The following is a 230,686-nucleotide window of genomic DNA, read 5'->3' as shown; positions in this document are numbered from 1 at the left end:
CGAAACGAACTTGCCGATGGTCGACGGCTGGTTGGTGCCGTGAATACGGTACACGGTCGAGCCGAGATGCATCGCGCGGGCGCCGAGCGGGTTGCCGGGTCCGCCGGCCATGAAGCGCGGCAGATAGGGCTGACGCTCGATCATCTCGGTCGGCGGATGCCAATCCGGCCACTCGGCCTTGCGCGTGATCTTCTGCACGCCGGTCCAGGTGAAGCCGTCGCGGCCGACACGGACGCCGTAACGAACCGCCCGGCCGTTGCCCAGGATGTAATAGAGGTAGGTGTTCGACGTATCGACGACGATCGTACCTGCCGGCTCCTTGGTCGCGAACGACACTTCCTGGCGGCGCAGATTCGGCGGCAGTTGCGCCGGGGCGTCTTCGGGCTGCTCGTCCGGCGGCAGCGCCGCGATCTGCACCGGCTTGCCGTTGGCATCGACCGGCGCCTGCTGCTGCGGCACGGCTCCGGTAACGCCCTCGGGCGGACGCATGCCGCCGCGGTCGTCGCCGTAGGAAACACCGGCGGCCGGAACGCCATTGTCGCGATTGGCTTGTTGCGTACCCGGACGATCGCCATAGATCACCGGCGGCGGCCCCATCGGACGGCCGTAGCGGGGATCATCGGGCGACATCACCGGCCCAGTCGGCGCGCCACGGTCGGAATAGACCGGAGGAGCATTCATCGGGCGGCCATAGCGCGGATCGTCCGGCGACATCACCGGACCAGTCGGCGCGCCACGATCGGAATAGGTGGGCGCATTCGCCGGACGGCCATAGCGCGGGTCGTTCGGCGACAGCACCGGACCGGACGGCGGCAGTGCAGCCGAATCCTGTCCGTCATCGTCATTGAGAGCGTCGAAATCCGGCATGCTGCCCTGAGGGTAGGGCTGAGGTGCCGTCGAATAGGCGGTGCCCTGGGACGCCGGATAACCCTGCTGCGCATGCGCAAGCGAGGTTCCTGCCACGCCGAGAGCCGCGGCAGCGCAAATCGTCAGAATGCGGTTGATCATCATTGCTCTGTTATAGTCCCCAAGCCACACCGGACTGTTAACGGCCCAATGCAGGAAGATAGCGGCGCATTCAAGACAAATCCGCGAAACCCGGGCTATTCCGGGCCTTTTGTGATTTCGCGTCAACGCTGCGGCAAAGATGTCTCACGGGTCGGGAATGTTTGTCCACGTGGCCAAAGTCATCAATCACCCGCATTTTGTAACAAACAGTCCCGGGACGTTGCGATATCTTCGAATCGGCCTGATTCGCGCTCGCGACGCCGGCTTTCTTGTGTGGTCACCGCGTTCCCTCGACATCGAAGACCCTCCCGCAGAAGGGGGAACCCGCGCCCATGCTCCCCGGCCTTCGTTTTCTGTTCGCCGCGATCGTGCTGGCGACCTCGCTTCTGGTGTTCGGGTTAGGGGCAGCCGCGCTGTTTCGCGCGGCACATGAAGAGTTCGCCAGCATTCCGGCCCGCCGGGCGCCGCCGCCCGAGCCGCAATTCGCGCAGCAGCCCGAGACCCCGCCCGTGCTTGCCATGGTGCGGGTCGATCCGCCCGCCGCCGACAAGGTGACGACCGATACGCCGGCAGCCCCGTCCGAGCCGGCCGCGTCCGAACAACCGGCCGCTCCCGCTGAGATCGCCGCCCCTGCAGCCGAGCCGGAGAAGGTCACCGCCGTGACGGCGGATGATCGGGTCCCACCCGCTCCGCCGAAGCCGGAGGCTCAAGCCACGGAGACCCCCGCGCCACCAGCTCAGCCCGCCGACGGCGCGGCGCAGATTCCGACCGCAGATCCTTCGCCGGCATCGGAGCTAACGCCCGCTGCCGCCGAAGCCGCACCGGCGGCCACCGAGGCCAAGGTCGCCGCCGTCGCTGATCCGCCCGCCACAACCAGCGAGCCCGCGCCTGCTGCACCGGCACCAGCAATGGTTGCGCCGGAGCCCGCCCCGCCGCCATCACCCGAGGCGATCGCGGCCGCGACCAAGATCGCAACGCTGGGTGGGCCCGAAGTTGTTGTCGAAGTGCCGGTAGCGCCGAAGGCCGCTGAGGCGAAGAAGCCGGAGCGCAGCGCGGTCAGCAAGCCGGCACATCGCAAGGAGCGGCGGCGGATTGTCCGCGCGCCGCCGGTTCGGCAAATCGTTCAGCAGCAGCAGCTCGATCCGTTCGGCCAGCCGACCCTGGTGCCGCTCACCCGGCGCTAGCAAGCAGGAATGACCTGTCAGGCCGGCCCCGTTGCGATCGGCGGGCCGCTCGCCTGCCCCATTCCGACCAAGAGCCGTCATAGAGCGCGCTCTCGGTGACGCCGAGCCGGTAGAGCGCAAGCGTCAGCACGCCGGCCGAGACGCCGGACCCGCAGCTCGTGACGATGGGCGCATCGAGCTTCACGCCGGCGCCCGCGAACGACTTGCGCAGGTCATCGAGCGGCTTCATCTCGCCGGTCGCGGCATCGAACAGCTGGTTGTAGGGCACGTTGCGGGCGCCTGGGATGTGGCCGGCGCGGATGCCCGGCCGTGGCTCCGGCGCGCGGCCCTCGAAGCGGTCGGCGGCGCGCGCATCGATCACCTGCTCGGCACGGCTTTCGACATTGGCGATCATCTGCTCGATGCTGCGCACGCGCTTCGGATCGTAGCTCGCCTTGAAGGTCGCAGGCTTCGGCTTCACCTCGCCGCTCTCGACCGCCCTGCCCTCGGCGCGCCACTTCTTCAGGCCGCCGTTGAGAATGCGCACGTTGCGATGGCCATAGGACAGGAACATCCACCAGGCGCGCGGCGCCGCAACCCAGCCGCCGGCATCATAGATCACCACAGTGTCGGCGTTGCCGATGCCGAGCGCACCGATGTCGCGGCCGAACTGCTCGGCGCTCGGAAACATGTGCGGCAGCGGATTGGCATGGTCGGACACCGCGTCGACATCGAAGAACACAGCACCCGGCAGATGCGCGGCGAGATAATCGTCCTTCGGCAATGGCAGCACGCCGGGCAGCTTGAAGGTCGCGTCGAGCACCTTGACGTTGGCATCGCCGAGATGCGCAGCCAGCCATTCGGTCGAAACGAGCGGATCGTCGGTGGCGGTCATGATCATTCCTTCTTGTCATTCCCCAGTGCGCAATTGCGCACCTGAGGGCACGCGAAGCGTGAACCCGGAATCCAGAGGTTGTCGCGCGAGATTCCGGGTCGCGCTACGCGCCCCGGAATGACGGAGAACCTTCAGCCCTTCTTCTTCGGCTCCCACGCCTCGATCGGCCCGCCGGCCTCGCGCCAGGCGGCAAAGCCGCCGCCCATATGCGCGACGGGCTTCAGGCCCATGTCCTTCGCGGTCTTGGCGGCGAGTGCCGAGCGCAGGCCGCCGGCGCAGTGGAAGATGAACTTCTTGTCTTCCTGGAAGATCGGCTTGGCATAGGGGCTGTTCGGATCGATCCAGAACTCCAGCATGCCGCGGGTGCAGGAGAACGCGCCCGGGATCCTGCCGTCGCGCTCGATCTCGCGGGGATCGCGGATGTCGACGATGACGACGTCGTTCTTGCCGATCAGCGTGATCGCATCGGCCGCGCTGATGGTCTCGATCTCGGCATTGGCCTCGTCGATCATCACCTTGATGCCGCGGTGGATATTCTGGGGCATGGGGCTCTCCCTGGCTTTTCTTGATCGTCATTCCGGGGCGATGCGGCAGCATCGAAGCCGGAACCTCGATCGAATTTCGTCAGCTCGAGATTCCGGATCGGTCCTGCGGACCGTCCGGAATGACGGGATTGGTTACCGCACCAGCTCCCGCATCGCGTTCTCCAGACCTTCGATCGTGATCGGATACATGCGCTCGGAGAACAGGCGGCGGATGATGGTGGTCGATTCCGAATAGTCCCAGTGCTTCTGCGCCACCGGATTGAGCCACACCGCGTGCGGATAGGTGCGGATGATGCGATCGAGCCAAACCGAGCCGGCCTCTTCATTGACATGCTCGACCGAGCCGCCGGGAACCATGATCTCGTAAGGCGACATCGAGGCGTCGCCCACGAACACCACCTTGTAGTCGTGCGGGTACTTGTGCAGCACGTCCCAGGTCGGCGTGCGATCGGTGAAGCGCCGCTTGTTCTGCTTCCACACGCCCTCATAGAGGCAGTTGTGGAAGTAGAAGTATTCCATGTGCTTGAATTCGCTCTTGGCGGCCGAGAACAGTTCCTCGACCTGCTCGATATGCGAATCCATCGAGCCGCCGATATCGAAGAACACCAGCACCTTGACCGCGTTGCGCCGCTCGGGGCGCATGTGCACGTCGAGATAGCCGTGGTTGGCGGTCTCCTTGATCGTGGTGTCGAGGTCGAGCTCGTCTGGCGCGCCGGTGCGCGCGAACTTGCGCAGCCGCCGCAGCGCGACCTTGATGTTGCGGATGCCGAGCTCGACATTGCCGTCGAGATCCTTGAACTCGCGCTTGTCCCACACCTTCACGGCGCGGTTGTTGCGGTTCTTCTCCTGCCCGATCCGCACGCCCTCGGGATTATAGCCATGGGCGCCGAACGGCGAGGTGCCGGCGGTGCCGATCCACTTGCTGCCGCCCTGGTGGCGGCCCTTCTGTTCCTCGAGCCGCTTCTTCAGGGTCTCCATGAGCTTGTCCCAGCCCATGGCCTCGATCTGCTTCTTCTCTTCCTCGGTGAGATATTTCTCCGCGAGCTTCTTCAGCCACTCCTCGGGGATCTCCGCCTTGCCCATAGCGTCGAGCAGGCTCTCGAACCCCTTGAACACGGTGCCGAACACGCGGTCGAACTTGTCGAGATTGCGCTCGTCCTTCACCAACGCGGCGCGCGACAAATCGTAGAAGTTCTGAACCGTCTGCTCGGCGAGATCGGCGTCAAGCGCTTCCATCAAGGTCAGATATTCCCGTAGCGTCACGGGGACCTGGGCGTCGCGCAGCGATGTGAAAAACTGCAGGAACATACCCACCTAGATCGCCCGCTGGGCCGGTGGCGTCAAGGGCCCCCGGCAGTGCTTCATCCCGAGATCAGCCATCCACTTTCACCGGGTTACCTCCGCCGCCGTCGGTCCGTGGCGGCGCCCGCGCCATCGCGGCAAGGTCGCGCCACGCCGGCGATCATTCCGCAGAGCGGAAAGATGATGCATGACATTCCATGCGGAAGCCCACATCGGTACCGCTGCGCTGCGGAATCCGCGCTGAGCCGCCCGGCTTTTTCAATTAGAATTGTACCGGACAAGATATCGGAGAGGACATGCGACCGCTGCGAGAGCGGTCGTTTCGTGTGGGGGCCCGGGCCGCCGACGAACGAAGCAAGGCAAACAGATAGATGAAATTCACGGGTACCAAGGACTACGTCGCCACCGATGACCTCAAGGTCGCCGTCAATGCCGCCATCGTGCTCGAGCGCCCGCTGCTGGTGAAGGGCGAGCCCGGCACCGGCAAGACCGTACTGGCCGAGGAAGTCGCCAAGGCGATCGACGCGCCGCTTTTGACCTGGCACATCAAGTCGACCACCAAGGCGCAGCAGGGCCTCTACGAATACGATGCCGTCTCGCGACTGCGCGACAGCCAGCTCGGCGACGCCCGCGTGTCCGACATCAAGAACTACATCAAGCGCGGCAAGCTGTGGGAGGCCTTCACCAACGAGAAGCGCCCGGTGCTGCTGATCGACGAGATCGACAAGGCCGACATCGAATTCCCAAACGATCTGCTGCTCGAACTCGACCGCATGGAATTCCACGTCTACGAGACCGGCGAGACCATCAAGGCGAAGCTGCGCCCGATCGTGATGATCACGTCGAACAACGAGAAGGAACTGCCGGACGCCTTCCTGCGCCGCTGCTTCTTCCACTACATCAAGTTCCCCGACAACGAGACGATGGGCAAGATCGTCGACGTGCATTTCCCCGGTATCAAGAAGCGCCTGGTGGAAGAGGCGCTGCGGATCTTCTTCGAAGTCCGCGAGGTGCCGGGCCTGAAGAAGAAGCCCTCGACCTCGGAACTGCTCGACTGGCTCAAGCTGCTGTTGAACGAGGACATCACCCCCGAGATGCTGCGCGAGCGCGATCCGCGCAAGCTGATCCCGCCGCTGCATGGCGCGCTGCTCAAGAACGAGCAGGATGTGCATCTGTTCGAGCGGCTGGCTTTCCTCAGCCGCCGCGAAGTCTAGTTCCGATATCGGCAAACGCCGGGGCGATGGCTCCGGCGTTTTGCTTCTGCAGCTCAACAAACAAGCCAACAAGCAACAAGACCAGGGAAGATGAACGTCCAAACCCAGATCCGGGCCGCCGAGCCCGTCACGACAGAGCACTTCGACGTCCTGATCGCAGGCGCCGGCATCTCCGGCGTCGGCGCCGCCCACCACCTCACCACGCAATGCCCCGGCACCAGCTTCGTGGTGCTGGAGACGCAGAAGACTTTTGGCGGTACCTGGTCCACCCACCGCTATCCCGGCATCCGCTCCGACAGCGACCTGCACACCTTCGGCTATCGCTTCAAGCCGTGGACCAGCGCGCCGATCGCGACCGCGGCCGAGATCCTGAAGTACATGGGCGAGGTGATCGAGGAGAACGACATCGCCCGTCACATCCGCTATCGCCACACCATCACCGCGGCGAAGTGGTCGAACGAAACGAATCTCTGGACCATCGATGCGACGCGCATCGACACCGGCGAGCGGCTGCGCTTCACCACCAACTTCTTCTGGATGTGCCAGGGCTATTATCGCCACGACGCGGGCTATACGCCCGAATGGACCGACATGGCGAAGTTCAAGGGCACCGTCGTGCATCCGCAGACCTGGCCCGACGACCTCGACTACAAGGGCAAGCGCGTGGTCGTGATCGGCTCCGGCGCCACCGCCGCGACCCTGATCCCGGCGATGGCCAAGGACGCCGGCCATGTCACCATGCTGCAGCGTTCGCCGACCTATTTCCGCACCGGCCGCAACGCCATCGAGATCGCCGAGGAGCTGCGCAGGCTGCAGGTCGACGAGCACTGGATCCACGAGATCACCCGCCGCAAGATACTGTTCGAGCAGGACGCCTTCACCAGGCGGACCTTCGCCGAGCCCGAGGGCGCCAAGAAGGACCTGCTGGCGGCGGTCGAAGCCGTCCTCGGCAAGGACTACGACATTGCCACCCACTTCACGCCGAGCTACCGGCCGTGGCGGCAGCGCATCGCCTTCGTGCCGGATGCCGACCTGTTCCACGCCATCAAGGGCGGCAAGGCGTCGGTCGTCACCGACGAGATCGACCGCTTCACCGAGACGGGCATCCTGCTCAAGTCCGGCAAGCAGCTCGAGGCCGACATCATCATCACCGCGACCGGCTTCCACCTCTCCGCCAACGGCGGCATCGACTTCGAGATCGACGGCAAGCCGCTCGACTTCGCCGATACCGTGACCTATCGCGGCATGATGTTCACCGGCGTGCCGAACCTCGTCTGGGTGTTCGGCTATTTCCGCGCCAGCTGGACCTTGCGTGTCGATCTGGTCGGCGACTTCGTCTGCCGCCTGCTGCAGCACATGAAGGCGACCGGCGCGAACAAGGTGACGCCGGAGCTGCGCCCCGAGGACCACAACATGCCGCTGCTGCCGTGGATCGATCCGGAGAACTTCAACCCCGGCTACATGATGCGCGGTATGCACCTCTTGCCGAAGCGCGGCGACAAGCCGGAGTGGCAGCACAACCAGGATTACTGGGCCGAGAAGGACGAATTCCCGGCGATCGACCTCAAGGACAAGGCGTTCGTCTACGGCTGAGCTCCTGATATTAGTCCCGTCATCCTGAGGAGCGCGTAGCGCGTCTGAAGGATGCACGGCCCCACTCGGGCCGTCGTGCTTCGAGACGGCCGCTTCGCGGCCTCCTCAGCATGACGGTGTTAGACACAGCGCGCTGATCAAGAAGCAACATCGCGTACGCCTCTATTCCGTCACGCATACTCCGGCAGCTTCGCAGCCGCCTCGGGTGCCTTGCCGCGGATCATGTCGGAGGCCTTGTCGGCGATCATCAAGGTCGAGGCGTTGAGATTGGCTGAGATCATCCGCGGCATGATCGAGGCGTCGATCACGCGCAGGCCCTCCATGCCATGGACCCGAAGCTGGTCGTCGACCACCGCCCACGGCGCGTCCGCCGGTCCCATCCGGCAGGTGCAGCCGGGATGGAAGGTGGTGGTGCCGCGCTCGGTCGCGGCCGCGAGCAGTTCGTCGTCGCTCGTGACCTTCGGGCCCGGAAAGTCCTCATAGGCGTAATACGGACTGAGCGGCTCGGAGGCGAGCAGCCGGCGCGCCAGCTTCATGCCGGCGACGACGACGCGGCGGTCGATCTCCTCGGCGAGGTAGTTGGTCTGGATGATCGGCGGCGCGAACGGATCGGCGGAGCGGATCCGGACATAGCCGCGGCTCTCCGGCCGCTGCTGCCATGACGCCACCGTCATGCCGGGCTCGTCCTCGAGCTGGCCCTGCACGCCTTCCTTGTAGCTCGCCGGCGTGAAGGTGAGCTGCAGATCGGAGCTCTCGGTGGTCTCGCCGGAATGCCAGAAGCAGTAGACCATGGTAGGCGACAGCGACAGCAGGCCGCGCCGCGTCGTCGCCCATTTGATCGCCTCGCCCCACAGGCTGAAGCCGCGGCGAAGCTCGTTGATGGTCCTGATGTTCTTGACCCGCGCCACCGAGCGCGGCGCGTAATGATCCTGCAAACCTTCGCCGACGCCCGGCAGCGCGTGGCGCACCTCGATGCCGTGCGCCTGCAACAGCTCGGGCGCGCCGACCCCGGAGAGCTGCAACAGCTGCGGCGAGTTGTAGGCGCCGCCGGAGAGGATGACCTCCTTGGTGGCGCGGATCTCCAGGGGATCGCCGTGCTTGCCGCCGCGGTTGTAGCGCACGCCGACCGCGCGCTTGCCCTCGAAGATGATGCCGGTGACATGCGCATGCGTGCGCACATCGACATTGGGCCGCCGCCGCGCCGGATGCAGGAACGCGGTCGCGGCGCTGACCCGGCGGCCGTTTAGGATGGTGCGCTGGCAGTACGACACGCCTTCCTGTATCTGGCCGTTGTAATCAGGATTGCGCGGAATGCCGAGGCTGACCGCGCCTGCCATGAAGGCCTCGCAGAGTGGATCCTGCCAGTCCATGGTGGTGACGGTGAGGTTGCCGTCGCGGCCGCGATAGGTGTCGTCGCCCTCGCCGATCCGCCTCTCCATGCGCCGGAAATAGGGCAGCACGTCAGGATAGCCCCAGCCGCGATTGCCGAGCTGCGCCCAGGTGTCGAAATCCTGGCGCTGGCCGCGATTATAAATGTGGCCGTTGATCGAGGACGAGCCGCCGAGCGTCTTGCCGCGCGGCGCATAGATGCTGCGCCCGCCGGTGTAGGGACCCACCTCCTGCTGATAGGCCCAGTTCACGCTCTTCATATGGAAGGTCTTGATGAAGCCGGCCGGCAGATGGATGTAAGGATGCCAGTCGCTCGGCCCCGCCTCGAGCACGCACACCTTGGTGCCTGCGTCTTCACTCAAGCGGTTGGTCAGCACGCTCCCGGCGGAGCCTGCGCCGATGATCACATAATCGAACGTTTCCATCGTCTCGTTTCTGGCGCCGACTATCGTGTCAGCGCGGCTTTTCGTTGAGTTGATAGGTCAGATGCGCCTTCACCGTCGGCCATTCGCTGGCGATGATGCTGTAAACCACGGTGTCGCGCAACGTGCCGTTGGGCGCGATCTGATGGCTGCGCAGAATGCCGTCCTGCTTCGCACCCAGACGCTCGATGCCACGCCGGCTCTGGTGATTGAAGAAATGCGTGCGGAACTCGACCGCGATGCAATCAAGCTTCTCGAAGGCATGGGTCAGTAGTAGCAGTTTGCACTGCGTATTGACCGCGCTGCGCTGCACACGCTTGGCGTACCAGGTCGAGCCGATCTCAACGCGACGGTTCGACGTGTCGACGTTCATGTAGGTCGTCATGCCGGAAATCTTGCCGTCGGCGTCGAACACCGTGAACGGCAGCATCGATCCGGCCTTTTGCAGGCCGAGCCGGCGGTCGATCTCCTTGGCCATGTTCTCCGGCTGCGGGATCGCGGTGTACCAGAGCTTTGACAGCTCGCCGTCCTTCACCGCCTCGACCAGCCCGTCGCGATGATCGTGGGACAACGGCTCCAGCCGCGCATGCGCGCCGCGAAGGGTGACCGGTTCAAGCCAGGGCATTCGAGATCTCTCCATCTTTGTCATTCCGGGGCGATGCGCAGCATCGAACCTCAGATGCGCAATTGCGCATCGGGGAATCTCGAGATTCCGGGTCTGGCGCTTCGAACCATCCCGGAATGACGATTGCGCTTCGCGAACCGCAATCGTCATCTATTCAGAAAATTCAGCGGCAATCCCGGCCGCGGCCAGTCCATCGCGATCAGCTCGCCCTTGCCCGACAGCGTGATGTAGGCGGTCTTCAGCTCGGGGCCGCCGAAGGCGATGTTGGTGGTGACGCGGTCGCCGGTCGGCACCTGCTCGACCACGGTGCCGTCGGGCGCGATCACCGAGATGCAGCCCGACACCAGCGTCGCGACGCAGACATTGCCAGATGCCTCGACCGCGAGCGAGTTCGAACATCTGGTAGCCGCCGAGGCCGGCGATCGGCTTGCCGCGCTCGCCGCGATAGATCACGTCGCGCGGCTTGACGGTGCCGGGCTCGGAAACTTCATACGCCCACAGCCGCGCGGTCGGCGTCTCCGCGATGTAGACGGTCTTCTCGTCCGGCGACAGGCCGATGCCGTTGGCTGGCAGGATGCCGTGCACGGCCTCGACGATCTCGTTCATGCCGGGCTTCAGATAATAGAACGCGCCGACATCCATGTCGCGGGCGCGGCGCTTGCCGAGGTCGGAGAACCACAGGCCACCCTGCCTGTCGAACACCAGGTCATTCGGCCCGCGCAGCGCGTGCTCGCCGCATTTAGTCACCACGGTCTCGACCTTGCCGGATTGCAGATCGACGCGCTGGATCGAGCCGCCGAGATAATCCTCCGGCTGCGGCCCCGGCATGATCATGTTGCGGGTCGGAATCCAGGAGAAGCCACCATTGTTGCAGATGTACATCTTGCCGTCCGGGCCGAGCGCCGCGCCGTTCGGGCCGCCCGGCACCTTGGCGACGATCTCCTTGCGCCCGTCGGGATAGACCCGCGTCAGCCGCTGGCCGCGGATTTCGACCAGCACGACCGAACCGTCGGGCATGACGACCGGACCTTCGGGAAACTCCAGATCGGTGGCGAGAACTCGGATATTGGCCATGGCATCCTCCCGGCTCTTTGGCTGCAGGCGGATTCCGAACGGCCCCGCACGCGCAACGTTGTTGTTTCATCCTGTTATGGCAAACGGGGTTTGGCTTGCCAAGCAATGGCCCCGCAAGGCTGCCCGGCGTTGGGGTGGGATGGGCGCGCCGCGAATGCCCCTGTCGTCCCTGCCTAGTGCGCAATTGCGCACTAGGCAGGGACGACACCGAGTAGGTGGCACGGTCAGTGAGTCAAACTTCCGCGTTCTCGCTACACTGTCCGAGCTTCGCGCTTCGGATAAAGCGAATTATTTCGCGCACGAGGATTGACAGGTTTTGCTGAGTTGCCCGTCGGGTTGTTTTGTCGCACCCCTCTCCGTCGTCATTCCCCGGTGCGCAATTGCGCACCTGAGGGCGCGCCTCTCGGCGCGAGCCTCGGAATCACGGAGAATGGGCGCGCGCTAGCTCAGCGTGCCCGCATGCACCCACCAGCCGGGATGCCTGGCGCGGAGCCGTTCGCCGGCGGCATCGGCATCGGCGTCGGTTCCGAACACGGCAAAGCAGGTCGCGCCCGAGCCCGACATGCGCACCAGACGAACGTCCCGGGTCTCACGCAGCGCGGACAGCACGTCGCTGATGACGGGCTCAATACGCGCCGCGGGGGCTTCGAGATCGTTGGTGCCGCGCTCCAGCGCCGCGATCCAATCGTCGATCGCGCGGCCGGCTTCCGGCCATGACGGCGCCTGCATCACGACGTCGGTGGCGCCGATCAGGAGCTCGCCGTTGCGCAGACCGAGCGCATTGAAGACGTCCCTGGTCGCAACCGGCACGCGCGGATTGACCAGCACGCACGGTATTTTCGGCAGGTCGAGCGGCAGCAGGCCTTCGCCGACGCCGGTCATGTCGCAGGCGCGCGAGGCGACGCACACCGGCACGTCGGCACCGGTCTGCAGCGCGACCTCCATGATCCTGCTATCGTCGAGCGAGAGCTCGTTGAGCCGCGCCAACAGCCGCAGCGCCGCCGCGGCATCCGCCGAGCCGCCGCCGATGCCGGCCGCAACGGGCAGCACCTTCTCCAGCGTGAAGTGGCCGACCTCGAGGTCCGCGACGCGCTCGCCGAGCAGCCGCGCGGCCTTCAGCACCAGATTGTCAGAGGTGTCGCCGCAGGCATCGGCCAGCGGCCCTGCCATCGAAAGCGACAGCCCCGGTCCCGGCTCGAGCGTGAGGCGATCGGCACAATCGGCAAACGCGACGACGCTCTCCAAGTCGTGAAACCCGTCGACGCGCCGCCCGACAACCTTCAGCGTCAGGTTGACCTTGGCACGCCCTTCTTCAATCAGCGCCGGCACGGCGATAAACCCCTAAAAAACACACATCGTGATGCGATTAGCGTAAATCGCCGCACGATCCTATCTCTTTGTTTGGATGGAAATTCCGCCATAACTCGTCATGCCCGGGCATAGCCGTCTGAAGGACGGCGTCGCTTCCGCTCGCCTATGACCCGGGCATCTATCAACCAAGAACGAATTTCTCGAAGGGATGGATGGCCGGGTCAAGCCCGGCCATGACGGGCAAACGTCAATGCCCGGGGACATCTTGCGCGAAGACGCGCTTCGCGCTTTTGCCCGGGCATCACGGTATTTTATGAAGATGCAGCGCGACGACCGCCGCTCAGCCGCCCTTGCCGTCGTCGTCCTTCTTCTTCTCGGCGGCGGCGGCGTTGGAGGTGTCGTCCGGCAGGCCGTTGTCGATCTTGGCCTGGATCTTCGGCAGCTCTTCCGGCTCGGGCTTGAGGTCGCGGGCGTGCGCCCACTGGAACTTGGCTTCCAGGGTGCGGCCGACGCGCCAGTAGGCGTCGCCGAGATGGTCGTTGATGGTCGGATCTTCCGGCTTCAGATCGATCGCGCGCTCGAGGTTCTTGACCGCCTCCTCGTAGTTGCCGATCCGGTAATAGGCCCAGCCGAGCGAATCCACGATGTAGCCGTCGTCGGGGCGCTGATCGACGGCACGCTTGATCATCTTCATGCCTTCGTCGAGGTTGATGCCCTGGTCGATCCAGGAATAACCGAGATAGTTCAGCACATGCGGCTGCTCGGGCTGCAGCTCGAGCGCCTTGCGCATGTCGGCCTCGGCCTTGTTCCACTGCTTGGAGCGCTCCTCGCAGATGCCGCGATAGTAATAGGTGACCCAGGCGTTCTTGTCGCCGCCGGCCGGCAGTGCGTCGATCGCCTGCGAATAGGTGGTGGCGCAGTCGGCGAACTTCTTGCGGCCGCGCTCGATATTGCCGAGCGCCAGGATCGCCTCGATGTCCTTCGGCTGATCCGATGTGACTTCCTTGAGGATCTTGATCGCCTCGTCGCTGCGGTCGGCGGCGTCGAGATTGGTCGCGAGCTGGATCTGCGCGTTGCGCTTCAGCGGCGAGGACGCCGGCATCCGCTCATAGACCTTGATCGCCATCTGCGGCTTCTTCACCAATTCATAGAGATCGGCGAGCGACAGCAGCGCCAGCGGATGGTTGGGCTGCAGATAGAGCGCGAGTTGCAGATAGACCAGCGCGAGGTCCTCGCCGCCGCGGCGGGTCAGCGTCGCGCCGATGCCGTACAGCGCCTCGGCCGCGCCGGCCTGCGGTGACTCGACCAGCGGCGGCAGCTTCTTGCCGGCCTTGGTCTCCTTGATGCCTTCCAGCACCAGCGGGTGACGCGGCAGCTTCTTGTCGAAGGCTTCGTACATCGCGGTCGCGGCGGCCGCGTCCTTGTTGCGCGAGGTCCAGCGCGCATATTCGTCGACCGTGCGCAGCATCGAATCGTCGAGCTTGTAGACGCGCTCGAAGCGGGCGCCGGCATCCTTCTCCTTGCCGGACAGCTCGTAGATCATGCCGGCATGGAGGTCCTTGAAGATCGGGTACCACTCAGGGCCGGTCAGCTTGTCGATCGAGGCGACCGCGGCCTTGCTGTCGCCGGCGCCATAGGCGGCCCAGGCCGACAGCAGCGTCGCGACGAGATCGGTGATCGGGCCGCGCACCGACTGGTTGATGTTGGACTGCGCGGCGGCATATTTCTTCAGCTTGAGATCGCGCACGCCGACGACGAGGCGCGCGACGCGGTTGGCCTTGTCCTGGGTCAGGATGCGGTCGGCAAGCTTGACCGCCTCCTCGATGTCGCCGTCGGCGAGCGAGGAGATGAAGGCGCGGTCGAGCAGCTCGGAATTCTTCGGGTCGGTGCGCAGCGCCGAGCGGTAGAACGTCGCGGCCGAGGTCGCATCGCGCTCGACGCTGGCGTGGCGGGCGGCGAGATAGCTGCCGGCGGTGGTCAGCGACTTCAGGTCGTTCTTGGACGGGAATTGCGCGGTATTGTCGGTCGGATGGTCCGGCGTTTGCGCTGCAAGCTGCGCAGGCACGGCAAGCGCCGCGGCAGCGAGAACGGCAATGGTCAGGCGGTGGAATCGGGTGGACAGCATCACGGTCGCCTTGCTCCAGGGATTTACGCCAAGATGGATTTTATGGCCAAGATCTTGCGATCAGTCTCAAAATGCGAACCCAAGCGGCGGCATCACGGCGGGGGACAATGCCGCTTTTGGCGCTTATCCGCAAGGATCGCCCAAAGGCAACCCATGACGAATCAATTGGCAGATTAGGCCTTTAGGCCCGCCGATCCAGCCAGCCTCCGCAAGACGCTTCCACTATGGCGGTATCGTGACCGGGCCGGGCATATTCGCGCGCGGACGCAAAAAGGCGCGAGATAAGGTGCCACGGCACCCCTTTTCGCGTCTTCCGTTGTAACCTGAAGTGCAATCCGGCCGCTCCACGCGCGGAGAGGCCAAGCGGAGGTTGCGGCAACTCGCGCGGCCGCCTCACGCAAATGTGGTCGGCCGCCTCGAGCTCACCCTGGCCTCACATTGCCTCGTAGTTCGGACCGCCGCCGCCTTCCGGCGGAACCCAGGTGATGTTGCCGTTGGGGTCCTTCACGTCGCAGGTTTTGCAATGGACGCAGTTCTGGGCGTTGATCTGGAAGCGCGGACCCGTCGATTCCTCGACCCATTCATAAACGCCGGCCGGGCAATAGCGGTTGGAAGGACCGGCGAACACGTCGTGTTCCGAGGTCTTCTGCAGATTGAGATCGGCGACCTTGAGATGGACCGGCTGGTCCTCCTCATGGTTGGTGTTGGACAGGAACACCGACGACAGCTTGTCGAACGAGATCTTGCCGTCCGGCTTCGGATAGGCGATCGGCTGGTGCTGCTTGGAGGGATCGAGCGTCTTGCGGTCCGGCTTGGCGTGCGACTGGGTGCCGAACAGCGAGAAGCCGAGCGTGTTGCACCACATGTCGAAGCCGGAGAGCGCCGTTCCGAGCAGGTTGCCGAACTTCGACAGCAACGGCTTGGCATTGCGGACCTTGAACAGGTCCTTGCCGATCGCCGACGAGCGCCAGGCGTTCTCGTACTCGACGAGCTCGTCATTGGCGCGGCCGGCGCCGAGCGCGGCCGCGACATGCTCGGCGGCGAGCATGCCGGAGCCCATCGCGTTGTGGACGCCCTTGATGCGCGGCACGTTGACGAAGCCCGCCGCGCAGCCGATCAGCGCGCCGCCCGGGAACGAGAGCCGCGGCACCGACTGGTAGCCGCCCTCGGTGATGGCGCGCGCGCCATAGGCGAGCCGCTTGCCGCCCTCGAACAGCTCGCGGACATCGGGATGGGTCTTGAAGCGCTGGAATTCGTCGAACGGCGACAAATACGGATCGTTGTAGTTCAGATGCACCACGAAGCCGACCGCGACGCGGTTGTCGTCGTAGTGATAGAGGAACGAGCCGCCGCCGGTCCTGTCGTTCAGCGGCCATCCCAGCGTATGCTGCACCCGACCCTTCTTGTGCTTCGCCGGGTCGATCTGCCAGACCTCCTTGAGGCCGATGCCGAACTTCGGCGGCTCGGAGTTGGCATCGAGATTGAACTTCGCGATCAGCTGCTTGGACAGCGAGCCGCGTGCGCCTTCGGCGAACAGCGTGTATTTGCCGAGCAGCTCCATGCCCCGGGTGTAGGAATCCTTGTGGCTGCCGTCCCTGGCGATGCCCATGTCGCCGGTGGCGATGCCGCGCACCGCGCCGTTGTCGTCATAAAGCACTTCGGCCGCGGCAAAGCCCGGATAGATCTCGACGCCGAGCGCTTCCGCCTTCGGCGCCAGCCAGCGGCAGACATTGCCGAGCGAGCCGATGTAGCAGTGATGGTTGTACATCAGCGGCGGCATGATGAAGTTCGGCAGGCGGAACCAGCCTTGCGACGTCGTCCAGTAGAAGCGGTCGTCCTTGACCTGCGTCTTCAGCGGACAATCGGCGTCGTCGCGCCAGTCGGGCACGAGCTTGTCGAGCCCGGCCGGATCGATCACCGCACCCGAGAGGATGTGCGCGCCGACCTCGGAGCCCTTCTCCACCACGACGATCGAGAGCTCCGGATTGAGCTGCTTCAGCCGGATCGCGGCCGACAGGCCCGACGGGCCGGCGCCGACGATGACGACGTCGAATTCCATAGACTCGCGCGGAGGAAGGTCTTCAGCACTCATGATCTTTGATCTCAGCCCATTGAGAACGCTTCTAAGCTTTTCAGGGGTCGTTGTTTCCGATTTTTGGCGGAAGGACAACCATGGAATTGCGCTTCCATGGGTTTGCACGGCCCGGGTACCGCAAGAGAATAATCTTTTCCGAAAACCGCCCTCCACTTTTCTGGTCGATGCTCTAGATTGCGCCCATGATGGCCCTGCCGCCCGAGCCCACCCCTACACTGCAGCAATTGCTGGCCTTTTACCTCGAGGCCGGGGTCGATTGCGCGCTCGGCGATGCGCCGATCAACCGGCTCGAGGAGCCGGAGCCAGTTCCCGCCCCAGCCGCACCGCGCCAATCAGTTGCACTCAATCCGCTGCGTCCGCCGCCGATGCCGTCAGTTCCGCGCAGCGAAATCACCGTGGCGCCGGATGCCGCGATCGCTTCCGCGCGCGAGGCTGCGCGGACTGCGCCGACGCTTGAAGCCCTGCGCACGCTGATGGAGAATTTCGACGGCTGCGCGCTCAAGCACACCGCAACCAGGCTGGTGTTCGCCGACGGCAACCCGCAGGCGCGCGTGATGTTCGTCGGCGAGGCACCGGGCCGCGACGAGGACATCGAGGGCCTGCCGTTCGTCGGCCGCTCCGGCAAGCTGCTCGACCGCATGATCGCGGCGATCGGGCTCGACCGCAGCAAAGCGTATATCGCCAACGTGATCCCGTGGCGGCCGCCCGGCAACCGCACACCGACGCCGCAGGAGACGCAGGTATGCCTGCCCTTCATCCAGCGCCATATCGAACTCGTGAATCCCGACGTGCTGGTGACGCTCGGCAATCCCTCGACGCAGGCGCTGCTCGGCACGCGCGAGGGCATCATGCGCACGCGCGGCAAATGGATCGACTACGACACCGGCACCCGCACGATCCGCGCCGTCGCTACCTTCCATCCGGCCTATCTGCTGCGCTCGCCGTCGTACAAGCGGCTGTCGTGGCAGGATCTGCGCGCGATCGCGAAGGTGCTGCAGGTGGCGAGCGCGTAGCTTCGTAGCCCGGATGGAGCGAAGCGCAATCCGGGTGGATCAAGTCGAGTGAAAGAGCGGCCCCGGATTTCGCTCCGCTCCATCCGGGCTACGGCTCCACGTCAAATCACGTCCCCTTCGGCCGTACGATCGCCCAGCCGATCCGCAGCACCGGCTGCCGTCCGTTGACCAGCCGGTCGAACGAACGCGGCACTTCCGGCACGAGGCCGGGGAAGCGCTGCGCGATGTCGGGCGGCGGCGTGCCGGCGGTGTCCTGTGCGCGCCACACCACGACGCCGCCGGTTTCGTTGAATTTTGCGACCGACAGCCACGGCGTCCGCTGCGGCGTGGCGTCGAGCAAAAGATGCGGGCGGCGGCGGTTCATCGCGATCAGGCTGGCAAGTTCGGGATCGCCGGCCACCGCGCGCAGGCGCTGGTTGGTGCGGCGCTCATAGCTGTCATCGAAGAAGCGGCCCATCGCGGCTGCCGGCAGCGAGGTGGACGCCTCCGTGGTGCTGGTCCAGGGCAGGAACAGCGCCGCCGCCAGCGCGAGCGCTGCAGGCGCCGCGACCGCCACGGCCCAGACCGAACGCAGCAGCCGCTGCCGCCTGAGCGGGATCAGTTCGCCGGTCGCGACCACAACGGCAAGCCCGGACATCAGCAGCGCCACGCCAGCGCCGCCGAAGGCGCGATCGAGATTGAACAGCGCGGAGACGAAGCTGCTCGCGATCGCCGGCGCGAACGCGAAGAAATACACGAATTGCCGCGCCAGCGGACTGACCGGCGGGCGGTTGATGATCGGGGCATCCTCGGTCTTGCCGGCGAACCAGCGCGAATTGAGGATCGCCAGCAGCGCGATCGCGGCGGTCGCCACGATCAGCCCGCCGAGCACCACGCCCCAGCGCAGCGCGCGCGCCTTGAGATCGGCGAGTGCCGGCAAGGCCGGCAGCGCCAGGACGTCGGCGCGGAGCATCCAGATCAGGTAGGGCAGCGCCAGCACGATGATGACGAGCAGCGCGTAGATCGGATCGACCGATTTGAGCATGCGCCGCCCGCGCTCGGTTGCGAGCGCAAAGCCGGTCACGAGCAGGATCATGCCGATCGCCGCCGGCGTCGTCAGCAGCAGGAGGCCGCAATCGATCGACCAGGCGAACCAGGCGCTGCGCCGGTTCTGCCCGATCAGTTGCCAGGAATGCAGCAACAGCAGCGCCCAGAGCGGGCGCGCCAGGATCAGCGGACCGAACTCGACGCTTGGCGAGGAGAACACCACGACCGTCATCGACAGCAGCACTGCCAGCACGCCCTGCGGGCCGCCGACGATGGAGCGCGCCAAGGCGTAGAAGGCGATGAAGGTGACGATCTCGCAGACCTGCGCCAGGAGATAGACGCCCAACACGTGATTCCCGACGGCGCGGAAGGCGATGTCGGCGAGCCAGAACGCGAGCGGCGGCCCCATGTCGGTGCCGACCTGATATTCGCGGCCGAAGGCGAGGATGGTGGCGAGGTTGCCGGGCGGACTGCCGTAGAAGATGGCCGGCAGGAACAGCCAGATCGCGGCCTGCGCCAGCACCACGATCCAGACCACGAGGCGCGGCCGGGCGCGGATCAGTTCGACAACCAGGGAGGTAAACCGCATGAAACGCCTGAAATGCCCCAGCCACCCGTATCAAGCGGCGCCATCTGATCCCGAGGTTTTTTGATAAACGGCGGCGGCGATGGAGGCAACCGGGCTGGATGTGTCCACGGTGCAAAGTCAAACATCGCTGTCATGCCCCGCGAAGGCGGGCATCCAGTACGCCGCGGCGGCCAGGCTTGAGCACAACGGTCTCTGGAATACGGGATCGCCCGGTCCCGTCTTCGCCAAGGCTTCGACGAGGCCAGGGCCCCTGGCGCGCCGAAGCTTTAGCGGAGGCGGCGAGCCGGGCGATGACACCGAGAGTGCGGCGCCGCCGCGCTTTACGCCGCTTCGGATGCCGCGGCTTCGCTTTCGGCGTCCACCGTGAACAGGTCGGGCTCCGCCGGGACCGGGAAATGCTTCAGCCGCGCCGCGACGACGGGAGCGAAGAAGCTACGGTGATGGCTGCTGGGGCCGAGCCGGTCGAGCGCCTCGAGGTGCTCGGGGACGGCATAGCCCTTGTGCTGCTCGAAGCCGTAGCCGGGGCAATCCAGCGCCAGCGCGCACATCAGGCGGTCGCGCGTCACCTTGGCGATGATCGAGGCCGCCGCGATCGAAGCCACGATGCCGTCGCCGCCGATCACGGCGTCGCAGTCGCAGGGCGTGGCGAGCTTGTCGCGGCCGTCGACGAAGACATGCTTCGGCATTTCCGGCAGCGCATGCACCGCGCGCGCCAGCGCCCACAGCGAGGCGCGCAGGATGTTGTCGCGGTCGATCCGCGACCGTGACGCCACCGCGACCGAGAACGCTGCTGTCGCGCAGATTTCCTCGAACAGTTCCTCGCGGCGCTCGACGGTCAGCCGCTTCGAATCATCGAGGCCCTTGGGTATCCGATTTGGGTCCAGCACCACGGCGGCGGCGACCACCGGACCCGCCAGCGGCCCGCGCCCGGCCTCGTCGCAGCCGGCGACCGGCCAGACGCCTCGCTTGATCAGCGCGCGCTCGCGCCGAAAGCTCGGCCGCGTCACCACGATGACGCGCTTGTCCGGCTTGGCCGGCTCGGCCGGCTTCTTCTTCGACGCGGTCTTTGACGTGCGATTGGACTTGTCCCGAATCATGCGGGGATCGTGATCAAGCCCGGCCCGCGGCGCAACCGGGAACCTGGCGCCCTTCCCCGTTATTCAATCCGCCACCCTAATCGGGATCGGCGCTCTAATCGGGGATTGACACCCGGCGGTCGTCGCGAACCTCAAAGCCCGGCGCGCGCACCACTTCCCAGGCGTGGCCGTCGGGATCGCCGAAATAACCGCAATAGCCGCCATAGCTGGTCGGCTGCGCGGGTTTCAGCAGCCTGGCGCCTTTCGACAGCGCGAACGCCATCACACGATCGACCTCGGCGTCGTCGTTGCAGTTCCAAGCGATCGCGACGCCGCGGAACGCTGAAGGCCGTGGCTGATCCGGCAGCCCGGCATCGGCAGCGAGCAGATGCCACGGGAACAGGCCGAGCACGGTGCCGCCGGTCTCGAAGAAGGCGACCTCCTCGCCGGTCGCGCGCATCTTCCTGGAGAAGCCGAGCGATTCATAAAAGCCGATGCTGGCGCGCATGTCGCTGACGCCCAGCGTGAGGACGGTGAAGCGTGCGGTCGGGGTGTTACTCATGTTTGCACTCACTGTTTGACGTCTTCGTAGCTCGGATGGAGCGAAGCGCAATCCGGGAAAGCTTCAGCCACTAACACGGGACCCCGGATTTCGCTGCGCTCCATCCGGGCTACGCCCTCGCCTAGAATAGACTGAGTTGCTGCCCGTTACGCTTCGGCTTGGCGAAGTGATCGGTGGTCAGCTTGGCGCGCCGCTTGTTGAGGCCGAGTTTCTCGCACGCGATCTCGAAGCGGCGGCCGATCATCCAGGCCATCGGGCCGGTGCCCTTCATCCTGGTGCCCCATTGCGAGTCGTAGTCGCGGCCGCCGCGCATGTCGCGGATCAGCGTGAAGACGTGACGGTAGCGGTCGGGATAGTTCGCCATCAACCATTCGCGGAACAGATCGCGCACTTCGAGCGGCAGCCGCAGCAGCACGTAGCTCGCCTCCCTGGCGCCGGCATGCGCGGCGGCGTCGAGGATGCGCTCGATCTCGGAGTCGTTCAGCGCCGGGATCACGGGTGCGACCATCACCGTGGTCGGGATGCCGGCATCCGTGAGCCGCTTGATCGCCTCGAGCCGCTTCGGCGGGGTCGAGGCGCGCGGCTCCATGGTGCGGGCGAGTTTCGGGTCGAGCGTCGTCACCGAGAGCGCGACCTTGGCGAGATTGCGCTTGGCCATACGTGCCAGGATGTCGATGTCGCGGGTGACCAGCGCCGACTTGGTGACGATGCCGACCGGATGGCCGCCGCGCTCCAGCACCTCGAGGATGCCGCGCATGATCTTCCGGTCGCGCTCGATCGGCTGATAGGGATCGGTGTTGGTGCCGATCGCGATCATCCGCGCCTCGTAGTCCGGTGCCGCCAGCTCCTTCTCGAGCAGCGCGGGTGCGTCCGGCTTGGCGAACAGCTTCGATTCGAAGTCCAGCCCCGGCGACAGGCCGAGATAGGCGTGGGTCGGCCGCGCGAAGCAATAGACGCAGCCATGCTCACAGCCACGATAGGGATTGATCGAACGGTCGAAGCCGATGTCGGGCGAGTCGTTGCGGGTGATCACCTTGCGCGAGGTGTCGAGCGCCACGCTGGTCGCAAATGGCGGCAGGTCCTCGAGGCTCTGCCAGCCGTCGTCGAAGGCAACGCGCGCCTCTGCCTCGTAGCGGCCGCTGGCGTTGGACTGCGCGCCGCGGCCGCGCCGCCGCTCGCGCTCGATCGCGACCGCAAGCTCGGGAAAGGGGAAGGTGCACCCGCCGGGTTATCGGAGGGCGCCGTTACCGGCGGGTGCTTGAGGGCATGAGAGGATGCTCGGCTCATGCTTTGAAGCTAACACAGCACGAGAACAAATCAAGAACATGAACGGAGAAATTCCACAGAACCTTGCTACAAAATTCTGCAGGCGAACAGGCTGCTTTGAATATGACAAGGTGATAACACGGCCGGAGTTTCTCCACCGTTTGAGCCATCGAAGCCTCAAAATCATGCTGAGCGTGATCATTCCAACCGACGGCGTCGAGCGCACCGCGGTCGCAACCTTGGCGGCGCTGGTGCCGGGCGCGGCCGCGGGCGTCATCCGCGAAGTGCTGCTGGTCGACCGCAGCCACAGCGATGTGATGGAGCGCGTCGCCGACGTCGCCGGCTGCCGCTTCCTGCGCTTCGAGGGCACGCGCGCCGCCGCGCTTGCGGCAGGCGCGCGGCAGGCGCGGTCGCCCTGGCTGATGTTCCTGCATCCGGGCGCCGTGCTCGATGCCGGCTGGATCGAGGAAACCACCCAGTTCATCCAGATGGTGGCGGCCAGCGGCAAGGACCGCGCCGGCATCTTCCGCTACGCCCGCGCGCCCTACACCGATCCCGGCCTGCGCGACGGCCTCAAATTCGTCGCCCGGATGATCACCGGGCCCTCGGCTGAACAAGGGCTCCTGATCGCCCGCGAGCATTACGAGCGGATCGGCGGCTATCGCCCCGACGCCCGACGCTCCGAGGCGCGCCTGCTGCGCCGGCTCGGCCGCTCCTCCCGCACCATGCTGCGCAGCCGGATCATGGTGGCTTGAACTAACTTGCGGATTATTTGATTCCGTCAAATAATATGTTTGATGAAATCAATCTCCCATGACACCGCCCTCGAGAGCCAGGTCGCCGCGGTCCGCGGCTTCAGCCGGTTCTATACCCGCAAGCTCGGCATCATCGAGCCGAAGCTGTTGCACTCGACATTCACGCTGCAGGAAGCGCGGATCATCTACGAGCTCGCGCACCGCGAAAATTGCACCGCAACCGATCTGGTGCGCGATCTCGACCTCGATGCCGGCTTCGTCAGCCGCACGCTGGGGGCGCTGCAAAGGCGCCAGATCGTGACGCGGAAGCCATCGAAGGCCGACAAACGCGTCAACGAGGTCGCCCTCACCGCCAAGGGCCGTACCGCAGCCGCCGATCTCGACCGCCGCTCGCGCAGCGAGGTCGGGGCGCTATTGAAGCAGATGGACGGCGACCGTCGCGCCGCGGTGGTGCACGCCATGAGCACGATCGAGCAATCGCTGGAGCCGCCGGCCGAGAAGCCGGTCGGCTTCCTGCTGCGCAGCCATCGCGTCGGCGACATGGGCTGGGTCGTCTCGCGGCAGGGACAAGCCTACGCGGAGGAGTATGGCTGGGACATCAGCTACGAGGCGTTGGTGGCCGAGATCTGCGCGCAGTTTCTGCGATCGTTCGATCCGGCCCGCGAGCATTGCTGGATCGCGGAGGTCGACGGCGAGCCGGTCGGCTCGGTCTTCCTGGTCGACGGCGGCGACGGGCTCGCCAAGCTGCGCCTGCTGCTGGTGGAGGAGAAGGCGCGCGGGCTCGGCGTCGGCCGCGCACTGGTGGAGCAATGCATCCGCGCCGCGCGCGAGAAGGGCTACAAGAAGATGACGCTGTGGACCCAGAGCATCCTGGTCGCCGCGCGCGGCATCTACGCCCGCGCCGGCTTCCAGCGGGTCAAGGAAGAAAAGCACCACAGCTTCGGCGTCGATCTGGTTGGCGAGACCTGGGAGCTGGAGTTGTAGGGCTCTTTACCACCGGCGTCATTCTGGGGCGATGCGCAGCATCGAACCCGGAATCTCGCGCCACAACCTCTGGATTCCGGGTTCGTGCTTCGCACGCCCGGAATGACGGAGGAGGCTACGCACTCGCGCCTTTCGCCTTCGGGCGGCGCAGATGTTCATCCAGCCGCGGCGTGATCTCGACGAAATTGCAGGGGCGCGTGCGGTAGTCGAGCTGCGCGGCCAAAATGCCGTCCCAGCCGTCGCGGCAGGCGCCGGGCGAGCCGGGCAGGCAGAAAATGAAGGTCGCGCCCGCAACGCCGGCGGTGGCGCGGCTCTGGATCGTCGACGCCCCGATCTTGGCGTGGCTCAGCATGTGGAAGGCGATCGAAAAGCCGTCCATCCGCTTCTCGAACAGCGGCTCGACCGCCTCCGGCGTCACGTCGCGACCGGTAAAGCCGGTGCCGCCGGTTGTGATGACGGCATCGACGGCAGGATCGGCGATCCAGCGCCGGATCACGGCTCTGATCGCCTCGACATCGTCGGTGACGATCTCGCGCGCCGCAAGCTTGTGGCCGGCCGCGGTGAGACGATCGGCTAGCGTGGTGCCCGACTTGTCATCCGCCAGCGAGCGGGTGTCGGAAATCGTCAGCACCGCGATGTTGAGCGGGATGAATGATTTGGATTCGTCGAGTGAGGACATTTACACCTCTTTCCCATCCCGCTGACGTCATCCTGAGGTGCTCGCCTTGCGGTGCACTCGCACCGCTGGGCGAGCCTCGAAGGATGGGCCACGGGCGCTTCATCCTTCGAGGCTCGCCGAAGAGGCGAGCACCTCCCGAGTGAGCGCGAATGCGCTCATCCGGGGATGACGCTACCGGCACACGGCTACAAGCTACCGCCGAACGTGTTGCAGGCCTGCACGGTGCCCTGCTGGTAGCCCCTCATGAACCACTCCTTGCGCTGCGCCGCGGAGCCGTGCGTGAAGGAATCAGGCACTACCCTGCCCGTCGCCTGCCGCTGCAGCGTGTCGTCGCCGATCGCGTTCGCCGTGGTCAGCGCGGCGTCGATGTCGCCGGCCTCGAGGAAGCCCGGCCGCTTCTTCTCCTCGCGGTTGACCCAGACGCCGGAAAGGCAATCGGCCTGCAACTCGACCTTGACCTGCAGCGCGTTGGCCTCGGCCTTGCTGCCGGCCTGCTGCTGCAGCCGGTTCACGCGCGGAATGATGCCGAGCAGGTTCTGGATGTGATGGCCGGCCTCATGCGCGATGATATAGGCCGCGGTGAACTTGCATGCGTTGCCCGAGCAGCCGCGGAAGCGCGTCTCGACCTCGCGGAAGAAGCCGGTGTCGAGGAAGATGGTCTTGTCCGGCGGGCAGTAGAACGGTCCCATCGCCGACTGCGCCATGCCGCAGCGGCCGCCATTGGTGGCATTGCGGAACAGCACGATCTTCGGACCGGTGTAGGTCTGCCCGCTGGCCTTGAAGATATCGCTCCAGCGATCGTCGATCTCGCCGAGGATGCCGGCGATCATGCTGCCCATCTCGTCGGTCGGCGCGCCGCGCTTGGCCTGCCCGCCCGACGACTGCCGGTCGGTCTGGTAGGTCGGCGCCTGGCCGCCGCCGGTGAGAATCTCGGCGCCGCCGATCAGGATGCGCGGGTCGATGCCGAAGGCGTAGCCGAGCAGGCCGAGGACGATGATGGTGCCGATGCCGAGGCCGCCACCACCCATCGGAATGCCGAAGCCGCCACCCCCCCCTCCGCCCATCCCGCCTTCATCGCGACGGTCTTCGATGTCGTCGCTGCGGCGGAAATCATCATAGCGCATGGTGGTTTCCCTTCATTCCAGTCGGCGACCCAACGCGGGACACTCCAACTTAAAATTTCCATTCTGTTAATCAATATCCTGCCCGGCAATAATTGCCTAGTCCGGAAGAGGCGCATCCCTTGCGGTGCAAACGGCTGCGAATGAGGGCGAATTTACCGCGCGAATCGTGCCGGTTTGATGATCCGCAAATTTTTTCGCCGAACGCGCTGATGTTGCAGCACAACGCCGACGGCACTGCGCCATGCCGCGCAAAAGATGCTGCAATCTTTCGCATGAAGATTTCCAATTAAGTCGATTTTTACTTTGCCGGGTCAATGTGACGCCAGTCGGTTGTTTAGTCCCGCGTCGCCGACAGCGTCGCCTGAGTCAGAGTTCTTGAGTCATGGTAGTGTCGCGTCGCGGGGCGTCTGCAAGGGCGCCCCGCACTAAATTTGAGAGTGCCCCATCGAGCCACATCGTCATTGGCGATTGCGTGGCCGAATTGTCGAAGCTTCAGGCCGGCTCGGTCGACCTGGTCTTCGCGGATCCTCCCTACAATCTGCAGCTCAAGGGCGACCTCAAGCGCCCCGATGAGTCGCATGTCGATGCCGTCAACGACGACTGGGACAAGTTCTCGTCGTTCGCTGCCTATGACGATTTCACCCGCGCCTGGCTGCTGGCCTGCCGCCGCGTGATGAAGCCGTCGGCAACGCTGTGGGTGATCGGCTCCTATCACAACATCTTCCGCGTCGGCGCGATCATGCAGGACCTCGGCTTCTGGCTCCTGAACGACATCGTGTGGCGCAAGTCCAATCCGATGCCGAACTTCCGCGGCCGTCGCTTCACCAATGCGCACGAGACCATGATCTGGGCCGCGCGCGACGAGAAGGCCAAGGGCTACACCTTCAATTACGAAGCGCTGAAGGCGTCCAATGAGGACGTGCAGGCACGCTCCGACTGGCTGATCCCGCTGTGCACCGGCGAAGAGCGCCTCAAGGACGGCGACGGCAAGAAGGTGCATCCGACGCAGAAGCCCGAGCAGCTGCTCGCCCGCGTGTTGCTGTCGTCCTCGAAGCCCGGCGATCTCGTGATCGATCCGTTCAACGGCACCGGCACCACCGGCGCCGTCGCCAAGCGCCTCGGCCGCAGCTATATCGGCTTCGAGCGCGACAAGGCCTATGCCGCCGCCGCCGAGGCGCGCATCGCCGCGATCGAGCCGCTGCCAGAAGCAACGCTGGCGCCGTTCATGACCGCGCGCGAGGCGCCGCGGGTGGCGTTCTCCGAATTGATCGAGCGCGGCATGATCGTGCCGGGCGCCAGGCTGGTCGACGCCAAGAAGCGCCACGGCGCCCTGGTGCGCGCCGACGGCGCCATCATGCTCGGCGACAAGGTCGGCTCGATCCACCGCATCGGCGCGGTCGCGCAGGGCTCCGGCGCCTGCAACGGCTGGACCTTCTGGCACGTCGAGACCAAGAGCGGCCTGCGGCTGATCGACGAACTGCGCGCCGAGATCCGCTCCGAGATGGCGGCGGGCTGAGGCAAGCCGACTAATCTTCCTCGTCATTCCGGGCTCGCCGCTTCGCGGCGCCCTCAGATGCGCAATTGCGCAGCGGGGAATGCCACGTTGGGAAAGATGACGCCGTCTTGAACGCGGGCCGCCTTGTTGCGCCGCGACGGCGGGACTAGATTCGGCCTCATCACTTGCCCGTTTCGATTGGTCGCCGATGCGCAGACAATCCGAGACATTGCTGCTGGTGCCGCTGCTGCCGGTCTTCCTGCTCGGCATGTTTCCGATGCTGCTGATCGGCCTCCTGGAATTCTTCGGCCTGATCATCTTCGGCATCCTGCTCGTCTGCGTCGGGCTGACGCTCGCCCTCGAGGCGCATGGCGAGTTCAATGAAGAGATCATCGTCCACGGCTACGCGCGGGAATCAGAACGCGCGGCGCAGGTCTCCCATTTGCGTGCTGCGACCCGCTCCGCCGCCGTGCTGAACGTCGCGGGCATCGCGCTGGTCGTCGCGGGTATCCTGGGCTTCTTCTGGGCCGGCTGACCAGCGCGCCACGCGACCCTGATTCACAAACTCGTCGCTTGCGCAGCGCAGCGAAATTTGCGCATGAGGGATCGTCTGCGGCCTTCCCCGCCGCGTCGCGATCTCGCCAGCTACAAGAACCAAGGGAGTCCCTTCATGATCAAATTCTATTTCAATGGTGCGCCGAACCCGAACAAGGTCGCGCTGTTCCTGGAAGAGTCCGGCCTGCCGTTCGAGGCGATCCCGGTCGACACCCGCAAGGGCGAGCAGTTCGCGCCGGAATTCCTCAAGGTCAACCCGAACGGCAAGGTGCCGGCGATCGAGGATGACGGCGTGCTGGTGTTCGAACTCGAACGCGATCCTGCTCTACCTCGCCGAGGAGCACGGCAAGTTCCTGCCCGCCAATACGCCGGCCAACCGCGCCGCGACGCTGTCCTGGCTGATGTTCATCGCGACCGGCCTCGGCCCCTATTCCGGCCAGGCCGTGCACTTCAAGCACTTCGCGCCGAAGGATCTCGACTACGCCAACAACCGCTACCAGTACGAGGCGCACCGCCATTACAACATCCTCGACGATCACCTGGCGAAACAGCGCTACATGGTCGGCGACAGCTACACGATCGTCGACATGGCGTTCTGGGGCTGGGCGCGGATGGCGGCGTTCATCCTCGGCGAGGAAGGCTACGCCAAATATCCGAACGTCAAGCGGCTGGTCGACGAGATCTCGGCGCGGCCGGCCGCGGCGCGCGCGATCGCGCTGAAGGACAAGCACACCTTCAAGGCCGAGATGGACGACGCGGCGTGCGACATCATGTTCGGCCACCTCAAGTCCAAGGTGGCGTAAGCCAATCCACAAAACGGCAAGACGACGGCGCCCGGATGGGCGCCGTCTTCGTTTGTGCCGCCCGTTAGCGGCGCGCCGCTACGCCGGAAACGCGCCGAGCGCCTTCTCGGTCAGGACCGAGTTCGCAATATTCCCGCACCTCCTTGATCCGACCGCCGTCGAAGCGGAACACCAGGCAGTAGTCGTTGTCATAGCGCTGACCTTGCTTGGTGAGGTTGTCGCCCTTGGCCTCGATCACGACGATGTCGCCGTCGGCGATGATGCGATGGGCGACGGTGCGGCCGCGCTCGGCCAGCTTCGAGCGGACATGGCCGTGCAGATCGTTGATGATCGATTGCTTGCCGGTGAAGGTACGCGACCAGGAATATTGCCCGGTCACGGTCCAGATCGCGTCGTCGGCAAGCGTTGCCATGAACAGCGAGTTCTCGCGCACCGCGGGATCCGGACTGCCTGCGATCGCGAACATCTCCTGCACCAGTTTCTTGTTGGCTGCGCTCATGGCGCGTCTCCTTGCGATTGATAGACCCTGATTTCAGGCGTTTCCTCACGCGATGCGGCCTTCGGCTCGCGTGAAAACGCCTTGCCCGCAATCCTGCGGCGCTTGCGCGCATTCTTCCAATCGATAGGTAGTATGATATATATTCACCCGATGAATTTGAATTCGCTTGACCTCAATCTGCTGGTCGCGCTCAACGCCCTGCTGCGCGAAGCCAATGTCAGCCGCGCCGCGATGCGGCTCAATCTGTCGCAGCCGGCGACCAGCCACGCGCTGCAGCGGCTGCGCGACCTGATCGGCGATCCGCTTTTGGTGCGCAACGGCGCGCGGATGGAGCTGACGCCGCGGGCGCAGGCGCTGCGCTCGCCGCTGGCCCATGCGCTCGACCAGGTGCGTGCGCTGTTCGTCTCCGACGATTTCGACGCCGCCCGCAGCGACCGGCACTTTCGCCTGATGATGCCCGACCTCGCGGTCGAGCTCCTGATGCCGCTGCTGATGGAGAAGGTGACGCCGATCGCGCCGAACGTCACCATCGACGTGGTGCCGTGGCGGGGACCTGCGATCTTCACGCCCGAATTTGCCCGCACCATCGATCTCGTGATCTCGATCGGCGACTCCTTCAAGGGCTTTCACCGCCAGCGGCTCTACACCGACAGCGATGCACTCGCGGTGCGGCGCGGCCACGGCGTCGGCACGAAGCTGAAGAAGCGCGAGGCGTTCCTCGCAGCGCGCCATGTCGCCGTGGTCATCCGCGGCCAGAACGAGGACCTGATCGACAGCTGGCTGCGCGCCAAGGGCATCGAGCGGCGGATCGCGCTGGTGGTGCCGGGTTATATCGAGGCGCTGCACGTCACCGCGCGCACCGACCTCGTCGCCGTTGTGCCGCGCCGGCTGATCTCGGCGCTGTCGAAGCAATTGTCGCTGATGACGGTGACGCCGCCGCTCGATCCAGGGATCGACGAGCAGCACATGTTCTATCCGACACGGGCGCAGATGGACCCTGGCTCGCTCTGGCTGCGCAAGCTGATGCTGGAGACCGGACGCGAGCTGGAGACGGGGAAGGTGTAGCCCAGCTCTCTCCACACGTCGTCCCGGCGAAGGCCGGGACCCATAACCACAGGGTTGCGTTGTGAGAGTGAGCTGCGGCCCCGGCGTCGCGTAACAACGATCGTTGGTGGTTATGGGTCCCGGGTCGCGCTGCGCTTGCCCGGGACGACACCGAATTTTTGGGCCTTACGCCCTCTGCTCCGCCAGCACCTTCTGCACCGCCGGGCGGCTCTCCATCGCCGCGCGATGCGCCTTCACCTTGGGCAGCGTTGCGATGTCGACGCCGTCGCCGTCGAGCCAGAGGGTCAGCGTGTACAGATAGGCGTCGCCGACGGTGTAATTCTCGCCCATCACCCACGGGCCCTTCAGCATGTCGCGCTCGATCAGGTTGAAGCAGGCGCCCATGGTCTTCGGCACCATCGCCTTCATGTCGGCGAACGAAGTCTCCTGTGTCGCCCAGCGCGGACCGCGCATCTTGTGGGCGTGGCAGATATGGACCGTCGAGCACAGATAGGAGTTGAAGGCCTGCAGCCTGGCGAATTCGAAGGCGTCGTCGGGCGCGAGCTTCGCCTGCGGAAAGCTCTGCGCGATGTAGGCCAGCATCGCCGGCGTTTCGGTCAGCACGCCGCGATCGGTCACCAAAGTGGGCACGCGGCCCTTCGGATTGATCTTCAGGTATTCGGGGCTGTTCTGCTGGTTGGTCTTGAAGTCGATCTTCTCGGTCGTGTAGGGCGCGCCGGCCTCGGCCAGCGCGATGTGGGACGCGAGCGCGCAGGTGCCGGGGCAAAATAGAGCTTGAGCATGTCGTTGTCCTCTCCGGGCCTTGTCGGCTCGCTCTGAACCCGGCCCTGGCTTTTTATGGGATGCGACAAAGGTTAGCGGCAGCCACCTTTGCCGTCCACCCCGCGCACTGCGGCAGAGCTTGCCCGCGGCGGTGCCGTCGTGCGATGACCATGGCCAATCGAGGGGATTTTTCATGACTGTGCTCATTGCAGGTGGCGGAATTGGCGGGCTGACGCTGGCGCTCAGCCTGCACCAGATCGGCGTGCCGGCCCGCGTCTTCGAGAGCGTGCCCGAGCTGCGGCCGCTCGGCGTCGGCATCAACGTGCTGCCGCATGCGGTGCGCGAACTGATCGAGCTCGGCCTGCACGATGTGCTCGACGCTTCTGCGGTGCGCACCCGCGAGCTCGCCTATTTCTCAAAGCACGGCAAGCCGATCTGGAGCGAGCCGCGCGGGCTCGAGGCCGGCTACAAATGGCCGCAATTCTCGATCCATCGCGGCCGGCTGCAACAGCTGCTGCTCGATGCCGCGACCGAACGGCTGGGAGCTGCGAACATCCTCACCAGCCATCACCTCACCGGCTGGACCGAGACCGCCGACGGCGTCCACGCCGATTTCATCGACCGCGCGACCGGCAAGCCCGCCGGCAGCTATGACGGCGCGGTGCTGATCGCCGCCGACGGCATCCATTCGGCGGTGCGCGAGAAGCTCTATCCGCAGGAGGGGCCGCCAATCTGGAACGGCCGCATCCTGTGGCGCGGCATCACCCGCGGCGATGCCTTCCTGACCGGCCGCACCATGATCATGGCCGGCCACGAGATCCTGAAATTCGTCTGCTACCCGATCTCGAAGGAGGCCGGCCCCGACGGCAAGTTCGACATCAACTGGGTCGCCGAGCGACACATGCCGCCGACCTATCAATGGCGCCGCGAGGACTACAACCGGACCGCCAAGCTCGACGAGTTCCTGCCTTGGTTCGAGAGCTGGAATTTCGACTGGCTCGATGTCCCCGGCCTGATCCGGAACTGCCCGCATGCCTACGAATATCCACTGGTCGATCGCGATCCGATCCCGCAATGGACCTTCGGCCGCGTCACGCTGATGGGCGACGCCGCGCATCCGATGTATCCGATCGGCTCCAACGGCGCCTCGCAGGCGATCCTGGATGCGCGCGTGCTGACGCGCGAGATTTTGGCGCATGGCCCGACGCAGGCGGCACTCGCGGCCTATGAGGCCGAGCGGCGGCCTGCGACCACGGACCTCGTGATGCTGAATCGCCGCAACGGCCCGGAGCAGGTGATGCAGCTGGTCGAGGAGCGCGCGCCTGACGGCTTCAAGGTCGTCACCGACGTGCTGTCGCAGCAGGAGCTGGAAGACATCGCCGCCAACTACAAGCGCGTCGCCGGTTTCCAGGTCGAGGGACTGAACGCCAAGCCGCCGATCGTGCAGCGGGCAGGCTGAGTTGTAGCGCGGCGCACTATGTATCACCGTCACCCTGAGGAGCCGCGAAGCGGCGTCTCGAAGGGTGCACGGCCCGGCCGGTGGCCGTGCATGCTTCGAGGCTCGCTCCGCTCGCACCTCAGCATGACGGACTTACCAATGCAGGCGCGGCTTCATCGCAGCGCGCGCGCCGCCTCCACCAGGCGGATGCTGCTGCTCGCGGTCGCGAGCAGTGTGCCGTCGGCGGCGCTCAGCTTTCCCTCGACGAAGGCGATGGTCTTACCGAGTTGCGTCACCGTCGCCTCGCCGGTGATCGGTCCGGGCTTTGCCGGCGCGAGGAAATTCACGGTCATCGTGATGGTCGTGGTGAAGAGCCGGCCCTCGGTCATCACGAACACCGCCGGCCCCATCGTGTCGTCGAGCATCGCCGAGAGCATGCCGCCCTGGATGAAGCCGGCCGGATTGCAAAAATCCTGCCTGCCGTCGAACATGATCCTGATCCAGCCCTCCTGCGGACGCGCGTCAGCCACGCGCCACCCCAGTAGCTTTGCGACGGGCGGCATCGGAATGCGGTCGAGTGCGGTTACGATCATGGCGGCCTCCGGTTTCCGGAGGTGATAGCGAAGCCCTGCTGCCAGCATGGTGTCAGCAGGTCAGAGCATGATCCGGAAAAGTGGGAACCGGTTTTCCGAAAAAATCATGCTCAAAAAAATGAGCCGATGATGTGATTCATCGCATCGTCAGAGATCGAGCCCATGCGCGATGACCTTGCGCATCACGTTCGGAAACGCCTCGCCGTCCAGCGTCGCCACCGGCACCCAGCGCATGCCATCCGGCGCCCGGCTCCGCGACGGAACGCTGGCGGTGTAAACGACGAGCTCAAGCGGGAAGTGCGTGAACACGTGGCTGACGACGCCCGCCTTGCGGTGCCAGCGCGTGACGCCCTTCAGGTCCGGCGCCTGCGCCAGTGCCGCCGCGTCCTCCTGCCCGGCCAGCCATTGCGACCCCGGCACCTCGGTCATGCCGCCGAGCAGGCCTTTTTCCGGGCGCGAGCGCACCAGAAGCTCGCCGCCCCGCGTCACCACGAAGGCCGCGCCGCGGCGCAAGTTGCCGCTCTTCTTCGGTGCCTTGCGCGGGAAGCTTTCCTGATCGCCGCGCGTGCGCGCCGCGCAGTCGTCATTCAGCGGACACAATGCGCAGGCCGGCTTCTTCGGCGTGCAGATCGTCGCGCCCAAATCCATCAGCGCCTGAGCACTGTCGCCGGCGCGGGACGGGCCGAGCAATGTCGCCGCCATCTCCTTGATCAGCGGCTTGGCCTGCGGCAGCGCCTCCTCGATGGCGTAGAGCCGACTGACCACGCGCTCGATGTTGCCGTCCACCGGCATGGTGCGGCGGTCGAAGGCGATGGCGGCGATCGCGGCCGCGGTGTACGGCCCGATGCCGGGCAGCGCGCGCAGGCCCTCCTCGGTGTCCGGAAACACCCCGCCGTGGTCGCCCATCACCGCGACCGCGCAGGCGTGCAAATTGCGCGCCCGCGAATAATAGCCGAGCCCGGCCCACATCCTCAGGACGTCGTCGAGCGAGGCACGCCCTAGCGCGGTCACGTCGGGCCAGCGCGACACGAATTTCTCGAAATAGGGCCCGACGGCCCGTACCGTGGTCTGCTGCAGCATGATCTCCGACAGCCAGACGCGATACGGATCGGCCCGCTCCCCCGCCACCGCGCGCCACGGCAGCGTCCGGCGATGCCGGTCATACCAGGCGAGCAGACGCGCCGGGCGGTCGGCCTGCTGATCGGTCGATTTGATTTTGGCGGCAGCGCGAGAACTCATGAACGCATCTTAAGCCACATCTCGCCATGTCATCCCGGGCTTGACCCGGGCATCCACGTCTTTCTTCGCCCGACACGGAAAACGCCGCCACAATGATGAACACGATTTCAGCCACATCACCACCACTGCTATAACCCTCCCATGTCCAGACCCGGCCCGATCAGCGCCAAGCCCCTGTCGATCCTGCTCAGCGACGTCTTCACCGACGCCTATGCCAAGCAGGGCTTTGCCGCGCGCGAATTGGTGACGCGCTGGACCGAGATCGCGGGCGAGCGAATTGCCGCCTATTGCGAGCCGCTGAAGATGCAGTGGCCGCGGCCGGTGGAGGGACAGCCGCAGGAGCCGGCGACGCTGGTGCTGCGGGTCGAAGGGCCGATGGCGCTGGAGATCCAGCACTCCTCCGACGTCATCCTGGAACGGGTGAACCGCTTCTTCGGCTGGCATGCGGTCGGCCGCCTGACCATCCGACAGGCGCCGCTCTCGCGCCGCAGCCGCCCGGTACGGCCGCGCCCGCCGGACGCCAAAACCGTGGCCCGGGAGGCGGCCAACCTTGCGGCCGTCGAGGACGACGATCTGCGCGCGGCGCTGGCCCGTTTGGGTGCCTCGATCAAGCGAAATTGACGCTTTTCGGCAGGCCCGCCGCAAGACCGCGGCATTGCCACAATGGCCGTTTCAAGCTAGCGAAGGCTTCTTTTTCGGGACCCCTTCATTGTGGCGTGAATGCGCCAATCCGGGAGCTGACCTTGATCATCACGCGCCGCGCCTTCACCACCGCTCTCTCGCTGACCGGGCTTGCCGCCCTCGCCGGCCTGTCGCCGCTGCGCCTGATCACCGACGCGTTCGCGCAGACCGCCGCCGAGGTCGCCAAGCCACAGTCGTTGCCGGACATGGGGCTCGGCCCGCAGGACGCCAAGGTGACGATCGTCGAATACGCCTCGATGACCTGCCCGCACTGCGCCAATTTCAACGAGACCGTGTTCCCGAAGATCAAGTCGACCTACATCGACCCCGGCAAGGTCCGCTACGTGTTCCGCGAATTCCCGCTCGACATCAAGGCCGCCGCCGGCTCGATGCTGGCGCGCTGTATCGCCAAGGACGACGCGCCGAAGTATTTTGCCGTGATCGACCTGTTGTTCCGCCAGCAGAACGACTGGGTGGTGAAGAACACCACCGAGACACTGACCCGGATCGGCAAGCAGGCCGGCCTCACCCAGCAGCAGGTCGAGGACTGCCTGAAGGATCAGAAGCTGCTCGACAAGATCGCGGCCGACCAGAAATACGCCAACGAGGTGCTGAAGGTGAACTCGACGCCGACCTTCTTCGTCAACGGCGAGATGCTGAAGGGCGAGACCTCGTTCGAGGAATTCAGCAAGCACATCGATCCGCTGCTGAAGAGCTGATCGGGAGCCCGCGAACCTGATGCCTTTGTGCCTCGCTTTCGAGTTGAGGCACGATAATTGTGGATTATTTGCGATCACGGCACGCGGCCGTCGCATCATTTGGTTGTTGAAAACTTGATTCGCGTGATGCGAATCGTCGAGGACATGCAGACGCCTTAAAACCCTGCAAATCCCTTGGGAAAAGCTAGGTCAAGCGGTTGCTCCGACGCGCGGGCATCGCCATTGTCGCCGCTCATGAGAGCTGCACGCAGCTATTCACCCCAGACACCGACATTGCCATCCATGGTATTGTCACGGCAGGGAGATTCGCGCCCGGCCAAACGAGATTTGTGTACATGAAGCTCACGCGCCTCCGCCTGCACGGTTTCAAGTCGTTCGTTGAACCCACCGATTTCATGATCGAGCCGGGCCTGACCGGCGTCGTCGGACCGAACGGCTGCGGCAAATCCAATCTCGTCGAAGCGCTGCGCTGGGCGATGGGCGAGACCTCGCACAAGTCGCTGCGCGCCGCCGACATGGACGCGGTGATCTTCGCCGGTTCCGGCAACCGTCCGGCGCGCAACCACGCCGAAGTCGTGATGACGATCGACAATTCCGATCGCTCGGCGCCGGCCGCGGTGAACGACAGCCAGCTCCTGGAAATCTCCCGCCGCATCGAGCGCGAGGCCGGCTCGGTCTACCGCATCAACGGCCGCGATGTCCGTGCAAGAGATGTGCAGATCCTGTTCGCCGACGCCGCCACCGGCGCGCGGTCGCCGGCGCTGGTCCACCAGGGCAAGATCGGCGAGATCATCCAGGCCAAGCCCGAGCAGCGCCGCCGCGTGCTGGAAGACGCCGCCGGCGTGGCCGGCCTGCATGCCCGCCGTCACGAGGCGGAACTGCGGCTGAAGGCGGCCGAGACCAACCTCACCCGCGTCGAGGACGTGATCGGCCAGCTCACCGGCCAGATGGAAGGCCTGAAGAAGCAGGCGCGCCAGGCGATCCGCTACCGTGAGGTCGCGGCCAAGGTGCGCAAGTCCGAGGCGATGCTGTTCCATCTGCGCTGGATCGAGGCCAATGCCGACGTCAACGACGCTGCGCAGACCCATGATATCTCCGTGCGCGAGATGGCCGAGCGCACCCGCGAGCAGGCCGAATCCGCCCGCATCCAGGCGATCCGCGCCGCCGAATTGCCGGCGCTGCGCGATGCCGAGGCGCGCGCCGCCGCCGGCTTGCAGCGCCTGACCAACGCGCGCGAGATGCTCGACCGCGAGGAGCAGCGCGCCAAGGAGCGCGTCGGCGAGCTCGATCGCCGTCTCACCCAGTTCGCCCAGGACATCGCGCGCGAACAGCAGCAGACCTCGGATGCCGACATCGCGCTGCAGCGGCTCGACACGGAAGACGCCGAGCTGAAGGAAGAGATCAAGTCGCGCGTCGAGAAGCGCTCCGGCGTCGACGAGCGCGTCGCTGAGGCCGAGGAGATCCTGGCCGCGACCGAGCGTCAGTTCTCCGAGTTGACCACGCAGCTCGCCGATCTCACCGCCAAGCGCAACCAGCTCGAAGCCGGCGTGCGCACGCATCGCGATCGCCTCGCGCGGCTCGATCAGGAGATCGCCAGCGTCCAGGCCGAGGAATCCAGGCTCGCGCAGGAGACCGGCAATCTCGGCGACATCGACGCGCTGGCCGCCGCCATGGAGATGGCGCAGCAGACCCTTGCCGAGTCCGAGGCCGCCGTGCAGACCAGCGAGGCGCATCACGCCGCCGCGCGGCAGACGCTGGAAGCCTCGCGCAACCCGCTCACCGAAGCGGAGAAGCGCGTGCAGCGGCTCGAGACCGAAGCCCGCACCATCTCCAAGCTCGTCACCAGCGAGACCAAGAATCTGTGGCCGCCGATCATCGACGGCATCACCGTCGCCAAGGGCTATGAGAAGGCGATCGGTGCCGTGCTCGGCGACGACCTCGATGCGCCGGTGGATTCCTCGGCGCCGATGCGCTGGACCAATATCGGCGTGGCCGGTGAAGATCCGGCGCTGCCTGATGACGTCGAGCGGCTGGCCGACCATGTCCAGGCGCCGCCGGAACTGGCGCGCCGCCTGGCCCAGATCGGCGTCGTCGCCAAGGAACGCGGCGCGGCGCTGGTGTCGCAGCTGAAGACCGGCCAGCGGCTGGTGTCGCTCGAAGGCGACGTCTGGCGCTGGGACGGCTTCGTCGCCGACGCGCATGCCCCGACCGGCGCCGCCCGCCGTCTTGCCGAGCGCGCCCGTCTTGTCGACATCGAGCACGAGCTGGAACAGGCCCGCATCGATGCCGCCACCAAGCGCCAGGCGCTGGAGACGGCTGAAGAGGAACTGCGCTCGGCGTCCGCCGCCGAGGGTGCCTCGCGCGAAGCCGTCCGCGCCGCCCGCCGCGAGGCCGACACCGCGCGCGAACGTCATGCCGCCACCGAGCGCGAGATCAACCGCCACGCCGCGCGCAAATCGGCGCTGACCGAGGCGCACAGCCGCGTCGCCGCCGACCGCGCCGAGGCCGAAGCCGCGCATGAGAGCGCGGCTGCCGCGCTCGCCGAACTGCCGCCGGGTGTCGAGACCGAGGCCCAGCTCGCCGCGGTTCGCGCCGAGATCGACAACCAGCGCCGGGCCGCGGCGCAAGTCCGCGCCGAGGCGCAGGCGCTAGCCCGCGAGGCCGAGCTCGCCGACCGCCGCGTGCAGGCGATCGTTGCCGAGCGCAATGAGTGGCAGAACCGCAAGACCAGCGCCGCCTCGCAGGTCGAGACCGTCGAGGCGCGCATCGCCGAGGTGTCGGCCGAGCGCGAGGAACTCGCCAATGCGCCCGAAGTTTTCGCCGAGAAGCGCAGCGCGCTGATCACGGAGATCGAGCACGCCGAAGGCGATCGCCGCATCGCCGCCGACGCGCTGGCGACCGCGGAAGCCGCGATGGCGGAAACCGATCGCCTCGCCAAGGCCTCGCTCGAAGCGCTGTCCTCATCCCGCGAAGCTACCGCGCGCGCCGAGGAGCGTATGGAAGGCACCCGCCGCCGCCTCGCCGACATCGAGCGCGAGATCCACGACATGCTCGAGGTCGAGCCCAGCGCGGTCGTCGGCATGGCCGAGATCGAACCCGGCCAGGAGCTGCCGCCGGTCACGCAGGTCGAGGAAGAGCTCGAAAAGCTGCGCCGCGACCGCGAGCGGCTCGGCGCCGTCAATTTGCGTGCCGAGGAAGAGCTCAAGGAAGTCGAGACCCAGCACACCGCGCTGACCACCGAACGCGACGATCTGGTCGAAGCGATCAAGCGGCTGCGCCAGGGCATCCAGAGCCTCAACCGCGAGGCGCGCGAGCGCCTGCTGACCTCGTTCGAGACCGTTAACAACCACTTCAAGCGGCTGTTCACCGAGCTGTTCGGCGGCGGCGAAGCCGCGCTGCATCTGATCGAGAGCGACGATCCGCTCGAGGCCGGCCTCGAGATCATCGCCAAGCCGCCCGGCAAGAAGCCGCAGACGCTCTCGCTGCTCTCGGGCGGTGAGCAGGCGCTGACGGCGCTCGCGCTGATCTTCGCGGTGTTTCTGACCAACCCGTCGCCGATCTGCGTGCTGGACGAGGTCGACGCGCCGCTCGACGACCACAACGTCGAACGGTTCTGCACCCTGCTGAACGAGATGACCGGCTCGACCGAGACACGCTTCATCATCATCACGCACAATCCGATCACGATGGCGCGGATGAACCGGCTGTTCGGTGTCACCATGGCCGAGCGCGGCGTGTCGCAGCTGGTGTCGGTCGACCTGCAGGGCGCGGTGGACATCCTCGACCAGAACGTGGCTTAGGCGTAGCACCTACGCGTCGACGTCATTTTCTGGATACCCGCGCCTCCGCATCGTCATTGCGAGGAGCGATAGCGACGAAGCAATCCATGCCTCAGCACGCGGCGCTATGGATTGCTTCGCTCCGCTCGCAACGACGTGGGATAGTCCGTCACATGACCTCACCCGATCTCCCCGCCGAGCTGCGCGCAGCCCTCAACGCCAGGCTCGAAGGCCTGTCGCGCAGCGACGCCGCCGGCCGCGCGGCGGTGATCTCGCAGACCTATCGCGAGGGCGGCGGCTCCTCGACGATCAGGACCGAGACCGATGCGCTGGCCTATGCGCTGGCGCGGATGCCGGCGACCTATGCCGCCGTCGCAGCGAGCCTCAACGCCCTGACGGAGATCAGGCCGGACTTCGCGCCGGCGCGCCTGCTCGATGTCGGTGCCGGTCCGGGACCGCGACCTGGGCCGCCGCGGAAGCGTTCACGTCGCTGCGGGACTTCACCCTACTTGATGCCAACGGCGCGTTGCGGACGCTCGCCGAGGAGCTGTTTCACGGCAGCATTCGCCTGCACGACGCCAGCTATCAACTCGGCGAGGCGCGCGCCCTGCTCGACAAGGCCGAGCCCGCCGACCTCGTCGTCGCCAGCTACATGATCGGCGAACTCGGCGATGCCGAGCGCGGGGCGCTGGCCGATGCGCTGTGGTCGAAGACCAGCGATACGCTACTGGTCGTCGAGCCCGGTACGCCCGCCGGCTACGCGCGGATCATCGCACTCCGCGCGCGATTGATCGCTGCCGGCGCGCATGTCGTGGCCCCCTGCCCGCATGACGGCGGCTGTCCGCTGGTCGCGCCCGATTGGTGCCACTTCTCGCAGCGCCTGCAGCGCTCCCGCGCGCACAAGCAGCTCAAGGGCGCCGACGTCCCGTTCGAGGACGAGCGCTTCGCCTATGTCGCGCTGAGCCGCGCGCGCGTTGAGAACAGGCCATCGCGCGTGCTGGCGCAGCCGGACGTCGGCAAGGTCGAGATCGCGGCGAAACTGTGCACGCCCGAGGGCGTATCGGTTGCGCGGATCCCGCGCCGCGCCAGAGCCGAATACGCAAGCGCCCGGCGCTGGCGCTGGGGCGATGCGGTATCTCGTCGTCCCGGCGAAAGCCCATAGGCGCTAAGATAGTTTGATCATAGTCTGATAGTGGCGCTTATGTCTGGGTGGCTCGCGTAGATGTCGCCGGAGAGCGTGACTGGCTCTGCTGAGTAGAGCGATTGCGGGCTGTGGAATGATCGCTTGCCGTAGCGAAGCGACGAGCTGGCGCAGCAGACGCCACGTCACTGGGTGGGTCAGGCGGCGTCGGCCAAGCGGGGAGAGTCTTCGAGTTCGTCGACGAGCGGCTCGAGCAATAGAATGATCAGCAGATGAGCGAGGATATGGGGTCTGGCGGACCGCTCGTCGGTTCCGGGAGGTCCCTTCAGGCCAATCAGGCTTTTCAGCCGCTTGAAGCCGAGCTCAATGCGCCATCGCAGCCGATAGAGGGCGAGGATATCTGCAGTCGTGAAGTCCTCTGGCCTGAGTGAGGTCACCAGGATCACCCAATCTGCGGCGTCAAGTGTTTGCCTGGAGAGCTGATGACCTCCCTTTTGTGCGGTCCGGCGCGCCTTGCGTCGCGCAGCCGCAGCAGCTTGCACCGGCTTCTTCGCGGCAACCAGACGCACTGCGAGCGGCGGCGCACCTGACTTGCGCTTTATCCAAATCGGCCGATCGATCAGGCCACGCGCCGAGGCGTTGCGCAGTTCGGCAGTGAGGTCAACAAGATTACCTTCGGCATCGAGCCAGCGCGCGCTCTTCCAGCCGGCCCGGATCACGAAGTCCGCATCGGCATCGACGAGATGCGCCATGCGCTCCGGTTGCAGATAGGCGCGATCGGCAAGACGGATCTCACCGGCAACCGCCGGTATCCGATCCAGCGTCTCGCCCGCTCGCTGATCGGTCAGTTCGAAGTGACCAAAGCGCTCCTGCGGAAGATCGAACGCGCTATGGATACGCCACACTGCGTTCTTGTTCCTGCCGCTCGTCCCAGCCTTGGGGACCGTCGTGGCGTCAACAATACGGATCAGACGACCGCAGCTCGCCTTCGGCGCCGCGGCGGCAAGCGCCTGCTCGACCAAGATTGCCAGCCAATCTCCGCACTGACGTAAGCGATACAACAGAGCCACGTTGGAGATATCGACAAGCCCAACCGACGTGGCCCATGCCGCCGTCAACCGCAGCCCTTTCTCACCAAGGCAATAAGCCAAGATCAGGCGCAGCAAGTCGACCGCATTGCTGATCTCCCGCGGACGGACAAACGCCTTCGTCTTGCGCGCGCTAATGTTCAGAGCATCGGCTCCGCCAAGTTGGGCGACAACGCGCGCCCAATCTTTGTTCACAAGCGATTCGTGTGCCATTCCATCTTGGAATCACAAGCGAATCCAAGGCGCAAATCCTATTTTAGCGCCTATGGGCGAAAGCCGGGACCCATAACCACCGAAGTTTGTTGTGAGTGAAGCCGTCGCCGCTTGTGCCCCTTCCGCGGGCCGCGGCGCATGGGTCCCGGCCTTCGCCGGGACGACGGAATATGTTGAACCGATGTCGGCCAACCTTCGACTAACGCTTGCCCACCTTTCCGCGGCGGGCTGCCCTGCGCCCCGATCTTGGGCTACGGTGCCGCCGTCTCGTCCATCAGGAGCTGCCCCGTCATGTCGACCAGTTGGATCGTTATCGGCGTCATCGTGCTTCTCGTGCTGTTTGCATTCGGCGCCTACAACCGCCTCGTGGCGCTCAGCCAGCGGGTCGGACAGGCCTTTGCCGACATCGACGTGCAGCTCAAGCAGCGTCACGACCTGATCCCGAACCTAGTCGAGACGGTGAAGGGTTATGCCGCACATGAGCGCGGCACGCTCGACGACGTCATCAAGGCGCGCAATTCGGCGATGTCGGCGCAGGGCCCGGCCCAGGTCTCGGCGGCGGAAAACCAGCTCTCCGGCGCGCTCGGCCGGCTGATCGCGCTGTCGGAGGCCTATCCGGACCTCAAGGCCAACGCCAATTTCCAGCAGCTCGCCTCCGAGCTCTCCGATCTCGAGAACAAGATCGCCGCCAGCCGCCGCTTCTTCAACAACGCGGTCCAGGAATACAACACCGGCATCCAGCAGATGCCGGCCGCGCTGTTCGCCGGCATGTTCGGCTTCACCCGCAAGGATTTCTTCGACCTCGGCGCCAGCCGCACGGAGGTCGAGGCGGCGCCGAGCGTGAAGTTCTGACTACTTCCTTCGAGATGACGCCCCTTCGGTCATTCCGGGGCGATGCAACGCATCGAACCCGGAATCTCATCTCGCTCACTAATCTCGAGATTCCACAAAGCGCAATTGCGCATTGGGGTTCGCGCGTGCCGCGCGCCCCGGAATGACGGTGAGAGCGGACGCGCACCATGGCCGCCTATGGTCTCTACACGCATATCGCATCGAACAAGTTTCGTTCGATGCTGCTGCTTGCCGGCCTGTTCCTGCTGATCTACGTGCTGGTCTATGCCGGCGCGCTGGTCGCGGAGGTGATGATCGATAGCGGCCGCACCGTCGACTATTACCTGACGCGGGCCTCGCGCGACCTGATCTCGGCCTTCCCGTGGGCGACGATCGCGGCAGCGGCCTGGATCGTGATCGCCTATTTCTTCCACCAGAAGATGATCGACGCCGTCACCGGCGGCGAGAGCGTGACGCGGCAGCAAGAGCCGCGGCTCTACAATCTCCTGGAAAATCTCTGCATCTCGCGCGGCATCCCGATGCCGAAGCTGAAGGTGATGGACAGCCCGGCGCTGAATGCCTTCGCGACCGGACTGAACCGGAGCCAATACGCCATCACCGTCACCACCGGCCTGTTGAAGGCGCTGAACGATAAGGAGATCGAGGCCGTGCTCGGCCACGAGCTCACCCATATCAAGAACGGCGACGTGCAGCTGATGGTGATCGCGGTGATCATCGCCGGCGTGGTCGGCTTCTTCGGCGAGCTGTTCTTCCGCCTGTTCACGAACCTGTCGTGGAACTCGAGCGGCGGCGGTGGCGGCTGGTCGTCATCCTCACGATCGTCGTCATCCTCCTCGGACCGCGACAGCAAGGGCTCCGGTGGCGGCGCGATCATCGTGATCATCATCGCGGTCGCGCTGATCGTGCTGGCCTGGCTGCTGTCGCAAGTGGTCAAGCTCGCGCTGTCGCGCTCGCGCGAATTCCTCGCCGATGCCGGATCGGTGGAGCTGACCAAGAACCCCGACGCGATGATCTCTGCACTGCGCAAGATCGAGAACCGCGGCGAGCTGCCGGACGCCACCTCGGCGGTGATGGAACTCTGCGTCGACAATCCGCGCGAGGGGTTTGCCGACCTGTTTGCCACTCATCCCTCGGTCAAGTCCCGGGTCGACGCCCTGGTGAAATACGCCGGTGGCCACGATCCCGGACCGCTGGCGCTGCCGGACGAGACGAAGCCGCAGGATGAGCCGTCCGCAGCGGGCGACCAGCCCCCGCCGGCGACCCACGGCCCATGGGGCGATGTGCCGCCGACACAGAAGAGCAATCCGCCGGCGCTGCCGGGCAACAACCCCACGCAGGGACCATTGGGTCCTCTCCAGGGCCCTTGGGGACGACACCGCTAATCGCGCCCTAGCCTACTCAGTCCATTAAGGAAATTCCCACCAAACCCATCGTGGCCGCCTTAAGGAATTGAATTCTCCCTCGTTTCTGCCATGTTCGCGCCCAAAGCAGTGTGGGGACTTGCCGATCGCCATCGCGATCGGGAGCGCGCTTTAAGGGACTTCCATGGCAAAGCCGGTTGTGATCGTGGTGGGCGCCGACAAGGGCGGGGTCGGCAAGACCACCGTCTCGCGGACGCTCCTGGACTATTTCAGTGCCAATAACGTGCAGACCCGGGCGTTCGACACCGAATCGCCGCGCGGCACGCTGAAGCGCTTCCATCCTGACATCACCGAGATCGTCGACATGACGACGACCGCGGACCAGATGAAGATCTTCGACACGCTGAACTCGGGGCCCTCGGTTACCGTGATCGACGTCCGCGCCGGCCTGTTGTCGCCCGCGCTGGCCTCGCTGCGCGATATCGGCTTCCTCGACGCGGCGCGTTCCGGCCAGATCACCTTCGCCGTGTTCCATATCCTCGGCCCGTCGATCGCTTCGCTGGACGAGATCGCCGAAACCGCCAACTTCATGACCGGCGCGAAATATTTCCTGGTGAAGAACTTCATCAACGACACCCAGTTCTTCCAGTGGGACCAAGCGACCTACAATTCCTACTTCCACCGCATCAAGGATGCCGTGGACCTGACCATCCCGAAGCTCAACGAAATGGCCTATGAGCAGGTCGAGGTCTCCTCGGTTCCGTTCCTGAAATTCGTCGCCAACAAGGGCATCAACGACGACGCCGCGAACTACTCCTTCGTGCTGCGCGGCTATGTCCGGCATTGGCTCGCCAATGTCTGGAGCGAGTTCGACCGGATCAAGCTGACCGACCTGGTCGGCGCCAAGTCGGCCAAAGGCGAAAAATAGTCGGACCTTCGACCTTGATGGGGCTGGATTAGGCGAAAATTTGGCCTGATATAGCGGGCGATGTCATCCACGCCCGTTTACATCATCTGCTCGCCCCGCCCGCAGGTCGGCAAGACGCTGATCGCGCGGCTGCTCGGCGAATTCCTGCTGCTCAAGAACGGCGACGTGGTCTGCTACGACATCAATCTGAAGGAGCCGTCGCTGCTCGACTACCTGCCGCGGATCACCGAAACGGCAGATGTCATCGACACCTACGGCAAGATGCAGCTGATGGATCGCGTCATCGTCAATGACGGCATCGGCAAGGTGATCGACCTCGGCTACCACGCCTTCGACGAATTCTTCAAAATGTGCGACGAGATCGGGCTGATGAAGGAGGCGCTGCGCCGCCGCGTCTCACCCGTGATCCTGTACGTCGCCGATACCGACCGCGCCTCGGTGCGCGGCTACCAGACGCTGCTCGGCACGATCCCGCCGAATGCGCTGATCGTCATCGACAACGAGTTCGTGGTGCGCGGCGAGTTGCCGCCGGTCATGACCGCCAGCCGGGTGCTGCGCTTCCGCGCGCTGCCGGTGTTCCTGAAGACCTATATCGACCGGCTGAACTTCTCCTTCACCGGCTATCTGCGCCAGGAAAGGGATTCATCGACCGAGCTGCATCAATGGATCCGGCGGAATTACACGACGTTCCGCGATCTCGAATTGAGCATGCTGCTGCAGCGGGGATGACTTCTGCTCCCTCGCCCCGCTCTTGCGGGAGAGGGTCGGGATGAGGGGCTGGTTCCGCAAATTCGACCGAGATTGGAGTGCGCGGAGAGTCCCCTCACCCGGATCGCATCTTCGATGCGATCCGGCCTCTCCCGCAAGCGGGGCGAGGCTAAGAGATCAATGCCCCTCGAACGCCATCAGCGTGCGCACCGGAACGTCCATCGCGCGCAGCTTGGCCGCGCCGCCGAGGTCAGGCAGGTCGACGATGAAGCAGGCGGCGACCACATTGGCGCCGATCTGGCGCAGCAGCTTCACCGCGCCCTCCGCGGTGCCGCCGGTCGCGATCAGATCGTCGACCAGGATCACGCGCTCGCCCGGCTGCACGGCGTCGGCATGCATCTCCATCTCGTCGATGCCGTATTCAAGCGAGTAGGCAATCCGCACCGTGGTGTGCGGCAGCTTGCCCTTCTTGCGGATCGGCACGAAGCCGGCGGAGAGCTGATGCGCCACCGCGCCGCCGAGGATGAAGCCGCGGGCCTCGATGCCGGCGACCTTGTCGACCTTCGCCCCGCCCAGGGATGCACCAGCTCATCGACGGCCCGGCGGAAGGCGCGGGCATCCGCCAGCAGCGTCGTGATGTCGCGAAACAGGATGCCCTTCTTCGGGTAGTCCGGGATGGTGCGAACGGTCGCCTTGATGTCGTGGTCGAAGGTCATTGGTCTCGCTCTGAGGGTCATTCCGGGGCGATGCGAAGCATCGAACCTGGAATCTCGTCATTCCGGGTCTGGTGCTAACGCACCATCCCGGAATGACGATGGTTAAACTTAGCCTTCACTTGCTACTCACATTAAGCCGGAATGCATTCTCGACAATGCGCAGGCCGACCTCGTTGCCGAGCGACATCAGCGATTCCGGGTGGAATTGCACGCCGCCGACCGGCAGGGTCTTGTGCTCGATCACCATCGCGACGCCGTCTTCGGTGGTCGCGGTCACCGCCAGCACCTCGGGCACGCTGTCGCGCTCGACATAGAGCGAGTGGTAGCGGCCGATCACGATCTCATTGGGCAGGTTCTGCATCAGCCGGCCACCACGCACCTGGACGCGCGAGGGACGGCCATGCGCGGGCTGGCCGAGCTGGCCAAGCTGGCCGCCGAAATACTCGCCGATCGCCTGCACGCCGAGGCAGACGCCGAAGATCGGCAGCTGCTTCTCCAGCGCGGTGTCGATGGTCTTCGCGATGCCGAAATCCTCCGGGCGCCCCGGCCCGGGCGACAGCACCAGGAGGTCCCAGCCCTTCTTCTTGAGCATGTCCTGGGCATGGATATGCCTGACCACGGTGACGTTGGCACCGACCTGGCGGAAGTAATCGGCCAGCATGTGCACGAAGCTGTCGTCGTGATCGATCAGGAGCACGTTCTTGCCGGAGCCGGTGGCGTCGGGCGCGAAATCCGACAGCGGCTTCGGCGGATCGCCGCGCAGCGCCTGGAACAGCGCCGCCGCCTTGACCTGGCACTCGCGATCCTCGGCGGCCGGATCGGAGTCGAACAGGCAGGTTGCGCCGACGCGCACCTCGGCGAGGCCATCCTTCATCCGGATGGTCCGGATGGTGAGCCCGGTATTGATGCTGCCGTCGAAATTGACGCAGCCGATCGCGCCGGCATACCAGCGCCGCGGCGACCGCTCGTGGTCCTCGACGAACTGCATCGCCCACAGTTTCGGCGCGCCGGTCACCGTCACGGCCCAGGCATGGGTCAGGAAGGCGTCGAGCGAATCGAAGCCCGGCCGCAGCATGCCCTCGACGTGATCGACGGTGTGGAACAGCTTTGAGTAGGTCTCGATCTGACGCCGCGCCAGCACCTTGATGGTGCCGGGCACGCAGACGCGCGCCTTGTCGTTGCGATCGACGTCGGTGCACATGTTGAGCTCGAACTCGTCCTTCTCCGAGTTCAGGAGCTTGCGGATCTGCTCGGCATCGCCGATCGAGTCCGAACCGCGCGCGATGGTGCCCGAGATCGGGCAGGTCTCGACCCGGCGGCCGTCGGAGCGCACGAACATCTCCGGCGACGCGGAGACCAGAAATTCGCCGTCGCCGAGATTCATCAGCGCGCCATAGGGCGACGGATTGATGCGGCAGAGCCGCTGGAACACTTCCGCCGGCGAGCGCTCGCAGGGCTCGGCGAACAGCTGCCCGGGCACCGCCTCGAACAGGTCGCCGCGGGCAAACGCTGCGCGCGCGACCTCGACAGTCGCCTGATATTCGCCGGGCGCGTGATCGGCAAAGCCTTGCCGGCCGTTCCTGGCGTAGAGGCTCGGCGCGGTCTCCTGCGGCAGGCCGGCGGTGGATTTGCCCTTCCACGCGAACTCGTAAGTGAGCGCCACGCCGCGGCCGGTGGCGCGGTCATAGGCCAGCAGCCGGTCCGGCACGTAGAGCACGATGTCGCGCTGGTCGGCCTCGCGGGCGCGCTTCTGCACCAGGTCCTCGATCTGGAACACGAGGTCGTAGGCGAAGGCGCCGAACAGGCCGAGCAGCGGATCGGCATTGGAGGTGAACGCCGCCACCATGTCGCGCACCAGCGACATCACGCTGGCGCGGCGGGTGCGCTGGTCTTCCTCGACCGGCGCGGCGCCGCGGATGATGTGGCCGGCGAGCCGCGTTGCGCTCCGCTCTGAGATCACGACGCAGGGCTCGCGCAGCACGTCGCCGAGGAAGGCGATCAGGACCTCGCCGCGCGGGTTCAGCGCCTGCAACGAGAAGTTCGTACCTGACGTCTCCAGCACCAGCGGCGGATCGGCAAAGCCGAGGTCAAAGCTCTCGTAGCGGCCCGGTACCGTCGTGCCCGAGGACAGCACCACGCCGCGGCGGCGGTCCAGTAGCGCGATCAAATCGTCGAGGCGGTTGGCGCCGCCGGTGAACTGCTCGATCACGCGCGCGACCGCAAGGCCGCCATTGGTCAGATATTCGCTCTTGGCCGGCAGGGAGAAGACTGTCCTGTTCATGTGATCCTCTTACGAGACTTGCCGAGAGAGCGCCACACAGGACAAACGAAGGGCAAATAAACTAACCATCGGTCGCACTGCGATGGCGACCTTCGACGTTTGTGAAAAAAGAAAACGCACCGGCCACCTAAGAGAAGGTGGGCCACCAACGACGGGATGGGCTGGCAACGGTGCTCATGCCCGTTACTCACCACCCGGCGCGGGCCGTGTCAAGGGATGGCCCGGCAGCCCTACCCCAAGGCGGGACGCCCCCTGGACGGCATTTTCGGGGTTTGAAGGGGCAAGAAACCGCGTAGCATTTGCCGAAATGGCGGCCGGCCGGCCGCCCAAAAAACAGACAGATAGCGGAGGCGCAGATGGCGATTTTGGGTCTCGGATATGCCGGCTTCGGCTCCGACGCGCTCGACGACTGGCGGCGGTTCGGCACTGGCCTCGTCGGGCTGCAGGCGGTCGAACGCGGCAATTCGCTGCTCGCGCTCCGGATGGACGACCGCAAGCAACGCATCGTGATCGACCGCGCTCAGGGCGAAGGCACCCGGTTCTTCGGCTGGGAGGTGGCTGACAGTGCGGCCCTCGATGCGCTGGCGGCACGGCTGGAGCGCGCCGGCGTCGCGGTGACATCAGAGCCGCTGGCGCTCGCAGATAGCAGGCGGGTGCGCGGCCTGATCTCGTTTCGCGATCCCGCCGGCAACCGCCTCGAGGCGTTTCATGGCGCCGAGATCGACGACACGCCGTTCAGGCCGGGGCGCTCGATCTCCGGCTTCCGCACCGGGCCGCTCGGCCTCGGCCACGCGGTGCTGACCGTCGAGCACATCGCCCCGGTGATCAGCTTCTATGTCGACGTGCTCGGTTTCGGCTTAAGCGACTACATCGAAAAACCGTTCCGCGCCTATTTCTTCCACGTCAATGCCCGCCATCACTCGCTGGCGCTGATCGAGACCGGCACGAACGGCATGCATCATCTGATGGTCGAGTTGTTCTCGCTCGACGATGTCGGCCAAGCCTACGACGTCGCCCAGCAGGAAGATCGCGTCAACGTCACGCTCGGCCGTCACACCAACGACCTGATGACGTCGTTCTACGCGAGGTCGCCGTCCGCCTTCATGGTCGAGTGCGGCTGGGGCGGCCGCGAGATCGATCCGGCGAACTGGACACCGTTCGAGATGCATGACGGCCCAAGCCTGTGGGGCCACGAGCGGGTCTGGCTGTCGCCGGAGGACCGCGCTGTCGCGCGCGAGATGCGGATGCGCGCCGCCGCCGAGGGCAAGCGCGCACCGGTGCAGGTGATGGAAGGCAATTTCAGGCTGATGTCGGGGACCTGCCCGTGGTGGGACGGGGTGAAGGCGGAGAGTTAGATCTCGCCGTCGTCCCTGCCTAGTGCGCAATTGCGCACGGGAGCAGGGACCCATAACCACAGGGCCTAGTTATTTGGCGAGATGACTGCCAGCGTGCCCATGCAAAAGCCACGGCGTATGGGTCCCGGCCTTCGCCGGGACAACGCCGGTGGTTTTGGCAATCGCCTTACCCCAGGTGCTTCTTGAAGAAGTCCGTGGCGCGGCCCCAGGCGAGTTCGGCGGCCTCGCGGTCGTGCACCGACTGGCGCTGCTCGTTGACGAAGGCGTGCTCGGCGTCATAGCGGAACAGCTCGAGCGATTTGCCGGCGGCCTTCATCGCCTTCTCGAAATTGCTGACGAGCTCCGGCGTGCACCAATCGTCCTTGTTGGCGAAATGCGCCTGCAGCGGAATCCTGACATCGGCGGGCTTGGCGGCCTGCTCCGGCGGGATGCCGTAGAACACGACGCCCGCGGTCAATTCCGGCACGTGCACCGAGCCGATGATGGTCACCGCGCCGCCAAGGCAGAAGCCGGTCAGGCCGACCTTGGCGCCGTTCTTGGCGAGATACTGCGCAGCACCACGCACCGTCTGCGTGGTGGCGTCCATGAAGTCGAGCGAATTCATCTCTTTGCCGGCGGCGTCGGTGTCGTGATACGGCACCACCTTACCCTTGTAGAGATCGGGCGCCAGCGCATCGAAGCCGGCCACCGCGAAGCGGTCGCACAGGCCCCTGATCTGGTCCGACAGGCCCCACCATTCCTGGATCACGACGACACCGGGCGCGTTGCCGCGCGCTGCATTGGCGAGATAGCCCGACGCATCCTTGCCGTCCGGACGCTTGAAGCTGATGCTGGTACCCATGAGTTCCTCCGCAATGTTTGCCGGCTGATTGGCCGGCATCTTGTCCGCACTCGGCGGCCGACGCAATTGACGACACTGTCATTCCGGGTTCGATGCTACCGCATCGCCCGAATGACGGAGAGATTGCAAACAAAAAAGCCCCCGAAGGGGCTTTTTCAAACTCGCTATACCTTACCCGAGATCAGTGGGCGTTGGCCCAGACCTTGCGCTTGGTGAAGTACATCAGGAAGGCGAAGACGACCAGGAAGAAGAACACCTGCATGCCGATCCGCTTGCGCTCCTCCATGTGCGGCTCGGCCGCCCACATCAGGAACGTGGTGACGTCATGCGCGTACTGCTTGACCGTCGCCGGCGAACCGTCGTCGAAGGTCACCTGACCATCGGACAGCGGCTTCGGCATCTTGATGGCGTGGCCGGGGAAGTACTTGTTGTAGTACGAGCCCTCCGGGATCGTGACGCCCGCCGGAGCCTTGTCCTCGAAGCCCTGCAGGATGGCGTCGACGTAGTCGGGTCCCTGCTCCTGGTACTGGGTGAAGAAGTCGATCGCGAACTGCGGGAAGCCGCGCTTGTAGGACCGCGCCTTGGTGATCAGCGAGAGGTCGGGCGGCGCCGCGCCGCCATTGGCCGCGCGCGCGGCCTGCTCGTTCGGGAACGGCGACGGGAAATAATCCGCCGGGCGGCCCGGACGCTCGAACATCTCGCCCTGGTCGTTCGGACCGTCCTTGATCTTGTACTCGGACGCGAAGGCCGCCGCCTGCGCCGGCGAATAGCCGGGACCGCCGGGATCGGCGAGGTTGCGGAACGCGACATAGGACAGGCCGTGACAGGCGGCACAGACTTCCTTGTAGACCTTCAAGCCGCGCTGCAGCGAGCCACGGTCATAGGTGCCGAAAGGACCGGAGAACGACCACTTCTGGGCCGGCGGCGCGTTGCCACCCTCCTCGGCCTTGGCGTTCTGGGTGCCGCCGACGAGCAGGCTGCCGGCCACGACCATCGCGAGCATCACAGAGGCCGCGGTCGGCGGCCCTGCCCTTGCTCTTCGCCAGCACGTCGTCGGCGATCGAGTTCGGCACCGGACGCGGCGTCTCGATGCGGGCGAGCAGCGGCAGCACAATCAGGAAGTAGGCGAAGTAGCAGACCGTCAGGATGCGGCCGGCGATCACATAGATGCCTTCCGGCGGCTGCGAGCCGAGGTAACCGAGCAGGATGCAGACCACCACGAAGATCCAGAAGAACTGCTTGGCCAGCGGGCGATACTTCGACGAACGGGTCCGTGCGCTGTCGAGCCAGGGCAGGAAGCACAGGATGATGATCGCCGAGAACATCGCCACGACGCCGGCGAGCTTGTTTCGGGATCGAACGCAGGATCGCGTAGAATGGCAGGTAGTACCATTCAGGCACGATGTGCGCCGGCGTCACGCCCGGGTTCGCCGGGATGTAGTTGTCGGCGTCGCCGAGATAGTTCGGCATGTAGAAGATGAACCAGGCGAAGAAGATCAGGAAGCAGGACACGCCGAACATGTCCTTGATCGTCGCATACGGCGTGAACGCAACGGTGTCCTTCTCGGTCTTGGCCTCGACGCCGGCCGGGTTGTTCTGACCCGCGACGTGCAGCGCCCAGACGTGCAGCACGACCACGCCGGCGATCACGAACGGGAGCAGATAGTGCAGCGAGAAGAAGCGGTTCAGCGTCGGGTTGCCGACCGAATAGCCGCCCCACAGCAGGGTCACGATGCTCTCGCCGAAATAGGGCACGGCCGAGAACAGATTGGTGATGACGGTGGCGCCCCAGAAGCTCATCTGGCCCCACGGCAGCACGTAGCCCATGAAGCCCGTCGCCATCATCAGGAGATAGATGATGACGCCGAGAATCCACAGCACCTCACGCGGCTCCTTGTACGACCCGTAATAGAGGCCGCGGAACATATGGATGTAGACGGCGAAGAAGAACATCGACGCGCCGCACGCATGCATGTTGCGCAGCAGCCAGCCGTAATTGACGTCGCGGACGATCAGCTCGACCGACTTGAAGGCGAGGTCGGCGTGCGGCGTGTAGTGCATCGCCAGGATCACGCCGGTCAGGATCTGCAGCGCCAGCATCATCGAAAGGATGGCGCCGAAGGTCCACCAGTAGTTCAGGTTGCGCGGCGTCGGATAGGCCACGAACGAGGAGTGGATCAGGCCGAAGATCGGAAGGCGCCGTTCGATCCACTTCAAGGCGGGGTTGCTCGGTTGGAAATCAGATGGTCCGCTCATTGATGCGATCCTGAAGAAGAAAAACGACGCGATGGGTCCAAGTGGAAGCTGAAATCCCGGAGGGGCCGGGACTTAGCCGATCTGGATTTTGGTGTCGGAAAGGAAGGCGTAAGGCGGCACCGCCAGGTTGGCGGGCGCCGGCCCCTGGCGGATACGACCGGAGGAGTCGTACTGCGAGCCGTGGCAGGGGCAGAAGAAGCCGTCGTAATTGCCTTCATGGGCGATCGGGATGCAGCCGAGATGGGTGCAGATGCCGATCACAACCAGCCACTGGTCGTGGCCGGCCTTGACGCGGGCCGAGTCGGGCTGCGGATCGGGCAGGCTCGAGAGCGCCACGCTCTGGGCCTCCTGGATCTGCTTCTTGGTGCGATGGCTGATGTAGATCGGCTTGCCGCGCCAGAAGACCTTGATGTCCTGGCCCTCGGCGATCGGCGTCAGATCGACCTCGATCGGCGCGCCGGCCGCGATCGTCGCGGCATCCGGGTTCATCTGCGCAACCAGCGGCCAGACGGTGGCGGCTGCGCCGACCGCGGCGGCTGCTCCGGTTGCAACAAAGAGAAAATCACGGCGTGTCGGATGGTCCGCCGAAGACGCTGTCGTCACGATTCCTAGCCCTTTCTTTTCTGCAGCCGGTGGAACCGCCCTGGAGACGCAGGACGCGCCCCAAGAAAGGCTGCCGGCGCCCGCGGCCCCCGCGGCGGCAGAAAACCGCTATTCCCCACCCCAAATGGCGGAACAGCAGTCCAGAATCGTTCTATTGGCACCCTTGCCGGACGAGCGCAAGCCCGCTATCGGCTCGCACACGTGCAATGCACGAAATCCGCGCCGAGCGATGTTTTATTGAGACAATTTCATCCGGATTTCACAGGCCGCCCGCACCATGCAGATCGCGCTGTTCCAGCCCGACATCCCCCAGAATACAGGGACGATTCTGCGCCTCTGCGCTTGCCTGGACGTGGCAGCCCATATCATCGAACCGGCGGGATTCGACACCTCGGACCGGAATTTCCGCCGGGCGGGTATGGACTATCTCGACCATGTGCGGTTGAAGCGTCACGACTCATGGTCGAAATTCGAGGAATGGCGGGCCGAGACCGGATGCCGGCTGGTGCTGTTCACGACCAAGGCGGCGAAATCCTATCTTGATTTCGCGTATACGGCCTCCGATGTCCTGCTGTTCGGGCGCGAGACGGCAGGGGTGACCGACGCGGTGGTGGCCGCTGCGGATGCGCGGCTGGTGATTCCGATCCGGCCGACCATGCGTTCGCTCAATGTGGCCGTCACAGCGGCCATGGCCGTCGGCGAGGCGCTGCGGCAAACCGGTACAGGAATTGCCGGTTCGGCAACTTAAGGGATTTTTGGTGAGCTACGCGGTCAAGGAGATCTTTCTCACCCTGCAGGGCGAAGGCGCCCATGCGGGCCGGGCCTCCGTGTTCTGCCGCTTCGCCGGCTGCAACCTCTGGAGCGGCCGCGAGCAGGACCGCGCCGGCGCGGTCTGCAAGTTCTGCGACACCGATTTCGTCGGCACCGACGGCACGCTGGGCGGCCGCTATGTGACCGCAGAAGAGCTTGCCGGCACCATTGCCGCGCAATGGACAGGAGGCGAGGCCGACCGCTACGTCGTCCTGACCGGGGGCGAACCGCTGCTGCAGGTCGACGCGGCCTTGATCGATGCCCTGCACGGCCACGGCTTTGCGATCGCGATCGAGACCAACGGCACCATCGTCCCGCCCGACGGGCTCGACTGGATCTGCGTCAGTCCCAAGGCCGCGGCCGAGCTCGTGATCCGCAAGGGGCACGAGCTCAAACTGGTCTATCCGCAAATGGAGAACGCACCGGAGGATTTCGCCGGCCTCGCCTTCGAGCGCTTCTCGCTGCAGCCGATGGACGGCCCCGACGTGATCGAGAATACCGAGCGGGCGATCGCCTATTGCCTGAAGCACCCGCAATGGCGCCTTAGCGTGCAGACGCACAAGTCGCTCGGCATTAGATGAACTAACAGAATCGGATTGTTGAACGAGATGTGGGAATTGACGAAAGCGTTTCGGTTCGAGGCTGCGCATGCGCTGTCCGGAACGACCTTTGGCGCCGCCAGCGAGGAGATTCACGGCCACTCCTTTCGAGCCGAAGTTACCGTCCGCGGCACGCCCGACCCCGCGACCGGTATGGTGGTCGATCTCGGCCTCCTCGAACGCGCCATGGCCGAGGTGCAGAAGACGCTCGACCATAAGTTCCTGAACAAGATCGAGGCGATCGGCGTGCCGACGCTGGAGAATTTGTCGCGCTTCATCTGGGAGCGCTTGCAACACGCAGGCAAGCTGACCCGCGTCAGCGTCCATCGCGACAGCTGCAACGAAAGCTGCACCTATTTTGGCCCGCAAGGTTAGTCATGCTGCCAACAGATCCCGCCATCATCGAGGACCGCAAGGCGCGTGCGCGCGGCTGGTTCGAGGCGCTACGCAACGACATCTGCGCCGCCTTCGAGAAGCTCGAGGACGACGCCCCGTCCACGCTTTATCCCGGCGCCGCCGGCCGGTTCGCGCGGACCCCCTGGGACCGCACCGACCACACCGGCAAGCCGGGCGGCGGCGGCGTGATGTCGATCATGAAGGGCCGGCTGTTCGAAAAGGTCGGCGTGCACTGCTCGACCGTGCACGGCGAATTCGCCCCCGAATTCCGCGCGCAAATTCCAGGTGCCGCCGACGATCCGCGATTTTGGGCATCGGGCATTTCACTGATCGCGCATCTGCGCAATCCGAATGTACCCGCCGTGCACATGAACACCCGCTTCGTCGTCACCACCAAGGCGTGGTTCGGCGGCGGCGCCGACCTGACGCCGGTGCTGAACCGGCGACGCACTCAGGAGGACCCCGATACGGTCGCCTTCCATGCCGCGATGAAGGAAGCGTGCAGCGGGCCGAACGGCGCTGCCGACTACGACAAGTACAAGAAATGGTGCGACGAGTATTTCTATCTGCCACACCGCAAGGAAGCCCGCGGCATCGGCGGCATCTTCTATGACTGGCACGACAGCGGCGACTGGGAGGCAGATCTCGCCTTCACCCAGGACGTCGGGCGCAGCTTCCTGAAGATCTATCCCGACCTGGTGCGGCGCAATTTCGCGGCCGCCTGGAGCGCGGAGGATCGCGACGAGCAGCTGGTCCGCCGCGGACGCTATGTCGAGTTCAACCTGCTCTATGATCGCGGCACGATCTTCGGCCTGAAGACCGGCGGCAATGTGGATTCGATCCTGTCGTCGCTGCCGCCGGAGGTGAAATGGCCGTGATGAACCTGCCGCGCGCGATGCTGATCGACATGGATGACACCATCCTGTCGGCCTATGGACGCCCCGAGATCGCCTGGAACACGATCACCACGGAGTTCGCCGCGGAGCTGGCGCCCCTGCCCCCGGATCAGGTCGCGACGGCGCTGTTGGCCTACGCGCGGCAATTCTGGTCGACCGCCGAGCCGATCTGGCGGATCAAGCTCGGCGAGGCGCGGCGGCTCACCGTGAAGGGCGGCTTCGCGGCGCTTGCGGCGGCCGGTCACCGCGCGCTGCCCGACGATCTCGCCGACCGCATCGCCGATCGCTTCACCGCCTACCGCGAGGAGGAGATGTTCGTCTTCCCCGGCGCGCATGAAGCGATCGATGCGTTGAAGGCGCTTGGCATCAAGCTCGCGCTGGTCACCAACGGCGCCGCCGACATGCAGCGCGCCAAGGTCGAGCGCTTCGCGCTCGGCCATCGTTTCGATCACATCCAGATCGAGGGAGAGCACGGCTTCGGCAAGCCGGAGGAGCGCGCCTACCTGCACGCGATGGAAGCGCTCGGCGTCACCGCACCGGACACCTGGATGATCGGCGACAATCTCGAGTGGGAAGTCGTGGCGCCACAGCGGCTTGGCATCTACGCGATCTGGATGGACGTGCACGGTGTCGGGCTGCCGCCGGGATCGACGGTGAAGCCGGACCGCATCATCCGCTCGCTGGGCGAACTGGTTCCGGCCGCGCGGAAATAACGCAGCGGCTGATTTCACAGCAAATCCACTGCGCCAGGCGCCGGCCGTGATTTGACTGTCATCACCAGTCGCTAGCCTGCCGCCCGCGTCATCCAGCGCGGAGGGAAAATCATGGAACTGAAACCAGGCGATGTTGTCATGCTGAAGTCCGGCGGCCATCCGATCACGGTCGTCGAAATCGACGATGACAAGGTCGAGTGCCTGTGGATGGGTACGGACGGCGATCTGTTTCGCGAAACCTTGCCGCTCGTCGCGCTCGAATCGACCGAGCTCGATCCGGAGGACGATGAAGAGGAAGACGACGAAGACGAGCACGACGCGGAAGAAGAGGACGACGAGGACGAAGACGACGACGGCGACCGCAAGAAGAAGCGCAAGGCGGCGTGAGATCAGTTGGCGCGATGCTGACTGGCAGATGCCGGCAGCATCGCCTCCATGCGACGTTCGACCGATCGTCGTTCAGCCAATCGTCACCGTGCCGCCGCTGACCACGGCGGCATCGAGACGTCGGCAAGAAAACTCAGAGAAAACTCAGAGGAAATTCAAAGCCGATGGTCGCGGGTGAAACGGGCCGCGGTCTGGTCGGCGATATCAGACAGTATCTTCGGCTCCAGCGGAAAGTCCGCGGCCAACCAGGCATCCTCCGCCAGGGTCAGGACATGTCCGAGTGCCGGTCCCTCGGCAATGCCGCGCGCGATGAAATCCGACGCCCGCAACGGAAAGTGCGGCGCGCGCCAGCGCTCCGGCAGCGTGGCGAGCGCGCGCCATTGATCGACATCCTGGCCCGCGCCGGTGCGCGCCCAGGCCAATAGCACCCGGTCGCGATACGGCTCCTCGTCGAGCCGGTACAGCCTGCGCTTGGCATGCGCCTCGTCCATGCCGGGCAAGCGCCACCAGCGATGGCCCATCGAATCGAGCGCCTTGGCCTCGGCGTTGGAGAGCCGCAGCCGGCTGGCGATACGCCGCGCGTCCTCGGTCACGGCGACCGTCAGCGCGGCGAGCCTTCGCATCGCGCTCGGCGCGAGCTTCATCAGCCGCTCGATCTCGATCATCGCCGCGAACGGTCCAGTATAGGCGATGCCGCCGAACAGCGGCTGCAGCAAACCACCGTCACCCATCGCGACCATTGCACTTGCGGCGCCGTTCGCGACCACGAGCTTGAGCATCTCCATGCGGATCCGCTCGGCCGACAGGCCGCTCAAACCGGCGCGCCCGCCGATGCAGGCGAGATAGCCGGCGCGATCGACCTCGCCCGCGCCGTAGGCGGCGTGGAAACGGAAGAAGCGCAGGATGCGCAGATAGTCCTCGGCAATCCGCTGCGCGGGATCGCCGATGAAGCGCACGCGCCTCGCCTCGATGTCGGCGAGGCCGCCGACGTGATCGTGCACGACGCCCGAAGCGTCGACCGACAGGCCGTTGATGGTGAAGTCGCGCCGCTCGGCGTCACGCACCCAGTCGCGACCGAACGCCACCCTGGCCTTGCGGCCATAGGTCTCGGTATCCTCGCGCAGCGTCGTCACCTCGAAGGGCTGGCTGTCGACGACCAAGGTCACCGTGCCGTGCTCGATGCCGGTCGGCACGCTCTTGATGCCCGCCCGCTTGGCGCGGCGGATTACCTCCTCCGGTAGCGCCGTGGTGGCGATGTCGATGTCGGCGAGCGGAATCTGCATCAAGGCGTTGCGCACGGCCCCGCCGATCACCCGCGCTTCCTCGCCGTCGGCATTGAGCAGGTCGAGCACGCGCGCCGCGGGCCCGGAAGCGAGCCATGGCGCGTCGGACAACAGGCGCACCTCGCTCATTTCTCAACTCCCGGCACCAGCTTGCCGTTCTCGATATGGGCTGGAACGTAGGTCGAATTCGGCGGCGCGCCAGTCAATTCGGCCAGCAGCACGAAGCTCACGATGACCATCACCAGCGCCACCAGCGTCAGCTTTGCGATCATGTCGAGCGGCCATGACGCCGGCAGCGTCACGCCGGACCGCGTCGCGATGAGGAAGATGGCATAGACCGCGAAGGGGACCAGAAAGATTCCGATCTCGGTCAATACCGTGCGGATCATGACAGATAGATCCGCTCATACAGCACGCGCAGGATGCCCGCGGTCGCGCCCCAGATGTAGCGCTCGGCGAACGGCATCGCGTAATAGGACCGGTCCATGCCGCGGAATTCCTTGGTGTGGATCTGATGATTCTCGGGATTCATCAGGAAGGCGAGCGGCACCTCGAACGCATCGACCACCTCCGCCTCGTTGATCGCAAGCGTGAAGCCCGGCTTCACCTTGGCGACCGTCGGCAGGATGCGGAAGCCGAACGCGGTGCCATAAAGGTCGAGATAGCCGACCGGGTCGATGAATTCCCGCTTCAGTCCGACTTCCTCGCAGGCCTCGCGCAGCGCGGCATCGAGCGGCGAGGCGTCGGTGGCGTCGATCTTGCCGCCGGGAAACGAGATCTGGCCGGCATGGCTCGACAGATTGGGTGAGCGCTGCGTCAACAGCACGGTCGGCTCGGGGTGATCGACCACCGGGATCAGCACCGCGGCCGGCCGCACCGGCTGCTCCTGCGCCACGATCTCGAGCATGCGGTCGTTGCCGGAATCTCCGGTGCGCGGAATGATATGCGGATCGACCAGGCCCGGCGGCACATCGAAAGTGAGCCGCGTGCGGGCCCGCGCGAAGAATTCCGTCGAGCTGATCGTCGCCGGCTCCACCTTCAGCAACGGCTCGTTCAAAGTGCGTCCCTCACCTGACTGGCATCGGCCATCGCGAAGAATTCGCCGCCGGACTCGATGCCGAACATCTCCTGACCATCGACCATCCGCTGCTCGCCCATGTCAACCAGATCGTAGTAGAGCGCACGGGTGACCTTGGCCCACAAATCGGCGCGGACGTGCAGATAGGGCGTCAATCCGCCGTCCTCGGCCGCCTCGAATCTGAGGCCGTGGCCTTTTTCGCAATCGACCCAATCGTCGACATTGGTGCGGAACCTGAGCAGGCGGCCGCGCGCGTCTTCCCCGGTCTGCATTTCCACCGCAAGGAACGGCGCGTCATCGACACGGATGCCGACCTTCTCCACCGGTGTCACGAGAAAGTGCTTGCCGTCCTCGCGCTTCAGAATCGTGGAGAACAGCCGCACCAGCGCGGGGCGGCCGATCGGCGTTCCCATGTAGAACCAGGTGCCGTCAGGCGCGATTCGCATGTCGAGATCGCCGCAGAATGGCGGATTCCACAGGTGAACCGGCGGCAGGCCCTTGCGTCCGGCCGGACCCGATGTCGCAGCTTGATTGGCGGCCGTGGTGAGCCCTTCGAGACCCTTGCTCCCGAGGCCCGTAGTTTCCCTGCCGGAATCGCTCTGCCCTTGCTTCGCCATTGTTTGCCTTAAGGTTTCCTACCTTCAATCTGGCACGTTTGGTGCACATATCCTGAGATGTGGTCGGGATGTCATTCTCGCCACATCGTGATGCCGTTCATACCCTGAAACACCGATAAGGTGGGGATAGTTTAATTCAACGAATACATGGCCTTCGCTCAGGTTTAGCATCAGGGCCGAGATGACGACAGATGATGACGTCGCGCCGATGTGCGCGCATCGTTAAAAAGGAGCGGATCGAATGGCTGGTGCAGACAGCGTCGAGAAACTGGAGGATGTGATCGTCCGTTCGGCCGAGCAGGTCGCGGGCCAGATCAAGGCCGCCAAGGAAGCGGTCTCCACCGTCATCTTCGGCCAGGAGCAGGTGATCGAAAACACCCTGGTGACGATTCTGTCGGGCGGCCACGCGCTGTTGATCGGCGTGCCCGGCCTCGCCAAGACAAAGCTGGTCGAGACCCTCGGCGTCACGCTCGGCCTCGATGCCAAGCGCATTCAGTTCACCCCCGACCTGATGCCGTCGGACATTCTCGGCGCCGAAGTGCTCGACGAGAGCTCGGCGGGCAAGCGTTCGTTCCGCTTCATCGCAGGTCCCGTGTTCGCGCAGCTGCTGATGGCCGACGAGATCAACCGCGCCAGCCCGCGCACCCAGTCGGCGTTGCTGCAAGCCATGCAGGAGCAGCACATCACCATTGCCGGCGCGCGGCATGATTTGCCAAAGCCGTTCCACGTGCTCGCGACACAGAACCCGCTGGAGCAGGAAGGCACCTATCCGCTGCCCGAGGCGCAGCTCGACCGCTTCCTGATGGAAATCGACGTCGACTATCCCGATCGCGACGCCGAGCGGCGCATCCTGTTCGAAACCACCGGCGCCGAAGAGGCCGCGGCCAAGCCGTCGATGGACGCCGAGACGTTGCTCACCGCGCAACGCCTGGTGCGGCGCCTGCCGGTCGGTGATTCCGTGGTCGAGGCGATCCTGACGCTGGTCCGCGCCGCGCGTCCCGGCACCGAGGGCGGCGAGGCCGGCAAGCTGATCGCATGGGGCCCGGGTCCGCGCGCCAGCCAGGCCTTGATGCTCGCGGTGCGCGCCCGTGCATTGCTCGACGGGAGACTCGCGCCGTCGATCGACGACGTGCTCGATCTCGCCGAGCCCGTGCTCAAGCACCGCATGGCGCTGACCTTCTCGGCGCGCGCCGAGGGTCGCACCATTCCCGACGTGATCAAGCAACTGAAGACCCGGATCGGTTGATGGCCGCAGACAACAGGCACCAGAACGAGGAGATCCTTGCGGTTCGACGTGCCGATGGCGAAAGCCGAACGCTCGCCGCATCGCTGCCGCGTCTGGTGCTTGAGGCCCGCCGTGTCGCTGCCAACGTCATCCATGGCCTGCACGGCCGCCGCCGCGCCGGCTCGGGCGAGAATTTCTGGCAGTACCGCCGCTTCGTCTCCGGCGAGCCGTCGCAGCGCGTCGACTGGCGCCGCTCGGCACGCGACGACCATCTCTATGTCCGCGAGCAGGAGTGGGAAGCCGCGCACACGGTGTGGATCTGGCCCGACCGCTCGCCGTCGATGGCCTTTGCCTCGCGCGAGGCGCGCGACAGCAAGCTGGAGCGCGGACTGATCGTAGCCTTCGCGCTCGCAGAGTTGCTCGTTGCGGGCGGAGAACGCGTCGGCATTCCCGGCCTGCTGAATCCGACGGCAAGCCTCAACGTGATCGACAAGATGGCGGAAGCGATGTTGCACGACGAGAAGACGCGCGCGAGCCTGCCGCCGTCCTTCGTGCCGTCGTCGCTGGCCGAAGTCGTCGTGTTGTCGGATTTCTGGTCGCCAATCACGGAGATCACGACGATGCTGGCCGGGCTTTCCTCCTCCGGCGCGCACGGCACCATGATCCAGGTCGTCGATCCCGCCGAAGAGACCTTCCCCTATTCCGGGCGCGTCGAATTCGTCGAACCGGAGATCGGCAGCGTCATCACCGCGGGCCGCGCCGAGAGCTGGGCGAGCGATTATGTCGCCCGGGTCGCGCTCCATCGCGACCAGATCCGCGGCGAGACCAATCGGCTCGACTGGCTGTTCTCGACCCATACCACCAGCCGCTCCGCTGCCGAGCTGCTGTTGTTCCTGCATGCCGGCATGATGGTGAGCAAGGGCGGCGGCCGCTCAATAGTCAAGGCGGGACGCAGCGCATGATCGCAGGCCTCCCCCTCTCCTTTGCCGAACCGCTGCTGCTGCTGGGGCTGGTCAGCCTGCCGGTGCTGTGGTGGCTGTTGCGCGTGATGCCGCCGCGGCCGCGCCGGATCGAGTTCCCGCCGACGCGGCTGTTGTTCGACATCGCGCCCAAGGAGGAGACACCGTCGCGCACCCCGTGGTGGCTGACGCTGCTGCGGCTCGCCGCCGCCGCGCTCGTCATCTTCGCGGCTGCCGGCCCGATCTGGAATCCGCAGACTGGCGTTGCCGCCGGTAAATTGCCGCTGGTGATCCTGCTCGACGACGGCTGGAGCGCGGCCTCGAGCTGGGACGCGCGGATCAGGGCCGCCGACGAACTGATCGCCAACGCCGACAGCGACCGCCGTGGCGTCGCGCTGGTGCCGCTGTCCGAGCCCGCGCGCGACATCACGCTGATGCCGGCCGGCGCCGCGCGCGTCGCGCTGCGCCAGCTCGCGCCAAAGCCCTACTCGGTCGATCGGGTTGAAACCCTCGGCGCGCTTGGACGTTTCCTCAAGTCGACCGGCGACTGCGACATCGCCTGGCTGTCCGACGGCGTCGACACCGGACGCGGCAGCGAATTCACCGAGGGGCTCGGCAAGGTGATCGAGAGCCGCAATCTGACGATCTACGCGGGCGGAGCGCAGTCGGCGCAGGCGCTGGTCGCGGCCGAGAACGCCGCCGCCAAGATGACGGTGAAGGTGCTGCGCACCGAGAGCGGCATCGCGGCGGGAACGGTGCGCGCGGTCGACGCCAAGGGCTCGCCGATCGGCGAGGCGCGCTACACATTCGGACCGCAGGATCGCGAGACCGAAGCCGCCTTCGATCTTCCGGTCGAGTTGCGCAACGACATCGCACGGCTCGAAATCTCCGGCGAGCATTCGGCCGGCGCCGTGCAGCTGCTCGACCGGCGCTGGCGCCGCCGCGCCATCGGCGTGGTCTCGGGTGCGAGTAACGACACCGCGCAGCCACTGTTGGCGTCGACCTTCTATCTCTCGCGCGCGCTATCGCCATTCGCCGATGTCAGGCTCGGCGATCGCGGCGCGCCACAGCAGGTGATCGGGCAATTCCTCGACCAGCGGCTGCCGATGATCGTGATGGCCGACGTCGGCACGCTGTCGCCGGAGATCCGCGACCGGCTGAATGCCTGGATCGAGCAAGGCGGCGTGCTGGTGCGCTTCGCAGGTCCGCGCCTCGCCCAGGCCGATGACGACCTCGTTCCCGTCAAGCTCCGCCGCGGCGGACGCACGCTCGGCGGCAGCCTGACCTGGGAGAAGCCGCAGCACATGGCCTCGTTCGCCGCCGATGGCCCGTTCTCGGGCCTCACCGTGCCGAAGGACATCACCGTCAACCGCCAGGTGCTGGCCGAGCCCGACGCCGTGCTCTCGACCAAGAGCTGGGCCTCGCTGGAGGACGGCACGCCGCTGGTCACCGGCGAGCGTCGCGGCAAGGGCGTGGTCAGCCTGTTCCATGTCGGCGCCGACATGCGCTGGTCGGATCTGCCGATGTCCGGCACCTTCGTCGAGATGCTGCGCCGGCTGATCGACATGTCCGGCTATACCTCGAAGCCCGGCCCCGGCGTCGCCAGCGATCCCAATGCCGAGACGGTTGCGCCGCTGCGCACGCTCGACGGCTTCGGCGTCTTCGGCCCGCCGCCCTCGAGCGCCAAGCCGATGTCGGCGGACTATCGCGATCGCGGCACGGCCGACCATCCGCCCGGCTTCTACGGCACTGCCGAGAGCCCGATCGCGGTCAACACGCTCGCCTCCGCCGATCGCATCGCGCCGCTCGACACCTCGGCCCTGCGCGCGACGCGTGCGAGCTACACCAACGCCGAGCCGCGCGATTTGCGCGGCATCATGCTGTCGACGGCGCTGGCGCTGTTCCTGCTCGATGCGATCGTGGTGGCCATGCTCGGCGGCGGCCTTGCCGCGCTGATCCGGCGGCGCGCGGCACCGGCCGTGCTCGCGTTGGCCTTCATCCTTGCGACCACGATGGTGCCCTCGCCGAGCCGCGCGCAGAACGCCAGCAGCGACGACTTCGCCATCAAGGCGGTGTCGCAGACGCGGCTGGCCTACGTCGTGACCGGCAATGCCGACGTCGATTCCATCGTCAAGGCGGGGATGTCCGGACTGACGCTGTTCCTCGGACAGCGCACCGCGCTGGAAGCCGGCGATCCCGTCGGCATCGATCCCGCGCGCGACGAGCTGGCGTTCTTCCCCTGATCTACTGGCCGATCGTGCCGGGCGCGCCCAAGCCGCCGCAGGACGCCATCAACAAGATCGACGCCTACATGAAGCAGGGCGGCACGGTCATCTTCGATACCCGTGACGCCGTCGAAGCGCCGCCGGGGACAGCGGCTCATCGCAAACGCCCGGCATGCAGACGCTGCGCGAATTGCTGTCGACCCTCGACGTGCCCGAGCTCGAGCCGGTGCCGCGCGAGCACGTGCTGACCAAGACGTTCTATCTGCTGCGCGACTTCCCCGGCCGCTTCAACTCCGGTCAGACCTGGGTCGAGGCGCTGCCGCGCGAGGACGACGACGAGGCTGCGCAGCGCCCGGCGCGCGGCGGCGACGGCGTCTCGCCGATCATCATCACGTCGAACGACCTCGCCGGCGCCTGGGCGATCCGCCCCGACGGCCAGCCGATGCTGCCGCTGACGCCGGGCGAGCCGCGCCAGCGCGAATTTGCCTTCCGCGCCGGCGTCAACATCGTGATGTACACGCTGACCGGCAACTACAAGGCCGACCAGGTGCACGCGCCTGCCTTGATCGAGCGGCTGGGACAATAGAGATGCAAATGCTTCAGCTGCCAACACCGTCATTCCGGGATGGTCCGAAGGACCAGACCCGGAATCTCGAGATTCCGGGTTCGATGCTTTCGCATCGCCCCGGAATGACGGAGTGACGTCATGAACTACGGCATCGCGTTCACACCGCTGGTTCCTTCGCTCGTGCTGTGGCTCGCGCTCGGCGCGATCGTCGTCATTGCCGTACTGCTGCTTGTGTCGCGCGCGCGGGGCGCCGCGGTGCGGGTCGCGGCGCTGGCGCTGATCCTGCTGGCACTGGCCAATCCCTCCTTCACCCGCGAGGACCGCGAGCCGCTGTCCTCGGTCGCTGCCGTCGTGGTCGACAAGAGCCCGAGCCAGAATTTCGGCACGCGCAACCAGGAGACCGACAAGGCGCGGCAGGCGCTGGTCGACAGCCTGAAGCAGATTAAGGGCCTCGAGGTCCGCGTCGTCGAGGCCGGTCAGGCCGATGGCGAGACCGACGGAACGAAGCTGTTCGGCGCGCTGACGTCGGCGCTGTCGGACGTTCCGGTCGAGCGCGTCGCCGGCGCCTTCATGATCACCGATGGCCGCGTGCACGACATTCCCGCCAACGCCCAGGCGCTCGGCTTCCAGGCGCCGGTCCACGCGCTGATCACCGGCCGCAAGGACGAGCGCGACCGTCGCATCGCGATCACCGCCGCGCCGCGCTTCGGCATCGTCGGCCAGACCCAGACCATCACCTTCCGGCTCGACGACCAGGGCGTCACCGGCGAGCGCGCCAAGGTCACGATCCGCCGCGACGGCGAAGTGATCAACGAGCGCACGCTGACCAGCGGCCAGACCTCGAGCGTCGACATCGACATCAAGCACGCCGGGCCCAACATCGTCGAGATCGAGGCCTCGCCGCTCGAGAACGAGCTGACGCCGGTCAACAACCGCGCCGTGGTCGCGATCGACGGCGTGCGCGACAAGCTGCGCGTGCTGCTGGTGTCCGGCGAGCCGCATTCCGGCGAACGCACCTGGCGCAACCTCCTGAAGTCCGACCCCAGCGTCGATCTCGTGCACTTCACCATTCTGCGTCCGCCGGAGAAGCAGGACGGCACGCCGATCAACGAGCTGTCGCTGATCGCATTTCCGACCCGCGAGCTGTTCCAGCAGAAGATCAACGAATTCCAGCTGATCATCTTCGACCGCTACGCCCGCCAGGGCGTGCTGCCGATCGCCTATTTCGACAACATCGCGCGCTATGTCCGCGCCGGCGGCGCGGTGCTGGTGTCCGCCGGCCCCGACTACGCCTCGACCACCAGCATCTGGCGCACGCCGCTGGACTCGGTGCTGCCGGCTGAACCGGTCGGCGTGACCGAGAAGCCGTTCTACGCGCACTTAAGCGATGCCGGTAAACGTCATCCGGTGACGCGCGGGCTGGAAGGCTCGAATGCCGAGCCGCCGCATTGGAGCCGGTTCTTCCGCACCGTCGACACCCGCAACGCGATCAATCCGCCGGTCATGACCGGCGCCGACGGCAAGCCGTTGCTGCTGCTGTCGCGCTTCGGCGAAGGCCGCGTCGCGCTGCTGCTCTCCGACCACATCTGGCTGTGGGCGCGCGGCTACGAGGGCGGCGGCCCGCATCTCGATTTGTTGCGGCGGGTGTCGCACTGGCTGATGAAGCAGCCCGACCTCGACGAAGAGGCGCTGCGCATGCAGGTGCAGGGCAAGGATCTCATGGTGGTGCGCCAGACCATGGCCGACACCGTCTCGCCGGTCACCGTGACGTCGCCGAGCGGCACCACGCGCGAACTGACGCTCACCGCCGGCGATCCCGGCGAGTGGCGCGCGACGCTGCCCGCCAACGAGCTCGGCCTGTGGCAGGCCACCGACGGCACGCTGAAGGCGCTGATCAATGTCGGCCCGACCAACCCGAAGGAATTTTCGGAAGTCACCTCAACCACCGACATGCTGAAACCGCTGGCGCAGGCGACCGGCGGTGACGCCCGGCGCATCGTCGATGGTTCGAGCCTCGACATGCCGCGCGTCGTGCCGGTGCGCTCCTCCTCGATCTTCCGCGGCGACGGCTGGCTCGGCGTCAAGATGCGCGACGCCAGCGTCGTGAAGGGCGTCGGCGTGCTGCCGATGTTCGCCGGACTGGTCGGCCTGCTGCTGTTGCTCGGCGCATTCGCGGCAACATGGCTGCGTGAGGGACGCTGAGCCCGGCCGGGCTCACGTCTGCGTTGCATCAAGCACACACAGGCAACGCATCGACACGGTTTGTCTGAACGCTGGTTGACATCGCGCACGCCATCCGATGTTATAATGTAACATCGGGGCGCTGGGGTGTTGATGCGCTCCCGATTGGGCGGGCGTTATCGGCATGCAGTGGTTCCGGCGACACATCAAGACTGGCTCGCGGCTGGCGCTGTTCGCGCTCGCCGTCCAGTTCATGCTGTCGTTCGGGCATTTCCATCCGATCGCGGCTGCGCAAGCGGCGCCCGCAGTCCAGACCGGGCTGTCGCTGGTCGACCTCGCCTATATCGGGACCTCGGCGACGCCGGACCTCGCGGTCCAGGTGACCGGGACGCCCCAGCCCGCCAATCCCGACAACGACCGGCATCCGGCCGACAATTGCGCGATCTGCGCCGTCATCTCGCTCGCGAGCAGCATGCTGTTCACGGCGCCGCCGGTGCTGTTGCTGCCGGAAGCCATCGAGCTTCTGTTCCGCACCACCAATGCCGAATTCGCCCATCTGAAATCGGCGCCGGCGGCCTTCCACTCCCGCGCACCTCCCCTGTCCTGACATCGACTGATTGCTGCACGCCCTGAGCGGACGGCCGCGTCACATGCGGCCTGCTCCAGCGGGGCAAATCGGGATCGATCCGTCATTTCGACGGGCCCTGGATCGGGACTTGGATCGGGACAATGACACTTCAGAAGAAACGAGCATTCCACATCGGGAGCGCGAGCTGGCTATTGCTGGGCGCAATGAGTAGCGGCGCGCTGGCCCAGGAGACGCCGACGCAACTGCCTGACATCACCGTGACGGCGCCGAGCCCGATCCAGCGGCACCGGACTGCGCCGACGCGCACGCCGACCCGTGTTGCTCGGGCTGCGCCGAGCCGCAGCCGCGAACGCGCCGCCGCGGTACAACCGGCGCCCGCAGCGGCGGCGCCAGCACCGCAGCAGGGCGTGCTGCCCGTCGTCACCGATCAGTTCGCCACCGTCACCGTGATCCCGAACGAGGAACTGCGGCGCTCCGGCGCCGCCACGCTCGGCGATCTGCTGTTCTCGAAGCCCGGCATCACCGGTTCGAGCTTCGCCCCGGCGCATCCAGCCGGCCGATCATCCGCGGCCTCGACGTCAACCGCGTCGGCATTGTCGAGAATGGTCTCGGCGGTGGCGGCGCCTCGGATCTTGGCGAAGATCATTTCGTGCCGATCGATCCGCTCTCGACCAATCAGATCGAGGTGGTGCGCGGCCCGGCCGCGCTGCGTTACGGCTCGACCTCGATCGGCGGCGTAGTGAGCGCCACCAACAACCGCATCCCCGATGCGATGCCGACCTGCACGGCGGCGCCGTTCCAATCCTACGGGCTGCCGGTGAAGGCGCCGCTGGCCGATGCCGGCGGCCCGGGTTGCCTCAATGTCGAGACCCGCACGTCGGTTAGCTCGGTCAATCGCGGCGTCGACGGCGGCATGCTGCTGGACGCCGGCGGCAACAATGTCGCCGTGCATGCCGACGTCTATGGCCGCACCACCAGCGACTACAGCATTCCGAGCTACCCTTATCTGTTCGTCCCGGGCCAGCCGTTTAATGGACGCCAGCCGAACTCCGCGACGCAGTCGGACGGCGCGTCAGTCGGCGCCTCCTATTTCTTCCAGGGCGGCTTTATCGGCGCGGCGATCACCCAGAACGACTCGCTCTACCACATCCCCGGTATCGACGGCGCCGATCACCAGACCCGGATCGACGCGCACCAGACCAAGATCGCGGTCAAGGGCGAGTACCGGCCCGATGCCGCGGCGATCGACGCCGTGCGGTTCTGGGTCGGCGCGACCGACTATCGCCACAACGAGATTGGCCTTGCCGATCCGGCCGATCCATTGAGCGACGGCGTGAGACAGACCTTCACCAGCAAGGAGCAGGAGGCGCGCGTCGAGGTGCAGATGATGCCGTTCAACGCGCGCTTCGCCACCGTGACCACGGCATTCGGCCTGCAGGGTGGGCACCAGGAGCTGACCGCCCCGAGTCCGGACGATCCGACCAGCCCGCTCAACGGATTATGGGACCCCAACAAGAACAACAGGGTCGCCGGTTACGTATTCAACGAGCTGAAGTTCACCGACACCACCAAAGCACAGATTGCCGGGCGGATCGAACACGTCGATCTCTCCGGCACAACGCCGGCTTTCATTCCTCCCGTGTTCGACGTGGCCACCGACCCCGCAAGCATCGGTCCAGCGACACCGCAAAATCCGAGTTTCACACCCAAGAGCGGCAGCATCGGCTTGATCCAGAATCTGCCGTGGGATCTGGTAGCAAGCGCGACCGCCCAATACGTCGAACGCGCGCCGAAACCGGCCGAGCTCTTCTCGCGCGGCCCACACGATGCGACCGGCACGTTCGACATCGGCAATCCCAATCTCGGCATCGAAACCGCAAAATCGATCGAGATCGGATTACGGCGGGCGACCGGACCGCTGCGGTTCGAACTCACCGGCTACTACACCAGGTTCGACGGCTTCATATTCCGCCGGCTGACGGGCAACACGTGTGACGAGAGCGCGTGCCAGCTCGGCCCCGGCCTCGAACTGAACCAGGCGCGCTACGCGCAGCGTGACGCGATCTTCCGCGGCGCCGAATTCCAGAGCCAGTTCGACATCGGCCCGCTCAACGGCGGCATCTGGGGCATCGAGAACCAGTTCGACGTGGTGCGCGCCACCTTCACCGACGGCACCAACGTGCCGCGGATTCCACCGGTGCGGCTTGGCGGCGGCTTCTACTGGCGCGACAGCAACTGGCTGACCCGCATCAATCTGGTGCACGCCTTCGCGCAGAACGACATCGCTGTCATCGGCGAGACCCCGACCGCGGGCTACAATCTCCTCAACGCGGAGATCACCTACAACACCAAGCTGAATTCGTCATGGATCCGCGCGCGCGAGATGACGCTTGGTCTGGTCGGCAACAACCTGCTTAACCAGAACATCCGCAACTCCGTCTCCTATACCAAGGACGAGGTGCTGATGCCGGGCCTCGGCATACGGGCGTTCGCCAACCTGAAGTTCTGAGACGTGCGTATCCCTCTGCCGCCAGCGGCAGAGGGAATTTGCGATCACGTAGCCCGGATGAAGCGCAGCGCGATCCGGGGGGACTGCTCCCGCGGTGAGACTGATCCCGGATTTCGCTTCACTCCATCCGGGCTACGAGCGTCTGTGAAGGGAGCTGCGTAACCTGCTCGGTCTGGACGATCAGTGGCCGACAACGACTTCGCTGATCTGGATCACCGGCTGCTGATCGGTGTAGTTCGGGATGTCGCCCATGATCTCCTGGGCGTGCTTGCCCATGCCGGCCGCGAAAGCCTCAACCGAGTCGCAGAAGATGTGGCACATTCCGACATAGGTTGCAGGTTGCCCGGCGCGCCGCCGGCGAGGCCCTTGTCGACGGTGTAGTATTTGCATGCGTCGCCCAGCCGCGCCTTCACCAGCGGCATGTGCTTGTCGCGATAATAGTCGTGATCAAAGCGTGCGCCTGGATTGTTCGGATACATCACACTGACTTTGATCATGGCGCGCACTCTCCCTGTTGATATGACATGCGCCGGTCTTGTCCCGGCGCTTGCCTCAACTGTGCTTCAGTTTCCGATGGTGCGCAACCGTTCCGGCACCGCTCGCGCGGATGTCAGATCGCCTTGCTCCAGTCCGGCTGGATCGGCCCGGACACGCCCTCGGCCGCGCCGTCGACCAGTTCCATGACAAGCAGGCGACTGTAATCGACCGGGCCGGGCATGGTCATTCGTCCCTTCGGGACCGGCTTGAAGCCGACCCGCGCGTAGTACGGCTCGTCGCCGACGAGCACGATCAGGCGGTGGCCCTTGGCGCGGGCGTCGTTAATCGCACGCTCGAGCAGCGCACGGCCGACGCCGCGGCTGCGGAACGGCGGCTCGACCGTCAACGGCCCAAGCATCAGGGCCGGCGTATCGCCGATCGTGACCGGCAGCTGGCGCACCGAGCCGACCAGCAGCGTGCCGATCCGCGCCGTGAAGGAGACATCGAGCAGATGATCGACATGCTCGCGCAGCCGGTAGGCGCTGAGCACGAAGCGGCCGGGCCCGAAGGTGCGCTCGTGCAGACGCTCGATCGCCTGGGCGTCTTTCGGGGTCTCGGGCAGGATGGTCAGGGACAATTCGGTCATTGTGGGGCGCGGGATAGCATCTGGCGCGGGCGCGGTCCATCACCGCCATGTCGCCGTCGGCGGCTTGCCCTCGAGCACCTCCGCGATCCGCAGCCGCGTGCCCGGGGTGGTCTCGTCGGGCAGATCAGCCGGATCGAAGAAGCCGCAGGCCACGATCTCGCGATTCGGCTCCGGCAGGCGGTCCTGCCGGTAGTTCCTGACGACGTAGACCGCGACATGATCGCGCGGCGAGACGTGGCTGTTGTGGAAGATGCCGTGCAGCACCGGCTCGCCCTTGAGCTCGATCCGCCCCTCCTCCTCCAATTCGCGCCGCAGCGACTCGATAAAACTTTCGCCGACCTCGACCCCGCCGCCGGGCAGATACCAGCCATGGACGTAGCTGTGCTTGACCAGGAACACCCTGTTGTCGGCATCGAGCACGACGGCACGGACCCCGAGCGTCATGCTGCGGACCAGCCGCCAGTAGAAATGAAACACCCATCTGATCTGCGGCTCGTAGCGCTTGCGTAAATCGAGCAGGACCGTCACTGAACCCTCGACATCATGGTGCTTGATCCGTGCTTTGATCCTTGCGCGCCTGCGCAGCTCTTGCCAATACAGGGCAGGACGTTCGGGATAGCACGACATGACCGGCTGCCGGCCACTTTTCGCGGACAATCCGAAGGGAATCGCATGATGGCGGCGTTCCGCCTCGCGCATCTGTCGGACCCGCATCTGCCGCCGCTGCCGGCGGCGCGGCTGCGCGATCTCGCCGGCAAGCGCGCCTTCGGCTATCTGAACTGGACGCGCAACCGTCACAAATATCACCGCCGCGACGTGCTCGACGCGCTGGTGTCGGACATGCAGGCGCAGCAGCCGGACCACATTGCCGTGACCGGCGACCTGGTCAATCTGGCACTGGATGCCGAGTTCAATCCGGCCCGGCAATGGCTGGAGGGGGTAGGTTCGCCTGCCGACGTCACCGTGGTCCCCGGCAACCACGACGCCTATGTGCGCGCGACCCGGCATCGCTTCGTCAGTCACTTCGGCGACGATCTGCGCGGCGACGCCGACGGCGCGGCAACGCATTTTCCGTTCGTGCGCCGCCGCGGGCCGCTGGCGCTGATCGGCGTCTCCTCGGCGGTGCCGACCCCGCCGCTGATGGCGACCGGCTGGCTCGGCCATCCTCAGCTCGATGCGCTCGATGCGATTCTCGCGCAGCTGTCGCGGGAGGACGCCTTCCGCGTCCTCCTGGTGCATCACCCGCTGCACTCCGACGGCCGCGCCAAGCGGCTGACCGATTCGCATCAGCTGCTGGCGCTGCTCAGGCGCCACGGCGTCGAGCTGGTGCTGCATGGCCACGACCACATCCATTCGACGATGTGGTTCGACGGCCCGGAGCGGAAGATCCCGGCGATCGGCGTGCCGTCGGCATCGGCGCTGGCGCGCAAGCACTATCCGGCGGCGGCCTACAATTTGTTCACGATCGAGCGTGACGGCAATGCGTGGCGCTGCGAGCAGACGGTGCGCGGGCTCGGCGATCACGCCGGCATTCGCGAATTGAAGCAAGCACGACTAGCCTAATCGCCGCCCCCGCCGCCACCACACCCGCCGCCGCAGCCGCCTCCGCTGTCGCCGCCGCCGTCGCCGCCATCGCTCCCACCGCTCCCGTCGCTGCCGGCATCGCCGAAGCCGGCTGACGATCCGTCGATCGAGGAGTCCGAGAAATCGCCGCCGCAATAGGGACTGCTGCCACCGATGCCGCTGCGGCGCAGCGCCTCGCAGTCGGTGTGATAGATGAAGCCGTTCGCGATGTTCAGCTTGGCGTCGAGCGCGAACAGCAGCGGCAGCCGGGTCGGCCTGACCGGATCGATGTTCTCGTATTTGCAGCAGTACCACCAGACCCGCCGCAGCCCCTCATTGCTCCTGCGCCGCTCCTTCACCAGGACGACCGCGGGGGTGTGATGCAGGAAGCTGCCGAAGGCGCGGCGGCAGAACGCGTCGTATTCGCGGGTGTAGAGAATGAATTCGTGCCAGAGGTCGTCGGCCGCCTGCGACGGCATCGAGACGTAGCGCTTGCCGCTCATCAGATAGGCGAGGAAGAACTGCCGCAGGCCGCGCGAGACCAGCGCGCTGTCCTTGCGGGTGAAGCCGGGGTGACGCTTCTCGAGCCGCGCCAACAGGCCCGCCGGCCAGTGAAAGGTGCGGATGTATTCGGCGCGCCGCAATGTCTGCCACTTGCCGAACAGCACAGCGCTGCCGACCACCGCGGCCGCCGCCAGGACGCCGAAAAATGCCGAGGCGGGTGTTATGACCACGATGCCCGCCCCTTGAGCGGCTAGAAGTTTTGCAAGCTCGCATACAGCGCGAGACCGAACAGCGCGAGCGCGCCCATGACGAAGCCGAACACGAACATGCCGATCCCGCCGCGGCGCCTCGGCGCCACCGGCACGGGGGGCGGCGCCGGCGGCTCGGCGACCGGAAGCGGCGTTGCCACCATCGCATGCTCGCGCTCGATCAGGCGGCGCGCGACATAATCGGTGACGGCATCGACGATCGCGGCCACGTCATGCGATTCGGCGAGCACGATGCGGCCGAACCTCGTGTCCTGCACGAAGCGGTAGATTCGTTTGTCGCGCCCCATCAGCACATGCGCGACGACGTCGATCCACAGCCGCGGCGTCTCGCCCTGGCTGATGCCGCGGTCGAACAGATCGACCTTGTCCGGCACCTGCGCGAACAGCGGATCGAGCGCATCGTTGAGGATCTCGAGCCGCGCCACCTCGGCGTCGCGCAACTCGACGACGACACCGGTGCGATCGGCCGCCTCGATCCGCGCCCGTCGCAACGCCTCTCGCAGCGTCGGCCGCATCTCGCGCGCCTCGCTGCCGGTGTTCTGCGGATCGGACATGCCTTGCGGTCTCGTGGTGACGGGTTTCCTGCGCATTAACCTATCAGCAACCAAGATGTCCGCAAAGGGCGTTGGTTCCCAAGCACTTAGACCGCCACTTATCCCCAAATCAAAGACCTGACGCTGTCCCAAAAGCGGTCGACCCCACCCGGATGAAACCGGATGGGGCCGCCGTCCTTGGACGTTTTCTTAGCTCTGAAAATTCTGGCGCTCAGGCCGAAACCCGCGACGGCTCCTCGACGATGGAGAAGCGCACGCCGGCCTTGTGGCGACTCTCTTCCGAGACTTCCTTCCAGCACTCTTCGGCTTCCTTGCGGGTCTTGAACGGACCGCGGACCTGGGCCGAGCCTTCGACGAGCTTGTGGAAGTTCATCGACCCGAACTCTCCGCCGATCACCCAGAAATTGCTGCCCTTGCTCATCGTCAGTCTCCTTCAAAAAATCGGGCTGCCTTTGCCCAGCCGCCTGCACCGTGATCTCCGCAATCTGCTCATATCGACATTCTTGACAGAGCATTGCGAATTGCGTGTCAGGAGATAAACGCGAAAACGCGAAGTTCGTACAGATGCCTTGTTTTTTATTGGTGATGTCATGTAACATCTGAACTTGTAATAAATGTCGACTTGTAAATTATGTCACATAATAGGTCAGGAAGCCTGCCATGCCCGCCGGTTTTTCTTCTCCCTCTCCCCGTTCTTACGGGGAGAGGGTTGGGGTGAGGGGCTGTCTCCGCAGCGAGACTCGCGGAGGGTCCCCCTCACCCGGATCGCATCTAGCGATGCGATCCGGCCTCTCCCCGCGCGCGGGGCGAGGCGGTCAGAATTTGCTGCGGCAAGCGAGACCAACCCGTGCCCGGTGAATCCGGAAAGAAGCTGTTCGTCGGTCCGCGCTTCCGGCGGATCCGCCAGCAATTGGGGCTGTCGCAGACCCAGATCGCCGAGGGGCTCGGCATCTCGCCCTCCTACATCAACCTGATCGAGCGCAACCAGCGCCCGGTGACGGCCCAGATCCTGCTGCGGCTGGCCGAGACCTACGATCTCGATTTGCGCGACCTCGCCACCGCCGACGAGGATCGCTTCTTCGCGGAACTCAACGAGATCTTCTCCGATCCCCTGTTCCGCCAGATCGACCTGCCGAAGCAGGAGCTGCGCGACCTCGCCGAGCTCTGCCCCGGCGTAACGCACGCGCTGCAGCGGCTCTACGCCGCCTACACCGAGGCGCGCCGCGGCGAGACTCTGGTGGCGGCGCAGATGGCCGACCGCGAAGGCTCGCAATTCGACGCCAATCCGATCGAGCGGGTGCGCGACCTGATCGAGGCCAACCGCAACTATTTTCCGGAGCTCGAGACCGCCGCGGAGAATTTGCGCGACGAGCTCAACGTGCCGACCGAAGGCCTGTTTACGGCGCTGACCACGCGCCTCCGCGAAAAACATTCGATTCTGACCCGCGTGATGCCGGTCGACGTGATGCGCGAGACGCTGCGCCGTTTCGATCGGCATCGCCGGCAGCTCTTGATCTCCGAACTCGTCGACAGCTCCGGCCGCAGCTTCCAGCTTGCGCTTCAGATCGGCTTTGTCGAGTGCGGCGCCGCGATCGACGCCATCGTCAGCCGCGCCGGCCCGCTCGACGACACCGCGCGCCGGCTCTACCGCATCACGCTCGCCAATTACTTCGCAGCCGCTGCGATGATGCCCTATCAGCCGTTTCATTCCGCAGCCGAAGCCTTGAGCTACGACGTCCACGTGCTGGCGCAGCGCTTTAACGCCGGCTTCGAGCAGGTCTGCCACCGCCTCACCACGCTGCAACGGCCGAACGCGCGCGGCGTGCCGTTCTTCCTGCTCCGCGTCGACAATGCCGGCAACGTGTCGAAGCGGTTTTCCTCGGGCACCTTCCCGTTCTCCAAGTTCGGCGGCACCTGCCCGCTCTGGAACGTGCACTCGACTTTCGACATGCCGGATCGGCTGCTCAGCCAAGTGATCGAATTGCCGGACGGCACGCGCTACTTCTCGATCGCGCAGATGGTGCGCCGGCCGGTGGCGCCCTACCCGCAGCCGCAGCCGCGCTTTGCGATCGGGCTCGGCTGCGAGATCCGTCATGCAGCCAAGCTCGTCTATGCCACCGGCATGGATCTGGAGAAGGTCGAGGGCACCCCGATCGGCGTCAACTGCCGGCTTTGCGAGCGCGAGAATTGCAGCCAGCGCGCCGAGCCGCCGATCACGCGCACCCTGATCCTGGACGAGACCACGCGGCGCGTGTCCTCGTTCGCGTTCTCGAATGCGCGGGAGTTGTGAGCCAAGGATCAATCCACTGATCAATCCACCGCGGCAAAGGCCTTGCACCAGCCGTCCTTGCTGATCGCACCTTCGACCACCTTGCAGCCATCGGGTGCGACGAACAGCGTGCACATCTCCTGCACGAGGCGCTGGTCCGGCGCGGCGCCTGGCCGCCGAAAACGGAGGAGCATTCGACCGAGGACGACTTGCGCTAAAGCATGATCCGGAAAAGTGCGAAGCGGCTTTCCCTCGCGACAACGCGTTTGCGCAAATCACACACCAAACTAAAGCGCGATGACAATTCGACCCAGCGCGTGTACTCGACGCGACTAATCCGTTGACGTCGTGACCTGACCGCAGGTTCACCCAATGAAAACGGCGGGAGGAACTTTCGGTTCCGCTGCAGAGTCATATTTGTGACGCGATGTGGCCTGGACCGCCAAGGGAGAGACCGAGGGAGAGATCATGTCAAAGTCCCGCCTTGGAATGGCTGCGGCCGGCGTTGCAATTGGCGTTCTGGGAGCGCTGCCGAGCGCGGCCGAGGCGGGTTTCCGCCTGCGCGTTGGCGGCCCCGTGAGTGTCGCGCGCTTCGCGATGGCCGGCGTGCTGTCGGTCGCGGGTCTCCGCCACGCACGCATGGCGGCGCGCCACAGCCGCGTCCGCATGGCTGCTCTAAGACCGCAAGATCTTCGCCCCGCCGCCGAGTCGATCGGCCCGAGTGAGCGCGCGCAGCTCACTGCCGTCGCCGCGCTGGCCGGCTGGCAGGGCGGCCGAGCTGCGCAAGGCTGGTGGCAGCACTCCGACGGTTCATACGGCTGGGTCGGTCCGCTCTTCTGGCCGTTTGCCTATAGCGATCTCTATGACTACGCGCTTCTCAATGATGGCAGCGGCTTCTGGGCCTATGGCTACGGCGATCTCTACGCCGCGATCTTCTCGCCTTACGCTGCGAGCGATCTCTCAGCGTTTGCGGCCGAGCGCCCCGCCGGGAGGCGGCATCGCAAAGCGCCCTCGGTGCAGGAATTCTGTAGCGGCGACACCGCCAAGACGACCGGCCTTCCCCTCGAGCGGATCGGCCTGGCGGTCGCGGCGAACGAGGCGCAGCGCGCAGCCTTCGACGAGCTCGCAAGCGCCTGGATTTCCGCCGGCAACACCATCCGCGCTTCCTGTCCAGCACAGACCGCAACCACCGCGCTGGAGCGATTCGCGGCCATGCAGAGCCGCGTCAACGCGATGCTGAGCGCAGTTGCGACCGTTATGCCGCCATTTCAAAAATTCTACGATCTCCTAAGCGATGAACAGAAGGCCCAGCTCAACACGCCCGAACGCGACCGCCGCGCTAACGCTGCGGCCGCGAAGCTGAAGGAGATGCAGGACGCCGCCTGCCAGGCGAGCCGTGAACCGCAAGACGAGCAACAGGCCGAAAAGCAATACCGCCAGCTCGTCGCCCAGCAATGGCCCCTCGACGACATCGTCGCCAGCCTGAAACTGAACGATACGCAACGCGCCGCGCTCGAAGTGGTGCAGGATACCACGATGGGCACCATGGAAGCCTTAAACCCATGCCCGCCAAAGGACGCGCTCACCCCGCCGGCCCGCCTTAAGGCCGCAAAGGCGCGGTTGGAAGCGATGAGAGAGGCGATCATCAGCGTGAACGACGCGGTCGACGATTTCCGTTGGAACCTGAGTGACGAGCAGAAGACGCAGTTCGAGGGGCTCGGTCTGAAGAAGCGGGGGGTGTGATTTTTCCATCCCCAAGCGGCGCTGGTCGGCCAAGGCGATACTTCGCATCCCCTGTCGCATTTGCTAGTCGTCCGCTAAGAAGGGCTGGACATGCGAGCATGCGTTATAGGGGCGGGCTCTAAGTAGTTCGGTCGCGCGACCGGGACGCCGTTCAACAAGAACTTTGAGGCCCGCACGTAGTCAACTGAACTTCTTTGGATGTTGCTTATTGGCCCAAGGCCGACATACGGCGATGTCGGCCTCAACGTCAGCTTCCGAGATCAAAGCGGACGCGAAGAATTCATGAGTACACGCCCTGATCTCATCGCGCCTTAGCGCGCACTGCGCTCGTCTTGCTGAAGCGGAGGCCGAGCGAGGCGGCGGACGTCATGCGACGGCACAACCGGCCGGGGCTGTGGCCGGCATGCACGTAGCAAAGGACATCCGCCTGAGCTAGTGCCCATCCGTTGACGCCCCGGATCAGCGGCGCGCAACGGCCCTCGCCTCCGCGCGGGACGCCAGCAAGCGCCGCCGCGCGAGAGTGACACCGGCCATCAGATCAATCTGCGCCGTTTTGGATCGCTCGGCCTGCTAACCGCCGGGCGGCGTGTAGGCGGCCTTGAGCTTGGTCGCGTGCTGACGCACCACCTTGATCTCGTCCTGGGTAAAGAGCCGGATCAGCCTCACATTCTGCATGGCGCCGGCCGCCACGACCACGCCGCTGACCGCAGGCGCGAAGCTCGGATCCGGCACGTCGAAGATCACCATCACGCCGGGGCCATCGGTCGCCGTGCTGTACATCGAAATCAGTTTCCCGCCGGCGGCCTCAATCAACTTCTTCGCGGCCTCGTATCGATTGGTCGTCGGGTTTTCCATGATGTTGTTCAGGGAACGCGGGGTGTATTCACCAGAGAAGCAGAAATGCATGGCAATCGCTCCGTTTCGTTGGAATGAAAAAAACATTCACCCAGGCGCGCGGCCCGGGCAGAGCATTTCGTACTGAAAAATGAGAAGAAATGGCCTGCCGATGGCCAGTCGCGCTGCCGCTCATTCTCCGGATTTCGGCGCAACCGGTGGCAGCTCGCCGCGCAATCTACATCAGACCCGCGGCAAATAAAATCGCGTTTCTGCTCTGCGACGAAATCTCTCCTTGGTCGATGCGGCACCGAAGGGCAGCGCGCCTGACCCGACCGACGAACGCGATCCATCCGAGCCCGCCGAGTGACGCGTCGGCGCCCGCCAGGCGGTGGCGGGACAACGCCTTGCAAACAAGGGCGATCTGCCTCAGTGTCCGGCGCCCGCTATCAAGAACAAGCGAAAGAAAACTCATGAAGCATCGCGCGCTCGGCCGCTCCGGCCTCACTGTCCCTCCCCTGTGCTTCGGCTGCAATGTATTCGGCTGGACCGTGGACGAGACGTCGTCGTTTCGCCTGCTCGACACCGTGCTCGATCAGGGGCTGACATTCCTGGATACGGCGGATGTCTATTCGCGCTGGGTGCCGGGCCACAGCGGCGGCGAATCCGAGACCATCATCGGCAAATGGATGAAGGCGCGCGGCAACCGCAACCGCGTCATCCTCGCCACCAAGGTCGGCATGGACATGGGCGGCGGCAATGTCGGGCTGAAGCCGGACTACATCGCGCGCGCCGTCGAGGATTCGCTGCGGCGGCTACAGACCGATTTCATCGATCTCTACCAGTCCCACAAGGACGATGAGACGACACCGCAGGAAGAGACGCTCGCGGCCTACGACAAGCTGATCAAGGCCGGCAAGGTCAGGGCCGTCGGCGCCTCGAACTTCTCGGCGGAGCGGCTCCAGAGTGCGCTCGACATTGCCAAGGCGAACGGGTTGCCGCGCTATGAGAGCATGCAGCCCGAATACAGCCTCGCCGAGCGCTCGAGCTACGAAGGCGCGCTGCAACGCGTCTGCGAGGCGAACGACGTCGGCGTGATCACGTTCTTCTCGCTCGCCGCAGGATTTTTGACCGGCAAATATCGCTCGGAGAGCGACTTCGCCAAGAGCCCCCGCGGTGCACGCAGCATTCCAAAATACATGAACCCGCGCGGCATGCGCATCCTGGCCGGTCTTGACGAGGTCGCCGCGGAAACCCGCGCCGAGCCGGCCGCGGTCGCGCTCGCCTGGCTGATGGCAAAACCCTCCGTCACCGCGCCGATTGCCAGCGCCACCAGGCCCGAGCAGGTCGCAACCCTGGTCGCGGCGACCAAACTTGAGCTGAGCAAGGACCAGGTCGAACGGCTGGACGCCGCGAGCGCGTAGCAGCTGCCTTCACTTCACCTCGCCCCGCGTGCGGGGAGAGGTCGGAACGCATCGCTAGATGCGTTCCGGGTGAGGGGGAGCTTCCGCGAATGCAGCTATCGCCGTATTTGCGGAGACAGCCCCTCACCCCAACCCCCTCCCCGTAAGAACGGGGCGAGGGAGCACACCGCCTTCGCGGCTACGGCTTGGTCTTACCCTACCCCCACGGGCCACGCTGGCCGGATCCGCCCCACGGGCTGCGCGGCGGATAGCTTCCACCGGCCGGGCGCGGCGCGGTCTGGGTGCCGAGCTCGGCGGCGAGCTGCTGCAGCGCGGCGATGCGGTTCGCGGTCGAGGGATGGGTCGCGAACAGATTGTCGACGCCGTGGCCCGACAGCGGGTTGATGATGAACATGTGCGCGGTGGCCGGATTGCGCTCGGCCTCCATGTTCGGCACCTGATGCGCGGCGTTCTCGATCTTCGCGAGCGCGGAGGCAAGCCACATCGGCTGGCCGACGATGCGTGCGCCATAATTGTCGGCGGCGTATTCGCGGGTGCGGCTGATCGCCATCTGCACCAGCATGGCGCCGAGCGGCGCCAGGACCATCATCGCGATCGATCCGACGATGCCGGGGCCGTTGTTGTTGCGGTTGCCGCCGAAGAACATGCCGAACTGCGCCAGCATCGAGATCGCGCCGGCGATCGTCGCTGTGATCGTCATGGTCAGCGTGTCGTGATGCTTGATATGCGCAAGCTCATGCGCGATCACGCCGGCGAGCTCCTCGCGGCTGAGCTGCTGCATCAGGCCCGTGGTGACGGCGACCGCCGCGTTCTCCGGATTGCGGCCGGTCGCGAACGCATTGGGCTGCGCTTCGTCCATCAGGAACACACGCGGCATCGGGAGAGCGGCGCGCTGCGCCAGCTCGGCGACGAGATTGTAGAGTTCGGGCGCCGAGCCCGCATCGACCTGATGGGCGCCGTACATCGACAGCACCATGCGATCGGAATTCCAGTAGGTGAACAGATTTGTCGCAGCCGCGACCATCAGCGCGATCACGGCGCCAGTGCCGCCGCCGATCAGATAGCCGACCCCCATGAACAGGGCGGTGAGGCCGGCAAGCAGGAGCGCGGTGCGGAAATAGTTCATCGTTGTTCCCTCACGGCGAGCGGAATGCTGCCACAACTGACGCCGCTGAGGTAGGGATTTTGCCGCTGAAGCCGCAAGGGGAACCAGTGCGTCGCAGCGACGCGGCGCGGGTTAACAATCGGTTATGTGCCGCGGCGATCAGTAGCCCGCATGAGCGAAGCGATATGCGGGTAAGACCGGTCCCGCATGTCGCTTCGCTCATGCGGGCTACGATCTCTCGCTACGCCGCCGGCTCCTGTGCAATCACCGCCCCCTCCTCGCGCAGCGCGACGCGCAACATGCGGGCGAGCTCGGCGCGGCTGTAGGGCTTTGCCAGGAACAGGATGCCCTGCACGAGTTTGCCGTCCTGGTCGATGGCGTCATCGGTATAGCCCGACGTGAAGAGGATGCGCAGGCCCGGGCGGCGCTTCCGCGCCTCGGTGGCGAGGTCGCGCCCGTTCATCGCGCCCGGCATGATGACGTCGGTGAACAACAGATCGATCGGCGCGCCGCTGTCGAGCACGGCAAGGGCTTCGTTCCCATTATTGGCCGACAGCGTGGTGTAGCCGAGGCTCTCGATCTGGGTCAGCACATAGGAGCGCACCAGCCTGTCGTCCTCGACGACGAGCACGATTTCCCGCGCGCCGCGCACGTCCAGCTGCCGCCGCTCGGGCACCGCTGCCGCTGAGACCACCGCCGCGCGCGGCAGATAGAGCATCACCCTGGTGCCGCGACCGACCTCGCTGTCGAGCACGACATGGCCGTTGGATTGCTTGACGAAGCCGTAGACCATGCTGAGGCCGAGCCCGGTGCCCTTGCCGACGTCCTTGGTGGTGAAGAACGGTTCGAACACCTTGGCCAGATCGGCTTCCGCAATGCCCCGGCCATTGTCGGTCAGCGCGATCGCGACATAGTCACCGGCGGCAAGCCCATCATGGCCGCTCACGTCCGATGGCTTGAGCTCGGCGGTGCGGGTCTCGATCATCAGCCGGCCGCCCTTCGGCATCGCGTCGCGCGCGTTGAGCGCAAGGTTGATGATCGCGGTGACGAGCTGGTTGCCATCGACCAGTGCGCGCGGCAGATCGGGTGCGGAGCGAAATCGATGTCGACATGGTCGCCGATGGTCGGCCGCAGCAGCTCGATGGTGTCGACCATCAACGCGTTGACGTCGACGTCGCTCGGCTGCAGCGGCTGCTTGCGCGCGAAGGCGAGCAGATGCCGCGTCAGCGATGCGCCGCGCTCGGCGGCGTCGCGGATCAGCGCGGTGATCTCCGTGAGCTGGCGGTTGTGAGTGACCGCCTCGGCCAGGATGTCGATCGTGCCGGTGATGACGGTGAGGATGTTGTTGAAGTCGTGCGCAATGCCGCCGGTGAGCTGGCCGACCGCTTCCATCTTCTGCGCCTGACGGATCTTGCTCTCATTCGCCTCGGCCTCGCGAAAGCGCTCGAGCAGGAATTCCGAGCGCTGGCGCTGGCGTCCCTCCTCGGCGAGCGCGACATGGGCCTCGCGCAACTGCTCTTCGGTCGGGATCGCGGAATCCGCGGGATCAGCGGCCAGAGCAGCACTGCGGTGAAGATCGAGGCGACAGCGGTCAGCGCCTTGAGCAGGCCCTCGAGACCGTAGATCGGCACCCACAGCGTGTAGATCGAGAACACATGGGTGAGGCCGCAGGCGAGGATGAACGCGGCGAACGGCCACGCCATCCAGCCGAACTGAAAATCGCGCCGCCTGGAGACGAGGATCGCCAGCGCGAACGGGATCGAGAAATACGAAGCGGCAATGATCGCGTCTGAAATCACGTGGAGCCAGATCAGCTCCGGCTCCCACAGCAGGCAGATGCCGTGCGGCGAAAACGTCGACGAATCCAAAAGACGCTCGAGAAAACTCCACATGGGTCCCTCCGGGCGTGATCGATCCGCCGACACCCCTGCCCGCGAATCACCGGCCGATCATAGCGGCGGCGGCTCAACCTACCTCAGCCCAATTGGTCTAAGAGCGGCACCCCCGTTGTTGCCCGGTGTCGCCCTGGTGTATGCAGATTGGACCTCAATTCCCCTTTTTCCAGCCGGTGACATCGATGCCAGCCTCTTCCCTCCGCGCCCCGATCATGATCGCAGCGATCGCGGGGGCGCTGGCGTTCACTACCTTCGCCTCGGCGCAGCAGCCGTTGCCCAGCCCCTTGAATCCCGCGCCGGTCAGGCCGCGTCCTGCCGCCGTCGCCTCGCCGAGGGCTGCGTCCTGCCACAACGGGCAGAACTTCGATCGCTTCCTCGCCGAGCTGAAGCAGAAGGCGGTCGCCGCCGGCGTCTCGCAGCGCACGATCGCGGAGGCCGCGCCCTACCTGATCTACGACCAGGGCATCGTCAACCGCGACCGCGGCCAGCGCGTGTTCGGGCAGATTTTCACCCAGTTCGCCGGCCGCATGGCCGCGAACTATCGCATGCAGCAAGGCCAGCAATACATCCGGACCTATGCCGCCGCGTTCGCGCGCGCCGAAAAGGAATATGGCGTGCCGCCGGCGGTGATCGCCGCGTTCTGGGGACTGGAGAGCGATTTCGGCGTGCAGATGGGCAATTTGCCGACGCTGAAATCGCTGGTGTCGCTGGCCTATGATTGCCGCCGCTCCGAAATGTTCCAGGGCGAGACCATCGCCGCGCTGAAGATCATCGAGCGCGGCGACCTGACACCCGACGAGATGATCGGCTCATGGGCCGGCGAGCTCGGCCAGACGCAATTCTTGCCGACGCATTATTTCAACTACGCGGTCGACTATGACGGCGACGGCCACCGCAATCTCCTGCAGAGCGGCCCCGACGTGATCGGCTCGACCGCGAACTACATCGCCACCGGATTGAAATGGCGGCGCGGCGAGCCGTGGCTGCAGGAGGTGCGCGTGCCGCAGGCGGCGAATTTCGCAAAATTCCCTTGGGACCAGGCCGACCTCACCATCAAGCTGCCGCGATCGAAATGGGTATCGCTTGGCGTCGGCTTGACCGACGGCAAGCCATTGCCGAATGACGAGATGCCGGCCTCGCTCCTGCTGCCGATGGGCCGGATGGGTCCGGCGTTCCTCGCCTATGCGAATTTCGCCGCCTACACCGAGTGGAACAACTCGCTGATCTATTCGACCACCGCCGGCTATCTCGCCGGCCGCATCGCGGGCGCACCGCCGCTGCAGCGGCCGCACGGTCCGGTCGCGCAATTGCCGTTCAATGAGATCAAGGAGCTGCAGGGACTGCTCGCGCGCGCCGGCTACGACGTCGGCAAGATCGACGGCGTGCTCGGACAGGCAAGCCGCAGCGCGGTGAAGGCGATGCAGATGAAATACGGCCTGCCGGCGGATTCCTGGCCGACCGCGGAGCTCCTGGCGCGGATGCGCGGCGGGCCCCGCACCCAGCCGGCCGCCGATGCCGCGGCACCGGGGACGCGGTAGAGCAAACGCCCATTTTCCGTAGCCCGGATACAGCACAGCGAAATCCGGGACAAGCCCCGATGCGCCTCCCCGGATTGCGCTGCGCTCCATCCGGGCTACGCAGACTCTGGCGATCCGTCATCCTGAGGTGCGAGCGGAGCGAGCCTCGAAGGATGAATCGGCCACACTGGGGCCGTGCATCCTTCGAGACGCGCTTCGCGCTCCTCGGGATGACGGGATCAAGAATGCCGCCCGCGGGAAATATTTGACCAACTGTTACAGCCGCCCGCAGTTGTATTCTTCCCCTTGCCGCCCCACTTGCAGCATCGCCGTTCGGTAACAGCCGGATTTCATCAGAACAGGAGCATCACATGTCCTTTCATGACGCCGTCGTCCCCGCCTACCTGCAGATCCTCAACAGCCTCACCGGCGAGCTGACCAAGGCCGAGGCGCATTGCGAGGCCAAGAAGATCGCGCCCGAGGTGCTGCTGGGATCGCGGCTCTATCCCGATATGCTGCCGCTGACCAAGCAGGTGCAGCTGGTCTGCGATCACGCCGCACGGGGCTGCGCGCGGCTGACCCACAGCGAGGTGCCGTCGACGCCCGACACCGAGAAGAGCTTCGGTGAGCTGAAGCAGCGGCTCGCCAAGACGATCGACTATGTGAAGTCGTTCAAGCCGGCGCAGTTCGACGGCGCCGACGCCAGGGACGTCACCTTCCCGATCGGCCCCGATCGCACGATGACCCTGAAGGGTCAGCAATTCCTCAGCGCGTTCTCGTTCCCGAACTTCTATTTCCACGCCGTGACCGCGCACGACATCCTGCGCCACAACGGCGTCGAGATCGGCAAGCGCGATTTCCTCGGCGTCAGCTGACGCGCTTCGGCGATCCATATTCCCCGCGACGGGATTTTCGCTTCACGCCCTCGCCCGTGCTACTGCTCCCTGACAACAACAAGACGTCAGGGAGCACGCCATGTCGACCACAACCCACGCACCGAAAGCCATCGATCCGTCCGCTTCGCTGCATGCCGAAGCGCTTGGACTGGCGAAGAACCACGGCCGCCTCGCCGGGCGGCGCATCATCGTGGTCGGCGCGGGACAGCGCACAACCGTGGATGAAGCGCCGCCGATCGGCAACGGCCGCGCCATGAGCGTGCTGTTCGCGCGCGAGGGCGCGTCGGTCGCCTGCCTCGACGTCAACAAGGACGCGGCCGACGACACCGTCGCGCAGATCACCAAGGAAGGCGGCAAGGCCCTCACCGATGTGGTCGACGTCTCCGATGTCGCGGCGATCGCGCCCGCGGTCGAACGCTGCGCGCAGAAGCTCGGCGGGCTCGACGGGTTGGCGCTCAATGTCGGCATCTCCTCCGGCCTGTCGCTGCCCAAGATGACGGCCGAAGCCTGGGACCGCGACTATGCCGTCAATGTGCGCAGCCACATGCTGTTCGCGCAGAAGGCGCTGGAGGTGATGGCGCCGGGTGGCGCGATCATCCTGATCTCCTCAATGGCGAGCCAGCGCGCCGGCGGCCGCAACCCGGCCTATGAATCCTCCAAGGCGGCGCAGATCGCGCTGGGGCGGGCGATCGCGCGGGCCGGCGAGGACAAGGGCATTCGCTGCAATGTGATCGCGCCCGGCTTCATGGACACGCCGATGGGGCGCGACGCCAGCCGCAGGCGATCGGACCGCGCCGTGACAGTGCCTTTCGGCCGCCAGGGCACCGGCTGGGAGGTCGCCTATACTGCGCTGTTCCTGATTTCGAATAAATCCTCCTACGTCAACGCGCACACCTTGTTCCTCGATGCCGGCCACATGGGCGGAATTGTGCGCGGCTAGTCTGCGGAGCGCGAATGCCTCGGGCATTGCGCTCGTCGCGGCAATGCACAATTGTCCTTCATCAGTCATTCTCTGGAACATTTACATGAGCCAATCGACCAAACTTCTCGAGCCCTACAAGCTCGGCGCGCTGACGCTGCCGAACCGCCTGGTGATGGCGCCACTGACGCGCAACCGCGCGGTGCCGCCCGGCATGGTGCCGAGCCCGCTCGCGGTGGACTATTACGGCCAGCGCGCCTCCGCCGGCCTTCTGATCACCGAGGCGAGCCAGGTCTCGCAGCAGGGCCAGGGCTATCAGGACACGCCCGGCATCTATTCGAAGGAACAGGTCGAGGGCTGGCGCAGGGTCACCGATCGGGTGCATGAGCGCGGTGGCCGCATCTTCATCCAGCTCTGGCATGTCGGCCGCATCTCGCATGTCGCACTGCAGCCGAACGGCGGCGCACCGGTGGCGCCGAGCGCGATCAAAGCCAAGACCAAGACCTTCGTGAACGGCACGTTTGCCGACGTGTCCGAGCCACGCGCGCTCGAATTGTCGGAAATTCCCGGGATCATCGAGGACTTCAAGCGCGGCACGGCGAATGCGCTGGCGGCCGGCTTCGACGGCGTCGAGATCCATGGCGCCAACGGCTATCTGCTCGACCAGTTCGCCCGCGACGGCACCAACAAGCGCACCGACGCTTATGGCGGCGGAATCGAGAACCGCGCCCAGCTGATGCTGGACGTGTCCAAGGCGGTCGCCACCGAGGCCGGTGCCGATCGCACCGGCATCCGGATCTCGCCGGTGACGCCCGCCAACGACATCACCGACTCCAATCCGCAAGCGCTGTTCGACTACATCGTTGACCAGCTCAGTGCGCTGAAGCTGACCTATCTCCACGTCGTCGAGGGCGCAACCGGCGGCCCGCGCGATATCGCGCCGTTCGACTACGCCTCGCTGCGCAAGCGCTTCAAGCAGGCCTATGTCGCCAACAACGGTTACGACTTCGCGCTGGCGGAGAAGGTGCTGGAAGCCGGCGCGGCTGACCTGATCGCGTTCGGCAAGCCGTTCATCTCCAACCCCGACCTGGTCGAGCGGCTCAAGACCGGCGCGCCGCTCAACGAATGGGACAAGGCGACCTTCTACGGCGGCGGCGCCAAGGGCTACACGGATTATCCGACGCTGAAGGCGACCGAGGCGGCGGAGTAGGGAGCGCTCCTCTCTCCACATCGTCATTCCGGGGCGATGCGACGCATCGAACCCGGATTCTCGAGATTCCCCGATGCGCAGTTGCGTACCTGAGGTCTGGTGCTTGCGCACCATCCCGGAATGACCTGCCAATCAGCAAAAAGGCCGGGATCGCTCCCGGCCTTTCGTCGTCTTCGGATGGCGTGGGCTGGTACGCCTTTCCTTGCGCCTTACTTCGCTTCGGCGCGCTTCGGCGGGTTGGCCGGCCACGACTTGATCAGCGTGTCGTAGTCGATCGTCTCGCCCTTCGGCTTCTCGTTCGCGAGCTTGCGCTGCGGAGCGATGGTGCCGTCCTTCTCGGCCTTCTTGTACCAGAACTCGGCGGATTCCTTCTTGTTCAGCTTCGGTCCGCAGGCGCCCTGCACACCGGACTTCTCAAGACGCTCCATCACCGAATCCTGGGCCGCGGCCAGCGCGTCCATCGCCTGCTGCGGCGTCTTGGTACCGGACGACGCATCGCCGATGTTCTGCCACCACAGCTGCGCGAGCTTCGGATAATCGGGCACGTTGTTGCCGGTCGGGGTCCACTGCACGCGCGCGGGCGAGCGGTAGAACTCGATCAGGCCGCCGAGCTTCGGCGCACGCTCGGTGAACGACTTGTCCCAGATATCGGACTCACGGATGAAGGTGAGACCGACATGGCTCTTCTTCAGCGACACCGACTTCGAGATGATGAACTGCAGATAGAGCCACGCTGCCTTGCGGCGATCCGGCGGGGTCGACTTCAGGAGCGTCACGGAGCCGGCGTCCTGATAGCCGAGCTTCATGCCTTCCTTCCAGTAAGCGCCGTGCGGCGACGGAGCCATACGCCACTTCGGCGTACCGTCCGCGTTCATCACGGCGATGCCCGGCTTCACCATGTCGGCGGTGAAGGCGGTGTACCAGAACATCTGCTGGGCGATGTTGCCTTGCGCCGGCACAGGACCTGCTTCCGAGAAGGTCATGCCCTGGGCCTGCGGCGGGGCATACTTCTTCAGCCAGTCGAGATATTTGGTGATCGAGTAGACCGCGGCCGGGCCGTTGGTGTCGCCACCACGCTCGACCGAGGAGCCGACCGGACGGCAGCCTTCCATGCGGATACCCCACTCGTCGACCGGCAGGCCGTTCGGGATACCCTTGTCGCCGTTGCCGGCCATCGACAGCCAGGCGTCGGTGAACCGCCAGCCGAGCGAGGGATCCTTCTTGCCATAGTCCATATGGCCGTAGACCTTGACGCCGTTGATCTCCTTGATGTCGTTGGTGAAGAACTCGGCGATGTCTTCATAGGCCGACCAGTTCACGGGCACGCCGAGCTCGTAGCCATACTTGGCCTTGAACTTGGCCTTGTACTCGGGGTTGGTGAACCAGTCGTAGCGGAACCAGTAGAGGTTCGCGAACTGCTGGTCGGGCAACTGGTAGAGCTTGCCGTCCGGCGCCGTGGTGAACGACTTGCCGATGAAGTCGTCGACGTCGAGCATCGGGTCGGTGACCTCCTTGCCCTCACCCTTCATGTAGTCCGACAGGATGATGGTCTGGCCGTAGCGGAAGTGGGTGCCGATCAGGTCGGAATCGTTGATCCAGCCGTCATAGACGTTCTTGCCCGACTGCATCTGGGTTTGCAGCTTCTCGACGACGTCACCTTCCTGGATGATGTCGTGCTTGAGCTTGATGCCGGTCAGTTCGGAGAACGCCTTGGCCAGCGTCTGCGATTTATATTCGTGCGTCGTGATCGTTTCCGAGACGACGTTGATCTCCATGCCCTTGAAGGGTTCGGCGGCCTTGGCGAACCACTCGAGCTCCTTCTTCTGGTCTTCCTTCGACAGCGTCGAGGGCTGGAATTCCGCGATCCACTTCTGGATCACGGCATCGTCGGCTGCGCGGGCCGGCGTGGCGACCGCGAGCGAAGCCGCGATCAGCGCGGCGGCGCTGGTCATAGTCAAAAGACTATCCTTTGTCGTTCTCAAATGTCGCATTATGATTCCTCCGGTTGCAGCGACAAACAAAACCCCAGGCCCGGGTAGACCCCGGATCTGCTCTTCTTCGCTTTCGTCAGACGGTGCGAAAGATCGCCACGGCTGAAAGAAGCGAAATCAGCGTTGCGAGCCACAGGCTCGAAATTTCCACGCCCTCGCCGATCGGCAGGGTGAGGATCGGATCGGTGCCGACGAGGCCGATCCACACCAGGTGGATCACCGCCGCCAGTACCAGCGAAATGAACAAACGATCGCCGCGCGTGGTCGGGATGCGCAGCACGCCGACCCGCTCGGCCTCGGGATAAACAGCCGCGAGCCAGGTCATCACGCCGAGCGTCGAGGCCAGCAGCACGAAGAAGATCGCGGTCGGCAGCGTCCAGGCCATCCATGCGATGGATTCCATGATCGCCTCCTAGACCCGGCCGAGCGCGAAGCCGCGCGCGATGTAGTTGCGGACGAACCAGATCACCAGCGCGCCCGGAATGATGGTGAGCACGCCGGCGGCGGCGAGCAGGCCCCAGTCCATGCCGGCCGCCGAGACCGTGCGCGTCATGATCGCCGCGATCGGCTTGGCCTGCACCGAGGTCAGCGTGCGCGCCAGCAGCAGCTCGACCCAGGAGAACATGAAGCAGAAGAAGGCGGCGACGCCGATGCCGCTCGCGATCAGCGGCACCAGGATCTTGATGAAGAAGCGCGGGAACGAATAGCCGTCCAGGAAGGCGGTCTCGTCGATCTCGCGCGGCACGCCGGAGACGAAGCCTTCGAGGATCCACACCGCCAGCGGCACGTTGAAGATGCAGTGCGCGAGCGCGACCGCCCACGGCGTGTCGAACAGGCTGATCGCCGAATACAGATTGAAGAACGGCAGCGCGTAGACCGCTGCCGGCGCCATGCGGTTCGACAGCAACCAGAAGAACAGATGCTTGTCGCCGAGGAAACGGTAGCGCGAGAACGCGTAGGCCGCCGGTAACGCCACCGCGATCGAGATGATGGTGTTGAGCACGACGTATTCGAGCGAATTGATGTAACCCGAATACCAGCTCTCGTCGGTGAAGATCCGCTTGTAGTGCTGCAGCGTCGGCGTGTGCGGCCACAGCGTCATCGTCGAGACGATCTCGGCGTTGGTCTTGAAGCTCATGTTGACGAGCCAGTAGATCGGCAACAGCAGGAAGATCAAAAACAGCGCCATGATCAGGCGGCGGCCGGGGATCGAATGCATCACGCCGCTCCTTCCTTGGCCGGACGCTCGGAGCCGGCATTGGTCATCACGGTGTAGAACACCCAGCACACGATCAGGATGATCAGATTGTAGACCAGCGACAGCGCCGCCGCCTTGCCGAGGTCGAACTGGCCGAGCGCGATCTTGACGAGTTCGATCGAGACGAAGGTTGTCGAGTTGCCGGGGCCGCCGCCGGTGACGACGAACGGCTCGGTGTAGATCATGAAACTGTCCATGAAGCGCAGCAGCACCGCGATCAAGAGCACGCGGTTCATCTTCGGCAGCTGGATCGCCTTGAACACCGCCCAGCGCGAGGCACCGTCGATCTGCGCCGCCTGGTAGTAGGCGTCGGGGATCGACTTCAGCCCGGCGTAGCAGAGCAGCGCAACGAGGCTGGTCCAATGCCAGACGTCCATCACGATCACAGTCGCCCAGGCGTCGAGATCGTTGGAGACGTAGTTGTAGTTGAAGCCGAGGTAATTCAGCGTGTAGCCAAGCAGGCCGATGTCCGGCCGGCCAAAGATCTGCCAGATCGTGCCGACCACGTTCCACGGAATCAGAAGCGGCAGTGCGAGGATGACGAGGCAGGCCGCGACGCTCCAGCCCTCGCGCGGCATCGACAGCGCAACGATGATGCCGAGCGGCACCTCGATCGCGAGGATGATCGCCGAGAACAACAGGTTGCGGCCGAGCGAGGCCAGGAAGCGGCCGCCGAGATCGGTCGAGGGATCGAGCAGCTCCTTGAACCAGCCGACGCCGTTCCAGAAGAACTGGTTGTTGCCGAAGGTGTCCTGCATCGAATAGTTCACGACGGTCATCAGCGGCAGCACCGCCGAGAACGCGACCACCAGGAACACCGGCAGCACCAGGAACCAGGCTTTTTGGTTGATCGTCTTGTCCATCAGGCGACCCCTTCCACCAAATGGCTGTCGGCATAGACGTGGACATGCGCGGGATTGAAGATCAGCCCGGCGGTGTTGCCGGAGACCGAGAAGCCCGGCGGCACGCGCGCGGCAAATTTGGTATCGCCGACCCGCACGCGGGCGAACTGGATGCGGCCGAGATCGTCGATCCGCTCGATGGTGGCCGACAGCAGCCCTGACGCCGGCGGCGCGACATCGACGAATTCCGGCCGCACGCCGATCTCGATCTTCTTGCCCGCAGGTAGCGCACCATAGTTTCGATGCAGGCCGATGACATGGCCGTCGACCCGCGCCTCGTGACCACTGACCTCGGCGGGCACGATGTTCATGCCGGGCGAGCCGATGAAGTAGCCGACGAACGTATGCGCCGGCTTGTCGAACAATTCGGCCGGCGTACCGCTCTGCACCACGCGGCCGTCATGCATCACGACGACGGTGTCGGCGAAGGTCAGCGCCTCGGTCTGGTCGTGGGTGACGTAGATCATCGTGAGGTCGAGCTCGCGATGCAGCGCCTTCAGCTTGGAGCGCAGCTGCCACTTCAGCTCGGGATCGATCACCGTTAGCGGTTCGTCGAACAGGACGGCCGCGACGTCGGAGCGCACCAGACCGCGGCCGAGCGAGATCTTCTGCTTGGCGTCGGCGGTGAGCCGTGTCGCCTTGCGTTTGAGATAGGGCGTGAGGTCGAGCAGATCGGCGATCTGCCTGACGCGCGCGTCGACCTCGGCCTTCGCGACGCCGCGATTCTTCAGCGGGAAGGCCAGGTTCTGGCCGACCGTCATGGTGTCGTAGATCACCGGGAACTGGAACACCTGCGCGATGTTGCGCTTCTGCGTCGACAGCGGCGTGATGTCACGGCCGTCGAACAGGATCTTTCCGCGCGACGGCGTCACGATGCCGGAGATCAGGTTGAGCAGCGTGGTCTTGCCGCAGCCGGACGGCCCGAGCAGCGCATAGGCGCCGCCCTGCCGCCAGGTCATTGTGACCGGCTTCAGCGCAAAGGACTCCTGCGGCGCGTCGTTGCCGCCGTAGGAGTGCGCGAGATCGACGAGGTCAATGCGGGCCATGAAGCATCTCCCTCACTTGCCGGTGCCGGCTGACGCGTTTGCAGCACGCGCACTGCGGTGCACCTCGCCCGAAAACGCGGTCGCGGGCGACGCGACGAGGCGGTCGGCCGCGTCGAACACGAAGATGTTGTCGGGATCGAGCGCGGCGTCGAGCACCTGCCCGGGTTCATATTCGTGCACGCCGTGCAGCACCGCGACCCAGTTCGAGCCGTGGACATGGACGTGCACAAAGCTCTCCGACCCGGTGATTTCGGTCACCGTCACCGCGGCGGAAAATTTGTGGCGGCCGGCCGCGACATTTCCGACCTCGAGCTGATGCGCGCGGAAGCCGGTCCGGTAGCGGCCATCGGGCAGATTGGCATAGAGGCCGGCCGCGGGCGCCTGCTCGCCGCCGGCATAGATCACCTGCGCGCCATTCTTCTCGATGCCGATGATGTTGAGCGGCGGATCGGAAAACACCTGGGCGACGCGCAGCGTGTCGGGATGGCGGTAGACCTTCGGCGTCGCGCCGGTTTGCAGCGCCTGGCCTTGCCACATGCACACCGTGTCGCCGCCGAGCAGCAGCGCTTCCGACGGTTCGGTGGTGGCATAGACGAAGATCGCGCCGGAGGCCTCGAAGATGCGCGGCAGCTCGGCGCGCAGCTCCTCGCGCAGCTTGTAGTCGAGATTGGCCAAGGGTTCGTCGAGCAGCACGAGGTCGGCGCCCTTGACCAGCGCCCGCGCGATCGCGGTGCGCTGCTGCTGGCCGCCGGAGAGCTGCAGCGGCGTGCGCTTCAGGAACGGCTCGAGCCGCAACAGGCTGGCCGCTTCCGCCACCCGCCGCTCGATCTCGGCGCGCGGCTTGCCCTGCACGCGCAGCGGCGAGGCGATGTTCTCGTAGACCGTCAGCGAGGGATAGTTGATGAACTGCTGATAGACCATCGCGACCGAACGCTGCCGCACGTCGGCGCCGGTGACGTCCTTGCCGTCGACCAGCACGCGGCCGGTGGTCGGCTTGTCGAGGCCGGCGAGCAGCCGCATGATCGAGGTCTTGCCCGACAGCGTCGGCCCGAGCAGCACGCTGAGCGTGCCACGCTCCAGCGTCAGCGACACGTCGCGGATGGTCGGAATGCCATCCACGGTTCGCGTGACATTCTGCAGTGTGACGCTCATGCCCGTCCTCCCGCTTCGCGGAGGGGACGTTCACCGGACACGCGGTTGGCGAGCATCCACTCGTCGAGCGCGGCGATTTCACCCGCCGTCATCCGCAAGCCCAGCTTGGATCGTCGCCAGACGACATCGTCCGCAGTCCGAGCCCATTCGTTCGCCATCAGGTACCTGACTTCGCTTTCCGTCAAGGTGGCGCCGAAGGAGCGGCCGAGATCGGCCGTCGATGTTGCATTGCCCAAGACTTTGCTGGCGCGCGTGCCATAGGCATGCGCGAGACGATTGGCGTGCGATTGCGCGAGAAACGGATAGGTGCGGATCAATTCGGCGCTCAGCGCCGCGACCGCGGATACATCCATGTCGCCGCCGGGCAGCGGCGCCTTGCCGGTCCAGCCCTCCTGCGCCTTTGTGCCGCGGAGATAAGGCGACAGCCGCTCCAGCGCCTCTTCGGAGAGCCGGCGATAGGTCGTGATCTTGCCGCCATAGATCGACAGTAGCGGCGCACCGCCTGGCGTATCGAGCTCGAACACGTAATCGCGGGTCGCGGCCTTGGCTTCGCTCGCGCCGTCGTCATAGAGCGGACGCACGCCGGAGTAATTCCAGACCACGTCCTCGGGCTTCACCGGCTTGGCGAGATACGCGCTGGCGGACGCGCAGAGGTATTCGATCTCCTCCTGCGTCGCCTTCACCTTGGCCGGATCGCCGTCATAGTCGCGATCGGTGGTACCGATCAGCGAGAAGTCGTTCTGATAGGGAATGACGAAGATGATGCGGCCGTCGGCGTTCTGGAAGATGTAGGCGCGGTCGTGGTCGTAGAGCTTCGGCACCACGATGTGCGAGCCCTGCACCAGGCGCACCTTGGCGCGCGCGTTGACGCCGGCGCCCGAGGCCAGAACCTGTTCGACCCAGGGACCGCCGGCATTGACCAGCACGCGTGACTGGATCGTGTCGCGGACACCCGTGACGCTGTCCTCGACCGTGGCGTGCCAGACGCCGTCGACTTGCCTGATCTCGACCGCGCGGGTGCGGGTGCGGATCTCGGCGCCGCGATCGGCGGCATCGCGCGCGGTCAGCGCAACCAGCCGGGCGTCGTCGACGAAGCAGTCGGAATATTCGAAGCCCTTGGTGTAGCGGCCCGGGATCAGCGGCTTGCCGACCGCGTCGCGCGTCAGATCGACCGAGCGCGTCGCCGGCAGCAAATGCCGGCCGCCGATATGGTCGTAGAGGAAGAGGCCGAGCCGCAGCAGCCAGGCCGGACGCAGGCCGGCATGGTGCGGCAAAACGAAACGTAGCGGCCGAATGATGTGGGGCGCGATCTGCCAGAGGATTTCGCGTTCGATCAGCGCCTCGCGCACCAAACGAAACTCGTAATATTCGAGATAGCGCAGACCGCCATGCACGAGCTTGGTCGACCAGGACGACGTCCCGCTAGCCAAGTCATTCATTTCACAGAGGAAAACAGAGTTACCCCGGCCCGCTGCATCGCGCGCGATGCCGCAGCCATTAACGCCGCCTCCAATGATGGCGAGGTCGTAAATCTGGTCCAAAGAACGCTTCCCCCGGCAACCGCCTTCGCTTTGACGGTTTTACTTTCGGATTGGAGTAAATCACAACCAAAAACGAAAGCAAAGTGAAAATGGGGAACTCGGGTTGCGGATTTTTTGGGCGGGTAATTGCGGCTGGGGGCAGGTTTCGTTCGACGCATCCGGTACTAGACCGCCACCCTGAGGTGCGAGCCTTGCGGCGCAATTGCGCCGCTGGGCAAGCCTCGAAGGGGGCGCGGCCCAAATGTGGCCGTTCACCCTTCGAGACGCGCGCAAGAGCGCGCTCCTCAGGATGACGGGGAAAAAGCTGTGCGAGGATGATGCCTCAGCAGCGAGATCGCAAACTACGCGCTGCGCAGCGTCGCGGGCGCCGCGTCGGCGCCGTTGTCGTCGAGATCGACTTGCGGCTTGTCCATCGCGACGACCACCTCGATACCGCGGCTGTGGCAGATATTGGCGAGGCCCGCAGGGAGCGGCGAATCGGTCACGAAGGTCTGGATCTGGCTCATATGGGCGATCCGCACCGGCGCGCTGCGGCGGAGCTTGGTCGAGTCCGAGACCAGCATCACATTGCGCGCATTGGCGATGATCGCCTGCGCGACTTGCACCTCGCGATAGTCGAAGTCGAGCAGCGCGCCCTCCTCGTCGATCGCGGAGGCGCCGATGATGGCGTAGTCGACCTTGAACTGGCCGATCAGCTGCGTCGCGGTGGAGCCGACCACGGCGCCGTCGGCGCGGCGCACCGTGCCGCCGGCCACCACCACCTCGATGCGCGGATGGCGGTACAGCAGCATCGCGACGTTGAGGTTGTTGGTGATGACCAGCAGATCCTCATGCGAGGTCAGCGCGCTCGCGACCTCTTCCGTGGTGGTGCCGATATTGATGAACAGTGAGCAGCCGTTCGGAATCCGTGCCGCCGCGGCAGCTCCGATCGCCTTCTTCTCCTCGGCGGCGACGAAGCGGCGCGCCTCGTAGGCGAGGTTCTCGACGCCCGAGGCGATGATCGCGCCGCCATGGATGCGCGTCAGAGAGCGCTGGTCGCAGAGATCGTTGAGGTCCTTGCGGATGGTCTGCGCCGACACCTCGAATCGCTTGGCGAGGTCTTCGACCATGACCCGGCCGAACGCGCGCGCGATGTTGAGGATTTCAGTCTGGCGATGGGAGAGTCCGGCCACGGCGGCCCCCTTGAAACGGCGAGTCGCCCATGGTGCGACCGTTCGGCACGGAGGTCAACGTGCAGTGCCGGGTCAGGGAAGGCCTGGGCGAAGGTGGACGCTTCGCCCGGGCCACACGCAATGACGCGAAGGCGCTCTACGAAGCCATCTCCATGGATTGACCGGTGAGCAGCCGGCGCGCCGCGCGCTCGGCCTCGCGCGCATTGCGGAAGATCTGACCTTCAAGGCGGTCGAAAAGGTGCGATGCAGCAAAGAATTGATATCCACGCGTATCGCGCACCACGATACCCGCCGTCTGCGAACTCACTTCGATCACGTAACTGTCGGACATTGTCAGCCTCGGTTTGACTTCGGCCCGACAACGGAGTTGCTGGCTGTTTGTTCCTCGATTATTTGCGCGGCGAAGCGCCGAAAACTCCGGGTTTTTGCAATCAAACCACGCTCCGGACTCAGTTTCGACGCGTTTCCTTTCACACCGAATCAGCGGCACTGGCGCGCGAAAAATGTCAGGTTTCGATCGTCGCGCCGTCGCGCTGAATTGGTTGCGGATGGCCCTGCTCGTCGATCGAGACATAGGTGAAATTGCCGTCGGTCACGAGGATCGACTGCTGCTCGCGGCGGCGCAGCACCCAGGCCTCGAGATGCACCGTGATCGAGGTGCGGCCGATGCGCACCAGATTGGCGTGGACGGAGACGAGATCGCCGACATTGACCGCCTTGCGGAAGTTCATCGCGTCGATCGCGACCGTCACGGTGCGCGACTTCGCCACCTTGGAGGCGAACACGCCGCCACCGAGATCCATCTGGCTGAGCAGCCAGCCGCCGAAGATGTCGCCATTGGCATTGGTGTCGGCCGGCATCGCCAGCGTGCGGATGCAGAGATCGCCTTTCGGCTCGGCGTCGGTGCTGAGCGGCGCGTGAGCATGGGCGTCGGTCACTTGCGAGTTGGTCACTTGCGAATCGCTCACTTGAATGCCTCCCAGCCGGGATCCGGCGCAAATCGTCCGCCGAACTTGCGCATCAAGGCCTGCATGGCCGATACCACATTGTCGACGCCGCGGCTGCGCGCATAGTTGAGCGGCCCGCCGCGGAACGGGGCATAGCCGGTGCCGAAGATCATCGCGCCGTCGACCATATCGGGATTGTCGACGATGCCTTCGCGCAAGGCGGCGACGCAGACATTCGAGATCGGCAGCACCAGGCGGTCGATCATCTCATCGGTGACCCGGGGACCGGTCTCCGGCAGCGGCGCCTTTTCCGCCTTGCCGTCCTTCCAGGTGTAGAAGCCCTTACCGGTCTTGCGGCCGAGCTCGCCTTTGGCGACTTTTTCACGCAACCATGCAGGCGTCGGCGGCAGCGTGTCGCCGAACTTCGAGCGCAGCATGTCGCCGACATCGAGGCAGATATCGAGGCCGACCTGGTCGGCGAGTTCAATCGGCCCCATCGGCATGCCGAACTCGACGGCGGCCGCGTCGATCAGGCGCTGGTCGGTCTTCTCGTCCAGCATCATCATCGCTTCCAGCATGTAGGGCGTCAGCGCGCGGTTGACGAGGAAGCCGGGCGAGCTCCTCACCGGCAGCGGCAGGCGGTCGATGGCGCCGACGAAAGCGAGCGCCTCCTTGAGCATCGCCGCATCGGTGCCGTCATGGCTGACGACCTCGACGAGTTGCAGCCGCGACACCGGATTGAAGAAGTGCAGGCCAAGCAGCCGCTCCGGCCGTGCCAGCGTGGTGCGCAGATCCTGCAGCGGGATGCTCGACGTATTGGTGGCGAGGATCGCGCCGGGCTTCAGCTTCGGCTCGAGGGAGGCATAGACCTTCTGCTTCAGCTCGAGCTTTTCCGGCACCGCCTCGATGATCAGATCGGCATTGCGGACGCCCTCGCCGTCCATGTCGGGAATCAGCCGGTCGAGCGCGTCGCGCTGGTCGATCCGCTTGCGCATGATCTTGCTGAACAACTCTGACGCTCGTTTCATGGCGCCCGCGATCGGCTCGGCTTTCATGTCGGCCAAGGTCACGCGCATGTCCTGGTTGGCGCACCAGGCCGCGATATCGCCGCCCATCGCGCCGGCGCCGATGACCTGGACGTGCACAACCTTGTTGCCGCTGCCGGCGAGCTTCTTCATCTGCTCGCGCAGGAAGAACACGCGGATCAGGTTCTGCGCGGTCGGTGTCACCATCAGATTGGCGAACGAGGCCTTCTCCGCATTCAGCATCGCCGTGCGGTTGCCGGCGTGCCTCTCCCACAGATCGATCAGCGCATAGGGCGCCGGGTAATGCTTGCGTGGTGCCGCCTTCTCGGCCTCGCTGCGCATCCGCGAGGCGAGGAAGCCCCTGACCGGACCAAGATTGAGGATCGAGTTGAGCACGCCGGGCCTGGCGCGCTTCAGCCGGCCGAACACCGCGTCCTTCACCGCGTTGCGGACATGGCGCTCCTGGGTGACGGCGTCGACCAGGCCGAGCGCCTTGGCGCGGCGCGCGTCGATGGTCTTGCCGGTCAGCATCAAGGTCATCGCCTGCATCGGGTTGACCAGCTCGGTGAAGCGCACGGTGCCGCCAAGACCTGGATGCAGGCCGAGCATCACCTCTGGGAAACCGAACCTGGCATCGTCGATCGCGATCCGCATCTGGCAGGCCAGCGCGACCTCGAGGCCGCCGCCGAGGCAGAAGCCGTGGATGACGGCGACCGAGGGCACGCGCAGCGCCTCGAGCCGGTCGATCACCGCATGGGCGCGACCGATCGCGGTCTCGACCGCGCTGGAATCGCTGGCGCCGCGAAACTCATTGACGTCAGCGCCGGCGATGAAGCCGCTTGGCTTGGCCGAGCGCACCACGAGACCCGTCGGCCGCTGGTTCTCCAGCGCCGCGACGATGGCATCGAGCTCCTCGAGTAGATCGGCGGACAGCATGTTGGCGCTGGCGCCGGCGCGGTCGAACAGCAGCCAGGCGATACCGTCGTCATCGCGCGTCAGCTTGAAATTCTTGTAGGGGCTGTCGGCGGCAGGCTTCGGCCCGAGCTCGAGCACGCGATCGGCGAGAAGGTCCATGATCCGTGAATCCATGATCACACCGTCTCTATCAACATCGCGCCGCCCTGCCCGCCACCGATGCATTCGGTGGCGACGCCGCGCCTGGTGCCGAGCCGCTTCATCGCATTGACCAGATGTAGCACGATGCGGTTGCCGCTGGTGCCGACCGGATGGCCGAGGCTGATCGCGCCGCCGTCGACGTTCAACTTCGCGCGGTCGATCTCGCCGGCCGCGCCATCGAGCCCAAGGATCTCGCGGCAGAATTTTTCGTCGTTCCATGCCGCGAGGCAGCCCAGCACCTGGGTGGCGAAGGCCTCGTTCAGCTCCCAGGTCTCGACATCCTGCAAGGTCAGGCTATTGCGCTTGAGCAGCGCGCTCGCCGAGAGCACCGGGCCGAAGCCCATGATCGAGGGATCAAGCGCCGACCATTGGCTGTCGAGGATGACGGCCTTCGGCGTCAGCCCGTGCTTGGCCACCGCCTTCTCCGACGCCAGGATCACCCAGGAGGCGCCGTCGGTGATCTGCGAGGAATTGCCGGCGGTGACCTGGCCCCACGGACGCTCGAACACCGGCTTCAGCTTTGCGAGCGTCTCGGGCGTCGAGTTCGGTCGGACGCCGTCGTCATGGTCGAAGAACTTGCCGTCGCGGGAGAACGCGGTCTCGACCTCGCCCTTGAGAAAGCCCTGCTGCTGCGCGTTGGCCAGCCGCTGATGGCTCTCGGCGGCATACGCATCAGACTGCGCGCGCGTAATGCCGAAGAGATGACCGACCTTCTCGGCGGTCTGCCCCATGTTGAGCTCGGTGATCGGGTCGGTCAGCCCGCGCTCGAGGCCGATGATCGGCTTGAAGTAGCTCGGCTTCACCTTCAGCGCCGCGGCGATCTTGGCACCTAGCCCCTTGGCGCCGGCGAAGCCGGCAAACCAGCGTACGCCGGAATTGGGCCAGACCAGCGGCGCGTGGCTCAAGGCTTCGGCACCGCCGGCGAGGATCAGGTCGGAGATGCCCTCGCGGATGTAGCGATAGCCGGTGTCGATCGACTGCATGCCGGAGCCGCAATTGATCTGCACCGTGAAGGCGACCATCTGCTCGCCCATGCCGAGCCTGAGAGCCGCAACGCGCGCCGGGTTCATCTCGTCGGCGATCACGTTGACGCAGCCGAGGATGACCTGGTCGAAGGCGGTGGGCGCGAAAGGCTGCCGTGCCAGCAGCGGCCGACCGCATTGTACGGCAAGATCGACCGGGGTGAACGGGCCGGGACCGGAGCGCGCCTTCAGGAACGGCGTCCGGCTGCCGTCGACAATAAAGACTGGTCGCGCCATCAGCTCGCCGCCCTCTGCTCACCAAGCTCCTGGAAGAACTGATGCACGTCGGCGGATTTCTTGTAAATCGGGGACAGCGCCTCCGGCGCAAAATCATCGACCTCGATGACTTTGGCGACGGCCTCGTGGGCAGCGGCGAGCTTCCCGCCGTCGGCCTCGGCGATGACGCCCTTCTTGACCGCCTCCCTCCAGTCATGGAGGCAAGCCGCGCGCAACTGCTTGGCGGCGTCCTCGGCCTCGGTGACGAGGCGGAAGGCCTTCTCCAGCCGCGCGATGCCGCCGTCATCCTCGACAAAGGCGAGGTCCGGCGTCAGGCGATCGCGCGCAGCCGACGGCGACAGCACGAGCTGCGCGCATTGCTGCACGACGCGATCGGACGGGCCGGTGACGCGGGCGCCGAACGGCTGGATCAGGAATTTCAGCAGCCACGCCACCGGGCGGTTCGGCAGATTGGCGAAGATTTCCGCAAAGCGGTTCTCGATGGTCTTGAAGCCGGATGCCATGCACCATTCGAGCGCGGGAAGATCCTCCTTCTGCCGGCCCTCGTCCTGCCAGCGCTTGAGCGCGGCGGAGAGCAAATACAGTTCGGACAGGATGTCGCCGAAGCGCGCGGAGAGCATCTCCTTGCGCTTCAGCGCGCCGCCGAGGGTGAGCAACGCCATGTCGGCGCACAGCGCGAATGCCGACGAATAGCGCGACAGCTGGCGATAGAACTCGGTCGCATCGCCGGCATCCGGTGCCGGCGCGAACAAGCCGAAACTCCAGCTGCGGCCCCAGGCGCGGAACATGGTCGCAAAGCTGTGGCCGATATGTTTCCAGAACGCGGTGTCGAACGCGGTCAGGCCCTTGTCGCGGTCGGTCTCGCCGAGCGCGTTCATCTCCTGCAACAGATAGGGATGCGCGCGGATCGCGCCCTGCCCGAACACGATCAGATTACGGGTCAGGATGTTGGCGCCCTCGACCGTGATGCCGACCGGCACCGAGCGGTAGAGCCCGCCGAGATAATTCTGCGGCCCGTCGATCACGGCCTTGCCGCCATGGATGTCCATGGCGTCGTCGATCGCGATCCGCATCCGCTCGGTGGCGTGCAGCTTCATGATCCCGGAGATGACGGCGGGATGATGCCCCTCATTCAGTGCCGCGCAGGTCAGCCGCCGCGCGGCGTCGAGCAGATAGGCCGTGCCGGCAATCCGCGCGAGCGGCTCCTCGATGCCTTCGAATTTCGAGATCGAGATGCCGAACTGCTCGCGGATGCGGGCATAGGCGCCGGTGGTGCGCGCGGCATAGGCAGCGCCGGCGGCCGACAACGACGGCAGCGAGATGCCGCGGCCGGCGGCGAGCGCCGTCATCAGCATCTTCCAGCCCTGACCGAGCCGCTCCTGCCCGCCGATGATGTAGTCGAGCGGGATGAAGACGTCCTTGCCCCAGTTCGGGCCGTTCTGGAACACCTGCATCGCCGGCAGATGGCGGTGGCCGATCGAGACGCCGGGCAGATGCGTCGGGATCAGCGCGACGGTGATGCCGAGCTCCTCCTCGCTGCCGACGAGGTGATCGGGATCATAGGCCTTGAAGGCAAGGCCGAGCAGCGTCGCGACCGGGCCGAGCGTGATGTAGCGCTTGTGCCAGTTGAGCCTCAAGCCGAGCACCTCGCGGCCTTCGAAATTGCCCTTGCAGATGATGCCGGTGTCGATCATCGAGGCGGCGTCCGAGCCGGCCTCCGGGCTGGTCAGGCCGAAGCAGGGAATGTCCTGGCCGGAGGCGAGGCGCGGCAGCCATTTGTCCTGCTGCTCCTTGGTGCCGAAGCGCATCAAGAGTTCACCCGGCCCGAGCGAGTTCGGCACCATCACGGTGACGGCCGCGGTCAGCGAGCGCGACGAGATCTTGCGCACCACTTCGGAATGCGCGTAGGGCGAGAAGCCGAGACCGCCGAATTCCTTCGGGATGATCATGCCGAAGAATTTTTTGGCCTTGATGAAGGCCCAGACCTCGGGCGGCAGATCGCGCCATTCCCAGTTGATCTTCCACTCGTCGAGCATCCTGCAGAGCTCGTCGACCGGACCGTGCAGGAAGGCTTGCTCTTCCTCGGTCAATCTGGCCGGCGCGAACGCCAGCAATTTCGACCAGTCGGGGTTGCCGGTGAATAGATCGGCGTCCCACCAGACGTCGCCGGCTTCCAGCGCCTCGCGCTCGGTGTCCGACATCGTCGGCAGCACGCCGCGCGCCCAGGAGAAGATCGGTTTTGTCATATAGTCGCGGCGGAAGCTCATGGCGGATCCTCATGAAACGGCGGCGCGGATGGGTGATCTTATCGGAAAGTGCCGTTCACCGGTGAACACTTCGCTTCGCAGATAAAGCGAAATTGACGCGGCCCAGGCGCCATTCTGTTAACGGCAGGCCACGCGTTCAGTTCCGAAAGCTGAGCTGCGACAATCAGGTAGCCGGGGATGGCGCAGACGCCATCCCCATGCAGGACGAGCTAGGCGGCCGCTCCCTGGGTTGCGGTATAGACCGCGTAGAGCGACTGGCTTGCGGCCATGAACAGACGGTTGCGCTTGGGACCACCGAAGGTGATGTTGCCGCAGACCTCGGGCAGCCGGATGCGGCCGAGCAGCTTGCCTTCCGGCGACCACACCGTCACGCCGCTGTAACCGACCGCGCGACCGGCATTGCTCGAGCACCAGACATTGCCGTTGACGTCGCAGCGGATGCCGTCCGGTCCGCACTTCACGCCGTCGATCGTGAAATCGCTGAACCGCTTGCCGTTGGAAAGCTTGTTGTCGGCGCCGATATCGAACACGAAAACGTCGCCCTTACCGCCAGGGCCGCTATCGCCCGGTCCCTTGCCGGTCGAGACCACGTAGAGCTTCTTGTAGTCGGGCGAGAAGCAGAGGCCGTTCGGATCCGGCACCTGGTCCTCGCTGACCACGAGATCGACGCGGCCGGACGGGTCGATGCGATAGCAATTGGTCGGCAGTTCGCGCTTGGCCGGCACGAAGCCCGCCGGCTGGCCGATCCGGGGATTGAGCTTGCCGGCCGGATTGCCCGGGCCGCCCGCGGCATCAGGCTCGCCTTCATAGAGCTGGCTGCCATAGGGCGGATCGGTGAACCAGTAGCTGCCGTCGGGATGCGCGACGACGTCGTTCGGCGAGTTCAGCCGCTTGCCTTGATAGGAATCCGCGAGCACGGTCGCGGTGCCGTCATTCTCGTAGCGCGTCACGCGGCGGGTGAGATGTTCGCAGGACAGCTGGCGGCCCTGGAAGTCGAACGAATTGCCGTTCGAGTAGTTCGACGGCGTGCGGAAGACGCTGACATGGCCGTCATCTTCCGACCAGCGCATCTGCCGGTTGTTCGGGATGTCGCTCCACAGCAGATAGCGGCCCTGCGAACTCCAGGCCGGGCCGTCCGCCGACAACAGGCCGGTATAGAGGCGCTTGATCGAGGTGTTGGGCTGGGCAAGGTCGTTGAAGGACGGATCGACCGCGATGATGTCGGGGTCCCAGAAATAGGTGGTCGGCGCACCGCGCGGACTGAAGTCGCGCGGCGGGCTGGTGATCGTCGTCGGCGGCCCGACCGGCGCGGGCGCGTTCTGGGCCAGCGCGCTGCCGATGCCCGCGACGGCGGCGGCGGAAACCGCCAGTCCCTGAACCAGCGTGCGCCGTGAAACATTCGGATCGCGTTGTTCTTCGTTCGGATCGCTCCGCTCGTGGCGTGTCATCGCATCCTCCCACTCTGTTGGCCGGCCGTTGATCCGGCCTGGCGGGTGGAGGTTAGACTGCTCTCGGAGAGGTTGCGAGTGACGGTTTTTCATCCCCGCGCGCGGAAATTTCACATTGTTGTGGTGCGGGCCGTCGTTGCGGAGCGCACGAATCCGCAGCGGAGCAACGTCTCTTACCTCGCCCCGCTTGCGGGGAGAGGTCGAAATTCAAGCGCAGCTTGAATTTCGGGTGAGGGGGTACAGGTCTCACGACCATCATAACTGGTGGAAGCAGCCCCTCACCCTACCCTCTAAGAGCGAGCTTCGCTCGTCTCGACCCCGTGAAGAACGGGGAGAGGGAGGATAGAGCAGCACTCAATCCGGCCGGATCATCTCGAACATGTTTTCCGGCTTGATCTCGAAGTAGTCGCCGCGGCGGCCGGCGCGGACGATCGGGTGCGCGAGACCGGTCTGGTAGACGCCGTCCTTGATGAAGGCCTTGTCGATGTGGACGGCGACGACCTCGCCGAGCGTCAGCCACGCCTCGGCCTTCTTGCCGTCGGCGCCCTGGAGCTGGACGATCTGGCTGACTTTGCATTCGAACGACACCGGGCTTTCGGCGACCCGCGGCACGTTGACGAGCTTGCCGGCGACCTGCGTGAGGCCCGCGAGCCTGAACTCGTCGACATCGCGCGCGACATGCGCCGCGGTCGCGTTCATGTGCCTGGCGAGATCCATCGTCGCCAGATTCCAGACGAACTCGCCGGTGTCCTGGATGTTGGCGACGCTGTCCTTCCAGTTGGTGGAGGAGAAGCCGATGATCGGCGGCACGTAGCAGAAGGCGTTGAAGAAGCTGTAGGGCGCGAGGTTGACGTTGCCGCTTTTGTCGCGCGAGGAGATCCAGCCGATCGGCCGCGGCGCCACGATGGCGTTGAACGGGTCGTGCTTCAGGCCGTGGCCGTTCTTCGGCTCGTAGAAATGCAGGTCTTTGGCGGTCACAGCTGAATCTCTCTCTTTGTCATTCCGGGATGGTCCGAAGGACCAGAACCGGAATCTCGAGATTCCACAATGCGCGATTGCGCATTGGGGTTCGATGCTTACGCATCGCCCCGGAATGAGAAAGGAGTTAACTGACGAAAATGTCAGCCCTGGCGCTCAATTGGCGCGCGCGCGCGGCGACAGGCCGGCGATGACGAAATCGATCATCTGGTCGATGGTCGGGCCCGGCTTGGTGGCGCATTGGGCGATCATCTGCGGGTGGAAGAACCGCATCATCGCGGTGCAGGCGCACAGCGAGGCAACCTCCAGGTCCCTGACCTCGAACTCGCCCGAGGCCGCACCTTGCGCGATCACCTCGCCGATGATGCGGGCGATCAACTCCATATGCGCAACGCAGACCCCCCAGTCCTCCTGCATCGCGATTTCGACCATCTCGTGCAGCTTGGAATTGCCGACATAGCGCTCGGTGTTCATGCGATTGATGGTCGTCATCATCTCACGCAAGCGCGTCGCGGCCGGCCCCTCGGATCGCGCAATGCGCTGTGCCTCGATCTCGACCTCGCCCATCAGGCCGCGCGCCACGCCTTCGTGGATCGACTTCTTCGAATCGAAGAAGCGGTACACGTTGGCGGGGCTCATCCGCAGCTCTTTGGCGATGTCGGCGACCGTCGTCTTCTGATACCCGATCTGCCGGAACAAGCGCTCCGCCACCACGAGAATCCGCTCGCGGGTGTCGGTTTCGCTATGTTCCGAGATCAGTGTCATGTTGGCCTGCTCAATCTTCAATTATTCGGCCGCTTCAGCAAGCGGAAATGCGCGTTGCGCATCGCCGGCATGCTGCGGCGCAGTATCGGTTTGCTCTGAGCCGCTTTCCTCGAGGGTCTTGCGGAACCAGAGGGCGTAAAGGCCCGGCAGATACAGCAAGGTCAGGAAAGTCGCAACAAACAAACCGCCCATGATGGTGATCGCCATCGGGCCCCAGAACGCCGAGCGCGACAGCGGGATCATGGCGAGGATGGCGGCCAGGGCCGTCAGCACCACCGGCCGGGCGCGCCGGACGGTGGCTTCGACGATCGCCTCGCGCCGGGTCAGGCCGGACGCCACGTCGCTCTCGATCTGATCGACCAGAATCACCGCGTTGCGCATGATCATGCCGGCGAGCGCGATCAGGCCGAGCAGCGCCACGAAGCCGAACGGCTGGTTGGCGACGTTCAGCCCCAGCGAGGCGCCGACGATGCCGAGCGGCGCGGTCAGGAACACCAGGAACAAGCGCGAGAAGCTCTGCAGCTGGATCATCAGCAGCGTCAGCATCACCATCACCATCACGGGGAAGAGGATGAAGATCGACGCATTGCCCTTGGCGGATTCCTCGAACGCCCCGCCCGGCTCGATCCGGTAAGCCGGCTCGAGATGGGCCTGGATGTCCTTCAGCTTCGGCGAGATCTGGTTGGTGACGTCGGGCGCCTGCACGCCGTCGACGACGTCGGAGCGCACGGTGATCGCCATGTCGCGGTTGCGCCGCCACAGGATCGGCTCCTCATGCGCATATTCGATCTTGGCAATCTGCTGCAGCGGGACGGCGACGCCGTTGCGCGTGGTGATGGTGAGATCGCCGACGCGGCCGAGATCGAGCCGCTCGGACGGCACCGCGCGGGCGACCACGCCGACCTTCTCGATGCCGTCGCGGATCGTGGTGACCGGCGCGCCCGAGATCAGCATCGCCAGCGCCTGCGAGACGTCCTGCGGGGTCAGGCCGAGCGCACGCGCCCGATCCTGGTCGACGGCGAGCTTCAGGTAGGGCGACTGCTCGTTCCAGTCGAGCTGGACGTCCTTGACGTTCTTGTTCTGGCGCATGACGTCGCGCACCTGGTAGGCGATGTCGCGCACCTTGTTGGCATCGGGGCCGATCACGCGGAACTGGACCGGGAAGCCGACCGGCGGACCGAAATTGAAGCGGTCGACCCGGACCCGTGCCTCGTTCAAAGCGCCGTCGGCGGCGGCCTGCTCGATCTTGGCCTTGACGCGCTCGCGCGCCTCGACGTTCTTGGCGAGGATCACGATCTCGGCAAAGGCCTCGTTCGGCAGCTGCGGGTTGAGGCCGAGCCAGAAGCGCGGCGAGCCCTGGCCGACATAGGCGGTGTAGGTCTGGATATCGTCATCGCCCTTCAGCAGCCCTTCGGCCTGCTTCACCGCCTTCTCGGTGACGTTGAAGGCGGTGCCCTCGGGCAGACGCAGCTGCAGGAACAGCTCGGGCCGCTCCGACAGCGGGAAGAACTGCTGCTGGACGTGGCCGAACGCAACGATGGAGGCAACGAAGACGCCGACGGTCGCCGCCACCACCTTGATGCGGTGATCGACGCACCACTGCACCACGCTGCGCAGGCCGCGATACATCCGCGTCTCGTAGATCGCGTGCGGATCGTGGTTCTGGTGCACCTTGATGTTGGGCAACAGCTTGACGCCGATATAGGGCGTGAAGATCACCGCGACGAACCAGGACGCGACCAGCGAGATCGCCACGATCCAGAAGATGCCGCCGGCATATTCGCCGACCGCCGAATTGGCAAAGCCGATGGGGAGGAAGCCAGCGGCCGTGACCAGCGTCCCCGTGAGCATCGGAAACGCGGTGGATTCCCAGGCAAAGGACGCCGCCTTCATGCGGTCCCAGCCCTGCTCCATCTTCACCACCATCATCTCGACCGCGATAATGGCGTCGTCGACCAGAAGGCCGAGCGCAATGATCAGCGCGCCGAGCGTGATGCGGTGCAGGTCGAGCGACATTGCGTTCATCACGATGAAGACGATGCCGAGCACCAGCGGCACCGACAGCGCGACTACGATGCCGGTGCGCCAGCCGAGCGCGACAAAGGAGACGAACAGCACGATCGCGAGCGCCTCGACGAAGGAGTGCACGAACTCGCCGACGGCGTGCTCGACCACCTTGGGCTGGTCGGCGATCTGCTGGACATCGACGCCTGCGGCACCGCCTTCAGGAACTCGGCGGTCGCCTTCTGGACCTCCTTGCCGAGCTCGAGGATGTTGGCGCCCTTGGCGGTGACGACGCCGATGCCGAGCGCCGGCTTGCCTTCCTGACGCACCACGAAGCTCGGCGGATCGACATAGCCGTGAGAGACGGTCGCGATATCGCCGAGCCGGAACACGCGGCCGTTGCTCTCGACCGGCGTCTCGGCAACCGCCTTGACGCCGTCAAGCGCGCCGGTGACGCGCAGCGGCACGCGCTGCGATGAGCTCTCGACGGTACCGGCCGGGGTGACGTTATTCTGCTTGGCGAGCGAGTTCGAACAGCGCCTGCGGCGTGATGCCGAGCGTCGCCAGCTTGGCATGCGAGAACTCGACGAAGATACGCTCGTCCTGGGTGCCGTAGAGATCGATCTTGGTCACGCCGGGCACCTTCAGCAGGCGCTGGCGAAAACCCTCCGCGACCTTTTTGAGCTGCGCATAATTGGCGCCGTCGCCGGTCATCATATAGAGGATCGAATCGACGTCGGAGAATTCGTCGTTGACGACGGGACCGAGGATGCCGGAGGGCAGCTCGCCCTGCACATCGACCAGCTTCTTGCGCAACAGATAAAAGAGATAGGGCACGTCCTTCGGCGAAGTCGAATCCTTGAAGGAGACCTGCATCGCCGTGAAGCCCGGCTTGGAATAGGTCTGCACCTTGTCGAAGAACGGCAGCTCCTGCAGTTTCTTCTCAATGGGATCGGCGACCTGCATCTGCATTTCCTGCGAGGTCGCGCCCGGCCACATCACCGAGACGTTCACCACCTTGACGGTGAAGAACGGATCCTCGGCGCGGCCGAGCTTCTCGTAGGAGAAGAAGCCCGCGGCGGCGAGGATGATCATCAGGAACAGGACCAGCGTCGGATGGCCGACCGCCCAGGCTGAAAGGTTGAAGCGCTTCATCGAACTCTCCAAGTTCTAGACCAGTCCCAGAACCGTTTCCGCTGCTATGCGAGGGTTAGAACGACAGCGACGACACGACCCGCACCTTCTGGCTCGGATCGAGTTTCTGCACACCGAGGGCGACCACCTTGGCGCCATCGTCGACGCCGCCGGAGATGACGACGTTGTTGCTCTCATAGGCCTTCACCTTGACCGGCTTCAGCGCGATGTCGCCCTTGTCGTCGACGATGTAGAGCGAGGGATCGCCGCCCTGGCTGTACAGCGCCGACAGCGGCAACTTGGCGACGCGCTCGCTCGCCTTGTCGGCCAGCGTCAGCGTCGCGGTCATGCCGAGCGAAACCGCCTCGTCGGCGCCCGGCAGCGAGAATTTTGCGAGATAGGTGCGGGTGGCGGGATCGGCCTGCGGCGCGACCTCGCGCAGCCTGGCGGCATAGCTCTTCTTGGCGTCCGACCACAGCGTCACCGTGGCTACGCCCGACCTGGCACGAGCAAGAAGCGTCTCTGGGATCGCGACGACAGCTTCCTTCTCGCCAAGTCGGGCGACACGGATCGAAGCCTGGCCCGCGGCAACCACCTGGCCGGGCTCGATCATGGTCGCTGTGACGACACCCCGGGTGTCGGCCACCAGCGTTGCATAAGAGAGGGAATTCCTGGTCAGCTCGACCGAACGCTCGGCGCGGTTCAGCCGGGCGCGGGCCTCGTCGCCGGCGGCCTTGGCGGAATTGAGCGCCGCATCGGTGGTCCAGCCCTTGGCCTTCAGATCCTTGGCGCGCTGCTCGGCGGCCGCGGCCTGAGCCAGCACGCCGGTGGCGGCGCGGAATTCAGCCTCCGCCTGCTCGGCCTGCAGCTTCAGGTCGACCTCGTCGAGGGTGGCCAAGGGCTGGTCGACGTCGACTGTCTGTCCGACCTCGACCAGCCGCTTGGCCACCTTGCCGGCAACCCGAAAGCCCATATCGGCTTCGATACGGGGCTTGATGGTGCCGACAAAGCTGCGCTCAGGGGTTTCGGCTTCATAATGGACGGTCGCCACCAAGACGGGGCGCCCCGGATCGGCGTTTTCGGCCGCCTTTTCGTTGCAGCCGGTCAGCGCGAACACCGCGAAAGCCAATGATGCTCCCGTCAAGAGCCTGTAATAGCTCGAGAAAACGGAACGAACGAACATCTGAAATCTCCATCGGGCTGACGACTGATGAAGAGTATCGATTTATCACTGATAAATGTCAATATTCGTCAGTGATAACCAATTCGTGAGCACGGGTCGGAAGCGGCGCGAGAGTTGCGATGTGGAGCTCGGAAAATGCGTCGCTACTTCGCGCCGGCGAACTCGGTTTTGGTCTCGTGGCTGCCGAGGAAAACCAGCAGGCCCGCGGCAAGCGGCAACAGCGACAGCACAAGCAGGCCGGTCGACGTGCTGCCGGTGGCTTCCTTGACCCAGCCGATCAGATAGGGCCCGCCGAAACCGGCGAGGTTGCCGATCGAGTTGATCAGCGCGATCGCGCCGGCCGCGGCAGTGCCGGAGAGCCAGGCGGTCGGCAGCGTCCAGAACACCGCGAACGTGCAGAACACGCCGATCGCGGCGACCGTCAGCACCACCATCGTCATGACCGGATCGGTGATGTAGCTGGAGACGGCGAGCGCCAGCGCGGTCAGCAGCAGTGGCGCGCCGACATGGAACACGCGCTCGCGCGTAGCATCGGAACGGCGCGCCCACAGGATCATCGCGACGGTGCCGAATGCGTACGGAATCGCGGTGACGAAGCCGGTCTGCGCGTTGGTGAGACCGAACGCCTTGACGATCTGCGGCAGCCAGAACTGCATGCCGTAGAGCGAGGCGACGAAACCGAAATAGATCGCGCTGAGCGCCAGCACCTTCGGCGAGGACAGCGCCTCGCCCAGCGTGAAATGCTTCGCCGCCTGCTTGGCCGCGACCTCGGCGTCGAGCTTCGCCTTGAGCCACGCCTTCTGCTCGGCCGAGAGCCAATCGGCCTTCTCCGGCCGGTCGGTCAGATAGAACCAGGTGACGATGCCGAGCAGCACCGAGGGAACGCCCTCGATGACGAACAGCCACTGCCAGCCCTTCAAGCCCATCACGCCGTCGAGGCCGAGCAACAGGCCGGAGATCGGCGCGCCGATCACGGTCGAGATCGGCACCGCGAGCGCGAAGGCGGCGAGGAAGCGCGCACGATACTCGGCTGGGTACCAGTAGGTCAGATAGAGGATGATGCCGGGGAAGAAGCCGGCCTCGGCCACCCCGAGGAGGAAGCGCAGCGCATAGAAGCTGTGCTCGTCATAGACCGCCGCCATCAACGCCGAGAGGATGCCCCAGCTCACCATGATGCGGGCGATCCACTTGCTGGCGCCGAACCGCTCCAGCGCCAGGTTGCTCGGCACCTCGAAGATGAAATAGCCGATGAAGAAGATGCCGGCGCCGAACGAGAACACCACCGGCGAGAATTTCAGCTCGCTGTTCATGGTGAGCGCGGCGAAACCGAGATTGACGCGGTCGAGATAGGAGAAGAAGTAGGCCAGGATCAGGAACGGGATCAGCCGCCAGGAGATCGCGCGGATCGTCGACGTCTCGGTCTCGCTGCGGGCGCCGCGATCGGGCGCGATGGTTGCTGTCTGGCTCATGAGCTTTCCCCGGGTGTTGCTTGCCGTGAGGATTATTGGCTGGCTCCGCTTTGAGCAATGGCAAAAACTCATAGCTCACAGCGCAAACGGAAACCCCTGTGCGTTTTGTCCACGGGGTCATTGCGAGCGAAGCGAAGCAATCCACTTATCCGCTTGTGGCGCGTTGGATTGCTTCGCGGAGCCTGTCATCGGGCGCGCGTTCGCGCGACCCGTTGGCTCGCAATGACGGAGAGCCAGCCCTATTCAGCGAGCTGGAAGCGCTCGAAGCGGTCGAGCTCTTCCTCGATGCGCCGCTTCAGCTCCTTGCGTGCCGCCTGCTTCTTGCCGTTGCCGACCCAGCTCCATTTCTGCATCAGGAGCTTCTTGTTCTGCCGGTCGGTCTTGAGGTCGAGGGCGGCGACGATGTCGTCGCCGACCAGCACCGGCAGCGCGAAATAGCCGAACAGGCGCTTCTCCTTCGGCACATAGGCCTCGAAACGGTGGCCATAGCCGAAGAACAGCTCGGTGCGCTTGCGCTGGATGATCAGCGGATCGAACGGCGAGAGGATGTGAACCAGGGTGGGATCGCCCTCGCCGGTCGCGTCCAGCACCTCGGGCCGCGCCCAATGCTCCTGCTTGCCGGCGCCTTCCAGCCCGACCCGGACCAGCTCCTTGCGGCGCAGGCGCGCCTCGATCAGGCTGCGCACCGCCTTCTTGCTCGGCGCATCGAGATGGCAGATCGAATCCAGGCTGACGATGCCCTGCGAGCGCAGCGCGCGGTCGAGCAGATAGGCGGTCCGGGCCGAGGCCGGGGCCGGCTTCGGCGGCTTGTCCCAGCCGAAGTGCCGGGTCATCAGCTCATAGGTCTTCAGCATGCCGGCGCGCTCGCTGATCGTGACCACGCCGCCATAGAAGGCGAGCTGCAACGCGCGCTTGGAGGGCTTGCGGCTCTGCCAGAGATGCTCCTTCTCGGTCAGCACGTCGTCATCGATGTCGCGGATGGTCAGCGGACCGGCACGGAGCAGCCGCAGCACCTTGCGCGTATCCGCCGGGGTCACCGACGAGAACCATTTGTGGCCCTCGCGCTTGTGCGCCTTCATCGCCGGCAGGAAGATGCCGATGTCCTTGGACGGAATGTAGGACAGCGCGTGCGTCCAGTACTCGAACACGCTCTTGTCACGGCTCTGCGCCTGCTTGAGGTCGGTGCGGCGGTAGTCCGGAATGCGGGTGAACAGGATGTGGTGATGGCAGCGCTCGATCACGTTGATGGTGTCGATCTGCACATAGCCGAGATGATCGACGGCGGCGGCCACCGCTGGCGCCCCCTCGCCGAACGGCACCTGGGTATCGAGCCGCTGCGCGCGCAGCCAGATATGGCGGGCGGCAGCATTGTTCAACGAAAGGGGTTCGGCGGCGCGGGACATTGCCCCAGCAATGTAGTGAGATTCGCGCCCCTTTGGAGAGCCGCGCGGCGGAAATCAGCTCCGCATCATTCGCGGCTACGGCGATCCGACGACCCGCCGCAACCACGGAACGTCCCCGATCGCCGCCGCGAGCGCGGCGCTTTCTCCATGGAAGATGCGGGACGAATGACCGCCGACCGGAAACCAGCCGCGACCATCCTCGACGTCCCGCCGATATTCCTCGAAGCCGATCGTGCCGTCCGGGCGAAGGAAGATATCGACGCAGCGCAAGGCGGCTTCGTCATTGATCGAGCGGAGGACGCGATTGACGTGGGCCATGATGTCCTCGCTCTCCCGCCCGCCGTGTCTGGCGCAAGGCAGGGCGGCACCCCAGACCGTGACCCAGATCACATTCCCGGCTTTGAACCGGTCCTATTCTCCCAGCATCAAAACGACAGCAAGCCGGATTGGCTAGCCCGACATTTGAGGACGAAAACCATGACCCGCTCTTTTTCCTTGTCTTTTCTGACGATCGGCGCCGCGCTGTCGATGACGGCGGGCGTCGCACTGGCCGGCAGCGAGGCCGTTCCGGCCGCACAGATTCTCAACGCGCTGAAGCCGAAGTCGGCCACCCGCGGCCTTTCCGCCGGCACGCAGGTCGACCTCGCGGCTTCCGCCAAGGAGGCAAGCTTCCTCAACACCGTCCGCAACCGGCAGACCCGTTCGTTGTCGCGCGTTGAACGCCAGGAGATCGCCGACATCGCGGCGAACAAGCCGAAGATCGATCTGGAGATCCACTTCGACTACAACTCGGCCGACATCAGCAAGGGCTCGACGCAGGCGGTGCAGGAGCTCGGCAAGGCGCTGTCGGATGCGAGCATGAAGGGCTCGACCTTCGTCGTCGCCGGCCATACCGATGCGATCGGCGGCGAGGCCTATAATCAGGACCTGTCGGAGCGCCGCGCCGACACCATCAAGAAATTTCTGGTCGAGCATTACGGCCTGAACGGCTCGGATCTCGTGACGGTCGGCTACGGCAAGACCCGGCCGAAGGACCCGAGCGCGCCGATGAACCCGACCAATCGACGCGTGCAGGTCGTCAACATGGATACCAAGACCGCCTCGCAGTAATCTCCCGCAGCCTCGATCCGCCTGCCACGCCCGGCAGGCGGATCACTCTACTTCAAAGACCGTCATATCCAGCCCTGAAACAGCATCAGGCGGTTGAACGTCGCCATCGACGTCTCGATGACAGCGGCCGTGATCGGCAGCATCGCAACAAAGCCTGCGCATCCAACCGCAACGAACGCCCACAGCAGCCAGCGCGGCGCACCCTTGCGCGACAAGGCGTAGACCAGCACGAAGCTCGCCGTGGTCGCAGACGGCAGATAGTAATAGATGAAACCGAGCGTGCGCGGCAGCAGCGCCCAGGCAAGATACGGGCCGAGGTAGAACGCCAGCACGAGAAATGCATCACGGCCGCGCCCGACGATCCAGTCGCGCAGCGCAATGATCAGCGCGATCAATGCCGGCCACAGCACCAGCGGGTTGCCGAGGAGCACGATCGCGGCGAACTTGTCATCGCCGACCTTCTCGAACAGGTACCAGACCGGGCGCAGCAGGAACGGCCAGGACGGCCATGAGCTCATATAGGTGTGGCCCGCGATCGCGGCCGTGGTGTTGTCGGCAAAGATGCGGCGCTGCGCCTCGATGATATCCGTGAACGAGAGGCCGTAGAGCGGCACGAAGGTCGCGAGATAGACGGCCGCCGGGATCAGCACGAAGCAGACCATGAAGTGCGGAACACGAAAATCCGGCCATAGCTCCGGTTGATACCAATCCTCCGCATTGGCGTCGGCAAAGCGCGTGCGCCAGCCCTGCATCAAGCAGACCGCAGCGACGATCGCGATGCAGGTCGCGAGCACGAACAGCCCGCTCCATTTGCAGGCACTGGCGAGCCCCGCGAAGAGCCCCGCCAGCGCAAAGGCGGGTTGCGGCTGCTGTTGCCTGAAGCCGTGGACCAAAGCCGCGATCGCGAACAGGCTGAAGGCGAGCGCGAAAATATCCAGCATCGCGATCCGCGACTGCACGAACAGCATCTGGTTGAAGAAGGCGAGCAGCACGGCTGCGATCGCGCGTTGCTGCGACGCGAACAGCGCAAGCCCGCCGAGATAGACGCCGACCAGTGCCAGCGCACCGAACAGCGCCGCGGGATAGCGCCATCCGAGCGGCACGTCGCCGAACGCCTTGATCGAGAGGGCGATGATCTCCTTGGCGAGCGGCGGATGCATCGGGTTGAGGATCGAGCCCTCGCGCACCGGCAGCAGCATCTGCCGCGCCGCCGGCACGTAGTGCACCTCGTCGAAATAGAGCTTGTCTGGCGCGGTGATCCCGAGCAGCAGCACGACATGGGCGACGATGAAGACGATCGCCGCGACGATCGCCGCGCGCGCGGCGGGACTTCGCGGAACAGAAGGAGATTTGGATACGATGTTCAAAGGGCAAGCACGGTACGAGGGGAACGCAGCTTGCGACAATTATACGATATCAGCTGCATCCGCGATCCGTCGCCACGGCCATGTGACGGAACCATCGTGCCCATACTGTCATGCCCCGCTTCATGCGGGGCATCCAGTACGCCGCGGCCTATCGGCCGAGCACCGAAATCTCTGGAATACTGGATCGCCCGGTGCCATCTACGCCAAGGCTTCGACGAGGCCACGAATCCCTGGCGCACCGAAGCTTTAGCGGAGGCGGCGAGCCGGGCGATGACAGCGAAGCCCTATCTCACGCTGCGGACTTGCCCTCATAGGCCCGGCGCAGACCTTCGATATCGAGCTTGATCATCCCGAGCACGGCCTGCATCACGCGCGCGGCACCGGCGGCGTCGGACCCGCCGAGATATTGGCGGACCGCCGCCGGCACGATCTGCCAGGCGACGCCGTAGCGATCGCGCAGCCAGCCACACTGCTCGGCGGTGCCGCCGGCCGCGAGCAACGCGTCCCACAGGCGGTCGACTTCGGCTTGGTCGACACAGTCGATCGCGAACGAGACCGCGTGGGTATGCTCCATCGTCATCCCGCCGTTCAGCGCCATGAAGCGCTGACCGGCGAGCGTGAATTCGACCAGCAGCACCGTGCCGGCCTTTCCGCCGGGGCTGTCGATGACATTCTTCTGGACCGTCTCGATCCGCGAACCGGGCAGCAGCGAGACGTACAAGTTCGCGGCCTCCTCGGCCTCGCCGTTGAACCACAGGCAGGGAGATACCTTGGACATGCTGAGCTCCTCGTGATGACGGGATGCGATCAGGCGGTCGCCGCGGCGGACTGCGCCTTCATCGCCGCCTCGACGTCCATCCACATCACCTCCCAGATGTGACCATCGGGATCCTCGAAGCTGCGGCCGTACATGAAGCCGTAATCCTGCTTCGGAGATGGATCAGCGTTGCCGCCCGCACCCGTTGCCTTGGTGACATAGCCGTCGACAGCGTCGCGGCTGCCGGCGGACAGGCAGATCAGCACTTCGCTCGTGGTTTTGGTGTCAGCAATTTTCTTCGGGGTGAATTCGCGGAACTTGTCGTGCGTCAGCAGCATGACGTGAATCGTGTCGGAGATCACCATGCAGGAGGCGGTGTGGTCGGAAAATTGCGCGTTCTTGGTCGCGCCGATCGCCTCATAGAAGGCGGTCGCGTGGGCGAGATTGCTGACCGGCAGGTTGACGAAGATCATTGTCGGCTTGGCCATGAAAGGCGCTCCTTTTCGCGGGGTTGTGCCCCGAGGACGAACCGCCTCGCCGCGTCCCGACATCGCCGCGCCGATTTTTCTTGCGGCGTCCTGCCGCAGGGTGACGTCAGGTCACAATCGGTGTCGGCATGGTCAGGAATGCCCGCGTCACATGCCAGAACAGCTCCCGATTGGTGGCAAGCGCCACCGAATGGGCGGTGCCGGGCAGGACGATGAACTGCCGATCGCCGTTCGGCAGCTTGTTGAAGAACTCCTCGAGGTCCGGAACCGCGGCGATGCCGTCATATTCGCCGCGGACCAGCAGCACCGGCGCCAGCACCTTCTCCGGATGCACCACCGGCAAATTGGCGGTCATGTCCAGGTAGGTGCCGGTCGGGATCTGGTCGCCGAACTGCATCTCGACATCGGCCAGCAGCTCGACCACGGCGGGGTCCGACGTGCCGGGCCTGTCGCGGGTTGCGATTGAGCGGATCATGTCGCGGTCGCGCTTGCGCATGTTGTGGCTGCGATAATAGGCGAGCTGCTCGGCGCGCTTGGCCAGCGTCGGCGAGCCCTCGCCCTTGTAGGTGAAGGCCGCGAACACCAGGCGGTCGATGCGCTCGGGCGCGGCCATCGCGAAAGCACCGGCCCGCAGCGCGCCGGAGGATTCGCCGACGAAGTGATATCGCCTCTGCCCGGTCTCGCGCGCGATCACCTCGACCGCGGCCTTCAGATCCTCGACGCCGCTCGCAATATCCGCATTGCCCGAGGTGCGGCCGGACTTGCCGTAATTCTCATGGTCCATGGTCCAGCAGTCGAAGCCGTAGCGGGCAAATGTGTTCAGCAGCGAATACTCGCCCTTGCCCGGCACCGTGAGGTCGAACACCCGTGATGTCACCGACGAGCCGTGGACGAAGAACACCACCGGCCGCGCCGGCTCGCCCGGCTTCGGCGCACCGATCCGCTTGCGGAACATCCACAAGGGGATGTCGCCCTTCTTCGCCCAGTATTCATTGCTCCATATTTCTCCTTCGGCAGGAACCGCGGTCGCGGCTTGCCCCGGCGCTGCGCCGAGCACGCCGGCGGCCGTTGCAATGCCGATGCCTTTGATCATGCTGCGCCGCGAATGGTCAGATGACATCATGGTTCGCTCCCTTCCGGATTTCTTCGTCCGATCCGGTGCGATCGAGCATAGCAGCGGGCAAAGCAGCCCGCGCGACGCCGGCTTCTCACGGCAGCAAATAGGATGCACGATTTTGTGAATGCGGTTTCCGGCAAACGGCGCGGACGACGGGCGGGCTTGGTCCTAGTCTCCGCGGCGATCCGACCGGAAAAATCCGGCGAGAAGCGGGAGCGAAGAATGAGCAGCAATCTCACCGACGAAGAACTTGCCGCCTTGATGCCCTCCGAACTGTGCCAGCACCAGACGCCGATCCCGACCCAGATCGTCTCCAGCGACGAATTCTATCCCGACCCGCAGAATGAACGTCAGCGCGAGGTCGAGGCGCGGCTGCTCGCGATGGCCGACGATCTCGGCGGCAAGCAAGGGCTCGACCGCCGCAGATTCTTCCAGACCGCAGCCGGCATGGCCGCCTCCTTCGTCGCGATGAACCAGGTTTACGGGGAGCTGTTCGCCGTGACGCCGGCGGAGGCCGCGACACCTGCGATGGCGCAGGAGCGCGCCAACTCCCTGAAAGACCAGTTCATCATGGACATGCACACGCATTTCCTGCGTGACGACACCCGCATCATGGGTTTTGTGGAAATGCGCAAGGCGGTCGGCAAGGCCGGCTGGAACAAGGAGCTCAACGATCACGAGCAGACCATCGAGGATCTCAAGTTCGACAACTACAAGAAGGAGATGTTTCTCGATTCCGACACCAAGATCGCGCTGATCTCCTCGGCGCCGTCGGATATCGAGCAGGACTGGTTCCTGACCAACGAGCAGATGGCCGACGCGCGCAAGAAAATGAACGACGAGGCCGGCTCGCGGCGCGTGTTCTGCCACGCCATCTTCACGCCCGGGCAGCCCGGCTGGCTCGACAAGCTCGACGCCGCATTGGCGCTGAAGCCGGAATCCTGCAAGGGCTACACGATCGGCGACAACACCCACAAGGAGATCAGTCGCTACCCCTGGCGACTTGACGACGAGAAGGTCGCCTACAAGGGTTATGAGAAGATGGTGAAGGCGGGCATCAAGAACGTCTGCGTCCACAAGGGACTGTTTCCGCCCGGGATAGAGAAGCAGTATCCGAATCTGCGCGGCTTCGCCGACGTTGCCGATGTCGGAAAGGCCGCCAAGGACTGGCCGCAGCTCAACTTCATCATCTACCACTCGGCCTATCGCCATGTCGGCGGCGATCCGAAGGTCGCGCTCGCCGAGTTCGAGCGCACCGGCCGCATCGCCTGGACCTCGGATCTCGCCGACATCCCGGTGCAGTACGGCGTCAACAATGTCTATGGCGACGTCGGACAATTGTTCGCGACCACACTGGTCGCCGAGCCCAATGTCTGCGCCGCGCTGATGGGCACCCTGATCAAGGGGCTCGGCGTCGACCACGTCTGCTGGGGTACCGATGCGCTATGGACCGGCGCGCCGCAATGGCAGATCGAGGGCCTGCGGCGGCTGGAGATCCCCGAGATGATGCAGAGGAAGTTCGGTTACGCGCCGCTCGGCCCCGCCGACGGGCCGGTCAAGACGGCGATCTTCGGCGACAACAACGCCCGGCTCTACAACATCCAGCCGAAGCGCGCGATGCTCGACCTCAAGGGCGATCGCTTCGCGACGATGAAGGCGCAGTACGAGAAGGCCGGCGTAGAGCCGTCGAACACGCGTTACGGCTATGTGGTGCCGAACGGTGTGATCGATCACCGGGTGTTTGCGTAAGTCCCACCGTCATTCCGGGGCTCGCGAAGCGAGAACCCGGAATCTCGAGATTCCCCGATGCGCAATTGCGCATCTGAGGGTCGACGCTGCCGCGTCGCCCCGGAATGAGGACGTCACCTCCCCGTAAATCTCGGCTTGCGCTTCTCGCTGAACGCCCTGGCGCCTTCCTTGAGGTCGTCGCTGTCCTTGATGGCGTCGAGCTGCCGGCGCACCTCCGCGACCGTCTCCAGCGGCCCCTTCGGCATCGCGTCACGGGCGAGCTTCTTGAGCGCCTGCACCACCAGCGGCGCGTTGCCGGCGATCTTGGCCGCCAGCTCCAGCGCCGCCGCAAGGTGCTGCCCCGGCGGCGTGATGCGGTTGACGAAGCCGATCTGGTAGGCCCGTTCGGCCGACAGCTCCTCGCCGACGAGCAGGAACTCCATCGCGATCTTGTGCGGCATGCGCGCCAGCACCGAGGAGACGCCGCCGCCGGTGGTGCCGATCTTGGCTTCCGGATAGACGAACCGCGTCGTCTCCGAGGCGACGCAGATGTCGGCCATCTGCACCAGAACGAAGCCGCCGCCCACCACCCAGCCCGACGTCGCCGCGATCACTGGCTTGTCGAGTTCGACACCGAGCCCGGGCACCGCCTGCCACATATTGGCGGGGAAATCCCGGACGTCAGCGCCGACACAGAAGTACTTCTCCTCGGCCGAGGCCAGCACCGCGACGCGGTCGTCGCTGTCGCGAAAGCGCCGCCAGGCTTGCTGCAACTCCTCGCACAGCGCGTTGTTGAGCGCGTTGTGCGAGGAGACGCGGTCCATCGTGATGGTCGCGATGTGGTCGGCGCTCTCGTAACGCACGAGCGTCATGCTGGCCTCCTCCCCTGGACTGTCATTCCGGGGCACGCGAAGCGTGAACCCGGAATCTCGACGCAAATGTCGCGGCTATTTCTTCTCGTCGGGATGGCGGTGCACCGGGTCGACCCACAGCACGGTCTCCGGCTTCTCGATCGGCTCGATGTCGAGGTTGATCGCAACCGCCTCGCCGTCGGAGCGCACCAGCACGCATTCCAGCACCTCGTCGCGGCTGGCATTGATCTCCTGATGCGGCACGTAGGGCGGCACGAAGATGAAATCGCCGGGGCCGGCCTCGGCGGTGAACTGCAGCTTCTCGCCCAGCGCATCCGCGCCTTGCCCTTCACGACATAGATGATGCTTTCGAGATGGCCGTGATGATGCGCGCCGGTCTTGGCGTCCGGCTTGATGCTGACGGTGCCCGCCCACAATTTCTGCGCGCCGACCCGGGCAAAATTGATCGCGGCCTTGCGGTCCATGCCGGCGGTCGACGGCACGTTCGGATCGAGCTGGTTGCCGGGAATCACGCGGACGCCGTCGTGCTTCCAGCGCTCGTCGTCGTGATGGTTATGATCGTGGGAATGGGTGTGATCGTGGGAACCGCTCATCGTTCTTGCTTTCGTTGGCCTGATCTCGTGCGTGGAACGCTAGCGAAAAGCAGCCGCGCAGGCGAGCGGAAAATCGGAACATCGCCAAATCGGAACATCACCATGTGCCGGCGCGTTACCTCAGCGTATTCCGAAGGAGTAATTTCATGGGTAGCACGACCGATAGGATCAAGGGCACGGCCAACGAGGCGATCGGCAGGTTCAAGCGGCGTCTTGGCAAGGTCACCGGCTCTCCGGCGATGCAGGGCCGAGGCGCGATCCTGGAAGCCAAGGGCAAGGGACAGAAGGCACTCGGCGGCATCAAGAGGATCGTCGGCAGGGTGACCTCAGCGGCTCACTGGCCTCGCTGAATGAGAAATGGCACGGCCGCCCCATCGAGCCGGCCGTTCGAGCATGAACGACGCTGCTCAGCCGCGCGGGCGCGGATGCGCCAGCACATCCGGATGTGCCAGCACATCCGGGTTCACGACATTGGTCGGCGTGCCGGCCGCGTAGGCCAATATCTGGTCGAAGATGTCGGTGAACTGGATTTCGTACTCGTCGCGCGAGACGTAGCCGAGATGCGGCGTGCAGACCACATTGTCCATGTTGAGCAGCGGGTCCGCTGTGTCGCGCAGCGGCTCCTTCTCGTAGACGTCGATCGCGGCCATGCCTGGCCGGCCGGCACGCAACGCATTGACCAGCGCGCCGGGCTCGATCAGCGGCGCGCGGCTTGTGTTGACGATCAGCGCGGTCTGTTTCATTTGCGCGAGATCTGCCGCCGTGACGATGCCGCGCGTCGCGTCGACCAAGCGCATATGCAGCGACAGCACGTCGCAGCGGGCAAAGAAATCCGCCTTGCTGGCTGATGTCTCATAGCCGTCGGCACGCGCCTTCGCCATCGCCGGCTCGCGCGCCCAGACCAGCACGTTCATGCCGAACGCCTTGCCATAGCCCGCGACCACGGCGCCGATGCGACCATAGCCATAGATGCCGAGCGTCTTGCCGCGCAGCGTATGGCCAACGCCGATCTGCCACTTGCCGGCCTTGAGCGCCGCCATCTGTTGCGGGATCGCGCGCATCGCCGCAAGGATCATGCCCCAGGTGAACTCGGCGGTGGCGTAGGACGGCGTATCGGCATGCTGGCTCGACGACACGATGATGCCGAGCCGCGTGCAGGTGTCGATGTCGATATGCGGATAGACGCTGCGCTGGCTGATCAGCTTCAGCTTCGGCAGACGTTCGAGCAGCGGCGTGCGGATCTGGGTTCGCTCGCGGATCAGGACCAGCGCTTCGGTATCGCGCAGCCGTTCGGCGAGCGCATCGACGTCCTGGACATGATCGTTCCAGATCTTGACGTCATACCCGTCGAGCTTGCGGTAGCAATCGAGGGTGCGCAGCGTGTCGAAATAATCGTCGAGGATCGAAATCTTCATCGCTGCGCCCCTGTTGCTGTGGGCCGGTTACTTGACGCCCATCGGCTTATTTGACGCCAAGCAGTTCGACGTCGAACAACAGCGTGGCGTTCGGCGGGATCACGCCGCCGGCGCCGCGCGCGCCGTAGCCGAGGTTCGGCGGGATGATCAGGGTGCGCTTGCCGCCGACCTTCATGGTGGCGACGCCCTCGTCCCAGCCCTTGATCACGTGACCCTGGCCGATCGGAAACTCGAACGGCTCGTTGCGATCGACGGAGGAGTCGAATTTCTTGCCCTTCTGGCCGTTCTCGTAGAGCCAGCCGGTATAGTGCATGACGCAGGTCTGGCCGGTCTTCGGCGAGGCGCCGGTGCCGACCTTGCTGTCGATGATCTGGAGGCCTGAAGCTGTGGTCATGGGCTTTCCTGCAGTTTGGGCCGTTGCCGTCCCGCTGACAACGGACGTGGAGACTGCCGCCGCAAGGCCGGCAAATGCAGTCTTGATGATCGTGCGTCGGGAAGATCGCATCTTGCACCTCTCGTGAAGGACGGCCGTCTCTAGCCCAGTGCGGGTCGAATCCCTAGCCATTTTTCAATGACCGGCCATGCCGCCGTCGCGGTCCAGCGCAAATCGCAAAGCAATGGCGACGACGCACCTGCGATGAGATCGCCGATCAGTTGCGCCGCCGGATTATGAGTAGGTGGTGCCGCTGACGGCTTCCGCGGGGCAGCACTAGCACCATCCCCGCGACAACACCTTTGTTTCCGCCGGCCCCTGATCGTCCGCGACAATCAGTAGCCGAGCGCGCAGCCGTCCTTGCGCGGGTCGGAGCCGCCGGTCAGCGTCCCCTTGTCCCAATCGATCCAGATGCCCTGCCCGCCGCCGAGCGGCGCGACCACGCTGGTGGTCTTGTGACCGATCTTCTTCAGGCCTTCGACGATCTCCGCCGGCACAGAGTCCTCGAGCTGGTAGACGCCTTCGTAGTGCAGGCCGCGCGGCATATCGATGGCTTCCTGAATATCGCAGCCATAGTCGAGCATGTTGGTCAGCACACGGGTCTGGCCGACTGGCTGGTACTGCCCGCCCATCACGCCGTATGGCATCAGCGCACGGCCGTTCCTGGTGACCAGCGCCGGGATGATGGTGTGCAGCGGACGCTTGCCCGGTGCGATGCAATTCGGATGTCCGGGCTGGATGCGGAATCCGCCGGCGCGGTTCTGCAGCAGGACGCCGGTCTTGTTGGAGACGATCGCCGAGCCGAACGAATGCGCGATCGAATTGATGAACGAGCAGACGTTGCGATCCTTGTCGACCACCGTGATGTAGACCGTCGACGGGTTCATCGGCGGCGCGACGTTCGGCAGTTCGAGCAGCCGGTCCATCCGGATGTTCTTGATGTGCTCGTCGGCGAATTCCCTGGCGAGGATGCCGGCAACGTCGACATGGACGTGCTGGGGATCGCCGATATGCTGCTCGCGCATCATGTAGGCGATGCGTGCCGCCTCGGCCTCGAGATGGAAGCGCTCGATGCTGAGCGGCTTGAACTTGGTCAGGTCGAAGCGCGACAGGATGTTGAGCATGACCAGCATGGTGATGCCGGGGCCGTTCGGCGGGCACTGCCAAACGTCGTAGCCCTTGTACATCGCGCCGATCGGCGAGGTCGCCTCGGTCGAGTGTGCGGCGAAGTCCTCGAGCGTGTGCAGGCCGCCGATGCCGCGCAGCGTGTTCGACCATGTCGGCGGCGATCTCGCCGCTATAGAAAGCGTCGCGGCCCTTTTGCGCGATCGCGCGCAGCGTCTTGCCGAGCTCGGGCTGGCGGATCACGTCGCCGGCAACCGCGGGCTTGCCGTGCGGCAACAGATAGCGCTCGGTGTTGGTGCCGTTCTTCAGCTTCTCGAAGCCGTTCTTCCAGTCGAAGGCGATACGCGGCGCGACCACGTAGCCCTCCTCGGCGGCCTTGATCGCGGGCTGCAGCAGCCGGTCGAAGCCGAACTTGCCGTGGTCCTTCAGGATCACGTCCCAGGCATCGACCGCGCCGGGAATGCTGACCGCATGTGCCGAGGTCAGCGGCACCGAATGGATCTTGCGCTCGAGATACCAGTCGGCGTTCGCCGCCATCGGCGCCCGGCCGCTGCCGTTATAGGCGGTGATCTTGCCTTCCCCCTCGGCTGGATCAGCGCGAAGCAGTCGCCGCCGATGCCGGTCGATTGCGGCTCGATGACGCCGAGCAGCGCGCAGGCTGCAACCGCCGCGTCGGCGGCCGTGCCGCCCTCGCGCATCACCTCGATGGCCGCGAGCGCCGCTTCCGGATGCGACGTCGCCACCATCGCTTTCTGGGCGTGGACCGTGGAACGGCCGGCGAAATGGAAATTCCTCATAACGGAGTGCTCGCTTGATCGTGATGGTCTGATGCGGCTGCGGCGGATGATGCCAAGGGAATACAACGTACATGGCACACTCATCCCCGGCTGAGCAATGCCTGGCATGCCAGGGGAATTATCCCGACAATGCATGGCTTTGCGGGTTTCGCCGGCCTGGCCGGCCTGATAAACCCCGGCGATGCCCTTCAAGGTCGCCGCCTTCTACCAGTTCGCCGCGCTGCCGGACTTCCGCGCGCTGCGCGAGCCGCTGCGCACGTTCTGCGCCGGGCTCGATCTCAAGGGCAGCGTGCTGCTCGCCCATGAGGGCATCAACGGCACCATTGCCGGCACCGACCAAGGCATCGATGACTTCGTTGCGGAGCTCAGGCACGGAGCGCTGTTCGGCGGCCGCCTCGACAATCTCGAGCTGAAGTTCTCCGAAGCCGCGCAGATGCCGTTCCAGCGGCTCAAGGTGCGGCTGAAGAAGGAGATCGTCACGCTCGGCGACACCACGGTCGATCCGACGCGGCAGGTCGGCATCTATGTGGATGCCGTCGACTGGAACGAGCTGATCGCCGCGCCTGACATCATGGTGCTCGATACCCGCAACGCGTTCGAGGTCGCGATGGGCACGTTCGAAGGCGCGGTGGATCCCAGGATCGCGAGCTTTGGACAGTTCAAGGAATTTGCGGCGCGAAACCTCGATCCGGCCAAGCACCGCAGGATTGCGATGTTCTGCACCGGCGGCATCCGCTGCGAGAAGGCCAGCGCCTATCTGCTCGCGCAAGGTTTTGCCGAGGTCTATCACCTCAAGGGCGGCATCCTGAAATATCTCGAGGAAACCCCGCGGCAGGACAGCCGCTGGCGCGGCGACTGTTTTGTGTTCGACGAGCGTGTCGCGCTCGGCCACGGCCTGCGCGAGCGTGCGGGTGCGCGTTCGAGCGACGCGGAGCGCGAGAGTGCCCCCTGCGAGGCTGCCGTCCATGAATGACACGGCCAAGCTGAGCGAGCGGATCGATGCGCTGGAGGTTCGCCTGACCTATCAGGACGAGGCCATCGAGACGCTGAACCAGACCATCACGGCACAATGGAAGCAGATCGACGCGCTGACGCGCCAGATCGCCGAGTTGCGGGACCGGCTTCAGGAGGCCGAACGCCAGGCGCCCGGCCCCGCCAACGAGCGCCCACCGCACTATCGATCGGTGCCGCCGGACCGCGCCAGCGCCGGCTACATGTTGCTCACCTGACGCATCGGCTTCGCGCCGCTGAAGAACAGGCTGGACAACCGCTGCACCATCGCCGTGGCGCGGCTGCCTTCGAGACCAGGGCGAACGCACAGCAGGCGCTTCTGCACCGGAAGCTCCGGAAGATAATAGTCCTTTGCCGAAATCAGCGAGGACGGGATCATGCGCTCTGGGCACGCCGTCAGGCCGTATCCGGCCCGTGCGGCTTCCAGTCGCAGCTGGTGGTTCGGGCTCCTGAACACGATCTTGTACGTGATGTTGTGCTTGGTGAGCGTCCGGATCATCCAGTCGTCACCAGGCCAGGCCAGGATCGGGATCGGGGCGCCCGGCCGCAGCACAAAATCGCGCGATCGCACCCACACCGACCGCTCGTCGGCTTCGGCGGCGATCGTCACCTCGTCTTCGTTCTCCTGCGAAGGGTTGCTGTAGACGAACGCGATGTCGATGTAGCCGTCGATCAATCCCCTGATGACGGCCGGAGACATGTCGGCGTGCAGCAGAACGTCGGCGAGTGCATCGGAGGGATGCAGCTTCAGGAATTCTTCCGCGAGCATCGTGCTGATTCCCAGCCGCAACGGCTGGGGTCCTTCGTGATTGCCACCGAGGCGAAGCAGTTGATCGTTGGCTTCGAGGATGCGCCTCGCCTGCTGCACGGCGACCTTGCCGAGCTCGGTGGTCGTGGTGCCGTTTGCGGTTCTGACGAAGAGTGCGCCACCAATCAGGCTTTGCAGGCGCTTGACCTGCGAACTGATCGCCGGCTGGCTGAGGCCGAGACGCTCCCCGGCTTTCGACAGGCTGCCTGTCTCCGCGATCGCAACGACGGTGCGAACGATTTCAGTAGGAATATTCAAATGCTGACGCGGTCTATGCATCGCGAGCCCTCCAGTCTCAGCACGGGACGCAATTCCAATCTCCACAGTATGTCATCAGGCTATACTAACATTTGGTTGCACTTTCGTTTAGCCACAATTACCCGCCAAGGCACTGATATTGCAGGCCATATGTATTGTTACGTGCATTGTTCCGCAGATCACGGTATCCCACAACTACATCTCCACACGCTGCGGCACCTCAACCGCACCACACCCCGGGTTTTTGCGGATATCGCATCAAATATTCTGATCGCCCCATAACGCTTCACTGACCCGATAAGTGTGAATTGCCGCCGCTGATTCGCGGAAGCGTTTTCATAGTTTTCCTTAATCAAAGCCTCGCAACGTGACGTCGTCGTTGGCGTTTCGAGGTGTGTTGCAATGACCAGGTTTTTTCGCTGCCGAAGCGGTGCGTCCGCCGTCGAATTCGCGCTGATGCTGCCGCTGTTTCTTGCCTTCATTTTCGGCATCATCGTCTTCGGCTCGTATCTCGCCATGGTGCATGGCGTTCAGCAACTCGCCGCCGAAGCGGCGCGGTCGTCCATCGCGGGAATGACCGACACCGAACGCAACAGCCTCGCGACGAGTTACGTCACCGCCAACGCGTCGACCTATCCGTTGCTCGTTCCCGGCAATCTCACGGTCAATGCCGCGCCGTCTCCATCGAATGCCAACGTCTACGTCGTAACGGTCAACTACAACGCGGCCGGCAACTTCATCTATAAGCTGCCCTTCGTCCCCGCCCCGGCGAGCACCATCGTCCGCTCCGCGGCGATTCAGTACGGGGGATTCTAGGATGAGAGGCGTCCTCATGCTGATGCGGCGCTTCGGCGCCGACGAACGAGGAAACTTCGCGATGATCAGCGCCGGCCTGATGACGCTCCTGATCGGGTGCGCCGGGCTCGCCATCGATCTCGGCACGATCTTCGCCGACCGGCGCAAGACGCAGAGCACCGCCGATCTCGCCGCGATCGTCGCCGCCGCCAACCTCAACAATCCGGTCAACGCCGCCACCGCGACGGTGACGCAGAACAAGTACCCGGCCAGTGCGCTGGTCAAGGTCGAGACGGGAACCTACACCGCAAACAGCGCCATCGCGCCGCAGGCCCGTTTCGTGACCCCGGCTGTCGGCACTCCCAACGCCGCGCGGGTCACGCTGAACACCCAGACCCCGCTCTACTTCGCGCGGTACCTCACCGGCGCGAGCAGCTTCACCATCAAGACGACCGCCACCGCGACATCGACCGAAATGGCCTCGTTCGCGATCGGGTCGAGGCTGCTCTCGGTCAACGGCGGCGCGCTCAATGCGCTGCTCGGCTCGATGCTCGGCACCACGCTGTCGCTCTCGGTGATGGACTACAATGCGCTGATCAGCGCGAAGATCGACGCACTGGACTTCCTGTCGGCACTGGCGACCCGGGTCAACCTGACCGGCGTCACCTATAGCGACCTGCTGAGCAGCAACATCAAGGTCGGCGACATCGTCGCATCCGCGCTGACCACCCAGCAGATCACCAACGGCGCCAACGCGGCGACCACAGCGCTGTCGACGATCTCCCAGGCCGTCACCGGCTCCACCACCAAGATTTCGCCGGGCACGCTGGTCGACCTCGGTCCCTTCGCCAATCTCACGGTGGGGCAGAAACCCAAGGTCGGCGCCAGCGTTTCGGTGTTCGACCTGATTTCCACGGTGGCGCAGATCGCCAACGGCAACCATCAGATCGCAACCTCGATCAATCTCGGCCTGCCGGGCATCGCCAACGTCTCCGTGATCGCAACGATCGGCGAGCGCCCGGTCGGCTCGAGCTGGATCGCGATCGGCACCCAGGGTGTGAGCGTCCACACCGCGCAGACCAGGATCCTGGCGACCATCAATGTGCTCGGCTCCGGCACCGTGTCTGCGATCAATCTCCCGGTCTATGTCGAGGTCGCCTCGGGCACCGCGACACTCAACGCGGTGTCCTGCGGCCACCCCAACATCAACACCTCGCAGGTCACGATCGGCGTGACGCCTGGGATCGTGGATGCATGGATCGGCAACGTCACGGTCGCCGACATGACCAACTTCACGACCAAGCCCAATCCGCCGCCGGCGACACTGGTCAACCTTGGTCTCGCCACCGTCACCGGCCTCGCGCATGCCGGCATGGGTAACACCACGCCCACCAATGTCAATTTCAGTTACAGCGACATCCAGTCGGGCACCAAGAAGACGGTGACGACGACCAACTTCCTTTCATCGCTGACAGGAAGTCTGCTCGGCGACCTCTCGCTGACCATCAATCTCGGCCCGCTCGGGCTGCCGATCCCGGGATTGGGGGCGCTCGTCATGAGCATCCTGAACGGCGTGACGAGTTCAGTCGATCAGGTGCTGGCGTCGCTGCTCGCGACGCTCGGCATCGGGCTCGGCCAGGTCGACGTTTGGGTGCTGGGCATCCGCTGCGATGGCGCCGTGCTGGTGAACTAGAGCATGATCCGGAAGAGTACGAAGCGGTTTTCCCTCGCGACAAACGCAAAGCGTTTGCGCGGAGATCATGCTCGAACAAGAAGCGAAAGCGCGACCATCGCGCTTGAGGGGACCGATCGCGACGGGCATCACATCGGGGGTAGGAGACTGCCGTGAGCACAACGATAAGATACAAGACCGACAGCCAACGAACGATCCTGCTGAAGCGCGGGACGATCTTCTTCCGCAACAGCAGTGTCGGATGTCTTGTGCTCAACCTCTCGACCGGCGGCGCGGGGCTCGCCGTGGAAAGCGACGTCGCAATCCCGCTCGCGTTCGACCTCGAGATCGAGAGCGAACCGATCCGGCGGCACTGCATTGTGGCCTGGCGCCTGGAGCGCCGGCTCGGCGTGACCTTCGAATCTGACCGGATGCAGCGCCCCGCAAGCGGCCCCGTCTAGACTATCCCGGCGATCACGGTATGCGGACGGGCCCGGTGCTCCGGGCCATCGCTCCGCGGCGAATAGTTCGCCGCATGTGGAACTCTCTTGGCATCGTGGTTAGCAGCCACTGGCATACACCAGCTAATTGTCCCGATTGCCGTCGTGCTTTGACGGCGCGGGCTGCGTGGCGCTGACCGGATCGGAGGCCGGGAAGGTATCCTCGAGCCCCTCCTTCAACCGGGCGCGGGCCTTGCGGTCGGCAGCCTGCGCCTCGTGCGGCTTCTCGGCATGCTTGTCGTGCGGGGCAGGATCGAATTTGTCGGCCATGTCGTCCCTCCATTCGGGGGACAACGCGGCCGCGCAAAGGGGGGTTCCAGAACCGCCTTGGCCCATTGCGCTGCAACGTGTATCAGGGGCGCAAATTTGACCGTGATCAGGAACTATCCGCGTGCCCCAAGATCCCACCAAGAAGCCGCTCATCGACGTGCTGTCGGGCCACCGGCAGGCCGTGCCGCCGCTCTGGATGATGCGGCAGGCCGGCCGCTATCTGCCGGAATATCGCGAGCTACGCGCCAAGGCCGGCGGCTTCCTCGATCTCTGCTTCACGCCCGAATTCGCCGCCGAGGTCACGCTGCAGCCGATCCGCCGTTTCAACTTCGACGCCGCGATCATCTTCTCCGACATCCTGGTAATCCCCTACGCGCTCGGCCGCTCGGTGCGCTTCGAGGCCGGCGAAGGACCCCGGCTCGATCCGCTGGCAACGCCCGGCGAGATCGCGACGTTGGCAACCGATGCCAATTTCGACACGCTCGAGCCGGTGTTTGAAGCACTGCGCCGCGTCCGTCGCGAACTCGCCCCCGAGATCGCACTGATCGGCTTCTGCGGCGCGCCGTGGACGGTTGCGACCTACATGGTGGCCGGACAGGGCACGCCGGACCAGGCACCCGCGCGGATGCTCGCCTACCGCCATCCGGATGCGTTCGCCAGGATTATCGACGTGCTGGTCGAGAACTCGATCCACTATCTCGTCGGCCAGTTGAAGGCCGGCGCCGACTGCCTGCAGATCTTCGACACCTGGGCCGGCGTGCTGCCGCCGCGCGAATTCGCCCGCTGGTCGATCGAGCCGACCCGGCGCATCGTGGCCGGCGTGCGCAAGCAGGTCCCCGATGCCAGGATCATCGGCTTCCCGCGCGGCGCGGCAGGCATGCTGCCGGCCTATGTCGAGCAAACCGGCATCGACGCGGCCTCGATCGATTGGGCCACCGAGCCGTCGATGATCCGCGAGCGCGTGCAGAGCCGGGTCGCGGTGCAGGGCAATCTCGATCCGCTGGCCCTGATCGCCGGCGGCGCCGCGCTCGACCGCGCGGTGGACGATGTACTGGAGAACTTCGGCAAGGGGCGGATGATCTTCAATCTCGGCCACGGCATCCTCCCCGAGACGCCGATCGCCCATGTCGAGCAGATGGTCGCGCGGGTGCGCGCGTATAAGGGCTGACGTCCAGTCGCCCACTCTATCACCGTCACCCTGAGGAGCGCGCTCTTGCGCGCGTCTCGAAGGGTCGACGGCCCGGAGCTTTCCGAGCCGTCAGACCGGGGCCGTGCATCCTTCGAGACGCGCTACGCGCTCCTCAGGATGACGGATGGCGTCCTACCTCGCATCCTCCAGGATCATGTCCGACGCTTTCTCCGCGATCATGATCGTCGGCGCATTGGTATTGCCCGACATCAGGTCCGGCATCACGGACGCATCGACCACGCGCAGACCTTCGATGCCGCGCACCTTGAGTTGCTGGTCGACCACCGCGAGCGGATCGTTGCCCATCCGGCAGGTCGAGGTCGGATGATAGACCGTACTGCCGGTGCGCCGGCAGAAATCGAGCAGGTCGTCATCGCTGACCACCTTGGCGCCGGGATCGACCTCGCCCACTGAATAGGATTTCAGCGCCGGTGCCGCCAGGATCTTGCGCAAGATACGGATGCCGTCGATGAAGGCGCGGCGATCGGTCTCGGTCGCCAGATAGTTGATGCGGATTTCCGGCGGCACGCCCGGGTCCGCGCTCCTGATCTTCAGCGAACCGCGGCTCTCCGGACGCAGCTGGCAGACCGAGGCCGTGAAGCCCGAGAACGGATGCAGCTTCTCGCCCATCTTGTCGGTCGAGAACGGCAGGAAGTGGATCTGGATGTCGGGCGAGGCCAGCCGCGGGCTGGTCTTGAAGAACGCACCGGAGGTGCCGGCGGCGATCGTCAACGGCCCCTTGCGCAGCGCCGCATAGCGGAGGCCCGCCATGACGCGGCGTACGGGATGATTGATGACGTCGTTCAGCGTGACGGTCTGCGCGCAGCGCGTGACGATGCGGACCTGCATGTGATCCTGCAGATCGTTGCCGACGCCGGGCGCATCGAGCACGATGTCGATGCCGTGCTGCTTCAACAGATCGGCGGGGCCGACGCCGGAGAGCTGCAACAATTGCGGCGAGTTGTACGCACCGCTCGATACCAGCACCTCCTTGCGTGCCTTGGCCTTGCGCAACTGACCGCCTTGCTTGTAGGCGACGCCGCTCGCGCGCTTGCCGTCGAACAGGATGCGCTGCGCCAGCGCCGAGGTCTCGACATGAAGATTGCCGCGCGTCAACGCCGGCCGCAGATAGGACCGCGCCGTCGAGGCGCGCCGGCCGCGCCGCGTCGTGGTCTGGAAGAAGCCCGCGCCCTCCTGGGTCGCGCCGTTGAAATCCGGATTGGTGGGAATCCCGACCTCGGCTGCGGCATGCACGAAGGCCTCCGACAGCGGATCATGATGCCGCCAATCCGACACCGGCAACGGGCCGCCGGCGCCGTGATAGGTGTTGGAGCCACGCTGCTGATCTTCCGCCTTCCGGAAATAGGGCAGGACGTCGTCATAGCCCCAGCCGGCATTGCCGCGCTGGCGCCAGCGGTCATAGTCCTCATGCTGGCCGCGCACATAGAGCAGGCCGTTGATCGAGCTGGAGCCGCCGAGCACCTTGCCGCGCGGCTGGAACACCTGCCGCCCGTTCAAGCCCGGCTCGGGCTCGGTCTGGTACATCCAGTTGACGGATTTTTCCTTGAACAGCTTGCCGTAGCCGAGCGGCACATGGATCCAGATGTTGCTGTCCTTCGGTCCGGCCTCGAGCAGCAGCACCGAGTGCTTGCCGTCGGCGCTCAGGCGGTTGGCGAGCACGCAACCGGCCGAGCCGGCACCGACGATGACGTAATCATACTCCGCCGCATCATGATTGTTGTTCACTGGTTTCCCCCGGAATTTCTTTCTTCCGGTGGTACAGACAAAGCGCAGCCTTGAAAAGACTAGTGCCCTGCGCTGAGGTTCTGGAGCAGTTGCCCGACAAGCATACTGAGCTCGCCGGCATTGCGCGCGGCGCCGAAGACGTAGCGGTCCGGCCGCACGATGACGGCCGCGGAGTCATGCTGCCGCATCCAGTCCGCGAACAAACTGTCGCGTTCGATCACGGTCAGCATTCCGTTGGTATCGCGACTTTCGCCTGATGTGGCGATGACGACGCGCTCGCCTGACAGACGCTGCCAGGCGGCAGCGGACGCATCCGACAGCCACACCATCCGCTCCGCCGCCGTCGTCACGATCGCGAATTCCGGCTGCAGCAGATCGTTCGAGCCGGCACGTCCGCCCATCCGGCGCGCGCACATGCGGCTGCACGAACAGCCGCCCGGCAAGCGCGGCATCGCGCGCGATCAGGCCGGTGACGAGATCGGGGATGAATTTCTGCCGGATGGTTTCGGCCGTGCCCGCCTTCAACTCGGCGCGCAGCCGCAGGTCGCGTTCGGCGGCAGCCACCGGATCGAGCTCACCGATGATCTTGCCGAACTCCTTGGCGCTGGCGACGACGGCGCGGACATGCGGCTTGCGCTCGATCTCGTAGCTGTCGAGCAGCGTCTCGTCAGCGTCACCGCGCAGCACCAGCCGCAGTTTCCAGGCCAGGTTCACGGCATCGCGGATGCCGGCGCACAGCCCCTGCCCGAGGAACGGCGGCGTCTGGTGCACGGCATCGCCCATCAGCAGCACGCGGCGGTCGCGCCAGCGCCGGCCGAGCAGCGCGTGAAAGCGATAGACCGCCGAGCGCCAGATAGTCAGGTCCGAGATATCGGTGAAACCCTTGAGCAGCTTCACGACGTTGTCGGGCGCGCCGGCTGCCTCGGGGTCCTCGCCGGGCAGCAACTTGATCTCCCAGCGTCGCAAATTGCGCGGGCCCGGCACGAAGGTGCCGGGACGCGACGGCCAGCAATACTGAAAACTCCTGGCCGGCCGCCTGGCGGGATCGCTGGTCAGCGTGTCGACCACCATCCACCATTCATCGAAGGCGAGGTCGTCGAGGCCGATACCGAGCTGCTTGCGGACGAAGCTGTTGGCGCCGTCGCAGCCGACCAGATAGCGCGCGCGGATCAAGAACTCCTCACCGGACTCGCGGCGCGCCGTCAGCATCACCGCGCCATCGTCCTGCTGCAGCGCCACGCCCGTGGCCGCAAGGAAAATGTCGGCATGCGGATAGTCGGCGAGCTTGTCGCGCAGCGCCTGCTCGACGTCCGGCTGCACGAAGGTCACGTTCGGAATCCAGCCGAGCGGGAACGGCGGCGGCATCGGATCGAAGATCTTGATGATCTCGCCGTCGACGCCGAGATAGTGCGAGCCGTTATGCGGGGCGATCGCCTGCTCCATGAAATCGCCGAGCCCGATCGCCTGCAGCACGCGCAGCGCCTCGTGGTCGAGCGTGATCGCGCGCGGCTTGTCGTAGATGTCGGCAACGCGCTCGACGATGGCGACCCTCAAGCCGGCCTTCGCAAGCAGATTGGCGAAGATGGCACCGACCGGCCCGAGGCCGACGATGGCCACGTCATGGATGGGATTATCGGCTGACAATGACATGCTACTTCGCGAGGTAGCTCTCGAGCGTCAGCGGCTTCGGCTTCACCTCGGGTTCGCGGATCGCGACACCTTCGAACGGCGTCGCCTCCTCGAACCAGGCCTGCCGCGCCGGCAGCCCCCACGGGAACGAAATCGTGTGGTCGGACGGATCCCAGCCGACCGGCTCGTTCTCGATGTCCATGATCTGGTAGTGCGTGTTGAACAGCTCGACGCGATGCCCGTCGGGATCGCGCATGTAGACATACATCGCGTGTCCCGGCCCATGACGCCCGGGGCCGCGTTCGACGGCCGCGCCATAGCCGAGCTCGCCGGCGACATCGCAGGCGTTGAGCAGATGATGAACTTCGGGCGCGAGAAATGCGAAATGATGCAGCCGCGGTCCGGCGCCGTTGAAGAACACGATGTCGTGGGGATTGCCCTTGCGCTGCAGGAACACGCCGCGCAGGTCGAAGGTATCAGCGGGCGCGATATATTCGCTGAGCCGGAAGCCTGCCGCGGTGTAGAACTCGCACGCCTTGCGCACCTCCGGCGTCAGCACCTGGTAGTGATCGAGCCGCAGCGCCGAGCCGCCGGCATGGCGGGTGAATTTGGTGATCATGCGCGGCTCGACCGGCATGGTCGCGCAGAACTCCAGCGGCGTGCCGGCCGGATCGGTCGCATGCAGGGTGCGGCCCTGATGCGGCACCTCGGCCCAGGCGGCCCGGCATCCCTGCGCTTCGAAGAAGGCCTTGAGCCGATCGAGGTCATCGTCCTGAAAGACCCGCAGGCCGAGCCGCGCGCAGGCGGCGCCCTCGCCTTTGCGCAACACAAGGCTGTGATGACAGGCCTCCTCGACGCCGCGGAAATAGAGTGCGCCGCCCTCCTCCGCGGTCAGGATCAGCCCAATCACCTTTTCGTAGAACTGCCGGCTCGCCGCAAGATCACGAACGCTCAGGACGACATGGCTGGCCCGCGTGATACGGAACCCGGGATCGTGGTTCGTCGTCGGGATGCTCATGCGCACCTTCTGGTTTTTGCCGTTCGCGGGAACCCGACTCATTGCGAAAAACCCGCGGGGGATCAAGCAGCGCGGCGCCAGGCCGGCTTTGCCGATCCGTGACCTCGCGTCACGCATTTGTATCGATTTGTTAGCAATGCCTGCCGGTGGAACCGAAGGAGCGGCCCGCCGCGGCACGGTCCGTTCCAATAGTTCATAGTTTGTCAAAGGTTTGCAGAGAATTCTTCGCCACGGCGCCATGGCCAAACCGGGCAGGCAACGTAGTGATGCGTACCCATCTGAGATCATATTTCGCGACCCTGTTCGCGGGCGACCTCGTCGCCTTCGGTGCACCACCGACGGATGAAGCGCTTGCCGGCCACATCCGCGCCGAACAGGTCTCGCTGGTGCTCGGCTATTCCTTCGGCATCATGCTGGCCAACGCCTGCAACGCGCTGGTGCTTGCGATTGCGCTGTGGCAATCGCCGGACTGGGCCTTCGCGCTGGTGTGGGCGGCCGCCGTGGGCAGCGCGGCGCTGTTCTTCGGCTTGCAGGCGCGGGCATCGCGCCGCATCGCCAAGCCGCAATTCGTGTCGCGCCGAACCATGTACCGGCTGGTGCGCAATGCGCTGGCGCTCGGGACGGCCTGGGCGTCGTCCCCGTCGCCTTCTTCGCGAACGCATCGAGCGGCGCCCAGCTCGTCATCACCTGCCTGTGCGCCGGAATGCTGGCCGGCGGCGCCTTCGCGTTCTCCACCATCCCGATCGCCGCGATTGCGTTCACCGCGCCGATCTTCGTCGGCACCGCGATCTGCCTCGGCCGGGACGGCGACTTCGTCTACCTCCTGATGGCCGTGCTGGTGCTGGTCTACGGCTCGGTGCTGCTGCGCGGCGTGTTCGTCAACGCGTTCGAGTTCAGGCGGCGGATCATCGCCCAGCACGAGGCCGAACGGACGGTGAGGCAGGATCCGCTGACGCATCTGCCGAACCGCGTCGCCTTCAATGAAGCGCTCAACAGCGCACTGAACCGGCTGGCGCGGTCGGGCGAAGAATTCGCGGTGCTGCTGCTCGATCTCGATCGCTTCAAGGAGGTCAACGACAGGTTCGGCCATCCGGCAGGCGACGAGTTCCTGGTGCAGGTGGCCGCCCGGTTGCAGCGTTGCACGCGCGCGGCCGAACATGTCGCACGGATCGGCGGCGACGAGTTCGCGCTGATCATGTCGAATTTGACGAGGCCCGAGGATGCGCTGGCGATCGCCGAACGGTTCGTCGCGGCCTTTGCCGAGCCGTTCCCGATCGATGGGCTGGAGGTCAACCGGACGATCAGCATCGGCATCGTGCTGGCGCCGCGGGACGGCAGCACGTCCCACGACCTGCTCAAGCATGTCGACATCGCGCTTTACCGGGCGAAGAAATCCGCACCCGGAACCATCTGCTTCTTCGAGGCCAGCGACGACCGGTCGGCGCGCGAGCGCCGCGCCTTGCAGCGGGATCTCGAGCACGCGATCGAGGCGGACGAGCTGTTTCTGGTCTACCAACCGTTCCTCGACATCCGCAACGGCCGCGTCACCGGCTTCGAGGCACTGCTGCGCTGGCAGCATCCGACGCGCGGCCTGATCCCGCCGACCGTCTTCATCCCGATCGCCGAGGAAAGCGGACTGATCCACCAGCTCGGCGAGTGGGTGATCCGCCGCGCCTGCACGATGCTGTCGCGCTGGCCGGACGACATCCGGATCGCGGTCAATTTCTCCGCGGTCCAGTTCCAGAACGTCGGCATCCTGCAGACGATCGTCGACGCGCTGGCCGAGGCGAATGTCGCGCCGAGCCGTCTCGAGATCGAGATCACCGAGTCGATGCTGATCTCGAAATATGGATCGGCGCCCGCCATCCTGCACGCGCTGCTCGAGCTCGGCCTGACGGTCGCGCTCGACGATTTCGGCACCGGCTTCTCGTCGCTGACCTATCTGCGCAAGCTGCCGTTCAGCCGCATCAAGATCGATCAATCCTTCATCCGGGACATGCTGACCCAGCCGGACTGCGCCGCGATCGTCAAATCGGTGATCGGCCTCGCGCAGGAGCTGCAGATCGGCGTCGTGGCCGAAGGCGTCGAGACCGCGGACCAACTCGAATATCTGCGCCAGACCAGTTGCGACGAGGTCCAGGGCTATCTGATCGGGCGGCCGATGTCAGGCAGCGAGATTTCCGCACTGCTCGATCACGATCCGCAGCACTCGGTGCACGCGGCGTAGCGCCGGCTCGGCTCGTCAGGGCGTGTCCGACCGATGCAGGGTGTCGACCGTGATGGTGCCGCGGGCGCGCGAGACGCAGGGGCAGATCTTGCGGCTCTCCCGCTTCTGATGGTCACTGAAGAAGACGTCGCGATGGTCGATCTCGCCGTCGACATCGACCACGTCGAGTGCGCAGACCCCGCATTCGCCGCGCCGGCAGTCGCTCATCACCTCATGACCGGCTTCGTTGAGCACGTCCAGCATCGACCGGTCGCGCGGGATGACGAACTCGGTCCCTTCACCACTGAGCCGCACGCGGAACGGCTCGCTCGGCAGCAGCCCGCTCGATCCAAAGGTCTCGTAGCGCAAATCGGAGAGCGGGCGGCCGGATGCCTCCCACGCGCGCCGCGCCGCGTCCAGCATCCGCATCGGGCCGCAGAACAGCGTCATCGTGTCCTGCGGCAGCGCCGCAAAGACGCCGCCGAGGTCGAGCCGCCTGCCTTCGTCGCCGGCATGAACGGTGAGGCGGTCGCCGAGCGCACGCTCAAGCGGTTCGAGATAGACCGCATCGCCGCGCGTGCGCACGGCATAGTGCAGCGTCACGCCGGCGTCGCGGCGGGTCAGCGCCTGTGCCGCACCGACGATCGGCGTGATGCCGATGCCGCCCGCGATCAGACAATACTGCCGCCGCGTCCAGTCGAGCTGCACCAGCGAGCTCGGCAGCGTGATGTTGAGCCGCACGCCCGGCGCGAGCGACCACATGTAGCGCGAGCCGCCGCGGGAATCCGCTGCGCGCCGAACTGCGATCCGGTAGCCCTGCGGATCGCCTTCGCCGACCAGCGAATAGGAGCGGGTCTGCGGCTGGCCTTCGATGGTGACGCCGACATCGATATGGCTGCCGACCGGATAGGGCGCACCCGTAAAGTTATCCGGCCGCAGCAGGAATTCACGGATGCCGGGCGTGAGGTCGCGCACGGCGAGCAGCGTTGCGGATGTCCAGGTCTCGATGAATCGCATGGCGCTCTCCGCTCAGCCGGCTGCCGAATTGATCAGCGCCAGCGCCGGCAGCAGATCGAGATGGCTGCGGTTGCGCAGCGCCAGCCGCAGATTGCGTGCCGCAAGCCTTGCATGCTCGCGCATGATCGCCTCGGCGCGCGCGCCCTCGCGGTTCTCGATGGCGTCGACCACAATGCGATGGTGATCCTGCGCGATCAGCAGGATCTGGCGCGCCTCGGGCAACGCCGATTGCGCCATCACGAAGCCGCTCGGCGAGGCGAACGGCAGCGCCGAGGCGCGGTCGATCTGCCGGATCAGCGGCGGGCTGCGCGACAGCTCGGTGAGCAACGCGTGGAAGCGCGCGTTGAGCGCGACATAGGACGAAAAGGCTTCGACCGAAATCGGATCCTGCTGCACCAGGCCGTCGATCTCGTTGAGGCATTCCTTCAGCGGCTCGAGATCGCGCGACGAGATGCCGCGCTCGGCGGCAAAGCGCGCGGCCAGGCCTTCCAGCGTGCCGCGCAGCTCGATCGAATCGAGAATGTCGCGCTCGGAAAATGCCTTGACCATGAAGCCGCCGGAAGGGATCGCATCGAGCAGGCCTTCCTCTTCCAGCCGGACCAGCGCCATCCGCACCGGCGTGCGCGACACGCCGGTGAACTCGACGGCCTGCAGCTCCGAGATCCGCTCGCCGGGCCGCAGGCCGCCGGAGAGAATGAGGTCGCGCAGCGCAAGCTGCGCCCGGACGGTCTGCGACACTGAACGATCGGTCTCGCGTTCCGCCATGGCTCGCCCCTCGTCTACTCGGCAGCCTGCAGCTGCTGCGGCGGATTTTCCTTCGCCACCATGCGGTCGATGACGCGCCGTGCCCACATTGCGCCGGCGTCGATGTTGAGATTGTAGAACACCCGATCCGGATTCTCGTCCATCGCCCGCTGCTGCGCTTCCAGGATGATCTCATCCTCATGGAAGATGCCGGCGACGCCGTCGCGGATTTCCGAGGTCAGCCGCTGCTCGGTGATGCGGTGATTGCGGACGAAGGCCCAGAAGTAATGGCAGGTCTTCTCGGTCTCGGGCGTGATCGTGTTCAGCACATAGCCGTTGACGCCCTGCGAACGATCGCCCTCCGGCGCGCTCGAACCGGCGGGCGCGACACCCACGTCGATGTTGACGGTGCACGGCGCTTCGAAACGGATGATCTGCCAGCGATCGACCGGGCCCGGCTTCTGCAGCTGCCTGGCCCAGAACGGCGGCGCCTCGATGCCCTTCATCCAGCGCGTCACGGTGACCGTCTTCTCGCCATGGGTGACGTCGAACGGTGCCTCGGCGACCGCATCATTGCCGATGCTCGAGCCGTGCACGAAGGTCTCGTGCGTCAGGTCCATCAGATTGTCGACAACGAGGCGATAGTCGCATTTGACGTGAATGGTCTTGCCGTCGCCGGCCCAGGCCGGGATCGTGATTCCAGTGCATGTCCGGCACCAGCGCGGGATCGGCCAGTGCGGGATCGCCCATCCAGAGCCAGATGAAGCGATGGCGTTCGACGACGGGATAGGCGCGCACGCAGGCCGACGGATTCGATCGTCTCCTGCGAGGGCATGAAGGTGCAGCGGCCCTGCGCATTGTATTTCAGGCCGTGATAGCCGCAGACCACGGCATCGCCATCGAGCCGGCCCTTCGAGAGCGGCACGAGGCGGTGCCAGCAGGCATCCTCCAGTGCCACCACCTCGCCGTCGCCCTTCCGGTACATCACGACATGCTTTCCGCAGATCGTCCGCGGCAACAGCGCGTGCTTGATCTCGGCATCCCAGCCGGCCGCGTACCACGCGTTCATTGGAAAGGGTTTTGGCACTGGTCCGCCTTCTCAGCATGAATGAATACGTTATGTATACAGTACGCGCTGACGAACGACAATAATCGTATATATCGGTATTATAATCCGGCGATAAGTATACAGAAAAGGCACATCCGGGGAGTGACAATGTCGGCGCCGCCTCCAGGGAGAGCTGGCGACGACGTGGCGCGATTTTCCGAGACGATGGGAGAGGCAGCCAGGCCGCGCTGGTCAGCGGATCGAAGGCTGGACTCTTCAAGAGCCTGCGCAACTTGCCGGCGGCGCCGGCGCGTGGCCTACGAGTTCGACGCCGCGCGGGTCGAGGCCGACTGGACATCCTTGATGTTGATGACGACGGCGATGCGCTTGATCGTGCCGCTGCGGTAGGCCTGCAGGAACTTGTCGTAGTGCTTAACCGAGATGCAGCCGTTGGAGTTGCCATTCGGTCCGAGCATGTAGCTGTGGACCAAGAGGCCGACGCGCCCGAACGTGTCGCTGCCATCGACCGGGGTCATGCGCAGCGCGGGCACGCCGTGGAACAGCTTCTCGCGCGGCTTCATCTCATAGATGCCGGGCGGCGTCGCGCCTGCGTTGCGGGCATTCACATGCGCCGGGTCGTCGAGCAGATTGCCGAGGCCTGAATGCGCCTCAAACTTGGTGCCGTCGGGCATGTACACGATGCGGCCGGTGATGTCGTAGACCGCCGTCGTGCTGTCATAGCCGAGCTTGCCGAGGTCGGGGCTCGGACCGGACAACAATCCGTCATTCGGATCGAGCGAGGCCAGCTGCAGCTTGCCCGGCATCATATCGGCGATCTTCTGCAGGAAGGTCCGGTTGTCGCCCTGCTGCACTGGCGCCTGTGGCGGTGGCGGCTGATCGTTACGCGCAAGCAGATTGGCCTCGGCCGGCCGCGACCGCGGCATCGGCACGGTGGACGTCGTCGCTGTGGTCGTGGCGGCGACGGACGCCGTCGCCGACTGGCTGGTCGGCAGTTCGGTCTGCGTGTCGCGCAGCTGGCCGGACAGCGCGTCCTCGATCTGGCCGAACTCGGAATTGAAATCGCCGCGGCTCGAACGGAACCCGCGGCGCAGTGGATAATAGAGTGAGGCCGAATTGATCGTGGAGCGCGAGCCGAAGCGATCGTCGAAGTTCAGCGAGGCTGAGGTGTTGGCGAGCGCCGGACCGTGAAGCCAAGCGGTGGGGTCGATGCCGACCATCCAGGCGGCAAGGCCAGACGACAGGGCAAGCGCGCTCACGGCAAACGCCGTGCTGCCCACCAGAGACATGCCGCGGCTCGACTTACGCCGGGCAGGTTTCGTCGTTCGTTGACCCATCAATCCCCAAGTTCGGTGCTCTGGGGCCTGTTACCCGGCCCACCGGGATTCACCGATCACTCATCATATCAGGGAATTAGAGTAAGGCATAATCGAGACAAAGCGCACAACGAGAGGTTTTTTAAACGTTTTTCGGATGGAAAGTGCCAGAGAATCAGCCTTGGGCGGGCTGAATTGACCGAAAAAGTCCCGATTCGGGACGATTTCGGCAGCTCAGGCGATCTTTTCTTCCCAGAGGGTGAGCACCGGGACTGGCTTCCCGATGGCGTAACCCTGGGCGTAATCGACCCCGATCTGGCGCAGCTCGTCCAGGATCGCGAGGTTCTCGACGAACTCCGCGACCACCTGCTTCTGCATGATCTTCGCGGTCTTGGTGATCATCTCGACCATCGCCCGATCGACCTTGCTGTTCAGAATCTCCTTCACGAACGAACCGTCGATCTTGATGATGTCGACCGGCAGGTGCTTCAGATAGGCGATCGAGGACATGCCGGTGCCGAAATCGTCGAGCGAGAAGCTGCAGCCGATCTCGCGCAGCCGCGCGATGAACTTCTGCGCCTCGTCGAGGTTCGAGATTGCGCTGGTCTCGGTGATCTCGAAACACACCGATGCCGGCGAAACGTCAAGCTGCGCGAACAGCCCGGCGACGAAGTCGACGAAGGCGCTGTCGCCGATGGTGGCGCCGGACAGGTTGATGGCGTAGCTCGCAATCTTGCGCGGCTGGTGCTTGCGCTCGGCGATGATCTCGAAGGCGCGGCGAACCACCCAGCGGTCGATCAGCGACATCAGCCCGTAGCGTTCGGCGGCGGGCAGGAAACTGCCGGGCGGCACCAGCGCGCCGCTCTCGTCGCGCAGGCGCAGCAAGAGCTCGCGCCGGTAATTGCCCTTCAGCACGCCGTTCACCGGGCGGATCTCCTGCTCGTAGAGGCAGAAGCGCCCCTCATCCAGTCCCTTGCGAATGCGATTGACCCAGCTCATCTCGGCAACGCGCACGGCCATGCCGGTGTCGGACGGGCGGTGCTCCTGGACGCGATTGCGTCCCTTGTCCTTGGCAAGGAAACAGGCAACGTCGGCAAGCCGCAACGCGTCCTGCACGCCGGCGCTGTCGGCCAGCCCGACCAGGCCGATGCTCGCGCTGATCCGGAAGCTCGACCCCTCATAAATGAAGTTCGACTGCTCGATCACCGCCCTGACCCGCTCCGCAACGTCGGCAGCGACGTCGTGCGTCGCGGAGCCGTCGTCACGCAGCAGAATGCCGAACTCGTCGCCGCCAAGACGCGCGACGAGGCCGCTGCTGCCGACTTCGGTCGCCAGCAGCCTCGCCACCTGCTTCAGCAACCGGTCGCCCGCCATGTGGCCGCAGGTGTCGTTGACGATCTTGAACTGATCGAGATCGATCAGCATCAGGTCGGCGCCGATGGCCGGCGAGCCCGACATCGCCTTGTGCAGTTCGAACTCGAACTGCCGCCGGTTGGCAAGGCCGGTGAGCGCGTCATGTGAGGCAGCCCACGCCAATTCCTCGACCAGGCGCCGCTCGGCGGTCATGTCGTGAATGATCATGACGCGGCCGGCCGGTTCTCCGGCATGCACGATCGGGGTCTCGACCACCGAGACCGGCACGCTGGAATGGTCCGGCCGCACCAGGAGCTGCGGCCGGCTTTCGTCGTCGGCGTCGAACGATCCGCGCACCGGCTGTTCGGCAATGTTGAACAGCGACGCCAGCGGCCGTCCCGTCACCTCCTGCCCTGCCGCGATGAGCCGCTGCGCGGCGGCGTTCATGTAGTCGACCCGATCGTCCTGCGTCGTCACGATGACGGCATCGCCGATCGACGCCAGCGTGAGCTGGGCGCGCTCCTTCTCGACCGCGAGCGCGGTCTCGGCAAGCCAGCGCCGCCACAGCATCCGCCGCGTGTGGACCAGCACGATGCCGGCAAGGCAGGCCGCGATCACGAGGTTGACCAGCAGCAGCAGCGCGGAGACCTGACGCGACGCCTTGCCCAGATGATCGGAGAAATCGACGGCGAGCGTGCTCAGCGCCGCATCGACCGTACCGATCCGTTCGGCCCAATGCCTGATGGTCGCAGCCGACGGATCGTGCAGCGCGACGTCGCTCGCCGCCTCGTTCCGGATTTCAATCAGCTGATCGAGCAGCGCATCCGAATTGCGCCATGCCGTCACCGCGCCGGCCACGTGGTGCATCGTGCGGAAATATTTGAACAGCCAGATCAGGCCGCCGATGTCGTCATCATGATTACCTGCCCTGGCGAAGCCGGCCCTCGCCACGGCGTCATTGTTGCCCGGCGCTTCCAGCGCGCGCCGCGCCGTGCGATCGGCCAGCGGCACTGCGATCGCGGCATCGAACTTCTGCAGATAAAGCGGCGCACCGGTGCTGACATAGGTCTGCAGGTAGTGGATGGCGTCCTTCTGCCCCTTCGACCACATGCTTTCGCCGGCCACATAGGCCCTGACCGCGGACATCACCTGCAGGCTGCCCGCCGACAGGCCGCCCAGCAGCAACACGATGGCCAGCAGGGGTCCCACCACCCGCCACAACGACCAGCTTCGAAACGAAAAGAACATGCCCAATGCGCCCCGACCCTGAAATTTATCGGGTAGCCTAGGAATGGTGATTTAACCTCACGTTGCAAAACGCGATGAGTTTGAAACGACTTGGCAGCAGCACAATTGCGTCAAACTTTACGCACCCCGGCGACCGGCGATGACGCTCACGGGTGCAATGTCGGCGACGTGTTCGGCGCCGGCGCCTGCTCCATCTCGGCCTCTTCGGGCAGCTTGTCGGCATGGACGGCGAGCGGCGTGCCGATCCAGAGCGGATCGTCGCGGTGGTCGCGGCGCGGATTGGTGGTGTTGGGATGGACCAGGATGCTCAGGCTGCCGTGGTTCAGCATCAGCCACGGCACCAGGGTCGGAAACAATTCGGCTGCAAACGCCACCTGATACATCGCCTGATCGTGCGGGCCGACCTTGACGTCGTGCCAGCGTCCGAGCGTGACCAGGAAGCGCTCGCCGATCCAGTTGCGCAGCCGCTCCGCCTCGTCCCGGCTGGTCGCGGGGTCGTAATAGACATGAGCGTGATAGCTCGCGATCTCGCCGATCGTCCGTGGCGCGTCCGTCATCTCAGCTCTCCTTCTGGCCGGTCACTTGCGCCGCAACACACTGAACTGGAATGACTGCGTCGCGCCCCAGGGCGTGACGTGCCGGTGCGCCTCATCCGCGATCAACTCGAATGCCGGACCAATGGTCTTGCTGAGCGTCGCGGGGTCATAGCGCTGCACCGGCAGGCCGCTGCACTTCTCCGGGCCATCCAGCGCGAAGGTGCCGATCACGGCGTGCCCGCCTGCTTTGACGCCGCGATGCAGCCGGTCGAGATAAGCTGCGCGGTCTGGTTCCTCGACCAGGAAGTGAAACGCCGCGCGATCGTGCCAGATGTCGAAGGTCTGCTGCGGCTGCCAGACCGTTGCGTCACCTACGATCCAGTGCACCGCGTCAGCTGCTGCGCCGATCCGCTCCCGCGCGTTCGCCAGTGCCGCTTCAGAGAGATCGAGCAAGGTCACATCATGAAAGCCCCTCGCCAGCAGCGCATCGACAAGTCGCGAAGCTCCGCTGCCGACGTCGACGATCGAGGCGTCGCGGCCGGGCGCAACCGATTCGATCAGGCGCAGCGAGGGCTGCGGATCGGCCTGCGACCAGCTCACCTGCTGCTCTCCCTTGGTCAGATAGACGGTCTGCCAATGCGATTGGCGATCAGAAGCGGTCATGGCGATAGGTCCCGAAAGCGGCAACAACCTGCGTTGCGCCATTAACCATCAGCTAGGCGCGGCGGTCTCTCGCGTCAACCGGCAGCGGCGGGCACGCAGGGCGGCGTAGCAGCAAATGCCGCATTTGCTTCGCCGCATTTTCCAACTAACCTGATGGCCGGGTTGAGATCAGGGCGTCCGGGGATGGCCAATTTCGGCTGGACACGCGGCAACAAGCCTGCACAAGCGGAGGACGCCGCCAGCGACTTGCGCGGCCTTACCGATCCATTGGCGTTTGTCGCCGCGCTCGACAAGGTGGTCCCGCGCTATCTCGATCTCGCCGACAATGGCGTGCTGGTCTATCCGGCCTGCAAACGCAAGTCCGGCGATCTGCTCGGCGACATCAGTGCGATCTGGGAGCACACGCGGCTTGAAGCGATGCGCTATGTCCCAATGGTGCCGCGGCAGGACATCTCGCTGCTGGTCGATCCGGCCCGCCAGGCGGAGATGATCGATGCTTTCCTGCGCCAGCGCGCGCACGACAAGACCGTCGTCGATTTCACCGGCACCGCGATCGAAGACTACGGGATTGCGATCTACGCTGGCCTGAACTGGCTGAACCATTGCGGCGCGCTCGTGGGCGCGGATCCGCAAAAGTTTTCCGGCACGTTGCGGAGCTTCCGCAGGGTCATGGTGGTCGCCCAACAGTGGTGGGCGATCGACGGCGCGGCCGAGCGTTGCCGGCAACTGCTGGAAGCGCGCGAACGGCCACCGCTGGTGTTCTTCCTGATGTGGGCCGAATGCACCAATTTGGCGCGGGAGATCGCGATCGCTGCGGCCGGTCCGAATGCAACCGAGGACACTATCTCGCGGATGCGCGCGGCCGAAGATCCGGAACAGCTGACCTAGGGAAGCAGGCGGAGCCCGGCCGTCAGGCGACAGGGTCCCCGTCGGCGGACGCCAGCTGCAATTCCTTGGATTTGCGCGAGATCAGGCGGGCCAGCTCGCTCTGCTTGTAGGTCTCGACGAACTTGATGGCGAAGCCGTTCGGCAGATGCCGGACCACCCGCCCGACGCAGGCGCCGATCGCAAGCGGCATGCCGACCGGCGGCTGCGCCTCGGAGGAGACCGCCGCGCCGGACAGCGACATATCGATGATGAAGCAGCTCTGCATGGTGCCGTCCGCCAAGGTCAACATGGCATGCGGCGCGACGGGAACGAAACGCGGGTTGATGCGCGCCTCGCGGATGCTCGGATCCTTTTGCTTCTTCTCGATCCAGGACAGCTTGTCGGCGAACTTCTCACGCATGGCATGCGTCATCTCGAGCTCGAGCAGGAAGCTGCCGCTCATCGTGTCGGTGATGCAGCCCTCGAACTTGCCGAACTCCTCGAAATACGAAGTCAGCCGGTCGCCGATCTTGCCGACGACCGGCACGTCCACGATCATCCGGAACGGCGAGACGCGCGTGGTGCGGCAGGCGAAGGTACGCAATTTGCCTTGGGCATCGTACCAGTTCGGCAACGTGTAGCTGCCGTTGACGGTGATCTTGACCGCGCGTTGCTTGAGAAACTTTTCGACGGACACGACGAACCTCGCCCGAGGCGATGTGAGTGCACGGAGGTCGGGATTGACCGGCTTCACTGCCGGTCCGGTGGTGGGGAAGTCCGCTACCGACGCGATGGTAGCGGGCAGCTGCGGCACGCATCCCAGCGCGTGGCCGAATGGTCCTGGCGCGCAGGTGCGTACAGCCATACCGTCGAAAGACTAGGGAAAAGTTAAACGGCACGGAGCGCCGGCGGTGCACTCCATGGCGCAACCGTTTCGCGGCGGTTTATTTTGCGAACCGTACAACTACCGGGAGAGTTGTCGCCCGGCAATGCAATCGCGCCGTGCTCCAAACCGCCTGCCTCGGCTGTCGGCCGGGTGCTAGCCTTCGCTCAATCAGTCTGGACCCTCATAGGCTCAACATGTCAAACAAATCGCTTGCCGACGGCAAGATCCTGCAAGACGTCGTCGACGGCGTCGGCGTCATCACCTTCAACAATCCCGACAAGCGCAATGCGATGTCGCTGGAGATGTGGGAGGGGCTCGGCGAGGCGCTGACGGCGTTGCGCGACGATCCGGCTGTCCGCGTCGTGATCCTGGTCGGCGCCGGCGACAAGGCCTTCGTATCGGGCGCCGATATCAGCCAGTTCGAGAAGACAAGGCACAACGCCGAGGCCTCCGAGGAATATTCACGGCGCAGCGCCGCCCAGCGCACCCTGCTCGCCGACTATCCGAAGCCGACCATCGCCTGCATCCGCGGCTTCTGCCTCGGCGGCGGCATGCAGGTCGCGATGCTGACCGATATCCGCATCTCCGGCGCCAGCGGCCAGTTCGGCATTCCCGCGGCCAAGCTCGGCATCGCCTATGGCTATGACGGGCTGCGCCATCTGGTGTCGCTGGTCGGGCCGTCCTGGGCGCGGCTGATCATGTATACGGGCATGCGGATCGATTCCGCCGAGGCGCTGCGAATCGGCCTCGTCGATCGCGTGCTGCCGGACGCCGAGCTCTGGGACGCGACCATGGAGATCGCGCGCACCATTTCCGGCAATGCGCCGCTGGCGATCAAGGCCGCCAAGATCACCATCGCGCAGGTGCTGAAGGATCCCGCCGATCGCGACATGGCGGCGATCAAGCAGGTCGGCATCGAATGCATGGACAGTGCGGACTTCCGCGAAGGCCGCAGCGCTTTCATGGAGAAGCGCAAGCCGCAGTTCAAGGGCCGGTAGCGGCGTCCTCATCCTCACCGGTCATCGCCCGGTTCAACTGGGCGATCCAGTCCGCGGCGGCCCATCGGCTCAAGCACGACCGCCTCTGGAATACTGAATCACCCGCATGCGCATGCGCGGGTGATACCACCGGATGGCGATCGCACGATTTCTGAATAATGGAATAATAGCCCCGATTTGCCCGACGCGTCAAGTCGCCTGGTCGAAGGTTGCCGTGTCCGCCGTTGCCGTGTCCGCCGGCACCTTTGCATGGGGTTGTTTTCGATATTTTGGCAGTGTGCTCGCGATTAAACCTGCCCGCTACTTCTTCTCGCTGACCGGGACCGTGTAGTTCAGGATCAACCGCCCGCCGTCGGGATAGATGGTCTGGCCGGTGATGTAGGAGGCATCGTCGCTGGCAAGGAATGCCACGACGGCAGCGACCTCGCTCGGCTCGCCGCAGCGGCCGGCCGGCGTGCGCGACAGCACGCTGCGCCGCGCATCCTCGGACGAGAAGATCGCCGTCGCCACCATCTCGGTCAGGATCGTGCCGGGTCCGACCGCCACGACGCGAATGCCGTGCGGCGCCAGCGCCACGGCGGCGACCGAGGTGAGCTGCTTCATCGCGCCCTTGGACATCGCATAGGTCGCGAGCGAGGGGATCGCGAGCAGCGCGTTGACCGAGGACATGTTGACGACGACGCCGCCACCGCCCTGCGCGATCATCTGGCGCGCCGCAGCCTGGACGCCGAAGAACGCGCCCTTGAGGTTGATGCCCATCACGTCGTCGAATTCGGCCTCGCTGATGTCGAGGAAGTCGCGGTTGCGCGCGACGCCGGCATTGTTGACCATGACGTCGAGCCGGCCGAACTCCTTCACCGCGGTCACGACAATGCGATCGACATCGGCGCGCTTGCTGACGTCGGCCTCAACGGCCCGCAACTGATCGATATGTCCGAGTTCCTGGGCGGTGTGGACAAGCCCTGCAGCGTCGACATCCGAGATGACGACCCTGGCGCCATCGGACAGGAAGCGCGCCGCACAGGCCTTGCCGATGCCGCGTGCCGCCCCCGTGATGGCGACGACCTTGCCGGAATTCTTCATGGGAGTGCCTCCAGAACAAACTGTTCATGGAGCAATAGCGCATTGCGCGTCGGCAGGGAACGCGGCGGATTCTCCGGGCGAGCCCTCAGGACTTGATGCGCGCGAGAATCCGGTCGGCCTCGGTACGCCAGTCGGCGCTGCGGGCGAAGTCCGGCGTTCCCCTGGGTCCGAACACGCCCTCATCGGCAAGGTCGGCGATCCAGCCCTGCCGCTCGGCGGTGCCGGAGGCAGACCATGGCGTCAGCCCGGCCTCGCGCACGGTCTCCGCCACCTCGCGCACCTCCTCGGCGCGCCGCCGGCCGTGCTCGATCACCCGCTGAAAGAAATAGGCGCCCTGCTTCTCCCAGTCGATCGACGGAAAGGTCTCCTTGAGCGAGGCGAGCACCGCATCCTCGACGCCATAGGCGCGTGCGGTGGTGAAGCTCTCGATCACCATGGCCTCCAGCCCCTTGATCATGATGCTGCGGCACATCTTGACTGCCGAGGAGACCCCAAGCTCGTCGCTTGCGACCTTCGCCGCAAAACCGAGCGCGACCAGCTGTGGCGCCAGCTCCCGCGCGCCTTGGCCGCCGAGCAGCAGCGGCACCTTGATCCGGTACGGCGGCAGCGAGGTCATCACTGCGCCCTCGACATAGCGGCCACCGGCGCCGTCGATGTGCGCCGCCGCGCGCTGCTTGGCGCCGGGCGAGGCCGAGTTGAAATCGAGAAACCAGGCGCCGTTCCGGATTGCGGGTGCGCAGGCCGCGGCAACCGGGACCGCCTGGCTCGCCGTCACCGCCGAGATGATGAAATCGGCCCGCCCCGCGAGAACGGCATGGGATTGCGCGAGCTCGACGCCGATCTCCGCCGCGTGTGCGCGCAGCGCCGTGCCCTGCCCGCGGTCAAGCTTGATGTCGTAGGCCGAAACCCTCACGCCCTGCCGGCGCAGATCCTCGGCAAGGATGCGGCCGACCTCGCCATAGCCGAGCATGCCGATTTGCCATTGCCGCGGATCGCCGGAGATTGTCATCAGTTCAAGTCCCGTGTTGTGTCGTCGAACAGCTCGTCGACCGTGACGTGCCGGGGGATCAACGCCTGCTGCACGCAATAGTCGATCATCAGTTCGAGCGGCTTGCGGTTCGCGGCGACGCCGAACGGCACCAGGTCCGGCATGCCGGGCGGGCCGGCCGCTGCCTTGCCGCGCTTGAGGAGATCGTACAGGCTCCGCACCACGTCCGGCCGCGACGCCGCAAGCCGCGATGTCACCACCACCAGATGATCGACCGGCACCACGCCGTGCCGCGCATACCACAGGGACGCCTCTGCGGCCGGGTCGGCGAACAGCGGCTTGAGCTCCGGATCGCCGGAGGTCTCGCCGAGCACGGCGTCGAGCTCGCCGTCCCTCAGCATCTGGACGATGGTCTTGTCCCTCGGCGCACGCTCGGTGCTGTCGACATATTCCGCAACATGTGGATCCTCGAACGTGACCCAGTTGATCCTGTCGAGGTTCACGCCATGGTCATTGGCAAGGATGCCGCGCATCCATGCCCCGGTCGTGGTCGTGAACGAGCGGATGCCGACCCGCTTGCCTTCGAGATCGGCCGGCTCAAGCGTACCGAGGTCGGCGCGATAGAGCGCATGGCCGTGCTGGAAGCGGCCGACCATCGCCGCCGGCAGCAGCACCAGCGGCTTGCCGTGCGCCCTTGCCATCAGATAGGTCACGATCGCCATCTCGCAGACGTCGAATGCCTGCTCGCGCACCATCGGCTTGAACGCGGCGTTGGTCGGCGTGAATTCGGTGAAGTCGAGATCGAACAGGTCGGAGCGAAGCTCACCGTTCTTCACCGCCCGGATGTGCGGATGATTGCCGAGCACGGCGCGCAGCCGAAGTTTCTCCATCGCGACAAGCTCCGGACGTTCAGGTCACCACTCGCCCCGGATTTGAGCCCGGGATCTTGCGGGGCGCCCCTTCGTCGAGCGGCGCGGCCTGCAACGCGGCAACGGTGGCGCGCACCAGTTCCTCGATGGCGTGGCCGGCATCGGAGCCGTCGGCGCTGCCGCGCGACAGGCGCGAGACGCGCTCCGGCGTCACCAGCGTGTAGTAGAGCGCGCCGAGCAGGAAGTGGCTGCGCCAGACCAGATCGGTACGCGGAATATGCGGCAGGCTCTCATGAATCGCGTCGATGAAGGCATGACTGGTGTCGTCGAAGGTCTGCGCGATGATCTTGCGCACGACCTCATCGCCCTCGGCCGACATGATCGCGCGCAATCGCGTGAACCGCGTTCCGCCGCCGGCAAGATCGCTGCCGGACGTAAAGGCCGGCAACACATAGGCGCGCACGATCGCCTCCAAGCGGTCCTGCAGATCGCGCACCCGCCGCGCCGCCGCCAAAAGCTCGGAGCGCCGCCGGTTCATCGGGCCGCAATGGCGTCGATAGATTTCCAGCAGCAGGCCGTCCTTGGTCCTGAAACGATAGGTCACGCTGCCCGGATTGGCGCCGGCGGCGTGCGCGATGTCGCGCACCGAGACGGCGTTGAAGCCATAGGTCGAGAACAATTCCTCCGCCGCGGCGAGGATCGCCTCGCGCATGTTCGGCTTGCGGGCGCTGGCGGCCTTCACGTCAGACCTGGCAGGTTTGCGAACCATATTGGTACTATCGTCCAAATAGTCCGGTCGCGTCAACGACGCCGCGCTGCACGCATCAGTCAGGATAGTTCGACGTCGGGCTCGGCACGACCGCGCGCGGCGGCCTCGAGCAGGAACGTCCTGCCATGCTCGGTATCGGCCGAACGCTGCGCCTCATCCATGTCCTGCCAGGCCGAGGTGACCAGCACGCGCGAGAAGTCGCGGCCGACGAATGCCGGGCAGCTCGATCGCCTCGCCGGTACGCGCAGCGAACGCAGATGCCGGCCGGTGGGATCGTAAACGTCGACGCAACCGCCGCCCCAGCGCGCGTTCCAGATCAGCCCGTCGGCATCGACGATCGCGCCGTCAAGCCCGCCGGTCCCTTGATGTCTGATCAAATCGACGGGTTCACCGGTCGGCAGTCCTGTTGATGGATCGAGCGGCACGCGATGCAGCACGTTGGTCGCGGTATCGGCGAAAAAGCCGATGTCGCCCGCGGGCGAAAAGCAGATCGCATTCGGGATGGTGATCCCGGGATACAGCCGCACGATGCGCCCCTGATGCAGCGCATAGATCGCGCCGGCACCCTGCTCGGCATGGCGCCCCATGGTGCCGAGCCAGAACGTGCCCGACGGATGCACCCGCGCATCGTTGGAGCGCGTCAGCGGGTTGTCGGCCTCCAGCGCGGCGAACCGCTCCAGGTGGCCGTCGGCAACGTGCCGGACATAAAGTCCATCTTCGGTAAGGATCAGCTGCCTCTCGCCGTCGATCCGCGCCAATGCACTCGCCATTTTCGGCAATTCATGGATTACAGTGCTGCCGCCTGCAAATCGATGCTCGAACAGGCGGCGCTCGCGGATATCGAACCACCAGGCGGTGTCGGTCGCCGCATCATAGGTCGGACCCTCGCCGAGATGGCAACGCTCTGCCGACAGCACCGATGTCGGCACCTCTTCCATCAGCGGCTCGGCGGCACGGTCGGTCATGGCGTCACTCACGCGGTTGAGAAGCGGTAGACGATGCTGCGCCGATAGAGCTGCCCGGGATCGAGCCGCGCCGACGGGAAGTCGGGCCGGTTCGGCGTATCCGGCCAGGCATGCGGCTCGAGACAGAGCGCATCGGATTGCCGGTAGAGACGATCGCCCTTGCCGGCGGTCGAGCCGTCGAGGAAATTGCCGGAATAGAACTGCAGTCCCGGCTGATCGGTGAACAGCTCCATCACGCGGCCGCTGTGCGGCGCCTCGAGGCGCGCAGCAAGGCAAAGGCCCGCCCCCTTGGCCAGACAGAAATTATGGTCATAGCCGTGCCCAAGCTGGAGCTGCTCGTCATGCATCCTGATCCGCGCGCCGATGGCTGTGGGCGTGCGGAAGTCGAATGGCGTGCCGTCGACCGGCCGCGGCGGGCGCGGTAGCGGGATCGCCGTGGCATCCACCGCGAGGAAATGGTCGGAGGCGATCATCAGGCGGTGATCGAGGATCTGCATGCCCGAGCGCGCGCCCTCGAGATTGAAGAAGCTGTGATTGGTGAGGTTGAGGCAGGTCGGCCGGTCGGTCGTCGCCTCGTAGGTGACCGAGAGCTCCATCGGACTTCGCACGCAATAGGTCACGCGCACCGCGAGATTGCCCGGATAGCCCTCCTCGCCATGCGGGCTCTCGCGCGCCAGCACCAGCGTCGGTTCCGGATCATCCGATAGTTCGACGATCTGCCACAGCTTGCGATCAAAGCCCTGCACTCCACCGTGCAGCGCGTTGGGACCGTTGTTGGCGTCGAGCTGCACGGTCTCGCCATCGAGCACGAAACGCGCGCCGGCGATCCGGTTGGCATAGCGCCCGATCGTCGCGCCGAAGAATTTGCGCTGTGCGAGATAGCCGTCGAGCTCATCGTGGCCAAGCACGATGTCGTCGCAATGCCCGTCACGATCCGGCGCAAGCAGCGCTTGCAGCGTGGCGCCGAACGGAAGGATGGCGGCCTCAAAACCGTATTCGCCGCGCAAGATCACGCGCTCGACAATGGTGCCGTCGGGCAATTCGCCGAAGGGGGCGCGACCAATGCTGGCTGATGTCATTGTCAGTCCTCGAACGCCTCGACGAGGCGCCGTCGCCCGAGCATGAAGCTATCGGCGACAAGCCGCAAGGGCGCGAGGTCGACATCGGATTTTCCTTCCGAGGTCAGCGCGACGAAGCGGCGGTACAGCGCGGGATATTCCTCGTCCGGCGCATCGACCACCAGCCTGCCGCCATCGCGCAGCTGCCTTCCACCTTTCGACAGCGTCACGGGCCCGGCCTCGGTCTCGCACAGGATGTCCCAGCTCGGCGATCCGGTCTGGCGGAAATCGAATTCGGCGTGAATTGGCAAGCCGCTCGCGTCGGAGAGTTCGATATCTGCCGCAATCGGCGCCTCCCGATTGGAGGGAAAGTCCAACGCCGCGCCCCGGACAAAGACCGCACGCGGCAGGATCTCGGTCAGGATCGACAGTGCGTTGATGCCGGGATCGAACACGCCGAAGCCACCCGCCTCGAAGATCCAGGCCTGGCCTGGGTGCCAGACGCGCACGTCTTCCTTCCAGATGATGGTCACCTTGTTGATGGTGCGTCTCGCGAGCAATTGCCGCGCAGGACCGACCGCGGCCGCATAGCGTGAATGCCATGTGGCAAACAATGTCCGGCCCGCCTCCTGCGCGGCCGCGATCAGCGGCGTGAGTTCGCTTAACGTCGTGCCCGGCGGCTTCTCCAGCAGCACATGCTTGCCCGACGCGAGTGCGGCGGCGGCCTGCGCGTGGCGCACCTGCGGTGGCGTACACAGCGCGACCGCGTCGATCTCCGGCCCGTCGCGCAACAGCTCCTGCATGTCGCGGAAATGCGGCAGGCCGGGCGGAGTCTTCACGGGATCAACCACCGCAACGAGAGCCACGCCTGACGTCTTCGCGATCGCAGGCACGTGCTGCCGGCACGCGATCTCGCCAAAGCCGACGATGGCGATGCGAAGCAGGTCACTCATGGCCGTCCTCGCGTTGCTGTCCACCTGGCCGGCTGAAGCCGCCAGGCAGAATCATAAGCCAGCGCCGAATACCAACGGCATGATGTGATTTTGGTTGCGGACACGCAAGTGCACGACGCTCTGTTGCGCGCCTCGCGGCCGGGGCGTCGGCTTTGATCAATCAAGGCCGATGCTCCAGAATCCTGTTTTGACGGGCTTTCCTTGCGCGGACCGGTCACCGCCTCGCCCGAGACCGCGCTAGCGTGCGGCCTCAAACCCGCCGAGCACCGCCGTCAGATTGGCGCCGAGGATGTCGGAGAGATAGCCGCCCTCCTGCACCAGCACCGTCGGCAATCCGAAGCGAGCCAGCCCCTCGCCGATGCGACGGAAGCCGTCGGTGGTGACGGCGAGACCGGCAAGCGGGTCCTTCTCGGAGGCGTCGAGACCGAGCGCAACCACGAGCGCGGTCGGGGCAAGGAGCGGATCGCCTTCTCCGCCACGGCAAGCGCCTTCATGTAGTCGTCGTCACCGGTGCCCTTGGCGAGGGGAATGTTGAGATTGGTGCCGAGGCCGCCTGCGGCGCCGCGCTCATGCGCATAGCCCCAGACGAAGGGGTAGAAGAACGACGGATCGGCGTGGATCGAGACGGTGAAGACATCCGGCCGCTCGTAGAAGATGCCCTGCGTGCCGTTGCCGTGATGCACGTCGACGTCGAGGATCGCGACGCGCTCATGCTTCTGGCGCAGATGCTCGGCCGCGATCGCGCTGTTGTTGAGGAAGCAGAAGCCGCCGGCGAGGTCGCGATAGGCGTGGTGACCGGGCGGGCGGCACAGCGCGTAGACGGCGTCCTCGCCGTCCAGCACCATCTGCGCGGCGGTGACCGCGACGTCGCTCGCGGCGCAGGCGCCTGCCCAGGTCCCGGGACCGATCGGAGCCGCGGTGTCCATCGTGTGCCAGCCGAGCTTGCCGACGATATGAGCAGGGTACGTGCCGGCATTGCGCACCGGGTGGATGTTCGCGATCATCTCCGGTCCGGCATTGCCGAGCGCCGACCATTCGTCCCAGGCGTCCGCGAGAAAGCTCAGATATTCCGGACTGTGCACGCGCGCGCGTGGCCCCTGCCCGAACCTGGTCGGCTCGATCAGCGTGTGCTTGCCGGCCTTCAGGCCCGCCAGCAGGCGGTTGGCGCGTTCGGGCTGTTCGGTGGTACGCTGGACCACACCGCGGACCAGGAAGAATTGCGGATCATGGCTGCGGTGCAGATCACTGTAGACGGCCTTCACGGGGACACTCCTGTTGGATCGGCGGCTGAGCTGGACAGAGCGAGGGCAATGTGCCGCACGCGAGGTGTGGCTTGCGCGTTGTACACTATCAGCGACGGCGACGATCTGAAACCAAGCGCGATTTCATGCTATGCCCGCATGCAGCGCAATGATTGAAAGACGCAGGACGCGAAGTCCGGCCATGGCCAGCGGCAAGACGCAGACAGAGGAAGCGGCAACGGGGCGGCGCGGGCGGCCGCGCTCCGCCGCGACCACGGCCGCGATCCTGGAAGGCGCCTATCAGCTGATGGCGACGACCGGCCTCGCCGCGACCACCATCGACGCGATCGCCAGGCATTCCAACGTCTCGAAGATGACGATCTACAAATGGTGGCCGTCGCGCGAAGCGTTGCTGATCGATGCCTTCCTCGACCAGGCCTCGCGGGCCGTGCCGCTGCCCGAAACCGGCCATCCGGTGGCCCGCATCCGCCGCCATGTTGCGACCTATGTCGAGGCGTTGCAGGGCGAGTTCGGCCGCGTGCAGCTCGCCGTGATCTCGGAATGCATCTCGAAGACCGGCACGGCGGAGCTGTTTTACGAGCGTTACCTCGGCCTGCGCCGCGGCAGGATGCTGGAGATCATCGCCGCCGGCCAGAAGGACGGCAGCATCGGCGCACCGGGCGTACCCGGCGATATTTATGACGCAATCTACGGCAGCCTGTTCTACCGCTACGTCTTCGGCATCAAGCCGCTGACGCCGGCCTACGCCCGCAATCTCGTCAATCTGGTGCTGCAGCCGCGCACGGACGCTTGACTATCAAGCAGAGCGTTGGCGCTGACGGCGGAACCAGACCCAGGTCTCGCGCGTGACGGCCCGGTAACTGCTGCCGCGATACACGATGTGGCCATCGACGATAGCGTTCAGCTTCGGCAGCGCATGGAACGGCACCGTGGGATAGGCGTGGTGCTCGACATGGTAAGGCATGTTCCAGGCGAACCATTTCATGATCCTGCTGGTCATCGTTGTGCGCGTGTTCTCGAACGCGCTCCGCGTCCGCTCGCAGCCGGTGTGCTCGGCATAGAGATAGGGGCGCAGGATGAGCTGACCGGCCAGGAGCGGCACGATCCACACCCACAGCAGGATCGCACTGTGCAGCGCGAACGAGGCCGCGAGCAACAGCAGATAGCCCGCGAGATAGAGCCGCGCCTCCAGCACGATCGAGGCGCGCTTGTGCTCCGGAATCCACGGCACGACCACCTTTCCGGTGAGTGCATGCCAAAACATCAGGCGGATGCGAACCAACACCTGCAGCAGTCCCGAATAGGCGATCGCCAGCTGGGTGTCCGACGCGGGCTTGGGGCCGACGATCAGCTCCGGGTCTTTCCCCGGATCCTGCGTGTAGCGATGATGGTCCCAGTGGAACAGGCAGTAATACTGGTAGGGCAGTCCGATCATGAAGGCGGAACAGATTGCCTACGACAAGATTGAGCGCTGGACTGCGGAACGCCGTCTTGTGCGCGGTCTCATGCACCACCATGAACAGGAATGCGACGAAGTAGCCCTGCACGGCAATCAGCGGCAGCGCCCATGGCAGACCGTAGCGCGATAAGACCAGGGAGATCAGCGCGCCGACGATGACGATCATCCCGTAATGGCTTGCCGCGCGCACCGCGCCGGCAAGGTTCGACTTGGTCGACAAATCGCGCAAGGTCAGCGGGCTGAGCGGCTTCAGGCGGGGTCCGGCGTCACTGGTCTCTGCGGTGCTCATGGTCGTCTCACCTGTCAGCGTTGCAGCAAGGCCGAGATTTCGGCGTTGATGAAGGCGCGGTCTTCGGCGTTGTTGGCGGGATTGCCGGCCCGGTGCCCGTGGATCGACGGAATCGCATGCAGCGCGGCCGAGCGCGCGTTGACCAGGCGGCCGAGTTCAGCCTCGTTGTCGCGCGGGTCGAAATAGCGATCGGTACGCCCCGGCATCAGCAGGACATGCGCCTTGATCGCGGCCAGCGCCCGGTCGAAGTCGCCGCCGAATTGATCGCAACGGCTGATATCGCCGGCCTGCCAGATCGCGATCTGCGCCATCAGATCATTCGCATCGCGCCGCGCGAAGGCACCGTCCCAGGATCCCGCGAGGTAGTCTTCCAGCGAGTTGAAACCGGCCGCGCGCCAGACTTCCTCGCGATAGAACTCGTGCGACATCGCCCAGCCGGCGTAGACGCGCCCCATCGCACGAAGGCCCGCCGCGGGCTTGCTGACGAAGCGGCCGTCCCGGTAGGCCGGGTCGGCGGTCAGCGCGGCCTTCACACCTTCGAGGAACACATGATTATACGGCGAGCACCGCGCGCTGCCGCAGACCACGGCCGCGCGCTCGACCATGTCGGGATACCGCGCGGCCCAGTGATAGGCCTGCATGCCGCCCATCGACCAACCATAGACCAGCGCGAGCCTGGTCACGCCGAACCGCTCGACCAGCAGCCGCCGCTGGATCGCGACCGCGTCATGATAGGTGAAGGCACGAAACGGCGCGCCGCCGAGCACCTCGACCGAATTCGACGGCGAGGAAGACAGACCATTGCCGAACAGATTCGCGATGACGATGAAGTAGCGCTCGGGATCGAGCGCGCCGCCCGGCTGCACCAGCCATTCGATGTCGGAGTGCTGTGCGGCAAACGACGTCGGATAGAGGATGACGTTGTCCCGCGCCGCATTCAGCGTGCCGTAGGTCTTGTAGGCGAGCCTCAGTTGCGGAAACACGGCGCCGCCCTGCAGCGTCACATCGCCTGCCTCGAACACCTCATAGTCGCGCGGCGTGGTCATCAGCTTTCGACCTCGAGCAGCCGGGCGCAACGCTGCGCCCTCAATAACTGTACTATTAGTACACTAAATGTGGAACCCTGGCAATAGCGGCAAAGGTGGAATGACACCGGGCCGATCCATTCAAAATCGGTATGGATCAATACCCGTTTCGGCTTGGACCCATTGTCGTCATCTCTCTAGGACAGACCCCGAGGAAATTTTCGAGGAGGCGCTAATGAGCGCAATTGTGTCCGCCGCAGACACGCGGCGATCCCGCGTCCGGCTCTTGATCGTGACGATGTTGTTTCTCGTCACCACCGTGAACTATGCCGATCGCGCCACGCTCTCGATCGCCGGCCCCGCCCTTTCCAAGGAACTGCATCTCGATCCCGTCGCGATGGGCTACGTGTTCTCGGCGTTCGGCTGGTCCTATGTGGTCGCCCAGGTGCCGTGCGGCTGGCTGCTCGACCGCTTCGGCTCCAAATGGGTCTATGCGCTCAGCATCATCGTCTGGTCGATCTTCACCGCGATGCAGGGCCTGGTCGGATTCCTGTCCGCGGGCGCGGCCGTGGTCCTGTTGTTCGCCCTGCGCTTCCTGGTCGGCATCGCCGAGGCGCCGTCATTCCCGGCCAATGCCCGCATCGTCGCCTCCTGGCTTCCCCGGCAATGAACGCGGTACCGCCTCGGCCTTCTTCAATTCGGGGCAGTATTTCGCCACCGTGATCTTCGCGCCGCTGATGGGCTGGATCGCCCATGAGTATGGCTGGCGCCATGTGTTCTACGTGATGGGTGCGCTCGGCATCGTCATGGGCATTGCCTGGATCAAGACCATCTACGAGCCGAAGGAGCACCCCGCGATCAACGAGGCCGAGTTCGACTACATCAAGCAGGGCGGCGCGCTGGTCGACATGGACGCGGCGAAGGCCGGCAAGACCCAGGACAGCGGCCCCAGCTGGGACCACATCCGCCAATTGCTCGCCAACCGCATGATGCTCGGCGTCTATATCGGCCAATACTGCATCAACACCCTGACCTATTTCTTCCTGACCTGGTTCCCGGTCTATCTGGTGAAGGAGCGCGGGCTCTCGATCCTGCAGGCCGGCTTCGTCGCGACCTTGCCGGCGCTGTGCGGCTTCATCGGCGGCGTGCTCGGCGGCGTGATCTCGGACTATATCCTGCGCCGCACCGGCTCGCTGACCATGGCGCGCAAGATCCCGATCGTCGGCGGCATGCTGCTGTCGATGTCGATCATCGCCTGCAACTATGTCGACGGCCAGGCACTGGTGGTCGGCTTCATGGCGCTCGCCTTCTTCGGCAAGGGCATCGGCGCGCTCGGCTGGGCGGTCGTCTCCGACACCTCGCCGAAGGAAGCCGGCGGCGTCTCCGGCGGCTTGTTCAACACCTTCGGTAACCTGTCCTCGATCACGACGCCGATCGTCATCGGCTACATTCTGGCCGCCACCGGCTCGTTCAACGGCGCGCTGGTGTTCGTCGGTGCCAACGCGCTGGTCGCGGCGATCGCCTATCTGTTCATCGTCGGCGAGATCAAGCGGGTGCAGCTCAAGGCGGCGTGAGCGCGCTTCACCTCTCCCCGCCTTCCGCGGGGAGAGGTCGAAATTCGCACAGCGAATTTCAGGTGAGGGGCGAAGCAACACGTCTCCGCAGAGACAGTCCTTCCGACTCATTCGGATCGCGCGTGCACATCGAGGCGGCCGTTGCGCAGAGAGAGCCCCTCACCCCAACCCTCTCCCCGTAAGAACGGGGAGAGGGAGCAGAAACCAAACGGCGGCTTCGGCCGCCGTCTTTGTCTGCTTTTTTGTCTGCTTTTTGTCTTCTTGGCCAGTGGGAGGCATCGATGCTAGAACGTACAAATCCCCGCGCGATCAATTCCGGGCTTGCATCGATGTTCGACCTGAGCCAGCTCCGCTGCTTTGTCACGGTGGCCGAAGAATTGCACTTCGGCCGCGCCGCGGCGCGGCTCAACATGACGCAGCCGCCGCTGAGCCGGCAGATCCAGGTGCTCGAACACATCATCGACGCGCCGCTGTTGGAACGCACCAGCCGCTCGGTGCGGCTGACGCCGGCAGGACGCAGCTTCCTGCCCGAGGCGCGGCGCATCCTCAAGCTCGCGGAATCGGCCTCGCAGGTTGCCCGGCGCATCGCGCTCGGCAAGACCGGCTCGCTCAAGATCGGCTTCACCGCGGCGGCCGCCTACGGCTTCCTGCCCGACCTGATCGCGGCCTGCCGCTCGCGCCTGCCCGAGGTCGATTTTTCGCTGAAGGAGATGGTCTCCGGCGACCAGTTCGAGGCGCTCACCACCGGGCAGATCGACGCCGGCCTGCTGCGCCCGCCGATCGCGCGGCCGGAATTCGCTAGCCGCCGCGTCGTGGCCGAGCCGCTGCTCGCCGCGATCCCGAAGAAGCATCCGCTGGCCACGGCCGAGACCGTCAGCATCAAGGATTTCGACGACCAGCCCTTCGTGATGTATTCGCCCTATGAGGCGCGCTACTTCCACGATCTCCTGGTGTCGATGTTCACGCGCGCCGACGTGCTGCCGCGCTATGTGCAGCATCTCAGCCAGATCCATTCGATCCTCGCCATGGTGCGCGCCGGGCTCGGCGTAGCGATCGTACCGGAAGCGGCCGCCAGCCTGAAGATCGCGGACGTCAAGCTGAAGCCGCTGAAGCTCCGATCACCCGTGCCGGTCGAGCTGTTCATGGTGTGGCGGCGCGACCACGAGAACCAGTTGCTGCCGTCACTGATCGAGATCGCGACCGAAATCGCTGCACCGCATCTGCGCGGCGATTGATGCAGAGTTAGCATCGCTCGATACCGCGTTTGGCTTGGACGCGCATCGAACCATTCCCTAGAAATTCCGCCATGGACGCGCGCTGCTCGCGCATCCCGTTCCCAGAAACATTCAAGGAGTGGCGCCATGAGCAAGATGACCCCTCAGGAGATGGCCGCGAGAATCGGTGGCGGCCTCCTGTCCTTTCCCGTGACCCCGTTCAACGCGGACTATTCGTTTGACGAGGCGACCTATCGCGCCAACATGGACTGGCTGTGCGGCTATGACGTTGCCGGCCTGTTCGCCGCCGGCGGCACCGGCGAGTTCTTCTCGCTGACGCCGAGTGAAGTTCCCCACGTCGTGAAGGTCGCGGTCGACGAGACCAAGGGCCGTGTTCCCGTGCTGGCCGGCACCGGCTACGGCACCGCGATCGCGCGCGAGATCGCGGTCGGCGCCGAGAAGGCCGGCGCCGACGGTCTGCTGCTGCTGCCGCCCTATCTCACGCATGCCGAGCAGGACGGCCTCGCTGCCCATGTCGAGGCGGTGTGCGCATCGGTTAAGATCGGCGTCATCGTCTACAACCGCGACAATGCGATCCTGCAGCCTGATACGCTGGCGCGCCTCTGCGAGCGCTGCCCGAACCTCGTCGGCTACAAGGACGGCATCGGCGATATCGAGCTGATGACCCGTGTCTACACCCGGCTCGGCGACCGCCTGACTTATATCGGCGGCCTGCCGACCGCGGAGACCTTTGCCCTGCCCTATCTCGACATGGGCGTGACCACCTATTCGTCGGCGGTGTTCAACTTCGTGCCGGAATTCGCCACCAGTTTCTACGCCGCGGTGCGCCGGCGCGATCATCAGACCATCCATGCAGGTCTGAAGGATTTCATCCTGCCGCTGATCGCGATACGCAACCGCAGGAAGGGTTATGCGGTGTCGATTATCAAGGCCGGCATGAAGGTGATCGGCCGCTACTCCGGCCCGGTGCGGCCGCCGCTGACTGATCTTACCGAGCAGGAGATCGGCGAGCTCGCGGCGCTGGTGGCGAAGCTGCCGCAGGCCGCCGCGCAGCAGGCCGCAGAATAAGCTGAACGGCCGCGAAAACAGCAAAGGACGAAGGGAGGAGCAGATGATCCAGGACACGATCCGCACCGGCTTTGCCGGCGCACCTGTTGTCACGGCGATGGAGGTGATCCCGGTCGCCGGCCGCGACGGCATGCTCCTCAATCTGAGCGGTGCGCATGCGCCGTTCTTCACCCGCAACCTCGTTATCCTCACCGACAACTCCGGCCACACCGGCGTCGGCGAGGTGCCGGGCGGCGAGAAGATCAAGAAGACGCTCGAGGACGCAAGCGACCTCGTCGTCGGCCAGACCATCGGCGCCTGCAACAACATCCTGGCCTCGATGCGCCAGGCCTTCGCCGATCGCGACGCCGGCGGCCGTGGCAAGCAGACCTTCGACCTCCGCGTCACCATCCATGCGGTCACCGCAGTGGAATCCGCGCTGCTCGACCTGCTCGGCCAGCATCTCAATCTCCCGGTCGCGGCGCTGCTTGGCGAAGGCCAGCAGCGCGCCAGCGTCGAGACGCTCGGCTATCTCTTCTTCGTCGGCGACCGCAGGAAGACCAACCTGCCTTACGTCGAGGGCGAGACCGGCAAGCCCGACTGGTTCGATCTGCGCCATCAGGTTGCAATGACGCCGGATGCGATCGTGCGCCTCGCCGAAGCGACGCAGGCGCATTACGGCTTTGCCGATTTCAAGCTCAAGGGCGGCGTGCTCAGGGGCGAAGAGGAGATCGAGGCCGTCACCGCAATTGCAAAACGCTTCCCGAAGGCGCGCGTCACGCTCGACCCGAACGGCGCCTGGTCGCTCGACGAGGCGATCCGGCTGTGCAGCAACATGCATGGCGTGCTCGCCTATGCCGAGGATCCCTGCGGTGCCGAGGCCGGCTTCTCCGGTCGTGAGATCATGGCCGAGTTCCGCCGCGCCACCGGGCTGCCGACCGCGACCAACATGATCGCGACCGACTGGCGCCAACTCTCGCACGCATTGCGGCTTGGCGCAGTCGACATTCCGCTCGCCGATCCGCATTTCTGGACCATGCAGGGCTCGGTGCGGGTGGCGCAGACCTGCCGCGACAACGGCCTGACCTGGGGCTCGCACTCCAACAACCATTTCGATATTTCGCTGGCGATGTTCACCCATGTCGGAGCCGCCGCGCCCGGCAAGGTGACGGCGATCGACACCCACTGGATCTGGCAGGACGGCCAGGCGTTGACGCGCCAGCCGCTGCAGATCAAGGGCGGCAAGATCGCAATCCCGGATCGGCCGGGCCTCGGCATCGAGCTCGATCGCGGTGCCATCGAGGCCGCGAACGCGCTATACAAGCAGCATGGTCTCGGCGCCCGCGACGACGCGCTGGCCATGCAGTTCCTGATCCAGGGGTGGACCTTCGACGACAAGCGTCCCTGCCTCGTGCGCTAAACAAGAAAGGTTGGAAACATGACCGCTCACCAGAAGAACTTCATCGCCGGCGAATGGGTCGACGGAACAGGCATCACGCGGGACATCAACCCCTCCAACACCAAAGACGTGGTCGGCGAATACGCCAGGGCCGACAAGGCGCAGACCGAAAAGGCGATCGCCGCCGCGAAGGCCGCCTTCCCGGCCTGGGCACGGTCGACGCCGCAGGAACGCTTCGACGCGCTGACCAGGATTTCCGTCGAAATCCTCGCCCGCAAGGAAGAGCTCGGCCGCCTGCTCGCCCGCGAGGAGGGCAAGACGCTGCCGGAAGGCATCGGCGAGGTGGCGCGCGCCGGGCAGATCTTTGCGTTCTTTGCCGGCGAAGCGCTGCGGCTAATGGGCGAGAAGGGCGCATCGGTGCGCCCGGGCTCGACGTCGAGATCACCCGCGAGCCGGTCGGCGTTGTCGGCATGATCACGCCGTGGAATTTCCCGATCGCGATCCCGGCGTGGAAGATCGCGCCGGCGCTCTGCTACGGCAACGCGGTCGTGTTCAAGCCGGCCGAGCTGGTGCCGGGCTCCGCCCATGCGCTGTCCGAGATCATCGCGCGTTCCGGCATTCCCTCGGGGGTCTTCAACCTCGTGGTCGGCTCGGGCTCGGTGGTCGGCCAGACCCTGCTCGATCATCCCGACGTTGCCGCGATCTCGCTCACCGGCTCGGTGCAGACCGGCCGCAAGATCGCGCAGGCCTGCGTGCTCTCCAACCCCATGAAGAAGTTCCAGCTCGAGATGGGCGGCAAGAACCCGCTGGTCGTGCTCGACGACGCCGACGTGAAGGTCGCGGTCGAGGTCGCCGTCAACGGCGCCTATTTCTCGACCGGCCAGCGCTGCACGGCGTCCTCGCGCCTGATCGTCACCGCGGGAATTCACGACCGCTTCGTCGCCGCGATGACCGAGCGCATGAAGGGACTTTCGGTGGACGACGCGCTGAAGAGCGGCGTACATGTCGGCCCGGTCGTCGACCAGAGCCAGCTCGACCAGGACCTGCGCTACATCAAGATCGGGCAGGACGAAGGCGCCCGCCTGCACTGGGGCGGCGAATTGTTGAACCGCGAGACGCCCGGCTTCTATCTGCAGCCGGCGCTGTTCACCGAGGCGACCAACCAGATGCGGATCGCCCGCGAGGAGATCTTTGGTCCGGTCGCCTGCGTGATCCGCGCCAAGGATTATGAAGAGGCGCTGGCGATCTCCAACGACACCGAGTTCGGCCTTGCCTCGGGCATCTGCACGTCAAGCCTGAAATACGCCTCGCACTACAAGCGCAGCAGCGAGGCCGGCATGGTCATGGTCAACCTGCCGACCGCCGGCGTCGACTATCACGTCCCGTTCGGCGGCCGCAAAGGCTCGAGCTACGGCGCACGCGAACAGGGTGCCTATGCCCGCGAGTTCTACACCACGGTGAAGACGGCTTACACGTTCCCGGGCTGAAGCAGTTGAAACAGAGTGCAGTCGCGTAAGACGCTGCGCCCCTCTCCCGCCTGCGGGGAAGGGTTCGGGTGGGCTCTTCCACGAATCAGTACTGTGGAGAGAGCCCCACCCGCATCGCATCTTCGATGCGATGCGACCTCCCCCGCAAGCGGGAGAGGTGAAGAAAAAGTCAGGAGAAGCCACATGGACCAGTCGATCGGCGCCCAGGAGCGGCCCCGCTACATCAAGCTCAACGAGCGCGACAATGTCGCGATCGTCGTGAATGATTTCGGCCTGCCCGCCGGCTCGCGCTTCGCCCCGGGCCTGACGCTGCGCGCCTTCGTGCCGCAGGGCCACAAGACCGCGCTGGAAGACATCGCCGAAGGCGCCCCGATCATCCGCTATGGCGAGGTGATCGGCCACGCGCTCTCTCCGATCCTGGCGGGTGAGTGGGTCGACGAGGCCCGCATCCGCATGCCCGACGCGCCACCGCTCGATCAGCTCGAGATCGCGACCGCGGTGCCGCCGGTGCTGCCGCCGCTCGAAGGCTTCACCTTCGAGGGCTATCGCAATCCCGACGGCTCGGTCGGCACCAAGAACATCCTTGGCATCTCCTCCTCCGTGCAATGCGTCAAGGGCACGATGGAATATGCCGTGAAGCGCATCCGCGCCGAGCTCTTGCCGAAATATCCCAATGTCGACGACGTCGTGCCGTTGACGCACGCCTATGGCTGCGGCGTCGCGATCACCGCACCCGACGCCGTGGTGCCGATCCGCACGCTGCAGAATCTCGCGCTCAATCCGAATTTCGGCGGCGAGATCCTCGTCGTCGGGCTCGGCTGCGAGAAGCTCGCGCCGGAACGGCTGGTGCCGGAGGGCGTCGGCGATGCCATCGTGCGGATGCAGGACGAAGCGTTTGACGGCTTCGGCGCCATCGTCGACGCCATCATGACCCAGGCCGAGGCCCGGCTGAAGGTGCTCAACGCCCGCAAGCGCGAGATCTGCCCGGCCGCTGACCTTGTGATCGGCCTGCAATGCGGCGGCAGCGACGCGTTCTCCGGCGTGACCGCGAACCCCGCGGTGGGCTTTGCCGCCGACCTCTTGGTGCGCGCCGGCGCGACTGTGATGTTCTCGGAAGTCACCGAGGTGCGCGACGCGATCCAGCTGCTGACCCGCCGCGCGGTCAACGAGGATGTCGGCCGCGCGCTGATCCGCGAGATGGAATGGTATGACGCCTATCTCGCCCGCGGCGGCGCCGACCGCAGCGCCAACACCACGCCTGGCAACAAGAAGGGCGGCCTTGCCAACATCGTCGAGAAGTCGCTCGGCTCGATTGTCAAGTCGGGCTCCGGCCCGATCGCGGGCGTACTGTCGCCGGGCGAGAAGGCGCGGCAGAAGGGCATGCTGTTTGCGGCGACACCCGCCAGCGACTTCATCTGCGGCACGCTGCAGCTCGCCTCCGGCATGACCTTGCAGGTGTTCACCACCGGCCGCGGCACGCCGTATGGCCTCGCCGCTGCGCCTGTCATCAAGGTCGCGACCCGCAGCGAGCTGGCACGGCGCTGGAAGGACCTGATCGATTTCGACGCCGGCTGCATCGCCACCGGCGAGAAGACCATCGAGGAAACCGGCTGGGACCTGTTCCGCCTGATCCTCGACGTCGCGAGCGGGCGCACCAAGCCATGGTCGGACCGCTGGGGCATCCACAACGATCTGACGCTGTTCAACCCGGCGCCGGTGACCTGAGCAACCGTGCCTCCTTAACCACCCGTTAGCCACGTCCTGATCGGCCGGGGAACGTCGCAATTCGATTCAAATTGTCTGGGCATGGAGGCACACATGACCCGGACCATCAATGATCTCAGAGATCAGGCCGACCGCGCCGAGCGGCTGGCACGCACCGGCATGGACTCGTCGACGGCCGAGCGCCTGCGTGCCTACGCGGAGGAATGTCGCATCGAAGCGGCCGAACGGGAGAGGCAGTCGGGGGCATCACCAGCAGCATAGATGTCCGGGGTTCGCCACCACACGCTCGTCAAAATTTCTCGAGTTCCTCTCACTTCCCTGGCGGCGACCTTGATCAGCGGCTTGACCGCCTGTTCCTCTCGGCCAAGCACAACGCCCGAGGCGAAGGCGCTGGCGCGCTCCTTCCGATGCGGGGACTTCAGCGTCGCATCGACCGCCAGCTTGCGGTGCGCGACAAAATCGTTGAGCGAGCCAAGCGCATCCTGGACCCGCTTCAGGTGCCTGGACAGCCGCGCGAGTTGCTTGCGCTCACCCTTGCGCGGAAACAGGCTTTCGAAGAAGTCGATCGCGTATCTGAGCTTCTTGGCCCTGATGCGCACCTTGTGCCGCTCCTGGGCCGACAGCTCGTCGAGACGCCGGCCATCCTTGCGCAGCTTCCTGATGCGGCGATGCAGCAGCGCGGCGGCGAATTCCTTGATCGGACCGCCTTCGTCCTCCGCGGCAACGGTCTGCTTTGCCTCGATCCATTGCAACGTATCGATCAGCATGGACCGATAGCGCCGCGAATTGACCGCGTGCCTCGCGCCGGCAAATGCGCGATCACGGCGGCCGGAAAATTCCTGCCGGATCGCTTTTCCGCCGCGCCGCAGCAGCGCGTCATGCGATGCTGGCTCGATATCTTCCTTGACGAACACGTCAAGCTCGCGCGCCGGGGCGAGCGCATTGGTGAGCCACTTCAGCTGCGTCTTGATGTCTTCCGTCGGGGCCACGGTCAGGATCTTCGAGAACAGCGAGATCGCGGCGCGCAGCCGCCGCAACCCAACCCGCATTTGGTGAATGCCTTCCGCCTCGCCCTCGCGGACGGCCTCGGCATTCGACGAGAAGTGACGAAGCGCGGCGCGCGCGATCACCCGGAACGCCGCGCCGGCGGTAAGTCCGGCGTCGAGCACGATGCTCCCGGCGGAGACGACGACATGCTCCTCGCCATCGGCAAGTTCATAGCCGTGTTCGGCTTTCGAGCGCAGATCGAGCTCCGCCGCCGCCTTCCGCTCCAGCGCCCTTGCGACCCGGAACAGGTCGAGCGGGCGGCCGCTCTTGAGTTCGAGTTCGACCTCGTCGATTCGGCGCGAACGGTGCCCGGCCGTGGTGTAGCCGCGATCGATCGCGAGTTCGATCTCGCTGCGTTTGGTCCGCAGCGGCACGGTGATACGCCGGACCGACGTTTCGAACACCGGCTTCAGCTTGCGACCCAGCCTGCCGGACGCGAGCTTTTCGAGCGGCGTACCCTCGGCCTTGTCGAGGTCGAAGTGTCCGTCCGCAAGGTCGGTCTCCCATTCGCCCCGTTCAAACTGCGGACCCGCCGCCGACTTGATCGTCTGAACATAGTTGCCGCCATCCCGCCGCACGCGCAGCGTCAGTCGGTGCCGCCTCAGCTTGTGTTTCGCAGTGTCGAAATAGGTCGAGACGAGATCGCTCTCGGATGGTGCACCGCTCTTGCTGCCGGCGACCCGCGGTTTCTTCAGTCCCTTGAGCTTGCGCGCGGGAACGTGGAATTTGAGCTCCGTCTCGGCCGCCATCATCGCTCCAAGCCTGGGGCACCAAGCAAACGTCCGCCGTGACGAGGTCAGCGACGGACGTTCATGCTCACACAGGATCGCCTGAGTTGGCGTCAATCGTCGTCGTTATGGATGACGGTCTTGCTGCGATTGCCGAATTCGTCCCGCTTCTTGATGACCGTGGTCCGGTCATGGCGCGGCTCACGCTCCCTGATCACCGTGGTGCGATCACGATCGCGATCGCGATATTCGGGTGCCCGACCAACCGTTACGCCCGCGCCGACGGGACCTGCGCGGACACCGATATCATCGGCGAACACAGGCGATGCGATTGCGGTCACCATGGCCGCGGCTAGCAGATACGTCCTCATGCCGTCTCTCCTCCTCCAGTTGCGACGGGAAGGAGGAACGTCGAGTGCGACGCACCGTTCCTGTATCGACCGTGCTGCAATTGCTCACGCTCAGTTGCGAAATATCGCGCCGGGAACTCGCTGAACAGGCATTCATCTGTGTGGCGAAATACCCATGTTCCACGCGTTGAATAGCCTGAATTGATGTCCCACGTCCTTAACTAACAGGAGGACGTTCCATGAAACAGTCACAGCACTTCCGCGACAATGCGGAGAACTGCGCGCAACTTGCCGAGCGTGCCGACGACGGGCCGACCTACAATCGCTTCAAGCGAATGGAAGCGGCCTGGCGCGCGCTGGCAAAGGAACAGGACTGGCTCGACGGCGAGACCTCGCCATCGGAAAATGCAGCCTAGATCCGGGCCAGCCGTGGCGGCAAATGCGACGTCGCCACGGCCCCGCGGCCTATTCGGCGCTGCGTTGCCGCTGCCAGCGCAACAGATAGGCCTGCAGCCGCCAGATGATCGCCGACAGCACCACACCGACCAGCATCAGCACCACGACAGCAACCATCATGCCCGAGGCCTCGCCGCGCGCCTCCAATTCGATGATGAGGCGACCGATGCCGCGCTCGGCGCCGATGAACTCGCCGACGATCACGCCGATCAGCGCGAAGGAGATCGCAGGCGTCAGCGAAGCGAACACCCAGGCCATGGTCGAGGGGATCACCACCGTCCGGGTGATCTGCCATTCGCTGGCGCCAAGCAGCCGCGCGGCATTGGTGAAGCCCTCGTCGATCGAGCGCGCGCCCTCGAAGGTGTTGAAGAACACGAGGAACACGACGACGATCCAGGACGTCACGATCTTCGACATGTCGCCGATCCCGAATGCCAGCACGATGATCGGCGCCAGCGCGATCCGCGGGATCGAGTTCACCGCGGTGATGAAGGGCTGAAAGATCGCGCTCAGGCGGTCGGATCGTCCCAGGATCAGCCCCGCGATGAAGCCGCTGACAACGCCGGTGACGAAGCCGAAGAAAGTGTTCTTCAGGGTGATGGCGGTCGCGGCCCAGAGGTTGTTCTCGTTGCGCGCCAGGCACTTTCCGAAGTCGCCATTGAACCAGCCGTTGAAGGCGCCGAGCTTCGAGGTCAGGCAGCTCTGGATCAGGAAGTTGTCGAAGATCATCGACGGCTTCGAGATGAAGTAGGGATCGAGCAGGTCGGGCACCAGCCAGGGCGGTTTGGTGCGGAGGTCGTAGCCCCATTGCCAGACCGACAGCACGACTGCGCAGATCAGGACCTGCCAGCCGACCGTGCCGAGCGTGCCGTACCTCTTCATGTGCTGCGGCCCCTGACGAATTCCTCGCCCAGCGAATGCCAGATGTGCTGGAACAGCTCGGCATAATGCGGGGTTTCGCGCACCTTCACCGCATCGCGCGGGCGGTCGAAATCGACCTCGAACATGTCCTTGATCCGGCCCGGCCGCGCCGAGAACAGGATGATGCGGTCGGCCAATGTCAACGCCTCGCCGAGATCGTGGGTCACGAACAGCACGGTCTGCTGCTCGCGCTCCCAGATCCGGAGCAGCACCTCGTGCATGTCGATCTTGGTGTGGGTGTCGAGCGCGCCGAACGGCTCGTCCATCAGGAGAATCTGCGGCTCGACGATCAGCGTCCGCATCAGCGCCGCGCGCTGGCGCATGCCGCCCGACAGCGCCGACGGATAGGCGTTCTCGAATCCCTTCAGGCCGGCTTGCGCGACGCATTCGGCGATGCGCTCCTTCCGTTCGTGCGCCGGCACGCCTGATAGCTCCAGCCCGTAGCCGATATTGTCGCCGACGGTCCGCCACGGAAACAGCGTGTCGCGCTGGAACACGTAGCCGACGTTGGGCGTCGCCTTGCCGGCGACGACGCGCTTGCCGTCGATCAGGATCTCGCCGCCGGTCGGGCGGATCAGCGAGGCGATCATGTTGAGCACGGTGCTCTTGCCGGAGCCCGACGGCCCGAGCAGCGCGACGAACTCGCCGCGGCGGACGTCGAAGGTCACGTCGCGCACGGCCTCGATCGTGGTTTTGGCGAGCTGGAACGACTTGCTCAGGCCCTTGACCTCGACGCGGCGATCGGCCGAGGCGCGCGGCGATACGGTTGCGCTCGTCTCGAGCGCGCTCAACCCGGATAGGCCTTTCGCGCCGCTTCGATCAGGTTGGAATTGACCACGTCGGCGATCTTGAGCGGCTTGATGCCGGTCATCTCGCGGAACCAGACCTTCTCGCCGCGAGCGAAGCTCGCGGCGTCGATCGAGCCCTCATAGTCCGCGACCTTCTGGATCGACGTAATCTCCAGCAGATTGGCCTCGCGCGAGGTGCTGCCGACATAGGGCTCGATGGCGTCGTAGACCTCGGTCGGCTTGTGGGTCTTGATCCACTGCGAGGCCCGCCACAGCGCGGTGACGTAGGCCTGCATCTTGGCCGGGTCCTTGTCGATGGTGGCTTGCAGCGTGAAATGCGCCGTGACCGGCACCTTGCCGCCGATATGCTTGTTCCAGATCGCCTCGTCGGTGCCATCGAACAGCAATTCGCCCCAGCCCTGCTGCTGTGCCTCGTTCAACAGCGACAGCGAGCTGACGAGGATATCGACCTGCTTCGACTTCAGCGATCCCAGCATGGTGTCGACATTGCCGGTGCCGATCCAGGTCACCTTGTCGTCAAGCCCCATGGTTTCCATGTAGTAGGACGACCAGACATGGTTGGTGCCGCCGAGCGAGGAGACCGAGACGATCGGCTTGCGGCCATCGGGCCGCTTCCATTGCGTGAACGCCTCCAGCGAGTTGATGCCCTGGTCCTTCAGGTCCTTACGGATAATGAACATCACCGAGTTCGATCGCGTGTCGACCGGCAACAGCACGCGCGCGGCGCGGCCGTGATTGGTCAGCTGCATCGGATGGGTGACGTCGCCGATGCCGATATCGCCCTGCGACGAGGCGATGATCTCGCGGGTCTTCACGCCGCTGCCGCCCTGCACCAGCTTGCAGTCGAGCCCGGCCTCCTTGAAGTAGCCTATACGGTCGGCGACGAACTGCGTCTGATAGACTGGCACCGCGACCGGATAGATCGCGCGGCCCGCGGCCGCCTGCGCCCACGCACGCCCAGTCGCCAGCGCGGCGCCGCCGGCGGCGATGACCGTCAGCGCCGATCGCCTTGAAATGTGGGGCATGGTGAGGCGCGCCATCACGCGTGCTCCTTGGCCGAGATCCTGTCGAGTGCGCCGAGCACCGCATCGCCCATCTGGACAGTCGACAGCTTTTTCGCCCCGGCCTCGGCGATATCGGCCGTGCGGGCGCCGGAGGCCAGCGCGGTCTGCACCGCCTTCTCGAGCAGGTCGGCGTCCTCGGGCCGGTTCAGCGTCAGGCGCAGCAGCATCGCGACACTCAGGATCGAACCGAGCGGATTGGCGATGCCCTTGCCCGCGATATCGGGCGCGCTGCCATGCACCGGCTCATAGAGCGCCTTGCGCCGGCCGAAGCGATCGACCGGGCCGAGCGAGGCCGACGGCAGCATGCCGAGCGAGCCCGAAGCCATCGCCGCGCAGTCCGACAGGATGTCGCCGAAGATGTTGCCGGTCACCATCACGTCGAACTGCCGCGGCTCGCGCACGATCTGCATCGCGGCGTTGTCGACATAGAGATGGGTCAGCTCGACATCGGAGAACTCCTCCTTGTGCAGCTTGATCACCTCCTCGCGCCAAAGCACACTGGTCTCCAGCACATTGGCCTTGTCGACCGAGCAGACCTTGTTGCGCCGGGTCCGCGCCAGTTCGAAGGCCGAGCGCGCCACGCGGCGGATCTGGTTCGTGGTGTATTGCTCGGTGTTGAAGCCGCGGCGCTGCCCGTCGGGCAGCGTCTCGATGCCGCGCGGCTCGCCGAAATAGATGCCGCTGGTCAATTCGCGGATGATGACGAAATCGACGCCGTCGAGCACCTCGGCCTTGAGCGGCGCGGAGGCCGACAGGGCCGGGCTCGCCACGATCGGCCGCAGATTGGCATAGAGATCGTATTTGCTGCGCAGGCCGAGCAGACTGCCGGCCTTGCGTGCCGCGGCCGGCACTTCGGTGGTCTCCGGCCCGCCGGTCGCACCCCACAGGATCGCATCGGCCTCGTCCATCGCCTCGGCGGTGTCCTCGGGCAGCACCTTGCCGGTCGCCAGATACGGGATCAGGCCGTATTGCGCCTCGCGCAGCGTCATCGGAACGCCGCGCTTCGCCGCGAACCAGTCGAGCACGCGGCGCGACTGCGCGGTGACCTCGGGGCCGATGCCCTCGCCGCCGACGACGGCGACCTTGACCATATTGGATTGCGTGCTCATGCCGGTGTCCTTGAAGCGGATGTCGTTGTCGAATGAATCCATGGCCGCGCCGCGCGGTCGGAGGCCTGGAAGGCGTGGATCTCGTCGTCGCGCTGCAGCGTCAGCGCCACCTCGTCGAGCCCCTTCAATAGCCCCTCGCGCCGCCGCGGATCGATCTCGAACGAATGCCGCGCGCCCGACGGCGAGACGACGGTCTGGGCCTCGAGGTCGATCGAGACCTTGCCCGCGCCCTGCGTCGCGTCGATGTCGGCGGCAAGCTGATCGACCACCGCCTTGTCGACGATGATGGGGAGGATTCCGTTCTGGAAGCAGTTGGCGAAGAAGATGTCGCCGAAGCCGGAGCCGATGATGGCGCGGATGCCGCGCTCCTGCAGCGACCACACCGCGCCCTCGCGCGAGGAGCCGCAGCCGAAATTCGGCCCGGTCACCAATATCTCCGCCTCCCGGTACGGCTCGCGGTTCAGGATGAACTCCGGATTCTCCGAGCCGTCGGGCAGATAGCGCAGCGAGCCGAACGCCCATTTACCGAGCGTGCCGCGGATCGAATTGCCCACCAGCCGCTCGATGCGGATGATGACGTCGGTATCGATATTGCCGCGCATAATCGGCGCGGCGGTTGCGGTGAGCTTGTCGAACGGTTTTGGCATGCTCTAGCGTCCCATCATCCTGACATCGGCGATCGCGCCGGCAATGGCGGATGCTGCGGCGCTCGCGGGGCTCGCCAGATGCGTCCGCGCGCGCGGCCCCTGCCGGCCGACGAAATTGCGGTTCGAGGTCGAAACCGAGCGCTGTCCGGGCGCCACCACCTCGCCATTGGCGGCAAGGCACATCGAGCAGCCCGGCTCGCGCCACTCGAAGCCGGCGTCGATGAAGATCTTGTCGAGCCCTTCGGCGACCGCCTCGCGCTTGACGTTCTCCGAACCCGGCACAACCCAGGCGCGGACCCCGGCCGCGACCTTGCGGCCGCGCGCAACCTCGGCCGCGGCGCGCAGATCGCTGAGCCGGCTGTTGGTGCAGGAGCCGATGAACACCCAATCGACCGGCGTGCCCGCGATCGGCGCCCCGCCTTGCAGGCCCATATACTCCAGCGCCGTCTCGATCGCGGCGCGCCGCAAGGGATCGTCGGCCGCCTTCGGATCGGGAATCACGCCATCGACGCCGACGACGTGCTCGGGGCTGATGCCCCAGGTCACCTGCGGGATGATCTTCTCGACATCGATCACGACCTCGCGGTCGAACACCGCGTCGGGATCGCTCGGCAGTTCGCGCCACGCTTTCACCGCACGATCCCACATCGCGCCTTGCGGCGCATAGGGACGGCCGCGGAGGAATTCGAAGGTCTTCTCGTCCGGCGCCACCATTCCCATCTTGGCACCGAGCTCGATCGAGAGGTTGCAGATCGTGAGCCGGCCCTCGATCGGCAGCGCGCGGATCGCACTGCCGGCATATTCGACCGCATATCCAGCGCCGCCGGCGGCGCCGATATGGCCGATCAGCGCCAGGATCATGTCCTTGGCGGTGACGCCGAGCGGCAGCTTGCCCTCGAAGCGCGCGCGCATCGTCTTCGGGCGGCGCTGGATCAGCGCCTGCGTCGCCAGCACATGGGTGAGCTCGCTCGATCCGATGCCGAAGGCGAGCGCCCCCAAGCCGCCATGGGTGCAGGTGTGGCTGTCGCCGCAGACGATGGTCGCCCCCGGCAGGCTCAAGCCGAGCTCCGGACCGATGACGTGGACGATGCCCTGGCCGGGCTGGTCGACGTCGAACAGCGTGATGCCGCTCGCCGAGGTCTCGACCCGCAGCGCAGCCAGCAATTCCAGTCCGATCTTGCTGGTTCCGGCGCGGCCGGGCGCCGTGGACAGCGCATGATCCGGCGTTGCGAAGGTCAGTTCGGGATTGTGGACCTTGAGGCCCCGGCTCTTGAGATCGAGCAGGCCGCGCGAGCCGCCGAGATCGTGCAGCAGATGGCGGTCGATATGAAGGAGGTCTGTGTCTTCGCTGAGGCGAGCAATGACATGCTGGTCCCAGATCTTCTCGAGCAAACTTCGGCCGGGCATCCGCCTTCCCCTGCTCTGTGCGTTTCCATGCGGCTTGATCTTATTGACGCCAATCTGGGCCAAAGTTGTCGTCAAGTGAAGCAGTTTTGCCCTAACATCACATATGTGATGGAGGTGCGGTACTTGACCCGCCGAGGAGCCAGCCATGCCGAATCCGAATAAGACGGCCGTCGTCAAATCGGCCATGCGGACGTTTGCAGTTCTGGAGTTCTTTCGGAAAACAAAGCGGGCTGCTTCCGTGACTGAAATATCGTCCGCGCTGGAGATGCCCCAGTCGAGTACGTCAGTGTTGCTTCGATGTCTCGTTGAATTGAACTACCTGGAATACGAGCGAAAGACCCGGCTCTTCATCCCGAGCTACCGGGTCAATTTGCTGGGTGACTGGATCCGTCGTTCCCCGTTCCGTGATACCAAGCTCACCGATCTGATGGAGGAACTCTGGACCGCGACGGGCGGCGAAACCGTCATGCTCGGACAACAGGCCGGCGCCGCCGGGATGCAATATCTGCACGTTGTCCCCGGCGGCTCTCAGCTTCAGTACACGGCACAAGCCGGTCAAATACGACCGATGGTGCGGACCGCGCTCGGACATGTGCTGCTGAGCCAAATGCCGAACACCAAAATTCGCGGCATTATCCGGCGCAACAATGCCGAGGAGCCGAGTCAGTCGGCACGCGTTCGCGAATTCGCCTTTCTCGAAGAGGTCGAGCGCATTCGCCGCCGCGGCTTTTCCGAGACAGGCGGCCGCACGACGCCAGGCGCAAACACAATAGGCATGCTCGTTCCCCTGCCAAAGCGACGCGCTCCGCTGGCTATCGGCATCGGCGGCCCCATCGAACGTATCGCGGCAAAGCGCGCGCACATCATTGAAGTCATGCAGAGCCGGCTGAAGGAATTGACAGATGAAGCCGGGCCAAGATTCGTTGAGAAATGACCTCTTGGGACGCATAACGCGTCGTGCGGATGACGGAGCCGTAGCCCGGATGAAGCGAAGCATTCGGACTAAATATCTGTCTTCTCCTTCCCCCTGAAAGGGGGAAGGTCGGGATGGGGGTCAGCCGCAGGCGACGCTCTATGTGGAGAGAGTCGATCCCCACCCGCTTTGCTCTGGCGAGCAAAGCGACCTCCCCTTTTCAAGGGGAGGTTGAGACCCGCGCTGCAGTTAGATCTTTCGAATTTCCTACGACGCCAGCGCTTCTTCCGGCATCACGGCCGACAGATGCTGACTTTCGGCCACGGCGCGGTTGGTGATGCGGCCGCGATGCACGTTGAGGCCGGCGCGCAGATGCGGATCCTCGACCAGCGCGCGCAGCCCCTTCGATGCCAGCGCCAGCCCGAACGGCAAGGTGGCATGATTGAGCGCGTGGCTCGAGGTGACCGGCACCGCGCCAGGCATATTGGCGACGCAATAATGCACGATGTCATCAACGAGGTAAGTCGGCGCCTGATGCGTGGTCGGCTTCGAGGTCTCGAAGCAGCCGCCCTGGTCGATCGCGACGTCGACTAGCACCGCGCGGCGTTTCATGCCTGCAAGCTGCGCGCGCGACACCAGCTTTGGCGCGCTGGCGCCCGGCACCAGCACCGCGCCGATCACAACATCAGCCGCGAAGACTTCTTGCTCGATCGCTTCCAGCGTGGCGTAACGGGTGCGGACGCGGCCGAGGAAGAGGTCGTCGAGCGCGCGCAGCCGCGGCAATGAGCGGTCGAGAATGGTGACTTCGCTGCCAAGGCCTGCCGCCATCCGCGCCGCATGGGTGCCGACCACGCCGCCACCGATGATCGCAACCCGCGCCGGCGGAACGCCGGGCACGCCACCGAGCAGCTTGCCCATGCCGTCGGCGGATTTGCGCAGCGCGGCGCCCGCGGCCTCGATCGCGAGCCGGCCGGCGACTTCGCTCATCGGCGCGAGCAGCGGCAGTCCACCTTGTGCGTCCGTCACCGTCTCATAGGCCACCGCCGTGCAGCCGGAGGCGATCAGCCCCGCGGTCTGCGGCACGTCGGGCGCGAGATGCAGATAGGTGAAGAGGATCTGTCCCTCGCGCAGCCTGATCCATTCGGTCGGCTGCGGCTCCTTCACTTTCACGATCATCTCGGCGACGGAAAACACTTCTTCGGCGGTGTCGGCGATGCGCGCGCCGGCCAGGGTGTAGACGTCGTCGCCGGCACCGATGCCGTCACCGGCGCCGCGCTGGACCACGACCTCGTGGCCGTGCGCCACATATTCCCGCACCGAGGCAGGCGTCAGCCCGACCCGATATTCCTCGACCTTGATTTCCTTGGGCACGCCGATGCGCATGGTCCGCTCCTTGAAGGATTCGTTTCCGCCGTCGTCAAGGCTATGCCCCGTCACATGGCGTTTCTCAACGATTTCCGGCTTGCTCACAGCAAAATACGCCCATATCCTTCGCTTCCAGCTCAGCTCTTGAAGGAAATCTGCGTGAACGGTCTCGATCGTATCGACCTCAGAATCCTCGCCGAGCTAGTCGCTGATGCCCGCGCCAGCCAAATCGAGCTTGCCGAGAAGGTCGGGTTGTCGCCGACCGCCTGCGCGCGGCGCATCCGCCATCTCGAGGAGATCGGCGTGATCCGCGGCTACCGCGTCGACCTCGAACCATCGGCGCTGGGCTTGGTGACGACCGTCGTCGTCACCATCACGCTGGAGAAGCAGAGCGAGGATTATCTCGCAGCCTTCGAAGCTGCGATCGCGCGCTGTCCCGACGTCGTGTCCTGCCATCTGATGTCGGGCAGCGACGATTATCATCTGCAGGTGATCGCCCGCGACATCGCCGACTTCGAGCGCATCCACAAGCAGCATCTGTCGCGGATGCCGGGCGTCGCCCGCATCCATTCCAGCTTCGCGATGCGCGAGGTGGTCCGCCGCACCATTCCCGAGACCGCGCTGCGCGGCTGACGGTCACGCACCACCGCGCACTGTCACAATCGCGCACTGTCACAATCGGGCACTGTCATAATCGGATCTGCCCGGCTCGCTCCCACACGCAATTTTTAGTTCGTGATTCGTCGGCTTCTATGACAGAATTGCTACAGTTCAATATCAATTCGGTTACACGCGGAGCGGTGAATGAGCATGGAGTGGCGGGCACGGCCGGTTTCGCTGGCTTGGTCAAATCCAGTGGTCCGGTGGTGGGGCTTCCTGAGCCTCGTCAGCGCCGCCAACATCGCGATCTGGTTCGCGCTCTACCGCCAGTTCAACGAACAGGCCAATGGCAGCTTCAGCAACACCTCGGGCATCGGCCTGATGATGCTGCTGTGCGCGGCCTATGTGTTCGGCTGCGCCTTTCGCTCGGTCCTGCCGCGCGCCGACGTGCAGCGCATCTGCCTGTTCGACACCTGGCTGTCGAGCGTCGTGGTCGGCCGCACCGTTGCCACCGTCGCCGAGGTCTGCTTCGCCGCGCAATGGGCGATCATCCTGCATCAGCTCGGCACCATGACCGGCGCCGAGACCACCGTGAACATCGCCTGGATCATCGTGCCGCTGATCGTGATCGCGGAATGCTTCTCCTGGTATGCGGTGCTGACCACCCATTATCTCTGCAACGCGATCGAGAACTCGATGTGGGCGGTGGTGTTCTTCCTGGTCGGGATTGCGCTGTGCCGGCTGCTGCCGGAGTTTCATGGCCCGGTGCGCTGGGCCTTCATCGTCGCGATCCTCGGCATCGCCGCCTTCCTCGCCTTCCTGATGACCATCGACGTCCCGATGTATCTGAACCGCTGGCGCGCCAACCTCGCCGCCGGCGGCACGCTGCTGCATCCGCTGGAAGGCTTGCGCGACGTCAGCCGGCGCTGGGTCGTGACCCACGACATCGCCGAGTGGCGCGAGGAGATCGCCTGGATGTCGCTGTATTTCAGCATGGCGGTCTGGTCGAGCCTCGCGCTCTGCGTCGGCTACTCGCTCGAGGATCAGCTGCCGCGCTACCGCACCGAGCCCGTGATCGTCGCAACGACGCCGGCGCCGACGGCGCAGCACACCGCCACGATCGACGCGGCGGTACCGTCGCGGAATTGATCGGCGACCGCCCACGCGCAGCTTGTCGCCATTGGCGCTTTCGGAGTAAAGGCTGAGGCGTCCCCGCTCATCCGTCAGCGCGTTCCATGCCCCGCATCACCATCATCGAAACCGGGCTCGTCAACCCGCAAGCCCGCGAGCGCCACGGCAGCTATCCGCAGATGTTTCAGCGGATGGTGGCGACCGCCGATCCATCTGTTGGCTGCGACGTCGTCAGCCTCGCCAATGGCGAGACGCTGCCGGATCCGGTCGCATTGGATGCGATCCTGATCACGGGATCGGCCGCCGGCGTCTACGACGACGTCGCGTGGATCGCGCCGCTCGAAGCCTTCGTGCGCACGGCCCATGACAAGCGCATTCCGACTGTCGGCGTCTGCTTCGGCCATCAGTTGATCGCGCAGGCGCTCGGCGGCACGGTGCGCAAATCCGAGAAAGGCTGGGGCATCGGGCGCCATGTCTATCGGATCGCGCCGGACAACGGGCTGATCGACGGCGAGACGATCGCCGTCGCCTGCTCGCATCAGGACCAGGTGGTCGACCCGCCCGCCTCAGCGCGCACCATCCTGTCGTCCGGGTTCACGCCGCACGCCGCCCTGCTCTACGCCAACGGCACGACGCTGTCGGTGCAGCCGCATCCGGAATTCACCGCCGACTATGCCGACGCGCTGTGCGATCTGCATCGCGGCCGCGCGCCGGATGCCCTGATCGAAGCCGCCAAGACCTCGCTCACCGAACCGCTCGACCACGCCACGCTTGGCGGCGTGGTCACGCGCTTCCTCGTGCGCCGTAGCGACTAGACATCGTGTTCGCTTGGCGGCCGCAACGGAACTGCGCTCCCTCGCCCCGTTCTTACGGGGAGAGGGTTGGGGTGAGGGGCTGTCACCACGTCAACGGAGCCAGAACAATTCGCGGAGGCTCCCCCTCACCCGCATCGCATCTTCGATGCGATGCGACCTCTCCCCGCACGCGGGGGAGAGGTGAAGGAAGCGCTTGCTTCGCTGTAAAGCCTTCATTCGCAGCTAGCCCTTGCGCCACTGCGCGGCGGCGTCGCGGGCGAAATCGCGATAGGCCCGCGGCGCGCGGCCGAGCAGCTTCGTCAGGCGTGCCAGCTCGTCGGCCGTCGCGACCGCGCCGTCGCTCTGGTACCGGCCGAACATGAGGCGCATGTCGAGCGCGAGCCATGCCGGCATCGCTGCCTTCAAACGCTGCTCCATCGCCGCGAGATCGTCGCCGCCATAGCTGACCGCGCGGCCAAGCTCATCGCGCCAGATCGCAGCCGCGCCCTCGCCGGTCACGACGTCGGGGCCGACCAGCGCGTAAGTCTCGCGGCCCAGCGGTGCGGACGCGCGCTCGCGGCGCAGCAGCTCGATCGCGGCCGCCTCGCCGATGTCGCGGATATCGACCATCGAGATGCCCTTCGCGCCGATCGGCATGCCGTAGGCGCCGAAGTTCAGCAGCGGCTCCTTCAGCCGAAGATCGTTCTGGATGAAATAGGACGGACGCAGGATGGTCGCGGGAAGATCGAGCGCCTCGATCATCCGCTCCACCGTGTGCTTGCCGGCGAAATGCGGCACGTCCGCATAGGCCTCGCGCTTGAACACCGAGAGATAGACGATGCCCTTGACGCCGGCCTCGCGCGCGGCGGTCAGCGTCAGCATCGCCTGCGTCAGTTCGTCGGCCGCATTCGGCACCAGCAGGAACAGCGTGCTGACGCCAACGAGCGCCGCGCGGACCGAATCCACGTCGGCAAGATCGCCGCGAACCGCCGTCACGTGCTGCGGAAATTGCGTCTTGCCGGGCGAACGCGTCAGGGCCCGAACCTCGACGCCCTGACCGGCGAGATGATTGAGAACTTGGGTGCCGATGGTGCCCGTGCTGCCTGTTACCAGAATGGTCATGTCGAATACTCCTCTTTTGGGGCAGATCGTCTGCCGTTGCAGAGAAGCTAGCCGTTCCAATTTTCCTTTGAAGATGGCATTATCCGAACAGACCGTTTCGAATGTGGAACAGTGCGATGGACCTTCAGGCGCTCACCGATTTCAACCTGGTGGCCGCGCATGGCGGGTTCGGCCGCGCCAGCCGCGCTTCCGGACGGGCCAAGGCCACGCTGTCCCGCCGCGTCGCCGAACTGGAACAGAGTCTCGGCGTCCGCTTGATCGAGCGGGGTTCGCAGAGCCTGCGATTGACCGATGAGGGCCGCGCGCTGCACGAGCGCACCAGCGGTCCATTGTCCGACATCGCCGAGGCCGGCGAAGCCGTGGTGCTCGGCGCGTCGACACCGCGCGGCCGCTTGCGGGTCAGCGCGCCGGTCTTGCTCGCCCATGTCGCGTTCGGCCGGATCGGTGCGCGCTTTGCGCGCGCCTATCCCGACGTCCAGCTCGAGATCGTCGCCGAGGATCGCCTGGTCGATCCGGTGGAAGACGGCTATGACCTCGTCATCCGTATCAACCCGTCACCGGATGAACGTCTGGTCGGCCGCCGCTTCCTCAGCGACGAGTTGCTCGTCGTTGCGCATCCCGATCGACAGCCGCCGACGACCGCCGCGCGCGATCCGGATGGCGTCTCGGTCGATGCCGTTCTGATGTCGCAGACGCCTCCGGACACGCTCTGGCACATCCGGAATGAACGCGAAGAGATCACGCTCAGGCCACGGGCGGTGCTGCGTCTCTCATCGATGCTGATGATGCGCGATGCTGTGCTCGCAGGCGCCGGCGCGGCGCTGCTGCCGAAGCTGCTGGTCGATGACGACATTGCCGCGAGGCGGCTTGCCTATTGGGGAACGGATGCCAGACCTCCGGTCGAGATCTGGGCGCTGCAGAGCTCGCGACGGCTGGTCGGCGCAAAGGTTCGCGCGTTTCTCGACGCCGTCGAGCAGGCATTCCCGAACCGGGTGTTCGTCCCGCCGGCCTGAGTTGCAGCCCGGACGATGCGCCTCAGGTCATGCTGCCCGGCATGAAGCAGCGCACGCGCGGGTGGCCGTCGATATAGTGCTTCCACACCATGGTGCGCCCGATCTTGTTCGGCTCGGTAATCACGGCCTCGTTCGGCACGACAACCCATTCATTGTCGATGAGCACGCGATAGTTGCCGTGATCAAACTCCCAGTCGGGATCGGCGACCACATAGCCGTCAGCATCCGAGCAGCATTGTCCATAGCCGCTGTGCAGGCTTTCGAACCAGGGCTTTAGCGGTGAATTGGCGTAGCGGCCGTCGTCCCGCGCCAGGGTCGGCGATGTCAGCCACATCGTCCCGAGCAGCAGTGCCGCACGCGTGATGGCGTGCATGTCGTCGTCTCCGTGTCGATCCAGCTGCGGGCGCGCGTCACAGACTGCTCGCCTGCGACGCTGCCGCCGCAGGCGAGAGCACGACACATCCGCGCCCCAGCACCTGACATTGAACGATGCAAGAGCAGGGCCAGACGGGATGCCGGAAGACTACGGTCGACGAAAGTATAGGGCGTGCAGCACGATCAACAACTCATTGCTGCGACCTCGGGGACGAGCGGCGGTGCGCTGCGCGACGCCGCCTGCAGCGCGCATTCGACGAACCGGCGCGGCAGCAGCGAAGCGTTGGAGCGCATCGCCACCAGCATGCGGCTCTCCGCATCCGGCGTGTCCAGCGGCTTCGCCACCACATTCATCACGCCGGCCTGCTGGTAGCAGGACGGCAGGATCGAAAGCCCAATCCCGGCCGCAACCAGGCTGAGCACGGTGCGCAGCTCATGCGCCTCCTGCACCACGCGCGGGGCAAAGCCCGCCCGCCGGCACAGCATCGCGGCCTGATCGCCGACACCGCAGCCGCTCTCAGCCATGCCGACGAATTCATGCTCGGCAAGGTCGGCCATCTCGAGCGCGCCCTTCGCGCCGGCCAGCGGATGATCCAGCGGCAAAAACACCATCAGCCGGTCGCGCCACACCACATGGACCTGCAGATCGGCCGCCGGCCTGAAATCGAGCGGCGGGCGCATGATCGCGACATCGAGCTCGGCGTCGGCAAGCGCGCGCAGCTGCGTTGCCGTCGACATGTGCCTGAGCTCGATCTTCACCCGCGGATAGCTGGCGCGAAAGCTGCGGAACAGCTCGGCGAACATGTCGAGCATCGGGACCGAGCCGGTGAAGCCGACCCGGATCATGCCGGCCTCGCCGCGCGCCGCACGACGCACCGTCTCCGACGCCAGATCGAGCTCGCTGACCGCACGCCGCGCATGTTCCAGCAGCAACTGCCCGGCCTGCGTCAGTTCCACCGCGCGCCGCGTGCGCGCCAACAGGCGCGTGCCAAGCTCTTCCTCCATCGCCTTGATCTGCGTGCTCAGCGGCGGCTGGCTGACATGCAAACGTTTCGCTGCGCGGCTGAAGCTGAGCTCTTCGGCCACCGCGATGAAGTAACGGAGCTGCCTGTAATCCATCGCTTATTCCAATTCCCTATAAGTCGGGGGTCAACAAGGTATTTGACCTCACGGGGCCGTTTCCCGATCTTCGCGCGAAATCACCAGTCCTCCAAGGGAGAAGCGCGCGAAATGCGTCAGGTTCAGGCACGACGGCGCGGCGCTCGCAGCGGGTCAGCCATGCAATATCGCAGCGGACGATAGAAGATGACCGTTCCGTTTCGCGTTCTCGTCACCGGCGACAGCCTCGCGCCGGCCGCCGTCAATGTCCTCAGCGAGATCGGTGCAGATGTCGTGCTGATGCCCGATGCCGTCACCCCTGAGCGTCTCACGCACGAGATGGCGCGGGCACCGACGCAGGCGATCCTGATGCGCGGCAATCCGGTGTTCTCCGCTGCCACCATCGCCGGCAATCCGCACCTGCGCGTGATCGCAAAGCACGGCGCCGGCGTCGACAGCGTCGATATCGATGCCGCAACCGCCAGGCGCGTGCTGGTGATGGTCGCGGGCGACGCGAATGCGCCTGCGGTTGCCGAGCACACCATCGCATTAATCCTCGCGCTCGGGCGCGACGTCGTCAGCCTGAACGCGCGAACCCATTCCGGCGCCTGGGACCGCGCCACCTATCGCGGCCGCGAAATCAGCGGTCGCACAATCGGCCTGGTCGGCTTCGGTCGCATCGCCCGGCACGTCGCCCGCGCGGCGGCCGCGCTCGGCATGAGCGTCGTCGCGCTCGGCCGGAGCAAGGGCCGCGTCGATCCGGCACTGGCGCGCGAAGCCGCCGATCTCGCCGAATTGCTCGCGGTCTCCGACATCGTCAGCCTGCACGCGCCGCTGACCGATACGACGCGCGGCATGATCGATGCCGGACAGCTCAGCGCCATGAAGCCTGGCTCGCTCCTGATCAACACCGCGCGCGGCGCGCTGGTCGACGAGGACGCGTTGTGCGCGGCGCTGCGAAGTGGCCATCTCGCCGGTGCCGGCCTCGACACGCTGGCGGAGGAGCCGCCGGCGAAGGACAGGCCGATCCTGCAGGCGCCGAACCTGATCGTGACGCCGCATATCGCAGCCCAGACCGGTGCATCGATCACGCGGACCGGCGTCGAGGCCGCGCGCAACATCGCAGCTGTCCTCACGCAACGCGACATCGATCGCACCAATGTGGTGAACCCGGCGGCACTCGACGCGCCTTAAATCTCGCAAAAACGGCCCACCAAGAGGCCGCGATATCAAGAGGAAACGAACATGAATCTGGGGTGGCTGTCCAAGCTGTCCGCCGTCGAACGCAAGACCTTCTTCGCCGCCTTCGGCGGCCTTGCACTCGATTCGATGGACACGACGATCTACGCGCTGGTCACGCCGGCGCTGATCGCAACGCTGAGCCTGTCGCGGCCTGACGCCGGCATTTTGGCTTCCAGCTCGTTGATCGGCACCGCCCTGGGCGGCTGGGTCGCCGGAATTGCCGCGGACCGGTTCGGCAGGGTGCGCGTGCTGCAATTCACCATCCTCCTGGTCGCGGTCTCGACCTTTGCCGCCGCCTTTGCCGACGGCTTCTGGTATCTCTTGGTCGCGCGCGCCATCCAGGGCATGGGCTATGGCGGCGAGGCCGCGGTCGGCGCCGTGCTGGTCGCCGAAGTGGTTTCGGCCGGCATGCGCGGCCGCGTCGCCGCCGCGATCCAGAGCGGATACGCCGTCGGCAATGCGCTGTCGGTGGCGCTGTTTCCCGTCATCTTCGGCTGGCTGTCGCAGGACATGGCCTGGCGCGTGTTCTTCGCGATCGGAATCCTCCCCGCGCTGCTGGTCTTCTTCGTCCGCCGCTTCGTGCCGGAATCCGCGATCTTCGTCGAGGAGAAGGCACAGCGCGCCGCCTCGCCGGCGCATAGCTTCTGGACCATCTTCACCGGCGAGCATCTGTTCAAGACGCTGGTCGCGACCTTCTTCACCACCGGCACGCTCGGCGCGGCCTATGTGATGATCACCTGGCTGCCGACCTATCTGCAAACCGGGCTGCATCTGCCGGTCACGCACACCGCCGGCTATCTCGCCGTCAACATCTTCGGATCGTTCGTCGGACCGATCGCCTTCGGCCTGATCGCCGACCGCATCGGCCGCCGCAAGGGTTTCATGCTGTTCCTGGTCTGCCAGGCGCTGAACGTCGTCGTCTACACCCAGGCGCCGATCGGTCAGGGCATCACCGTCATCCTCGGATTCTTTCTCGGCGCGCTGCAGGCTGGCCTCGCTTCCGGCCTGATGCCGACTTTTGCCGAGCTGTTTCCGACCAGCATCCGCGCCAACGGCGCCGGATTCGCGCTCAGCGCAGGGCGCGGCCTCGGCTCGATCGTGCCGGCGACCGTCGGCATTCTCTCGACGCGAATGCATCTCGGCGACGCAATGGCGATCTGCGCCATCTGCGGCTACACCGCCGCATTCTGCGCGGCATTGCTGCTGCCCGAGCAGCAGGGCATCGACCTCAGAACAATGGCAGCGGGCGGCGCGCCGGACGGCGCCGAACGCCCGCCGCACGAACGAGAGACCGGACACCCTAACAACATCCGAAATGGCGTCGCGACCCAATGAACGCCATCACAATGAACGGGAGGATTGCAATGGCCGGAGCGTCCGTCACTGAGCTCGAACAGCAGACCATCCGCCGCGTCTATTGGCGGCTGATCCCGATCCTGTTCGTGATGATGTTCTTCAACTATCTCGACCGCATCAATCTCGGCTATGCCGGGCTGACGATGAACAAGGACCTCGGCCTCAGCCCCGCGATCTTCGGCTTCGCGGCCAGCATCTTCTTCCTCGGCTACATGGTGCTCGAGGTGCCGAGCAACCTGATGCTGCACTTGCTCGGGGCGCGGATCTGGCTGGCGCGGATCCTGATCACCTGGGGCCTCGTCGCCGCGCTGACAGCCTTTGTCTGGAATCCGCTCAGCCTCTACATCATGCGGTTCGGCCTCGGCGTCGCGGAAGCCGGCTTCATGCCCGGCGTGGTGCTTTACCTCACCTACTGGTTCCCGGCGCGCTATCGCGCCCGCGCGGTGGCGGGATACATCATCGCCGGCTCGTTCTCGGCGGTTTTGGGCGGGCCGATCTCGACCAGCATCATGACCTGGTTCGATGGCGCTGCCGGTCTCCACGGCTGGCAATGGATGTTCCTCGCCGAGGGCGTGCCGACCATTCTGCTCGGCTTGTTCACGCTCTATTATCTCACCGACCGCCCGGCCAAGGCGAGCTGGCTCACCAAGGAACAGGCGGCCTGGCTGGAGGGCGAACTCGCCGCCGAGCGGGCCGAGATCGAGCAACAGGGGCAGCACAGGTTGATCGAATGCGTCCTCGATATCCGGGTCTGGCTGCTGGCGGCGCTGTTCGGCTGTGCGCTGGTCGGGATCTACGGCCTCTTGCTGTGGCTGCCGCAGATCATCAAGGGCATGGGCAATCTCAGCAACATCCAGGTCGGCTTCCTCTCGGCGATCCCGCCGCTGCTCGGCGTCATCGGCACCATCGTGGTCAGTCGCAGCTCGGACAAGACCGGCGATCGCAAGTTTCATCTCGCAGCAGTTTACTTGCTGGCCGCAGTCGCGATGCTCGGCAGCGCCTATGTCGCGAGCCCGGTGCTGGCCTTCGTGTTCCTGTGCATCGTCGGCTTCAGCCTCAATGCCGGCAATCCGCTGTTCTGGAGCATCAATGCCTCGCTGCTGACCGGCGCGGCCGGCGCCGCCTCGATCGCGCTGGTCAACACGCTGGCGCAGTTCGGCGGCCTGATCGGGCCATGGTGCATCGGCCTGATCAAGGACTCCACCGGAAGCTTCTCCTGGGCATTGGTCGGGATCGCCGGCTTCCTGCTCGTCGCCTCCGCCATCGCCGCCACCATGCGCGTCAAGCCGCGCGAGACGGAATTGACGGGCGCGATCCCGTCATCCGTCGCACACTGACACCCCTACCAAGGAAGCAACCATGATCATCGATTGTCACGGCCACTACACTACCGAGCCGGCCAAGCTGCAGATCTTCCGCGACAAGCAGCTCGCGGGCCTCGCCGACAAGTCGCGCCGGCCGCTTACCACCAATCTCGGCATCACCGATGACGAGATCCGCTCCAGCGTCGAGGGCGCGCAGCTTCGCCTGCAAAGGGAGCGCGGCACCGACGTCACCATCTTCTCGCCGCGCGCCGCCGGCATGGCACACCACGTCGGCAAGGAGGCGACCAGCCGCGAATGGACCACGATCTGCAACGACCTCGTGCACCGGGTCTGCACGCTGTTCCCGCAGAACTTCGTCCCCGTCTGCCAGCTGCCGCAGAGCCCGGGCGTCAAGCCCGCCAACTGCGTCGAGGAGCTGGAGCGCTGCGTGACGCAGCTCGGCTTCGTCGGCTGCAACCTCAACCCCGATCCCGCCGGCGGCTATTGGTGCGATCCGCCGCTGACCGACGAATGGTGGTATCCGCTGTATGAGAAGATGGTCGAGCTCGACGTGCCGGCGATGGTCCATGTCTCCTCCTCCTGCAATCCCTGCTTCCACGGCACCGGCGCGCATTACCTCAACGGCGACACCACTGCCTTCATGCAGTTCCTGACCTCGGACCTGTTCAAGCGCTTCCCAACCCTGCGGTTCATCATCCCGCATGGCGGCGGCGCGGTGCCCTATCACTGGGGCCGCTACCGCGGCCTGGCGCAGGACATGAAGCTGCCGCCGTTGTCGGAGCATCTCTTGAAGAACGTGTTCTTCGACACCTGCGTGTATCACCTGCCCGGCATCGAGCTGTTGACCAGGGTGATCCCGGTCGAGAACATCCTGTTTGCGTCGGAAATGGTCGGCGCTGTGCGCGGCATCGATCCCGAAACCGGCCATCACTTCGACGACACCCGCCGCTATATCGACGCGCTGCCGCTGAGCGCGGCGGACAAGGCCAAGATCTTTGAAGGCAATGCCCGCCGCGTCTATCCTCGCCTCAGCGCCCATCTCGACCGCCGCGCCCATTGAACGAAGCGATCGATGTTTACGGCCCCGTCATTGCGAGGAGCGTCAGCGACGAAGCAATCCATCGCTCCGCATCTGCGGAAGCATGGATTGCTTCGCTTCGCTCGCAATGACGGTGATGGTCCTACAAGCAAGATATTTCCGTCGTCCCGATTGCAAACGTACAATCACGCCCAACACACCGGAGAAAACCGATGGCCATAGGATTTGCTATTCACAAGGCGAAGCGGAAAGTGTCGCCCGATCTCGTCGCGCGCTACCGCACCCTGCCGGTCGCCAATATCAGCGATTCGATGTCACGGATCGCGGGCACCAACCGGCTGCGGCCGATGCACGCGGGCGGCTGGCTCGGCGGCCCGGCGCTGACGGTCAAGACCCGGCCCGGCGACAATCTGATGGTGCACAAGGCGATCGACCTGGCGCAGCCCGGCGACGTCATCGTGGTCGATGCCGGCGGCGTGCTGGTCAACGCTATCATCGGCGAGATCATGTCGACCTTGGCCGAGAAGAAGGGCGTCGCGGGCTTCGTGATCGACGGCTCGATCCGCGATGCCGGCGCGATCCGCGCCGGATCATTCCCGGTGTTTGCCGCCGGCGTCGCCCATCGCGGACCCTACAAGGACGGCCCGGGCGAGATCAACTGCGCCGTCTCGATCGATGGCATGATCGTCGAGCCCGGCGATCTCGTCGTGGCCGACGACGACGGCGTGCTCTGCGTGCCCTATGACGACGCCGAGGCGATCTGCAAGCTGACCGAGGCCAAGAAGGCGACCGAGGAAAAGGCGATCCAGCAAATCCTCGCCGGCACCAGCGACCGCCGCTGGGTCGACGAGGCCCTGCAGCGCCTCGGCTGCGAGTTCAAGGACTGAGACGATCGGCGGTCCCAAAGGCGGCGATGCCCGCCTTTTGGGCACGAATTTGCGCCAAGTCGGCCGGAATCATCCCGCCCGTATCGTGTGCGTGTGCCCGTCCATCAAAATCGGGAATTTTTCCCGATTCCAGATGGAAAAGAATCCCGGTCCCCCGGGATTGATCTTGTTTGCCAAAGCAAGGGCGTTCCCGCAGTCTCCGAGCCAAGGTTCGTCGGGGATCAAGCCGAACCGCGGCTTGGGGGTGGGCGTCATGGCTGCTGCGTTGTTGCGTGCGGCAACACGGTCTTTGTCTTCTTCGGTCTATACGCGAGGCGCTGCGGCCGTGCTGGCTGTTATTGGCTCTGCACTGCCATCGACTGTCCTGCATGCTCAGACGGCCGATCCGGTCCCCACTGAACTGCCGCCGGTCAACGTGATTGCGCCCACACCTCTGGCCGGCACCCGCAGCGCAAGGCCGGCGGCACGGCCGGTGGTTCGGACCACGCGAACCGCGCGAACCCGAACCGGACCTGTTGCTCCGGCAGCGGGCCCCGATGTCGGCACCGCTGCACCCGGCCCCTCCGACCGCGACTCCACCCTGATTGATCGCGACAAGGTTCCGTCCAACACCGCGGTGATGACGACGCAGGATTTCAGCCACAACTACTCGACGAACTTCCTCGATGCTGTGAACCGCAAGCTGCCCGGCGTCACGCTCGGCGACCAGACCGGTAATCCGTTCCAGCGCAATCTCGACTACCGCGGCTTTACCGCCTCGCCGGTCCAGGGCACGCCGCAGGGCATCGCGGTCTATCAGAACGGCGTGCGCATCAACGAATCCTGGGGCGACGTGGTCAACTGGGATTTCATCCCGGAAAAGGCCATCGACAGCGTCGCATTGTTTCCCAACAATCCGGTGTTCGGCCTCAACGCGATCGGCGGCGCGCTGAGCATCCAGATGAAGAACGGCTTCACCTATCAGGGCTCCGAGGCTGAACTGTTCGGCGGCTCTTACGGGCGCGTGCAGGGCAGCGTGCAGGCCGGCGGCCAGAGGGACAACATCTCCGCCTACGCGGCGTTCGAATCCGCCTATGATCGCGGCTGGCGCAACTACGCCAATTCGTCGCACATCAACCGCATGTATGTGGATGTTGGCGCACGCAACGACGACACCGAATTTCACGTCAATTTCACCGGCGCCAGCAACCTGCTCGGCAACGTCGCAGCGACGCCGGTGCAGATGCTTAATCAGCGCTGGTCGAGCGTCTACACCTGGCCGCAGACGACGCTGCTTCAGCTCGCCTTCGTCAACGCGACGCTGAACCACAATTTCTCCGACACCTGGTCCTTCCAGGGCAATGCCTATTTCCGCGGCTTCCGGCAGACCCATGTCGACGGCAACGGCACCGACGTGCATGCCTGCGACGGGGGAGACAGTTTGTGCATCGGCGACGACCTGCCGATTTTCGGTCCGGCGGGAGGTCCCTCGGTTCCGAACACGCTGGGCAACGCCTTCCTTGGCGAAGTCGACCGCAACCGGGCCGCGACCAACAGCTTCGGCGGCACGGCCCAGCTGACCAACTCGGACAAGCTGTTCGGACACGACAACCACGTCGTGATGGGCGTCAGCGTCGACCACGGCAACACGAAATTCACGGCGACCAGCGAGCTCGGAACGATCGATCCGAACAACCTGTTCGTGACCGGCACCGGCATCTTCATCAACCAGCCCGATGCCGGTCTCGCCCCGGTCGACCTGCGCGCCACCAACACCTACACCGGCGTCTATCTCACCGATACCTTCGACGTGACGAACAGGTTCTCGGTCACTGCCGGTGGACGATTCAACTATGCCGAGATCGATCTGCGGGACCAGACCGGGACAAATGACCAGCTCAACAGCAGCAATCGCTTCCAGCGGTTCAACCCGGTGATCGGCGGCACCTACAAGATCACCCCGAACCTCACCTTCTATGCCGGCTATTCAGAGGCCAACCGCGCGCCGACGCCGCTCGAGCTCGGCTGCTCCGATCCGGCCCGCCCCTGCGTCATCGATTCCTTCCTGGTGTCCGATCCGCCGCTCAAGCAGGTAGTGTCGCACACCGTCGAGGCCGGCTTCCGCGGCACCTGGGGCAACGACGCCAGGACCGGCGTGCTGAGCTGGGGCCTCGGCGCATTCCACACTCTGTCCGACGACGACATCATCCGGGTGCAGAGCCCCATCGGCACAGGCAATTTCGGCTATTTCCAGAATGCAGGGCAGACCCTGCGGCAGGGCATCGAAGCCAAGCTCGACTACCGCGTCAATCGCTGGAACGCCTATGCCAACTACACCTTCATCGATGCGACCTATCGAAGCGCAAATACGTTGCCGGCTCCCGACAACCCGAACGCCCTGACCGACCCGAACAACGATGACGTCCGGTTCATCAACGTCAAGCCGGGCGACCATATCCCGGGCATTCCGGCGCACCGCTTCAAGGCAGGTGTCGAGTACCTCGCCACCGACGCGTGGAAGGTCGGCGCCGACGTCAACGTGGTCGGCAGCCAATGGCTGATCGGCGACGACACCAACCAGAGCCAGAAGGTCCCGGCCTACGCGGTCGTGAACCTGCACACCTCCTACAAGATCACGCCGAATATCGAGGTGTTCGGCCTGATCAACAACGTCTTCAACCAGCGTTATTATCTCGGCGGCGCGTTCTACGAGACCGGCGGCTTTGCCAGCGCCGGAGTTGCGCCCAACCTGATGGCCCAGCTGACCGATCCGCGCACCTTCGTCCCCGGCATGCCGCTCGCGGCCTATGCCGGCATCAGGGCGAAGTTCTAAAGCGCGATGTGATTAGGTTGAATCGTCATCGCGCTTTAGCTCTTTGTTTGAGCATGATCTTTTCGGAAAACCGCTTTGCACTTTTCCGGATCATGCTTTAGGGCAATTCCTGGAAGACGCTACGCCACCGTCCCGCCGTCGACCGGCATCGCGATGCCGGTGACGAACGACGCCTTGTCCGACAGCAGGAACACCGCGACCTCCGCGATCTCCTCGGGACGCGCCGCGCGGCCCATCGGATTGCGGGTGACCGCGGCCTTGATCAGTTCCTCCGCATCGGCCTCGTTGTGGCCCGGCTGGTCCGGCCGGTTGACGAACACCCGCAGCATCGGCGTGTCGATCGCACCGGGGCAGATCGCGTTGACGCGGACGCCGTCCTTGGCGTGGCGCTTAGCGAGCGCGCGCGCCAGCCCGATCACGCCGGCCTTGGCCGCCGAATAGGTCGGGCTCCACGGCGAGCCGACCAGGCCCGAGGTCGATGCGGTGAACAGGATGCTGCCCTGGCGCCGCGCGGTCATCTGGCCGAGCGCCGCGTTGGTGGTGATCAGCTGCGAGCGCAGATTGAGATCGACGCTGAGATCCCAGCCTTCCAGATCGTCGATCACGGACGGACCGGGAATGCCGAGATGATTCCACACGCAGTCGAGCGCGCCGAATTCCTTCACCGTCGCCGTGACGATATCGCGCGCAAAGCCGTCGTCGCGCAGATCGCCAGTCAGCGCCAGCGCGCGCCCGCCGCCCTTTTTGATCTCGTCGACCACCGCCTTCGCGCCGGCCTCGTTCTGGTCGACCACCGCGACCGCCGCGCCCTCGCGCGCGAGGATGCGTGCTCCGGCGCGGCCGGCGCCCGATGCCGCGGCGGTGACGAGTGCGATCTTGCCCTGCATATCCATGTTTCGATCCTGACTGTGCCCGTGACTTCGAGCCTTCTTTGGTTCTGACGTTCTGGTTGAATCAGGACCGCAGCGCTGCCGTCTTGCGCTGACGCGCTAAAGCATGATCCGGAAAAAGTGCGAAGCGGTTTTCCGAAAAGATCATGCTCAAACAAGGAGATAAAGCGCGATGACGATTCAACCTAATCTCATCGCGCTTTAGCGGCCGCCGAACAGGACCGGAGACTGGCCGGGCAGCAGCTGCGAATGAATGTCGCTGTCCATCCGCTCCGCCCCTTGCTGGGTGAAGCTCGCGCCGAAGGACAGGCTGAGATTCGAAGTCGGCCGGAACTCGAGGCCCGCGCGCGCCGAATAGCCGGCGTTGACGCCGGGATTGCCGCTGAACGGCGCCAGCGGTCCGCCGGCACCGGGCGGATTGTATTTCAGGGTGTCGAAGCCGGCGAAGAAGGTCACGGGCGTATTACCGTCACCCCTGAAATTGTAGCCGAACTGCGCGCCCTGATATTCCAGCGAGCCGAACGCCGCCGATTGGCCGAGCGCGTTCCAGCCGACGCGACCGCCTTCGCTGCCGGCGAACCAGCCGTCGGGCCGGCCGTTCAGATACGAGAAATCGCCGCCTTGCGCGCCGGCGGCGTCAAAGCTCGGAAAGTTTCCGTAGGTATCTGCCTTCTGGCCGTCGGCGAGACTGCCGCCGAAGCCGAACAGCGAGCCCGGCGTCCAGTAGCGCACCGGGCCGGCTTGGGCATTGGCCTGCTGCTGGCCGCTCAGGCACAGCGCCAACACTGCGATTGCGGGGCCGAGTTTGCTTACCAAAGTGGTCATCAGATTACCGTCACGAGCACCGAGATTATACGTCCCGACGACCGGGAACGCCAGCCTGCGCCCCTACTCCACCGCGAGCAGCTTCTGCTTCAGCAAATCCGTCAACCAGTCGGCAAACACCTGCAGCCGCCGCGACAGATGCTGACGGTGCGGATAGAGCAAGGTCATCGGCATCGGCGCGGCGCGGTGCCGCGGCATCAGCTCGACGAGCTCTCCGGCATCGATATGCCGCTTCACGTCGTAGGCGGGAATCTGGATCAGGCCGAGGCCGGCGAGGCAGCAGGCGATATAGGCCTCGGCGCTGTTGACGGTGACGCGGCCGCGCATCGCGACCGTGCGTGTTGCGCCCTGCTCGCTCCACTCCCACTCCTCGGTGCGGCCGGTGGAGGGCGAGGCGTAGTTGACCGCCCAATGCGCGCCGAGATCGTCGGGCGTTCGCGGCGTGCCGTGGCGCGCGAGATATCCGGGGCTTGCGACATTGATCAGCGTCAGATTGCCGAGCGGCCGCGCGATCAGACCGGAATCGCTGAGCGGGCCGACGCGCACGACGCAATCGGCGGAATCCTCGATCAGGTTGATGGCGCGATCGGTGACGCCGAGATCGATGTCGATCTGCGGATAACGATCAAGAAAAGCCGGCAACGCCGGCGCGATGATCAGGCGGCCGATCCGCCCGGGCACGTCGACCCTGAGCCTGCCGGACGGTTCGGCGGCGGCGTGGCGGAACAGGGTCTCGGCTTCCTCGACATCGGCAACGACGCGCAAGGCTCGTTCGTAAAACGCCGCGCCGTCATGCGTGGGCGACACCTTTCGCGTCGTGCGATGGAGCAGCCGCACGCCGACGCGCTGCTCCAGTTCCGCGACCGCTGACGAGACCGACGAGCGCGGCAGGCCCAGCGTATCGGCCGCCCGCGTAAAACTCGCGCACTCGACGACGCGAGCGAAGATGCGGAACAGGTCGATGCGGTCCAAGATCGTCCCCGATTGTTCGCTGTTTCTGACAAGTGAGATCAGAATGCATGGCTTTATCGGCAAATTCCAGACGATATCGTCCTCTCCAGGTCTCGCGGCCGCAGGCGCTGCCGCGAGACCTGGAGAGGCGAACGCCATGACCGACCACAGCATCAAGGACAAGACTGTCATCATCGCCGGCGGCGCCAAGAATCTCGGCGGCCTGATCGCGCGCGATCTCGCCGCCCACGGCGCCAAGGCGATCGCGATCCACTACAACAGCGCGGCCACCAAGGCCGATGCCGACGCGACGGTGGCGGCGCTGCAGGCCGCAGGTAGCAAGGCGGTCGCCTTCCAGGCCAATCTCACAACAGCAGGCGCGATGGAGAAGCTGTTCACCGACGCGGTCGCCGCGATCGGCCGTCCCGACATCGCGATCAACACCGTCGGCAAGGTGTTGAAGAAACCGATGGTCGAGATCTCGGAGGCCGAATATGACGCGATGAGCGCGATCAACGCCAAGTCCGCGTTCTTCTTCCTCAAGGAGGCCGGCAGCCACGTCAACGACAACGGCAAGATCTGCACGCTGGTGACGTCGCTGCTCGGCGCCTACACACCGTTCTATGCGGCCTATGCCGGCACCAAGGCCCCGGTCGAGCATTACACCCGCGCGGCCTCGAAGGAATTCGGCGCGCGCGGCATCTCGGTCACCGCAATCGGACCCGGACCGATGGACACGCCGTTCTTCTATCCGGCCGAAGGCGCGGACGCGGTCGCCTACCACAAATCGGCGGCAGCATTGTCCGGCTTCTCCAGGACCGGCCTCACCGACATCAAGGATATCGTGCCGTGGATCCGCCTGCTGGTGTCGGACGGCTGGTGGATGACCGGCCAGACCATCCTCGTCAACGGCGGCTACACCACGAAGTGAGGCGCGATCTCGGTCGCCTTTACCATTCGAACCGTGTGCCGACTCCGACGGATGTCGAGCCCTTCGCATCGACATCCGACTCGACGCGGATATGGCGCGTCACGTCGACATTGGCCGACACTCCTGACTGGCTGGCGCTCGCGCCCGTCCGCACACCCACGCTCAGCCTGTCGCCGATCGCACGCGAGGCGCCGACCATCGGACCGCCCGCCCCGGCGCCCACGTCCAGATTGTCGACCCCGAGCGAGCGGCGCATGCGGTCCACCGTTCCCTCGCCACCGCTTGCGAACTGAGCGGCGGCCCCGGCGAGCTGCACGGCCTGCGAGGTCGTCAGGCTGCCCGAAGCCTTCTGAAAGAGAATGCGCGACAGGATCTCGTCCTGCGGCAACTCGGGCTGTGAATGGAAGGCGAAGACCGGCGCGGCCGCCGGGCCCGAGATTCCGACCTGCGCGGTGATGTCAGAGGCCTGTATCTCTGCCGCGAAATCGAGCTCGGGCGCGAGATCGCCATTGAAGGAGAGATTGCCCTTGGTGAAGGTCAGCGTCTTTCCGAGCACCACCAGCTTGCCCTGATAGAGCGAGAAGCCCCTTCGGAACCGGCGCGTTGCTCGTGCCGCCGACATGAACGGAGCCGCCGAGTTCCGCGGTTACCCCGCGGCCATGGATGAAGACGTGGTTCGGCGCCGAAACTGTCACGTCGAGCGCGGCGTTGAAGAGCGCCGGACGCTTCTTGTTGCCTTTCGGTGTCTCGGCCTTGCGCGCAGCCGCGAGCCGTGCAGCGGCCTGTCCGGAGGCGTTCACATGGTTGATGCCGTCGATCGGCTTCAGCGTCGACGGCAGGCGATCCGGAATATCGACGTTGACGCGGGTCAAGTCGACGCGACCGACGATCCGCGGATCGCGCGCCAGGGCGCCTGTGACGCCGATAGCGAGATTGGCCTGCGCGGTCGCCAGCGCGCTGGAAGCAAGCGTCGCCTGCTGACCGCGAATTGAGATCGTGCCTGGAAAACCGGCATCCGGGGCGACCCGTACCTCACCGGAGCCGGACAACATACCGCCGTTGGGCGTCACTGCGGTCAGGCGCTCCACGACGATGCGCTCTCCTTCGGCGGTGATTTTCGCCTCGACGGCATCGAGGCGCGTGCCGAGCATGCCGTCGCGGAAGGTACCCCCGCTCATGGTGGCGACACCGCCGATCTGGGGCTTGGTACGCGTGCCGCCGACACGGGCATCGAGCGCGACGCTGCCGGACACGGCACGGCCAGAGGCGGAAAGCGCGGCATTGGCGACGGCGGCATCGAGGCGGCCCTTCGCGGTTAGCGCGATCGGACCCGTGGCGTCGAGCGGCACCGTGCCCGATGCCGTGATCGCGCCGGCTCTTCCCGCGGCAATTGTGGTGTTCACACTCGCGCGGCTGCCGTCGAGTTGCTCGTCCGCGGCAACGTCGATCGGCGGCAGGCCGGCGCTTCTGGTCTGCGGCGCAGTGAGCTGCTTGACCGCGACCTTGTACTGGCCGGTCGGAGCGCTCATGGAGCCCGCAATCGCGGCTGACGCGTCGAGGGTCCCGCTCAGGCCCAAACCGGGTATCGCGACATCGGCCTCGCCGAGCGGAATCGCGTTGGCCACGGCCTTGAGGTCGAGCACCTGGCCGGCTTTGCCGTCCACCGTGAAGCGGCCGCGTCCAACCGCGAGCGCCAGATGCTCGATCAGCACGGTGCCATCGTCGAGCGTGAAGCCCGCGGGGCCCTGCAGCGCAATCGCTTTGGCGCCACGGCGCGCGGTGAAGCGGTTGAGATCGAACCGCACCCGCTCCCTGGTGGTCAGTGCACCCGCGGCATCGAGATCGAATCCGGCAGCCTTGGCGGACAGGCCGATCGTGCTCGCATCGGCATTGCCCGCGGCCGCCAGCGTGATGTTGGAGACTGTCTGACCGCCGAACTCGGCACCATTGACCTGCGCATCAGCATTGAGCACCGGATGGCTGTAGAGATCGGCGCCATCGGCGCGCAGATCGAAACTGCGGACGGCCGCACCCGCGGCACGGATTCCCGCGCCCTTGCCGGCAAGCCGGATCGACTGTTGGCCGCCATCGGCCGAAGCGGCAAGGTCGAGTGAGGCCGAACCGGCGAGCTCTGTAAGGGCAAGCGGCGAGAGATCGGCGAGCGCCCCGGCTGCGAAGCGAATTTGCCCGCTGGCGAATCTCTGGGCGTCGATCGTTGCTGCCCCCTTCAGGGATACCGATCCGATCGCGATGTCGATGGTCTTTGCGTGCCAACCGGCAGCGGCGGGAGCTGCGCGATCGTCGGGCTCCGACGATCGACGGCTCACCTGAACAATCCCGCGCGCTGGCTTGCCGTCGACGGAGCCGTCGAGCTTGACCTCGACAGCACAGACTCCGTCGATGTCGTTGACCGTCGCGGCGAGCCCGAGATGCGGAATTGGACGCCGCATCGCGGTGGCGCGATCCACCGAGGCCGCGAACGAAACCCCGGGATGTGCGAGCCCGCCGGTCAGGCCGACGTCGACAGCTCCCGCACCGGTGAGGCGCGCATCGGCCGCCGAGAGATCCGGCAGGTCCACACGCGCCGACAGGTCGCTCGAGTTGCGCGTCACTGTTCCTTTGGCGCGAACCGCAACATGGGCACCATCGATCGACGCGTCGCGGACCGTGTAAGTGTCGCGACCATCAGCAGAGATGTCGGCTGCGAGTGCGAGCCGCGCCCCCGCGAGCCCATCGAGCGCCGCAAGTCCCGTCGCAAGCTTCTCGCCGGCACCTGACATTCTGATATCGAAGCTGCCACGCTGTAAATCCGTGTCGAGATCGAGGCCGAACGCCACCGAGCCCTTGAGCTTCAACGCGGCAAGGTCAGCAAAGACGCCGAGGTCGGGCACGGTTCCGGTTGCCCGGCCATTCAGGCGATCGGCGCTGACATCGCCCGTATAGGTGGCCTGAACCGTTGATGTGCCGATCTCGAGACGCTCGATCCTGGCGCGGCCGCCCAGGTCGGTATCGCCATGGAGCACGAGCGACGCGGTGTTACCGATCGCGGCCGCCAAACTCGCATCGCGTGGCGCAATGCCGGAAGCGCGCAGGTTCGCGTCAAGGATGATACGCGTTGCGGGATCGCTGGCCTCGGCACGAGGAACGGCCGTGATCGAAGCATCAAGCGTCTCGACGTCTGCGTCCGGCAGATGAGCACCCGACAGCGCGAGCTTGACCGATGCTGTGGGAGCCTTGATTGGGCCGTTGACGCGGCTGTCGAAGACGAGGCTGCGGATCGAGCCATGGTCAGTCTCGGTCACGTCGCCGTTGCTTGGCAAAGCGCGGACCGAAGCCGCGAAATCCACGACCCTGTCGGCTCCGAGCAGACCTTTCGCGTCGAGCCGCGCGAGACGGCTCGTCAGCGTCAGCCCGTCCAGGGCGACGCTGCCGTCGTCACCAAAATGCGTCGTGCTGTCGAGATGGGTTTCACCGGTGAAGACCGGCGCGGCGATCGCCGGCAACAACGGTTCGAGGTGGCTGGCAAGGCGCGTTGCGAGCACTCGGGCCGCGCCGTTTCGGTCAAGCGCAATCGTGCCGGTCGCATCGATCGTGGGGCCGGCCTGCAACTTCAGGGCACCGCGAAAGCTGTCGAGCGTGCCCTTGCCGCCCAGTGCGAATGTGACGGGCGGCTCGCCCGGCAGATGGCCGAGCTTCGACATGAGTCCGTGGGCCGGCTCGTCGAGCGTGACGTCGAGGGTAAGCGCATTTCCCTGCGGAACGTAGGCGAGAGCGGCCTTGAAGTGGCCCGGAAAATCCTTGCGGGTGGCATCGAGGTTGAAGACGAGCCCTTCCGAGGGCGAGCCGAGCTCGGTATTGCCGGTCGCCGCGACACTCAAAGCTTCACCCAGAATTGACTGTCCCAGCGTCAGGGCCCGCAGGTCGAAAGCCTTCACCTGCACCTTCACCGGAAGGTCAGGCAGCATCGGCTGATCGGACTCGGCGGCAGGCTGGTCGGACGGAAGCGGCTTTCGCCTGATCTCAAGCGTGCCGATCTCGAGACGGTCGATTTCCAGCCGCCCCAGCAACAATGCGCTGCGTCGCCAGACGAGGCGCGCCTTGTCGAGCGTCAGCCAGACACCGTCCTTGTCGGTGATGCTAACGTCGCGGACCGTTGCATCCGAGGACAGCACACCATCGACGGCGCCGACATGGACCTGGGTCGCTGGCGTCGAGAGCGTCCGCGAGACGAGACTGGCCAGCACATCCTGCTGGTTCTCGCCGCTCCCGCCCACCATTCCGTAGAGAACGACACCAAGCACCGCGGCAGCGATGAGACCCAAGGCCGCGACGGCGGAACCGATAATGAACAGCCGTCGGATGCGCATCAGAAGGCTTGCCCAATGCTGACATAGATCGCGTAACGGCTGTCGCCGGGGCGAGGGTTCAGCGGTGTCGCAACGTCAAGGCGGATCGGGCCGACCGGCGTGAGATAGCGCAACCCAAGTCCCGCGCCGTAGCCCACATAGTCGTCGAAGCCTGGCAGGGACGATCGGGAGGCGGTGCCAAAGTCGAAGAATGGCACGAGGCCGATGGTGGGAGTGATCCTGACCCGCACCTCGGCGGAGCCCTCGATCAGGCTGCGACCACCGGTGATTTGACCGAACATCATCGGCGAAATGGTGTTGAAGCCGTAACCGCGTACGGATCCGCCGCCGCCGGCGAAGAAGCGATGTGCGTCCGGAATCTGGTCGAGCGGCGCGCCCGCAAGCGAGCCTGCGGCCAACCGACCCGCCAGCACGTAGTCGGCCTGCTCGTCGAGCGCATAATAGGCCGAGCCCGCAACCCGCGCTTCGAACAGATCGATCGTGGAACCCATCAGCTTCGGATAGGCATTGACGGTCGCCGAGAGGCGCACACCGCGCGTGGGGTCGAGCGGATTGTCTGTCGTGTCGTAGCGGCCGGTCGCCGTGAAGCCGATCAATGTCGCATCGACCCGCCCCAGCACGTCCTGCGATTTCGATTGCTCGACTTGGAGACCGGCCTGCAGCGAAGCCGCCTCCGAAAAGCGATGGATCACGCCGAATGTGCCGCGCACCGTGTCGTCAGTGTAACCGCCGAGGTCGTTGTTGCCGACACGCTCGCGGAACGCAGTGGCCTCGATCAGTAGATCGTTGGCCGTACCGAACAAGCCCGGCTTGATGAAGGTGCCGGTAAAGCGTGCGCCGAAATCCGAGCGGCTCAGATTATTGAAGCCGGTGAAGGACGTGCCGTCGATCCGTTGCAAAAGCGAGGCGGACGCTTCGAGCCTCAGGCGCTCGCCGCCGCCGAATATGTTCCGATCCTCGTAGTAGCCAGCAATGCCGGGACCATCGACGGTGGAATATTTCGCCGAGAGGCCCACCGCGTGCCTGGGCCTTTCCGTCAAATCGATGAAGACCGGCAGATTGCCATTCTCATCGAGCTGGTCCGCCTCGCGGACGCGAATTCCCCCGATGGCCGGGATCTTTGCGATCGAGGTTTTCGCCAAGGCAAGCCGCTCTGGCGAATAGGGCTCGCCTTCCCTCAGGTAGACATGCGTGGCCACCACTCTCGGATCGACATCTCCGCCCGAGATCGTCACGGCGCCGATGCCGGCCTTGGGACCCGCTTCGACCCGCAACCGAAAGTCCATCGCAGCGGCGCCATGATCGACGGTGGCCTTGACGTCGGCGACCTTCGCGAGCGGATGTCCGTTGCTGCGGAACCAGTCGACGAGCTTTACCTGCGCGGTGCGCAGGTCGGCAGAGATCGCGGGATCGCCGGACTTCAGCGCAAACGCGCGGCGCGGCAATCCCTGCGGCGCTTGGTCGCGCGGATAGTCTACATCAACGGCGCGCAGCTTGAACAACGGACCAAGTCGCGCGATGACCTTGACGGGCACAACGGTCCGATTGCGAAAGCTGTCGGCCCGGCGCGCGGCCGCGGCAAGCCCGATCTCGTCGAGGGAGATTGGAACTCCATCTATCGTCACATCGATCTGGGCGTTGTAGCGGCCAAGCCCCCAAAGGGCATCGAGCAGCGGATTGATATCCGCCTGCAGCCGGCGCGCGAGACCTTCCCCGTCCGGCGGCGGTTCCTGTCGAAGGCGATAGGTGCCGGCGGCATCGCGCAATGCCTGTTCGGCGTCGCTATCGTTCTTGCCCTCCGGCGTCTTGGCTTCGATCTCCAGCCGATAGGACAGCGTCGTGGCGCTGACCGGCGGCGGATCGTCGGAACCGAACAGACCAAAGAAGTCGAGCGCGTGAGCCTGCTCGCACAGCGAGCAACCGACGACAGCGACGCACGCTGAACGCAGAACGCGTCGCGCCGCAGCAATGAAATACCTTCGCCTTGCCCGCCCCGGCAAAGGCGGCGGGCATCGTTGCACCACAGATTGCTTGATTGTTCCGCTCCGCCTGCCTGTTGACGCGACCCGAGTCTCTGCACCTCAGGTTCCGGCGATCCCCTGTCTCCGCATTCAACAGGCACCACACGCGAAGTTGATAGACTCATGATGGACAATGTTGGGCAAACGCAAGGGAACTTCGACGTTCGTCGCAGTTATCGACTTTCCGATGCGCGCCACCATCGGTTCCGGCAACCGCATCTTGCGGACAATCCGCCACACGCGTCATCAGGATTCCATGGCGCTGATGCCGGAACCGTCGCCAGTTAAAAGCAGAGTGCAAGCTCGGCCGATCCAATCCGCAAATGCAGAGGGACGAGATTCAGGTCGGGCCGGCAGTCTGCTGCCGTGGCCGATCAACGCAGAGCCCGTTATCGGGCAACGCGTTGCGTGGGCGCATTAACCAATCCGGGCCCTGCCACTGATTTGCCCGACGGCGCACGCCCCCGCGGCCGTGGTCTTACCTCCCGCGTTTTTTATTACGCGGGACCCATGGGTGCGATCGGCACCCGGCTTTCCCTGCGCCCTCTGTTTCCGGAGTGGCGAAACGAAATGCAAAGCTCGGACAGATCATGTCGCGAGAGCGCGGAAGTATGACTCACCGGCAGCGCAATACATTCGGTGTCGTCCCGGCGAAGGTCGGGACCCATAACCACCGAGCGTGATTGTTGAACGATGTGGAACAACGAGTCCCGTTCACGACACCCGCCGCGGCGTATGGGTCCCGGCTTTCGCCGGGACGACGTGCGGAGAGAGCATGGACGGCATTCTCTCCGGTGTCATGCCCGCGCGTGCGAGCATCCAGTGCACCGTGACCTCTCGGCTCAAGCAGGACCGTCTCTCGAATACTGGATCACCCGCATGCGCGGTGATGACACCGAACACGCTCCGCGGCATTGCGCCGCGAGCCGCGCTGCGGCGCAACAATCAAAATGAGACTGCCCGTTAAGCCACCCGGCGCCGACGACATCCGCGCCGCGCCTGCCTTCGGCTAGCTTTGCCGGCAACAACCGGACGCCCATCAGCCTTCGCACGCCAAGTGGACGCCGGCGACAACACAGAGGGAGGAGCGCGATGTTGAAAGGCAGTTTGGGACTGATTGCGTTGAGCAGCCTGTTGCTTTCGGGCACGGCGTTCGCCCAGGAGAAGATCAAGGTCGGCGTCACCGCGACGCTCGAGGGCACCTACACGGTGCTCGGCGAGGACGGCATGCGCGGCTTCCAGACGGCGCTCAACGTGCTCGGCAAGAAGATCGGCGACAAGGAGCTCGAATTCGTCGTCGCCTCGACCGACGCGACGCCCGACTCCGCAGTGCGCGCGGTGCGCAAGCTGATCGAGCAGGACAAGGTGCAGATCCTGCTGTCGCCGCTGTCCGGCGACGAAGGCATCGCAGTCAAGAATTTCGCCAAGACCCATCCGGAGCTGACCTTCGTCAACGCCGCCTCCGGCGCGCAGGAAACGACCTATGTCGATCCGGCGCCGAACTTCTTCCGCTACAACATGGACGGCGCCCAGTGGCAGGTCGGCCTCGGCAAATACGCCTACGAGACCAAGGGCTATCGCAAGATCGCGACCGTCGGCGAGGACTACTCCTTCATCTACACCCAGGTATTTGGCCTGGTGCTCGAGTTCTGCGGCGCCGGCGGCCAAGTCACCAACCGGCAATGGGTGCCGCTCGGCACCAAGGACTTTGCCTCCGTGATCGCCGCGCTGCCTGACGACGTCGACGCGATCTATCTCGGCCTTGGCGGCGCCGATGCCGTCAACTTCCTCAACCAGTATCAGCAGGCCGGCGGCAAGGCGCATCTGATGGGCGGCTCGATCATGATCGACCAGACCATCCTGTCGTCGAAGGGCAACGCCAAGAACGCGCTGATCGGCACCATCGCCGCCAGCGGCCAGGCCGATACCTGGGAGGATCCGGGCTGGCAGAAATTCGTCAAGGCCTATCAGGATGCCTTCCCGCCGGCCAAACGCTTCCCAAGCCCGTCGCTGCTCGCGACCAACTATTACGGCTCGACGATGGCGCTGATCCTGGCGCTGCGCCAGGTCAATGGCGATCTCTCCAACAACCAGGCCAAGCTCAAGGACGCGCTGGCGAAGATCGAGATCGACGCGCCGAACGGCAAGATCAAGCTCGACTCCAACCGCCAGGCGATCGGCACCAATTTCGTCACCGAGGTGGTCGATGACGGCAAGGGCGCACTGTTCAGCAAGGTCGTCAAGGTGATCCCGAACGTCAACCAGACGCTGGGCTACGATCCGGCGGTGTTCGCCAAGATCGGCCTGCCGAGCCGCACGGTCCCGGAGTGCAAGAAGTACTGACGTATTTGTTGCAGTGCAGGCACTGCGGCCATGACGAGGCGCGCGGTTGCATGATGTGCCCTGCTCGCCCTTGCTTTCCGCGGGCGGATGATGAACGCTTGTCGAAAAGACAAGAACATCCCGCGGGAGGGGAGGCATGAGCAGGGCGCTTGCCGTCTTCCACGGCCGGTTCGGTCGCGCGACGGTCTATCAGTTGAACCGTCCCTTCAACGTGCATGCGCACCGCGAGGGGCATCTAATCTTTCATGTCGGCGGAACGCCGGCGCAGATCGACGTTTCGGAGCAGCGGCTGCTGCTCAAGGACGACACCGTCGTCGCGGTCAACCCGTGGGAACCGCACAACTTTCTGCCGACCGACATGGACCACGGCGCGATCTTCTTCGTGCTTTATGTCAACGCCGAATGGTTCGCGCCGCAGCCCGCGACGGCACAGGGCCTGCGGTTCGGCCGCACCTTCTTTCCGCGCACCGAAGCGCTCGACCGGCTGATCCGCCGCACCGCAGCACTAGTGTGCGGCGCGCCGTCGCTGCGCAGCCTCGATTGCGAACTCCGGCAGCTGATCGACTCCTGCTACGAGGAGAGCTGGCAGGCCGCGCAGGATGCGCGCGCGGCGGCCGCGGTGACCGATTTCAGGGTGCGCAAATCGATCAAGCTGATGTCGGAAAGCCCCGGCGCCGAGATCGAGCTCGATGCGATCGCGCGCGAGGCCGGGCTGTCGCGGCCGCATTTCTACCGGCTGTTCCGCACCCAGACCGGCGTCACCCCTCACCTCTACATGAACACGCTGATCATGGAGCAGGCGCTCGATGCGCTGGTGGCGACCGAGACGCCGATCGCCGATATCGGCTTCGACCTCGGCTTCTCCTCGCAGAGCGGCTTCACCCGCTTCTTCGCCGCCAATGTCGGCATGGCCCCGACCGACTATCGCCGCGCCGCCAAGGTGTTGCGGCCGTGAAGGAGTTCCGGAGCGCACGATAAAAGATACTGTCGATCAAATCCTGAGCTTACGCCCTCGGTAGGATACTGGACACGCGGCCCGGCAGACGGTCGCGACCAGTGAGGGAACGCGACGGAGATGGCCAGGTTCATCGAACGCCATCCGGCCTGGGCACTGATCGTGATCATCGCGGTCGCGGTGCTCGCGTGGCTGGTGTTCGCGATCTGGCCGCCGGGGCTGGAGGCCGCGATCGGCCGCAAGCGCGTGTTCCTCAACGCGGTGCTGAACGGCATCACGCTCGGCGGGCTCTACTTCCTGGTGGCTAGCGGCTTCACGCTGATCTTCGGCCTGATGCGCAATGTCAACCTCGCGCACGGCTCGCTCTATCTGTTCGGCGGCTATGTCGGCTACGCGATCAGCAGCTGGACCGGGTCGTGGCTCCTCAGCTTCATCATCGCCTTCATCGCGGTGGCGCTGGTCGGCGTGATCCTGCAGCTCGTCGTGTTCCGACGCATGGAGGGTCAGGACCTCAGGCAGACCATGGTGACGATCGGGCTGTCGATCGTGTTCGCCGATCTGATGCTCTGGGTGTTCGGCGGCGACTTCTACCAGATCCAGACCCCGAGCTGGCTGATCGGCCCGATCCAGCTGCCGCTGCTGACCGCGATCAAATCAACGGGCGAACCGGTCTATCTGCAATACCCGCTGGTGCGGCTGGTGATCTTCGCTGCGTCCGTCGTGATCGGAATCGCGATGTGGCTGGCGCTCAACCGTACGCGGATCGGCATGATCGTGCGCGCCGGCGTCGACGACCGCGACATCCTGGCCGCCACCGGCGTGCGGATCCAGCTGGTGTTCGTGCTGGTGTTCGCGCTCGGCGCGGGCCTTGCCGGCATCGCCGGCGTGGTCGGCGGCACCTTCCAGTCGCTGTCGCCGGGCGAGGATACGCGGTTCCTGCTCGCCTCGCTCGTCGTCGTGATCGTCGGCGGCATGGGCTCGATCCCGGGAGCGGCGCTCGGCGCCGTCATCATCGGCCTCGCCGAGCAACTCGGCTCGGTCTACATCCCGACCTACGCCATCGTCGTCACCTTCCTGATCATGGTGCTGGTGCTGGCGCTGCGGCCGCAGGGCCTGCTCGCGAGGCGATGACAGATGTCGCTGCTGCAGAGCACCCAGTTCCGCCCCGACCCGTCCGCCAACGCGACCCGCCGCGCCTTCATCCGTGCCTGGCCGGAATTCCAGAACCCGGCGGCCTGGCTGGTCGCGCTGATCCTCGTGATCATGCCGCTGATCGCCAACGGCTTCTTTCTGATCGAGATCTTCGCCACCACGCTGATCCTCGGCATCATCGCGCTCAGCCTGATGTTCCTCGCCGGCTATGGCGGCATGGTCAGCCTGATGCAGCTCACCATCGCGGGCTTCGCCGGCTACATGGTCGCGGTCTTCGGCATCAGCGGCAACGCCAATATCAGCCTCGGCTGGCCGTGGTGGCTGGCAACCCCGATGGCGCTGGCGCTGGCGACGCTGTTCGGCACGCTCGGCGGCGCGCTCGCGGTCCGCACCGAGGGCATCTACACCATCATGATCACGCTCGCGATCGGCGCGGCGTTCTACTACTTCACCAACCAGAATTGGGCGATCTTCAACGGCCACACCGGCATCAACACCGTCGCGACGCCGCATTTCTGGGGCGTCGACTGGCGCGCCGATATCGCCTTCTACTATGTCACGCTCGGCGTCGCCGCGATCTGCTACTTCGCCGTCCAGTATGTCTCGCGCGCGCCGTTCGGCCTCGCGCTGCAGGGGGTCCGCGACAATTCCCGCCGCATGGCGGCGCTCGGCTTCAACCCCAATGCGCACCGCATCGCGGCCTACGCCTTCGCCGCCTTCATCGCCGCGCTAGGCGGCGTGCTGCAGGTCTGGAACTACCGGCAGATCTCGCCCGGCTCGGTCAGTGTCGGCGCCTGCATCGACGTCCTGATCATCGCCGTGGTCGGCGGCATCACGCGACCGATCGGACCCTTCATCGGCGCGCTGATCTTCGTGCTGCTGCGGACTTTCGCGCTCGACGTGCTGATCAAGTTCGGGCTCGACGGCAACCGCTTCCGGCTCCTGATCGGGCTCGGCTTCCTCGCCATCGTGTTCTGGTCGTCCGACGGCGTGATCGGCCTGTGGGAACGCTGGCGGCGCCGCAATGCACCCTCGACGCAACGTTCAGGCGGAGGCCGCCATGGATAGCGTCGCGCAGCGGCTGTCCGTGGTCGGCGCCGGCGCGGCGCTGGAACTGCGCGGCGTGACAAGGCTGTTCGGCGCGCTGGCCGCGCTGACCGACGTCACCATCACTGTGCGGCCGGGCGAAAGGCGCGCGGTGCTCGGCTCGAACGGCGCCGGCAAGACCACGCTGTTCAACTGCATCACCGGCGACTTTCCGCCCTCCTCCGGCACGATCCGCTTCTTCGGCGAGGACATCACCCAGTTCCCGCCCGATGAGCGGATCCGCCGGGGCTTACGCCGCACCTACCAGATCTCGGCGCTGTTCCCCGGCCTCACGGTGCAAGACAACGTCTACCTCGCCTGCCGTGGCGTGTCGCGCGGCCGGTTCTCGTTCCTGCGCCCGGGGCAGAACGATGCGCTGATGCACGCGACCGAAACGCTGGTACAGGCGGTTCACCTCAGCGGTGTGAAGGACCAGCGCGTCGCCGAACTCGCACATGGCCAGCAGCGGCAGCTCGAGATCGCGCTGGCGCTCGCCGGCGCGCCGCGCTTCATCCTGTTCGACGAGCCGGCAGCGGGGCTGTCGCCGACCGAGCGGCGCGAGCTGATCGAGATCCTGACCTCGCTGCCGGCGCATATCGGCTACATCATCATCGAGCACGACATGGACGTCGCGCTGCGCGTCGTCGAGAGCGTGACGATGATGCACAACGGCCGCATCTTCAAGGAAGGCCTGCCGCGCGAGATCGAATCCGATCCCGAGGTGCAGGAGCTCTATCTCGGAGGCGGCCATGAATGACCGCCGAGCAGTGCCCGCGCTCGAGGTGAAGGGCCTCGACGTCGATTACGGCCATTCGCATGCGCTGCAGGGCGTTGATCTCACGCTCGAGTCCGGCGTGTTCTCGGTGGTCGGCCGCAACGGCATGGGCAAGACCACGCTGTGCAAGGCCATCATGGGCCTCGTGCGCGCCAGCGGCGGCTCGATCCGGATCCGCGGCGAGGAGGTCACGCGGCTCAATCCGGCGCGGATCGCCCGGCTCGGCGTCGGCTATGTGCCGCAGGGCCGCCGCCTGTGGCGCTCGCTGACCGTCGACGAACACCTCGCGCTTGCCGGCAGCCTGCGGCGCGGCGCCTGGACCATCGAGCGAATCTACGACACCTTCCCGCGCCTTGCCGAGCGCAAGAGCAATGGCGGCAACCAGCTGTCCGGCGGCGAGCAGCAGATGCTCGCGATCGCGCGCGCGCTGCTGACCAATCCGCATCTGCTGATCATGGACGAGCCGACCGAAGGTCTCGCGCCCGTGATCGTCGCCCAGGTCGAGGACATGCTGCTGCGCCTCGGCGATGAGGGCGACATCTCCGTGCTGGTTATCGAGCAGAACATCGGTGTGGCGACGGCGGTGTCGCGCAACGTCGCCATCATGGTCAATGGCCGGATCAACCGCATCATCGATTCCGCGCGCCTTGCAACCGACCGCGAGCTGCAGCAGCGGTTGCTCGGCGTCGGAACCCATGGCGCTGACGAGACCGACGCCGAGCCAGCACCGGCGAAGGCCGAAGCGGCCGATGCCCCGCAGCCGGAACGCAGGGTGCCGACCCGCATCTACGTCTCCAATCCCGTGCTGCCGACCCGTTGGTCGCAGGCGGTGCCGATCGCCCGCATCGAGGCCGCCGCGCGGACGCAGTCCGCCGGGGTCACGCGGCTCGAGGAGGCAACCCGCCAGCGACGCGAACCGACGACCTCCCGAACGTCCGGGCCACCGGTCGTCCTCATCGTCGGCACGCTCGACACCAAAGGCGCGGAGCTGCGCTTCATCCGCGACATCGTCGCGGGCAGCGGCCTGCGCACGCGGCTGGTCGACGTCTCGACCAGCGGCAAAGCGTCGAGCTGCGACGTCACCGCGCAGGAGATCGCACTGAACCACGGCCGTGGCGGCTCCGGCGTATTCGGCGCCGATCGCGGCGCCTCGGTGACGGCGATGGCGGAGGCGTTCGAGCGATGGCTGCGTCGCCAGGGCAATATCGCCGGGATCATCTCCGCGGGCGGCTCCGGCGGCGCGTCGCTGGTCGCGCCGGGCATGCGCGCGCTGCCGGTCGGCGTGCCGAAGCTGATCATCTCCTCGGTCGCGTCCGGCGACGTCGGCCCCTACGTCGGTCCCGCCGACATCACCATGATGTATTCGGTGACCGACGTGCAGGGTCTCAACTCGATCTCGCGCACGGTGCTCGGCAACGGCGCTCATGCGCTGGTCGGCATGGTCAAGGCGCGGCTCGACGAGCAGGCCGGCAAGCAGCGCGGCGCAGGCGCGAACCTTCCGGCGATCGGCATCACCATGTTCGGCGTCACCACCCCAGCGGTGCAGAAGATCGCGGCCGACCTGCGCGAGGATTTCGAGTGCCTCGTCTTCCACGCCACCGGCGTCGGCGGCCGCTCGATGGAGAAGCTGGTCGAGTTCGGCCAACTCGCCGGCGTGATCGACCTCACCACGACCGAGGTCTGCGACCTCTTGATGGGCGGCGTGTTCCCGGCGACCGAGGATCGCTTCGGCGCCATCATCCGCAGCCGCGTGCCCTATGTCGGCTCGGTCGGCGCGCTGGACATGGTGAACTTCGGCGCACCCGACACGATCCCGGAGCGCTATCGACAGCGCAAATTCCACATCCACAATCCGCAGGTCACGTTGATGCGTACCACGCCGGAAGAGAACGAGCGCATGGGCCGCTGGATCGGCGAACGGCTCAACCAGATGGACGGGCCGGTGCGCTTCTTCCTGGCCGAGGGCGGCGTCTCCGCGCTCGATGCACCAGGCCAGCCATTCTGGGACCCGGAGGCCGATGCAGCGTTATTCCGCGCGCTGGAGCGCACCGTGCGCCAGACCGGCAACCGGCAGATCATCCGCATCAAGCGCAACATCAACGATCCCGAGTTCACCGCCGCCATCGTCAGCGCGTTCCGCCCCTTGCTCGGACGCGCCGGTGGTCGGCGGAGAGTGGCGAGGTGACCCATGGCCAGGTTTGAACGCACGGCGCTGTTGAAGAAGTTTCACGCCATGATCGCACGCGGCGAGCCGATCGTCGGCGGCGGCGCCGGCACGGGACTGTCGGCGAAATGCGAGGAGGCCGGCGGCGTCGACCTGATCGTGATCTACAACTCCGGCCGCTACCGCATGGCCGGCCGCGGCTCGCTCGCCGGACTGATGCCCTATGGCGATGCCAATGCGATCGTCGTCGAGATGGCCGGCGAGGTGCTGCCGGTCGTGACCAAGACGCCGGTGCTCGCCGGCGTCAACGGCACCGATCCGTTCCGCGACATGGACGTGTTCCTCGACCAACTCAAGGCGCTCGGCTTTGCCGGGGTGCAGAACTTCCCGACCGTCGGCCTGATCGACGGCACCTTCCGCGCCAATCTCGAAGAGACCGGAATGTCCTACGCGCTCGAGATCGACATGATCGCGAAGGCGCATGAGAAGAACATGCTGACCACGCCCTATGTGTTCAGCGAGCAGGAGGCCGCCGCGATGGCGATCGCCGGCGCCGACATCATCGTCTGCCACATGGGCCTGACCACCGGCGGCACGATCGGCGCGCAGACCGCGCCGAAGCTCGCCGACTGCCCTGCCCGCATCGAGGCCTGGGCCGAGGCCGCGCTCAGCGTCAATTCCAACATCATCGTGCTCGCACATGGCGGTCCGATCGCGGACCCCGCCGATGCCGACTTCATCATGAAGCAGACCCGCAACTGTCACGGCTTCTACGGCGCTTCCTCGATGGAGCGCCTGCCGGTCGAGCGGGCGCTGACGGATCAGGTTCGCAAATTCAAGGCGATCGGCGCGCGCTAGGCGCCGTGACCAAGGGAGGAAGAGATGTCGGGGATGCTGGTCGGTGAATTGATCCTCTGGCTCATCGTCGCAATCGTCGCGATCGTCATCATCGTCTATGTCGTGAACTGGCTGTATCACCGCTCGTCGAAGGAGGTCTCCTTCGTCCGCACCGGTTTCCTCGGCGAGCGCGTGGTGATCAATGGCGGCGCCTTCGTGCTGCCCTTCATTCACGACTACACGCCGGTCAACATGAACGTGCTGCCGATGGGGATCGTGCGCTCCAGGCAGGACGCGGTGATCACCCGCGACCGGATGCGCGTCGACATCGAGGCCGATTTCTACGTCCGGGTTCAGCCGACCCGCGAAGCGGTCTCGATCGCTGCCGCCACGCTCGGCCGCCGCACCATGGAGCCGGAGCAGCTCCACACCCTGCTCTCCGGCAAGTTCATCTCCGCGATCCGCTCGGTCGCCTCCGAGATGACGATGGAGCAGATGCACGAGCAGCGCGGCGACTATGTGGCGCGCGTCAAGGCCAATGCCGCCGAAGCACTGGCGCAGAACGGCCTCGAGCTGGAGTCGGTCGCGATCACCGATCTCGACCAGACCGACCTCGAATATTTCAATCCCTCGAACCGCTTCGACGCCGAAGGCTTGACCCGCCTGATGGAGGACATCGAGGCCAAGCGCAAGCTGCGCAACGACATCGAGCAGGACTCGATGATCAAGATCCGCTCCCGCAACCTCGAGGCCGAGCGGCAGGCGCTGGAGATCGAGCGCGAAAGCGAGACTGCCCGTCTCGAGCAGGAACGCGACATCGAGATGCGCCGCGCCCTGCAGCGCACCGAGGTCGCCCGCGAGCGCGCGCTGCGCGAGACCGAAGCCGAACAGGCCCAGATCACCGCACGCGAAGCCATCGAGAAGGCGCGCATCGCCAACGAGCAGGCGATCACCGAGGCCCGGATCGCCTCGGAACGCGAGACCCGCCACAAGGAGATCGAGCGGACCCGCGCGGTCGAGGAAAAGGAGCTGCTGGCCCGCGAGGAGATCGAGAAGGTCCGGATCGCCAACCAGCGTTCGGTCGACACCACCCGCATCGCCTCCGAGCGCGAGGTGCGTCAGCGCGAGATCGAGCGGATGCGCACGGTCGAGGAAGCCGAGATCGCCGCTCGCGAGGCGATCGAGAAGGCCCGCATCCAGCAGGACCGCGTCGTCACCGACGCCCGCATCGCCAATGAGGAAGAGACCCGCCGCCGCGAGATCGAGCGCACCCGCGCGGTCGACGAGGCCGAGATCGCCGCGCGCGAGGCCACCGAGAAGGCGCGTATCGCCCAGACCATGACGGTCAATGTCGAGCGCATCTCGTCCGACGAGCGCACCCGCGCGCTGGAGATCCAGCAGGTCCGCACCATCCAGGAAGCCGAGATCGAGGCGCAGAAGGCGATCGAGGCCGCCCGCATCGCGCGCGAGAAGATGCTGGCCGCCGAGCGCATCGCCGCCGACCACACCACGCGCAAGCTCGAAATCGAGCGCAACCAGGCGGTCGAGATCGCCGGGATCAGTGCCCGCGAAGCCACCGAAGCTTCGCGGATCGCCCAGGAAGAGCACGTCCGGGCGCTTGAGATCGCGCGCACCCGCGCGATCGAGGAAGCCGATATCGCCTCGCGCGAGGCGATCGAGGCGGCGCGGATTTCGCAGGAGAAGTCGGTCGCTGCGCAGCGCATCCGCGCCGAGCGCGAGACGCGCGGGCTCGAGATCGCGCGCACCGAGGCGATCGAGGCCGCCGAGCTGAAGCGCCGCGACGCCATCGAACGGCAGCGCATCGATGTCGAGCTGACGCTGGAGAGCGAGCGGATCGCCTCCTCCAGGACCCGCGAAGTGCTCAACATCGACCAGAAGAAGGCGATCGAGCTCGCCGACGAGGAGCGCGTAATTGCGCTCGCCGCCAAGCGCTCCGAGCGAATCGATGCCGACCGGCAGGTCCGACAGGCCGAGATTGTGGCGCGCAAGGACATCGACACCACCGACGTCTCCCGCGAACAGGCGCTGGAGGCGGCCCGGATCGAGCGGCGCCGTGCCATCGAACAGCTCGAGGTCGCCCGCAACCAGTCGCTGCAGGAGGCAGAGATTGTCGCCCGCGAGGAGGTCGAGCGCGCCCGCATCGCCTCCGACCGTGGCCTCGACGAGGCTCGCATCGGCCGCGAGCGCGAGCTCCGCAAGCTCGAAGTCAACAGAGAGAAGGACGTCGAGACAGCACTGATGGAGAAGGCTATCGCGCTGCATCAGAAGTCGCTGGAGGAGTCCGCGGCGCGCGCCGCGGCCGAGGACGCCCGTATCCGTGCGACCGAAGCGGCCGAGCGCGTCGTCACCGCGCGCGAAAGCGAGATCGCCAAGCGGCGCAAGACCGTCGAGGTGCTGCTGGCCGAGAAGCAGGCCGAGGAGACCAGGATCGCAGCGGAAGCCGAACGCGTCCGCGCCGCGGTCGAGGCCGAGGCCCAGCGCCTGCTCAACGAGGCCGAGAACGTGCTCACCGACCAGGCGCGCTACTCGCTGTTCCGTCGCAAGCTGCTCGACCGCATCGAGGGCATCGTCCGCGAGAGCGTCAAGCCGATGGAGAAGATCGAGGGCATCCGCATCCTCCAGGTCGACGGCCTCAACGGCAATGGCCATGGCAACGGCACCGGCCGCAGCGCCACCGACGAGGTGATCGACTCGGCGCTGCGCTACCGCGTGCAGGCGCCGCTGATCGACTCGATCCTCTCGGATATCGGCGTCGAGGGCGGCAGCCTCGCCAAGATGCCCGGCCTGATCCGCGAAGCCCGAGACATGCAAGGCATCAAGGACTCCGCGCGCAGGAGCGGCGGCGAGGCCAAGCCGGCGGCGCCCGAGGGCGGCGGCGAGCCGGCGCGACCTGAGCGCACGCCGCGCAAGAAGGACTGAGCTCACGCCATGGCACGGGTTTACGTCTCCACCGTCGTCAACGCTCGCAACGACCGGGTCTGGGCCCGCGTCCGCGATTTCAACGGGCTGCCGAACTGGCATCCCGCGATCGCCGAAAGCCGGATCGAGGGCGGCGAGCCCTCCGACAAGATCGGCTGCGTCAGGGATTTCCGGCTGCGCAACGGCGATCGCATCCGCGAGAAGCTGCTCGGGCTGTCCGACTACGACATGTTCTGCACCTATTCGATCCTGGAATCGCCGATGGGCGTCGAGAACTACGTCGCGACGCTGCGGCTCACGCCGGTCACCGACGGCGACCAGACCTTCCTGAATGGACCGCCGAATTCGATTGCGCGCCGGAGCGCGAGACGGACCTCGTCAACAATATCGGCGGCGGCGTGTTCCAGGGCGGCTTCGACGCGCTGAAGCGGGCGTTCGGGGGATAGCGGAATGCATAGATCAGATATCTCCGAGCAGACGGTCCACCTCTCCCCTTGTGGGAGAGGTCGGATCGCATCGCAAGATGCGATCCGGGTGAGGGGTTGCGGACCCTTGTGGGACCTGCGCCCCCACCTCTCCCCGCTGGGGAGAGGTGAGGCACGCGGCTCGAGACATCAAAACCGCAGATATTGGATTTTGACCGTGCCGCATATCGTCAAGAGCACGATCCTGGATGCACCGACCGATGCGGTGTGGGCTGTGCTGCGTGATTTCAATGGTCATGACCGCTGGCATCCTGCGGTCGCAACCAGCGGCATCGAGCGCGCGCAGCCGTCCGACAAGATCGGCTGCGTCAGGCGCTTCAAGCTGAAGGACGGCGCCGAGCTGCGCGAGCAATTGCTGGCGCTGTCCGATCTTGAGCAATCGTTCAGCTACTGCCTGCTCGATACGCCGATCCCGATGTTCAATTACGTGGCGCATGTCCGCCTGCTACCGGTCACCGACGGCGACCGCACCTTCTGGCACTGGGAGTCGCGCTTCACGACGCGGACCGAAGACAGCGAGCGCATCAAGCAGATGGTTTCGGAAGACATCTACCAGGCCGGCTTCGACGCCATCCGCCGGCATCTGAAGGAGGCCGCGTAAGCGGGGAACGACATCATGCCAGTCACGGTGAAGACCTTCACCAGCACCCATGACGCCGCGGCGGCGCTGTCCTCGGATCGCAGCGCCCGCTATCTCGGCGGCGGCACGCTGGTGATGCGGGCGCTGAACGAGGGCGACATCTCGATCTCGACCATCGTGCGCGCCAGCGACCATGCTATGACACGGATCGATGCCACCGGCTCGCGCATCACGCTCGGCGCCGGCGTCACCTTCGCCCGCATCCTGGCCGAACGCGACCTCGCCTTCCTGCACGCCCCGGCGCGCTCGATCGGCGGACCGGCGGTGCGCAACATGGGCACCGTCGGTGGCAATCTGTTCGCGCCGGTGCCGTATGGCGACTTCACGGTCGCGATGCTCGCGCTTGATACCACGGTGTCCGTCCAGGGCGGCCTCGGCGGGCGCGAGATCCCGATCGAGGAGTTCCTGCAATCGCGCGACCGGCAGGCCGGATCGCTGGTGCTGGCGATCTCCTTTGCCAGGCCCGGCAGCATTGAGGCCTTCCGCTACCGCAAGATCGCGCGCATCAAGCCCAAGGGCGGCGCGGTGATCACGCTCGCGGCGCACCTGCCCGTCAACGGCAGCCGCATCGTCGGCGCCCGCGTCGCGCTCGGCTCGATGGCGCCGACGCCGATTCGCGCCCGCGCCGCCGAGCGCGCGCTGGAAGGCCGCACGCTCGACGCCTCCACCATCAGCGCGGCTGCCACGGCAGCCGTTGAGGGAACGTCACCCGGCGACAATGCGCTCGCCAGCGCCTGGTATCGCCGCGAGATCGTCGGCGTGCATCTCCGCCGTCTGTTGTCCGGTCAGGAATAATTCGTGATGGCCAAGACTGCCCTTCAATTCCAGCATAACGGCCGTGACGTCGCGATCTTCGTCGACGGCGGCACCAACCTTCTGGTCGCGCTGCGCGAGCTGATCGGCGACATGACGCCGAAATTCGGCTGCGGCCAGGGCGGCTGCGGCACCTGCAGCGTACTGATCGACGGCGAGCTGCACCTCTCCTGCCTGACGCTCGCCGAAACGGTCGCCGGCCGTTCGGTCGAGACGCTCGACGGCATCAAGGACGGCCCCAATCTGCACCCGCTGCAGCGCGCCTTCGCCGACAATTTCGCCGCGCAGTGCGGCTACTGCACGCCGGGCATGCTGATGGCCGCGAAGGCGCTGCTCGACCGCAATTCGCAGCCGAGCCGCGCCGAGGTGGTCGAGGCGATCTCCGGCAACATCTGCCGCTGCACCGGCTACGAACCGATCATCAACGCCGTGCTATCAGCCGCTTCCGGCGGCCGGGCGCGTGCGTAAGGGAACAGTGCCATGCTGGAACTGCGCAAGGACATCTTCGCCGACGAGCGCGACGACAATCTGAAGGAGATCGGCAAAGGCACGCAGCGCCAGGACATGCTCGGCCATGTCACCGGCACCTCGCCCTATTTCGATGACCACAAGCTGCAGGGCATGCTGCATCTGAAGGTGGTGCGCAGCGCGCATCCCCATGCAAGACTCCGCCGCATCGACACCTCGGAGGCCGAGCGGTCGCAGGGGGTCCGGCGCGTGATCCGCGCCTCCGACGTGCCGCGCAACCTGAACACGCTGCTCAGCCTGATCAATTTCGGCAAGGATGACGAGCCCTCGCTCGCGGTCGACAAGGTGCGCTACAAGGGCGAGCCCATCGTCGCGATCGTCGCCGACAGCCCGCGCGAGGCCTTTGAGGCTATTGCCAAGGTCAAGATCGACTATGAACCGCTGCCGGCGGTATTCGATGTCGAGGAGGCGCTGAAACCGGGTGTGCCCGTGGTCAACGAGGTCTATCCGAAGAACACCTTCACCTATCACGAGACCTATGACCGCCAGCAGCTGCGCTTTGGCGATGCCGACCGCGCGTTTGCCACGGCCGACCATGTGCTGGAACAGCGCTACCAGATGTCGCCGATCGAGCACGCGCCGACCGAAACCAACGGCTCGATCGCAGCTCCCGACACCAACGGCCGCTACATCGTCTACACCTCGACGCAGGCGCTGTTCTTCTCGGTCGACACCTGCGCGAAGATCCTCGACGTGCCGTCCAACACCTTCCACTTCATCGGCGGCACGGTCGGCGGCGGCTTCGGCGGCAAGGTCGATACGCTGACCGAACCGCTCTGCATCCTCGGCGCAATGCTGACCGGTCGCCCGGTGCGCTACGTGTTCGGGCGCGAGGAGGAGATGCAATACGGGCCGCCGCGTGGCGCCGAGCGCATCTACATCAAGGATGGCGTGATGCGCGACGGCCGCGTTGTCGCCCGCAAGGTGCGCGCCTATTTCGACAGCGGCGCCTATACGCGGCTGTCGAGCTATGCGGCGGTGAAATGCGCCGCCCATCTGCCCGGCCCCTACACGATCCCGAACGTTCATGGCGACGTCTACTGCGTCTTCACCAACCGGACGCCGGCGACCGCGATGCGCGGCTTCGGCGTCACCGCGATGGATTTCGCCATTGAATGCCAGATGGACAAGCTCGCCCATCTCGTCGGCATGGACCCGATGGAGTTCCGGATCCTCAATGCGTATCGCGACGGCGACATGAAGGCGCACCGCCGCGAGGCCAAGAACACCGCGCTGATCGAATGCGTGCAGGTCGCCGCGGAGAAGGCCAAGTGGCCGCTCCGCGAGGACCTCAAGCGGATGTCATCGCGCAAGGATGGCGGCGGCGCGCGCGCCGCGGTGACGCCGACCCCGCGCGAGACACATGCGCCGCTGGCCACATCGTCCCAGCAACGCACGACGTATGACCGCGCGCCGGCCGCAACCCGCGAGCCGCCGCCACCGCCGCCCTCTTCGCCGCCACCGTCACCTCCGCCGCCACGGCCGAGCGCGCCGTCGCATGGCGCCACCCGCTTCTCTTCCGTCTTCGGCACCAGGAGGCGCTGACCATGACTCGGCATCGTGGGCGCGGCATCGCGTCGGTCAATTATCCCATCGGCATGAACCTCGGCGGCGATCCCAGCCAGGCGCTGGTGCATTCCAACCCCAGCGGCAAGTTCACCGTGGCGCTGTCCTCGATCGATCTCGGCCAGGGCATGAAGTCGGTGACGCGGCAGATCTGCGCCGAGACGCTCGGCGTGCCGGTCGAGGACGTCTATGTCGACACCGCGGATTCCGACACCGGCCCGCACTGCATGGGCTCGTTCGCCTCGCGCGGTACGCATCGCGTCGGCAACGCCGTGATGGCGGCGGCGCGCGAGGCGCGCGGTGTGATGATGGAGGCGGCGGCCGAAGAGCTCGAAGTGAATGCCGCCGATCTCGAGACCGACGGCCGCGGCAACATCCACGTCAAGGGCGCGCCGCATCGCTCGATCTCCACCAAGGACGTCGCGATCGCCGCGCAGTTCAAGCAGGGCAAGACGATCTCCGGCCGAGGCATCTTCCTGGTGCCGCTGTCCGACGTCGACCCCGAGACCGGCGAGATGTTGCCGGCGACATGCTACGCGCATGCCTGCCTGGTTGCCGAGGTCGAGGTCGACGACGAGACCGGCGAGGTCGACATGGTCCGGATGGACTCCGCCTATGAACTCGGCCGCGCGCTCAATCCACGGCTGGTCGAGCAGCAGCTGGTCGGCGGCGCCTGGATGGGCGTCAGCCACGCGCTCTACGAGACGCCGGAGCCTTATTATCCGGAGCCGGTGCACGGTCCGCGCGACTTCGTCGAATATCTGATGCCAGGTCCGGGCGACATCTGCCCGCACGACATCGCGGTGCTGGAACGCCCGGCGCCCGACGGTCCGTTCGGCGCCAAGGGACCGGGCGAGATGTGCGCCAATCCGGTGCTTCCCGCGGTCGCCAATGCGATCTTCAACGCGGTTGGGGTGCGGATCGACGATCTGCCGATCACGCCGGAGAAGGTGCTCCGCGCGATCAAGGCGCAGGGCGGCGCGCGGCCGCAGCCACGGCGCTGAGGTTTCTCCATGCCGGTCCGCAGCAACATCGTCGGCATCGACAGCCCAGAGGCGCTGGAGAAGGCGCTGCGCGCGGCCTATTACCTCGCCGACGACGGCATCGCGACCGCCTCCTATCTCTCGCTTGCGCTGGGCAAGCCGCTGTTACTCGAGGGCGCGCCGGGTGTCGGCAAGACCGAAGCTGCGAAAGCGATCGCCGCCGTGCTCGGCCGCAGGCTGATCCGCCTGCAATGCTATGAAGGCATCGACGCCGCCGCGGCCCTCTACGAGTGGAACTACCCGCGCCAGATGCTGGCGATCCGGCAGGCCGGCGAGGAGAGCATCGACATCTACGGCGACGCCTTCCTGATCGAGCGTCCGATGCTGGCCGCGCTGCGCGCGCCCGACGCGACGGTGCTGCTGATCGACGAAATCGACCGCGCCGATCAGGAGTTCGAGGCCTTCCTGCTCGAATTCCTCTCCGACTTCCAGATCTCGATCCCCGAGCGCGGCACGGTGCGCGCTGCCGAGCATCCCGTCGTGGTGCTGACCTCAAACCGGACGCGCGATCTGCACGAGGCGCTGCGGCGGCGCTGCGTCTACCACTGGATCGATTATCCGAATGCCGAGCGCGAGGCACGCATCGTGATGATGCGCGCCTCCAGCGTCGCCGAGGCCACCGCCCGCGCGGTGGTCGCCGCCGTCGGCCGGCTACGCCGCGAGCCGCTGAGCAAGGCGCCCGGGATCGCCGAGGCGGTCGACTGGGCGGAGGCCGCGACCCTGCTCAACAAGGGCGGCGCGCGCTGGCCGGACGCGTTCAAGCGCTCGATCGGCGTCGCGCTGAAGGACGAGGAGGATCTGCATTTCATTTCACCGCGGCTCGATGCGATCATCGCGGAGGCGGCCGCGTGAACGACGACCTGCAGCTGCCGCGCGCCGCGCGGATATTTGTTTCGTTCGTCGCGCTGCTGCGCGCCAACGGCTTTTCGGTTGCGCCGGAGCAGACGACGAGCTTCCTCGTGGCAATCGAGCTGCTCGGTCCGCGCAGCCTGGAGCACATCCGCCTGGCCGGGCTCGCGACATTGGCGCCGCCGCCCCAGCGCCGGGCGACGTATGACCGGCTGTTCGACATCCACTTCCGCGGCGCCGAGGCGATCGAGCAGGCCGAGGGTGAGGACGAAGAGACCGTTCGCCTGCAGGAGGAAGGCCGCGGCGAGGACGAGCCGCCGCTCGCCGACGAGGCCAATGAGTCCGGCCTCGCCGCGGCGCGCGCCGAGGCATTGGTCGAGCGCCGCTTTGCCCAGACCGCGACCAGCGATCCGCTGCGAAAGCTGTCGCGCGAGGCGGCAAGGCGCCTGCCGCGACGGCGCGGCCACCGGCGCCGCCGTGCACGCAGTGGTCCGTTCGCCGATCTGCGCCGCACGCTGCGCGACAGCGTGCGCAATGACGGCGAGGTGCTGCGGCTCGGGCGGATGCGACGCCGCCAGCGCCCGCGCAAGATCCTGTTCCTGATCGACGTCTCCGGCTCGATGAAGGCACGCACCGAGGAGAACATGAAGCTCGCGCATGTGCTGGTGCAGGCGGCCGGCAATGTCGAGGTCTTCACCTTCGGCACAAGACTGACCCGAGTCACGCCGGCGCTGCGGCTGAAGCGGCGCGAGCAGGCGCTGAACGCGGCGTCCTTCCTGGTCAGCGACTGGGACGGCGGCACAAGGATCGGCGATGCGCTGCAGGCGTTCCTCGCCGTGCCCCGGTTCGGCGGATATGCCCGCGGCGCCGCGGTCGTGATCGTCTCCGACGGCCTGGAACGCGGCGATCCGGCTGCGCTGCGCGATGCCGTGGCAAAACTGTCGCGGCGGGCCTGGCGCCTCAGCTGGCTGACGCCGCTCGCAACCTCGCCCGGCTTCACGCCGCAAACCGAGGCGCTAATCGCGATCCAGCGCTTCGTCGACGATCTCGTGGACGGCGGATCCAGCGCGGCTGTCGTCGCGCATCTGCTGTCGCTTGGAACAAGGAGAGCTGCGTGACTGGCACTGTCGACGGACATCATCACATCTGGCGGCAGGCCGATCTTGCCTGGCTGTCCGGCCCGATGCAGCCGCGCATCTTCGGCCCCTATGAGCCGATCCGCCGCGACTATCCGATCGAGGAATATCTCGACGACCTCAAGGGCACCGGCGTCACCCGCTCGGTCTATGTCCAGACCAACTGGCCGAACGACCAATTCGAGGACGAGGCCGCCTGGGTGCAGCAGACCGCGGACCAGCACGGCTGGCCGCACGCCCTCGTCGCCTATGCTGATTTCTCCGTCGCCGACGTCCGCCCGCAACTCGATCGGTTGAAGCGCTATCCGCTGGTGCGCGGCGTGCGCATGCAGCTGCACTGGCACGAGAACCCGCTGTACCGCTTCGCCGCGCGTGCCGATCTCTGCACCGACCCCGTGATCCGGCACAATGTCGGCCACCTCGCCGACTATGGCTGGAGTTTTGACCTGCAGGTGTTCGCGTCGCAGATGGCCGATGCGGCCGGCCTTGCGGAGGCCTGCCCTGACGTGACCTTCATCCTGCAGCATGCCGGCATGCTGGAGGATCTGTCGCCGCACGGCCGCGCCACCTGGCGCAGCGGGATGACGCGGCTCGCGCGATGCCCGAACGTGGTGTCGAAATTGTCCGGGCTCGGCACCTTCATCCATCGCAACGATGCCGCGCATATCGCCGGCGTGGTGACCGATACCGTCGCGATCTTCGGCACCGACCGCTGCCTGTTCGGCTCGAACTTTCCGATCGAGAAGCTGTGGACCAGCTATCGCGATCTCATCGTCGCTTTCAAGACGGCGGCCGAACGGCTCAGTCCCCAACAGCGCAATGCGATCTTCAGCACGACGGCGGCGCGGGTCTACCGGCTGGAGCCATAGCCGCACCGCGGGCACGAACATAACAACAAACGGGAATTGGGAGGGAGACAGATGCCGCTAGAGATCAAGATTCTGGACTATGGCGATATCGAGCTGGAATCGAGCTTCCTCGTGCTCGGGCACAATTGCGGCCGCACTCGCCGCGTGCTGACGCTCGGCTTCCTGATCCTCGGCGGCCCCTACCCCGTGCTGGTCGACACCGGCTATCGCTCCAACCAGATCATGGAGACGCTCGGCATGCGCGGGCTCCAGTTCCACGAGAACATGATCGAGAACCAGCTCGCCCGCCACGGCGTGCGGATGGGCGACGTCCGCTTCGTCTGCCACACCCATCTGCACATCGACCATGCCGGCAAGGACGACCTGTTCCCGATGAACACGACCGTCGTCCTGAACCGCAAAGAGCTGGAATACTCCGTCTCCGGCCTGATGCATCCGCAGTATCCGGCGCCTGACATCAAGCACTTGATCGATCGCCTGCACACCAAGAGCGCGCTGCGCTTTCTCGACCTCGAAATCACCGGCCCGGTCGAGCTGATGCCGGGCGTCTATTGCGACGCTGCCAACGCCCATACCGAAGGCTCGATGAACATCCACGTTCACACCGCCGACGGCATCGCCACGATCTGCGGCGATGTGATCTATGATTTCAACGACCAGATCGTGAATCCCTTTAATGAGATCCACGACGCCGAGCCGCGCACCACCGGCAATCACGGCACCAGCAAGCGCGCCGAGAAGGCCGCGATCAAGAAGCTGCTCTCGAGCTCGCGCTATCTGCTTCCGGTGCACGATCGCCCGGCCAAGATCGAGGGCGGCATGGTGGTCGGCCGCCTGCATGACCAGGTACCCGGGCCTGTCGTGCAGAGCCTGCCGCAGCGCAACTGGTTCCCGGCGTAGAGGATCGAGGCGATGACGCATGTCACGCTGCGCAGCGAGTTCGAAGACCTGATCGACCCCTATGCGCCGGTCGGCCAGATCGGGACCGGGTTCGATTTCACGGAAGGACCGATCTGGCATCCGGTCGATCACTTCCTGCTGTTCTCCGACATGCCGGGCGATGTGCGCCGGCGCTGGGATGCGCGACGCGGCGTCGTCGAGGTCAAGCGGCCGTCGAACAAATGCAACGGCATGACCTATGACGCGGACCTCAATCTGATCGTCTGCGAGCACGCGACGTCTTCGCTGATCCGCGAGCGGCTCGACGGGCGGCGCGAGGTGCTGGCTTCGCATTACGAGAACCAGGAGCTCAACAGTCCGAACGACGTCTGTGTGCATTCCTCCGGCGCGATCTATTTCTCCGATCCCTGGTACGGCCGGATGCCGGTCTATGGCGTCGAACGGCCGCGTCAGCTCGGCTTCCAGGGTGTCTACCGCGTGCCGCCCGGCGGCGGCGCGCCGAAACTGCTGGTCGACCGCTACCTGTTCGAGCAGCCGAACGGGCTGTGCTTCTCGCCCGACGAGCGCATCCTCTATGTCAACGACACCGTGCAGGCGCTGATCCGCGCCTTCGACGTCAATGCCGACGGCTCGCTTACCAATCCGCACGTGTTCGCCTCCGGCATCCGCTCCGAGCTCGAGCCCGGCCTGCCCGACGGCATGAAGTGCGACCAGCGCGGCAATGTCTGGGTCACCGCGCCCGGCGGCGTCTGGGTCTATTCGCCCGCCGCCGACCTGCTCGGCAAGGTCCGCCTGCCCGAGCTCGTCGCCAACCTCGCCTGGGGCGGCGCCGACTTCCGCACGCTCTATCTGACCGCGACCCATTCGGTCTATGCGATCCCGACCAAGGTCGGCCCGCGCCACGAGCCCTATATGAGCGGCAAGCGCGGCGGCGCGGGTGCCGCTCGTCCACGCCTGCGCCGAATCTCGCCGCCGGTGAGATGCAGCTCGATCCGCAACGCTGCGCGATGATCATCCAGGACATGCAGAACGACGTCATCATGGACGGCGGCGCGTTCGCCGAGTCCGGTGCGCCCGCGCACGCTCGCCGGCCAGCACGTCGTCGAGAATGTTCGCCGCGTGGCCGAGGCTGCGCGGGCGCGCGGCGTCGCCATCATCCATGTCTGGTTCGTCGTCGAGCCCGGCGCGCCCGGCATCACCTTGAACGCGCCGCTGTTCGAGGGGTTGGTCGACAGCAAGGCGATGGTGCGCGGCAGCTGGGGCGCGGCACCGGTCTCGGGACTCGAGCCGCGCCCGGGCGACTTCGTGGTCGAGAAGATGCGGATGAGCGCCTGGGAAGGCACCCGGCTCGAGACCATCCTGAAGGCAACCGGCCGCGACATGATCATCAATACCGGAGCCTGGACCAACATGTCGGTCGAGCACACCGCGCGCACCGGCGCCGACAAAGGCTATTTCATGATCGTGCCGGAGGATTGCTGCTCGACCATGAATGCCGACTGGCACAACGCCGCGATCAATTTCGCGCTCCAGAACGTCTCCGTCGTGACCAACGCCGACACCGTGATCAAGGCACTCGGCTAGGGAGGCGCGGTGCCGAAGCTGCTGCACCTTAACTGCTCACCGCGCCCGATTCGGAATCGGCGGCCGGCGCGCGTGCCTTTCTCGATCGCTTCCGTCAGGCGCGGCCGGACTGGGAGATCGACGCGATGAACCTCTGGCGCGAGCCGCTGCCGGAATTCGAGGGATATCTGCTCGAGGCCAAATACGCCCGGATCGACGGCAAGAGCTTCACCAGTTCGCAGCACGACGCCTTCGCAATCGCCGAGCGCCTCGCGCTGCGGCTATCGCTGGCCGATCGCGTGCTGATCTCGACGCCGATGTGGAATTTCGGCATTCCCTACAAGCTCAAGCAATGGCTCGACGTCATCATCCAGCCCGGGCTGGCCTTCCGCTTCGATTCGGCGCAGGGCTATCTGCCGCTGTTCAAGGACCGCCCGACGATCGTGATCCTCGCAAGCGGCAGCGACTTCGTCACCGGCATGAACCGCGGCCGCGTCGACATGGCAACGCCCTATCTGCGCGAGGCGCTGCGCTTCATCGGCATCAGCGACGTGCGCTTCGTGCCGATCGGCCCGACCACCGGGCCCACCGAGCCGATCCGCGCCGCCCGCGAGGCGGCGCACCGGCGGCTGGTGGAGATGGCAGGGAGGTTTTGAAAGAGACTCCACTCCGTCGTGGTCCCTGCGAAAGCAGGGACCACATCGAATGTATGGCTTGGCCGGCGGGTCATACGCTTTCACTCTCGCGAAACGATTTTGTGGGTCACTCCGGACTAGCCCTACGTTTCCGCGGCGGGAAAGACCAGCCTGCACAACAATCCCGGCGCATTGTCGTGCAATTCGATCCGTGCGCCGTGCAGGCTCGCGACCGCCGCGACCAGGCTGAGGCCGAGGCCGTTGCCCGGCGTGTAGCGGCTCTGCTCGAGCCGGTAGAACCGCTTGAAGACGCGGTCGTGCTGCTCGGCGGGTATCCCGGGGCCGTCATCGGCGATCGAAATCACCGCGCCTCGCTCATCGTTGTCGCAGGTCACCGTCACCCGCCCACCCGGGCGGCCATGCTTGATGGCGTTGTCGACGAGATTGGCAATCGCATCGAACAGCAGGTCACGGTCCCCGGTAACCAGCACCGCCTGATCGCCGGCAAGGTCGAGCCGGGTGGTAACCTCCTCAGCCGCGGCGTCGTAGAGCTCGACCACCTCGGCGGCGATCTCGACGAGATTGACGGTGCGAAACGCACCCTTGCGGGCTCGCGTCTCGATCTCAGAAATCCGCGTGATCGACGCGAACATCCCGAGCACCGCGTCGAGATCGGCGATAGTGTCGCCGATCAGCGCAGCATCCCCCTCGCCGCTCCGCGGGGCGTGATAGGCCTTCTCGAGCCGGCCGCGCATCCGGGTCAGCGGCGTGCGCAGGTCGTGGGCGATATTTTCGCTGACCTGCTTGACGTCTCCCATCAGGGTCTGGATCCGGTCCAGCATCAGATTGAGATTCTCGGCGACGCGATCCCATTCGTCATGGCTGCCGCGAAGCGGGATGCGCTGGTCGAGGCCGGAGAGCATGATAGCGCGACTGGTCGCATTGATCGACTCGATCCGGCCGACGGTTCGCCGCGTGACGCCGATGCTGGCAGCAGCCGCAAGCCCGATGATCAGCACGACGACGGCAATGCCGGCGGCCCTGATCTGCGCCATGAAGCCGTCGAGATCGCTGATGTCATGGCCGACCAGCAGCCGATCGCCGTTTGACAGGGTTTCCGTCACGCCTCGCAGCAGGGAGGGGCCCGAGGAAAGCTGTGGCAGGGAGGCACGAAATTCAGCCCATCCCTTCTCGGCAGCGCCCGCCGGCCACTGTCTGAGATTTCCCGCCAGCACGGTCGATCCGGGACCGACCAACAAATACACATGATCGGCAAAGCCCTTGTCCGCGACGCGTTGCGCGATCAACGCGGTCAGTCCATCGCGGCCGGACCGCGCATAGGCATCATCGAGGCTCGCCTGCTCGGTCATGATCGCGCGGTCGGATCTGTCGCGCACATAGGACAACGTCGACCAGTAGACATAGGCGAAGATCGCGGAGACGATCAGGCCGAAGACACCGATGGCGATCAACGCCAGGCGGAACGTCGACGACTTGAGGGTCTTAGCCAGGAGCACGGAGGCAGTACCCGATGCCGCGGATCGTGTGGATCAGCGGATAGGCTTGCTGGTCGTCGACCTTGCGGCGCAAACGTCCGACATAGACGTCGATGATGTTGGTCGAGGGATCGAAGTGCAGGTCCCACACATGCCGCAGCAGCATGGCGCGCGACACCACGCGGCCCTCGTTGCGCGCCAGGTATTCGAGCAGCTGGAATTCCTTCGGCAGCAGCGGAATCCTGCGGCCTCGGCGGCTCGCCGTCCGCGAAATCAGATCGATCGCGAGATCGCCGACCCGCAGGATGGTCTCCTTGGCAACGGTCTCGCTGCGGCGGCCGAGCGCCTCCAGCCGCGCCAGCAGTTCGACGAAGGAGAACGGCTTGACCAGATAGTCGTCGCCGCCGGCGCGCAAGCCCCGCACCCGGTCGTCGATTTCGCCGAGCGCGCTGATGATCAGGAACGGCACCGCAATGCCGCCGTCGCGCATCTGACGCATCACCGTGATGCCGTCGATGTCGGGCAGCATGCGATCGATGGTGATCACGGCATAGTCGCGCGCTGCACCCTGGCTCAGCGCCTCGCGGCCGTTCGCCGCCAGATCCACATCATAACCGCTGGTGGTTAGCTCCTCGACGAGCTGATCCGCGGTTTCCGGATCGTCCTCGACGACGAGAATGCGGCGGTGAGCACCGGTCATATTCCTGAACTCTCTGAGCTGTGTCGAACTCTCCGAGTTCTCAAACTCTCCGAGCGGCCGCCCCGCGACGATCGCCGCCAGACTATCCCATTCCGGGGCAGGATG

Annotated in this window: 183 protein-coding genes and 26 pseudogenes (1 of these 209 only partly in view); 93 read left to right on the top strand and 116 right to left on the bottom strand. The window is 65.5% G+C overall.

Annotated features, from left to right (window positions below; all coding sequences use genetic code 11):
- Positions 1-1,011 carry the 5' portion of a L,D-transpeptidase family protein gene (locus tag ACSKB9_RS33900; RefSeq protein WP_438078619.1) on the bottom strand. It extends 228 nt beyond the left edge of the window, so 1,011 of the gene's 1,239 nt are visible here — the first part of the coding sequence; its start codon is at positions 1,009-1,011; the stop codon falls past the left edge of the window.
- A gap of 329 nt (positions 1,012-1,340) precedes the next feature.
- Here ACSKB9_RS33900 and ACSKB9_RS33895 point away from each other — a divergent pair, with 329 nt between their 5' ends.
- Positions 1,341-2,192 carry a hypothetical protein gene (locus ACSKB9_RS33895; RefSeq protein ID WP_438078617.1) on the top strand — a complete coding sequence of 284 codons (852 nt, stop codon included), beginning with the start codon at positions 1,341-1,343 and terminating at the stop codon, positions 2,190-2,192.
- Between the two features lie 17 nt (positions 2,193-2,209).
- On the opposite strand, the pseudogene sseA reads toward ACSKB9_RS33895, so the two are convergent.
- The 3 genes and pseudogenes from sseA to ACSKB9_RS33880 form a co-directional block, all read right to left on the bottom strand.
- Positions 2,210-3,066 (bottom strand): annotated as a pseudogene (gene sseA, locus ACSKB9_RS33890) (3-mercaptopyruvate sulfurtransferase).
- A 131-nt stretch (positions 3,067-3,197) separates the two neighbouring features.
- On the bottom strand, positions 3,198-3,611 hold the full coding sequence (locus tag ACSKB9_RS33885; RefSeq protein WP_438078615.1) for a rhodanese-like domain-containing protein: 414 nt from the start codon (positions 3,609-3,611) through the stop codon (positions 3,198-3,200).
- Between the two features lie 132 nt (positions 3,612-3,743).
- Positions 3,744-4,919, bottom strand: a complete 1,176-nt coding sequence (locus ACSKB9_RS33880) for a vWA domain-containing protein (protein WP_438080519.1) — start codon at positions 4,917-4,919, stop codon at positions 3,744-3,746.
- 365 nt (positions 4,920-5,284) lie between these two features.
- Here ACSKB9_RS33880 and ACSKB9_RS33875 point away from each other — a divergent pair, with 365 nt between their 5' ends.
- Together ACSKB9_RS33875 and ACSKB9_RS33870 are read left to right on the top strand one after the other, a co-directional pair.
- Positions 5,285-6,127: an AAA family ATPase gene (locus ACSKB9_RS33875; protein WP_016847781.1), complete on the top strand. Its 843-nt coding sequence runs from the start codon at positions 5,285-5,287 to the stop codon at positions 6,125-6,127.
- 90 nt (positions 6,128-6,217) lie between these two features.
- On the top strand, positions 6,218-7,720 hold the full coding sequence (locus ACSKB9_RS33870; protein WP_438078612.1) for a flavin-containing monooxygenase: 1,503 nt from the start codon (positions 6,218-6,220) through the stop codon (positions 7,718-7,720).
- Positions 7,721-7,890: 170 nt separating this feature from the next.
- Here the strand turns inward: ACSKB9_RS33870 and ACSKB9_RS33865 are convergent, their stop codons facing one another.
- The 6 genes and pseudogenes from ACSKB9_RS33865 to ACSKB9_RS33840 all read right to left on the bottom strand — a co-directional run bounded on the left by ACSKB9_RS33865 (position 7,891) and on the right by ACSKB9_RS33840 (position 16,758).
- Positions 7,891-9,534 (bottom strand): GMC family oxidoreductase, encoded by a 1,644-nt coding sequence (locus tag ACSKB9_RS33865; RefSeq protein ID WP_253625585.1) that lies wholly within the window; start codon positions 9,532-9,534, stop codon positions 7,891-7,893.
- Between the two features lie 28 nt (positions 9,535-9,562).
- On the bottom strand, positions 9,563-10,156 hold the full coding sequence (locus ACSKB9_RS33860; RefSeq protein ID WP_253625584.1) for a GNAT family N-acetyltransferase: 594 nt from the start codon (positions 10,154-10,156) through the stop codon (positions 9,563-9,565).
- Positions 10,157-10,302: 146 nt separating this feature from the next.
- Positions 10,303-11,230 (bottom strand): annotated as a pseudogene (locus ACSKB9_RS33855) (SMP-30/gluconolactonase/LRE family protein).
- Positions 11,231-11,671: 441 nt separating this feature from the next.
- A complete protein-coding gene (locus tag ACSKB9_RS33850) occupies positions 11,672-12,559 on the bottom strand; it encodes a 4-(cytidine 5'-diphospho)-2-C-methyl-D-erythritol kinase (RefSeq protein ID WP_438078610.1) in 888 nt (295 codons plus the stop codon).
- A 322-nt stretch (positions 12,560-12,881) separates the two neighbouring features.
- On the bottom strand, positions 12,882-14,666 hold the full coding sequence (locus tag ACSKB9_RS33845; RefSeq protein ID WP_438078608.1) for a tetratricopeptide repeat protein: 1,785 nt from the start codon (positions 14,664-14,666) through the stop codon (positions 12,882-12,884).
- A 433-nt stretch (positions 14,667-15,099) separates the two neighbouring features.
- Positions 15,100-16,758: an electron transfer flavoprotein-ubiquinone oxidoreductase gene (locus ACSKB9_RS33840; RefSeq protein ID WP_438078606.1), complete on the bottom strand. Its 1,659-nt coding sequence runs from the start codon at positions 16,756-16,758 to the stop codon at positions 15,100-15,102.
- Positions 16,759-16,943: 185 nt separating this feature from the next.
- Between ACSKB9_RS33840 and ACSKB9_RS33835 the strand changes: the two genes are divergently transcribed.
- On the top strand, positions 16,944-17,774 hold the full coding sequence (locus ACSKB9_RS33835) for a uracil-DNA glycosylase (RefSeq protein WP_438078604.1): 831 nt from the start codon (positions 16,944-16,946) through the stop codon (positions 17,772-17,774).
- A gap of 106 nt (positions 17,775-17,880) precedes the next feature.
- Here the strand turns inward: ACSKB9_RS33835 and ACSKB9_RS33830 are convergent, their stop codons facing one another.
- The 4 genes and pseudogenes from ACSKB9_RS33830 to ACSKB9_RS33815 all read right to left on the bottom strand — a co-directional run bounded on the left by ACSKB9_RS33830 (position 17,881) and on the right by ACSKB9_RS33815 (position 22,314).
- On the bottom strand, positions 17,881-19,389 hold the full coding sequence (locus ACSKB9_RS33830) for a glycosyltransferase family 39 protein (protein WP_438078602.1): 1,509 nt from the start codon (positions 19,387-19,389) through the stop codon (positions 17,881-17,883).
- A 320-nt stretch (positions 19,390-19,709) separates the two neighbouring features.
- Positions 19,710-20,486 (bottom strand): ribonuclease HII, encoded by a 777-nt coding sequence (locus ACSKB9_RS33825; RefSeq protein ID WP_438078600.1) that lies wholly within the window; start codon positions 20,484-20,486, stop codon positions 19,710-19,712.
- Between the two features lie 94 nt (positions 20,487-20,580).
- Entirely contained in the window at positions 20,581-21,027 is a 447-nt protein-coding gene (locus ACSKB9_RS33820) for a VOC family protein (RefSeq protein WP_438078598.1), read from the bottom strand.
- 121 nt (positions 21,028-21,148) lie between these two features.
- Positions 21,149-22,314, bottom strand: a pseudogene (locus ACSKB9_RS33815) (PA0069 family radical SAM protein).
- Positions 22,315-22,478: 164 nt separating this feature from the next.
- On the opposite strand from ACSKB9_RS33815, the gene ACSKB9_RS33810 reads away from it, so the two are divergent.
- Both ACSKB9_RS33810 and ACSKB9_RS33805 read left to right on the top strand, forming a co-directional pair.
- Positions 22,479-23,048 carry a glycosyl transferase gene (locus tag ACSKB9_RS33810; protein ID WP_168855837.1) on the top strand — a complete coding sequence of 190 codons (570 nt, stop codon included), beginning with the start codon at positions 22,479-22,481 and terminating at the stop codon, positions 23,046-23,048.
- Between the two features lie 42 nt (positions 23,049-23,090).
- Positions 23,091-24,032, top strand: coding sequence for a bifunctional helix-turn-helix transcriptional regulator/GNAT family N-acetyltransferase (locus tag ACSKB9_RS33805; protein WP_438078596.1), 942 nt, complete (start codon positions 23,091-23,093; stop codon positions 24,030-24,032).
- Positions 24,033-24,147: 115 nt separating this feature from the next.
- Here the strand turns inward: ACSKB9_RS33805 and moaB are convergent, their stop codons facing one another.
- The 3 genes from moaB to ACSKB9_RS33790 form a co-directional block, all read right to left on the bottom strand.
- The gene (moaB, locus tag ACSKB9_RS33800) at positions 24,148-24,711 is read right to left on the bottom strand and encodes a molybdenum cofactor biosynthesis protein B (RefSeq protein WP_438078594.1); all 564 of its coding nucleotides are present in this window, start codon (positions 24,709-24,711) and stop codon (positions 24,148-24,150) included.
- Between the two features lie 185 nt (positions 24,712-24,896).
- Positions 24,897-25,835 carry a KPN_02809 family neutral zinc metallopeptidase gene (gene ypfJ, locus ACSKB9_RS33795; RefSeq protein ID WP_225647770.1) on the bottom strand — a complete coding sequence of 313 codons (939 nt, stop codon included), beginning with the start codon at positions 25,833-25,835 and terminating at the stop codon, positions 24,897-24,899.
- A 70-nt stretch (positions 25,836-25,905) separates the two neighbouring features.
- Positions 25,906-26,109, bottom strand: a complete 204-nt coding sequence (locus tag ACSKB9_RS33790) for a hypothetical protein (RefSeq protein WP_438078592.1) — start codon at positions 26,107-26,109, stop codon at positions 25,906-25,908.
- A 108-nt stretch (positions 26,110-26,217) separates the two neighbouring features.
- Between ACSKB9_RS33790 and ACSKB9_RS33785 the strand changes: the two genes are divergently transcribed.
- The 3 genes and pseudogenes from ACSKB9_RS33785 (at position 26,218) to ACSKB9_RS33775 (ending at position 28,688) form a co-directional block, all read left to right on the top strand.
- Positions 26,218-27,351: a site-specific DNA-methyltransferase gene (locus tag ACSKB9_RS33785; RefSeq protein WP_057016998.1), complete on the top strand. Its 1,134-nt coding sequence runs from the start codon at positions 26,218-26,220 to the stop codon at positions 27,349-27,351.
- Positions 27,352-27,538: 187 nt separating this feature from the next.
- Entirely contained in the window at positions 27,539-27,865 is a 327-nt protein-coding gene (locus ACSKB9_RS33780) for a hypothetical protein (protein WP_438078590.1), read from the top strand.
- 135 nt (positions 27,866-28,000) lie between these two features.
- A pseudogene (locus ACSKB9_RS33775) lies at positions 28,001-28,688 on the top strand (glutathione S-transferase family protein).
- 78 nt (positions 28,689-28,766) lie between these two features.
- Here ACSKB9_RS33775 and ACSKB9_RS33770 read toward each other — a convergent pair.
- Positions 28,767-29,187: pseudogene (locus ACSKB9_RS33770) on the bottom strand (nuclear transport factor 2 family protein).
- Positions 29,188-29,337: 150 nt separating this feature from the next.
- Here ACSKB9_RS33770 and ACSKB9_RS33765 point away from each other — a divergent pair.
- Entirely contained in the window at positions 29,338-30,252 is a 915-nt protein-coding gene (locus tag ACSKB9_RS33765; protein WP_438078588.1) for a LysR family transcriptional regulator, read from the top strand.
- Between the two features lie 165 nt (positions 30,253-30,417).
- On the opposite strand, the pseudogene ACSKB9_RS33760 reads toward ACSKB9_RS33765, so the two are convergent.
- Positions 30,418-31,034 (bottom strand): annotated as a pseudogene (locus tag ACSKB9_RS33760) (glutathione S-transferase family protein).
- Between the two features lie 173 nt (positions 31,035-31,207).
- On the opposite strand from ACSKB9_RS33760, the gene ACSKB9_RS33755 reads away from it, so the two are divergent.
- Positions 31,208-32,473, top strand: a complete 1,266-nt coding sequence (locus ACSKB9_RS33755; RefSeq protein ID WP_438078586.1) for a flavin-dependent oxidoreductase — start codon at positions 31,208-31,210, stop codon at positions 32,471-32,473.
- Positions 32,474-32,625: 152 nt separating this feature from the next.
- Here ACSKB9_RS33755 and ACSKB9_RS33750 read toward each other — a convergent pair whose 3' ends face one another.
- A complete protein-coding gene (locus ACSKB9_RS33750) occupies positions 32,626-33,045 on the bottom strand; it encodes a PaaI family thioesterase (protein WP_438078584.1) in 420 nt (139 codons plus the stop codon).
- Between the two features lie 147 nt (positions 33,046-33,192).
- Positions 33,193-34,284 carry an A/G-specific adenine glycosylase gene (gene mutY, locus ACSKB9_RS33745; RefSeq protein ID WP_438078582.1) on the bottom strand — a complete coding sequence of 364 codons (1,092 nt, stop codon included), beginning with the start codon at positions 34,282-34,284 and terminating at the stop codon, positions 33,193-33,195.
- 141 nt (positions 34,285-34,425) lie between these two features.
- On the opposite strand from mutY, the gene ACSKB9_RS33740 reads away from it, so the two are divergent.
- The 4 genes and pseudogenes from ACSKB9_RS33740 (at position 34,426) to ACSKB9_RS33725 (ending at position 40,625) form a co-directional block, all read left to right on the top strand.
- Positions 34,426-34,905 carry a DUF721 domain-containing protein gene (locus tag ACSKB9_RS33740; protein WP_028334785.1) on the top strand — a complete coding sequence of 160 codons (480 nt, stop codon included), beginning with the start codon at positions 34,426-34,428 and terminating at the stop codon, positions 34,903-34,905.
- A gap of 122 nt (positions 34,906-35,027) precedes the next feature.
- The gene (locus ACSKB9_RS33735) at positions 35,028-35,684 is read left to right on the top strand and encodes a DsbA family protein (RefSeq protein ID WP_028338651.1); all 657 of its coding nucleotides are present in this window, start codon (positions 35,028-35,030) and stop codon (positions 35,682-35,684) included.
- A 335-nt stretch (positions 35,685-36,019) separates the two neighbouring features.
- Positions 36,020-39,484: a chromosome segregation protein SMC gene (gene smc / locus ACSKB9_RS33730; RefSeq protein ID WP_438078579.1), complete on the top strand. Its 3,465-nt coding sequence runs from the start codon at positions 36,020-36,022 to the stop codon at positions 39,482-39,484.
- Between the two features lie 152 nt (positions 39,485-39,636).
- A pseudogene (locus tag ACSKB9_RS33725) lies at positions 39,637-40,625 on the top strand (small ribosomal subunit Rsm22 family protein).
- Between the two features lie 176 nt (positions 40,626-40,801).
- Here the strand turns inward: ACSKB9_RS33725 and ACSKB9_RS33720 are convergent.
- A complete protein-coding gene (locus ACSKB9_RS33720; protein WP_438078577.1) occupies positions 40,802-41,887 on the bottom strand; it encodes an IS4 family transposase in 1,086 nt (361 codons plus the stop codon).
- Between the two features lie 309 nt (positions 41,888-42,196).
- Here ACSKB9_RS33720 and ACSKB9_RS33715 point away from each other — a divergent pair, with 309 nt between their 5' ends.
- From ACSKB9_RS33715 to ACSKB9_RS33700, 4 genes are all read left to right on the top strand, one after another.
- A complete protein-coding gene (locus ACSKB9_RS33715; protein ID WP_016839704.1) occupies positions 42,197-42,757 on the top strand; it encodes a LemA family protein in 561 nt (186 codons plus the stop codon).
- Between the two features lie 167 nt (positions 42,758-42,924).
- A complete protein-coding gene (locus ACSKB9_RS33710) occupies positions 42,925-44,139 on the top strand; it encodes a M48 family metallopeptidase (RefSeq protein WP_438078575.1) in 1,215 nt (404 codons plus the stop codon).
- Positions 44,140-44,302: 163 nt separating this feature from the next.
- A complete protein-coding gene (locus ACSKB9_RS33705; RefSeq protein ID WP_438078573.1) occupies positions 44,303-45,046 on the top strand; it encodes a hypothetical protein in 744 nt (247 codons plus the stop codon).
- A gap of 60 nt (positions 45,047-45,106) precedes the next feature.
- Positions 45,107-45,775: a hypothetical protein gene (locus tag ACSKB9_RS33700; protein ID WP_076830282.1), complete on the top strand. Its 669-nt coding sequence runs from the start codon at positions 45,107-45,109 to the stop codon at positions 45,773-45,775.
- A 156-nt stretch (positions 45,776-45,931) separates the two neighbouring features.
- Here ACSKB9_RS33700 and ACSKB9_RS33695 read toward each other — a convergent pair.
- Together ACSKB9_RS33695 and ACSKB9_RS33690 are read right to left on the bottom strand one after the other, a co-directional pair.
- A pseudogene (locus tag ACSKB9_RS33695) lies at positions 45,932-46,470 on the bottom strand (adenine phosphoribosyltransferase).
- 115 nt (positions 46,471-46,585) lie between these two features.
- Positions 46,586-48,751: an anthranilate synthase component I gene (locus tag ACSKB9_RS33690; RefSeq protein ID WP_438078571.1), complete on the bottom strand. Its 2,166-nt coding sequence runs from the start codon at positions 48,749-48,751 to the stop codon at positions 46,586-46,588.
- 356 nt (positions 48,752-49,107) lie between these two features.
- Between ACSKB9_RS33690 and ACSKB9_RS33685 the strand changes: the two genes are divergently transcribed.
- Positions 49,108-50,106 carry a VOC family protein gene (locus tag ACSKB9_RS33685; protein ID WP_438078569.1) on the top strand — a complete coding sequence of 333 codons (999 nt, stop codon included), beginning with the start codon at positions 49,108-49,110 and terminating at the stop codon, positions 50,104-50,106.
- Positions 50,107-50,272: 166 nt separating this feature from the next.
- Here the strand turns inward: ACSKB9_RS33685 and ACSKB9_RS33680 are convergent, their stop codons facing one another.
- The 3 genes and pseudogenes from ACSKB9_RS33680 to petA form a co-directional block, all read right to left on the bottom strand.
- Positions 50,273-50,947, bottom strand: coding sequence for a dienelactone hydrolase family protein (locus ACSKB9_RS33680; RefSeq protein WP_092085947.1), 675 nt, complete (start codon positions 50,945-50,947; stop codon positions 50,273-50,275).
- A 181-nt stretch (positions 50,948-51,128) separates the two neighbouring features.
- Positions 51,129-53,203 (bottom strand): annotated as a pseudogene (locus tag ACSKB9_RS33675) (cytochrome c1).
- Between the two features lie 72 nt (positions 53,204-53,275).
- Entirely contained in the window at positions 53,276-53,806 is a 531-nt protein-coding gene (gene petA, locus ACSKB9_RS33670) for a ubiquinol-cytochrome c reductase iron-sulfur subunit (protein ID WP_016839713.1), read from the bottom strand.
- A 277-nt stretch (positions 53,807-54,083) separates the two neighbouring features.
- On the opposite strand from petA, the gene ACSKB9_RS33665 reads away from it, so the two are divergent.
- From ACSKB9_RS33665 to ACSKB9_RS33640, 6 genes are all read left to right on the top strand, one after another.
- On the top strand, positions 54,084-54,554 hold the full coding sequence (locus ACSKB9_RS33665; protein ID WP_076830277.1) for a tRNA (cytidine(34)-2'-O)-methyltransferase: 471 nt from the start codon (positions 54,084-54,086) through the stop codon (positions 54,552-54,554).
- Between the two features lie 10 nt (positions 54,555-54,564).
- Complete coding sequence (gene queE / locus ACSKB9_RS33660; RefSeq protein ID WP_438078566.1) at positions 54,565-55,197, top strand: 7-carboxy-7-deazaguanine synthase; 633 nt, start codon at positions 54,565-54,567, stop codon at positions 55,195-55,197.
- Between the two features lie 27 nt (positions 55,198-55,224).
- Positions 55,225-55,590 carry a 6-pyruvoyl trahydropterin synthase family protein gene (locus ACSKB9_RS33655; protein WP_076830472.1) on the top strand — a complete coding sequence of 122 codons (366 nt, stop codon included), beginning with the start codon at positions 55,225-55,227 and terminating at the stop codon, positions 55,588-55,590.
- Positions 55,591-55,592: 2 nt separating this feature from the next.
- Positions 55,593-56,489 (top strand): oxygen-dependent coproporphyrinogen oxidase, encoded by an 897-nt coding sequence (gene hemF / locus ACSKB9_RS33650; protein ID WP_438078564.1) that lies wholly within the window; start codon positions 55,593-55,595, stop codon positions 56,487-56,489.
- On the top strand, positions 56,480-57,220 hold the full coding sequence (locus tag ACSKB9_RS33645) for an HAD family hydrolase (protein ID WP_438078562.1): 741 nt from the start codon (positions 56,480-56,482) through the stop codon (positions 57,218-57,220). The genes hemF and ACSKB9_RS33645 overlap by 10 nt, the downstream gene beginning before the upstream one ends.
- Positions 57,221-57,358: 138 nt before the next feature.
- On the top strand, positions 57,359-57,607 hold the full coding sequence (locus ACSKB9_RS33640; protein WP_438078560.1) for a DUF2158 domain-containing protein: 249 nt from the start codon (positions 57,359-57,361) through the stop codon (positions 57,605-57,607).
- Positions 57,608-57,762: 155 nt separating this feature from the next.
- Here the strand turns inward: ACSKB9_RS33640 and ACSKB9_RS33635 are convergent, their stop codons facing one another.
- From ACSKB9_RS33635 to ACSKB9_RS33620, 4 genes are read right to left on the bottom strand one after another with little or no spacing between them, the layout of a single operon-like run.
- On the bottom strand, positions 57,763-59,019 hold the full coding sequence (locus tag ACSKB9_RS33635) for a CCA tRNA nucleotidyltransferase (RefSeq protein WP_229191609.1): 1,257 nt from the start codon (positions 59,017-59,019) through the stop codon (positions 57,763-57,765).
- Positions 59,016-59,279: a DUF6111 family protein gene (locus ACSKB9_RS33630; RefSeq protein ID WP_028333189.1), complete on the bottom strand. Its 264-nt coding sequence runs from the start codon at positions 59,277-59,279 to the stop codon at positions 59,016-59,018. The genes ACSKB9_RS33635 and ACSKB9_RS33630 overlap by 4 nt, the downstream gene beginning before the upstream one ends.
- Positions 59,276-59,911 carry a CoA pyrophosphatase gene (locus tag ACSKB9_RS33625; RefSeq protein WP_371852161.1) on the bottom strand — a complete coding sequence of 212 codons (636 nt, stop codon included), beginning with the start codon at positions 59,909-59,911 and terminating at the stop codon, positions 59,276-59,278. Before ACSKB9_RS33625 ends, ACSKB9_RS33630 begins: the two co-directional genes overlap by 4 nt.
- A 32-nt stretch (positions 59,912-59,943) precedes the next feature.
- Entirely contained in the window at positions 59,944-60,585 is a 642-nt protein-coding gene (locus ACSKB9_RS33620; RefSeq protein WP_016839726.1) for a DUF1285 domain-containing protein, read from the bottom strand.
- 241 nt (positions 60,586-60,826) lie between these two features.
- On the opposite strand from ACSKB9_RS33620, the gene ACSKB9_RS33615 reads away from it, so the two are divergent.
- The 6 genes and pseudogenes from ACSKB9_RS33615 (at position 60,827) to ACSKB9_RS33590 (ending at position 70,841) form a co-directional block, all read left to right on the top strand.
- Positions 60,827-61,831: an AAA family ATPase gene (locus tag ACSKB9_RS33615; protein WP_038386028.1), complete on the top strand. Its 1,005-nt coding sequence runs from the start codon at positions 60,827-60,829 to the stop codon at positions 61,829-61,831.
- On the top strand, positions 61,831-62,772 hold the full coding sequence (locus ACSKB9_RS33610; RefSeq protein ID WP_438078557.1) for a DUF58 domain-containing protein: 942 nt from the start codon (positions 61,831-61,833) through the stop codon (positions 62,770-62,772). Before ACSKB9_RS33615 ends, ACSKB9_RS33610 begins: the two co-directional genes overlap by 1 nt.
- Positions 62,772-65,580: pseudogene (locus ACSKB9_RS33605) on the top strand (DUF4159 domain-containing protein). The gene ACSKB9_RS33610 and the pseudogene ACSKB9_RS33605 overlap by 1 nt, the downstream one beginning before the upstream one ends.
- Before the next feature lie 120 nt (positions 65,581-65,700).
- On the top strand, positions 65,701-67,764 hold the full coding sequence (locus ACSKB9_RS33600; RefSeq protein ID WP_438078555.1) for a hypothetical protein: 2,064 nt from the start codon (positions 65,701-65,703) through the stop codon (positions 67,762-67,764).
- Between the two features lie 163 nt (positions 67,765-67,927).
- The gene (locus ACSKB9_RS33595) at positions 67,928-68,350 is read left to right on the top strand and encodes a DUF2946 family protein (RefSeq protein WP_438078553.1); all 423 of its coding nucleotides are present in this window, start codon (positions 67,928-67,930) and stop codon (positions 68,348-68,350) included.
- A 122-nt stretch (positions 68,351-68,472) separates the two neighbouring features.
- Positions 68,473-70,841, top strand: a pseudogene (locus ACSKB9_RS33590) (TonB-dependent receptor).
- Positions 70,842-71,021: 180 nt separating this feature from the next.
- Here ACSKB9_RS33590 and ACSKB9_RS33585 read toward each other — a convergent pair.
- From ACSKB9_RS33585 to ACSKB9_RS33575, 3 genes and pseudogenes are all read right to left on the bottom strand, one after another.
- Positions 71,022-71,320, bottom strand: a pseudogene (locus ACSKB9_RS33585) (EthD family reductase).
- Between the two features lie 131 nt (positions 71,321-71,451).
- Entirely contained in the window at positions 71,452-71,964 is a 513-nt protein-coding gene (locus tag ACSKB9_RS33580; protein ID WP_038386020.1) for a GNAT family N-acetyltransferase, read from the bottom strand.
- 39 nt (positions 71,965-72,003) lie between these two features.
- Positions 72,004-72,492 carry an NUDIX domain-containing protein gene (locus ACSKB9_RS33575; protein ID WP_016839736.1) on the bottom strand — a complete coding sequence of 163 codons (489 nt, stop codon included), beginning with the start codon at positions 72,490-72,492 and terminating at the stop codon, positions 72,004-72,006.
- A gap of 147 nt (positions 72,493-72,639) precedes the next feature.
- Between ACSKB9_RS33575 and ACSKB9_RS33570 the strand changes: the two genes are divergently transcribed.
- Positions 72,640-73,527: a metallophosphoesterase family protein gene (locus tag ACSKB9_RS33570; RefSeq protein ID WP_438080517.1), complete on the top strand. Its 888-nt coding sequence runs from the start codon at positions 72,640-72,642 to the stop codon at positions 73,525-73,527.
- On the opposite strand, the gene ACSKB9_RS33565 is transcribed toward ACSKB9_RS33570, so the two are convergent.
- The 3 genes from ACSKB9_RS33565 to ACSKB9_RS33555 all read right to left on the bottom strand — a co-directional run bounded on the left by ACSKB9_RS33565 (position 73,524) and on the right by ACSKB9_RS33555 (position 75,275).
- Complete coding sequence (locus ACSKB9_RS33565) at positions 73,524-74,261, bottom strand: glycine-rich domain-containing protein (RefSeq protein WP_438078550.1); 738 nt, start codon at positions 74,259-74,261, stop codon at positions 73,524-73,526. The two genes, ACSKB9_RS33570 and ACSKB9_RS33565, sit on opposite strands and share 4 nt — an antisense overlap.
- Before the next feature lie 20 nt (positions 74,262-74,281).
- Entirely contained in the window at positions 74,282-74,854 is a 573-nt protein-coding gene (locus tag ACSKB9_RS33560; protein WP_253607120.1) for a hypothetical protein, read from the bottom strand.
- Between the two features lie 211 nt (positions 74,855-75,065).
- A complete protein-coding gene (locus ACSKB9_RS33555) occupies positions 75,066-75,275 on the bottom strand; it encodes a DUF4170 domain-containing protein (RefSeq protein WP_016839740.1) in 210 nt (69 codons plus the stop codon).
- 426 nt (positions 75,276-75,701) lie between these two features.
- Between ACSKB9_RS33555 and ACSKB9_RS33550 the strand changes: the two genes are divergently transcribed.
- Positions 75,702-77,144, top strand: coding sequence for a helix-turn-helix domain-containing protein (locus ACSKB9_RS33550; RefSeq protein ID WP_438078547.1), 1,443 nt, complete (start codon positions 75,702-75,704; stop codon positions 77,142-77,144).
- A gap of 20 nt (positions 77,145-77,164) precedes the next feature.
- On the opposite strand, the gene ACSKB9_RS33545 is transcribed toward ACSKB9_RS33550, so the two are convergent.
- Complete coding sequence (locus ACSKB9_RS33545) at positions 77,165-77,317, bottom strand: hypothetical protein (protein WP_283068693.1); 153 nt, start codon at positions 77,315-77,317, stop codon at positions 77,165-77,167.
- A 295-nt stretch (positions 77,318-77,612) separates the two neighbouring features.
- Here ACSKB9_RS33545 and ACSKB9_RS33540 point away from each other — a divergent pair, with 295 nt between their 5' ends.
- Entirely contained in the window at positions 77,613-78,866 is a 1,254-nt protein-coding gene (locus tag ACSKB9_RS33540) for a Spy/CpxP family protein refolding chaperone (protein ID WP_438080515.1), read from the top strand.
- Positions 78,867-79,436: 570 nt separating this feature from the next.
- On the opposite strand, the gene ACSKB9_RS33535 is transcribed toward ACSKB9_RS33540, so the two are convergent.
- Positions 79,437-79,772 (bottom strand): GYD domain-containing protein, encoded by a 336-nt coding sequence (locus ACSKB9_RS33535; RefSeq protein ID WP_028338617.1) that lies wholly within the window; start codon positions 79,770-79,772, stop codon positions 79,437-79,439.
- Between the two features lie 401 nt (positions 79,773-80,173).
- Between ACSKB9_RS33535 and ACSKB9_RS33530 the strand changes: the two genes are divergently transcribed.
- A complete protein-coding gene (locus ACSKB9_RS33530) occupies positions 80,174-81,124 on the top strand; it encodes an aldo/keto reductase (protein WP_438078544.1) in 951 nt (316 codons plus the stop codon).
- Positions 81,125-81,320: 196 nt separating this feature from the next.
- On the opposite strand, the gene htpX is transcribed toward ACSKB9_RS33530, so the two are convergent.
- From htpX to ACSKB9_RS33510, 4 genes and pseudogenes are all read right to left on the bottom strand, one after another.
- Positions 81,321-82,250, bottom strand: coding sequence for a zinc metalloprotease HtpX (gene htpX, locus ACSKB9_RS33525; protein ID WP_028333206.1), 930 nt, complete (start codon positions 82,248-82,250; stop codon positions 81,321-81,323).
- 220 nt (positions 82,251-82,470) lie between these two features.
- Positions 82,471-83,235 (bottom strand): ATP-binding protein, encoded by a 765-nt coding sequence (locus ACSKB9_RS33520; protein ID WP_438078542.1) that lies wholly within the window; start codon positions 83,233-83,235, stop codon positions 82,471-82,473.
- On the bottom strand, positions 83,214-83,741 hold the full coding sequence (locus ACSKB9_RS33515; protein WP_438080514.1) for a histidine kinase dimerization/phospho-acceptor domain-containing protein: 528 nt from the start codon (positions 83,739-83,741) through the stop codon (positions 83,214-83,216). Before ACSKB9_RS33515 ends, ACSKB9_RS33520 begins: the two co-directional genes overlap by 22 nt.
- An 83-nt stretch (positions 83,742-83,824) precedes the next feature.
- Positions 83,825-84,121, bottom strand: a pseudogene (locus tag ACSKB9_RS33510) (hybrid sensor histidine kinase/response regulator); the annotation flags it as partial.
- A gap of 185 nt (positions 84,122-84,306) precedes the next feature.
- On the opposite strand from ACSKB9_RS33510, the gene ACSKB9_RS33505 reads away from it, so the two are divergent.
- The 4 genes from ACSKB9_RS33505 (at position 84,307) to ACSKB9_RS33490 (ending at position 88,666) form a co-directional block, all read left to right on the top strand.
- Complete coding sequence (locus ACSKB9_RS33505) at positions 84,307-85,662, top strand: lytic murein transglycosylase (RefSeq protein ID WP_438078540.1); 1,356 nt, start codon at positions 84,307-84,309, stop codon at positions 85,660-85,662.
- 350 nt (positions 85,663-86,012) lie between these two features.
- Entirely contained in the window at positions 86,013-86,516 is a 504-nt protein-coding gene (locus ACSKB9_RS33500; protein WP_018273395.1) for a DUF1993 domain-containing protein, read from the top strand.
- 100 nt (positions 86,517-86,616) lie between these two features.
- Positions 86,617-87,477, top strand: coding sequence for an SDR family NAD(P)-dependent oxidoreductase (locus ACSKB9_RS33495; protein ID WP_438078538.1), 861 nt, complete (start codon positions 86,617-86,619; stop codon positions 87,475-87,477).
- 85 nt (positions 87,478-87,562) lie between these two features.
- The gene (locus ACSKB9_RS33490; protein WP_057016961.1) at positions 87,563-88,666 is read left to right on the top strand and encodes an alkene reductase; all 1,104 of its coding nucleotides are present in this window, start codon (positions 87,563-87,565) and stop codon (positions 88,664-88,666) included.
- Between the two features lie 209 nt (positions 88,667-88,875).
- On the opposite strand, the gene ACSKB9_RS33485 is transcribed toward ACSKB9_RS33490, so the two are convergent.
- The 21 genes and pseudogenes from ACSKB9_RS33485 to ACSKB9_RS33385 form a co-directional block, all read right to left on the bottom strand.
- Positions 88,876-90,618 (bottom strand): ABC transporter substrate-binding protein, encoded by a 1,743-nt coding sequence (locus ACSKB9_RS33485; RefSeq protein WP_438080512.1) that lies wholly within the window; start codon positions 90,616-90,618, stop codon positions 88,876-88,878.
- Positions 90,619-90,733: 115 nt separating this feature from the next.
- Positions 90,734-91,060, bottom strand: a complete 327-nt coding sequence (locus ACSKB9_RS33480) for a DUF2160 domain-containing protein (protein ID WP_016846242.1) — start codon at positions 91,058-91,060, stop codon at positions 90,734-90,736.
- Positions 91,061-91,069: 9 nt separating this feature from the next.
- Positions 91,070-91,876, bottom strand: coding sequence for a carbohydrate ABC transporter permease (locus ACSKB9_RS33475; protein ID WP_438078536.1), 807 nt, complete (start codon positions 91,874-91,876; stop codon positions 91,070-91,072).
- On the bottom strand, positions 91,876-92,778 hold the full coding sequence (locus ACSKB9_RS33470) for a carbohydrate ABC transporter permease (protein ID WP_438078534.1): 903 nt from the start codon (positions 92,776-92,778) through the stop codon (positions 91,876-91,878). The genes ACSKB9_RS33475 and ACSKB9_RS33470 overlap by 1 nt, the downstream gene beginning before the upstream one ends.
- A complete protein-coding gene (locus ACSKB9_RS33465; protein ID WP_438078532.1) occupies positions 92,778-93,863 on the bottom strand; it encodes an ABC transporter ATP-binding protein in 1,086 nt (361 codons plus the stop codon). The genes ACSKB9_RS33470 and ACSKB9_RS33465 overlap by 1 nt, the downstream gene beginning before the upstream one ends.
- A 12-nt stretch (positions 93,864-93,875) precedes the next feature.
- Positions 93,876-95,015 carry an ABC transporter ATP-binding protein gene (locus tag ACSKB9_RS33460; protein WP_438078530.1) on the bottom strand — a complete coding sequence of 380 codons (1,140 nt, stop codon included), beginning with the start codon at positions 95,013-95,015 and terminating at the stop codon, positions 93,876-93,878.
- Entirely contained in the window at positions 95,012-96,556 is a 1,545-nt protein-coding gene (gene glpD / locus ACSKB9_RS33455; RefSeq protein WP_438078528.1) for a glycerol-3-phosphate dehydrogenase, read from the bottom strand. Before glpD ends, ACSKB9_RS33460 begins: the two co-directional genes overlap by 4 nt.
- Before the next feature lie 341 nt (positions 96,557-96,897).
- Complete coding sequence (locus tag ACSKB9_RS33450) at positions 96,898-97,728, bottom strand: DeoR/GlpR family DNA-binding transcription regulator (RefSeq protein ID WP_438078526.1); 831 nt, start codon at positions 97,726-97,728, stop codon at positions 96,898-96,900.
- 136 nt (positions 97,729-97,864) lie between these two features.
- The gene (locus tag ACSKB9_RS33445; RefSeq protein WP_438078524.1) at positions 97,865-98,059 is read right to left on the bottom strand and encodes a hypothetical protein; all 195 of its coding nucleotides are present in this window, start codon (positions 98,057-98,059) and stop codon (positions 97,865-97,867) included.
- Positions 98,060-98,234: 175 nt separating this feature from the next.
- Positions 98,235-98,666, bottom strand: a complete 432-nt coding sequence (locus tag ACSKB9_RS33440) for an acyl-CoA thioesterase (RefSeq protein ID WP_438080510.1) — start codon at positions 98,664-98,666, stop codon at positions 98,235-98,237.
- Between the two features lie 26 nt (positions 98,667-98,692).
- On the bottom strand, positions 98,693-100,789 hold the full coding sequence (locus ACSKB9_RS33435) for a 3-hydroxyacyl-CoA dehydrogenase NAD-binding domain-containing protein (protein WP_438078523.1): 2,097 nt from the start codon (positions 100,787-100,789) through the stop codon (positions 98,693-98,695).
- A gap of 2 nt (positions 100,790-100,791) precedes the next feature.
- A complete protein-coding gene (locus tag ACSKB9_RS33430; protein WP_438078521.1) occupies positions 100,792-102,075 on the bottom strand; it encodes an acetyl-CoA C-acetyltransferase in 1,284 nt (427 codons plus the stop codon).
- Positions 102,075-104,342, bottom strand: a complete 2,268-nt coding sequence (locus ACSKB9_RS33425) for an acyl-CoA dehydrogenase (RefSeq protein WP_438078519.1) — start codon at positions 104,340-104,342, stop codon at positions 102,075-102,077. The genes ACSKB9_RS33430 and ACSKB9_RS33425 overlap by 1 nt, the downstream gene beginning before the upstream one ends.
- A 209-nt stretch (positions 104,343-104,551) precedes the next feature.
- The gene (locus tag ACSKB9_RS33420; RefSeq protein ID WP_438078517.1) at positions 104,552-105,790 is read right to left on the bottom strand and encodes an SMP-30/gluconolactonase/LRE family protein; all 1,239 of its coding nucleotides are present in this window, start codon (positions 105,788-105,790) and stop codon (positions 104,552-104,554) included.
- Positions 105,791-106,144: 354 nt separating this feature from the next.
- A complete protein-coding gene (locus ACSKB9_RS33415) occupies positions 106,145-106,768 on the bottom strand; it encodes a flavin reductase family protein (RefSeq protein ID WP_438078515.1) in 624 nt (207 codons plus the stop codon).
- A 156-nt stretch (positions 106,769-106,924) separates the two neighbouring features.
- On the bottom strand, positions 106,925-107,533 hold the full coding sequence (locus ACSKB9_RS33410; protein WP_438078513.1) for a TetR family transcriptional regulator: 609 nt from the start codon (positions 107,531-107,533) through the stop codon (positions 106,925-106,927).
- Positions 107,534-107,554: 21 nt separating this feature from the next.
- Positions 107,555-110,692, bottom strand: a pseudogene (locus ACSKB9_RS33405) (efflux RND transporter permease subunit).
- A 55-nt stretch (positions 110,693-110,747) separates the two neighbouring features.
- Entirely contained in the window at positions 110,748-111,854 is a 1,107-nt protein-coding gene (locus tag ACSKB9_RS33400; protein ID WP_438078511.1) for an efflux RND transporter periplasmic adaptor subunit, read from the bottom strand.
- A gap of 143 nt (positions 111,855-111,997) precedes the next feature.
- Positions 111,998-113,323, bottom strand: coding sequence for an MFS transporter (locus tag ACSKB9_RS33395; RefSeq protein ID WP_438078509.1), 1,326 nt, complete (start codon positions 113,321-113,323; stop codon positions 111,998-112,000).
- A 239-nt stretch (positions 113,324-113,562) separates the two neighbouring features.
- The gene (locus tag ACSKB9_RS33390; RefSeq protein ID WP_438078507.1) at positions 113,563-114,726 is read right to left on the bottom strand and encodes a winged helix-turn-helix domain-containing protein; all 1,164 of its coding nucleotides are present in this window, start codon (positions 114,724-114,726) and stop codon (positions 113,563-113,565) included.
- Between the two features lie 75 nt (positions 114,727-114,801).
- Positions 114,802-115,044 (bottom strand): hypothetical protein, encoded by a 243-nt coding sequence (locus ACSKB9_RS33385; protein ID WP_438078506.1) that lies wholly within the window; start codon positions 115,042-115,044, stop codon positions 114,802-114,804.
- Positions 115,045-115,203: 159 nt separating this feature from the next.
- Here ACSKB9_RS33385 and ACSKB9_RS33380 point away from each other — a divergent pair, with 159 nt between their 5' ends.
- Positions 115,204-115,836 carry an OmpA family protein gene (locus tag ACSKB9_RS33380; RefSeq protein ID WP_438078504.1) on the top strand — a complete coding sequence of 211 codons (633 nt, stop codon included), beginning with the start codon at positions 115,204-115,206 and terminating at the stop codon, positions 115,834-115,836.
- A gap of 62 nt (positions 115,837-115,898) precedes the next feature.
- Here the strand turns inward: ACSKB9_RS33380 and ACSKB9_RS33375 are convergent, their stop codons facing one another.
- The 4 genes from ACSKB9_RS33375 to ACSKB9_RS33360 all read right to left on the bottom strand — a co-directional run bounded on the left by ACSKB9_RS33375 (position 115,899) and on the right by ACSKB9_RS33360 (position 119,571).
- Positions 115,899-117,203, bottom strand: coding sequence for a phospholipid carrier-dependent glycosyltransferase (locus ACSKB9_RS33375; RefSeq protein ID WP_438078502.1), 1,305 nt, complete (start codon positions 117,201-117,203; stop codon positions 115,899-115,901).
- A gap of 289 nt (positions 117,204-117,492) precedes the next feature.
- Positions 117,493-117,981 carry a VOC family protein gene (locus ACSKB9_RS33370; protein ID WP_438078500.1) on the bottom strand — a complete coding sequence of 163 codons (489 nt, stop codon included), beginning with the start codon at positions 117,979-117,981 and terminating at the stop codon, positions 117,493-117,495.
- Positions 117,982-118,010: 29 nt separating this feature from the next.
- Complete coding sequence (locus ACSKB9_RS33365) at positions 118,011-118,448, bottom strand: VOC family protein (protein WP_438078498.1); 438 nt, start codon at positions 118,446-118,448, stop codon at positions 118,011-118,013.
- A 106-nt stretch (positions 118,449-118,554) separates the two neighbouring features.
- Positions 118,555-119,571: an alpha/beta hydrolase gene (locus ACSKB9_RS33360; RefSeq protein ID WP_438078496.1), complete on the bottom strand. Its 1,017-nt coding sequence runs from the start codon at positions 119,569-119,571 to the stop codon at positions 118,555-118,557.
- A 216-nt stretch (positions 119,572-119,787) separates the two neighbouring features.
- Between ACSKB9_RS33360 and ACSKB9_RS33355 the strand changes: the two genes are divergently transcribed.
- Positions 119,788-121,314 carry an amidohydrolase family protein gene (locus ACSKB9_RS33355; protein WP_438078494.1) on the top strand — a complete coding sequence of 509 codons (1,527 nt, stop codon included), beginning with the start codon at positions 119,788-119,790 and terminating at the stop codon, positions 121,312-121,314.
- Between the two features lie 113 nt (positions 121,315-121,427).
- Here the strand turns inward: ACSKB9_RS33355 and ACSKB9_RS33350 are convergent, their stop codons facing one another.
- Both ACSKB9_RS33350 and ACSKB9_RS33345 read right to left on the bottom strand, forming a co-directional pair.
- On the bottom strand, positions 121,428-122,165 hold the full coding sequence (locus ACSKB9_RS33350) for an enoyl-CoA hydratase/isomerase family protein (RefSeq protein ID WP_438078492.1): 738 nt from the start codon (positions 122,163-122,165) through the stop codon (positions 121,428-121,430).
- A gap of 75 nt (positions 122,166-122,240) precedes the next feature.
- A pseudogene (locus tag ACSKB9_RS33345) lies at positions 122,241-122,758 on the bottom strand (cupin domain-containing protein).
- Positions 122,759-122,904: 146 nt separating this feature from the next.
- Here ACSKB9_RS33345 and ACSKB9_RS33340 point away from each other — a divergent pair.
- Positions 122,905-123,108 carry a CsbD family protein gene (locus ACSKB9_RS33340; RefSeq protein WP_225158610.1) on the top strand — a complete coding sequence of 68 codons (204 nt, stop codon included), beginning with the start codon at positions 122,905-122,907 and terminating at the stop codon, positions 123,106-123,108.
- Positions 123,109-123,165: 57 nt separating this feature from the next.
- Here ACSKB9_RS33340 and ACSKB9_RS33335 read toward each other — a convergent pair whose 3' ends face one another.
- From ACSKB9_RS33335 to ggt, 3 genes and pseudogenes are all read right to left on the bottom strand, one after another.
- Positions 123,166-124,173 carry a D-2-hydroxyacid dehydrogenase family protein gene (locus tag ACSKB9_RS33335; RefSeq protein ID WP_438078489.1) on the bottom strand — a complete coding sequence of 336 codons (1,008 nt, stop codon included), beginning with the start codon at positions 124,171-124,173 and terminating at the stop codon, positions 123,166-123,168.
- A gap of 46 nt (positions 124,174-124,219) precedes the next feature.
- On the bottom strand, positions 124,220-124,678 hold the full coding sequence (locus ACSKB9_RS33330) for an FKBP-type peptidyl-prolyl cis-trans isomerase (protein ID WP_143270760.1): 459 nt from the start codon (positions 124,676-124,678) through the stop codon (positions 124,220-124,222).
- Between the two features lie 263 nt (positions 124,679-124,941).
- Positions 124,942-126,528, bottom strand: a pseudogene (gene ggt / locus ACSKB9_RS33325) (gamma-glutamyltransferase).
- Between the two features lie 181 nt (positions 126,529-126,709).
- Between ggt and trhO the strand changes: the two are divergent.
- Positions 126,710-127,501 carry an oxygen-dependent tRNA uridine(34) hydroxylase TrhO gene (trhO, locus tag ACSKB9_RS33320; protein ID WP_438078487.1) on the top strand — a complete coding sequence of 264 codons (792 nt, stop codon included), beginning with the start codon at positions 126,710-126,712 and terminating at the stop codon, positions 127,499-127,501.
- Positions 127,494-127,757 (top strand): SlyX family protein, encoded by a 264-nt coding sequence (locus ACSKB9_RS33315; protein ID WP_438078485.1) that lies wholly within the window; start codon positions 127,494-127,496, stop codon positions 127,755-127,757. The genes trhO and ACSKB9_RS33315 overlap by 8 nt, the downstream gene beginning before the upstream one ends.
- On the opposite strand, the gene ACSKB9_RS33310 is transcribed toward ACSKB9_RS33315, so the two are convergent.
- Entirely contained in the window at positions 127,739-128,626 is an 888-nt protein-coding gene (locus ACSKB9_RS33310) for a LysR family transcriptional regulator (protein WP_438078483.1), read from the bottom strand. The genes ACSKB9_RS33315 and ACSKB9_RS33310 overlap by 19 nt on opposite strands.
- Before the next feature lie 381 nt (positions 128,627-129,007).
- Here ACSKB9_RS33310 and ACSKB9_RS33305 point away from each other — a divergent pair, with 381 nt between their 5' ends.
- From ACSKB9_RS33305 to ACSKB9_RS33295, 3 genes are all read left to right on the top strand, one after another.
- Positions 129,008-129,421, top strand: coding sequence for a TadE/TadG family type IV pilus assembly protein (locus ACSKB9_RS33305; RefSeq protein ID WP_028333249.1), 414 nt, complete (start codon positions 129,008-129,010; stop codon positions 129,419-129,421).
- Position 129,422: 1 nt separating this feature from the next.
- Positions 129,423-131,093 (top strand): pilus assembly protein TadG-related protein, encoded by a 1,671-nt coding sequence (locus ACSKB9_RS33300; RefSeq protein ID WP_225647712.1) that lies wholly within the window; start codon positions 129,423-129,425, stop codon positions 131,091-131,093.
- Positions 131,094-131,245: 152 nt separating this feature from the next.
- Positions 131,246-131,533 (top strand): PilZ domain-containing protein, encoded by a 288-nt coding sequence (locus ACSKB9_RS33295; protein ID WP_229189556.1) that lies wholly within the window; start codon positions 131,246-131,248, stop codon positions 131,531-131,533.
- Between the two features lie 123 nt (positions 131,534-131,656).
- Here the strand turns inward: ACSKB9_RS33295 and ACSKB9_RS33290 are convergent, their stop codons facing one another.
- Positions 131,657-131,842, bottom strand: coding sequence for a hypothetical protein (locus ACSKB9_RS33290; RefSeq protein ID WP_028338569.1), 186 nt, complete (start codon positions 131,840-131,842; stop codon positions 131,657-131,659).
- 121 nt (positions 131,843-131,963) lie between these two features.
- Here ACSKB9_RS33290 and hemE point away from each other — a divergent pair, with 121 nt between their 5' ends.
- On the top strand, positions 131,964-133,010 hold the full coding sequence (gene hemE / locus ACSKB9_RS33285) for a uroporphyrinogen decarboxylase (protein ID WP_438078480.1): 1,047 nt from the start codon (positions 131,964-131,966) through the stop codon (positions 133,008-133,010).
- Between the two features lie 153 nt (positions 133,011-133,163).
- Here the strand turns inward: hemE and ACSKB9_RS33280 are convergent, their stop codons facing one another.
- The 4 genes from ACSKB9_RS33280 to ACSKB9_RS33265 are packed head-to-tail and all read right to left on the bottom strand — an operon-like array spanning position 133,164 to position 137,424.
- A complete protein-coding gene (locus ACSKB9_RS33280) occupies positions 133,164-134,777 on the bottom strand; it encodes a GMC family oxidoreductase (protein ID WP_438078478.1) in 1,614 nt (537 codons plus the stop codon).
- 59 nt (positions 134,778-134,836) lie between these two features.
- Positions 134,837-135,007 carry a hypothetical protein gene (locus tag ACSKB9_RS33275; protein WP_438078476.1) on the bottom strand — a complete coding sequence of 57 codons (171 nt, stop codon included), beginning with the start codon at positions 135,005-135,007 and terminating at the stop codon, positions 134,837-134,839.
- Entirely contained in the window at positions 134,952-136,427 is a 1,476-nt protein-coding gene (locus ACSKB9_RS33270) for a bifunctional 3-(3-hydroxy-phenyl)propionate/3-hydroxycinnamic acid hydroxylase (RefSeq protein WP_438078474.1), read from the bottom strand. The genes ACSKB9_RS33275 and ACSKB9_RS33270 overlap by 56 nt, the downstream gene beginning before the upstream one ends.
- A gap of 1 nt (position 136,428) precedes the next feature.
- Positions 136,429-137,424, bottom strand: a complete 996-nt coding sequence (locus ACSKB9_RS33265) for a VOC family protein (protein ID WP_438078472.1) — start codon at positions 137,422-137,424, stop codon at positions 136,429-136,431.
- A gap of 266 nt (positions 137,425-137,690) precedes the next feature.
- Here ACSKB9_RS33265 and ACSKB9_RS33260 point away from each other — a divergent pair.
- A pseudogene (locus tag ACSKB9_RS33260) lies at positions 137,691-139,651 on the top strand (putative bifunctional diguanylate cyclase/phosphodiesterase).
- Between the two features lie 15 nt (positions 139,652-139,666).
- Here the strand turns inward: ACSKB9_RS33260 and ACSKB9_RS33255 are convergent.
- The 7 genes and pseudogenes from ACSKB9_RS33255 to ACSKB9_RS33225 all read right to left on the bottom strand — a co-directional run bounded on the left by ACSKB9_RS33255 (position 139,667) and on the right by ACSKB9_RS33225 (position 147,573).
- Positions 139,667-140,647, bottom strand: coding sequence for a PDR/VanB family oxidoreductase (locus ACSKB9_RS33255; protein ID WP_438078470.1), 981 nt, complete (start codon positions 140,645-140,647; stop codon positions 139,667-139,669).
- Between the two features lie 12 nt (positions 140,648-140,659).
- Entirely contained in the window at positions 140,660-141,412 is a 753-nt protein-coding gene (locus tag ACSKB9_RS33250; RefSeq protein ID WP_438078468.1) for a GntR family transcriptional regulator, read from the bottom strand.
- A 14-nt stretch (positions 141,413-141,426) separates the two neighbouring features.
- Positions 141,427-142,478 (bottom strand): annotated as a pseudogene (locus ACSKB9_RS33245) (aromatic ring-hydroxylating dioxygenase subunit alpha).
- A 278-nt stretch (positions 142,479-142,756) separates the two neighbouring features.
- Entirely contained in the window at positions 142,757-143,746 is a 990-nt protein-coding gene (locus ACSKB9_RS33240) for a DUF2778 domain-containing protein (RefSeq protein ID WP_438078466.1), read from the bottom strand.
- 261 nt (positions 143,747-144,007) lie between these two features.
- On the bottom strand, positions 144,008-146,374 hold the full coding sequence (locus ACSKB9_RS33235) for an EAL domain-containing protein (RefSeq protein ID WP_438078464.1): 2,367 nt from the start codon (positions 146,372-146,374) through the stop codon (positions 144,008-144,010).
- A 146-nt stretch (positions 146,375-146,520) separates the two neighbouring features.
- Positions 146,521-146,931 carry a DOPA 4,5-dioxygenase family protein gene (locus tag ACSKB9_RS33230; RefSeq protein ID WP_438078462.1) on the bottom strand — a complete coding sequence of 137 codons (411 nt, stop codon included), beginning with the start codon at positions 146,929-146,931 and terminating at the stop codon, positions 146,521-146,523.
- A 21-nt stretch (positions 146,932-146,952) separates the two neighbouring features.
- The gene (locus ACSKB9_RS33225; RefSeq protein ID WP_438078460.1) at positions 146,953-147,573 is read right to left on the bottom strand and encodes a class I SAM-dependent methyltransferase; all 621 of its coding nucleotides are present in this window, start codon (positions 147,571-147,573) and stop codon (positions 146,953-146,955) included.
- A 183-nt stretch (positions 147,574-147,756) separates the two neighbouring features.
- Between ACSKB9_RS33225 and ACSKB9_RS33220 the strand changes: the two genes are divergently transcribed.
- Positions 147,757-148,461 (top strand): hypothetical protein, encoded by a 705-nt coding sequence (locus ACSKB9_RS33220; protein ID WP_438078458.1) that lies wholly within the window; start codon positions 147,757-147,759, stop codon positions 148,459-148,461.
- A gap of 22 nt (positions 148,462-148,483) precedes the next feature.
- Here the strand turns inward: ACSKB9_RS33220 and ACSKB9_RS33215 are convergent, their stop codons facing one another.
- Positions 148,484-149,137 carry a PilZ domain-containing protein gene (locus tag ACSKB9_RS33215; RefSeq protein WP_438078456.1) on the bottom strand — a complete coding sequence of 218 codons (654 nt, stop codon included), beginning with the start codon at positions 149,135-149,137 and terminating at the stop codon, positions 148,484-148,486.
- A gap of 383 nt (positions 149,138-149,520) precedes the next feature.
- Here ACSKB9_RS33215 and ACSKB9_RS33210 point away from each other — a divergent pair, with 383 nt between their 5' ends.
- The gene (locus tag ACSKB9_RS33210) at positions 149,521-150,324 is read left to right on the top strand and encodes an enoyl-CoA hydratase (protein ID WP_438078454.1); all 804 of its coding nucleotides are present in this window, start codon (positions 149,521-149,523) and stop codon (positions 150,322-150,324) included.
- 300 nt (positions 150,325-150,624) lie between these two features.
- On the opposite strand, the gene ACSKB9_RS33205 is transcribed toward ACSKB9_RS33210, so the two are convergent.
- From ACSKB9_RS33205 to ACSKB9_RS33170, 8 genes and pseudogenes are all read right to left on the bottom strand, one after another.
- Entirely contained in the window at positions 150,625-151,407 is a 783-nt protein-coding gene (locus ACSKB9_RS33205) for an SDR family NAD(P)-dependent oxidoreductase (protein ID WP_438078452.1), read from the bottom strand.
- An 85-nt stretch (positions 151,408-151,492) separates the two neighbouring features.
- A complete protein-coding gene (locus ACSKB9_RS33200; RefSeq protein WP_438078450.1) occupies positions 151,493-152,416 on the bottom strand; it encodes a DUF1932 domain-containing protein in 924 nt (307 codons plus the stop codon).
- On the bottom strand, positions 152,416-153,285 hold the full coding sequence (locus ACSKB9_RS33195) for an ABC transporter substrate-binding protein (RefSeq protein WP_438078448.1): 870 nt from the start codon (positions 153,283-153,285) through the stop codon (positions 152,416-152,418). The genes ACSKB9_RS33200 and ACSKB9_RS33195 overlap by 1 nt, the downstream gene beginning before the upstream one ends.
- A 19-nt stretch (positions 153,286-153,304) precedes the next feature.
- Positions 153,305-154,033, bottom strand: a complete 729-nt coding sequence (locus ACSKB9_RS33190) for a TetR/AcrR family transcriptional regulator (RefSeq protein WP_438078446.1) — start codon at positions 154,031-154,033, stop codon at positions 153,305-153,307.
- A 59-nt stretch (positions 154,034-154,092) separates the two neighbouring features.
- Entirely contained in the window at positions 154,093-154,971 is an 879-nt protein-coding gene (locus ACSKB9_RS33185) for an SMP-30/gluconolactonase/LRE family protein (RefSeq protein ID WP_438080509.1), read from the bottom strand.
- A gap of 35 nt (positions 154,972-155,006) precedes the next feature.
- Positions 155,007-156,077 (bottom strand): aldose epimerase family protein, encoded by a 1,071-nt coding sequence (locus ACSKB9_RS33180; protein ID WP_438078444.1) that lies wholly within the window; start codon positions 156,075-156,077, stop codon positions 155,007-155,009.
- 2 nt (positions 156,078-156,079) lie between these two features.
- Positions 156,080-157,009, bottom strand: coding sequence for a Gfo/Idh/MocA family protein (locus tag ACSKB9_RS33175; protein WP_438078442.1), 930 nt, complete (start codon positions 157,007-157,009; stop codon positions 156,080-156,082).
- Between the two features lie 237 nt (positions 157,010-157,246).
- Positions 157,247-158,271 (bottom strand): annotated as a pseudogene (locus ACSKB9_RS33170) (histone deacetylase family protein).
- A 181-nt stretch (positions 158,272-158,452) separates the two neighbouring features.
- Between ACSKB9_RS33170 and ACSKB9_RS33165 the strand changes: the two are divergent.
- Positions 158,453-159,064 carry a TetR/AcrR family transcriptional regulator gene (locus tag ACSKB9_RS33165; RefSeq protein ID WP_438078440.1) on the top strand — a complete coding sequence of 204 codons (612 nt, stop codon included), beginning with the start codon at positions 158,453-158,455 and terminating at the stop codon, positions 159,062-159,064.
- 3 nt (positions 159,065-159,067) lie between these two features.
- Here the strand turns inward: ACSKB9_RS33165 and ACSKB9_RS33160 are convergent.
- A pseudogene (locus ACSKB9_RS33160) lies at positions 159,068-160,019 on the bottom strand (fatty acid desaturase).
- Between the two features lie 14 nt (positions 160,020-160,033).
- Complete coding sequence (locus ACSKB9_RS33155) at positions 160,034-161,065, bottom strand: alpha/beta fold hydrolase (protein WP_438078438.1); 1,032 nt, start codon at positions 161,063-161,065, stop codon at positions 160,034-160,036.
- Between the two features lie 214 nt (positions 161,066-161,279).
- Between ACSKB9_RS33155 and ACSKB9_RS33150 the strand changes: the two are divergent.
- The 6 genes and pseudogenes from ACSKB9_RS33150 to garD all read left to right on the top strand — a co-directional run bounded on the left by ACSKB9_RS33150 (position 161,280) and on the right by garD (position 169,511).
- Positions 161,280-162,618 (top strand): annotated as a pseudogene (locus ACSKB9_RS33150) (MFS transporter).
- A gap of 329 nt (positions 162,619-162,947) precedes the next feature.
- The gene (locus ACSKB9_RS33145) at positions 162,948-163,853 is read left to right on the top strand and encodes a LysR substrate-binding domain-containing protein (protein ID WP_438080507.1); all 906 of its coding nucleotides are present in this window, start codon (positions 162,948-162,950) and stop codon (positions 163,851-163,853) included.
- A 126-nt stretch (positions 163,854-163,979) separates the two neighbouring features.
- Positions 163,980-164,921, top strand: coding sequence for a 5-dehydro-4-deoxyglucarate dehydratase (gene kdgD, locus ACSKB9_RS33140; RefSeq protein WP_438078436.1), 942 nt, complete (start codon positions 163,980-163,982; stop codon positions 164,919-164,921).
- Positions 164,922-164,964: 43 nt separating this feature from the next.
- Positions 164,965-166,320: a glucarate dehydratase gene (gudD, locus tag ACSKB9_RS33135; protein WP_076826060.1), complete on the top strand. Its 1,356-nt coding sequence runs from the start codon at positions 164,965-164,967 to the stop codon at positions 166,318-166,320.
- Between the two features lie 18 nt (positions 166,321-166,338).
- Positions 166,339-167,786, top strand: a pseudogene (locus ACSKB9_RS33130) (aldehyde dehydrogenase family protein).
- 183 nt (positions 167,787-167,969) lie between these two features.
- Entirely contained in the window at positions 167,970-169,511 is a 1,542-nt protein-coding gene (gene garD / locus ACSKB9_RS33125) for a galactarate dehydratase (protein WP_438078434.1), read from the top strand.
- 191 nt (positions 169,512-169,702) lie between these two features.
- Here the strand turns inward: garD and ACSKB9_RS33120 are convergent, their stop codons facing one another.
- Positions 169,703-171,310 carry a CYTH and CHAD domain-containing protein gene (locus tag ACSKB9_RS33120; protein ID WP_438078432.1) on the bottom strand — a complete coding sequence of 536 codons (1,608 nt, stop codon included), beginning with the start codon at positions 171,308-171,310 and terminating at the stop codon, positions 169,703-169,705.
- Positions 171,311-171,399: 89 nt separating this feature from the next.
- Positions 171,400-171,657 carry a hypothetical protein gene (locus ACSKB9_RS33115; protein WP_028333285.1) on the bottom strand — a complete coding sequence of 86 codons (258 nt, stop codon included), beginning with the start codon at positions 171,655-171,657 and terminating at the stop codon, positions 171,400-171,402.
- 218 nt (positions 171,658-171,875) lie between these two features.
- Between ACSKB9_RS33115 and ACSKB9_RS33110 the strand changes: the two genes are divergently transcribed.
- Positions 171,876-172,052 carry a hypothetical protein gene (locus tag ACSKB9_RS33110; RefSeq protein WP_168857282.1) on the top strand — a complete coding sequence of 59 codons (177 nt, stop codon included), beginning with the start codon at positions 171,876-171,878 and terminating at the stop codon, positions 172,050-172,052.
- 49 nt (positions 172,053-172,101) lie between these two features.
- On the opposite strand, the gene ACSKB9_RS33105 is transcribed toward ACSKB9_RS33110, so the two are convergent.
- The 6 genes from ACSKB9_RS33105 to leuC are packed head-to-tail and all read right to left on the bottom strand — an operon-like array spanning position 172,102 to position 178,049.
- Entirely contained in the window at positions 172,102-172,974 is an 873-nt protein-coding gene (locus ACSKB9_RS33105) for an ABC transporter permease (RefSeq protein WP_438078429.1), read from the bottom strand.
- A complete protein-coding gene (locus tag ACSKB9_RS33100) occupies positions 172,971-173,804 on the bottom strand; it encodes an ABC transporter ATP-binding protein (RefSeq protein WP_253625533.1) in 834 nt (277 codons plus the stop codon). The genes ACSKB9_RS33105 and ACSKB9_RS33100 overlap by 4 nt, the downstream gene beginning before the upstream one ends.
- Complete coding sequence (locus ACSKB9_RS33095; protein ID WP_141340739.1) at positions 173,801-174,862, bottom strand: ABC transporter substrate-binding protein; 1,062 nt, start codon at positions 174,860-174,862, stop codon at positions 173,801-173,803. The genes ACSKB9_RS33100 and ACSKB9_RS33095 overlap by 4 nt, the downstream gene beginning before the upstream one ends.
- Complete coding sequence (leuB, locus tag ACSKB9_RS33090; protein WP_438080506.1) at positions 174,862-175,995, bottom strand: 3-isopropylmalate dehydrogenase; 1,134 nt, start codon at positions 175,993-175,995, stop codon at positions 174,862-174,864. The genes ACSKB9_RS33095 and leuB overlap by 1 nt, the downstream gene beginning before the upstream one ends.
- Positions 175,992-176,642 (bottom strand): 3-isopropylmalate dehydratase small subunit, encoded by a 651-nt coding sequence (gene leuD / locus ACSKB9_RS33085; protein WP_438078426.1) that lies wholly within the window; start codon positions 176,640-176,642, stop codon positions 175,992-175,994. Before leuD ends, leuB begins: the two co-directional genes overlap by 4 nt.
- Positions 176,643-176,645: 3 nt before the next feature.
- Positions 176,646-178,049: a 3-isopropylmalate dehydratase large subunit gene (gene leuC / locus ACSKB9_RS33080; protein WP_438078424.1), complete on the bottom strand. Its 1,404-nt coding sequence runs from the start codon at positions 178,047-178,049 to the stop codon at positions 176,646-176,648.
- Between the two features lie 145 nt (positions 178,050-178,194).
- Here leuC and ACSKB9_RS33075 point away from each other — a divergent pair, with 145 nt between their 5' ends.
- On the top strand, positions 178,195-178,983 hold the full coding sequence (locus ACSKB9_RS33075) for an IclR family transcriptional regulator (protein WP_438078422.1): 789 nt from the start codon (positions 178,195-178,197) through the stop codon (positions 178,981-178,983).
- A gap of 246 nt (positions 178,984-179,229) precedes the next feature.
- Here the strand turns inward: ACSKB9_RS33075 and ald are convergent, their stop codons facing one another.
- Positions 179,230-180,345, bottom strand: a complete 1,116-nt coding sequence (gene ald / locus ACSKB9_RS33070; RefSeq protein ID WP_438078420.1) for an alanine dehydrogenase — start codon at positions 180,343-180,345, stop codon at positions 179,230-179,232.
- 126 nt (positions 180,346-180,471) lie between these two features.
- Here ald and ACSKB9_RS33065 point away from each other — a divergent pair, with 126 nt between their 5' ends.
- The 3 genes from ACSKB9_RS33065 to ACSKB9_RS33055 all read left to right on the top strand — a co-directional run bounded on the left by ACSKB9_RS33065 (position 180,472) and on the right by ACSKB9_RS33055 (position 182,873).
- The gene (locus ACSKB9_RS33065; protein ID WP_438078418.1) at positions 180,472-180,960 is read left to right on the top strand and encodes an Lrp/AsnC family transcriptional regulator; all 489 of its coding nucleotides are present in this window, start codon (positions 180,472-180,474) and stop codon (positions 180,958-180,960) included.
- Between the two features lie 177 nt (positions 180,961-181,137).
- A complete protein-coding gene (locus ACSKB9_RS33060) occupies positions 181,138-182,076 on the top strand; it encodes a hypothetical protein (RefSeq protein ID WP_438080504.1) in 939 nt (312 codons plus the stop codon).
- Positions 182,077-182,162: 86 nt separating this feature from the next.
- A complete protein-coding gene (locus ACSKB9_RS33055) occupies positions 182,163-182,873 on the top strand; it encodes a type 1 glutamine amidotransferase (protein WP_438078416.1) in 711 nt (236 codons plus the stop codon).
- A gap of 222 nt (positions 182,874-183,095) precedes the next feature.
- On the opposite strand, the gene ACSKB9_RS33050 is transcribed toward ACSKB9_RS33055, so the two are convergent.
- On the bottom strand, positions 183,096-183,974 hold the full coding sequence (locus tag ACSKB9_RS33050) for an NmrA/HSCARG family protein (RefSeq protein WP_438078414.1): 879 nt from the start codon (positions 183,972-183,974) through the stop codon (positions 183,096-183,098).
- Positions 183,975-184,090: 116 nt separating this feature from the next.
- On the opposite strand from ACSKB9_RS33050, the gene ACSKB9_RS33045 reads away from it, so the two are divergent.
- Complete coding sequence (locus ACSKB9_RS33045; protein WP_438078412.1) at positions 184,091-184,987, top strand: LysR family transcriptional regulator; 897 nt, start codon at positions 184,091-184,093, stop codon at positions 184,985-184,987.
- A gap of 22 nt (positions 184,988-185,009) precedes the next feature.
- Here the strand turns inward: ACSKB9_RS33045 and ACSKB9_RS33040 are convergent, their stop codons facing one another.
- Positions 185,010-185,360: a hypothetical protein gene (locus ACSKB9_RS33040; protein ID WP_438078410.1), complete on the bottom strand. Its 351-nt coding sequence runs from the start codon at positions 185,358-185,360 to the stop codon at positions 185,010-185,012.
- 185 nt (positions 185,361-185,545) lie between these two features.
- Positions 185,546-186,481, bottom strand: a complete 936-nt coding sequence (locus ACSKB9_RS33035; RefSeq protein ID WP_438078408.1) for a LysR substrate-binding domain-containing protein — start codon at positions 186,479-186,481, stop codon at positions 185,546-185,548.
- 186 nt (positions 186,482-186,667) lie between these two features.
- On the opposite strand from ACSKB9_RS33035, the gene ACSKB9_RS33030 reads away from it, so the two are divergent.
- The 6 genes from ACSKB9_RS33030 to ACSKB9_RS33005 all read left to right on the top strand — a co-directional run bounded on the left by ACSKB9_RS33030 (position 186,668) and on the right by ACSKB9_RS33005 (position 195,121).
- Positions 186,668-187,654: an NAD(P)-dependent oxidoreductase gene (locus ACSKB9_RS33030; RefSeq protein WP_438078406.1), complete on the top strand. Its 987-nt coding sequence runs from the start codon at positions 186,668-186,670 to the stop codon at positions 187,652-187,654.
- Positions 187,655-187,705: 51 nt separating this feature from the next.
- Complete coding sequence (locus ACSKB9_RS33025; protein ID WP_438078404.1) at positions 187,706-189,037, top strand: MFS transporter; 1,332 nt, start codon at positions 187,706-187,708, stop codon at positions 189,035-189,037.
- Between the two features lie 29 nt (positions 189,038-189,066).
- A complete protein-coding gene (locus ACSKB9_RS33020) occupies positions 189,067-190,395 on the top strand; it encodes an MFS transporter (protein WP_438078402.1) in 1,329 nt (442 codons plus the stop codon).
- Positions 190,396-190,417: 22 nt separating this feature from the next.
- Complete coding sequence (locus ACSKB9_RS33015) at positions 190,418-191,443, top strand: amidohydrolase family protein (protein ID WP_438078400.1); 1,026 nt, start codon at positions 190,418-190,420, stop codon at positions 191,441-191,443.
- A 191-nt stretch (positions 191,444-191,634) separates the two neighbouring features.
- A complete protein-coding gene (locus ACSKB9_RS33010) occupies positions 191,635-192,309 on the top strand; it encodes an RraA family protein (protein ID WP_438078398.1) in 675 nt (224 codons plus the stop codon).
- 325 nt (positions 192,310-192,634) lie between these two features.
- Positions 192,635-195,121, top strand: a complete 2,487-nt coding sequence (locus ACSKB9_RS33005; protein ID WP_438078396.1) for a TonB-dependent receptor — start codon at positions 192,635-192,637, stop codon at positions 195,119-195,121.
- A gap of 119 nt (positions 195,122-195,240) precedes the next feature.
- Here the strand turns inward: ACSKB9_RS33005 and ACSKB9_RS33000 are convergent, their stop codons facing one another.
- The 3 genes from ACSKB9_RS33000 to ACSKB9_RS32990 all read right to left on the bottom strand — a co-directional run bounded on the left by ACSKB9_RS33000 (position 195,241) and on the right by ACSKB9_RS32990 (position 197,808).
- On the bottom strand, positions 195,241-196,014 hold the full coding sequence (locus ACSKB9_RS33000) for an SDR family NAD(P)-dependent oxidoreductase (protein WP_018273423.1): 774 nt from the start codon (positions 196,012-196,014) through the stop codon (positions 195,241-195,243).
- Between the two features lie 198 nt (positions 196,015-196,212).
- On the bottom strand, positions 196,213-196,836 hold the full coding sequence (locus tag ACSKB9_RS32995; RefSeq protein WP_438078394.1) for a hypothetical protein: 624 nt from the start codon (positions 196,834-196,836) through the stop codon (positions 196,213-196,215).
- Positions 196,837-196,899: 63 nt separating this feature from the next.
- On the bottom strand, positions 196,900-197,808 hold the full coding sequence (locus ACSKB9_RS32990; RefSeq protein WP_438078392.1) for a LysR family transcriptional regulator: 909 nt from the start codon (positions 197,806-197,808) through the stop codon (positions 196,900-196,902).
- A 136-nt stretch (positions 197,809-197,944) separates the two neighbouring features.
- On the opposite strand from ACSKB9_RS32990, the gene ACSKB9_RS32985 reads away from it, so the two are divergent.
- Complete coding sequence (locus ACSKB9_RS32985; protein ID WP_438078390.1) at positions 197,945-198,718, top strand: SDR family oxidoreductase; 774 nt, start codon at positions 197,945-197,947, stop codon at positions 198,716-198,718.
- A 19-nt stretch (positions 198,719-198,737) separates the two neighbouring features.
- Here the strand turns inward: ACSKB9_RS32985 and ACSKB9_RS32980 are convergent.
- Both ACSKB9_RS32980 and ACSKB9_RS32975 read right to left on the bottom strand, forming a co-directional pair.
- Positions 198,738-199,770 (bottom strand): annotated as a pseudogene (locus tag ACSKB9_RS32980) (translocation/assembly module TamB domain-containing protein).
- Positions 199,771-203,084: 3,314 nt separating this feature from the next.
- Positions 203,085-204,371, bottom strand: coding sequence for an autotransporter assembly complex protein TamA (locus tag ACSKB9_RS32975; protein WP_438078388.1), 1,287 nt, complete (start codon positions 204,369-204,371; stop codon positions 203,085-203,087).
- A gap of 12 nt (positions 204,372-204,383) precedes the next feature.
- On the opposite strand from ACSKB9_RS32975, the gene ACSKB9_RS32970 reads away from it, so the two are divergent.
- From ACSKB9_RS32970 to ACSKB9_RS32870, 21 genes and pseudogenes are all read left to right on the top strand, one after another.
- Entirely contained in the window at positions 204,384-205,028 is a 645-nt protein-coding gene (locus ACSKB9_RS32970; RefSeq protein ID WP_438078386.1) for a hypothetical protein, read from the top strand.
- Between the two features lie 1,170 nt (positions 205,029-206,198).
- Positions 206,199-207,449, top strand: a complete 1,251-nt coding sequence (locus ACSKB9_RS32965) for an ABC transporter substrate-binding protein (protein ID WP_028333311.1) — start codon at positions 206,199-206,201, stop codon at positions 207,447-207,449.
- Between the two features lie 136 nt (positions 207,450-207,585).
- The gene (locus tag ACSKB9_RS32960; protein WP_016847806.1) at positions 207,586-208,404 is read left to right on the top strand and encodes a helix-turn-helix transcriptional regulator; all 819 of its coding nucleotides are present in this window, start codon (positions 207,586-207,588) and stop codon (positions 208,402-208,404) included.
- Between the two features lie 120 nt (positions 208,405-208,524).
- On the top strand, positions 208,525-209,535 hold the full coding sequence (locus ACSKB9_RS32955; protein WP_168855385.1) for a branched-chain amino acid ABC transporter permease: 1,011 nt from the start codon (positions 208,525-208,527) through the stop codon (positions 209,533-209,535).
- A 3-nt stretch (positions 209,536-209,538) separates the two neighbouring features.
- Complete coding sequence (locus ACSKB9_RS32950) at positions 209,539-210,624, top strand: branched-chain amino acid ABC transporter permease (protein WP_438078383.1); 1,086 nt, start codon at positions 209,539-209,541, stop codon at positions 210,622-210,624.
- The gene (locus tag ACSKB9_RS32945) at positions 210,617-211,399 is read left to right on the top strand and encodes an ABC transporter ATP-binding protein (RefSeq protein WP_438078381.1); all 783 of its coding nucleotides are present in this window, start codon (positions 210,617-210,619) and stop codon (positions 211,397-211,399) included. Before ACSKB9_RS32950 ends, ACSKB9_RS32945 begins: the two co-directional genes overlap by 8 nt.
- On the top strand, positions 211,392-213,602 hold the full coding sequence (locus tag ACSKB9_RS32940; RefSeq protein WP_438078379.1) for an ABC transporter permease: 2,211 nt from the start codon (positions 211,392-211,394) through the stop codon (positions 213,600-213,602). The genes ACSKB9_RS32945 and ACSKB9_RS32940 overlap by 8 nt, the downstream gene beginning before the upstream one ends.
- Positions 213,603-213,605: 3 nt before the next feature.
- Positions 213,606-214,439 carry a phosphoenolpyruvate hydrolase family protein gene (locus tag ACSKB9_RS32935; protein ID WP_028338490.1) on the top strand — a complete coding sequence of 278 codons (834 nt, stop codon included), beginning with the start codon at positions 213,606-213,608 and terminating at the stop codon, positions 214,437-214,439.
- A gap of 24 nt (positions 214,440-214,463) precedes the next feature.
- Complete coding sequence (locus tag ACSKB9_RS32930) at positions 214,464-217,358, top strand: flotillin domain-containing protein (RefSeq protein WP_438078377.1); 2,895 nt, start codon at positions 214,464-214,466, stop codon at positions 217,356-217,358.
- Between the two features lie 9 nt (positions 217,359-217,367).
- Positions 217,368-217,804: pseudogene (locus ACSKB9_RS32925) on the top strand (SRPBCC family protein).
- A gap of 196 nt (positions 217,805-218,000) precedes the next feature.
- On the top strand, positions 218,001-218,444 hold the full coding sequence (locus tag ACSKB9_RS32920; protein ID WP_438078375.1) for an SRPBCC family protein: 444 nt from the start codon (positions 218,001-218,003) through the stop codon (positions 218,442-218,444).
- A 15-nt stretch (positions 218,445-218,459) separates the two neighbouring features.
- Complete coding sequence (locus tag ACSKB9_RS32915) at positions 218,460-219,278, top strand: FAD binding domain-containing protein (RefSeq protein WP_438078373.1); 819 nt, start codon at positions 218,460-218,462, stop codon at positions 219,276-219,278.
- A gap of 6 nt (positions 219,279-219,284) precedes the next feature.
- Positions 219,285-219,764, top strand: coding sequence for a (2Fe-2S)-binding protein (locus ACSKB9_RS32910; RefSeq protein ID WP_438078371.1), 480 nt, complete (start codon positions 219,285-219,287; stop codon positions 219,762-219,764).
- A 12-nt stretch (positions 219,765-219,776) separates the two neighbouring features.
- A complete protein-coding gene (locus tag ACSKB9_RS32905) occupies positions 219,777-221,369 on the top strand; it encodes a xanthine dehydrogenase family protein molybdopterin-binding subunit (RefSeq protein WP_438078369.1) in 1,593 nt (530 codons plus the stop codon).
- A gap of 2 nt (positions 221,370-221,371) precedes the next feature.
- The gene (locus ACSKB9_RS32900) at positions 221,372-222,394 is read left to right on the top strand and encodes a xanthine dehydrogenase family protein molybdopterin-binding subunit (protein ID WP_438078367.1); all 1,023 of its coding nucleotides are present in this window, start codon (positions 221,372-221,374) and stop codon (positions 222,392-222,394) included.
- A 9-nt stretch (positions 222,395-222,403) separates the two neighbouring features.
- A complete protein-coding gene (locus tag ACSKB9_RS32895; RefSeq protein ID WP_028338483.1) occupies positions 222,404-223,285 on the top strand; it encodes an AAA family ATPase in 882 nt (293 codons plus the stop codon).
- Positions 223,282-224,400 (top strand): vWA domain-containing protein, encoded by a 1,119-nt coding sequence (locus ACSKB9_RS32890; protein ID WP_438078365.1) that lies wholly within the window; start codon positions 223,282-223,284, stop codon positions 224,398-224,400. The genes ACSKB9_RS32895 and ACSKB9_RS32890 overlap by 4 nt, the downstream gene beginning before the upstream one ends.
- Complete coding sequence (locus ACSKB9_RS32885) at positions 224,397-225,287, top strand: amidohydrolase family protein (protein ID WP_438078364.1); 891 nt, start codon at positions 224,397-224,399, stop codon at positions 225,285-225,287. Before ACSKB9_RS32890 ends, ACSKB9_RS32885 begins: the two co-directional genes overlap by 4 nt.
- A gap of 51 nt (positions 225,288-225,338) precedes the next feature.
- Positions 225,339-226,187 carry an MBL fold metallo-hydrolase gene (locus ACSKB9_RS32880; RefSeq protein ID WP_026193286.1) on the top strand — a complete coding sequence of 283 codons (849 nt, stop codon included), beginning with the start codon at positions 225,339-225,341 and terminating at the stop codon, positions 226,185-226,187.
- A 12-nt stretch (positions 226,188-226,199) separates the two neighbouring features.
- A pseudogene (locus tag ACSKB9_RS32875) lies at positions 226,200-227,771 on the top strand (isochorismatase family protein).
- A 9-nt stretch (positions 227,772-227,780) separates the two neighbouring features.
- Positions 227,781-228,406: pseudogene (locus ACSKB9_RS32870) on the top strand (FMN-dependent NADH-azoreductase).
- Between the two features lie 122 nt (positions 228,407-228,528).
- On the opposite strand, the gene ACSKB9_RS32865 reads toward ACSKB9_RS32870, so the two are convergent.
- On the bottom strand, positions 228,529-229,902 hold the full coding sequence (locus ACSKB9_RS32865) for a sensor histidine kinase (protein ID WP_438078362.1): 1,374 nt from the start codon (positions 229,900-229,902) through the stop codon (positions 228,529-228,531).
- A complete protein-coding gene (locus ACSKB9_RS32860) occupies positions 229,889-230,581 on the bottom strand; it encodes a response regulator transcription factor (protein WP_028333329.1) in 693 nt (230 codons plus the stop codon). The genes ACSKB9_RS32865 and ACSKB9_RS32860 overlap by 14 nt, the downstream gene beginning before the upstream one ends.
- Positions 230,582-230,686: the final 105 nt, after the last annotated feature.

The sequence above is a fragment of the Bradyrhizobium sp. BR 1433 genome, from assembly GCF_051547665.1.
Classification (GTDB): Bacteria; Pseudomonadota; Alphaproteobacteria; order Rhizobiales; family Xanthobacteraceae; genus Bradyrhizobium; species Bradyrhizobium australafricanum.
This window is presented reverse-complemented; position numbering and strand designations above follow the sequence as displayed.

Coding starts and splice junctions, on each gene's coding strand:
- ACSKB9_RS33895 (WP_438078617.1), top strand. CDS start 1,341: ATGCTCCCCGGCCTTCGTTTTCTGTTCGCCGCGATCGTGCTGGCGACC.
- ACSKB9_RS33885 (WP_438078615.1), bottom strand. CDS start 3,611: ATGCCCCAGAATATCCACCGCGGCATCAAGGTGATGATCGACGAGGCC.
- ACSKB9_RS33880 (WP_438080519.1), bottom strand. CDS start 4,919: ATGTTCCTGCAGTTTTTCACATCGCTGCGCGACGCCCAGGTCCCCGTG.
- ACSKB9_RS33875 (WP_016847781.1), top strand. CDS start 5,285: ATGAAATTCACGGGTACCAAGGACTACGTCGCCACCGATGACCTCAAG.
- ACSKB9_RS33870 (WP_438078612.1), top strand. CDS start 6,218: ATGAACGTCCAAACCCAGATCCGGGCCGCCGAGCCCGTCACGACAGAG.
- ACSKB9_RS33865 (WP_253625585.1), bottom strand. CDS start 9,534: ATGGAAACGTTCGATTATGTGATCATCGGCGCAGGCTCCGCCGGGAGC.
- ACSKB9_RS33860 (WP_253625584.1), bottom strand. CDS start 10,156: ATGCCCTGGCTTGAACCGGTCACCCTTCGCGGCGCGCATGCGCGGCTG.
- ACSKB9_RS33845 (WP_438078608.1), bottom strand. CDS start 14,666: ATGCTGTCCACCCGATTCCACCGCCTGACCATTGCCGTTCTCGCTGCC.
- ACSKB9_RS33840 (WP_438078606.1), bottom strand. CDS start 16,758: ATGAGTGCTGAAGACCTTCCTCCGCGCGAGTCTATGGAATTCGACGTC.
- ACSKB9_RS33835 (WP_438078604.1), top strand. CDS start 16,944: ATGATGGCCCTGCCGCCCGAGCCCACCCCTACACTGCAGCAATTGCTG.
- ACSKB9_RS33830 (WP_438078602.1), bottom strand. CDS start 19,389: ATGCGGTTTACCTCCCTGGTTGTCGAACTGATCCGCGCCCGGCCGCGC.
- ACSKB9_RS33825 (WP_438078600.1), bottom strand. CDS start 20,486: ATGATTCGGGACAAGTCCAATCGCACGTCAAAGACCGCGTCGAAGAAG.
- ACSKB9_RS33820 (WP_438078598.1), bottom strand. CDS start 21,027: ATGAGTAACACCCCGACCGCACGCTTCACCGTCCTCACGCTGGGCGTC.
- ACSKB9_RS33810 (WP_168855837.1), top strand. CDS start 22,479: ATGCTGAGCGTGATCATTCCAACCGACGGCGTCGAGCGCACCGCGGTC.
- ACSKB9_RS33805 (WP_438078596.1), top strand. CDS start 23,091: ATGAAATCAATCTCCCATGACACCGCCCTCGAGAGCCAGGTCGCCGCG.
- moaB (WP_438078594.1), bottom strand. CDS start 24,711: ATGTCCTCACTCGACGAATCCAAATCATTCATCCCGCTCAACATCGCG.
- ypfJ (WP_225647770.1), bottom strand. CDS start 25,835: ATGCGCTATGATGATTTCCGCCGCAGCGACGACATCGAAGACCGTCGC.
- ACSKB9_RS33790 (WP_438078592.1), bottom strand. CDS start 26,109: ATGCGAAAGATTGCAGCATCTTTTGCGCGGCATGGCGCAGTGCCGTCG.
- ACSKB9_RS33785 (WP_057016998.1), top strand. CDS start 26,218: ATGGTAGTGTCGCGTCGCGGGGCGTCTGCAAGGGCGCCCCGCACTAAA.
- ACSKB9_RS33780 (WP_438078590.1), top strand. CDS start 27,539: ATGCGCAGACAATCCGAGACATTGCTGCTGGTGCCGCTGCTGCCGGTC.
- ACSKB9_RS33765 (WP_438078588.1), top strand. CDS start 29,338: ATGAATTTGAATTCGCTTGACCTCAATCTGCTGGTCGCGCTCAACGCC.
- ACSKB9_RS33755 (WP_438078586.1), top strand. CDS start 31,208: ATGACTGTGCTCATTGCAGGTGGCGGAATTGGCGGGCTGACGCTGGCG.
- ACSKB9_RS33750 (WP_438078584.1), bottom strand. CDS start 33,045: ATGATCGTAACCGCACTCGACCGCATTCCGATGCCGCCCGTCGCAAAG.
- mutY (WP_438078582.1), bottom strand. CDS start 34,284: ATGAGTTCTCGCGCTGCCGCCAAAATCAAATCGACCGATCAGCAGGCC.
- ACSKB9_RS33740 (WP_028334785.1), top strand. CDS start 34,426: ATGTCCAGACCCGGCCCGATCAGCGCCAAGCCCCTGTCGATCCTGCTC.
- smc (WP_438078579.1), top strand. CDS start 36,020: ATGAAGCTCACGCGCCTCCGCCTGCACGGTTTCAAGTCGTTCGTTGAA.
- ACSKB9_RS33715 (WP_016839704.1), top strand. CDS start 42,197: ATGTCGACCAGTTGGATCGTTATCGGCGTCATCGTGCTTCTCGTGCTG.
- ACSKB9_RS33710 (WP_438078575.1), top strand. CDS start 42,925: ATGGCCGCCTATGGTCTCTACACGCATATCGCATCGAACAAGTTTCGT.
- ACSKB9_RS33705 (WP_438078573.1), top strand. CDS start 44,303: ATGGCAAAGCCGGTTGTGATCGTGGTGGGCGCCGACAAGGGCGGGGTC.
- ACSKB9_RS33700 (WP_076830282.1), top strand. CDS start 45,107: ATGTCATCCACGCCCGTTTACATCATCTGCTCGCCCCGCCCGCAGGTC.
- ACSKB9_RS33690 (WP_438078571.1), bottom strand. CDS start 48,751: ATGAACAGGACAGTCTTCTCCCTGCCGGCCAAGAGCGAATATCTGACC.
- ACSKB9_RS33685 (WP_438078569.1), top strand. CDS start 49,108: ATGGCGATTTTGGGTCTCGGATATGCCGGCTTCGGCTCCGACGCGCTC.
- ACSKB9_RS33680 (WP_092085947.1), bottom strand. CDS start 50,947: ATGGGTACCAGCATCAGCTTCAAGCGTCCGGACGGCAAGGATGCGTCG.
- ACSKB9_RS33665 (WP_076830277.1), top strand. CDS start 54,084: ATGCAGATCGCGCTGTTCCAGCCCGACATCCCCCAGAATACAGGGACG.
- ACSKB9_RS33655 (WP_076830472.1), top strand. CDS start 55,225: ATGTGGGAATTGACGAAAGCGTTTCGGTTCGAGGCTGCGCATGCGCTG.
- hemF (WP_438078564.1), top strand. CDS start 55,593: ATGCTGCCAACAGATCCCGCCATCATCGAGGACCGCAAGGCGCGTGCG.
- ACSKB9_RS33645 (WP_438078562.1), top strand. CDS start 56,480: ATGGCCGTGATGAACCTGCCGCGCGCGATGCTGATCGACATGGATGAC.
- ACSKB9_RS33640 (WP_438078560.1), top strand. CDS start 57,359: ATGCTGAAGTCCGGCGGCCATCCGATCACGGTCGTCGAAATCGACGAT.
- ACSKB9_RS33635 (WP_229191609.1), bottom strand. CDS start 59,019: ATGAGCGAGGTGCGCCTGTTGTCCGACGCGCCATGGCTCGCTTCCGGG.
- ACSKB9_RS33630 (WP_028333189.1), bottom strand. CDS start 59,279: ATGATCCGCACGGTATTGACCGAGATCGGAATCTTTCTGGTCCCCTTC.
- ACSKB9_RS33620 (WP_016839726.1), bottom strand. CDS start 60,585: ATGGCGAAGCAAGGGCAGAGCGATTCCGGCAGGGAAACTACGGGCCTC.
- ACSKB9_RS33615 (WP_038386028.1), top strand. CDS start 60,827: ATGGCTGGTGCAGACAGCGTCGAGAAACTGGAGGATGTGATCGTCCGT.
- ACSKB9_RS33610 (WP_438078557.1), top strand. CDS start 61,831: ATGGCCGCAGACAACAGGCACCAGAACGAGGAGATCCTTGCGGTTCGA.
- ACSKB9_RS33600 (WP_438078555.1), top strand. CDS start 65,701: ATGAACTACGGCATCGCGTTCACACCGCTGGTTCCTTCGCTCGTGCTG.
- ACSKB9_RS33595 (WP_438078553.1), top strand. CDS start 67,928: ATGCAGTGGTTCCGGCGACACATCAAGACTGGCTCGCGGCTGGCGCTG.
- ACSKB9_RS33580 (WP_038386020.1), bottom strand. CDS start 71,964: ATGACCGAATTGTCCCTGACCATCCTGCCCGAGACCCCGAAAGACGCC.
- ACSKB9_RS33570 (WP_438080517.1), top strand. CDS start 72,640: ATGGCGGCGTTCCGCCTCGCGCATCTGTCGGACCCGCATCTGCCGCCG.
- ACSKB9_RS33560 (WP_253607120.1), bottom strand. CDS start 74,854: ATGTCCGATCCGCAGAACACCGGCAGCGAGGCGCGCGAGATGCGGCCG.
- ACSKB9_RS33555 (WP_016839740.1), bottom strand. CDS start 75,275: ATGAGCAAGGGCAGCAATTTCTGGGTGATCGGCGGAGAGTTCGGGTCG.
- ACSKB9_RS33545 (WP_283068693.1), bottom strand. CDS start 77,317: ATGCTCCTCCGTTTTCGGCGGCCAGGCGCCGCGCCGGACCAGCGCCTC.
- ACSKB9_RS33540 (WP_438080515.1), top strand. CDS start 77,613: ATGGCTGCGGCCGGCGTTGCAATTGGCGTTCTGGGAGCGCTGCCGAGC.
- ACSKB9_RS33535 (WP_028338617.1), bottom strand. CDS start 79,772: ATGCATTTCTGCTTCTCTGGTGAATACACCCCGCGTTCCCTGAACAAC.
- ACSKB9_RS33530 (WP_438078544.1), top strand. CDS start 80,174: ATGAAGCATCGCGCGCTCGGCCGCTCCGGCCTCACTGTCCCTCCCCTG.
- htpX (WP_028333206.1), bottom strand. CDS start 82,250: ATGAACTATTTCCGCACCGCGCTCCTGCTTGCCGGCCTCACCGCCCTG.
- ACSKB9_RS33520 (WP_438078542.1), bottom strand. CDS start 83,235: ATGCCGAAGGGCGGCCGGCTGATGATCGAGACCCGCACCGCCGAGCTC.
- ACSKB9_RS33505 (WP_438078540.1), top strand. CDS start 84,307: ATGCCAGCCTCTTCCCTCCGCGCCCCGATCATGATCGCAGCGATCGCG.
- ACSKB9_RS33500 (WP_018273395.1), top strand. CDS start 86,013: ATGTCCTTTCATGACGCCGTCGTCCCCGCCTACCTGCAGATCCTCAAC.
- ACSKB9_RS33495 (WP_438078538.1), top strand. CDS start 86,617: ATGTCGACCACAACCCACGCACCGAAAGCCATCGATCCGTCCGCTTCG.
- ACSKB9_RS33490 (WP_057016961.1), top strand. CDS start 87,563: ATGAGCCAATCGACCAAACTTCTCGAGCCCTACAAGCTCGGCGCGCTG.
- ACSKB9_RS33485 (WP_438080512.1), bottom strand. CDS start 90,618: ATGACCAGCGCCGCCGCGCTGATCGCGGCTTCGCTCGCGGTCGCCACG.
- ACSKB9_RS33480 (WP_016846242.1), bottom strand. CDS start 91,060: ATGGAATCCATCGCATGGATGGCCTGGACGCTGCCGACCGCGATCTTC.
- ACSKB9_RS33475 (WP_438078536.1), bottom strand. CDS start 91,876: ATGCATTCGATCCCCGGCCGCCGCCTGATCATGGCGCTGTTTTTGATC.
- ACSKB9_RS33470 (WP_438078534.1), bottom strand. CDS start 92,778: ATGGACAAGACGATCAACCAAAAAGCCTGGTTCCTGGTGCTGCCGGTG.
- ACSKB9_RS33465 (WP_438078532.1), bottom strand. CDS start 93,863: ATGGCCCGCATTGACCTCGTCGATCTCGCGCACTCCTACGGCGGCAAC.
- ACSKB9_RS33460 (WP_438078530.1), bottom strand. CDS start 95,015: ATGAGCGTCACACTGCAGAATGTCACGCGAACCGTGGATGGCATTCCG.
- ACSKB9_RS33445 (WP_438078524.1), bottom strand. CDS start 98,059: ATGTCCGACAGTTACGTGATCGAAGTGAGTTCGCAGACGGCGGGTATC.
- ACSKB9_RS33435 (WP_438078523.1), bottom strand. CDS start 100,789: ATGGATTCACGGATCATGGACCTTCTCGCCGATCGCGTGCTCGAGCTC.
- ACSKB9_RS33430 (WP_438078521.1), bottom strand. CDS start 102,075: ATGGCGCGACCAGTCTTTATTGTCGACGGCAGCCGGACGCCGTTCCTG.
- ACSKB9_RS33425 (WP_438078519.1), bottom strand. CDS start 104,342: ATGAGCTTCCGCCGCGACTATATGACAAAACCGATCTTCTCCTGGGCG.
- ACSKB9_RS33420 (WP_438078517.1), bottom strand. CDS start 105,790: ATGACACGCCACGAGCGGAGCGATCCGAACGAAGAACAACGCGATCCG.
- ACSKB9_RS33410 (WP_438078513.1), bottom strand. CDS start 107,533: ATGACACTGATCTCGGAACATAGCGAAACCGACACCCGCGAGCGGATT.
- ACSKB9_RS33400 (WP_438078511.1), bottom strand. CDS start 111,854: ATGTTCGTTCGTTCCGTTTTCTCGAGCTATTACAGGCTCTTGACGGGA.
- ACSKB9_RS33395 (WP_438078509.1), bottom strand. CDS start 113,323: ATGAGCCAGACAGCAACCATCGCGCCCGATCGCGGCGCCCGCAGCGAG.
- ACSKB9_RS33390 (WP_438078507.1), bottom strand. CDS start 114,726: ATGTCCCGCGCCGCCGAACCCCTTTCGTTGAACAATGCTGCCGCCCGC.
- ACSKB9_RS33385 (WP_438078506.1), bottom strand. CDS start 115,044: ATGGCCCACGTCAATCGCGTCCTCCGCTCGATCAATGACGAAGCCGCC.
- ACSKB9_RS33380 (WP_438078504.1), top strand. CDS start 115,204: ATGACCCGCTCTTTTTCCTTGTCTTTTCTGACGATCGGCGCCGCGCTG.
- ACSKB9_RS33370 (WP_438078500.1), bottom strand. CDS start 117,981: ATGTCCAAGGTATCTCCCTGCCTGTGGTTCAACGGCGAGGCCGAGGAG.
- ACSKB9_RS33365 (WP_438078498.1), bottom strand. CDS start 118,448: ATGGCCAAGCCGACAATGATCTTCGTCAACCTGCCGGTCAGCAATCTC.
- ACSKB9_RS33360 (WP_438078496.1), bottom strand. CDS start 119,571: ATGATGTCATCTGACCATTCGCGGCGCAGCATGATCAAAGGCATCGGC.
- ACSKB9_RS33355 (WP_438078494.1), top strand. CDS start 119,788: ATGAGCAGCAATCTCACCGACGAAGAACTTGCCGCCTTGATGCCCTCC.
- ACSKB9_RS33350 (WP_438078492.1), bottom strand. CDS start 122,165: ATGACGCTCGTGCGTTACGAGAGCGCCGACCACATCGCGACCATCACG.
- ACSKB9_RS33340 (WP_225158610.1), top strand. CDS start 122,905: ATGGGTAGCACGACCGATAGGATCAAGGGCACGGCCAACGAGGCGATC.
- ACSKB9_RS33335 (WP_438078489.1), bottom strand. CDS start 124,173: ATGAAGATTTCGATCCTCGACGATTATTTCGACACGCTGCGCACCCTC.
- ACSKB9_RS33330 (WP_143270760.1), bottom strand. CDS start 124,678: ATGCGATCTTCCCGACGCACGATCATCAAGACTGCATTTGCCGGCCTT.
- trhO (WP_438078487.1), top strand. CDS start 126,710: ATGCCCTTCAAGGTCGCCGCCTTCTACCAGTTCGCCGCGCTGCCGGAC.
- ACSKB9_RS33315 (WP_438078485.1), top strand. CDS start 127,494: ATGAATGACACGGCCAAGCTGAGCGAGCGGATCGATGCGCTGGAGGTT.
- ACSKB9_RS33310 (WP_438078483.1), bottom strand. CDS start 128,626: ATGCATAGACCGCGTCAGCATTTGAATATTCCTACTGAAATCGTTCGC.
- ACSKB9_RS33305 (WP_028333249.1), top strand. CDS start 129,008: ATGACCAGGTTTTTTCGCTGCCGAAGCGGTGCGTCCGCCGTCGAATTC.
- ACSKB9_RS33300 (WP_225647712.1), top strand. CDS start 129,423: ATGAGAGGCGTCCTCATGCTGATGCGGCGCTTCGGCGCCGACGAACGA.
- ACSKB9_RS33290 (WP_028338569.1), bottom strand. CDS start 131,842: ATGGCCGACAAATTCGATCCTGCCCCGCACGACAAGCATGCCGAGAAG.
- ACSKB9_RS33275 (WP_438078476.1), bottom strand. CDS start 135,007: ATGCTGACCGTGATCGAACGCGACAGTTTGTTCGCGGACTGGATGCGG.
- ACSKB9_RS33270 (WP_438078474.1), bottom strand. CDS start 136,427: ATGTCATTGTCAGCCGATAATCCCATCCATGACGTGGCCATCGTCGGC.
- ACSKB9_RS33265 (WP_438078472.1), bottom strand. CDS start 137,424: ATGAGCATCCCGACGACGAACCACGATCCCGGGTTCCGTATCACGCGG.
- ACSKB9_RS33255 (WP_438078470.1), bottom strand. CDS start 140,647: ATGCGATTCATCGAGACCTGGACATCCGCAACGCTGCTCGCCGTGCGC.
- ACSKB9_RS33250 (WP_438078468.1), bottom strand. CDS start 141,412: ATGGCGGAACGCGAGACCGATCGTTCAGTGTCGCAGACCGTCCGGGCG.
- ACSKB9_RS33240 (WP_438078466.1), bottom strand. CDS start 143,746: ATGTCTCTGGTGGGCAGCACGGCGTTTGCCGTGAGCGCGCTTGCCCTG.
- ACSKB9_RS33235 (WP_438078464.1), bottom strand. CDS start 146,374: ATGTTCTTTTCGTTTCGAAGCTGGTCGTTGTGGCGGGTGGTGGGACCC.
- ACSKB9_RS33230 (WP_438078462.1), bottom strand. CDS start 146,931: ATGACGGACGCGCCACGGACGATCGGCGAGATCGCGAGCTATCACGCT.
- ACSKB9_RS33225 (WP_438078460.1), bottom strand. CDS start 147,573: ATGACCGCTTCTGATCGCCAATCGCATTGGCAGACCGTCTATCTGACC.
- ACSKB9_RS33220 (WP_438078458.1), top strand. CDS start 147,757: ATGGCCAATTTCGGCTGGACACGCGGCAACAAGCCTGCACAAGCGGAG.
- ACSKB9_RS33210 (WP_438078454.1), top strand. CDS start 149,521: ATGTCAAACAAATCGCTTGCCGACGGCAAGATCCTGCAAGACGTCGTC.
- ACSKB9_RS33205 (WP_438078452.1), bottom strand. CDS start 151,407: ATGAAGAATTCCGGCAAGGTCGTCGCCATCACGGGGGCGGCACGCGGC.
- ACSKB9_RS33200 (WP_438078450.1), bottom strand. CDS start 152,416: ATGACAATCTCCGGCGATCCGCGGCAATGGCAAATCGGCATGCTCGGC.
- ACSKB9_RS33195 (WP_438078448.1), bottom strand. CDS start 153,285: ATGGAGAAACTTCGGCTGCGCGCCGTGCTCGGCAATCATCCGCACATC.
- ACSKB9_RS33190 (WP_438078446.1), bottom strand. CDS start 154,033: ATGGTTCGCAAACCTGCCAGGTCTGACGTGAAGGCCGCCAGCGCCCGC.
- ACSKB9_RS33185 (WP_438080509.1), bottom strand. CDS start 154,971: ATGGAAGAGGTGCCGACATCGGTGCTGTCGGCAGAGCGTTGCCATCTC.
- ACSKB9_RS33180 (WP_438078444.1), bottom strand. CDS start 156,077: ATGACATCAGCCAGCATTGGTCGCGCCCCCTTCGGCGAATTGCCCGAC.
- ACSKB9_RS33175 (WP_438078442.1), bottom strand. CDS start 157,009: ATGAGTGACCTGCTTCGCATCGCCATCGTCGGCTTTGGCGAGATCGCG.
- ACSKB9_RS33165 (WP_438078440.1), top strand. CDS start 158,453: ATGGCCAGCGGCAAGACGCAGACAGAGGAAGCGGCAACGGGGCGGCGC.
- ACSKB9_RS33155 (WP_438078438.1), bottom strand. CDS start 161,065: ATGACCACGCCGCGCGACTATGAGGTGTTCGAGGCAGGCGATGTGACG.
- ACSKB9_RS33145 (WP_438080507.1), top strand. CDS start 162,948: ATGTTCGACCTGAGCCAGCTCCGCTGCTTTGTCACGGTGGCCGAAGAA.
- kdgD (WP_438078436.1), top strand. CDS start 163,980: ATGAGCAAGATGACCCCTCAGGAGATGGCCGCGAGAATCGGTGGCGGC.
- gudD (WP_076826060.1), top strand. CDS start 164,965: ATGATCCAGGACACGATCCGCACCGGCTTTGCCGGCGCACCTGTTGTC.
- garD (WP_438078434.1), top strand. CDS start 167,970: ATGGACCAGTCGATCGGCGCCCAGGAGCGGCCCCGCTACATCAAGCTC.
- ACSKB9_RS33120 (WP_438078432.1), bottom strand. CDS start 171,310: ATGATGGCGGCCGAGACGGAGCTCAAATTCCACGTTCCCGCGCGCAAG.
- ACSKB9_RS33115 (WP_028333285.1), bottom strand. CDS start 171,657: ATGAGGACGTATCTGCTAGCCGCGGCCATGGTGACCGCAATCGCATCG.
- ACSKB9_RS33110 (WP_168857282.1), top strand. CDS start 171,876: ATGAAACAGTCACAGCACTTCCGCGACAATGCGGAGAACTGCGCGCAA.
- ACSKB9_RS33105 (WP_438078429.1), bottom strand. CDS start 172,974: ATGAAGAGGTACGGCACGCTCGGCACGGTCGGCTGGCAGGTCCTGATC.
- ACSKB9_RS33095 (WP_141340739.1), bottom strand. CDS start 174,862: ATGGCGCGCCTCACCATGCCCCACATTTCAAGGCGATCGGCGCTGACG.
- leuB (WP_438080506.1), bottom strand. CDS start 175,995: ATGAGCACGCAATCCAATATGGTCAAGGTCGCCGTCGTCGGCGGCGAG.
- leuD (WP_438078426.1), bottom strand. CDS start 176,642: ATGCCAAAACCGTTCGACAAGCTCACCGCAACCGCCGCGCCGATTATG.
- leuC (WP_438078424.1), bottom strand. CDS start 178,049: ATGCCCGGCCGAAGTTTGCTCGAGAAGATCTGGGACCAGCATGTCATT.
- ACSKB9_RS33075 (WP_438078422.1), top strand. CDS start 178,195: ATGCCGAATCCGAATAAGACGGCCGTCGTCAAATCGGCCATGCGGACG.
- ald (WP_438078420.1), bottom strand. CDS start 180,345: ATGCGCATCGGCGTGCCCAAGGAAATCAAGGTCGAGGAATATCGGGTC.
- ACSKB9_RS33060 (WP_438080504.1), top strand. CDS start 181,138: ATGGAGTGGCGGGCACGGCCGGTTTCGCTGGCTTGGTCAAATCCAGTG.
- ACSKB9_RS33055 (WP_438078416.1), top strand. CDS start 182,163: ATGCCCCGCATCACCATCATCGAAACCGGGCTCGTCAACCCGCAAGCC.
- ACSKB9_RS33050 (WP_438078414.1), bottom strand. CDS start 183,974: ATGACCATTCTGGTAACAGGCAGCACGGGCACCATCGGCACCCAAGTT.
- ACSKB9_RS33045 (WP_438078412.1), top strand. CDS start 184,091: ATGGACCTTCAGGCGCTCACCGATTTCAACCTGGTGGCCGCGCATGGC.
- ACSKB9_RS33040 (WP_438078410.1), bottom strand. CDS start 185,360: ATGCACGCCATCACGCGTGCGGCACTGCTGCTCGGGACGATGTGGCTG.
- ACSKB9_RS33035 (WP_438078408.1), bottom strand. CDS start 186,481: ATGGATTACAGGCAGCTCCGTTACTTCATCGCGGTGGCCGAAGAGCTC.
- ACSKB9_RS33030 (WP_438078406.1), top strand. CDS start 186,668: ATGACCGTTCCGTTTCGCGTTCTCGTCACCGGCGACAGCCTCGCGCCG.
- ACSKB9_RS33025 (WP_438078404.1), top strand. CDS start 187,706: ATGAATCTGGGGTGGCTGTCCAAGCTGTCCGCCGTCGAACGCAAGACC.
- ACSKB9_RS33020 (WP_438078402.1), top strand. CDS start 189,067: ATGGCCGGAGCGTCCGTCACTGAGCTCGAACAGCAGACCATCCGCCGC.
- ACSKB9_RS33015 (WP_438078400.1), top strand. CDS start 190,418: ATGATCATCGATTGTCACGGCCACTACACTACCGAGCCGGCCAAGCTG.
- ACSKB9_RS33010 (WP_438078398.1), top strand. CDS start 191,635: ATGGCCATAGGATTTGCTATTCACAAGGCGAAGCGGAAAGTGTCGCCC.
- ACSKB9_RS33000 (WP_018273423.1), bottom strand. CDS start 196,014: ATGGATATGCAGGGCAAGATCGCACTCGTCACCGCCGCGGCATCGGGC.
- ACSKB9_RS32995 (WP_438078394.1), bottom strand. CDS start 196,836: ATGACCACTTTGGTAAGCAAACTCGGCCCCGCAATCGCAGTGTTGGCG.
- ACSKB9_RS32985 (WP_438078390.1), top strand. CDS start 197,945: ATGACCGACCACAGCATCAAGGACAAGACTGTCATCATCGCCGGCGGC.
- ACSKB9_RS32975 (WP_438078388.1), bottom strand. CDS start 204,371: ATGGACTTTCGGTTGCGGGTCGAAGCGGGTCCCAAGGCCGGCATCGGC.
- ACSKB9_RS32970 (WP_438078386.1), top strand. CDS start 204,384: ATGATCGACGGTGGCCTTGACGTCGGCGACCTTCGCGAGCGGATGTCC.
- ACSKB9_RS32965 (WP_028333311.1), top strand. CDS start 206,199: ATGTTGAAAGGCAGTTTGGGACTGATTGCGTTGAGCAGCCTGTTGCTT.
- ACSKB9_RS32960 (WP_016847806.1), top strand. CDS start 207,586: ATGAGCAGGGCGCTTGCCGTCTTCCACGGCCGGTTCGGTCGCGCGACG.
- ACSKB9_RS32955 (WP_168855385.1), top strand. CDS start 208,525: ATGGCCAGGTTCATCGAACGCCATCCGGCCTGGGCACTGATCGTGATC.
- ACSKB9_RS32950 (WP_438078383.1), top strand. CDS start 209,539: ATGTCGCTGCTGCAGAGCACCCAGTTCCGCCCCGACCCGTCCGCCAAC.
- ACSKB9_RS32945 (WP_438078381.1), top strand. CDS start 210,617: ATGGATAGCGTCGCGCAGCGGCTGTCCGTGGTCGGCGCCGGCGCGGCG.
- ACSKB9_RS32940 (WP_438078379.1), top strand. CDS start 211,392: ATGAATGACCGCCGAGCAGTGCCCGCGCTCGAGGTGAAGGGCCTCGAC.
- ACSKB9_RS32935 (WP_028338490.1), top strand. CDS start 213,606: ATGGCCAGGTTTGAACGCACGGCGCTGTTGAAGAAGTTTCACGCCATG.
- ACSKB9_RS32930 (WP_438078377.1), top strand. CDS start 214,464: ATGTCGGGGATGCTGGTCGGTGAATTGATCCTCTGGCTCATCGTCGCA.
- ACSKB9_RS32915 (WP_438078373.1), top strand. CDS start 218,460: ATGCCAGTCACGGTGAAGACCTTCACCAGCACCCATGACGCCGCGGCG.
- ACSKB9_RS32910 (WP_438078371.1), top strand. CDS start 219,285: ATGGCCAAGACTGCCCTTCAATTCCAGCATAACGGCCGTGACGTCGCG.
- ACSKB9_RS32905 (WP_438078369.1), top strand. CDS start 219,777: ATGCTGGAACTGCGCAAGGACATCTTCGCCGACGAGCGCGACGACAAT.
- ACSKB9_RS32900 (WP_438078367.1), top strand. CDS start 221,372: ATGACTCGGCATCGTGGGCGCGGCATCGCGTCGGTCAATTATCCCATC.
- ACSKB9_RS32895 (WP_028338483.1), top strand. CDS start 222,404: ATGCCGGTCCGCAGCAACATCGTCGGCATCGACAGCCCAGAGGCGCTG.
- ACSKB9_RS32880 (WP_026193286.1), top strand. CDS start 225,339: ATGCCGCTAGAGATCAAGATTCTGGACTATGGCGATATCGAGCTGGAA.
- ACSKB9_RS32860 (WP_028333329.1), bottom strand. CDS start 230,581: ATGACCGGTGCTCACCGCCGCATTCTCGTCGTCGAGGACGATCCGGAA.